This window comes from Streptococcus sp. 4886, assembly GCF_013276485.1.
In the GTDB taxonomy this organism is placed as follows: Bacteria; Bacillota; Bacilli; order Lactobacillales; family Streptococcaceae; genus Streptococcus.
The window spans coordinates 1-167,791 of record NZ_VMLD01000008.1 but is presented as its reverse complement, the minus strand read 5'-3'; the positions used below and the strand labels follow the sequence as shown (position 1 = coordinate 167,791).

Here is a 167,791-nt window from a genome sequence, read left to right as displayed (position 1 = left end):
CGATTCCGGTCCTCGGCATAATATGGAGCACCCTTAGCTCAACTGGATAGAGTACCTGACTACGAATCAGGCGGTTAGAGGTTCGACTCCTCTAGGGTGCATTTTTCTTTTTAACTCGGGAAGTAGCTCAGCTTGGTAGAGTACTTGGTTTGGGACCAAGGTGTCGCAGGTTCGAATCCTGTCTTCCCGATACATGGCGGTGTAGCTCAGCTGGCTAGAGCGTCCGGTTCATACCCGGGAGGTCGGGGGTTCGATCCCCTTCGCCGCTATAATGATCTTGTCGGACCTTTAGCTCAGCTGGTTAGAGCTCTCGGCTCATAACCGAGTGGTCGTAGGTTCAAGTCCTACAAGGTCCATTTGAATATTGGAGGATTACCCAAGTCCGGCTGAAGGGAACGGTCTTGAAAACCGTCAGGCGTGTAAAAGCGTGCGTGGGTTCGAATCCCACATCCTCCTTTTTATTAACGCGGGATGGAGCAGCTCGGTAGCTCGTCGGGCTCATAACCCGAAGGTCGTAGGTTCAAATCCTGCTCCCGCAATAAGGCTCGGTAGCTCAGTTGGTAGAGCAATGGATTGAAGCTCCATGTGTCGGCGGTTCGATTCCGTCTCGCGCCATTTTTACTTATAGTATGTATGCGGGTGTAGTTTAGTGGTAAAACTACAGCCTTCCAAGCTGTTGTCGCGAGTTCGATTCTCGTCACCCGCTTTGAACTTTGTTCAAATTACCAAGTTTTTTAACTTGGGCGCGTAGCTCAGGTGGTTAGAGCGCACGCCTGATAAGCGTGAGGTCGGTGGTTCGAGTCCACTCGTGCCCATTAATTGGAGAATTACTCAAGAGGCTGAAGAGGACGGTTTGCTAAATCGTTAGGTCGGGTAACTGGCGCAAGGGTTCGAATCCCTTATTCTCCGTTTTAATGAGAGTTTGTAACTCTCTTTTTTACTTTTAGAGACAATAAAACTTCAGATCTGTAAAACTTAATTGAATTACTAATCTGAAGTTATTTTTATATCGTTTATATTATAATTGTGTTATTTTACTTCCAACTATTGAGAGAAATTTCTCCGCTATTGAGCCAGATTTTTTTTCCGTTATCACATTGAACTAAAAGTTTACCACTTTCAGAGATGTCTTTAGCAAGTCCCTTGTAGTCTTTTTGATCTAGTGTGAAAGTAACTTCTTTTCCTAGAACGAATGACTGTTTTTTATATAGGTATAATAACTCCTCTGCTGGTGTTTCGAAGAAAGCACGCCAGATTTCTATGATCAATTCATTCCTTGTTATAGGAGCTGTAGTTTTAAATAAGCTAGTAGCTTTTTCTTTTAATTCCTGAGGGAAGTCTTTAATAGTGAAATTGATACCTACTCCAATAATGATATCTGTGACTAGGCTTGTTTCTACAGACGTTATTGCCTCAGTAAGGATTCCTCCAATTTTATGATTTTTGAGGTAGATATCATTGACCCATTTTATGTCGACATCTATTAAAGTTAGGTTCTTAATGGCTTTGTAGATAGCTCCTGCTACAAGTAGTGTGTAGGATGGTAATTTGTCGTAGGGGAGATTTGGTTTAAGATGTAGTGTCATATAAATGCCACCTTGAGGAGAGTAGAAGGAACGTTGAAAACGGCCTCGGCCTGCTGTTTGATAGGAAGCTAGATAGAGGGTATTTGCTTCATGGCCTAAATCAATTGCTTCTTTTGCATCTAGTTGTGTTGATTTTGTTTCGGGTTTAAAGCTGACTTTAATTGGAAGATTTTCTTCTAGAATCTCTGGAAGAATAAGGTCACCATTCATCAGTTGATATCCTTTGTTTTTGATACTATCAATTTCAATGCCTTCTTGTTCTAGCCGCTTGATGGCTTTCCAAATTGATGTTCGACTGAGGGATAGTTCTTCTGCGATTTTTTCTCCGCTGATATAATCGGTTTCTTTAGTTAGAATTTGGTAGACGGCTTGGTAGGATTTCATAGTGTTTCCTTTCTCACTAGTTGGTATTGAGAGTATTCTTTTCTTGTATGACTTGGAGTCTGATTAAAGTATTGTTTATAAGCTTTCGAAAAATGGAGTGGATCTGAAAAACCTACCGAGTATGCAATTACCTTGATGGATTCTTGGGTATTTTCGAGAAGTTGTTTAGCTCGGTGCATTCGAACGTAGAGTAGGTATTCTTTGGGGGATAAGGTGTTAAATTCTTTGAATACGCTTGATAAGTAACTTCTGTGAACGGATAGTTCTTTTGCTAAATCTTGAATTGTAAGTGATTGAGGATAGTGGCTATCAATTAATCGTTTGCATTCAAGATAGAGTTGGTAGGTTGATGAAATATTCTTTTTTTTCTGATTGGGAGCAATAGTTCCCAGATGAAACATCAGTTCATGGAGTTGTCCCATGATATGGAGTTGAGCTAATTCATTGGATTTTGTAATCTGAGCGAAGCGGACAATGTCTGAGATGAGTTTTGCAGTAGTCTGGGTATGACAAGTTTCAGATTGGATGAGATAGGATTGGTCAGAAATTTGAGAAAGAGCAAAATAGTCAGGAGCTTTTCCTCCAGTGATTCCTAACCAGTAGTAGGCCCAAGGATTTTCACTATCAGCTTGATAAAAGGTTAGTTCATCTGGTTTTAATAGAAAGAAATCTCCTTCTTTTAAATCAACAATTTTACCCTTGTAATGGAATGTTCCTTGTCCTTTACTAATGTAATGTAGAACGTATGTATCACGAATGGCTGGACCAAAAGAGTAATTAGGTGTGCATTCCTCATATCCATAAAAGCTTAGGGAAAGGTCGATTGTTCCAGTCTGGTATTCTGAAAAAACTAGCATGTGCCACCTCCTACCTAACATTTTACCATATTCTTGAGACATTTTTCTATTTTGGAAAGCGATTTCAGATGATAAAATAGAATCAATAAAGTGATGAGGTGAAGTAAATGGGAGTTAGGATAGAGAATAATCTATTTTATGTTGAGAGTAAAAATCTAAGTTTGATTATTGAAAATCGTGATGGGTACTTACTATTGAAACATTTAGGAAAGACTATTAAGAACTATAAAGGTTCCAATAGTGTTTATGAACGAGACCATGCCTTTTCAGGAAATCCAACGACTACTAATCGAACCTTTAGTTTAGATACTCATAGACAGATTTTTGGACAACATGGCTTAGGAGATTTTAGGAAACCAACTATACAGATTCAGCATAGTGTAACTGAAGTAACAGACTTTCGATTTGTAGAAGCAAAGATTTTAAAAGGTCAGAATGGTCCAAAGAGCTTACCTTCTCCACATAGCATGGACGATACAGAGACTCTTGTCTTAATGTTAGAGGATTCTAAGGCTCAACTGAGTCTGACTTTGTATTATACAGCTTTTGAAAATGATGCAACAATTGCTAGCTACAGTAAATTAGAGAATAATAGTAACCAGGAAGTTGTCATTCATAAAGATTTTTCTTTTATGGCTGATTTTCCTGCTGCAGCTTACGAAATCGTAACTCTTCAGGGAGCTTATGCTCGTGAAAAGACTGTCAGACGTCAACAGGTAGAACAAGGAATCTTTTCGATTAGTTCGAACCGTGGAGCTTCTGGGCATGCTCAAACACCAGCTCTTTTCTTATGTGATCAAGGAGTTACAGAGGATGCAGGGAATGTGTTTGCTATTCAACTAATGTATAGTGGAAACTTTAAAGCTTTTGTTCAAAAGAATCAATTGAATGAAGTTCGGCTGGCTATTGGGATTAATCCGGAAAACTTTTCTTGGAAGTTAGACCCTGAGGAATACTTTGAAACACCGGTAGCTTTAATGACCTATTCAGATAAGGGATTAACTGGTATTAGTCATGAAAGTCAGAATTTTGTACTGAAGCATATTATGCCAAGTAAATTTTCTAAAAAAGAACGCCCAATTCTAATCAATAACTGGGAAGCTACTTACTTTGACTTTCAGAGAGAAAAACTGTTAGAGTTAGCAGATGAAGCTAAGAAAGTTGGCATTGAACTTTTTGTATTAGATGATGGTTGGTTTGGTAATCGCTTTGATGATAATCGGGCTTTAGGTGATTGGGTTGTTAATGAGGAAAAACTGGGTGGAAGCCTAGAAAGTCTGATTTCAGCTATCCATGAAAGAGGTTTGCAGTTTGGGCTTTGGTTAGAACCTGAAATGATTTCTGTAGATAGCGATTTGTATCGTAAACATCCTGACTGGGCTATTCAGGTTCCAGGATATGACCATACCTATTCTCGAAATCAATTAGTACTTAATCTTGCCAATCCTCAGGTAGTAGAATACTTGAAAAATGTCTTAGATCAACTCCTATCTTATCATGAGATTGATTACATTAAATGGGATATGAATCGTAATATTACTAACCTAGGAAATGGCTTTACTTATCTAGAAACACAGATGCAATCTCATCAGTACATGTTGGGGCTTTACGAACTCGTTTCTTATCTGACAGAAAAGCACAGCCATATTCTCTTTGAGTCCTGCTCTGGTGGTGGTGGACGAAATGATCTTGGTATGATGCGCTATTTCCCACAAGTCTGGGCTAGTGATAATACTGATGCCATTGCACGTTTACCAATTCAATACGGTTCATCCTATCTCTATCCAACCATTTCTATGGGGGCTCATGTTTCAGCAGTACCGAATCATCAGATGGGACGAACGACACCATTAGAAACACGTGGTCATGTAGCAATGATGGGAAATCTGGGATATGAGCTTGATTTGACAAGTTTATCAGATGAAGAGAAAGCTGAGATTGCTAATCAGGTGAACTTGTATAAAGAATTACGACCAGTAGTTCAGTTAGGACAACAGTATAGGTTAATTAATCCCGAGTCTGCATCCAATGAAGCAGCTGTACAATTTAATTACAAAAATCAAACGATTGTAACCTACGTTCGCGTTTTGTCAGTTGTAGAGGCCATGGAAACAACTTTAAAATTAAAAGATTTGGATGAAGAGGGACTGTATGAATTACAGGAAAATGGAGTAGTTTACTCAGGTGCAGAACTCATGTATGCGGGCTTAACTGTTATCTTATCCCAGGGAGATTTTTTGAGTAAACAGTATATTTTCAGAAGACTATAATAAAAGTGTATAAATTTATAAAGGAGGCTTTCCAATGAAATGGTATAAGAAAATCGGACTTCTTGCAATTACAGGTTTAGCTTTGTTTGGGCTCGGCGCTTGCTCCAACTATGGTAAATCTGCGGATGGCACAGTGACCATCGAGTATTTCAACCAGAAAAAAGAAATGACCAAAACCTTGGAAGAAATCGCTCGTGATTTTGAGAAGGAAAACCCTAAGATCAAGGTCAAAGTCGTCAATGTACCAAATGCTGGTGAAGTATTGAAGACACGTGTTCTCGCAGGAGATGTGCCTGATGTGGTCAATATTTACCCACAGTCCATCGAACTGCAAGAATGGGCAAAAGCAGGTGTCTTTGAAGATTTGAGCAACAAAGACTACCTGAAACGCGTGAAAAATGGCTACGCTGAAAAATATGCTGTAAACGAAAAAGTTTACAACGTTCCTTTTACAGCTAATGCTTATGGAATTTACTACAACAAAGATAAATTCGAAGAGCTGGGCTTGAAGGTTCCTGAAACCTGGGATGAATTTGAACAGTTAGTCAAAGACATCGTTACTAAAGGACAAACACCATTTGGAATTGCAGGTGCAGATGCTTGGACACTCAATGGTTACAATCAATTAGCCTTTGCGACAGCCACAGGTGGAGGAAAAGAAGCCAATCAATACCTTCGTTATTCTCAACCAAATGCCATTAAATTGTCGGATTCGATTATGAAAGATGACATCAAGGTCATGGACATCCTTCGCATCAATGGCTCTAAGCAAAAGAACTGGGAAGGTGCTGGCTATACCGATGTTATCGGAGCCTTCGCACGTGGGGATGTCCTCATGACACCAAATGGGTCTTGGGCGATCACAGCGATTAATGAACAAAAACCGAACTTTAAGATTGGGACCTTCATGATTCCAGGAAAAGAAAAAGGACAAAGCTTAACCGTTGGTGCGGGAGACTTGGCATGGTCTATCTCAGCCACCACCAAACATCCAAAAGAAGCCAATGCCTTTGTGGAATATATGACCCGTCCAGAAGTCATGCAAAAATACTACGATGTGGACGGATCTCCAACAGCGATTGAAGGGGTCAAACAAGCAGGAGAAGATTCACCGCTTGCTGGTATGACCGAATATGCCTTTACGGATCGTCACTTGGTCTGGTTGCAACAATACTGGACCAGTGAATCAGACTTCCATACCTTGACTATGAACTATGTCTTGACCGGTGATAAACAAGGCATGGTCAATGATTTGAATGCCTTCTTTAACCCGATGAAAGCGGATGTGGATTAGGAGTAGAGACTATGAAAAAAGTATTACAAAAATATTGGGCATGGGCTTTTGTGGTCATCCCTCTCTTGTTACAAGCAATTTTCTTCTATGTGCCGATGTTTCAAGGAGCCTTTTACAGTTTTACCAACTGGACAGGATTGACTTATAACTACAAATTTGTCGGCTTAAACAACTTTAAGCTCCTCTTCATGGATCCAAAATTCATGAATGCGATTGGCTTTACCGCAATCATTACGATTGCCATGGTGGTTGGTGAGATTGCACTCGGGATCTTCATTGCGCGTGTCTTGAACTCTAAAATTAAAGGCCAAACCTTCTTCCGTGCTTGGTTCTTCTTCCCAGCTGTTTTGTCTGGTTTGACAGTGGCTTTGATCTTCAAGCAAGTCTTCAACTATGGTCTTCCAGCGATTGGGCATGCCCTTCATATTGAATTTCTCCAAACCAGTCTTTTAGGGACTAAGTGGGGAGCGATCTTTGCGGCTGTCTTTGTCCTTCTTTGGCAAGGGGTGGCTATGCCCATCATCATCTTTCTAGCTGGTTTGCAATCTATTCCAACTGAGATTACAGAGGCAGCAAGGATTGATGGCGCGACTAGCAAGCAAGTTTTCTGGAACATTGAATTGCCTTACTTGCTACCAAGTGTCTCTATGGTCTTTATCCTATCCCTAAAAGGTGGGCTGACTGCTTTTGACCAAGTCTTTGCCATGACCGGTGGTGGTCCAAACAATGCCACAACCTCACTTGGGCTTTTGGTTTATAACTATGCCTTTAAAAACAACCAATTCGGTTATGCCAATGCCATTGCCGTAATCTTGTTCTTCTTAATTGTAGTGATTTCGATCATCCAATTGAGAGTATCTAAGAAATTTGAAATTTAAGAGGAGAAGCATGATGAAACAAGATGAAAGAAAAGACCTGATTGGCAAATACATTCTATTGATTCTAGGATCGGTTCTGATTTTAGTGCCGCTCCTTGCTACCCTCTTTAGTTCCTTCAAACCCACTAAGGATATTGTAGATAATTTCTTTGGCTTTCCAACCAACTTCACATGGGACAACTTTAGCCGTCTCTTAGCTGATGGGATCGGAGGCTATTATTGGAACTCTGTCGTCATCACTGTCTTGTCTTTACTTGCAGTAATGATCTTTATTCCTATGGCAGCCTACTCCATCGCTCGCAATATGAGTAAAAGAAAAGCCTTTACCATCATGTATACCCTCTTAATCCTCGGAATCTTCGTACCTTTCCAAGTCATCATGATTCCGATTACGGTTATGATGAGTAAACTCGGTTTGGCTAATACCTTTGGTTTGATCTTGCTCTACTTGACCTATGCGATTCCACAGACCCTCTTTCTCTATGTTGGCTATATCAAAATCTCGATCCCAGAAAGTCTGGATGAAGCAGCAGAGATCGATGGGGCTAATAAATTTACAACCTATTTCCGCATCATCTTCCCAATGATGAAACCGATGCATGCGACAACCATGATCATCAATGCCCTTTGGTTCTGGAATGACTTCATGTTGCCACTCCTTGTCTTGAACCGGGATTCCAAAATGTGGACTCTGCCTTTGTTCCAATACAACTACGCAGGCCAATATTTCAACGACTACGGACCAAGCTTTGCCTCATACGTTGTCGGCATTATCAGTATCACCATTGTCTATCTCTTCTTCCAACGCCATATCATCGCAGGAATGAGCAACGGAGCAGTGAAGTAAGAAGAACTCATGGAATCTATAGTCTCTGACACAGAGGAAGGGTTCAGCTTGTTGATAATTCTATGTAGAAGACAAGAAAGTAGTACTTAGTTTATCACAGTCTATATTAGTACGAGTTTGATGATAAATAGAGATTTAAAATGAATTTGATTTACGAAGCCAAGTCAATGAGACTTGGCTTCAATTAGAAAAAGGAGAGTAATGATGCCAATTCAGAATAAAACCATGTTGATTACCTATTCAGATAGTTTGGGAAATAATCTTAAAGACTTATATGAGAATTTGGAAGAGCATTTTGGTGATGCTATTGGGGGAGTTCACCTTCTACCATTTTTCCCATCAACAGGTGATCGTGGATTTGCGCCAGTTGACTATGACGAAGTGGATTCAGCTTTTGGTGATTGGGAGGATGTTAAGCGTTTAGGTGAGAAATATTATCTTATGTTTGACTTTATGATTAATCATATTTCTCGTCAATCCAAGTATTATAAGGATTATCAAGAAAAACATGAAGCAAGTGAATTTAAAGATCTCTTTCTAAACTGGGATAAGTTTTGGCCGGAAAATCGTCCGACACAGTCTGATGTAGATTTAATTTACAAGCGTAAGGATCGTGCACCAAAGCAAGAGATCGTTTTCGCAGATGGTTCAGTAGAACATTTGTGGAATACCTTTGGTGAGGAGCAGATTGATCTTGATGTGACCAAAGAAGTAACGATGGAATTTATCCGTAAGACCATTCAGCACTTGGCAAGTAATGGCTGTGATTTGATTCGTCTAGATGCCTTTGCTTATGCAGTGAAGAAATTGGATACTAATGATTTCTTTGTGGAACCAGATATTTGGGATTTATTGGACAAAGTTCGAGACATCGCTGCTGAGTATGGGACAGAGCTCTTACCTGAGATTCATGAACATTATTCGATTCAGTTTAAAATAGCGGATCACGATTACTATGTTTATGATTTTGCTCTTCCAATGGTAACCCTTTATACTCTTTACAGTTCCAGAACAGAGCGTTTGGCTAAGTGGTTAAAGATGAGCCCGATGAAGCAATTTACGACGCTAGATACCCATGATGGGATTGGAGTAGTAGATGTCAAGGATATCCTGACCGATGAGGAGATTGACTATGCTTCAAATGAACTCTATAAGGTTGGAGCCAATGTCAAACGTAAGTACTCTAGTGCCGAGTATAACAACTTAGATATCTACCAAATCAATTCAACCTACTATTCAGCGCTTGGAGATGATGATGTCAAGTATTTTCTCGCTCGTCTAATTCAAGCTTTTGCCCCAGGTATTCCTCAGGTTTACTATGTGGGTCTATTAGCAGGCAAGAATGACTTGAAATTATTAGAAGAAACTAAAGAAGGTCGAAATATTAATCGTCATTACTATAGCAACGAGGAAATAGCAAAAGAAGTGCAACGACCTGTTGTGAAGGCCCTTCTCAATCTATTTTCTTTCCGTAACCGTTCAGAAGCCTTTGATCTAGAAGGGACTACTGAGATAGAGACACCAACAGCTCACAGCATTGTAATCAAACGTCAAAATAAAGATAAGTCCGTAACAGCAGTAGTAGAAATTGATTTGCAAAATCAGACTTATCGGGTAATTGAGAATGGAGTTGAAGTATCATTTTGAAGCCTTGATATGGTGGATAAAATAGGGTTTTTATTTTGGAAAACGTTTCCTTTGTTTTCAAATTGCTAAAAAAGTGGTACAATATAGGATAGCTTACTATTATCTGAATCAGCTGATTTGGAGAGAAAGGATTCATTTTGAAATCAATAGGCTTTATTGAAAAGCTGAAGGGGTTGTCTAGTAAAGAGCTGATTTTATTGGGAATTATCCTAAGTATCTTTTTACCCTTTTATCTTTTTGTAGTTGTATTCTGTTTATATATTATCAGTTTGATTTTTACAGGAGACATGAAAAGTATTCTTCAGAAAATGGGGGAGCATCCGATGCTGCTTCTTTTTCTTGGCTATAGTACTGTAATATCCATTTTTGCACAAAATTGGATGGGAGTTGTAGCTTCAGTAGGAATTTTTCTATTTACTATTTTCTTTTTGCACTATCAGTCGATTTTATCACATAAATTCTTTCGATTGATTTTGCAGTTCGTCTTGTTTGGTAGCGTCTTGTCAGCTGTTTTTGCGAGTTTAGAGCATTTCCAAATTGTGAGGAAATTCAACTATGCTTTTCTTTCACCAAATATGCAGGTATGGCATCAGAATCGTGCAGAAGTAACCTTCTTTAATCCTAATTATTATGGAATTATTTGTTGTTTCTGTATCATGATTGCCTTCTATCTGTTTACAACGACCAAGTTGAATTGGTTGAAAGTATTCTGTGTGTTTGCAGGCTTTGTGAATCTCTTTGGATTGAACTTTACTCAAAATCGAACTGCCTTTCCTGCTATTATCGCTGGAGCAATTATTTATCTCTTTACGACCATTAAAAACTGGAAGGCCTTTTGGCTTAGTATTGGGGTCTTTGCGATTGGCTTGAGCTTCCTCTTTTCTAGTGATTTGGGAGTTCGAATGGGTACTTTAGACTCTTCTATGGAAGAACGCATTTCTATCTGGGATGCTGGGATGGCCTTGTTTAAGCAAAATCCTTTTTGGGGTGAAGGACCATTGACCTATATGCACTCTTATCCTCGGATACATGCTCCTTATCATGAACATGCCCACAGTCTTTATATTGATACGATTCTGAGTTACGGAATTGTGGGGACCATTTTATTAGTTTTGTCTTCTGTTGCTCCTGTTCGCTTGATGATGGATATGAGTCAGGAGTCGGGGAAACGTCCGATTATCGGTCTTTATCTATCTTTCCTTACAGTGGTTGCTGTACACGGAATCTTTGACTTGGCCCTCTTCTGGATTCAGTCAGGTTTCATTTTCTTGTTAGTTATGTGCAGTATTCCATTGGAGCATCGAACTTTGGTATCGGACATGACGGATTAAGTTTTATAAGATTGAAATCTTCTACCTTTGGTGGGAGATTTTTTATATACACTGGGCATGTCGTGTATCTGAGGTGTAAGTCCTCTGTAGGGATCCACTACCGGTGAATACAATAGCTCTCCCCAAGCCTGACTATCGTGAGGTAGTGGATTAAAATGGTCTGGGGATAGATCGTTTTAAGTCTGACGCAGGAAATAAGAATTGTCAGAGGAAGGGATAGCGAAATCGTGGCACTACGAACAGGAACGTGATAGAAAGGCGTATATAGTGGATAAGGTAGCGAGAAATTTTAAAGTATAAAAGATAGTCTTAATCTATATGTGTAAATCACGAAAGTAATTAAATTTGGAATAAGGTTGGTGTGAAAAAGATATAGTAAACGGAATCTTGAATACTAGAATGATACTTCTACAATATTGTTATAATTTAATTTGAATTCCAAAATCACATTGTTCAGTCTGTATTTCATTTTACTATAGGTCTTCCTAAGCTCCAAAGTTTCTGCGTCAAATTTCCTATTTTAGCTGTAGCCTTTGATACTTCGAACGATAATTTGAATCATATATTCAGAAAAAATGAAAAATTTGTGTTAATAAGCCTAAATATTCTGAAAATTTGTTTGATTTTTAATGGATAATGTGATATAATGGTTGTCAATCTATAATTCACATAAACAGAGGAGTAGAAAATGAAAAAAAATCGTGTATTTGCTACAGCAGGTCTTGTTTTATTAGCAGCAGGTGTACTTGCAGCATGCAGTTCTTCAAAATCATCTGATTCATCAGCCCCTAAAGCTTATGGCTATGTTTATACAGCAGACCCAGAAACCTTGGACTACCTGATTTCAAGTAAAAATAGTACAACAGTAGTGACTTCAAATGGGATTGATGGTTTATTCACTAACGATAATTACGGTAATCTTGCTCCTGCAGTTGCAGAGGATTGGGAAGTCTCTAAGGATGGTTTGACCTACACTTATAAGATTCGTAAAGGGGTTAAATGGTTTACCTCTGATGGAGAAGAATATGCAGAGGTGACGGCTAAAGATTTCGTGAACGGTTTAAAACACGCAGCAGATAAAAAATCAGAAGCTATGTATTTAGCTGAAAATTCGGTTAAAGGCTTGGCAGATTATCTATCAGGAACTTCAACAGATTTTTCAACAGTTGGTGTCAAGGCGGTTGATGATTATACGTTACAATACACTTTGAACCAGCCTGAACCGTTCTGGAACTCTAAGTTGACCTATTCTATTTTCTGGCCTCTGCCTATTCTATTTTCTGGCCTCTGAATGAAGAATTCGAAACATCAAAAGGAAGCGATTTTGCTAAACCAACAGATCCGACATCCTTGCTTTATAATGGTCCATTCTTGTTGAAAGGGTTGACTGCAAAATCTTCTGTAGAGTTTGTAAAAAATGAGCAATATTGGGATAAAGAAAATGTCCACCTAGATACTATCAATCTAGCTTACTATGATGGATCAGATCAGGAGTCGCTAGAGCGTAACTTCACTAGTGGAGCTTATAGTTATGCCCGTCTTTTCCCTACCAGCTCCAACTATTCTAAGGTTGCAGAAGAATACAAGGACAATATCTATTACACACAACCAGGCTCTGGGATTGCTGGTCTGGGTGTGAATGTTGATCGCCAAAGTTACAACTATACTTCTAAAACTACCGATTCAGAGAAAGCAGCTACTAAGAAGGCATTGCTTAACAAAGATTTCCGTCAAGCCTTGAATTTTGCTCTTGATCGCTCAGCTTACTCAGCTCAAATCAATGGTAAAGATGGAGCAGCTTTAGCAGTTCGTAATCTATTTGTAAAACCAGACTTTGTTTCAGTTGGTGAGAAGACCTTTGGTGATTTAGTCGCTGCTCAACTTCCTGCTTATGGAGATGAGTGGAAAGGTGTGAATTTAGCTGATGGGCAGGATGGTTTATTCAATGCTGACAAGGCCAAGGCAGAGTTTGCGAAAGCTAAGAAAGCTTTAGAAGCAGATGGCGTTCAGTTTCCTATTCATCTGGATGTTCCAGTAGACCAAGCATCAAAAGGCTACATCGCCCGTATTCAGTCCTTTAAACAATCTGTAGAAACAGTTCTTGGTGTTGAAAATGTCGTTGTCGATATTCAACAAATGACAAGTGATGAATTCCTTAATATTACTTACTATGCTGCCAATGCTTCATCTGAGGATTGGGATGTATCGGGAGGAGTTACATGGGGACCAGACTATCAAGACCCATCTACTTACTTGGATATTTTAAAAACAACTAGCAGTGAAACTACAAAAACATATTTAGGATTTGATAATCCAAATAGCCCTTCAGTAGTTCAAGTTGGTTTGAAAGAATACGATAAATTGGTTGATGAAGCTGCCAAAGAGACAAGCGACTTGAATGTCCGTTATGAAAAATATGCAGCGGCTCAAGCATGGTTGACTGATAGTTCTCTCTTTATTCCTGCTATGGCTTCTTCTGGTGCAGCACCGGTGCTTTCACGAGTTGTTCCATTTACTGGAGCTTCTGCGCAAACAGGCTCTAAGGGGTCAGATGTTTACTTCAAATATTTGAAATTGCAAGATAAAGCGGTGACTAAGAAAGAGTATGAAAAAGCTCGTGAAAAATGGTTGAAAGAAAAAGCTGAATCAAATGAGAAAGCTCAAAAAGAATTGGCAAGTCATGTGAAGTAAATAATTTCTAATAGAACTTTCTCTCCATGAGGAGAAGGTTCTTTTGGGATTTTTAAAGGAAATAATATGAAAAAATATATTTTTATGCGTGTTTTGCGGTCATTGGTTTCGATTTTCTTAGTAACGACTTTGACCTACACGATTATCTATACCTTGGTTCCTCGAAAATTGATTTTCAAGCAGGATCCTAACTATAATAAAATTGCGACAACGGCTGATAAACGTGATAACTATGAAAATACTGTGTTTGAGCGTATGGGCTACATTGAGTATTACGATACTAAAGAGTTGCAAGAAAAGGCAAGTAGCATGGATTCTTCTGTAACAGTAGAAGCAAATGCGACCAATAAAGCTATTTATGAAAAGTACATCAATCAATTAGGTCATGGTTGGACTTTGGGAGAATTTACTGAAAGTGGTCAATTCTATGCTACTCGTGAAATTCCAATTTTTGAACGTGTTTTTCACTTCTATGCTAACTTGATTGACATTGACCATACAAATAAAATCCAAGACCCTGAAAATCCAGACTTGAAACGCTACCTTCGTTTTGAAAATGATCCAGCTATCGGATGGTCATTGGTCGGTTCAGGAACTAAACATAAATATCTCTTGTACTTCAACAGTCAGTTCCCATTTGTGCATCAAAACTTTGTGAATATCAATTTAGGTGACTCTTATCCAACCTATGCTAATACACCAGTTCTTCAGGTTATTACTCAAGGTCAAGGACAGACCAAAACTGCTCAAGTTCAGTTCCCAACAGGTAAGAAAACGTCTTCTGTAAATATTTACTCAAGAACCTACAAGTCACCTAGTCAGGCTGACTCTCGTGAAGTAGCTAGCTATGGGAAAGATGATCCTTATACAGCGACTGAAAGTAATTACCAATATCCATCTATGATTGTCAGCTCTGCTATTGCTGGTTTGATTGGTTTGGTGATTTCTTATGCGATTGCCGTGCCACTTGGTTCAGCCATGGCTCGTTTCAAGAACACTTGGATCGATAGCTTCTCAACAGGGGCTTTGACCTTCTTGATGGCACTTCCAACAATTGCCCTTGTTTATATTGTTCGATTGATTGGTTCCTCAATTGGTTTACCAGATTCATTCCCTATCTTGGGAGCTGGAGATTGGCGTTCTTACGTTTTACCGGCAGTAATCCTTGGTTTGTTGGGTGCTCCTGGTACAGCCATTTGGATTCGTCGTTACATGATTGACTTGCAATCTCAAGACTTTGTTCGTTTTGCTCGTGCAAAAGGTTTGTCTGAAAAAGAAATTTCAAACAAACACATCTTTAAAAATGCCATGGTTCCGCTGGTTTCAGGAATTCCTGGTGCCGTTATTGGGGTTATCGGTGGTGCAACCCTTACTGAAACAGTCTTTGCCTTCCCAGGTATGGGTAAAATGTTGATTGACTCTGTAAAAGCATCTAATAACTCTATGGTCGTTGGTCTTGTCTTCATCTTTACATGTATTTCTATCTTCTCACTTCTTTTGGGAGATATTTGGATGACGATTATTGACCCACGTATTAAATTGACTGAGAAAGGAGGCAAATAATGTCTACAATCGATAAAGAAAAATTTCAGTTTGTAAAACGTGACGATTTTGCCTCTGAAACTATTGATGCGCCAGCATATTCTTACTGGAAATCAGTGTTTAGACAATTTATGAAGAAAAAATCAACTGTAGTCATGTTGGGAATCTTGGTAGCCATTATTTTGATGAGTTTCATCTACCCAATGTTTTCTAAGTTTGATTTCAATGATGTCAGCAAGGTAAACGACTTTAGTGCTCGCTATATCAAGCCAAATGCTGAGCATTGGTTCGGTACAGACAGTAACGGTAAATCACTCTTTGACGGTGTCTGGTTCGGAGCTCGTAACTCTATCCTCATTTCTGTGATTGCGACAGTGATTAACTTGGTTATCGGTGTCTTTGTCGGTGGTATTTGGGGAATTTCAAAATCAGTTGACCGTGTCATGATGGAAGTTTATAACGTCATCTCAAACATCCCATCTCTTTTGATTGTTATTGTCTTGACTTACTCAATCGGAGCTGGATTCTGGAATCTGATTTTTGCTATGAGTGTGACGACATGGATTGGGATTGCCTTCATGATTCGTGTGCAAATTTTGCGCTATCGTGACTTGGAATACAACTTGGCTTCACGTACTTTGGGAACACCAACCTTGAAGATTGTTGCCAAAAACATTATGCCACAATTGGTATCTGTTATTGTGACAACCATGACTCAAATGCTTCCAAGCTTTATCTCATACGAAGCCTTCTTGTCATTCTTCGGTCTTGGATTACCAATTACAGTGCCAAGTTTGGGTCGTTTGATTTCGGATTATTCACAAAACGTAACAACTAATGCTTACTTGTTCTGGATTCCATTGACAACTCTTGTCTTGGTATCCTTGTCCCTTTTCGTAGTTGGTCAAAACTTAGCGGATGCTAGTGATCCACGTACACATAGATAGGAGTAGAAATGACAAAAGAAAAAAATGTAATTTTGACTGCTCGCGATATTGTCGTGGAATTTGACGTTCGTGACAAAGTATTGACAGCCATTCGCGGCGTTTCTCTTGAACTAGTTGAAGGAGAAGTATTAGCCTTGGTAGGTGAGTCAGGATCAGGTAAATCTGTTTTGACAAAGACTTTCACAGGTATGCTCGAAGAAAATGGTCGCATTGCCCAAGGGAGTATTGACTACCGTGGTCAGGATTTGACAGATCTATCTTCTCATAAAGATTGGGAACAAATTCGTGGGGCTAAGATTGCGACTATCTTCCAGGATCCAATGACTAGTTTGGACCCAATTAAAACAATTGGTAGTCAGATTACAGAAGTTATTGTAAAACACCAAGGAAAAACAGCTAAGGAAGCAAAAGAATTGGCCATTGACTACATGAATAAGGTTGGGATTCCAGATGCAGATAGACGTTTTGATGAATACCCATTCCAATATTCTGGAGGAATGCGTCAACGTATCGTAATTGCTATTGCCCTTGCCTGCCGACCTGATGTTTTGATCTGTGATGAGCCGACAACAGCCTTGGATGTGACCATTCAAGCACAGATTATTGATTTGCTCAAATCTTTACAAAACGAGTACCATTTCACAACAATCTTTATCACTCACGACCTTGGTGTGGTAGCAAGTATTGCGGATAAGGTAGCGGTTATGTATGCAGGAGAAATTGTTGAGTATGGAACTGTTGAGGAAGTCTTCTATGACCCTCGCCATCCATATACATGGAGTCTCTTGTCTAGCTTGCCTCAGCTTGCTGATGATAAAGGGGATCTTTACTCAATTCCAGGAACACCTCCGTCACTTTATACTGACCTGAAAGGGGATGCCTTTGCCTTGCGTTCAGACTATGCAATGCAGATTGACTTCGAACAAAAAGCTCCTCAATTCTCAGTATCAGAGACACATTGGGCTAAAACTTGGCTTCTTCATGAGGATGCTCCAAAAGTAGAAAAACCAGCTGTGATTGCAAATCTCCACGATAAAATCCGTGAAAAAATGGGATTTGCCCATCTGGCAGACTAGGAGGAAGGAAATGTCTGAAAAATTAGTAGAAATCAAAGATTTAGAAATTTCCTTCGGTGAAGGAAGTAAGAAGTTTGTCGCGGTTAAAAATGCTAACTTCTTTATCAACAAGGGAGAAACGTTCTCGCTTGTTGGTGAGTCAGGTAGTGGGAAAACAACTATTGGTCGTGCGATAATCGGTCTCAATGATACAAGTAATGGTGATATTATTTTTGAGGGTCAAAAGATTAATGGTAAGAAATCGCGTGAACAAGCTGCGGAATTGATTCGTCGTATCCAGATGATTTTCCAAGACCCTGCAGCAAGTTTGAATGAACGTGCGACTGTTGATTATATTATTTCTGAAGGTCTTTACAATCATCATCTGTTTAAGGATGAAGAAGAACGTAAAGAGAAAGTTAAAAATATTATCCGTGAAGTGGGGCTTCTTGCTGAGCATTTGACTCGTTACCCGCATGAATTCTCAGGCGGTCAACGTCAACGTATCGGTATTGCCCGTGCCTTGGTCATGCAACCAGATTTTGTTATTGCGGATGAGCCAATTTCAGCCTTGGACGTTTCTGTACGTGCCCAAGTCTTGAACCTGCTCAAAAAATTCCAAAAAGAACTCGGTTTGACTTATCTCTTCATCGCCCATGATTTGTCGGTCGTTCGCTTTATTTCAGATCGTATCGCAGTTATTTATAAGGGTGTTATTGTAGAGGTTGCAGAAACAGAAGAATTGTTTAACAATCCAATTCACCCATATACTCAAGCCTTGCTTTCAGCGGTACCAATTCCAGATCCAATCTTGGAACGTAAGAAGGTCTTGAAGGTTTACGACCCAAGTCAACACGACTATGAGACTGACAAACCTTCTATGGTTGAAATCCGTCCAGGTCATTATGTTTGGGCGAACCAAGCCGAATTGGCACGTTATCAACAAGGATTAAACTAATAATGGTTTTATAATTTCCATGTCAACTTTTATGGAAATTATAAACCTTTTTTTGTTGGACTGATTTGAAAAAACTTTGAAAGCGGCTTGAAAGAATTTTCGAAAAATTTTAAAAAATTCTGAAATATTCTTGACAGGTGATGAAAAAGGTGGTAAGATAGGAAACATCAAAAAAGAAAGCAGAAAAAGAAATGAATAAAAGACAAGCTGTAACAATGAATCAAAACTTTTACTTTAGCTACTTTAGATAGTGTTTGTAGACATGTCACCATGGATGCAAACAGTTCAAGCAATTTGTTTGTATCTATGTGGCTAAGATTTTTGATTGTGGTCCATATAGATGAATATCTAAATGGACTAGCAAAGTTATAACTTGTTAGATTTTTTCAAGCATCCGTTTAGGTATTATCTAGGCGGTTTTTTGTTTTATACTCTTCGAAAATCAAATTCAAACCACGTCAACGTCGCCTTGCCGTACTCAAGTACAGCCTGCGGCTAGTTTCCTAGTTTGCTCTTTGATTTTCATTGAGTATTATCTTTTCTGAGAAGGAGTTTCATTATGAAAGTTGTTCGAAAATTGCTAGCACCCCTCTTGGTAGTGGGGATCCTCTTAACCTCTCTGATCAGTTTGCATCAGTTGAAGGCAGATAAGAAAAAAGATGTATTTCGTATCGGTATTTCACAATTTATTACCCACCAGTCTCTAGACGCTACTAGAGAAGGTTTTGTGGATGAGCTGGGCAAGCAAGGTTATATTGAAGGGAAAAATATCGAGATTGATTTGCAAAATGCACAGGGAGAACAAAGAAATCTAAAAACGATTTCCCAGCAACTAGCAGAATCTAGTGATGTCGTTCTAGCTATCGCAACGCCTTCTGCTCAGAGCTTGGCTAATACAACACAAACGACACCGGTTATCTTTTCAGCGGTAACAGATCCTGTCAGTGCCAAGTTGGTTGAGTCAAGAGAACATCCTGGGGGCAATGTAACTGGGACAAGCGATCAGTCATCAGATGCCATTTCAACCCAAATCAATTTGATAAAGAAAGTGTTGCCAAAAGCTAAAACAATTGGAATTCTTTATACTCAGAGCGAGCCAAATTCGGTTGTCCAAAAGGATGAAGCTAAGCGCCTTCTGGAAGAAAAAGGCTTTAGCGTTGTTGAAAAAACAATCTTGGACAGTAACAACGTCAAGGCTGCTGCAGAAAGCTTGATGGCAGAGGTGGATATGGTTTTTGTCCCAACGGATAATACCATTTCGTCAACCATGGAAACAGTTAAGCAGGTTTCTATTAAACACAAGGTTCCAGTATTTGGTGGTTCAACAGAAATGATTGCGGTTGGTGGCTTGTATAACTACGGAACCAATTATGAAGAATTGGGACGTCAGACAGCAAGAATGCTGGTTCGTGTCTTAAAAGGTGAGAAGCCAGAAAATATAGCAGTTGAGTTGCCTGAAAAGCTGGAATTGCATACCAACCAAGAAATGGCAGATGCACTAGGAATTGATATTAGTAAGTTAGAAAGCAAGGAATAGGGAGGTTTAAGATGAGTTTTGTATTATCTAGTTTATCAGAAGGTTTGTTGTGGTCGATTATGGCCATTGGGGTTTACTTGACTTTTCGTATTTTGGATATTGCGGATATGACTGCTGAAGGAGCCTTTCCTCTGGGTGCAGCTGTTGTTGTATCGCAGATACAGGCAGGGACAAATCCTTGGATTGCGACTTTACTTGCTTTGTTTGCAGGTATGGTAGCAGGTCTAGTATCAGGAATGCTCCATACCAAGATGAAAATTCCAGCTCTCTTGACAGGGATTGTGACCTTGACAGGGCTTTATTCCATCAATATTAAAATCATGGGAAGTGTGCCCAATCTTTCCTTGGGAGATTCTTCAACTGTCTTTAAACAATTGGCGAGCTTAGGGCTGACAACTGAAGAAGCTGTTTTCTCATTCAGTTTGGCCTGTCTCTTACTTGTTTGTTTGGTCTTGACTCTTTTGATGAAAACAGAGATTGGCTTGGTTTTGCGTTCGACTGGTGACAATATCCCGATGAGTGAGGCAAATGGGGTCAATGTAGACACCATGAAGATTGTTGGTTACATGATTTCAAACGGCTTGATTGCCCTATGTGGTTCCTTGTTTGCCCAAAATGATGGATTTTCAGATGTGACTTCTGGGACAGGAACCATTGTTGTTGGTTTGAGTGCAGTCATTATTGCGGAAGTCTTGATTCACGACTTGACCATTGGAGGTCGCTTGTTATCCATCGGAATCGGTGCTATTGTTTACCGTTTGATTATTTTAAATATCTATGAAATTCCAAATCTAGATCAAAACCTGGTTCGTCTCTTTAATGCAATCTTGCTCGCTTTAGTTTTATTTGCACCAGAATTGCAAAAGAGATTAAAGATTCGTGGTCTGAAATTGAGAAATGAATAGGAGGAGAAAGTTATGGCAAGTTTGTTAACACTTGAAAATATTCACAAAACATTTGAAGCAGGGACGGTCAATGAGAACCATGTCCTCAAAGGATTAGATTTAGAGGTTGAAGAGGGAGATTTTATCTCTGTGATTGGTGGAAATGGAGCAGGTAAATCCACTTTGATGAATATCTTGGCAGGCAATCTATCGGTGGACGAAGGGGACCTTTTATTGGCAGGTAAATCCATTAAAAATCTGAGTGTAAGAAAGAGAGCCAAGGATATTGCCCGTGTTTTTCAAGACCCTAAGATGGGGACAGCTTCTCGTTTGACGATTGAGGAAAATATGGCTATTGCCTTGAGACGCGGGCAGAAGAGAGGGCTTGGTTGGGGCGTGAAGGAGAAGGATAGAATCCAGTTCCAAGAGGCCTTGAAGGAGTTGAATATTGGTCTTGAAAACCGCTTGAAAGTGGATACTCAATATCTCTCAGGAGGACAAAGACAGGCCTTGACTCTAGTCATGGCAGCTCTAGTGAAACCTAAACTCTTGCTTTTGGATGAACATACTGCGGCACTTGACCCGAAAACGAGTCAAATGGTGATGGATTTGACACAAAAAATTGTGGAACATCATCAGTTGACGACTTTGATGATTACCCACGATATGAACCATGCGATTGAGTACGGAAATCGTCTCATTATGCTCTATCAAGGCAAGATAGTGGTGGATGTAAAAGGAGAAGAGAAAAAGCATCTGACAGTTGAAGACCTCATGCATCTCTTCCAGAAAAATAGTGGCCAAAGTTTGGTCAGTGATGAATTGGTTTTGGGATAAAGAAAAAGGCTGAGATCTAGTGTCTCAGTCTTTTATTTCTTGCGTTTTGCAAAATCTCTTCAAACCGTGTCAGCTCTATCTGCAACCTCAAAACAGTGTTTTGAGCAGCCTGTGGCTAGCTTCCTAGTTTGCTCTTTGATTTTCATTGAGTATAAACTCAGTAAGGAACCCTCTTTCGCAGAAAAGCAGGGTTCTTTTTGCCGTCTATTCCCTCCCTGAAAGCGTAAAACAAACTAGTCAGGGTGGCTAGTTTGTGGTATAATGAAAGAGACTCAAAAAGAAACAGGAGAAATATAATGGATTTACTATTAGCAATTGTATTGATTGTGCTAGCTTTTCTAGGAGGAGCTCTTGGAGGAATGTACTTGGTTCGTAAGCAAATTGAAAAAGAATTCGCTGACAACCCACGTTTGAATGCTGAAGCAGTTCGTACTCTTTTGAGTGCAAATGGTCAAAAACCAAGCGAAGCCAAGGTGCAACAAGTTTACCACCAAATCATTCGCCAACAAAAAGCAGCCCTTGCCAACAATAAAAAGAAAAAATAAATAAGGAAAAGTCTGGGATGAAAGTTCCAGACTTCTCACTATGTTGGTTATGTTTAGGGATGAGACTTTTTCCTTGCATTCTATTGATATTTGATTATGATTAAGAGAGATAGTTATTGATTAGACTGTCATTCAGTTCATAAGGATAAATAATCATAATGAACTATCAATCAGAAAAAAGACTAGAAAGAAGACTGTATGGATAATCGACCAATTGGTTTTTTGGATTCGGGTGTCGGGGGCTTGACCGTTGTGCGCGAGCTCATGCGCCAGCTTCCCCATGAAGAAATCGTCTATATTGGAGATTCGGCACGGGCGCCCTATGGTCCCCGTCCTGCTGAGCAAATTCGTGAATATACTTGGCAGTTGGTCAACTTTCTTTTGACCAAGGATGTCAAGATGATTGTCATTGCTTGTAACACTGCGACTGCGGTCGTCTGGGAAGAAATCAAGGCTCAACTAGATATTCCTGTCTTGGGTGTGATTTTGCCAGGAGCTTCAGCAGCCATCAAGTCCAGCCAAGGTGGGAAAATCGGAGTGATTGGAACACCCATGACGGTCCAATCTGACATTTATCGCCAGAAAATCCATGATCTGGATCCGGACTTACAGGTGGAGAGCTTGGCCTGTCCCAAGTTTGCTCCCTTGGTGGAGTCTGGTGCCCTGTCAACCAGTGTCACCAAGAAAGTGGTCTATGAAACCCTGCGTCCCTTGGTTGGCAAGGTGGATAGCCTGATTTTGGGTTGTACCCATTATCCACTGCTCAGACCTATTATTCAAAATGTCATGGGGCCCAAGGTTCAGCTCATCGATAGTGGGGCAGAGTGTGTACGGGACATCTCAGTCCTACTCAATTATTTTGAAATCAATCGTGGTCGTGATGCCGGATCACTCCATCACCGTTTTTACACAACAGCTAGCAGCCAAAGTTTTGCACAAATTGGTGAAGAATGGCTGGAAAAAGAGATTCATGTGGAGCATGTAGAATTATGACAAATAAAATTTATGAATATAAGGATGAACAGGACTGGTATGTCGGGTCCTATGGTATTTTTGGTGGCGTCCGGACGTTGACGGATGATGACTTGGATTTTCCTCTATTGGAGTTTGCCCAAAGATTTCGAGATGAGGATCGAGGTTTTCCTGTTTCTGTTACTGTTTTACGCTATGGTTCTCTCTACCGTTTATTGTCTTTTGTGGTAGATATCCTCAACCAAGAAATGGGACGAAATGTGGAAGTCATCCAACGTCAGGGGGCTTTTCTCTTAGTTGAAAATGGGCAACTCCTGCATGTAGAATTGCCTAAAGAAGGTGTTGATGTAGAAGCTTTCTTTGAGACAAACAAGGTCAGAGAAACCTTATTGATTGCGACTCGAAACGAGGGCAAGACCAAGGAATTCCGAGCTATCTTTGACAAGCTAGGCTACGATGTGGAAAATCTTAATGACTATCCTGACTTACCTGAAGTAGCTGAAACAGGCATGACCTTTGAAGAAAATGCCCGTCTCAAGGCAGAAACTATTTCTCAATTAACGGGCAAGATGGTTTTGGCAGATGACTCAGGTCTCAAAGTCGATGTCCTTGGTGGCTTGCCAGGTGTCTGGTCAGCTCGTTTCGCAGGAGTGGGAGCTACTGACCGTGAAAACAATGCCAAACTCTTGCACGAATTGGCCATGGTCTTTGAACTCAAGGACCGCTCGGCTCAATTCCATACAACCCTAGTCGTAGCCAGTCCAAACAAGGAAAGTTTGGTTGTTGAAGCAGACTGGCCTGGCTACATTAACTTTGAACCTAAGGGTGAAAATGGCTTCGGCTATGATCCTCTCTTCCTTGTAGGAGAGACAGGCAAGTCATCAGCTGAATTAACCCTCGAAGAAAAAAATAGTCAATCTCACCGTGCCTTAGCCGTTAAGAAACTTTTGGAGGTATTTCCATCATGGCAAAGCAAACCATCATTGTAATGAGCGATTCTCATGGCGATAGCTTGATTGTGGAAGAAATCCGTGATCGCTATGTGGGCAAAGTCGATGCCGTTTTTCATAATGGCGATTCTGAACTGCGTCCTGATTCTCCACTTTGGGAGGGCATCCGTGTTGTTAAAGGGAACATGGACTTCTACGCCGGCTACCCAGAACGTTTGGTGACTGAGCTTGGTTCGATCAAGATTATCCAAACCCATGGTCACTTGTTTGACATCAATTTCAACTTTCAAAAGCTGGACTACTGGGCTCAGGAAGAAGAGGCCGATATCTGCCTTTATGGTCACTTGCATGTGCCAAGCGCTTGGATGGAAGGCAAGACCCTCTTTCTAAATCCAGGTTCCATCAGTCAACCACGTGGGACCATCAGAGAATGTCTTTATGCTCGTGTGGAGATTGATGATAGTTATTTCAAAGTGGACTTTTTGACACGAGACCATGAGGTGTATCCGGGCTTGTCCAAGGAGTTTAGCCGATGATTGCCAAGGAGTTTGAGACTTTCTTGTTGGGGCAGGAGGAAACTTTTTTAACTCCTGCTGAAAATCTAGCTGTGTTGATTGATACTCACAATGCAGATCACGCGACACTCTTGCTCAGTCAGATGACCTATACCCGTGTTCCTGTTGTGACAGATGAAAAACAGTTTGTTGGGACGATTGGGCTCAGAGATATTATGGCTTATCAGATGGAGCATGACTTGAGTCAAGAAATCATGGCAGATACGGATATTGTTCATATGACTAAAACGGACGTAGCGGTTGTTTCGCCTGATTTTACCATTACGGAGGTCTTGCACAAGCTGGTAGATGAGTCCTTCTTGCCGGTTGTGGACGCAGAAGGTATTTTCCAAGGGATTATTACGCGCAAGTCTATCCTCAAGGCAGTCAATGCTCTCTTGCATGACTTTAGTAAGGAATACGAGATTCGATGCAAATGAGAGATAGGATTTCAGCCTTTTTAGAGGAAAAGCAGGGCTTGTCTGCCAATTCCAAGCAGTCCTATAAGTATGATTTGGAGCAATTTTTAGACATTGTGGGTGAGCGGATTTCGGAGACCAGTCTCAAGATTTACCAAGTCCAGCTAGCCAGTCTGAAAATCAGCGCCCAGAAGCGGAAAATTTCGGCTTGTAATCAATTTCTCTACTTTCTCTATCAAAAAGGAGAAGTGGATAGCTTTTACCGCTTAGAATTAGCTAAACAAGCTGAAAAGAAGACCGCAAAGCCAGAACTGTTAGACCTAGACTCTTTTTGGCAAGAAAGCGACTATCCAGAGGGTCGCTTGCTAGCACTCTTAATCCTAGAAATGGGACTCTTGCCGAGTGAGATTTTAGCTCTAAAGGTTGCGGATATCAATCTGGATTTTCAGGTGTTGCGAATCCAGAAGGCTTCCCAACAGAGGATTGTCACCATTCCCACGACCTTGCTTTCAGAGCTAGAACCCTTGATGGGCCAGACCTATCTGTTTGAAAGGGGAGGGAAAGCCTATTCTCGTCAGTGGGCCTTTCGTCAGTTAGAAGCTTTTGTCAAGGAGAGAGGTTTTCCAGCCTTATCAGCCCAAGCCTTGCGAGAACAGTTTATTCTAAGACAAATAGAAAACAAGGTCGATTTGTACGAAATTGCAAAAAAATTAGGATTAAAAACAGTCCTGACCTTAGAAAAATATAGATAATGGATATTAAATTAAAAGATTTTGAAGGGCCCCTGGACTTGCTTTTGCACCTGGTTTCTAAGTACCAGATGGATATCTACGATGTGCCCATCACGGAAGTCATCGAGCAGTATCTAGCCTATGTCTCAACCCTGCAGGCCATGCGTCTGGAAGTGACGGGCGAGTACATGGTCATGGCCAGTCAGCTCATGTTGATCAAGAGCCGCAAGCTTCTTCCAAAGGTAGCGGAAGTGACAGATTTGGAGGATGACCTGGAGCAGGATCTTCTCTCTCAAATCGAAGAATACCGTAAGTTTAAGCTCTTGGGTGAGCACTTGGAAGCCAAGCACCAAGAACGGGCCCAGTACTATTCCAAAGCGCCGACAGAGTTGATTTACGAAGATGCGGAGCTTGTGCATGACAAGACGACCATTGACCTCTTTTTGGCTTTTTCAAATATCCTAGCCAAGAAAAAAGAGGAGTTTGCACAGAATCACACGACTATCTTGCGGGATGAGTATAAGATTGAGGACATGATGGTTATCGTGAAAGAGTCCTTGACTGGACGAGATCAATTGCGCTTGCAGGATTTGTTTAAGGAAGCCCAGAATGTCCAAGAGGTTATTACCCTCTTTTTGGCAACCCTAGAGTTAATCAAAACCCAGGAGCTGATCCTTGTGCAAGAGGAAAGTTTTGGAGATATTTATCTCATGGAAAAGAAGGAAGAAAGTCAAGTGGTCCAAAACTAGACTTGATAGAGAGGAAAGATGAGTACTTTAGCAAAAATAGAAGCGCTCTTGTTTGTAGCGGGTGAAGATGGGATTAGAGTCCGCCAGTTAGCTGAACTCCTCTCTCTGCCACCGACAGGCATCCAACAGAGTTTAGAAAAATTAGTCCAGAAGTATGAAAAGGACCCAGATTCCAGTTTGGCTCTGATTGAGACAGGGGGCGCTTATAGATTGGTGACCAAGCCTCAATTTGCAGCGGTTTTGAAGGAATACTCTAAGGCACCTATCAACCAGAGTTTATCTCGAGCTGCCCTTGAGACCTTGTCCATCATTGCCTACAAGCAACCCATCACACGGATAGAGATTGATGCCATCCGTGGGGTCAACTCGAGTGGGGCCTTGGCAAAGTTGCAGGCCTTTGACTTGATACGAGAAGACGGGAAAAAAGAAGTGTTGGGTCGCCCCAACCTCTATGTGACTACAGATTATTTCCTAGATTACATGGGGATAAATCATTTAGAAGAATTACCAGTGATTGATGAGCTTGAGATTCAAGCCCAAGAAAGCCAATTATTTGGTGAAAGGATAGAAGAAGATGAGAATCAATAAGTATATTGCCCACGCAGGTGTGGCCAGTAGGAGAAAAGCAGAAGAGCTGATCAAGCAAGGCTTGGTGACGGTTAACGGCCAGGTGGTACGTGAACTAGCAACGACCATCAAGTCAGGCGACAAGGTCGAAGTTGAAGGCCAGCCTATCTACAACGAAGAAAAGGTCTATTATCTGCTTAACAAACCACGCGGTGTCATTTCCAGTGTGACAGATGACAAGGGTCGCAAGACGGTTGTCGACCTCTTGCCCAACGTGAAAGAGCGCATCTATCCTGTAGGTCGTTTGGACTGGGATACATCAGGTGTCTTGATTTTGACCAATGATGGGGATTTTACGGATGAGATGATTCACCCTCGTAATGAGATTGACAAGGTTTATGTCGCGCGTGTTAAAGGTGTGGCCAATAAGGATAATCTCCGCCCCTTGACCCGTGGACTGGAGATTGATGGCAAGAAAACCAAGCCAGCTGTTTATGAAATTCTCAAAGTGGACCCAGTTAAAAATCGCTCTGTGGTACAGTTGACCATTCATGAAGGACGTAACCATCAGGTTAAAAAGATGTTTGAAGCTGTTGGTCTTCAAGTGGACAAGTTGTCACGGACTCGTTTTGGACACCTAGACTTGACAGGACTCCGTCCAGGAGAATCTCGTCGTCTTAATAAAAAAGAAATCAGCCAACTACACACCATGGCTGTAACCAAGAAATAATGAAACGAATCTTAATAGCGCCTGTGCGCTTTTACCAACGGTTTATCTCACCAGCCTTTCCACCCTCTTGTCGCTTTGAGCCGACTTGTTCCAACTACATGATTCAGGCTATTGAAAAACATGGCTTCAAGGGTGTTTTGATGGGTTTGGCTCGAATTTTACGTTGCCATCCATGGTCGAAAACAGGTAAGGACCCCGTCCCAGACCATTTTTCCCTTAAACGGAATCAAGAAGGGGAATGAGGTTGGGCAAAAGGTTTTAATAAAATGATAAAAACGCATCCTATCAGGTTTGAGTGAGCTTGATAGGATGCGTTTTATCATGTAAAGATGTGATTGAGTTTAAAGCAGCTTATTTCAAGGCTTTTTGTGCATCTTCAATCATGAGTTTTGTTGATTCAAGTCCGCCTCCGCTTAGATACCAGAGATCTGGTGTTAGTTGGATGATCTTTCCATTTTTAGCGGCAGGTGTTTCAGCGATGAGGGCATTTTCTAGGACGCCATCGTTGCTTGAGTTGTCACCACCGATGGCAAGGGTACGGTTGATGACAAAGAGGATGTCAGGGTTGATTTCTTTGACACTTTCAAAGCTGACTTCTTGTCCGTGGCGTGAGTCTTCGAATTTAGTGTCAGTTGGCTTGAATTTCAAGGTTTGATACAAGAAAGAGAAACGAGATTGGGCACCAAAGGCAGCCATTTTTCCTTCATTGAGGAGGATAGCAAGGGCTTTTTTGTCAGAACTTTCGTTTTTAGTTGCGACTTCTTGGATGCTCTTGTCTAGCTTGTCCAATTCTTCCTTGGCTTTCTGTGTACCAGTTTCACCAAAGGCGCTTGCTAGGGATTCGATATTAGTCTTGGTAGAAGTCCAGTAGTCATCTTTGCCTGCTTGGAAGAGAACAGTCGGAGCGATTTCGTTGAACTTATCTACGAATTTTTGGGTACGTGGTGAAGCGATAATTAGGTCTGGTTCAAGAGCAGCAAGGGCTTCTAGGTCTGGCTCAACCATAGAACCAACATTTTTAACTTTTCCAGCTAGGTCTTTTAGATAAGTCGGAACAGTTTTTGTAGGCATTCCGACGATATTCTTTTCAAAACCTAAAGCGCGAATAGTATCCGCAGCACCGAGGTCAAAGGTCACAATCTTTTCAGGGACTTTTGAAAGTGTGACTATACCTAGTGAACTTTTAATGGTTACCTCTGTTGGAGCAGAGCTACTTGACTCCGTCTTACTAGTGCTTGAGTTTGTACTACATGCACCAAGTAGGAGCAAGAAGCTGGCCGCTAGGGCAGTGAGATAAAGTTTAAGGGATGTTTTCATAATTTCTCCTTTTTAAAATGTGATAACGATTTAGGGAGTCTCTAGGTTTTATTGACTAAGAGACTGAAAGTTCTCTAACTTGAGCTTCTATGTTACTAGCTATAGATACAAATCTTTTTGCCATTGATATCAGCTAGCGTGATAGGAATTTCATATAGTTGACTGAGCAGATCAGCTTGCATGATTTGATCTGTTGTTCCCTTGCGAAAGACTCGGCCGTCCTTGAAGGCGACAATTTCATCCGCATACTGGCTGGCCATGTTAATATCGTGGAGGACGATGATAATGGTCTTTCCGAGTTCTTCCACCAGTCTCCGAAGAATCTGCATCATGCTAACGCTTTGTTTGATGTCGAGATTGTTGAGTGGTTCATCCAGCAAGATAAAGTCTGTATCCTGGGCCAGTACCATAGCGATAAAGACTCGCTGGAGTTGTCCCCCAGACAGGCTGTCGATGTAGCGGTCTTTTAAGTTGGTTAGTTCCAGATAGTCCAGAGTTTCTCGGATTTTTTCCCAATCTTCTGGTCTCAGTCGACCTCGGCTGTAGGGAAAACGTCCAAAACTGACCAGTTCTTCCACCGTCAATTTGGCTTGGTAATTGATTTTCTGCTTTAGGATGGTTAGTTCTTGAGCCAGTTCTTGCGAATTCCAACTCTCGATTTCACGGCCTTTGATACTGAGAATTCCCTGATCTTTCTTGGTCAGTCTGCTCATGATGGAGAGGAGAGTCGATTTTCCAGCACCATTTGGACCAATGAAGGCTGTCAGTTTCTGAGGACTGACTTCAAGCGAAATGCCTTGCAAAATATCCTGTTTTTGAATGGATTTGTCAATGTTTTTCAGTTTCACCGACGCGCCCTCCTATAAAGTAAGATAAAGAATAAGAAGCCACCCACACTCTCGATGATCATACTGATGCGAATTTCCAGAGCAAATACTCGTTCAATCAGGGCCTGCCCCAAGGTCAAACTGATAAATCCGACCAGAATAGCCACGATAAAGAGCAACTTGTGTCGATAGTCTTTGACGATTAGGTAGGTGAGATTGGCTAGCATAAAGCCGAAGAAGGCCATAGGACCTACCAAGGCAGTGGCCGTTGAGGTCAAAAGTACGATGCCCCAGAGGAGTTCTTTCTGTTCTTTTTCAACATCGAGTCCCAATATCTGAGCCGTTTCTCTTTGTAGGTGCAAGACATCCAGAATGACTGCTTTCCGAAAGAAAAAGATTGTCAAAGCAAGGATAATCAGAGAGCCGATGGCTAGGATGGAAGTGTTGAGATGTTGAAAGGAGGCAAAGAGACTGTTTTGCAGTTTATCGTATTCGTTTGGATCCATCAGGACCTGAAGGAAGGTACTGATATTTCGAAAGAGACTTCCGAGGGCTAGACAGATTAGCAGGATGAAGACCAGGTCTTGTTTCATCAGTGTCTTTAAGTAGCCTTGTAAGGCAAGAAAGAAGAGGGATTGAAGTAGAAGCAAAACTAGGAATTCTAAGATAGGAGACTTGCCAAGTTGAAGAAACTTACTTTCAAAAACCAGTAGTAGGGTTTGTAGTAGGACGTAGAAGGATTCGATTCCCAAAATACTTGGCGTCAGGAAGCGATTTTCCGTTAGGGTTTGAAAACTAATGGTCGAAACCCCTGTCGCGATAGCTACCAAGAGATAAACGATGATTTTTTGGGAACGTAGCTTCCAAGCAAAGGCTGACAAGTGAGTGATGGGCCAAAAGTAGAGAAGACAAGCTCCGACGGCAAGAATAATGAGAAGCCAGAAGAGCTTGGTATGTTTGCTTTTAGACTGCATCTTGTCGTCCCCCTCTCCAGAGAAGTAGGATAAAGACGAGGCTACCAATGATTCCTAGTAGAAGACTGACAGACAGCTCATAGGGCCGAATTAGAACTCGGGATAGGATATCGCAGGCCAGAACTAGATTAGCACCGACCAGAGCGACGATGAGTTTGGTCTGGCTTAGATTATCTCCATAGCGCTTGCGAACAAGATTTGGAACAATAACTCCGAGAAATGGTAAGCCCCCCACGGTAATCATGGTGACACTAGTCGTTAATGCCACCAGAAAGAGGGCCAGTTTTTCAAGTAGGGAGTAGGAAATCCCCAAACTTTCGCTAGTTTCTTTTCCTAGATTCATGATGGTGAAGGTTTGGGATAATTTCCAAACGGCTATCAGGATGATGAGGCCTAAGAAGAGCCACTCATACTGATGGGTCTGAATCATAGAGAAGGAGCCCTGGGTCCAGGCAGTCATACTCTGAACTAGATTGAAACGATAGGCGATAACTTCTGTCACAGAACCGATAATCCCACTATAGATGATCCCAATCAGAGGCAACATCCACCTTTCCTTTACGGTGAAAATAGTCATAAAGGCTAGGAAGAAGAGGGTGAATACGATGGATGAAACAAAAGCAAAGAGCATCTTTTGGGTCAGACTAGCCGACGGAAAGACAAAGAGGCTCAATACCATTCCCAGTTTGGCGGCTTCAGTGGTTCCAACTGTACTCGGAGCAGCAAACTGATTTTGAGTGATAGTCTGCATGAGGAGCCCTGCCATACTCATACTAGAGGCAGTCAGGAGAATGCTAATGGTTCTTGGAAGACGGGACTCTTGAAAGAGAAGCCAAGTTTCATGATCCAGTGCAAAGAGTTTTCCCCATGAAAAATCACTGGTCCCAATGCTAATAGAGAGAAAGACTAGGAGTAGAAGTAAGCCAATTAAATAATGAGAAAGTTTCATACCCCGTCCTTTCATGTAGATTTGGTATCGAAAGATACCTGCGGATATAAATGTAACATTATTTTTCTAATCTGTCAATAAAATTTCTGACAATTTAATGTAAAAAGAAAGAAAAATTCCTGAAAGAACATCTGTCTCTCTTTTTTATAGGAAAACTGAGTAAAAAACTATCAACCTTCCTGCTATCCTTCTCCTATAAAAAGTGGTAAAATGGATGAAAGAAAGAAGGAACTGAAATGACAACATTATTTTCAAAAATCAAAGAAGTAACAGAACTTGCTGCGATCTCAGGTCATGAAGCGCCTGTCCGTGCTTATCTTCGTGAAAAGTTGACACCGCACGTGGATGAAGTGGTGACAGATGGCTTGGGTGGTATTTTCGGGATTAAACATTCAGAAGCTGCAGATGCACCGCGCGTCTTGGTCGCTTCTCACATGGATGAAGTTGGTTTTATGGTCAGCGAGATTAAGCCAGATGGTACCTTCCGTGTTGTAGAAATCGGCGGTTGGAATCCTATGGTGGTCAGCAGCCAACGTTTCAAACTTCTGACTCGTGACGGTCGTGAAATTCCTGTGATTTCGGGTTCTGTCCCTCCACATTTGACTCGTGGTAAGGGCGGTCCAACTATGCCAGCTATCGCATATATCGTCTTTGATGGTGGTTTTGCAGACAAGGCTGAGGCAGAAAGCTTTGGCATCCGTCCTGGCGACACCGTCGTACCAGATAGTTCTGCAATCTTGACAGCCAATGAAAAAAATATCATCTCAAAAGCTTGGGACAATCGCTATGGAGTGCTTATGGTTAGTGAGTTGGCAGAAGCTCTTTCAGGTCAAAAACTCGGAAATGAACTCTATCTGGGTTCTAACGTCCAAGAAGAAGTTGGTCTTCGTGGTGCCCATACTTCCACAACCAAGTTTGACCCAGAAGTTTTCCTAGCAGTTGATTGCTCACCAGCAGGTGATGTTTATGGCGGTCAAGGCAAGATTGGAGATGGAACCTTGATTCGTTTCTACGATCCAGGTCACTTGCTTCTCCCAGGTATGAAGGATTTCCTTTTGACAACTGCTGAAGAAGCTGGTATCAAGTACCAATACTACTGTGGTAAAGGCGGAACAGACGCTGGCGCAGCCCATCTGAAAAATGGTGGGGTCCCATCTACAACAATCGGTGTTTGCGCTCGTTATATCCATTCTCACCAAACCCTCTACGCTATGGATGACTTCTTAGAAGCTCAAGCTTTCTTGCAAGCCTTGGTGAAGAAATTGGATCGTTCAACGGTTGATTTGATTAAAAATTATTAAACTTAAGGAGGTGGTAGGGATGGTAGAACCAAACCTAGAAAGCCTTGTAACAGATCTTTACAATCATGCTCGACATGATTTGAGTGAAGATTTAGTTGCTGCTCTCCTAGAGACTGCTAAAAAACTGCCTACTACAAATGAGCAATTGCTGGCAGTTCGTCTCTCAGGACTGGTCAATCGTGAATTGCTCAAGAATCCCAAATATCCGGCACCTGAGTTGCTCAATTTGGCTCGTTTTATCAAGAGAGAAGAAGCCAAGTACAGAGGAACCGCAGCTTCTGCGCTTATGTATGGGGAGATTTTTAAAATGCTTTGATTCCATTGTGGATCAAAGTATTTTTTTGTAAGACCTATCTCGTGAGCGTTCAAATAGTAGTAACAAGGAATCATGAGAAGTTAGCCGAGACCATAGTAGTGAAGAAACTTCTGTAATGGAAGTGGAGAGAAGTGAGGAATCGTCAAACGGTAGGGGATAGGCTGTTTGAAGGGTGCTATGAGAAAGATAGGGTAAGGTAAAATTAAATACGAACAAATTGATTGGGAAATTCAAATCGCTTTCTATCAATGTTTTAGAAGATACAGTGCCCTAGTCCAACTTCAATATACTATAAAAGAACAGATGGAAGCAATTAAGATTGACTTCTATCTTTAAAATAAATGGTCTGATAGGAAAAACGTATCCCCTAATAAAATATAGGACAGTACGGATGGAAGACTTTTGTAGACTGGAGGACGAAGGAGTTTAGAAACTCTCGTTAAAAGTTAGTTGAACTGGAGTATGGTGATGTAAATTATTATCAAAAATTATTTCTAAATCGAAATAGTTGACAGTTGGAAGGACAAGTGTTACAATTATTTTATTCGTTTCGATATCGAAATAAATTGGAGGTGTTATGAAAAATAGTCATTTGCTAGCCCATCATATTCGTTTGTTGAATGGACGGATTTTTCAGAAGTTACTGAGTCAAGATCCTGAGGCTCTTTATAGGGGTGAACAGGGCAAGATTTTAGCGGTTTTATGGAATAGTGAAACTGGCTGCGCAACTGCGACAGATATCGCGCTTGCGACTGGGCTTGCGAATAATACGCTGACGACTATGATAAAAAAGCTAGAGGAACAAAAGCTTGTAATTGTTAGTCCGTGTGGAAAAGACAAGCGTAAGAAGTATTTAGTTTTAACGGAGTTAGGCAAGTCCCAGAAAGAAGTGGGACATCGTGTCAGTCAGAAATTGGATACGATTTTTTACAAAGGATTTTCAGAGGAAGAAATTCGGCAATTTGAAGCCTTTCAAGAAAGAATTTTGGCAAATCTGAAAGTGAAGGCAAAAGAGGATTAAAATATGTCACAACAAGTGAAAAATGCTCACAACCTATACATCCATGCCATTCAAGACGGACGAGTTGCTGAGGCTCAAGCCCAGTCTGTAGGGGATACCTATATCCAACATTCGACAGGTGTTCCTGACGGGAAAGAAGGATTTGCAGCCTTCTTTGCAGATTTCTTTGAGCGTCATCCAGAGCGTCAGATTAAGATTGTCCGCACCATTGAGGATGGCAATCTGGTCTTTGTTCATGTTCATCAATATCTGAATGGTGGAGAAGCTCAATGGGTGACGACGGATACTTTCCGTGCGGATGAGAATGGTCGTATTGTTGAGCATTGGGATGTCATTGACTACTATCGAACACCTGAAAATGACCAACTAGATCAAATTTTTGGAGATTTTGAAATCAAGGATTTGGATAAGAAAGCAGAAAATAAAAAGCTGGTTCGCCGTTTCTTGACAGAAATTTTCCAAAATGGGGAGCTAGAGCAGTGGAGTGATTATGTGGCAGACGATTTGATTCAGCATAATCATGAAATTGGACAAGGAAGTGCTGCGTATAAAAACTATGTGGCTGAACATGGTGTCACTTTCGACTTTGTTTTCCAACTCTTAGGATAAGGAAACTATGTGGCTAGCTATGGTCAGACTCAGATTGATGGCCTTGCTTATGCCCAGTACGATATCTTCCGTTTAGAGAACGGGAAAATTGTGGAGCATTGGGACAATAAGGAAGTCATGCCTAAGGTAGAAGACTTGACCAATCGAGGGAAGTTTTAAATGAGGATACAGAATGATTGAATACAAAAATGTAGCTTTACGTTACACAGAAAAAGATGTCTTGAGAGATGTTAATTTACGGATTGAGAATGGGGAATTTATGGTTTTAGTAGGGCCATCTGGCTCAGGTAAGACGACCATGATTAAGATGATTAACCGTCTCTTGGAACCAACTGATGGAAATATTTACATGGATGGCAAGCGCATCAAAGATTATGATGAGCGTGAACTTCGTCTGTCTACTGGTTATGTTTTACAGGCCATTGCTCTCTTTCCCAATCTAACGGTTGCAGAAAATATTGCCCTGATTCCTGAAATGAAGGGCTGGACTAAGGAAGAAATTGCTCAGAAAACTGAAGAGCTTTTGGCTAAGGTTGGTTTACCAGTAGCCGAGTATGGGCATCGTTTACCTAGTGAATTATCTGGTGGAGAACAGCAACGGGTCGGTATTGTCCGAGCTATGATTGGTCAGCCTAAGATTCTCCTCATGGATGAGCCTTTTTCAGCCTTGGATGCTATTTCGAGAAAACAGTTGCAGGTTCTGACTAAAGAATTGCATAAAGAGTTTGGGATGACAACGATTTTTGTAACCCATGATACGGATGAAGCCTTGAAATTGGCGGACCGTATTGCTGTCTTGCAGGATGGAGAGATTCGTCAGGTGGCGAATCCCGAGACAATTTTAAAAGCGCCTGCAACAGACTTTGTAGCAGACTTGTTTGGAGGTAGTGTTCATGACTAATTTAATTACAACTTTTCAGGATCGTTTTAGTGATTGGTTGACAGCTCTATCTCAACATTTGCAGTTGTCACTTTTGACCCTGTTACTAGCTATTTTTATCGCGATTCCCTTGGCTGTTTCTCTTCGCTATCATGAGAAGTTGGCCGACTGGGTCTTGCAGATTGCAGGGATTTTCCAGACCATCCCGTCTCTGGCCTTGCTGGGGCTCTTTATCCCCTTGATGGGAATTGGAACCTTGCCGGCTTTGACAGCTCTAGTGATTTATGCGATCTTTCCGATTTTGCAAAATACTATCACTGGACTCAAGGGAATTGATCCAAGTCTACAAGAGGCTGGGATTGCCTTTGGGATGACCAGGTGGGAGCGTCTCAAGAAGTTTGAAATTCCACTTGCTATGCCGGTTATCATGTCTGGGATTCGGACGGCAGCTGTTTTGATTATCGGTACGGCAACCTTGGCGGCCTTGATTGGTGCAGGGGGACTGGGTTCCTTTATCCTTTTGGGAATTGACCGTAATAATGCCAGTCTAATTTTGATTGGGGCACTTTCTTCTGCAGTGCTTGCCATTGCCTTTAACTTCCTACTAAAAGTGATGGAAAAAGCAAAATTGCGGACGATTTTTTCTGGTTTTGCCTTGGTGACCTTATTGCTAGGTCTGTCTTATAGTCCAGCTCTTTTGGCTCAAAAAGAGAAAGAAAACTTGGTCATTGCTGGGAAATTGGGTCCAGAACCAGAAATTTTGGCCAATATGTATAAACTCCTCATTGAAGAAAATACCAGCATGACTGCGACTGTTAAACCGAATTTTGGGAAAACAAGTTTCCTCTATGAAGCTTTGAAAAAAGGTGATATTGACATCTATCCTGAATTTACCGGTACGGTGACTGAAAGTTTACTTCAGCCATCACCTAAAGTGAGTCATGAGCCAGAGCAGGTTTATAATGTGGCGCGTGATGGTATTGCCAAACAGGATCATCTAGCCTATCTCAAACCCATGTCTTATCAAAATACCTATGCTGTAGCTGTTCCAAAAAAGATTGCTCAAGAATATGGCTTGAAGACCATTTCGGACTTGAAAAAAGTGGAAGGGCAGTTGAAGGCTGGATTTACCCTTGAGTTTAATGACCGTGAAGATGGAAATAAGGGCTTGCAGTCAATGTATGGTCTCAATCTCAATGTAGCGACCATGGAGCCAGCTCTTCGCTATCAGGCAATTCAGTCAGGCGATATTCAAATTACGGATGCCTATTCGACTGATGCGGAATTGGCGCGTTATGATTTACAGGTCTTGGAAGATGACAAGCAACTCTTCCCACCTTATCAAGGGGCTCCACTCATGAAAGAAGCTCTTCTCAAGAAACATCCTGAGTTGGAAAGAGTTCTCAATAAATTGGCTGGTAAAATTACAGAAAACCAGATGAGCCAGCTCAACTACCAAGTCGGTGTTGAAGGCAAGTCAGCAGAACAAGTAGCCAAGGAATTTCTACAAGAACAAGGTTTGTTGAAGAAATGATGGGGCAGAGACTTTAAACATACTGAACTCAACTTCCTTAAACGACTAGATAAAAGAATGCTCAGACAATTTCGTCTGGGCTTTTTGATTATTGAAAAGATAAGAAACTCAGTAGCCTAGAAATAAGGCAACCGAGCTTTAATCTGTATTCAATTTTTAGGAATGAGAAGGTCTAGATAAAATTGGACAACTTCCTGTTCTGTGAAATCTTGCCCTTTTTTGAGCCACCAGGTCAATGTCTCGATAAAGTTGGATACGATTAAGTGTTGGAGGTAAGAAGTAGGCAGACTCGGGTGAGATTCTTTTAAATCATCAGCCATCACGGAATAGACATGGTGTTCTAGCTCTTTATGGAGTTGACGGAGGAAGTAGTCATTTTTGGAAAATAGCAGACTGGTGATATGGTCTTGGTTTTTCTGAAAATGCAGAAAGAGGTGGGCGAGATAGTCCACGGTAGAAACGGATTGCTTTCTTTCAAAGAGGTGATGGAAGAGGTGGCGGCAAAGCTCGTCCAGAAGTAGTTCCTTACTCTCATAGTGACAGTAAAAGGTGGAACGTCCTACATCTGCGAGATCAATGATATCCTGAACTGTAGTGGCTTCGTACCCCTTATCGTTCAAAAGTTGTAGAAAAGCTTGATAGATGGCTTTTTTGGTTTTGCTGATACGGCGGTCAATGTTAGTCATATGGACACTTGAGGCAAATTGTTCAGAACTGAATAAAGCTGACGTTTTGCTTCTATCCTTTCTTTGAATTTTAGTGGATAATGATAATGAACAAGGTGTTCATAAATTTATTATAACAAAGGAATGAGAAAGATGAAGGCAAAATATACTGTTTGGGTAGCTTTTTTCTTAAATTTAAGCTATGCCATTGTTGAGTTTATCGCAGGAGGAATCTTTGGTTCGAGTGCTGTTCTTGCTGATTCTGTCCATGACTTGGGAGATGCTATAGCCATTGGCATATCGGCCTTTTTAGAAACAATCTCTAATCGTGAAGAAGACAGCCACTATACCTTGGGCTACAAGCGTTTTAGCCTTTTAGGGGCCATGGTAACGGCTGTGATTCTTATGACAGGGTCCGTTTTGGTCATTTTGGAAAATATAGCGAAAATCTTTCATCCACAACCGGTCAATGATGAGGGGATTCTCTGGTTAGGAATTATTGCGATTACTATCAATGTGCTAGCGAGTCTCGTCATTCGCAAAGGACAAACCAAGAACGAATCCATTCTCAGCCTGCACTTTCTGGAAGATACCTTGGGTTGGGTGACTGTCATCCTGATGGGCATTGTTCTTCGATTTACCGATTGGTATATCTTGGATCCGCTCTTGTCTCTTGTTATTTCCTTCTTTATTCTGTCAAAAGCCCTTCCACGTTTTTGGAGAACGCTCAAGATATTCCTCGATGCAGTGCCAGAAGGAGTAGATATCCAGAAGATCAAGACGGATTTAGCAGAATTGGACCATGTCGCTAGTATCAATCAGCTTAATCTCTGGACTATGGATGGTTTGGAAAAAAATGCCATTGTCCATGTTTGTTTAAAAGAGATGGAGCATATGGAAACTTGTAAAGAATCTATTCGAATTTTCCTCAAAGATTGTGGCTTTCAAAATATTACCATTGAAGTTGATGCAGACCTAGAAAGTCACCAAGCACATAAGCGAAAGGTGTGAGTTGGAGCGGAATCATAGAGATTATTAGAGAAACAGCCTTGCTAAAGGTCGTTTTGTAATTCTAATCATTTTTTGTACTCTCTCTTAAAGTCAGTCTGGTTCCCAACATGGTCAGGCTAGGTATTTTGCGACCGTGGAGTACTTCCTTGTTAAGAATATCCATACCTGCTCGGCCCATTTCTTCAGTATAAACCGTGATGCTAGAAAGGGGAGGATAGACCTGCTTGGTTAGACTAGTGTCGTTAAAGGAAATGAGGCTGACGCGGTCTGGCAGGCTGATTCCAGCTTCTTGGAGGGCACGGAGGGCACCGATAGCTAAACTATCGCTAGCTGCAAAAAATGCTGGTGGGAGTTGGTCTCCCAAGTTTTGAATGGCCTCTTTCATTAAGTCATAGCCAGACTGGGCAGTAAAGCTTCCTTGAAAGACCAGTTCATCATGATAGATTCCTTTTGTTTGACTGTAGTTCTTAAAGTTTTCCAGACGCTTGTCCTGAATGATTTCTTCTTGGTCTGTTGTTTCTTCAAGACCTGTTAGAATCCCAATGCGATTCAACCCTTGGCTGAGAAAATAATCGACAACCTGTTTCATGGCAGTGTAAAAATCCGTGATAATACAGGTATGCCCCAAGGAAAGTGTATCACTGTCTAAAAATACAAGAGTTTTTTGGTATTCTTCAAAGGCAGAAATCTGAGCTCGGCTAAATTTTCCGATGCAAAGAATCCCAATCACTTCTTCGCTCAGGGTAAAAGGATGGTCATTAAAATAGCGTAAGATATCATAGTCCAACTCTTGGGCTCTTTTTTCAATACCCAGGCGAATCTGGTAGTAGTAGAGGTCGTCCAGTTCCCCTTGTTCGCTGACCCATTGGATAATGGCAATCTTTTGCTTGGGCTTGTGGGACTCGCCTGTCTTGAGGTGCTTGGTGTAGCCCAACTCTTCAGCAACAGTTAAAATACGGTGTCTGGTTTCTTCTGTAACAGATAGGCTCTGGTCGCGGTTTAGGACACGGGATACGGTCGCGATAGAGACAGAAGCTAGTTGTGCAATATCTTTTAAGGTAGCCATAAATCCTCCTTGATTAGATTAGTATATCATATTTTTCTGTATTTTACTGATAGTTTAGTAAAAGTTTAGTAAAAAGGATTGACCTTGGGAAATCCCTTGGATACAATAGAAGAAAACGATTACACGTTAAGGTAACTTAACGGACAGTAAAAGGAGAAATCATATGACACAAGATCTTACTGCAGAAGCACTTCGTAAAGATTTTCTTGCTGTTTTTGGTCAAGAAGCAGACCAAACATTCTTTTCACCAGGCCGTATCAATTTGATTGGTGAGCACACAGACTACAACGGTGGGCACGTTTTTCCTGCTGCCATTTCCTTAGGAACTTATGGGGCTGCTCGCAAACGTGATGACCAAGTCTTGCGTTTCTACTCAGCTAACTTTGAGGACAAGGGCATTATCGAAGTGCCTCTCGCTGACCTCAAGTTTGAAAAAGAGCATAATTGGACCAATTATCCAAAAGGAGTTCTTCATTTCTTGCAAGAAGCTGGGCACGTGATTGACAAAGGTTTTGATTTTTATGTTTATGGGAATATCCCAAATGGTGCTAGTTTGTCTTCTTCAGCATCCTTGGAACTTTTGACAGGGGTAGTGGCAGAGCATCTCTTTGATTTAAAATTAGAGCGTCTCGATTTGGTTAAAATCGGAAAACAAACAGAAAACAACTTTATCGGAGTCAACTCTGGCATTATGGACCAATTTGCTATCGGTATGGGGGCTGATCAACGTGCTATTTACTTAGATACTAACACTTTAGAGTATGACTTGGTGCCACTTGATTTGAAGGACAATGTTGTTGTTATTATGAACACCAATAAACGCCGTGAATTGGCGGACTCTAAATACAATGAACGTCGTGCTGAGTGTGAAAAAGCAGTGGAAGAATTGCAAGTTGCCTTAGATATTCAGACCTTGGGTGAATTGGACGAGTGGGCCTTTGACCAGTATAGCTATCTGATTAAAGATGAAAATCGTTTGAAACGTGCTCGTCATGCTGTGCTTGAAAACCAACGTACTCTTAAAGCTCAATCAGCCCTTCAAGCAGGTGATTTGGAAAGATTTGGTCGCTTGATGAATGCGTCACACGTTTCCCTAGAGCATGACTATGAAGTAACTGGTTTGGAATTGGATACTCTTGTTCACACAGCTTGGACACAAGAAGGTGTTCTCGGTGCTCGTATGACAGGAGCAGGTTTTGGCGGATGTGCCATTGCCTTGGTGCAAAAAGATGCTGTTGAGGCCTTTAAGGAAACTGTAGGCAAACACTACGAGGAAGTAGTTGGCTACGCTCCAAGCTTCTATATCGCTGAAGTTGCAGGTGGCACTCGCGTCCTTGACTAGTCAAAAGGAGGCTCTATAGTGACCTTAGTAGATAAATTTGTAACACATGTCATTTCTGAAAGTTCATTTGAGGAAATGGATCGAATCTACCTGACCAATCGTGTCTTGGCACGAGTGGGAGACGGTGTTTTGGAAGTTGAGACCAATCTGGATAAATTGATTGACCTCAAGGACCAGCTGGTTGAGGAAGCCGTTCGATTAGAGACGATTGAAGATAGTCAGACTGCGCGTGAAATCCTTGGTGCTGAACTGATGGATTTGGTGACCCCTTGTCCAAGTCAGGTCAATAGTGACTTCTGGGAAACCTATGCCCACTCTCCTGAGCAAGCGATAGAGGATTTTTACCAACTTAGCCAGAAAAATGACTACATCAAACTCAAGGCCATTGCTAAAAATATTGCTTATCGTGTTCCATCTGATTACGGTGAACTTGAAATTACCATCAACCTCTCTAAGCCTGAAAAGGATCCGAAAGAGATTGCGGCAGCCAAGTTGGTGCGAGCTAGTAATTATCCTCAGTGTCAGCTTTGTCTAGAGAATGAGGGATACCATGGTCGGGTCAACCACCCAGCCCGTAGCAACCACCGTATTATCCGCTTTGAAATTGCGGATCAGGAGTGGGGTTTCCAGTATTCGCCCTATGCTTATTTTAATGAGCACTGTATCTTTTTAGATAGCCAGCATCGTCCCATGGTCATTAGTCGTCAGAGTTTTGAGCGTTTGTTGGCTATCGTAGAGCAGTTTCCAGGATATTTTGCTGGCTCTAATGCCGACCTGCCGATTGTGGGTGGCTCTATTCTGACTCATGACCACTATCAGGGGGGGAGACATGTTTTTCCTATGGAATTGGCTCCCTTGCACAAGACTTTCTCTTTTACTGGTTTTGAACAGGTCAAGGCTGGGATTGTCAAGTGGCCCATGTCAGTGTTGCGTTTGACTTCGGCTTCCAAAGAGGAATTGATCAACTTGGCTGATAAGATTTTGCGAGAATGGCGTCAGTATTCAGATTCTGCAGTGCAGATTTTGGCAGAGACAGACGGGATACCGCATCATACCATTACACCCATTGCCCGCAAACGCGATGGACAGTTTGAGTTGGACTTGGTCTTGCGGGACAATCAGACTTCTGCAGAACATCCTGATGGTATTTATCATCCCCACAAGGATGTCCAACATATCAAGAAGGAAAATATCGGCTTGATTGAGGTCATGGGCTTGGCAATCTTGCCACCACGTCTGAAAGAAGAAGTGGAGCAAGTCGCTAGCTATCTTGTAGGAGAAGCTGTTACAGTTGCTGATTATCATCAGGAATGGGCAGACCAACTTAGAGCTCAATATCCAGACCTAACAGATAAAGAAAAAACCCTTAAAATCGTCAAGGACTCTGTTGGTGCTATCTTTGCGCGTGTTCTGGAGGACGCTGGAGTTTACAAGCAGACGGAGCAGGGACAGGCAGCCTTTATGTGCTTTGTAGAACAGGTCGGAATTTTGCCAGACTAGGAGTTTTCTCCTTGCACAGTCCTATAAAAAGTAGTATCATAGTGTCGTTTGAAATATCAGGAGGAAACGATGAAAGATTTTCATTTTGACGCTATATCTGCCTTTGAAAATTACGAAATTGAACAAATGAGAGATGGTCACGTTGTGGTGACGACCAAAGTAGTGGACTCGTCGCTCAACTACTATGGCAATGCCCATGGTGGCTATCTCTTTACCCTTTGTGACCAGATCAGCGGTTTGGTGGTCATATCTCTGGGGATTGATGGGGTGACACTCCAATCCTCTATCAACTACCTTAAGGCAGGAAAACTTGACGATGTATTGACCATTAAAGGAGAATGTGTCCATCAAGGTCGCACAACCTGTGTCGTGGATGTCGATATCACCAATCAAGAGGGCAGAAATGTCTGCAAAGCAACCTTTACCATGTTTGTCACAGGCCAGCGGTCAGAAGACAGACAGGTACGAATATAGATAACTAAAAAAGAGGCTCGCACCTCTTTTTCTTATTTCTTTTTATGATTTAATACGGCATTGAGGACAATGGCGAGTAGGCTAGCTACGACGATTCCGTTTGAGAAGAACATTTGGAAGGCTGTCGGCATGCTGACAAAGAGATTACTATTGTTGAGTCCGACACCTGCAGCGATGGAGACTGCTGCGATAAGGAAGTTGTGTTCATTGTTAGCAAAGTCAACACGGGCGAGGATTTGCATCCCTTGAATCGATACAAAACCAAACATCACCAGCATGGCACCACCAAGGACAGGGCTTGGAATTATTTGGGCAAGGGCACCAAACTTAGGAAGGAGTCCAAGGAGAACCAGGAAACCAGCTGCGTAGTAGATTGGCAGGCGAGTCTTAATGCCTGATAATTTTACCAAACCAACGTTTTGTGAAAATCCTGTGTAAGGGAAGGTGTTAAAGATTCCTCCGAGAAGTACGGCCAAACCTTCTGCGCGGTAACCGTTGCGAAGGCGGGTGCTGTCGATTGGGTCTTTCGTGATATCAGACAAGGCTAGGTAAACACCAGTCGATTCAACCATAGACACCGTTGCGATGATACACATCATGACAATCGATGAGATTTCAAAGGTTGGCATCCCAAAGTAGAGTGGAGTTGGGACATGGACAAGTGGTGCTGCCGCAACAGGAGAGAAGTCAACCAAGCCCATGGTAGCAGCAATGGCAGTTCCAACAACCAGACCAATCAAAATAGAGATAGACTTGATAAATCCTTTGGTAAAGATGTTAATCAAGAGGATAATCAAAACAGTAATAGCTGCAAGCAAGAGACTTTGACCAGTTGGCTCTGGAACGTTATTTCCCATATTTCCAATAGCGACAGGAATCAAGGTTAAACCAATCGTAGTAATAACAGATCCTGTTACGATAGATGGGAAGAGATTGGCCACTTTTGAGAAGATGCCTGAAACAAGAACAACGTAAATCCCTGATGCGATAAGGGCACCAAACATAGCGCCACTACCATGGCTTTGTCCAATCATAATCAAGGGAGCGACTGATTGGAAGGCAACTCCGAGAACGACTGGGAGTCCAATACCAAAGTATTTGTTGAGTTGGAGTTGGAGGAAAGTTGCCACCCCACACATGAAGATATCTGTAGAAATCAGGTAGGTCAATTGCTCAGTTGAATAGCCAAGGGCTGTCGCAATCATGATGGGAACCAGGATAGATCCTGAGTACATGGCTAGTAAGTGCTGCAAGCCAAGAACGGCTGCTTGTGAATGTTTTTCTTGAGTTTGCATTAGAGATCTGCCTCCTTAAATACGACTTGACCATTTTCAAAACGATCCAAACGAGCGAGTGATAGAACAGGGTAGCCTGCTTTTTCAAGCAAATCACGGCCATCTTGGAAGGATTTTTCAATCACAATACCGATAGCTTCGACTGTGGCACCAGCTTGTTCGATGATTTGAATCAAGCCTTTGGCAGCTTGGCCATTAGCAAGGAAATCGTCGATAATCAAGACCTTGTCCTCTGGTGAGAGGAATTTTCCAGCGATAGAAACGGTGCTGGTTACCTGCTTGGTAAAGGAGTAAACTTCGGCAGTTAAGATTCCTTCGTTCATAGTGATGTTTTTAGCTTTTTTAGCGAAAATCATGGGAACGTTTAAGGCTTCAGCTGTAAAAATGGCTGGGGCAATACCCGACGCTTCAATGGTCACGACTTTGGTAATACCAGCAGAAGCAAATTTTTCCGCAAAAACCTTACCAATCTCTCGCATCAAGCTAAAGTCAACTTGGTGGGTTAAAAAGGAATCCACCTTGAGGATGTTATCACCCAAGATATGCCCATCCTTGAGGATGCGCTCTTCTAATAATTTCATAAGACCTCCTAAAGTCTAAAAGACAATTTACTTGTTGTTTAAATGTTTCTATAGTGATCCCTTTTGCTAGTACTATATATTTGATAAAACTATTACGAGCGAAGCGAGTCTTATCAAATATTTCCCGTTGTAGTGGTATCATAGACAATAATCTTGTTATTGTCTATGACGGGATTTTTGAGACTTTTGGCTCAAAAATTAGGGATGAAATTCCGAAGGAAGTTGCTCCCGTCCGCACTAATTAAGGGAAATATTAAAAATATTCAAAAAAGACCTACTTAATCTCTAAGCAAATCCCCAAAATAGGCATGGCAAAAACGCCATACCTCACTCTGACTTACTTATTGTTAGGTGTTCCGGCACCTTGTAGAAACGTCGTGCCAATTCACGACATAAACAAGTAAAATGATATTTAATTTAAAATAGGCTTGTGCCAATGTTTTTATTTTACACTAAATAACTTTAGAAATCAACTGTTTTGTTAGTGTTTTGGTTTAAAAAGCGAACGAATATAATAAAAATGGGCAAAAGTTAACTTATTAGCTAACCTTTAGAAGGTTTTTCCATCATAAAAGGCATATTATCAAGATTTTTCAAGATCTGCCAATATGCCTTTTTCTAACTTTAAAGACGTTTTCCCAATCTTTATTATTCTACTCGCTAAATCTTAAAAAATAGCCATCTGGATCCAAAATCGCAAATTCATGGGGATATATAAAGCTATCTCCTACTCGAAATTCTCTTTTTGTCAGGGGACGATGGATAGGATAGTCAGCTTCCAGCAGTTTTTGGTGGAGCTGAGGAACATCTGCAATGCCAAAGGAAATATTGACACCGCGCCCGAAAGGATAGGTCAGCTGAGCTAATTCTTCTGCGCTGCCTTCTTCTAGCATAAGTTGGCAGTCTTCAAGCGAGAGGAAGAGAAATTTCTCCTCTGGACGATCGTATTCGACAGAGAATCCTAGCAGGTCGCAGTAGAAGTGGCGTGATTTTTCGATGTCAGATACTACAAATTCAGGAATGACAGCTTGATAGTCCATTCGTTTTCTCCTTAGAGTTCAATCTCCAAGACAATGGGTGTATGGTCTTGACGAGCTCCTGAGTCAATCATGTCAGACTTTGTCACCTTGTCAGAGATGCGGTTACTTGTCAGCCAGTAGTCGATTCTCCAGCCTGTATTGTTGATTTTAGAAGTCTTGCTGCGTTGTGCCCACCAAGTGTAGCGTTCTGGAACATCGCCGTGAACATGACGGAAAGTATCGGTAAATCCTGTTGCCAAAAGGTTGGTAAATCCAGCACGTTCCTCGTCGGTAAATCCTGGTGAACGGCGGTTGCTGGCAGGATTTGCAAGGTCGATTTCATTGTGGGCTACGTTGTAGTCACCGGTCGCAAGGACTGGTTTTTCTTTGTCTAGTTCAGCCAAGTATTCCGCATATTTGACATCCCAGACTTGACGTTCTTCCAAGCGTTTGAGGCCATCGCCAGCATTTGGTGTGTAAACTTGGGTTACGAAAAATTCATCAAATTCTAGAGTGATGATACGGCCTTCCAAGTCCATGGTAGACGGAGCACCGATTTCTGGGAAGCTGATAGTAGGCGTAAGTTCTTTCTTATAAAGGAACATGGTTCCAGCATAGCCTTTACGGGCAGGTTCTTGGGAAGAGCGCCACGTGTTTTCGTAGCCTGGGAAGAGTTCTTCTAAAATTTCTAGGTGTTTCTTTGTAGGGCCCTTGGCAGAAAGCTTGGTTTCTTGGATAGCGATAATATCAGCATTTTCAGCGACCAAGGTTTGTAGGACTTCTTGGGACAATTTGGCACGAGCTGAGTCACTCGTTAGGGCAGCATTGAGGGAATCAATATTCCATGAGATAAGTTTCATAAAGTTACCTTTTTCATTCAGATTATAGATTTTATTATACCAGAAAAAGGTCTATTTCCCCAACGTATGGTTTGAAAAATCACCCTCTTTCGTTTATAATAAAGAATGATTTTATGAAAGGGAGTGAAAATAAATGAAATTTTACTCATATGACTATGTGCTTAGCCAAATCAGTCAGCAAAATGGCATCATGATTGGCTTTGGGATTGTTCTCCTAGCTATCACAGGATTTTTTGCTTTTAAGGCCTATCGTGATAAAAAGGGGACTAAGTTTCGGGAATTGGTCATGATTTTAGCCCTGACTTTAGTGGCCATGCTTTTGGTGACAATTTCAAAATACCAGACCAATCAAGCCTCTAACAATCAATTTCAAACCTCCCTTCATTTCATAGAGGTTGTTTCCAAAGACTTGGGAGTGGATAAATCAGAAGTTTACGTCAATACTTCAGCTGCCACTGATGGAGCGCTTGTCAAGGTAGGTCCAAATTTCTACCGCGCTATGAACGGGAGCCAACCAGACAAGTATCTTTTAGAGAAATTAGAATTGCATCAAATAGATGCTATTGAATTGGTGGAGGTAAACAAATGACACTCAATTATATGGAAATTTTAATCAAACTGGCCTTGGGTCTTTTCTCGCTGGTTTTCGTGATCAATGTGACAGGAAAGGGGAACCTAGCACCTAACTCTGCGACAGACCAAATTCAGAACTATGTTCTTGGTGGTATCATCGGTGGGGTGATTTACAATAGTTCAATTAGTATTCTGCAGTACGCAGTGATTTTGATGATGTGGACGATTTTGGTCTTGACCCTCAAGTGGCTCAATAACAATGTTCGTTTTGTCAAACGCTTGATTGATGGGAAACCGACTCTCCTCATCAAAAATGGGAAGATTGACCCAGAAGCCTGTCGTTCAGTTGGCTTGTCTGCAGCGGATGTAGCCCTCAAACTTCGTAGCCAAGGAATTTTCCAAATGAAGCAGGTTAAACGAGCTGTGCAGGAGCAAAATGGTCAACTCATCGTGGTCCAAATGGGAGATGAAAATCCTAAGTATCCAGTTGTGACTGACGGTGTGATTCAAGTTGATGTTTTGGAATCGATTGGCCGTAGCGAAGAGTGGCTGCTTGATAACCTCAGCAAGCAAGGGCATGGCAATGTAGCCAACATCTTTATCGCTGAGTATGACAAGGGTGCTGTTACAGTCGTAACCTATGAATAAGAAAAACCTGGGGTTTTGGCCTCAGGTTTCCATTTGCAATCAGAAAGGGATTTTATGTCCATTATTCAAAAACTTTGGTGGTTTTTCAAGTTAGAAAAACGCCGTTATTTAGTCGGGATTGTGGCCCTGGTCTTGGTTTCCGTCCTCAATCTCATTCCCCCCATGGTTATGGGGCGGGTCATTGATGCCATCACTTCGGGGCAATTAAGCCAGCAGGACTTGCTTTTGAACCTCCTTTATCTGCTTCTTGCAGCTTTGGGTATGTACTATCTACGCTATGTTTGGCGCATGTATATCCTTGGGACTTCCTACCGTTTGGGACAGATTATGCGCTCTCGCTTATTTGAGCATTTCACAAAAATGTCTCCAGCCTTTTATCAAACCTATAGGACGGGGGACCTGATGGCACACGCAACCAACGATATCAATGCCTTGACTCGTCTGGCAGGAGGCGGTGTTATGTCTGCTGTTGATGCTTCTATCACGGCCTTGGTGACCTTGTTGACCATGCTCTTTAGCATTTCATGGCAGATGACCTTGGTTGCCATTCTGCCCCTGCCTTTCATGGCTTATGCGACCAGTCGTTTAGGGAGAAAGACCCACAAGGCCTTTGGCGAATCGCAAGCTGCTTTCTCTGAACTCAATAACAAGGTGCAGGAGTCCGTATCAGGTATTAAAGTGACCAAGTCTTTCGGTTACCAGGCGGACGAGTTGAAGTCCTTTCAGGCAGTCAATGAATTGACCTTCCAAAAGAACCTGCAAACCATGAAATACGATAGTCTCTTTGACCCTATGGTTCTCTTATTTGTTGGTTCATCCTATGTCTTAACGCTTTTGGTCGGCTCCTTGATGGTTCAGAAAGGGCAAATCACGGTTGGGAATCTAGTTACCTTTATCAGCTACTTGGATATGCTAGTTTGGCCTCTTATGGCCATCGGCTTCCTCTTTAATATTACTCAGCGAGGGAAGGTTTCTTACCAGCGGATTGAAAATCTTTTGTCTCAGGAATCACCTGTACAAGACCCTGAGTTTCCTCTAGACAGTATTGAAAATGGGCGTTTGGAGTACTCTATTGACAGCTTTGCCTTTGAAAATGAGGAAACACTAACGGATATTCACTTTAGTTTGGAAAAAGGGCAAACTCTGGGCTTGGTTGGTCAGACAGGTTCTGGAAAAACGTCTCTAATCAAACTGCTCTTGCGTGAATACGATGTGGATAAGGGAGCCATTTATCTAAACGGTCACGATATTCGTGACTATCGTCTGACAGACCTTCGCAGTCTCATGGGCTATGTCCCTCAGGACCAGTTCCTCTTTGCGACTTCGATCTTAGACAATATCCGTTTTGGTAATCCTAATTTGTCGCTTGCAGCAGTCGAGGAAGCCACTAAACTAGCCCAAGTCTACCAAGACATTGTAGCCATGCCTCAGGGATTTGATACGTTGATTGGTGAAAAGGGAGTCAGTCTTTCTGGAGGTCAAAAGCAGCGTCTGGCTATGAGTCGGGCTATGATTTTAGACCCTGATATCTTGATTTTGGATGATTCTTTGTCAGCCGTGGATGCCAAGACAGAATATGCCATTATCGACAATCTTAAGGAAACGCGTCAGGACAAAACAACCATTATCACTGCCCATCGCCTCAGTGCGGTTGTCCATGCAGATTTGATTTTAGTCCTGCAAAATGGTCAAATTATCGAACGAGGCACGCACGAAGACTTGCTAGCTTTGGATGGCTGGTATGCCCAAACCTACCAGTCTCAGCAGTTGGAAATGAAGGGAGAAGAAGATGCAGAATAAGAAAGAACAATGGACTGTATTGAAGCGCTTGATGTCCTATCTCAAGCCTTATGGACTCCTGACCTTTTTGGCACTCGGTTTTCTCCTAGCGACGACGGTCATTAAAAGTGTCATTCCCCTTGTGGCTTCCCACTTTATCGACCAGTATCTCAGCAATCTCAACCAACTCGCTGTGACCGTTTTGCTGGCCTACTATGGCCTTTATATCCTACAAACTGTGGTCCAGTATGTCGGCAATCTTCTCTTTGCGCGCGTGTCTTACAGTATTGTTAGAGATATTCGTCGCGATGCCTTTGCCAATATGGAGAAGCTGGGCATGTCTTATTTTGACAAGACGCCAGCAGGCTCTATCGTCTCTCGTTTGACAAATGACACCGAGACTATCAGTGATATGTTTTCGGGGATTTTATCTAGCTTTATCTCAGCAGTTTTCATCTTTCTGACAACTCTTTATACCATGTTGGTTCTGGATTTTCGTTTGACAGCATTAGTCTTGCTCTTTCTCCCCTTGATTTTCCTTTTGGTCAATCTCTATCGGAAAAAATCAGTGAAAATCATTGAGAAAACCAGAAGTCTCTTGTCAGATATCAATAGTAAGCTGGCAGAAAATATCGAAGGAATCAGGATTATCCAGGACTTTAATCAAGAGAAGCGTCTGCAGGTGGAATTTGATGAAATCAACCAAGAACACTTGGTCTATGCCAACCGTTCTGTAGCCTTGGATGCCCTCTTTTTGCGTCCTGCCATGAGTTTGCTGAAACTTCTAGGCTATGCAGTTCTAATGGCCTATTTTGGCTATCGTGGACTTTATCTGGGAATAACTGCCGGGACTATGTATGCCTTTATCCAGTACATCAACCGCCTTTTTGACCCCTTGATTGAAGTAACGCAAAACTTTTCAACTCTACAAACGTCCATGGTTTCTGCAGGTCGTGTCTTTGCCCTGATAGACGAGAGGACCTATGAGCCCCTTCAAGAAGATGGGCAGACTAAAGTCAAAGAAGGCAATATCCGTTTTGAACATGCATGTTTCTCTTATGATGGCAAACATCCGATTCTGGATGATATTTCCTTCTCTGTTAACAAGGGTGAGACCATTGCTTTTGTGGGTCACACAGGTTCTGGGAAATCGTCTATTATCAATGTTCTCATGCGCTTTTATGAATTCCAGTCAGGGCGAGTTCTCTTGGATGATGTGGATATCAGGCATTACAGTCAGGAAGAGTTGAGAAAAAACATCGGTCTGGTCTTGCAGGATCCCTTCCTCTATCATGGGACCATTAAGTCCAATATCGCTATGTACCAAGAAATCAGTGATGAGCAGATCCAGGCTGCGGCAGCCTTCGTGGATGCAGATTCCTTTATTCAAGAACTTCCTCAGGGATATGATTCCCCTGTTTCCGAGCGTGGTTCGAGTTTTTCAACTGGACAGCGCCAGCTTCTTGCCTTTGCTAGAACAGTCGCCAGTCAGCCTAAAATCTTGATTTTGGATGAAGCGACAGCCAATATTGACTCTGAAACAGAAAGTTTGGTTCAAGCTTCTCTGGCTAAGATGAGACAGGGACGAACAACCATTGCCATCGCTCACCGCCTTTCGACCATACAAGATGCCAACTGTATCTATGTTTTGGACAAGGGGCGCATTATCGAGAGTGGCACTCATGAGGAACTCTTGGCTCTGGGAGGAACCTATCACAAGATGTATAGTTTGCAAGCGGGAGCCATGTCCTAATAATCTTTGATTTTCATTGAATATAAGAAGGAAATTCTTCAAATTACAGATTTCTTTCACCGCCTTTTCCATTTTGTGGTATAATGAAAAATGTTGACAAATAGTATAATAAAAACAAAGGAGAAACAGCATGCTGAAATGGGAAGACTTGCCCGTGGAAATGAAATCAAGCGAGGTTGAGTCTTACTACCAGCTTGTCTCTAAAAGGAAGGGTTCGCTGATTTTCAAGCGTTGTTTGGACTGGGTTTTGGCCTTGGTCTTGCTGGTTCTGACCTCTCCCATCTTTCTCATCTTGAGCATTTGGATCAAATTGGATAGCAAGGGGCCAGTGATTTACAAGCAAGAGCGCGTGACCCAGTATAACCGTCGGTTCAAGATTTGGAAGTTCCGTACCATGGTAACGGATGCAGACAAAAAAGGAAGTCTGGTGACTTCTGCTAACGATAGCCGCATTACCAAAGTGGGAAATTTCATCCGCCGTGTCCGTTTGGACGAACTACCTCAGTTGGTAAATGTCCTTAAAGGTGAGATGTCCTTTGTCGGTACACGACCTGAAGTTCCGCGCTATACAGAGCAGTATAGCCCTGAAATGATGGCGACCTTGCTTTTGCCAGCAGGAATTACCTCTCCAGCCAGCATCAACTACAAGGATGAGGATACTATCATCAGTCAAATGACGGAGAAAGGCCTGTCAGTTGACCAAGCCTATGTGGAGCATGTCCTCCCTGAAAAGATGCGTTATAATCTCGCCTATCTCCGAGAGTTTAGTTTTCTTGGAGACATCAAAATCATGTTTCAAACCGTGTTTGAAGTGCTAAAATAAAGTAGTCATGAGAAAATGAGTACAGATAAAAGGAGCAAATCAATGCCAAATTACAATATTCCATTTTCACCACCCGATATTACGGAAGCAGAAATTGCTGAAGTAGCGGATACCCTGCGTTCTGGTTGGATCACAACAGGTCCTAAGACAAAAGAACTGGAGCGTCGCTTGTCCCAATACACACAGACGCCTAAGACCGTCTGCCTCAACTCTGCGACTGCCGCGCTTGAGTTGATTTTGCGCGTCTTGGAAGTTGGACCTGGTGATGAAGTTGTCGTTCCAGCCATGACCTATACAGCTTCATGTAGTGTCATTACTCACGTAGGAGCGACCCCTGTCATGGTGGATATCCAAGCAGATACGTTTGAGATGGACTATGACTTGCTTGAGCAAGCCATTACTGAAAAGACTAAGGTGATCATTCCGGTTGAGCTTGCGGGGATTGTTTGCGACTATGACCGTTTGTTCCAAGTCGTGGAGAAAAAACGTGACCTCTTTACCGCTTCAAGCAAGTGGCAAAAGGCCTTTAACCGTATCGTGATTGTTTCTGATAGTGCCCATGCTTTGGGATCAACTTATAAAGGGCAACCGGCTGGTTCTATCGCTGACTTTACATCCTTCTCATTCCATGCCGTTAAGAATTTTACAACTGCTGAGGGAGGAAGTGCAACTTGGAAAGCCAATCCAGCGATTGACGACGAAGAGATGTACAAGGAATTCCAAATCCTTTCCCTTCACGGGCAAACTAAGGATGCTCTTGCCAAGATGCAACTGGGCTCATGGGAATATGATATCGTCACACCAGCCTACAAGTGCAATATGACTGATATCATGGCGTCACTTGGTTTGGTACAATTGGATCGTTACCCTGGTTTACTAGAACGTCGTAAGGAGATAGTGGACCGCTATGATCGTGGTTTTTCAGGTTCTCGTATCCATCCATTGGCACATAAGACTGATACTGTCGAATCTTCACGCCACCTCTACATCACCCATGTAGAAGGAGCGAGCTTAGAAGAACGCAACCTCATCATCCAAGAATTGGCCAAAGCAGGAATTGCAAGTAATGTACACTACAAACCGCTTCCGCTCTTGACAGCCTATAAGAATCTTGGCTTTGATATGGCGAATTATCCTAAGGCCTATGCCTTCTTTGAAAATGAAATTACGCTTCCGCTTCACACTAAATTAAGCGATGAAGAAGTGGACTATATCATTGAGACTTTCAAAACAGTTTCTGAAAAAGTACTAGCTTCATCAAAAAAATGACAAACTACAGTCAAGTAATAGTGATTCTGTTTCTAAAAAGTCTAATTGAGTGTAAAACTGTTGTTTTCAATTGAAAGTCCTATAGTAAAATGAAATAAAAACAGGACAAATCAATCAGGATAGTCAAATTAATTTCTAGCAATATTTTAGAAGCAAAGGTGTACTCTTATAGTTTCAATATACTGTATGGTTTGAAATGAGATGTGAGCAATTTGGTGTAGCATTTAGAATTTTTATTAGGCATCATTTAGAAAATGTAGTGTCTTGTTCTAGTTTTCAATTCACCCTATTTTTTGAAAGACGCGAGTTTCCACGATGAGGTTGTGGAAACTCGCGTCTTTCTTTTTTGTTTTCAGAATATTGTTCAAAGTTTTGAGACTATTTTTCATGTTCTAGTCATTCTTTTGAAATAATCTATAAAACACGTGTCTACAATGATTTATATGTCCTATTCCAGTATTTTAGAAGAACTGCGTCTATTTTTATAGAGCTTGAATCTAGCTTTTATAGAAAATCTATTTAAGAAATATATTGTATTGTTTTGATTTCAATCCGCTATATGAACGATATTCATGTAAATATACCTGGCGAATGCTTGCATGACAAGATATTTGTTCTTGTATTTATAAATTAGTATTTTACGAGATGTCAACATGCTTTAAATACAGTGAATAGGATATTTTTATGTTCAAGCTAAGAAAGATAGTAATCACTTTTGAATGGAAGGTTAAAGAATTATTAGAAGTATGGTTAGATATATAAATGGTCACGCTTTCACAATTTTGATATTTTATTGTGTTATTCCTTGACAATTTTGATTTAAAAATATATTATAAAGAAAATGACAGCGGTGTCATTTTCTGGTATGGAATTTATATGAATATTAAATTAGGACATAATATTTTTAATTGGAGGCTAATATGAAATCTTTTCAACAAAATGAGGTTTTCTCTATTCGTAAGTCTAAGGTGGGAGTTTGCTCAGTTCTCTTAGCGGTTTTATTTATTGGAACACAAAGTGTTTTAGCTAATGAAGTAGTTGGTGAAACTTCTTCGTCTAAAGATAATATGCAATTGAACTCTTTGTTGAGTAGCACATCTACATCATTATCTGCGGAACCCCATCCTGATACTCTCAGTCTTGATAACAATTCAAGTTTAAGTACTGATAATAATGGAGGAGTGAGTATTAATCAAAATAAACCTGATATAACAAATGATACTATGATGGGTAACATCTCTGGGATGGAAGTGAATACTATTTTAAGTACTAATCTGAAGGAACACGTAGCTTTGAATGTTAAAGATTATGGAGCAATAGGTGACGGGGTTAATGATGATCGTCAAGCAATTCAAGATGCAATAGATGCTGCAGCTCAAGGGCTAGGTGGAGGAAATGTATATTTTCCGGAAGGAACTTATTTAGTAAAAGAAATTGTTTTTTTAAAAAGTCATACACACTTAGAATTGAATGAGAAAGCTACCATTCTAAATGGTATAAATATTAAGAATCACCCTTCTATTGTTTTTATGACAGGTTTATTTACGGATGATGGTGCGCAAGTAGAATGGGACCCAACAGAAGATATTAGTTATTCTGGTGGTACTATTGATATGAACGGTGCTTTGAATGAAGAAGGAACTAAAGCAAAAAATCTACCACTTATAAATTCTTCAGGTGCATTTGCTATTGGGAATTCAAATAACGTAACTATAAAAAATGTAACATTCAAGGATAGTTATCAAGGGCATGCTATTCAAATTGCAGGTTCGAAAAATGTATTAGTTGATAATTCTCGTTTTCTTGGGCAAACCTTACCCAAAACGATGAAGGATGGGCAAATCATAAGTAAGGAGAGCATTCAGATTGAACCATTAACTAGAAAAGGTTTTCCTTATGCCTTGAATGATGATGGGAAAAAATCTGAAAATGTGACTATTCAAAATTCCTATTTTGGCAAAAGTGATAAATCTGGGGAATTAGTAACAGCAATTGGCACACACTATCAAACATTGTCGACACAGAACCCCTCTAATATTAAAATTTTAAATAATCATTTTGATAACATGATGTATGCAGGTGTACGTTTTACAGGATTCACTGATGTATTAATCAAAGGAAATCGCTTTGATAAGAAAGTTAAAGGAGAGAGTGTACATTATCGAGAAAGCGGAGCAGCTTTAGTAAATGCTTATAGCTATAAAAACACTAAAGACCTATTAGATTTAAATAAACAGGTGGTTATCGCCGAAAATATATTTAATATTGCCGATCCTAAAACAAAAGCGATACGAGTTGCAAAAGATAGTGCAGAATATTTAGGAAAAGTATCAGATATTACTGTAACAAAAAATGTAATTAATAATAATTCTAAGGAAACAGAACAACCAAATATTGAATTATTACGAGTTAGTGATAATTTAGTAGTGTCAGAGAATAGTATATTCGGTGGTAAAGAAGGAATTGTTATTGAGGATTCAAAGGGTAAAATAACCGTTTTAAATAACCAATTTTATAATTTATCCGGTAAGTATATATCATTCATCAAATCTAATGCAAATGGGAAAGAACCTGTTATACGTGATAGCGATGGTAATTTCAATATTGTAACGGAGAATGGGCTTTACAAAATTGTAACAAATAATTTAAGTGATAAAAACGAAAAAGAAAAAAACAAAGAGGAAAAACAATCTAATTCAAACAATCTAATTCAAATAATGTAATTGATAGTAACCAGAAGAACGGAGAGTTTAACTCAAGTAAAGATAATAGACAAATGAATGACAAGAGCGACAATAAACAAGATAATAAGACAGAAGAAGTAAACTATAAAATAGTTGGAGATGGCAGAGAAACTGAAAATCATATTAATAAATCTAAAGAAATAGTAGATGTAAAACAAAAATTACCAAAGACTGGTTCGAACAAGATTATGGAACTATTCTTAACAGTGACAGGAATTGGTTTACTTTTGACACTAAAAGGGTTGAAGTATTATGGTAAAGATAAATAAAATTTGTTCGATACAAGGAAGTTCTGTAGAAAATGAGGATACTGTAGGTTCACAAAATCAGTATTTTTGGATTATCGATGGAGCTACAGATTTATATAATTCTAAAGAGGAGATAGGTTATTCAGTCTCAGAAGTTGTACATATTTTATCAGAAAGTTTGTCGGTTAATTGTAAAGAATCAAAAACTCTTAAACAAATATTTGAAACTGCTTTACTCGAGGTTAAAGATGAAATCGGTTTAAACTCATATGAATTAACAGAGTATTATCGCTTACCAACATTTGCTTTTATATTTGCTAAACTTTCAGAAAAAAAGTTGGAGTATATGATGCTAGGTGACTGCGTCATGTTAGTAAACGAAATGGAAATAACTGATCATAGAGTAGATAACTTATTTGAAAAAGGAAAAAATGAGATAAAAGATTCAATTGGTACAAATAGTGCTTTAAATAAAAAAATTATTTTACAAAAAATCAGAAAATTATCTAATCAACCGAGTGGGTACTGGATAGGTTCGTTGGATGAGAGATTTTTAGACCATGCTATTATTAATCAAATAGATGTTACTAGTAAACAAATTGTTTTAATGAGCGATGGCTTTTATGAATTCTATCAAAATAATCAAAATAAGACTTTTGAAGAGTTAATTAAGATGAGATTTAATTCTTCTGCTATTGATCCAATCTATGGAAAGAAGGATGATGCAAGTATTCTAGTTATTGATGTTTGATATATTGTTTAAAATATTAATTGTTACTATTGAACTTTGTTAAGAAGAGGTACCTAAATGTTAAGGTTATATTTAGAAAATGAAATTATAGAATTATCAAATAATTTAGAGACCATTTGGGTATCTGTGCTTGATAAATATGAGAAGTTATTTGAATATTTATCAAATGAAGAACGAATAGAATTGATTAAAGAAGATTTAATCATAAATGAGTCAGTTCTAAATGTTGATAAAAAAGGATATGAGTTAATTTGTTTACAACATCCCGTTTCATATGACTTAAGAAGAATTATTAGTGTAATAAAAATATCAACTGACATTGAACGTATTGGGGATAGAATTGTTGAAATTTTAAAAAATCTACAGATTATTCAAAATAATGAAATTTTGAAGAAAATTATTTCAGAAATAAAAATACTTCATGAAGTTATCGGACTGCATATGAATAGGGCTATATCTTGTTATAGAGAGGAACAATCTGGATGTTTAGATATGGTTGTTATACAAAAACAGAATGAGATAGAAGAGCTTAGTATAAATATTGAAAAGAAAATAATGAATTATATATTTGAAGATGATGGGAATGTTTCTGAAGTAATTGGTACTTTGGATATTATTCATCACCTTGATAAAATTGCTCATACTACGCAAGCAATTTATAAATGGATAATGTATAGAAAATATGGGAACATAAATTAGAAAGAAAAATATATGAAAACAATTATTGATAATTTTGTTGATAGAGTAATTGAATACGGAATGTATAATGAAATTGACAAAATATATGTGAAAAATAGAGTACTAGCGTTAATAGGTGAGGAGGGGACTGATCGCATTTCCGATGAAAATGACCTGAAACAAATAAAAGATTACTTAGTGGAAATCGCCTTAAAAAACGGTAAAATTAAAGATTTAATCGAGGAAAAGGAATGTTTAGGAGCAGAGTTAATGAATTTCATAGTTCCTTTACCTAGTCGATTAAATGATATTTTTTGGAGTTCATATGATATATCACCTCAAGAAGCAGTTGAAGAGTTTTATAAGTTAAGTAAAGATAGTGATTATATTAAAACTTCTGCTATTGCTAAGAATATTGAGTTTCGAGCATCAACTAAATACGGAGAGCTAGAGATTACGATAAATTTGTCAAAACCCGAAAAAGATCCAAAAACAATTGCTGCTGAAAAATTAGTAAAAGCCACTAATTATCCCAAATGTTTACTATGTATGGAAAATGAAGGATATCAGGGGCGAATAAATTATCCAGCACGTTCGAATCATAGAATTATTCGATTGAAACTTGGTGACGAAGTATGGGGATTCCAGTATTCTCCCTACTTATACTTTAATGAGCATGCGATATTTTTAAATAGTCAACATGTACCAATGGCTATTACCTCTAAAACATTTGAACAATTATTGGAGATTGTTGATATTTTGCCAGGATATTTTGCTGGTTCAAATTCTGATCTTCCTATCTCAGGAGGCTCCATTCTTAGTCATAACCACTACCAGGGAGGGAAACATATTTTCCCAATGGAAAAAGCAAAATTTGAGAGTGAATTTCGTTTTAAAGACTTTGAGGATGTTAATGCTGGTATTGTAAAATGGCCAATGTCAGTAATTAGGTTACAAAGTGAAAATAAAAATCGCTTGTTAGATTTAGCTACTAAAATTCTAAACAAGTGGAGAGAATATTCAGATTTAGAAGTAGACATCATTGCAATGACTGCAGATGTCCCACACCATACGGTGACTCCTATTGCTCGTAAAGTGGACGGAAGATATGAATTAGATATTGTTCTAAGAGATAATCATACTACTGAACAATACCCAGATGGTGTTTTCCATCCCCATCAAGATGTACAACATATTAAAAAGGAAAATATTGGGTTAATCGAAGTGATGGGACTTGCGATTTTACCACCTCGTTTGAAAACAGAGTTAGAAGAAGTTGAGAAATATCTTTTAGGAAAAGATAACGCAATTGCGGATTATCATTTAGAATGGGCCGACCAATTGAAAGAAAAATATCCTCGCATTAATAAAGAAGAGGTTAATAGCGTAGTTCAACACGAAGTAGGACAAGTGTTTGCGAGAGTTCTGGAAGATGCAGGAGTTTATAAGAATACACCGTCTGGGCATGAAGCGTTTATGAGATTTGTTAAGTCGGTTGGAATTAATTAGGAGGAAACCCAAATGGCAATATTGGTAACAGGCGGAGCTGGTTATATTGGTAGCCATACCGTAGTAGAATTACTAAATTTAGGAAAGGAAGTTATCATTGTCGACAACCTTTCGAACTCTAGCATCTTGGTGCTAGACCGTATTGAAGCAATTACAGGAATACGTCCCGTGTTTTACGAATTAGATGTTTGTGATAAACAAGCATTGAGAAAGGTATTTGAACAAGAATCGATTGATGCTGCAATTCATTTTGCAGGTTATAAAGCTGTCGGAGAATCCGTGCAAAAGCCTGTGATGTACTACAAAAATAATATTATGAGTACATTGGCACTTGTTGAAGTGATGTCAGAATTTAATGTTAAAAAGATTGTCTTTTCTTCAAGTGCGACTGTATATGGAATTAACAATCAGTCACCTCTAATTGAGACAATGCAAACAAGTGCTACAAATCCTTATGGGTATACGAAAGTAATGCTTGAGCAAATTTTAAAAGATGTTCATGTGGCAGATTCAGAATGGAGTATTGCGTTGCTTCGTTATTTCAATCCAATTGGTGCTCATGAGTCTGGTTTGATTGGGGAAGATCCCTCAGGAATTCCTAACAACTTGATGCCTTATATTGCACAAGTAGCGGTAGGTAAGTTGTCAGAGCTAAGTGTGTTCGGAAATGATTATGATACGCTTGATGGTACTGGTGTGCGTGATTATATCCATGTAGTAGATTTAGCAATAGGACATATAAAAGCTTTAGAAAAAGTATCTGAAAAAACAGATGTTTATATCTATAACCTAGGCTCGGGAGAAGGCACTAGTGTATTACAGCTTGTAAATACATTTGAAAGTGTTAATAAGATCCCTATTCCTTATAAAATAGTTCCAAGACGTTCAGGAGACGTTGCAACTTGTTATGCAAATGCAGACAAAGCATATAAGGAATTAAATTGGAGGACAACAAAATCGATTGAAGACATGTGTAGAGATACATGGAATTGGCAATCAAAAAATCCCAATGGCTATAATTGATGATACTGTCTATATGAGTGCTGTATTTTGGAAAAATTACTTAAACTTTTAATGAAATGCATATTTAATGAAAGATAAATTTTTTTAAAAAATGTTTGAAAGCGCTTGACAAAGTAAACGGTTTCGTTATATAATATAAGCATAGATGACACCGGTGTCAAATATAAAAAAGAGGGTCTTTATATGAAAAACCTAACAAAAATTAAGTTCAAAGAAAATGGAGAATTTAATCATTTTCCAGGAAATACTGTTGTAGCAAATCTTTATACTAAACAAGATTTGATGGAAGTTGTTGATATTATTCAATCACGTTATAGAGAATTACCATTTATCGATAAGTTTACTTTAACTCCAAGGAATTCTATTCACATGACTGTAATTGAATTGTTGTGCCATGAAAATCGTGAAACGGAGTTTTGGAGCAGTAATCTTCCTCTTGATACACCTTTACAGGAAATACATGATTACTTTGCTAAACAACTTGAAATTTTTCCATTGTTGGATGAAGAAATTCATATGCGTGTGACTGAAATGGGAAAACAAAACATACTAGTTGAACCTGCAGATGAAGCTTCTGCAAAGAGATTAGAAGAAATTCGTACTTATGTTTCAGAAAAAGCAGGTGTTCGTTTCCCTAATCATGATAGATATCAATTCCATATTTCAATTGGATATCTTCGGATTCCTCTAACCGAAGAGGAGGAAGAAGAGTTTACTAAAGTCAGAGCAGAATTAACTGAAATCTTATTAGAGAAGATTCCAACTATTACTGTAAACCGTATTGACTATACTGTATTTGAAGATATGAGACAATTTGTTCCATATCACGAAAAATTTAAATAAAATAATAAAAAAGGAGAACTTATCATGAAAAAAATGAAAGTTTGGTCTACTGTACTTGCAACGGGAGTTGCTCTTACTACACTTGCTGCTTGCTCTGGAGGTTCAAATTCTACGACTGCTTCTTCATCTGAAGAAAAAGCTGATAAAAGTCAAGAATTAGTAATCTATTCGAACTCAGTTTCAAATGGTCGTGGTGATTGGTTAACTGCTAAAGCAAAAGAAGCTGGTTTTAATATAAAAATGGTTGATATTCCTGGCGCTCAATTAGCAGACCGTGTTATTGCCGAGAAGAATAATGCAGTTGCAGATATGGTATTTGGAATTGGTGCTGTTGATTCAAATAAAATTAGAGATCAAAAATTACTAGTCCAGTACAAGCCTAAATGGTTAGATAAAATTGATCAATCTTTATCAGATAAAGATAATTATTATAATCCTGTGATTGTTCAACCATTAGTTTTAATTGGGGCGCCTGATGTAAAAGAAATGCCTAAAGATTGGACTGAATTAGGTAGTAAGTATAAAGGTAAATATTCAATTTCTGGTCTTCAAGGTGGTACAGGACGGGCAATTCTAGCAAGTATCTTAGTTCGATACCTTGATGATAAAGGTGAATTAGGTGTTTCCGAAAAAGGTTGGGAAGCAGCAAAAGAATATTTGAAAAATGCATACACTCTTCAAAAGGGAGAAAGTTCAATTGTTAAGATGTTAGACAAAGAAGATCCAATACAATATGGAATGATGTGGGGTTCTGGTGCATTAGTTGGACAAAAAGAACAAAATGTTGTTTTCAAAGTTATGACTCCTGAGATTGGTGTACCATTTGTAACTGAACAAACTATGGTTTTAAGCACTAGTAAAAAACAAGCGTTAGCTAAAGAATTTATTGATTGGTTTGGTCAATCAGAAATTCAAGTAGAATATAGTAAGAACTTTGGATCTATTCCTGCAAATAAAGATGCCCTAACAGAGTTACCTGAAGATACGAAAAAATTTGTTGATCAAGTGAAACCACAAAATATTGACTGGGAAGCTGTTGGAAAGCATTTGGATGAATGGGTAGAAAAAGCTGAATTAGAATACGTACAATAAGAAATAAGAGTTAATTTTTATGTCCAAGTCTCTCTATTATTTCTAAATTTAAGGAAGAAATAAAGAGAGGCTTTTGGTTTAGTAATAGAGGGAGTTAGTGAGATGATTAAATTTGATAATATTCAAATTAAATATGGTGATTTTGTTGCAATTGATAATCTAAATTTAGATATACATGAAGGGGAATTTTTTACATTTCTTGGACCTTCAGGATGTGGTAAATCAACTACTTTGAGAGCATTGGTAGGTTTTCTAGATCCATCATCAGGAAGTATTGAAGTTAATGGAACAGATGTCACTCATTTGGAACCTGAAAAGCGTGGAATTGGTATTGTATTTCAATCTTATGCGCTATTTCCAACTATGACTGTTTTTGATAATATTGCATTTGGTTTAAAAGTTAAGAAGGTAGCTCCAGATGTTATTAAAGCAAAAGTATCAGCAGTAGCAGCAAAAATTAAGATCTCTGATCAACAGTTACAGCGTAATGTATCAGAATTATCTGGGGGTCAACAACAAAGGGTAGCATTGGCTCGTGCTCTGGTTCTTGAACCTAAAATTCTTTGTCTAGATGAACCATTGTCAAACCTTGACGCAAAATTACGTGTAGATTTGAGAAAAGAGTTGAAAAGACTTCAAAAAGAGTTAGGTATTACTACTTTATATGTTACTCATGATCAAGAGGAAGCCTTGACTTTATCTGATAGAATTGCAGTCTTTAACAATGGATACATCGAACAGGTCGGTACACCAGTAGAAATTTATCATAATTCTCAAACTGAATTTGTATGTGATTTTATTGGAGATATTAATGTTTTGACCGATGAAACAGTCCACGAAGTATTACTGAAAAATGCAAGCGTTTTCTTAGAAGATAAAAAAGGATACATTCGATTAGAGAAAGTTCGATTCAATCGTGAAACTGAACAAGATTTCATTCTAAAAGGGACAATTATTGATGTTGAGTTTTCTGGAGTTACAATTCACTATACAATAAAAGTTTCTGAAAGTCAGATTCTTAATGTAACAAGTATTGATAGTCAGGCTGCTATTAGATCTGTCGGAGAAAGTGTGGAATTATTTATCACACCATCAGACGTTCTGCAATTTTAAGGAGGTGCAGTATGCGTCATAAATTAAATTTAAAAGATTGGCTTATTCGTTTAGGGTTAATCTGGTTCTTAGTAACATTTATTATTTATCCAAACTTTGATCTAGTAGTGAATGTATTTGTAAAAGGAGGAGAATTTTCCCTTGATGCTGTACATCGTGTTCTAAAATCTCAAAGGGCACTTCAGAGTATTATGAACAGTTTTAAGTTGGCATTTTCACTCATTATTACAGTTAATATCGTAGGTATTCTTTGTGTTCTATTTACAGAATACTTTGATATTAAAGGTGCTAAAATTTTAAAATTAGGTTATATGACCTCTTTAATTTATGGAGGAGTGGTTTTAGCGACTGGATATAAATTTGTCTATGGTCCTTATGGATTGATTACAAAATTTTTACAAAATATTATCCCTTCTTTAGACCCTAACTGGTTTATTGGGTATGGTGCAGTCTTATTCATTATGACATTTTCAGGAACTGCTAATCATACATTGTTTTTAACAAATACAATTCGAAGCGTTGACTATCACACTATTGAGGCTGCTCGAAATATGGGAGCAAAACCATTTACTGTTTTCCGAAAAGTAGTGTTACCAACCTTAATTCCAACTCTATTTGCACTTACTATCATGGTTTTTCTTAGTGGTTTATCTGCAGTAGCAGCACCCATGATTGTTGGTGGTAAAGAATTTCAAACTATAAATCCAATGATTATTACATTTGCAGGGATGGGGAATTCTCGTGATTTAGCTGCTCTACTTGCAATTATTTTAGGTATTGCAACTACAATTTTGCTTACTATCATGAACAAGATAGAAAAAGGTGGAAATTATATTTCTATCTCTAAGACTAAAGCGCCTCTTAAAAAACAAAAAATTGCGTCTAAGCCTTGGAATATCATTGCTCACATTGTAGCATATGGATTGTTCACAGTTTTCATGCTTCCACTAATTTTTATAGTATTATACTCATTTACAGATCCAGTTGCAATTCAAACAGGTAACTTAACATTATCAAACTTTACTTTAGAAAATTATCGCTTATTCTTTAGTAATAGTGCGGCATTCTCTCCATTCTTGGTCAGCTTTATTTATTCTATTATTGCTGCGACAACAGCAACAATTCTCGCAGTTGTATTTGCTCGTGTTGTCAGAAAACATAAATCTCGTTTTGATTTCTTATTTGAATATGGTGCTCTACTTCCTTGGTTACTACCAAGTACACTTTTAGCAGTAAGTTTATTATTTACTTTTAATCAGCCACAATTTCTTGTCTTGAATCAGATTTTGGTAGGTAGTTTGGTAATTCTACTTATTGCATATATAGTTGTAAAAATCCCATTTTCTTATAGAATGGTACGTGCTATTTTATTTAGTGTTGATGATGAGATGGAAGATGCAGCAAGAAGTATGGGTGCTTCACCTTTTTATACTATGATGAAGGTTATCATTCCATTTATTTTACCGGTTGTTCTCTCTGTTATTGCTTTAAACTTTAACTCTTTATTAACTGACTTCGACTTATCTGTATTTCTTTACCATCCATTAGCTCAACCACTGGGTATAACTATTCGTTCAGCAGGTGATGAAACAGCAACTTCAAATGCTCAAGCACTTGTATTCGTTTATACTATTGTATTAATGATAATTTCTGGTTCTGTTTTATACTTTACTCAGAGACCAGTTAGTAGAAAAAGGAAATAATAATGCAAGCAACAAGCTTAGGACTATCATATATCGAAATTGTATTAAGAATTGTACTTTCATTAGTTATTGGTGGTGTAATTGGTTTAGAGAGAGGAAGTAAATCTCAACCAGCAGGTATTCGTACACATAGTATTGTTTGTCTGGCTGCATGTTTAATTATGATGACTAATGAGTATGTATCTTATAAATTTGGTACAGGAGATCCTACACGCTTAGGTGCGCAGGTTATATCAGGTGTTGGTTTTCTTGGGGCTGGAACAATACTTATTACAGATAAAAAGAAAATAACTGGTTTAACAACTGCAGCCGGAATATGGGCTTCAGCTGGAATCGGTCTAGCTATTGGTGTTGGTTTTTATGAAGGAGCCATACTAGGAGCAATGTCTGTTTGGAGTGTTATAACTATGTTCCAACCTTTAAAAAAATATCTTCAAAGTCGTTCAAAGATAATCGAATTGTATATCGTTGTTAGATCTACAGAGGCATATAATCGGGTACTAGTATACTGTGCTGAGAATGGCATTAGAATGACTGATTCTAGAACTGCATTTGGAGATGTTAATTCAGAAAGAATTGAATATTTTGATGTTCCAGACAAAAAAATCGCGTCATTTATTACTCTGGAATTATCAGGTAGATTTGAGCACCTTAAACTAATGGAAGAAATTGCTAATATTGTTGGTGTGATTTATGTTGAGGAAATCAGCTAATCTAGGGATAAACAAAGGGACGGATTATTCTAGTCCTTTTGTTTTCTTTAAATAATAAGAAATATAAGGGCACATCTAAAAACTCAATTTCAATACTTTTAAACATTGATGTATCAACGTTTTCTGAGCAATAAAAATAGAAAATCGGTAGTTTTTAGAGGTGTCCATAATAATTTTTGAAGAAAAGGATTTAACTAATTTGAGAGTATATAAAGTGGATTTTGATGCAGGAAAAATAACTTATTTTGATGACTATAATCTCATACAGGTATACCACTTCCATTCATTTTATGATGTTTGTGAGATGGTGTTCGCTTGTCATTTACCATTTGAAGAAATGCTTAGAAATGTTATTGTTAAGGAGAAAGCTGTTCCCATATTAGAGTGTTATATTGAACAGATAATGAATACATTTCTAAATACAGAAGGATTTACTGAAAATGATTCCTTGGAATTTTCAGGTAGTGTATTTTCTTATACGGTGATTTGTAATGCAGTTTACAAAATAGTACAAAACAGTGAATTGAATTGTAAAATTTATGTTACTAGTACTGAAAGTTAATGTAGATTTAGTGAAGTATTTCCTCCAGATGTAAACTAGATTAAAAGATTAGAATGTAATTTTCTTGTTAAAATAATTTAAATATTGTATAGTTATAGTGAAGGTTTATGACAGGAGTATTTTAATGGAAAAAGGGAAAAAGGTAACGATATATGATATTGCACGTTTGTCTGGTTTTTCTCCAAAGACAGTTTCACGTGTAATAAATGGAGGGAATAGAGTAAAACCTGAGACTTATAATGCCATAAAAAAAGTCATCGATGAGTTATCCTATATTCCAAATGCCTATGCTCAGAATTTAACGAAGAAAGAAACCACGAATATTTTAATATCTGTGAAGAAGATTGATTCTTTTCCTTTAATCTGGTTTCAAACACTTTTAGATAAAGTTTTACAAACTTGTAGACAATTTGGAGTAAATGCTATTGTTGAATATTTTGGAGAGGAAGATTCGATTAGTAATTCAATTATTTCAAGTATTGGTAGCCTTGTAGATGGAGTGATTGTCTTTTATGAGGGGGAGAATGATATTCGAATCCAATATTTAAAGAAAAATAATATGCCTTTCATTGTCTTTGGAGAGTCTCAAACACCTGGAGTAGTTTACGTATCTAACAATAACTTTCAAGCTACTTATGATATGATGAAAGTAGTTTTGGAAAAGAATTTTAAAGATATGTGGTTACTTATGGGAGGTGAGTCTTATGTAAATAAGGATCGAGAGAGAGGAGTGAGAACTTTTTTAAAGGATAATAATTATTCTATGGATTTGAAGGTAGTTTATGGTTTAACTACAATAGAGTCAGTTTATTCCTTTGCTGTGAATGATTTGTCTTTTGGAAATTATCCAGATATTATATTTGTTTCAGGCGATGAAAAAGTTCAGGGACTAATTCGTGCGTGTTACGAAAAAGGAATAGCGATTCCGGATAATATATCCGTTGTTGGATTTGATAATATTCCAATTTCACAGTATTACACTCCTGCTTTATCTACAATTTCTCCTAATTATGTTAAATTAGCTCAAGAAATGATTGAAGGGGTATTAGCAATTATAAAGGGGGAAAGTGTCACATCTGTTGAAGTTTCTACTAAACTTGTTAGGAGACAGAGTTTCTAGTATTGTTTAATTCTTGAAAATCCTAATGGAAAAGATGGAGTGTTCTAAAGTAAGTTCTGTTTAGCATCTATTCAGTTTCTATTGAGTTGGATCCAATTTCTAACAAGTGGGACATTTTCACGTTCGATTTACTAAAGACATTATCACATTCGAATCACACATCTTTCAAAAAAATTGTAAAAAAGTCTTGACAAAGAAAAAACAAAGTATTAAAATAAGTTCAACAAATCAGAAAAGTAACTATTTTTGATCTTCAGGGAGCCTGTGGTGATTGTGAACAGGTGGTTGAAAGTAGTGAAAGTGGGCTGATTTTAAAAATGAATTTGAAACAATGAAAATTCGGTGCGCACACCTTACAGTGCAACTTGTTGTTAGACAAGGCAGAGATGTAAAGGGGAATAGTCCCTTTACAATTGAGGTGGCACCGCGTTACCAACGCCCTCACACAGATTGTTTTCTGTGTGTGGGCTTTTTCATATCTTGAAATCAATACAGAAAGAGGAAAATTTTATGACAACTAAAGGTTATTTTGGACAATTTGGTGGTAGTTTTGTACCGGCGCCGATTCAGGCTTTGTTGGATGAGTTGGAAGTGACATTTGAAAAGTACAAGGATGATCCAGAGTTTTTGGCAGAATTTCGTCATTACTTGAAGGACTATTCAGGTCGCGAAACACCGCTCTATTTTGCGGAAAGTTTGACAGATCACTTAGGTGGCGCTAAGATTTATCTCAAGCGTGAAGACCTTAACCACCTTGGTTCTCACAAGCTCAACAATGTTTTAGGACAAATTCTTCTTGCTAAACGCATGGGCAAAAAACGAGTGATTGCGGAAACAGGAGCTGGTCAGCACGGTGTTGCGACAGCAGCGGCTGCAGCCAAGTTTGGTATGGCCTGTGATGTCTACATGGGGGCAGAGGATGTGGAGCGTCAACGTCTCAATGTTTTCCGTATGGAGATGATGGGAGCAACTGTTCATGCAGTTGAAACAGGGACACGAACTCTTAAGGATGCGGTTGATGCAGCCTTTGGAGCATGGATGAATGACCTTGAAGCCTTTTATGTTCTGGGATCTGCTGTGGGACCTCACCCATATCCAACCATTGTTCATGAGTTCCAAAAGGTCATCAGTGAAGAATCTCGCCGTCAAATCTTAGAAAAAGAAGGTCGTTTACCAGACTACGTTATTGCCTGTGTAGGTGGTGGCTCTAATGCCATCGGTGCTTTTTCTCAGTATGTGGCTGATGAAGAAGTCAAATTGGTTGGGGTTGAAGCTGCTGGTCACGGACTTGACACAGACAAGCACGCAGCTACTATGACAAAAGGTAGTATCGGAATTGTTGATGGTATGAAGACTTATGCAGTCTTTAAGGAAGATGGAGAGCTAGCTCCAGTTTACTCTATCTCAGCTGGATTGGACTATCCAGGGGTTGGCCCAGAACACGCCTACTTCAAAGATTCAGGTCGCGTGGAATATGTGGCTGCGACAGACGAAGAAGCTGTTCAGGCTCTCCTCCTTCTCAGCAAGACTGAAGGAATTATCCCAGCGATTGAAAGTTCGCATGCTATCGCAGAAGCAGTTAAACGTGCACCGAAACTAAGTAAAGACGACATTATCCTCATCAATGTCTCTGGTCGTGGAGACAAGGACGTAGCTGCGATTGCAGACTACCTAGAAGCTAAAAAATAATAGATGGAAAAATTACAGTTATTTCTTTCCCAGAGAGCTTGTGGTTGCTGGAAACAAGCAGAGAAAGCTGTAAGGTTGGGTCCATCTGAAACGAGAGAAGAAAACATAATTCTCAAGGGAGTGCCCTTTATCGCACAGCCTGTTACAGGAGGTTTCTGAGACAGGCATGAGAGATAGGAGAAATCCTATAATTGAGGTGGCACCGCGAATTTCGTCCTCACGCAAGTTATTTTGCGTGGGGATTTTTCATACAGTCGCCACGGACTAGAAGTAGAACTGAAAGGGAAATTACAATGGAACGAATCATTCATGGAGATGTCTTATCACCAATCTTGGCTTATATGCGTCTAAAGGGGCAACACAAGGTTATTTTAGAAAGTATTCCGAGAGACAAGGAAACAGCTCGTTTTTCTATCTTAGCTTATAATCCAGTTTTTGAGATTAAGTTTGAAAATGGAGTTCTCTATCAAAATGGTCAAGTGATTGATCGGGATCCCTTGGATTTCCTTTATGAAGTGACTCATAAGAGCCAGCACCATTCAGACCTACCTTTTGGTGGTGGGGCAATTGGCTTTGTGGGTTACGATATGATTTCGCTTTATGAAGAAATTGGTCAAATTCCTGAAGATACAATTGGAACGCCAGACATGCATTTCTTCGTCTATGAGAGTTACATGGTCTTTGACCACAAGAAGGAAAAAATCCATGTCATCGAGGATGCTCTTTATAGCAAGCGCAGTCAAGAAAACTTGGAAAAAGCCTTGAACCAAGTGCTTGAGGAATTACGCATTCCTGCTCCAAATGAATTTGAAGACTTGGATCTATCTCCGCTGGACTTCAAACCGCATATCGCTCCTCAGAAGTTTGAGGAAATGGTGGAAACGGCTCGTGACTTGATTCGTAACGGGGATATGTTCCAATGTGTACTTAGTCAACGCTTCTCAGCAGAAGTGACTGGAAATCCATTTGACTTCTATAGAAATCTCCGCGTGACTAATCCTTCTAATTACCTTTATTTCTATGATTTTGGGGATTATCAAATCATCGGAGCTAGTCCAGAAAGTTTGGTTTCTGTCAAAAATGGCATCGTGACAACCAATCCGATTGCAGGGACACGACCAAGAGGCGCTACGGATGAAGAAGACAAGGCTTTGGCGACAGACCTGCTTTCGGATGAGAAGGAAACAGCAGAGCATCGAATGTTGGTAGACTTGGGGCGTAATGATATCGGCCGAATCGCTGAAACGGCCAGTGTCCAAGTCACTAAGTATATGGAAGTGGAGCTCTTCCGTTATGTTATGCATTTGACCAGTGTGGTCAAGGGGCGTTTGCTTCCAGAACTCACTGCCATGGATGCCTTGAAAGCAACACTTCCTGCTGGAACAGTTTCTGGAGCACCAAAGATTCGGGCGATGAGACGCATCTATGAACTGGAAACGGAAAAACGGGGCGTATACGCAGGAGCAATCGGCTACTTGTCTGCGACAGGTGATATGGATTTTGCCATTGCCATCCGAACCATGATTCTCAAAAATCAAATAGCCTATGTTCAGGCTGGGGCAGGGATTGTCTACGACTCCATCGCCCAAAACGAATACCAAGAAACCATTAACAAAGCAAAATCTATGACTAGAATTGGAGAACTAAGACCATGATTTTATTGATTGACAACTATGATTCTTTTACCTATAACTTGGCCCAATACATTGGGAATTTTGCAGAAGTTCAGGTCTTGAGAAATGATGATCCCAAGCTGTATGAAGAAGCTGAAAAAGCAGATGGACTGGTCTTTTCTCCTGGTCCTGGTTGGCCAGTTGATGCTGGAAAGATGGAAGACATGATTCGTGATTTTGCTGGCAAGAAGCCGATTCTTGGGATTTGTTTGGGCCACCAAGCCATTGCAGAAGTCTTTGGTGGTAAGTTAGGTTTGGCTCCAAAAGTCATGCATGGGAAACAGAGCAATATCAGCTTTGAAGCGCCATCTGTTTTGTATCAAGGTATCGAGGATGGCCGTGCGGTCATGCGTTACCACAGTATTTTAATTGAAGAAATGCCAGAAAACTTTGAAGTGACAGCTCGTTCGACTGATGACCAAGCCATCATGGGAATTCAACACAAAACACTTCCAATTTATGGCTTCCAGTACCATCCAGAAAGTATCGGAACGCCAGATGGCTTGTCTTCTATTCGGAATTTTATCGAGAAGGTTGTAAAGTGAGGAAACTAGGATGAAAGAGATTATTGAAAAACTAGCAAAATTTGAAAATTTATCAGGTGTGGAAATGACGGATGTCATCGAGCGTATCGTAACTGGGCGTGTAACGGAGGCGCAGATTGCTTCTCTCCTTTTGGCTCTTAAGATGAAGGGGGAAACACCTGAAGAACGCACAGCCATTGCCCAAGTCATGAGAGGGCATGCCCAACATATTCCAACTGAGATTCATGATGCCATGGACAACTGTGGTACAGGTGGGGACAAGTCTTTCAGTTTTAATATTTCCACAACTGCAGCCTTTGTCTTGGCTGGTGGTGGTGTTCACATGGCAAAACACGGTAACCGCTCGATTTCTTCTAAATCTGGTTCTGCAGATGTCCTCGAAGCCTTGGGGATCAACTTAGACCTCAAACCAGCTGAACTAGGTAAGGTTTTTGATAAAACTGGCATCGTCTTTCTCTTTGCTAAAAATATGCACCCAGCTATGAAATACATCATGCCAGCCCGTTTGGAATTGGGAATTCCAACGATCATGAACTTGACTGGTCCCCTGATTCACCCAATGGCCTTGGAAACGCAGCTTCTTGGAATTAGTCGTCCAGAACTGCTAGAAAGTACAGCTCAGGTATTGAAAAATATGGGTCGCAAACGTGCCATCGTGGTTGCTGGACCAGAAGGTTTGGATGAAGCCGGCTTGAACGGAACAACCAAGATTGCTCTTCTGGAAAATGGCGAAATCACCTTGTCAAGCTTTACTCCAGAGGATTTTGGGATGGAGCGCTACGCTATCGAAGATATTCGTGGAGGCAATGCTCAGGAAAATGCAGAAATTTTGCTCAGCGTTCTTAAAAACGAACCAAGTCCATTCTTGGAAACTACAGTTTTAAATGCTGGTCTTGGTTTCTATGCTAATGGTAAGGTAGATAATATCAAGGATGGAGTTGCCTTGGCCCGCCAAGTGATTGCTAGTGGCAAGGCCCTTGAAAAACTCAGACTGTTACAGGAGTACCAAAAATGAGTCAGGAATTTTTAGCACGAATTTTGGAGCAGAAGGCGCGTGAGGTAGAGCAGATGGAGCTGGAGGAAATCCAGCCCCTGCGCCAGACATATCGCTTGGCAGAATTTTTGAAGAATCATCAGGACCGCTTGCAGGTAATCGCTGAGGTCAAGAAGGCTAGCCCTAGTTTGGGAGATATCAATCTCGATGTGGATATTGTGCAACAGGCCCAGACTTATGAAGAAAACGGAGCAGTGATGATTTCTGTTTTGACAGATGAAGTTTTCTTTAAAGGACATTTGGATTATCTACGGGAGATTTCCAGTCAGGTAAACATTCCGACGCTTAACAAGGACTTTATCATCGATGAAAAGCAAATCATTCGAGCTCGCAATGCAGGTGCGACAGTCATCCTGCTCATTGTGGCTGCCTTGTCAGAAGAACGCCTCAAGGAACTGTATGACTACGCGACAGAGCTTGGTCTGGAAGTTTTAGTGGAGACTCATAATCTAGCTGAACTAGAAGTGGCTCACAGACTTGGTGCCCAGATTATCGGGGTCAATAACCGCAACTTGATCACCTTTGAAGTTGACTTGCAGACCAGTGTGGACTTGGCTAAACATTTCAAAGATGATTGCTTGTACATTTCTGAATCTGCTATTTTTACAGGGCAGGATGCGGAACGAGTAGCGCCATACTTTAACGGAATTTTGGTAGGGACAGCTCTCATGCAGGCGGAAGATGTGGCCCAGAGAATCAAGGAGTTGCAGATTGACAAAGGTTAAAATTTGCGGACTATCGACCAAAGAAGCGGTGGAGACAGCCGTGTCAGCAGGAGCCGACTATATCGGTTTTGTCTTCGCACCTAGTAAAAGACAGGTGACCTTGGATCAGGCTGCTGAGCTGGCAAAGCATATTCCTGCGGATGTCAAAAAGGTTGGTGTATTTGTTTTACCAAGTCGGGCTCAACTGCTAGAAGTCATTGACAAAGTTGGCTTGGACTTGGTTCAAGTTCACGGTCAGGTGGCAGATGATTTGTTTGAGAATTTGCCTTGTGCCAGTATTCAGGCTGTGCAGGTGGATGGAGAGGGGCATGTACCCAATTCTCAGGCAGACTATCTACTCTTTGATGCCCCTGTGGCTGGGAGTGGCCAGACCTTTGACTGGGCTCAACTGGATACGATTGGACTAACTCAGCCTTTCTTTATCGCAGGTGGGCTTAATGAAGGCAATGTAGTAAAAGCAATTCAACACTTTACTCCCTATGCAGTAGATGTATCAAGCGGAGTGGAGACAGATGGACAAAAAGATTATGAAAAGATTAGAAGATTTATAGAGAGGGTAAAGAATGGCATATCAAGAACCAAATAAAGATGGATTTTACGGAAAATTCGGCGGACGTTTTGTCCCAGAAACATTGATGACAGCAGTTTTGGAATTGGAGAAGGCCTACCGTGAAAGTCAGGCAGACCCAAGTTTCCAAGAGGAATTAAACCAACTTTTGCGTCAGTATGTGGGACGTGAAACTCCCCTTTACTACGCAAAAAACTTGACCCAGCATATCGGCGGAGCCAAGATTTATCTTAAACGTGAAGACCTTAACCATACAGGGGCCCACAAGATTAACAATGCCTTGGGACAAGTTCTTCTGGCTAAACGCATGGGCAAAAAGAAAATTATCGCTGAAACAGGTGCTGGTCAGCACGGTGTGGCAACTGCAACTGCTGCAGCCCTCTTTAACATGGAATGTACTATCTACATGGGTGAGGAAGATGTCAAACGCCAAGCCCTCAATGTCTTCCGTATGGAGCTTTTGGGAGCCAAGGTTGAGGCAGTGACAGATGGTTCGCGCGTGCTCAAGGATGCGGTCAATGCAGCCCTTCGTTCATGGGTGGCTAATATCGATGATACCCACTATATCCTTGGTTCTGCCTTGGGACCTCATCCATTCCCAGAAATCGTTCGTGACTTCCAAAGTGTCATTGGTCGAGAAGCTAAACAACAGTATCGCGATATGACAGGTCAAGATCTGCCAGATGCCCTAGTAGCCTGTGTTGGTGGTGGTTCTAATGCTATCGGGCTCTTCCATCCCTTTGTAGAAGATGAGTCTGTAGCTATGTATGGGGCTGAAGCAGCAGGACTTGGTGTGGATACAGAGCACCACGCAGCTACCTTGACCAAGGGTCGTCCGGGTGTCCTTCACGGTTCTCTCATGGATGTGCTCCAAGATGCCCATGGTCAAATTCTTGAAGCCTTCTCTATCTCAGCAGGTTTGGACTATCCTGGTATCGGTCCAGAACATTCTCACTACCACGATATTAAACGTGCCAGCTATGTCCCTGTGACAGACGAAGAAGCCTTGGAAGGATTCCAACTCTTGTCTCGTGTGGAAGGGATTATCCCAGCCTTGGAATCAAGCCATGCGATCGCTTTTGCGGTGAAGTTGGCCAAAGAACTTGGACCGGATAAGTCTATGATTGTCTGTCTATCAGGTCGTGGGGATAAGGATGTGGTTCAAGTCAAAGACCGCTTGGAAGCAGATGCAGCAAAGAAGGGAGAAGCTCATGCCTAAGACACTAACAGAAAAATTAAACGCTATAAAAGCAACTGGAAAAGGAATTTTCGTTCCTTATATCATGGCTGGGGACCACGAAAAAGGTTTGGATGGACTAGGAGAAACAATACACTTTTTAGAAGATTTGGGTGTTTCGGCTATTGAAGTGGGTATTCCCTTTTCAGACCCTGTTGCAGATGGACCTGTTATCGAAGAAGCTGGCTTGCGCAGTTTAGCCCACGGGACCTCTACCCAGGCTTTGGTTGAAACCTTGAAAACCATTCAAACAGAGGTGCCACTTGTCATCATGACCTACTTCAACCCCCTCTTTCAGTACGGTGTGGAGAACTTTGTCAAAGATTTGGAAGATACAGCGGTTAAGGGCTTGATTATTCCAGACCTGCCTCATGAGCATGCCAACTTTGTAGAACCATTTTTGGCAGATACAGACATGGCCTTGATTCCCCTAGTTAGTTTGACGACAGGAATTGAGCGCCAGAAAGAGTTGATTGAAGGGGCAGAAGGATTTGTCTATGCCGTTGCCATCAATGGGGTGACAGGGAAATCTGGCAATTACCGTGCAGACTTGGACAAGCACTTGACTCAACTGCATCAAGTAGCTGATATCCCAGTATTGACAGGTTTTGGCGTATCTAGTCAAGCCGATGTAGAACGCTTCAATGCGGTGTCAGATGGCGTTATCGTCGGTTCAAAAATCGTAAAAGCTCTCCATGAAGGAGAGCCAATTGAGGACTTTATCAAACAAGCAGTAGCTTACCAAAAATAATTACACAAGCAGCGAACAAGAGGAAAGGCACGAAAGGAAGTCTTTCCTTTTTCTTTTGTAGGAGAAAGGCTAGTTTTATAATGAATTGAATCTGGAATAGTACATTATGATTCCTAAAATATTTTAAGAAAGTGATTTGAATTTCCCAATAAATTTGTTCAGTTTTTAATTGATTTTACTATAGAAGATATAATTTTCTAAATTACTCTGATATGCAACTTTAAGAAAAAGCTAATTATTGTAGTAATTTCTTTAAGAAAATGATATAATTCATTAAAAAGAATTTGAAGGAGGAAGAATTATGTTGAATCAGGATCTCTTTGATTCGCTTGAGGCACAAAAAATTGTAGATACTTTGATGAAAGGGCAAAAAGATTATGTAGATGAACGTATAGAAAAAAGAGAGACCATGATAGTGTCGAATGGTTATGCATGGACGCGACCTAATCATATTGATACTGCATTTGCATCAGCAGATTTGTTTGAGTATAAATTAAAATTAGCAGGACAGACTTGGGGATATTTAGAATTTGAAACAAATACAGAAAAATATGGGAAAGTATTGTTAATTATAAAGGGTAAGAAGCGACTTACGAACCAATTTCCTTTGGTACAAAAAAATAAGAGTGGCTACTTATTTGAATATGCTCAGATGAATACACTTTATCTTAATCAACATTCTTCCTATAAAAATGATGAAGATAGTCATTCTTTTCCAATTCAGATGGAGTTAGTTTCTGATGAAATGATTCAAGAAATTGAACAAGCTACTAAAAATTCGAATATCGAAAAATTTATGATTTTAACTTATGAGGCGGACTTAGAAAACAATATTATATCTGTAGATGTTGTTATGCCTGATGCACGAACTGGTCAGTTACACTTGATTCAAGATTTGTCTGAGTATATTCAATCAAGTTCGTACCATTTCGAAGAAGCTAAATATCAAAATATTCCTAATTTTTCAGAATTATCGGAAACAGAAGATTTTGAAATTATTCCAAGAATAGAAAAACAAGAAGGTCAAAAGTAGTAAGGAGTATGTAAATGTTTAATGGTCGGGTATTGAAAGAATTACGGCTGTTAAATGGTTTAAGTAGAGCAGAATTAGCTCAGAGAATTGATTTAACGGAACAAGCCATTTGGCAGTTTGAGTCCAACGAAACGAAACCTAAATTATCAACCAAAATGCATTTGGCCAACCAATTTCATGTTGATTTAACTTATTTTGAACAAGAAGAAGAAAGTATTCGATTTGATTCTTCTGTAATTGCCTTTAGAAATGCAGACCTAGCAACACGGAAAACAATAGATATTCAAACTATGTATTTACATAAGGTAGATAGTTTGATTGATTATTTTGAAAGTTTTGTAATTATACCTAATATTACAATTCATGACCTAAGTAATGTAGTGAGTGAATCTTATCATAAGGGAGAATCCATTGAGGAATTGGCTCTTTATGCCAGGGAAAAATTAGGTATTTCAAAAGATAATCATGATTTGCTTTATAAATTAGAACGTTCAGGCATCTATATCGTGGAACGATTAATTAATGGCCAAGCTGATGCTTATAGCGCATGGTCAAAATTGGGAAGACCTTATATTGTGTTGGGAACGAATAAATCATCTGTACGTCGAAATTTTGACTTAGCTCATGAGCTAGGACATATTCTTTTACACAAATATAAAGATATGAATGAAGATGGCGATCGTTTGGAGCAAGAAGCAAATTATTTTGCATCATGTTTTTTATTGCCAAAAGAAGAGTTTTTAGTCAAATTTGAAGAGAGGGTTGGCAAGCGTGTCAGCAATCCTGATAGTTATATTTTATTGAAGTCGGATTTGAATGTTTCGATACAGGCTTTAGAGTATCGAGCTTTTAAGTTAGGATTATTGACTCCAAAGCAACATTCTTACTTTTATCGTCAAATTGCGCAAAAAGGTTACAAAATGATAGAACCTCTGGATGATCAAATTTTTGTTAAAAAACCAAGCAAAGTAAAGAGTATTCTGGACGTCGTTTTGAGTAATCATCTAGTCAGTCTAGCGACTATAATGTCTAAACAAAGTATTCGTTTACAGTTTATAAGCGAAATATTTTCAGTCGAAATGAAATTTTTTGATCAGTATCAAGAAGATAAAAGAACGGATCGATTTGATAACATCATTCCTTTGTATAAAAGAAATAATTTATAATTTAACTGTGAAATAATTTCATGAAGGACATATGGCAGAAATTGGACTTTATCAAACAAGCAGTAGCTTACCAAAAATAATCACACAAGTAGCGAGTAAGAGGAAAGGCACAAAAGGAAGTCTTTCCTTTTTCTTTTGCAGGAGAAAGGCTAGGATGCCCGTCGCCGAAGCAAACTGAATCAAGATCAGTAATTCTGTTGCGCTAAAGACGATAGCACAAGAAGCTAAAAAGAGAAAATCCCCTGCGCCCATGCGGATATCGATAAAATGAGCCACAATTCCAAGTACAAGGAAGAAGACCATGACTAGATTCCAGCCAGAGCAGGCCATTAGGATTATATGAAAAGTCATCCAGACCAGTAAGGGATATTCCTGATGGCGAAAGTCGTAGATGCCCAAGGTCAAACCAGCAGTGATTAGGATGACTTGACCCAAGGAAAGAAAGCTCCAAGACCAGGACAGAAATAGGAGCCCTAAGCCTAGTTCAAAAAGGGCATACCAGACAGGATAAGTAGCCTTGCAGTAGCGACAGCGAAAGCGATTAAAAACCTGCGAGAGAATCGGAATCAAATCTAAGGGCCGCAAGCGAGTCTGACAGGAATCACAATGACTAGCTGGAAAGATAATAGATTGCTCTGGAAAGCGGTCAATGACCAAACCAAGAAAGGAAGCGAGAATGCTCCCAACAAGAAAAAAATAAAAATCAATCATACTTATCTATTCGTAAAAAATGGGAGAAGTAGTATAATGGAGAAACATAGATAAGATGGTGAGGCAAAGATGATAATTCGTTTTGAAGAAAAGGTGAGTACAGAAAACGCTCAGCTCGTATGCAAATGGTCCAACTCTCTTGGCAAATCCTTTCAAGAACAATGGATGGGAACAATGATTCCTTTTCCCTTGACAATTCAAGTTTTGCAAGAGTTGGAAGGAATCTTTTCAATCTTTGATGGACAAGAGTTTGTGGGACTTATCCAGAAAATCAGGCTAGAAGGCAGGAATCTTCATATTGGAAGATTTTTTATCAATCCCGAGAAACAGGGGCAGGGCTTAGGTAGCCAGGTTTTCAGGAAATTTGTTAGTTTGGCCTTTGAAAATGGAGACATAGACAGTATTTCTCTAAATGTCTTCGAAGCAAATCAAGCAGCCCAGCACCTTTATCAAAAAGAAGGATTTGAAATCGTTCAAATGGTTGAAACACCTGTACGAAAATACATCATGAAAAAGAGGAGATAGAAAGCAAAAAAAGTCTTTTCCTGTTTTATGTAGATGTTTACATATGAAAATTGAAGTATTTTCAAAAGCTAATTGGAGTGATTTTATTCATGATGGGAAAAAGGGTCTGGACAAAAATGATTGAGAAATAGTTGCTAAAAAAGCGTTTGCATGATACTATATATTGAAAGGAGGTGATAAGATGGTAGAACAAAGAAAATCAATTACCATGAAAGATGTTGCTTTAGAAGCAGGAGTTAGTGTTGGAACAGTTTCACGTGTGATTAATAAAGAAAAAGGCATTAAAGAAGTAACCTTAAGGAAAGTTCAAAGGGCTATAAAAACATTGGACTATATCCCTGATAATTATGCTCGAGGTATGAAAAAGAATAGAACAGAAACTATCGCTTTGATTATTCCGAGCATATGGCATCCGTTTTTCTCGGAGTTTGCCTATCATGTTGAGAAAGAGTTATTAAAATATAATTATAAATTATTTATTTGTAACGCTGATAGCGATTCACAAAATGAAATCGAATATATCGAAATGTTGAAACAAAATAAAGTGGATGGAATTATTGGTATTACATATTCTGATATTGACAAATATATTTTATCTGATTTACCGTTTGTAAGTATAGATAGACATTTTTCGGAAAATGTATGCTATGTTACTTCAGCAAATTACAAAGGAGGACAAACTGCAGCAGAGGAACTGGTTAGAAGGGATAATAAGCACCTTGCTTTTATTGGTTCAATTAATATGTATGAGAATGAGACTATACTCAGAAGTAAAGGATTCAGAGAAAAAGCTAAGGAATTAGGAGTAGATGTCTATAATTTTGAAATGAAAGAACCTTTAATAAATCCTGAAGATCAGATAAGAGTTTTTTTGCAATCTCATAAAGAAATTGATGGTATATTTACAATAAATGATATGATGGCTCTGAGAGTTATTAGTGTTATGAAAGAACTGGGGAAAATAGCACCTGATGATTACCAGATAATTGGGTTTGATGGTTTAAAAACTTCTGTCGATCAATCTTATCTAGTGTCTACAATAGTTCAAGATATTGGTATGATGGCAAAAGAATCTGTTGCAATGATACTGAAAATGATTAAGCGGGAAGAGATTCTAGAAAAACGAATCGTAATTCCCACATATTTTTGGGGAGATAAAACAACAAAAAAAATTTAAAAAGCGCTTGACAATTAATGAAAGCGCTGTTATAATATAATCATCAAATGAAACGTTTCAAAAACAGGCTAGAAGCTTGTTTAAAAAATAAATAAAAAATGAAACGTTTCAAAAAGGAGGAAAATAATGCGTAAAGGTACAATGTTATCTGTTGTTGCGGGGCTATCGTTAGCTATACTTGCAGGTTGTAGTGGAGGAACTAACTCAAAACAAGCTAGTTCTTCAAATGATATTAAAGTCTGGGTACAATTCTCTGACGAAACCAATGAAGGAAAAGCTTGGCAAAAAGTTGTTGACAACTTTAATCAATCAGGAAAAAGTAAGTACAAAGTTGTAACTGAGTATATTCCTCGTAGTGGTAGTGGTGGAGGATATGAAGACAAGGTTAATGCTGCTATCACGACTAATAGTCTTCCAGATGTTATTACCCTTGATGGACCAAATACGGCAGCTTATGCAAAATCTAAAGTGATTACTCCGCTAGATGATTATCTAAAAGATAATAATATGGATGATGTTTTGGACAGTATTAAACAACAAGGAACTTATGATGGCAAATTCTATGCATTTGGATTTTCTGAATCGAATGTTGGTGTTTATTACAACAAAAAAATGTTCAAAGAGGCCGGAATTGCGGAATCAGAGCTTCCAACGCTAGAAAAGCCATGGACATGGGACGAATTTAATACGATTGCTAAAAAATTGAAAGATCATTATAACAAACCGGCAATTGATTTTCGTATTAATTCAAACGATGAAATGTTGCCATATGCTTATATGCCGTTGATTTGGTCAAATAATGGTTCTGTCGTAAACGAAGATGGAACAAAGGCAGAAGGATACTTCAACTCCAAAGAGAGTGTAGAAGCAGTTCAATTCATTCAAAATCTTGTAAAAGAAGGTTATACAACTGTTAGTCCAGTCGAAAAAGGTTTTGAAACAGGAGAGTATCCAATGCTTTTGAGTGGTTCTTGGACGATTGCTGACATGAATACAAACTACAAAGATATTGATTTTGGTATCCTTCCTTACCCAGTATCTAGTAAGACGAAAAAATTAGTATCCCCTTCAGGTAGTTGGCAATTAGCTGTTACGACAAAATCTGATAAAAAAGAAGCAGCATCTGAATTTGTTAAATTTGCTACAAATACAGAATCAAGTGAAATTATTAGCTTGGGGAATTCGGTCCTTCCAATTCGTAAATCTACAATTGAAAATATCAAAGATAAAGTATCCGAACCAATGCGTTTCTTGATGGAACAAAATTCAAAAACAGCTCATGCTCGCCCAGTTGTCGTAGCATATCCTCAGGTTTCTCGAGCTTTTCAACAAGCAATGCAAGATATTAGCTATTATGAAGAAAATCCAAATGTGCAAAAAGTCTTGGATACTCGTACAAAAGAAATGCAAACTGCTATTGATCAGTCACTCAAATAATCTGTAAAAAGGAAGGAGGAAGGAAAACGTTTGGAACTACCTTCCCCTTTCTTGTTAGTAGATTAGTTTGATATATATATGACTAAAGGAGATGAATATGAGTAAAGAAACTATTGTGGATACAAAAAGACGTGAAAAAATAAAAGATAACATACTAGGTTATAGTTTTTTAGCTCCAGCTTTAATTTTATTAGGTATCTTTTTGGTAATTCCAGTTGGAATGGTCATTTATTACGCTTTTACAGATTATTATTTGTTGACACCAGATGAAAGAAAATTTGTTGGATTTGAGAATTTTATTCGATTAATAAAGGATCCGATTTTCTTAAAGAGCTTCTTGAATACTTTGAAATTTGTGGTTTGGATTATTCCAGTTCAATTGGGAGCAGCCTTAGGAATGGCTTTGATTGTTAATAAAAAGCGCAAAGGGTGAATATGTTTTTTAAAGTGGCTTTTTTTGCTCCAGTTGTCATGTCCTTGGTAGTTATTTCTATTCTTTGGCTTTATCTTTTAAATCCAAATAGTGGCTTATTAAATGCTATTTTAAATAAGGTAGGTATTGCTTCTCAACCTTTCTTGACTAGTCCTAAACAAGCTATGTATGCAATTGTTTTTGTTTCTGCTTGGCAGGGTGCAGGTTATCAGATGCTTTTATTTTTAGGAGGAATGCAGAATATTCCACAAGATGTCTATGAAGCTGCTGAATTAGATGGATTCTCAAAATGGGCTCAGTTTCGTTATATCACGATGCCCCTACTAAAACCAACAGCCCTGTTTGTATTGTTAACAACTTTAATTTCTGCTTTTAAGCTAATTGTACAACCAATGGTTATGACGCAAGGTGGGCCATTAAACTCAACAATTACTATGGTGTACTATATTTATCAACAAGGTTTTACTGATCGTCTTGTAGGATATTCTAGCTCAATCGCTTTAGTATTTACAACGTTAATTGGTATGATTAGCTTAGTGCAACGTCGCGTTCTGAAGGAGGATGACTAAGATGAAACGATTTAAACCAACAACAATCTTAGAATATATTCTGTTAACGCTATTGGCAGGACTCTTCCTTTTTCCTATGGTTTGGATGGTAGTTTCAGCCATGAAGCCAGAAGCGGATGTTTATAAAAATTTGACTAGTTGGCAAGCCTTCTTACCAAGTTTAAATCCCGCTGATTGGTTTAAACCTTATCAGGAAGTATTTGAGCGCTTTAGTATTTTTACATATCTAGGGAACAGCATTTTTTATGCTGGAACGTTTGCTATTGGTTCTATTATTGTCAATGCACTGGCCGGTTTCGCTTTTGCAAAAGTCAATTTTTCAGGTAAGAAAATTTTATTTGGTTTCTTACTTGCTTTACTTATTATTCCAGTAGAAACTGTGTTAATTCCACAATTTACCATTATCAATTCCTTAGGTTTGGTCAATAATCGTCTTGCAGTTATTATTCCAGGATTGGCGAGTGTATTTAATATTTACTTATTTAGGAATTTCTTTATTGCAATTCCAGAAGAGATTCTTGAGTCTGCAAAGATGGACGGAGCAAGTATCGTTAGAATTTTCTTTAGAATTATGCTTCCAATGTCTAAACCTGCAGTTGCTACAGTTGGCGTTTTATCATTTATTTCAAGCTGGAATGATTATATTTGGCCATTGATGGTTTTGACAGATTCTTCTAAATTTTCAATGCAGGTTGCAATTACAACTATTAATACAACTCAACCAGTTTATATCAATCAGGTAATGGCTGTATTAACTATTTCAACGATTCCGTTGATTTTGGTCTATGTAGTCGCTCAGAAATATATTGTTCAAGGTCTGGGTGGTTCCGGAACTGGAATAAAATAGGATGTACTTATGATAAATAAAACATTTACAGTAGAAAAAGCCAATCGTTTTATAGCAGAAAATAAACGTCTCGTAAATACTCAATATAAGCCTGAAGAACATTTTTCAGCTGAGATTGGTTGGATCAATGATCCAAATGGATTTGTCTATTTTCGTGGAGAATACCATCTCTTTTATCAATTCTATCCTTATGATAGTGTTTGGGGACCTATGCACTGGGGTCATGCTAAAAGTAAGGACTTGGTGACTTGGGAGCACTTGCCAGTGGCACTTGCTCCTGACCAAGATTATGACCGCAATGGATGTTTCTCAGGTTCTGCCATTGTCAAGGATGATCGCCTCTGGCTCATGTACACTGGACATATCGAAGAAGAAACAGGTGTTCGTCAAGTGCAAAATATGGCATTTTCAGACGATGGGATTCACTTTGAAAAGATTGAACAAAATCCAGTTGCAACTGGAGCAGACTTGCCAGATGAGTTGATTGCTGCTGATTTCCGTGATCCAAAACTCTTTGAAAAAGATGGACGCTATTACTCCGTAGTAGCTGCCAAACACAAGGATAATGTGGGCTGTATCGTTCTACTAGGATCCGATAACCTAGTAGAATGGCGGTTCGAATCCATCTTTTTAAAAGGGGTAGAACACCAAGGCTTTATGTGGGAATGCCCAGATTACTTTGAGTTAGATGGGAAGGATTGCCTTATTATGTCACCCATGCGTTATCAGCGTGAGGGAGACTCATATCATAACATCAACTCATCGGTTTTGTTTACGGGTAAGGTAGATTGGGGAGAAAAACGTTTTATCCCAGAATCAGTTCAAGAAATTGATCATGGGCAAGACTTCTATGCGCCTCAAACATTGTTGGACGATCAAAATCGTCGTATCCTGATTGCTTGGATGCAGACATGGGGGCGTACCCTTCCAACCCATGACCAAGAACACAAGTGGGCATGTGCCATGACTTTACCTAGAATTCTAAGGTTGGAAGATGGCAAACTAAGACAATTCCCTGTTAAAAAAGGCCAATATCAAATCCAAATAGATAAAGATTGTCATTACCACTTAGGAAATGATACAGATTATCTTGAATTTGGTTATGACAGTAATGCGCAGCAAGTTTACATTGATCGTAGCCATCTTGTTCAAAAAATTCTAGGTGAAGAAGAACAGGACACTAGTCGACGGTATGTAGATATTGAAGCTAAAGAATTGGATGTTATTTTAGATAAAAATTCCATCGAGATTTTTGTCAATCAAGGCGAAGCAAGCTTGACTGCAACTTATTACTTAACAGTGCCAGCTAAGCTATCACGAATCGATTAAAAATTAAGTTATTTCTCCTAAAGAAAAAGTTCTCTTTCTAGCAAAATGGAAAGAGAACTTTTTGTGTTTTGGGTATATAAGCTTAGTTTATAGTATTTGTAAAATTGGTGTTGGATTATGATTTAAGCTAGTTTTCTAAAGAATTTGAAAAAAATTTTATTTAAGCAAAAAAACCTTGGTTCCAAGGCTTTTCCTGTTGTATTTAGATGCCCCCTACAGGGATCGAACCTGTGACCCACGGATTAAGAGTCCGCTGCTCTGCCAGCTGAGCTAAGGAGGCAAATAAAAAAGCTGTATTGGTGCCGAAACTTCACGGTTTGTATTGAACCCGCGCAATTAAGCAGGTGGGCAACTCGCTCTAACTGAAGCTGTTTCCGTGTGAGACGGCCTACATGCTGTTAGAAGACTTTTGTTTCCCTAATAATACAAAAAATAGTCGGTCAACACTTAAGTGTGAAGTCGTACACCACAGCGTTTCTATGTTTATATGATACCACTTTTTCAAAAAAAATCAAGAGGAAAGTGCAATTTTTTGAAAAGGATTTCAGATTTTTCGCAAATGGTCGATAGCTTCCTTTCTTTGAGCCAAAGCCCGTTCATATTTACCAGTATCTTCTGCTTGGAAATAGTGATGATTACGAATTTTTTCTGGCAGATAGTCTTGCTTGACCCAATTTCCAGGATAGTTGTGTGGATAGAGATAGTCTTGGGCATTCCCCAGTTCCTTGCTTCCACTGTAGTGCCCATCACGCAGGTGTCGTGGAATGGGCAAATGACCTGATGTTTTGAGGTCAGCAAGTGCCTTATCCATAGCTACATAGGCTGAGTTGGATTTTGGAGAAAGTGACAAATCAATGACGACATTGGCAATGAGAATGCGGGCTTCTGGGAAACCAATCTTTTGAGCGGCATCCAGAGCAGTCACGGTGTGAATCTGGGCTTCAGGATTGGCTAAGCCGATATCTTCATAGGCGATAACAGTCAAGCGACGAGCGAGACTGGGCAAATCACCAGCCTCAATCAAGCGGGCAGCATAGTGGAGACTGGCATCCACATCTGAGCCACGGATAGACTTTTGCAGGGCTGAGAGAACATCATAGTGACCATCTCCATCCTTATCCATAGTGATGTAGCTCCGCTGCAGGCTATTTTCCATGATGTCTAGGGTGATATGGCGAATGCCCTTGTCATTTTCAGGGGTAGAGAGAACTGCCAAATCTAGTGAGTTAAAGGCAGAGCGCAGGTCTCCGTTTGTAGAGGTTGCGATGAAATCCAGCGCATCCTCATCTAGTTCTACTGGAAAATCAAAACCACGCTCAGGGTTACTTAGAGCTATCTGAAGAGCCTCTTTGACGTCTTGGTTAGACAGAGGTTCCAACTCAAAAATTTGAACACGGCTACGAATGGCTGGAGTGACAGAAAAGAAAGGATTTTCAGTCGTAGCCCCAATCATGATGACCAGTCCACTTTCCAAGAGAGGCAAGAGGAAGTCTTGCTTGGTTTTATCTAGTCTATGAATCTCGTCTAGTAATAGGACGAGACCACCAGAGAATTTCGCCTCTTCCGCAATTTCTTGCAGTCGCTTTTTACTATCAACTGTCGCATTGAAAGTTCGAAAGGCATACTTGGTCGTTCCAGCGATGGCAGAGGCAATACTGGTTTTGCCGATTCCCGGAGGGCCATATAGAATCATGGAGGACAGGCGGTTGGCTTCCACCATGCGGCGGATGATTTTTCCAGGTCCGACCAGATGCTCCTGACCGATTACCTGGTCGATGGTTTTAGGGCGCATGCGAAGCGCGAGATTGTCTGGCATAGCAGTCCTTTCTAACGTGGATTTTCTGATGTATATGTGGTAAGATGGTAGTATCTATTTTAGCATATTTCCGAGCAATCGGGGCGATTTAAGAGTCGCATAGATAGAAAGAGGACAAAATGGCAACATATGGATTTTTAGATGTTTTAGAGGAAGAGTTGGAGAAGAACTTTCCCTTTGACTTTGAGATTAGTTGGGACAAACGCAACCACGCAGTTGAAGTGAGTTTTCTATTGGAAGCGCAAAATGCTGCAGGTGTGGAGATGGTAGATGAAGACGGAGAGGTTTCGTCAGATGACATTCTCTTTGAAGAAGCAGTTCTTTTCTACAATCCTGCCAAATCAACCGTCAATGAGGAAGACTATTTGACGGTCATCCCTTACTTGCCTAAAAAAGGCTTTTCTCGCGAATTTCTAGCTTATTTTGCTCTATTCCTCAAAGACACTGCAGAGGTTGGACTAGATGCCCTTATGGACTTTTTGGAAGACCCAGAGGCAGAAGAATTTGTCATGGAATGGAACCAAGAAGTCTTTGAAGAAGGAAAAGTCGGCTTGGAAGAGGGAGAGTTTTATCCTTATCCGAGATACTAGGAGTTGGATGGAGATTTTATGAAGAAAATTGGGATTTATTTGGTTTATGTGCTAGCTATTGTCTGTATTATGCTGGCTTTTGCTTGTGGAACAATCGCATTTGCAGAGTTGGGGTATTCCGCAGTTTTAGTCTTTACTTTTGGTTATGCCTTCGCTCTTCTAAGTATATATTTAATCTTTATTCTTCATGAGCTGGGACATGCTTTTTGTGGTTACTTGACAGGCTATCGGCTGGTGGCTTTTGGATTAGGACATTTTATTTTGACCAAAAAGTCAGGCAGGTTTCATCTTAGTAGAACAGCCATTCTGAAAAATGTTGGTGCTCAATACATTGGTTTAAAAGAGGATGAAAGCGATCAAAGAATCATCTTGATGCTTTCAGGAGGCTTGATGGTTCATCTCAGCTTGATATTATTGGCGATATTGTTTGTATTTTTGACAAGAAGCTGGTATTTTGCAGGGACTTGGATTTTTCTTAATTTGTCTTTCTTCCTAAATAACATTTTGCCAGTCGGCATCACCGATGGCGCAAAAATTTGGGAATTGCTACAACACCCTGAAAATACGAAATATGCCTACCTGATGTTGAGGCATTCTGCCCAGACCTTGCTAGCTCCTCAAGAATATGATTTAAAAGACTTTGTCATGTCTGTTGATGAGGAGGTGAGAGGGAGTTTTGCAGAAAGTGTTCAGACTCTTCAGGGGTTGGTATTCATATTGGATGATAATATAGAGCTTGCAAAGCAAGAGTTTCAGTCTGTGCTAGAGAAAACAGATAATCCAATGTCTAAAACTATTTCTCAATTATACCTTCTTCAAATTGTTCTGATAGAAGGAGATAATAAGAAAGCGGAAGAATATGCAAGTATTCGAGGGGTTAAATCCTTTTTATCTCTAAAAACAGCAGATATGCAGATCATTCAAGCTTGGTATCAATTTAAGGTAAGGAAAGATGTAGTTCAAACTCACAAGGCTATGAAGATTGCTAGACAGAAAATGAATAGCAGCCGGATGTTACGGGATGAGAAAAGCTATTATCAAAATTGGTTAGCCGAGCTGGAAAAGGAATTAACCGAAGGAGTCTAATATGGAAATAGAGATTTTTGATTTCACAGGCTGTAAGATTGCTTTGTTTTGTGGGGATAGGCTCTTGACTATCTTACGCGATGATAAGGCAAGCATTCCCTGGCCCAATATGTGGGAACTTCCAGGCGGTGGACGCGAAGGTGATGAAAGTCCTTTTGAGTGCGTGGCGCGTGAAGTTTATGAAGAACTTGGTGTTTATCTGACTGAGGATTGTCTGCTTTGGAGCAAGGTTTACCCAAGTATGCTCTATGATGGTCGGCACTCTGTCTTTATGGTTGGTCAGCTAAGTCAAGAACAGTTTGACAATATCACCTTTGGAGATGAAGGACAAGCCTATAAACTGATGAACATTGAGGAATTTTTGACATCCAGTCAAGTTGTCCCTCAGTTGCAGGAGAGATTGAGGGATTATTTGGAGGAAGAGTATGATTAGACTTGAACGAGCAGGGGCAGAGGATTTAGAAACCGTAATTGCAATTCAAAGAGCTAGTTTTAAGGCTGTTTATGATAAATACCAAGATGAATACGATCCTTATCTGGAGGACAGTGAACGAATTAAGTGGAAACTAGTCGAGCGTCCCAATAGCTATTACTACTTTGTGAAAGAAAAGGACGAAAAAATCGGATTTTTACGAGTTCAGACCAATGAAGAGTTGACGGAGGCTTGGTTGGGAACGGCAGCGATTTTGCCCCAGTATCAAGGAAAAGGTTATGGCTCTGAGGGATTGCGCTTGCTAGGAGAGGAATTTCCAACCGTTAGACAGTGGAATTTGTGTACGGTATTACAGGATGAAGGTATGGTTGCTTTCTATGAGAAGAACGGCTACCATCAAACTCATATCGAGCCTGAAAAAGAAGGTATGGATATGGTTTACATGAAAAAATTGATTGACAAATAGAAAGGATGGTTCGGTTACATTTCTAAACTGAACCCGCCCTAAACACTGTGCCAAAAAGATAAACTTCTCTTAGACACAAGCGTCTTCAGAGAATTTCCTATTTTGGATTTGTGTTTTACGGGCTTGGTATCTTAATGATGGAAACATGGCAAGAGTTAAAAGTTACAGTGAAGCGTGAGGGAGAGGAGTTGGTTTCCAATCTCTTGATCGAGCTGGGAGCGCAAGGCGTTGCGATTGAAGACAGTATGGATTATGTGGGAAATGTGGATCGCTTCGGTGAAATTTTCCCAGAGGTCGAACAACAAGAAGAAATCGTAGTGACAGCCTACTACCCTGATACGGTTGATATAGCAACGGTTGAGGCAAATTTGCAGGCTCGCTTAGCAGAATTGACAGATTTTATGGATTTGGGAGAGGTCAAAATGGGGACGACTGCCTTGGCTGAGGAAGACTGGGCAGACAACTGGAAGAAATACTATGAGCCAGCTCGTATTACACATGACTTGACCATCGTGCCGTCTTGGACAGACTATGAGGCGACTGCGGGAGAAAAAATTATCAAGCTAGACCCTGGTATGGCCTTTGGAACGGGAACCCATCCAACCACTAAGATGAGCCTCTTTGCCTTGGAGCAGGTCCTTCGTGGTGGCGAAACGGTGCTGGATGTGGGTACTGGATCAGGCGTCCTCTCCATTGCTAGCTCGCTACTTGGAGCTAAGGAAATTTTCGCCTATGACCTAGATGATGTGGCGGTTCGTGTTGCTCAGGAAAATATTGAGCTCAACCCTGGTATGGAAAATATCCATGTTGCTGCTGGAGACTTGCTTAAGGGAGTTGAGATTGAGGCAGATGTGATTGTGGCTAATATCTTGGCGGATATTCTCATTCATCTGACGGATGATGCTTATCGCTTGGTCAAGGATGAAGGCTACCTCATCATGAGTGGCATTATCAAGGACAAGTGGGATATGGTGCGCGAGTCGGCTGAGTCAGCTGGATTTTTCCTCGAAACTCACATGGTTCAAGGGGAATGGAATGCCTGTGTCTTTAAGAAAACCAAGGATATTTCCGGTGTGATTGGAGGCTAGCATGCAACAGTATTTTGTCAAAGGCAGTGCTATCTCTCCTGTCACCATCGAGGACAAGGAAACCAGCAAGCATATGTTTCAGGTTATGCGCTTGAAAGAAGATGATGAGGTGACCTTGGTCTTTGATGATGGAATTAAGCGCTTGGCGCGTGTGCTGGATGTGGAAGCCCGTCAGTTTGAGTTGGTTCAAGAATTAACTGACAATGTGGAATTACCAATCCAAGTGACCATCGCATCCGGCTTTCCCAAAGGGGACAAGCTGGAGTTTATTACTCAAAAAGTAACCGAGCTCGGAGCCAGCCAAATCTGGGCCTTTCCTGCTGATTGGTCGGTCGCCAAATGGGATGGCAAGAAATTGGGTAAAAAGGTTGAAAAACTAGAAAAAATCGCCCTTGGAGCAGCAGAGCAAAGCAAGCGTAATATGGTTCCAAGTATCAAGCTTTTCGAGAAAAAATCAGACTTTCTAGCCCAACTTGACCAATTTGACCGCGTCGTAGTGGCTTATGAAGAGTCGGCCAAAGAAGGAGAAAGCGCTGCGCTTTTACAAGCAGTCACTGGACTCGAGAAGGGAGCCAAATTGCTCTTTATATTTGGTCCAGAAGGTGGTCTTTCACCTGCAGAAATCGAAAGTTTTGAAGCTAAGGGAGCAGTCTTGGCAGGTCTTGGTCCTCGTATTTTGCGAGCAGAAACAGCACCACTTTACGCTTTAACAGCCCTTAGTGTTTTATTAGAATTAGAGAAATAAGAGGAAGAAAATGGAACAAAAACACCGTTCAGAATTTCCAGAGAAGGAACTTTGGGATTTAACAGCCCTATACCAAGACCGTGAGGATTTCTTGCGTGCAATCGAAAAGGCTCGCGAAGACATCAACCAATTTAGCCGTGATTACAAGAGTAATCTGCATACTTTTGAGGATTTTGAGAAGGCTTTTGCGGAATTGGAGCAAATCTACATTCAGATGAGCCATATTGGAAACTATGGATTTATGCCTCAGACGACAGACTATAGCAATGACGAATTTGCCAATATTGCCCAAGCTGGGATGGAATTTGAAACAGATGCCAGCGTAGCCTTGACCTTCTTTGACGATGCTCTGGTGGCAGCAGACGAGGAAGTTTTGGATCGTTTGGGAGAGTTGCCACATTTAACAGCAGCCATTCGTCAGGCCAAAATCAAAAAAGCCCACTATCTAGGGGCTGATGTGGAGAAGGCCTTGACCAATCTGGGCGAAGTTTTCTACAGTCCACAGGACATTTACACTAAGATGCGAGCTGGGGATTTTGAAATGGCTGACTTTGAAGCCCATGGCAAAACCTACAAAAACAGCTTTGTGACCTATGAGAATTTCTACCAAAACCACGAGGACGCTGAGGTTCGTGAGAAATCTTTCCGTTCCTTCTCAGAAGGACTTCGTAAGCACCAAAATACAGCTGCGGCAGCCTATTTAGCCCAAGTCAAGTCTGAAAAACTCTTGGCAGATATGAAGGGTTACGACTCAGTCTTTGATTATCTTCTAGCTGAGCAGGAAGTGGATCGTGCCATGTTTGACCGCCAGATTGACCTCATTATGCAGGACTTTGCGCCAGTTGCTCAGAGATACCTCAAGCATGTTGCCAAGGTTAATGGTCTTGAAAAGATGACTTTTGCAGACTGGAAATTGGACTTGGACAGCGCCCTGAATCCTCAAGTGACCATTGACGATGCCTATGATTTGGTCATGAAGTCGGTAGAACCTTTGGGGCAAGAATATTGTCAGGAAGTTGCTCGCTATCAAGAAGAGCGCTGGGTGGACTTCGCTGCCAATAGTGGCAAGGATTCTGGCGGATATGCGGCGGACCCATATCGCGTGCACCCTTATGTCCTCATGAGCTGGACAGGTCGTTTGAGCGATGTCTATACTTTGATTCATGAAATCGGGCATTCTGGTCAATTCATCTTTTCAGATAATCACCAGAGCTACTTCAACGCCCACATGTCGACCTACTATGTTGAAGCACCGTCAACTTTCAATGAATTGCTTTTCAGTGATTACTTGGAGCACCAGTCTGACGACCCTCGTCAAAAACGTTTCGCCCTTGCTCACCGTTTGACAGACACCTACTTCCATAATTTCATTACTCACCTTTTGGAAGCAGCCTTCCAGCGCAAGGTTTATACACTGATTGAAGAAGGGGAGACCTTCGGAGCAAGCAAACTCAACAGCATTATGAAGGAAGTCTTGACTGAGTTCTGGGGGGATGCCATTGAGATTGATGATGATGCAGCTCTGACTTGGATGCGCCAAGCTCATTATTACATGGGCTTGTATAGTTACACTTACTCAGCTGGACTTGTGATTTCGACTGCAGGTTACCTCCATCTTAAAAACTCAGAAACTGGAGCTGAAGATTGGCTCAATCTTCTCAAATCAGGTGGTAGCAAGACACCACTTGAGTCAGCTATGATTATCGGTGCTGATATTTCAACAGATAAACCACTCCGTGATACCATCCAATTCTTGTCTGACACAGTTGATCAGATCATCGCCTACAGTGCCCAGTTGGGAGAGTAAATTAAAAGAGTCTGGGACAAAAGTCTAACCTTAAATAAAAAAAGCGAACAAAACGAGTTATCTGATACTCAGAATTCTGTCTTATTCGCTTTTTTCTAATCTATCGATTTTAAAAATTTATAATAAAGAATTCCTAAAATCAAAGTTTTTTGTCCTAGCCTCTTAAATTATCCCCAAAAGCTATCTTCTTCAGCTTGATCTGAAGAGAAGAGCCAAACTTCTTTGATTTTTCCGTCTTCAATGCGGAAGAGGTCAATTCCGTTCATATTGAGTTCAGTACCATCAGCCCGTGTTCCAAGAAAAGTAACATTGGCTGCGATTAAATCCTTATTGTCAGAAACCCAATTTGTTACCACCTTAAAGGTTCCATTAGTTTTCTCAGCAAATGTAGCCAGGTGAGTTCCTAGCTTGTCCTTACCAACAACTGTACCAGATATACTATGAGTACCAGGTTGATGCCAGATAATATCGTCTGCCATCGTTTCAAAGACACCAGGAAAGTCACCAGCAATTAAAGCTTGGTTATAAGCGTTGAAAATTTCTAAGTTTGTTGACATATCTATTCTCCATTTCTTTTTTATGATATAATTGTAACAGTTACAAACAAAAAACAAGTAGACACTTTTTCGATAGCTGGTATCAAAAATAGTACTATTATTGATACTAAAAGATAAATTTTTTTAAAAAAATAGAAAGAAGATATTTTATGACAAATAAAGTGAGTGAGTATGGTATTTGTCCATTTGCGACAACGCAGAGGGTTTTAACGGGGAAATGGGCACTGGTAATCATTTATCAGTTGAGTACGGGTACCAAACGATTTAAAGAATTACAGAGATTGTTGCCTGGGATTACTCAAACTATTTTGACCCGTCATCTCCGTCAATTAGAAAAGGATAAGATTGTTCAACGAAAGGTCTATGCCGAAGTTCCCCCACGAGTTGAGTACAGCTTAACTGAAATGGGGCAGGAATTCAGAGTTGTTTTAGATGCTGTCGAGAAATGGGGTCTGGATTATATCAAGTTGCTAAAAATGTAGAGGTATTGACCATGTATCAAGAGTTACTTAGGAAAATAACAGAAGAAAAACCAAGTTATGACCAGGAAGAAATCCAATGGTTGCTTGATCATTTGGGAGATCCTTCTCCAGAAATTCGCGATGACCTTGTTTTTACAAGCTTTGCTAGGGGGATTCAGGAAGAGCTATTTACACAGGAACAATTTCATTTCATTGCTGAAGGGATTTCATCTGATGGAGGGTTAGATAAAGATATTGATAAGGTAGGCCTGTCAACACTTGAACGTTCTTTTAGGGCGCTTATTTATGCAAATCTCTTGTCTGCAGATGCCAACCAGCTATCGATTTTTTATCAGGAATTAAATGCAGGAATTCGTAATGTCCTTTTAAATCAAGGTTTGTATTATCTTTCAAAAGAAAAGGATACAAGGGGTTTTTCAAGTCAGTATGGTTGGGTTCACACTTTTGCACATGGAGCCGATTTACTGACAGAGGTGGTTTGTCATCCAGACTTTCCTAAAAACAGAGTTCATGAAGTATTTGACATACTTGGTCCATTATTTAAAAGAATTCCCATTAGTTTTACAGATGATGAAGATTGGCGTTTAGCAAGAGTGATCTATGAACCTATTTTACAAGGGAAGTTGGAGCAAGAGCAAGTAGCTTCTTGGATAAAAGCTGTTGACTTTCCTATAGAAGAAAGGGAAGATTTTTATAAATTTTCCAACTTCAGATCCTGTCTGTTGGAAGTCTATGTCCAACTTGACCAGAGAAATAGTTTACAAGATGACTTGAAAGAAGCCATCCAGTCTTTTCAATACTAGGGATAAGCTAATATTATTTATTGAAAGAGTTTCTATTGTATCCTCCTAACTAATAATGAAAACTAATAAAAGAGGTTGAATCATTTTCCAACCTCTTTTTGTGTATCTTAATGGAATTGCATACCACCATCAACGATAATGGTTTGTCCTGTAATGTAGTTTGAATCTGGTCCTGCAAGGAAGCTGACAGCAGCAGCCACATCTTCTGGTTCAGATAGACGTTTTAGGGTAATATCTTTTGCAAATGTCTGCATACCCCACTCGTCATCTTTTCCTGCATTTTTACCAACTTCATGAGCGATGTCGTACATCATTGGTGTTTTCACAATACCTGGTGCGTAGGCGTTAACAGTGATTCCTGAGTCTGCTAGATCACGTGCTAATGTTTGCGTAATTCCACGAACAGCAAATTTGGTTCCACCATAAACGGTTAGATTTGGGTTACCGACTACACCTGCTTGAGAGGTTGCGTTGATAATTTTACCTCCGTGGCCAAGTGCTTTAAATTGCGCTTGTGCAGCTTGTGAACCCCAAATGACACCACCAACGTTGATACCGAAAGTGCGTGTAAATTGTTCCTCAGTAATTGTATCAAGAGGAGTAGTTGGAGCAACACCAGCGTTATTTACGACAACATTCAAATCACCAAAATGGTCAACAACCTTTTGAAATGCTTGTGCAACTTCGGCCTGTTTCGAAACATCGGCCACGACAGCAAAGGCATTTTCAGCTGATAATTCGGCAACAGCTTTTTCAGCTGTTTCGGGATTGTAGTCTAAGACTCCTACCTTAAAGCCATCTTGAACCAATCGTTTTGCGATTGCAAAACCGATTCCTTGACCTGCACCTGTGACAATAGCAACTTTAGACATATGCTTCCTCCTTGGTATCCACGATACCATTCAAACGTTCATAAAAGAACAGCAAAGTTGTAAAAATTAGTTCAAATTAGGGAATGAATAACTAATTAGAACTATATTGACATTATATAACTTTGGAAAAAATGTTTCAAATAAATGCTACCGTTTTTATAGAATTCTATCCTGAAAATTTCCAATCAATTTTCTTGAAACCCTTTCTTTCTTTTGATAGACTAATATCTAGTTTTTGAAAAAAGGAGAAAGAAAATGAAAAAAATTGTTGCTGAGTTAATCGGTACGTTCATGCTTGTGTTCGTTGGGACGGGAGCTGTTGTTTTTGGAAATGGTCTTGATGGCCTTGGTCACCTAGGGATTGCCTTTGCCTTTGGTCTGGCAATCGTAGTTGCAGCCTACTCAATCGGAACTGTTTCAGGTGCCCACTTGAACCCAGCTGTTTCGATTGCTATGTTTGTCAATAAACGTTTGTCATCTTCGGAGCTTGTCAACTACATCTTTGGACAAGTAGTTGGAGCTTTCCTTGCGTCAGCTGCGGTCTTCTTCCTCTTGGCTAACTCAGGGATGTCAACTGCAAGTCTTGGTGAAAATGCCTTGGCAAACGGTGTTACTGTCTTTGGTGGTTTCTTGTTTGAAGTTATCGCAACTTTCTTGTTTGTCTTGGTTATCATGACTGTGACTTCAGAAAGCAAGGGAAATGGCGCGATTGCTGGTTTGGTAATCGGTTTGTCCTTGATGGCGATGATTCTTGTGGGATTGAACATTACTGGGCTTTCAGTAAACCCAGCTCGTAGCTTGGCACCAGCTGTCTTGGTAGGTGGCGCAGCCCTTCAACAAGTATGGATTTTCATCCTTGCACCAATTGTTGGTGGAGTTCTTGCAGCCCTTGTTGCTAAAAACTTCCTTGGAACAGAAGAATAATTGAAACTCAAAAAGCCTTGCTCCTCATCTTGAGGAACAGGGCTTTTTCGTATGATACTCTTCGAAAATCTCTTCAAACCACGTCAGCTTCTATCTGCAACCTCAAAGCTGTGCTTTGAGCAGCCTGTGGCTAGCTTCCTAGTTTGCTTTTTGATTTTCATTGAGTATGAGTTTAACGGTTGTCAATTTTCTCTGGATAAAGGTCGTGTTGGAAGAGGCGTTGTTCTGCCAAGCCTTCATACTTAGTTCCTGGCTTACCGTAGTTGTAGTAGGGGTCGATTGAGATACCACCGCGCGGAGTGAATTTTCCCCAAACCTCCAAATAGCGAGGGTCTAGCAAGTTGACCAAGTCCTTCCCGATGGTGTTGATACAGTTTTCGTGGAAATCTCCGTGATTTCGGTAACTAAAGAGGTAGAGTTTTAGGGATTTTGACTCGACACAGAGCTTGTCAGGAATGTAGGAAATATAAATCGTCGCAAAGTCTGGCTGAGCAGTGATTGGGCAAAGTGAGGTAAATTCAGGACAGTTAAATTTGATGAAATAGTCATTTTCCACATGACGATTGTCAAAGGATTCGAGGACTTCTGGTTGGTACTCGAAAATGTAGTTGGTTTCTTTGTTGCCTAGTAGGCTGAGGTTTTTCATTTCTTCTTGTTGTGACATGATTTTTTCTTTCTAATCTTAAACACCACGTTGGTTATCGTAGAGGAGGGTATGGAGTTGAGGAAGGACGCGGACATTGCCCCAGCTATCATCAGCGGCGATGAGTTCCCAAAGTTCTTTGAGGCGGTCCAGTTGGTCTTGGACAATATTGCCTGTAGCTTTGGGCTCAGGATTTCCAGCTGATAAGAAAAGGACATCTGGTTGATAGCGCTCTTGAATCCCTTTGGCAAAGGCTAAATCGGCATCATCAAAGACAGGGATTTTAAAGGTGACCTTATCTGGATCGAGTTGGGAAACGATAAAGTCCAAGGTCTCAAAGTTGACTTCCATCTTGGATGAAGGAGGTTTGGGACTCAGGGTGACTTGGTCGATGTCTTTTAACCAATTTTGCCAGCGAGAGCCCTGGGTTTCAACAGCCAGAGTGACACCGCGTTCCTTGAGTTTGGTGACCAGCTCGGCCATGTTGGCTGCTAGGATAGCAGGATTTCCCCCAGATAGGGTTACATAGTCGTAGCTTCCTAGTTTATCTAAGGCAGCAATGACCTCATCAGCTGTCATGCGAGTTGGTTTTTCAGAGCCGTCCCAAGTGAAGGCAGAGTCGCACCAGTCGCAATGATAGTCGCAACCTGCAGTGCGAACAAACATGGTTTTCTGCCCAATAGCACGGCCTTCTCCTTGAAAAGTTGGGCCGAAAATTTCCAGAACTGGTAGTTTGAGGACACATTCCCTAGTCATCTAACCACTCCCGTCTAAACTCTGCAAAGGCAGTCGGAGTTTCATAGAGGCGAACATATTCCAAACGGAGACCGCGCTCATCTGGCAACTCTTGGTTCATGGTTTGGAAAATCCAGTAAACCATATTTTCAGCAGTTGTGTTCATATAGGGAAGAGTTTCATTGAGATAGCGATGATCCAAGTGGGGCTCTAAGTAGTTCTTGTAGATGGCTTTGATGTCTCCAAAATCGTAGGTCATGCCACGTTCATCTAAAAATCCACTGACAGCAATCTGCAGATGATAGGTGTGGCCATGCAGGGATTTGCATTTTCCCTCATAGTGAAAGAGGTGGTGAGCAGCATCAAAGGTAAATTCTTTGGAGACTAGAGTCCGATAAGGATTGTAGACAAGAGACTCTCCGGTTTCCTGTTTGATTTCTTTGGGTGCAAAAAACATTAGGCTTCTCCTTTCTGTGAGAGATAAACATCTAACCCATGTTGACGTAGATGGCAGGCTGGGCAATCTCCACAGCCACTTCCGATAATCCCGTTGTAGCAGGTTAAGGTCTTTTCACGAACATAGTCAAAGGCACCGAGTTGGTCAGCTAACTCCCAAGTTTCAGCCTTGTCCAGCCACATGAGAGGTGTTTGGATAACGAAGTCGTAATCCATGGCAAGGTTGAGGGTAACATTAAGGGATTTGACAAAGACATCCCGACAATCAGGGTAGCCTGAAAAATCTGTCTCGCAGACACCTGTCACGATGTCTTTAATGCCACATTGCTTAGCAAGAACAGCCGCAAAGGATAGAAAGAGGTGGTTGCGACCATCAACGAAGGTATTGGGAACCTCTCCCTCTTTTTGCTCAATTTCCAGATCAGAGGTCAAGGCATTTTCAGTGATTTGTCCCAGCAGAGACATATCTAGGATGTGATGACGAATGCCTTGTTCCTTGGCGATTTCTTGGGCAACTTGAATTTCAAGATGATGGCGTTGGCCGTAGGCAAAGGTAACGGCTTCAACAGTTTCATAGTGTTCTTTAGCCCAAAAGAGGCAGGTTGTAGAATCTTGACCGCTACTAAAGACGACCAAGGCTGATTGACGTTTCATAGTACTCCTTCCAAAATGGGAAATGTTCAGAGCACGCAAAAAGCTCCCATGAGGGAGCTAAAAAATACCAAGTCAAGGTTTTTTTTAGCGATGGCGTGTCCCAAACATCGTAATATTCTACATACAGTCTAGCATATTTTTTGAAAAATGGCAAAGGGCAAGAAAAAAGAGACCAAAGCAAGTACTTGGTCTCTAATGTGATTAGCTCAATTCAGCAACGATGGCCTTGATTTGTTCTGCTGTGTGAACACCAGCAACTTGTTTGACAACTTGGCCGTCTTTTTTGAAGAGAAGAGTTGGGATAGACATGATTCCAAAAGCACGAGCTGTGTTTGGATTTTCATCCACGTCCATTTTAACGATTTTCAAGACATCTTCTGAAAGTTCTTCAGACAATTTATCCAAGATTGGACCTTGCATACGACATGGACCACACCAAGTTGCCCAGAAGTCTACCAAGACCAAACCGTCTTTTGTTTCTTGTTCGAATGTTGTATCTGTAATTGCTTTTGCCATTGTATTTCTCCTTTTTTTAGTTATATTGGCTTAAATCTTGTTTCTTGAGATAGAAGAAGATATCTCCATAAGTTCCATGGTAGTCCAAATCATGACCGTTATAGGTTAATTTTTGGACAGGGTAGTAGTCTGCGACGCCGATAAGGCAAGCTTGTTGCGAACGATCAAAGTCTTCATAAGAATCGAAGGTTACAGTTCTTTCATTCTTGCTGGCATCTAAATAGGTGATTTCAATCATGTTTAAAACTCCTTTGTTTGATGATGACTTTATTTTACTCCTTGTAGAAGAGAATGTCAATAAAAATGATTGCGCACGCAACTTTTTTCTAAAATCATCTCAAATCAAGAAATCCAAACCAGTTTCCAAGCTTGCTTCGACAGCCTTTTGTAGAGAGGCCAGTGTTTTTTGCCCATCACTTGTCAGGCAGATAAAACTAGAGCGTCTATCTTGATGGCAACACATGCGACTGAGTAGACCGCAATTTTTAGCTTCCAAGCGAGCCACCATCCGAGAAACTGCGCTCGGGCTCAGATGAAGCTTATCTGGCAGGTCAATCTGGCGTAGAGATTTTTCTTCAGCCAAGTCCAGATAGTAGAGCAGGTAAAACTCTTTCAAGGTCAGACTTTGCTCGCTCTTCTGGGCAATGGTCTCTTCCAAGAGACTTTCAATTTCTTTCTGACGCCGATTGAAGTCAAACCATTTTTCCAAATAGGTCATAGTATCTCCTTTCTTTTTAGAGTTGTAAATAGAAGAAAGTCCATTTACGGACAGTCTCTGCATCACAAGATGATTGCGCATGCAATGATTATACTACTTTTCAAGAATGCTGGCAAGCTCTGTTTTTTAGTGGTTTTCTTTTTTACTGTCCATATTTTTGGTAAAAATCAACTTTTACTTGGATGAAAGTTTTGGCTTCGCGTAGAAGCTGAAGAAGGGTGGCGCGGGTTTCAAATTCGTCTCTTGTTTTGGGCAGACTGCGGTTGCGAAAGACTTCTAGATAGCGTTCAATTTCATCTAGTAAATCAGAAGCAGGATTGGTCTGACTCAGTTGACCGGCAATTTTTGAAAAGAGTTGGGCCAAAATCAGGCTCTCACTGGCAGCTAGGTGGCAGGTGTTGATTTGTTGGGCCATATTTCGCAGGATACGACTTTGTCGCTGTCTCATCTCAAAGTAGTGGATATGGTAGTCGGTTTGGTGAAAGAGGTGGTCAGAGTGATCCAAATAGACCAGTCTGAGGGCTTCTTCCAAAAGGGTGTCTAATTCTGCTACCAGCTGTGCTCGGTTGCGTCCGTCCCCTCTGGATAAATAGTATTTGAAGCGCTGGAGGATATCTTTTAACTTTTCTTCTACCAATGTGTGGTAGTGCTGGATTTCCTCTTCTCGTGAAGGCATGTAGAGATTAACAAGTAAGGCAAATCCTGTACCGATAGCAAAGAGAAGGAGTTCATTGACTAGAAGGTCTGGAGAGGTTGACTCTTGTACCAAGAGATGGCTAACCAAAACAGTGCTTGGTGTGATGCCAATTTCCCAGCCCATCTTGTAGGCTAGAGGCACATAGAAGGCAAGATAGAGGCCAAGGCTCCAGATATGAAATCCGCTCAAGTGAAAAGCTAGAACACCGATAGCCAGAGCCAGAAGCATGGAAAAGAGTCGATTGCGAGCCAGTTTTAAAGTAGTTCTACGCGTATCAGATAGGCTCAAGAGGGCGATAATTCCAGCCGAAACTGCTGAGGAAAGATTGAGAAAATAAGCAAGAAGGCAGGCAAGGCAGGTAGCTAAGATGAGCTTGGTCGTACGTTGGCTAATAGACATAAGAATTTCCTAATAAGTTAGCATAAAAGCGTAAAAGACAAGACCTGAGCAGGCTTGTCTTTATGAGTTATTTTTTACGGGCTGCTGCGTATTCGGCAACGGCAGTAAAGAGGACATCTGTAGAAGAGTTAAGGGCTGTTTCACATGAGTCTTGGATGACACCAATCACAAATCCAACCCCAACAACTTGCATGGCAATATCGTTAGAAATACCGAAAAGGCTACAAGCAACTGGGATAAGAAGGAGGGAACCTCCGGCAATACCTGAAGCACCGCAGGCTGAGATAGCTGCTACCACACTGAGGACAAAGGCTGTAGCAAAGTCAACAGGAATTCCAAGAGTGTTAACTGCAGCAAGGGTCAAAACGTTAATGGTAATCGCTGCTCCAGCCATATTGATAGTAGAACCAAGTGGGATAGAAACAGAATAGGTATCTGGGTTTAGCCCAAGGTCATGGCAGAGTTTCATGTTGACAGGAATGTTAGCCGCAGAACTACGAGTGAAGAAGGCTGTCACACCGCTGACACGGAGGCAGTTCCAAACTAGAGGGTAAGGATTGCGTCTCATAAAGAAGAAGGCAATCAAGGGGTTGACCACAAGGGCAACAAAAAGCATAGTCGTTACTAATAGAACCAATAAAATACCGTAGTTGGCAAGGCTTCCGATTCCCTTGTCAGAGATGGTTTTGAAGACAAGACCAAGGATACCAAATGGGGCTAGGTTAATGATCCATTCGACAATTTTAGAAGTCACGTCAGCGATAGTTTTTAGTAATTCTTTACTATTTTTGCTGGCTTCTCTCATGGCAATCCCGAAAACAACTGCCCAAGATAGGATACCGATGTAGTTGGCAGTAATGAGGGCATTGACGGGGTTGTCAACCAGTTTGAGCAAGAGGTTGCTGAGGACCTGCCCAATCCCATCTGGTGGTGCAATTTCAGTATTGGCACTATTTAGGGTAATTTCAATAGGGACGATGAAACTAGCTAGTACAGCTACAAGAGCAGCAGCAAAAGTCCCTAGGATATACAAGAAAATAACAGTTTTCATATTGCTATCTTGCCCCTTTTGATGTTGGGAAAGGGCATTGGCAACGAGGGCAAAGACTAGGATAGGAGCAATAGCTTTTAGACCTCCGACGAATAAATCCCCGAGTAGCCCAATTCCTGAGAGATTAGGAAGGGTCAGTCCTAGGATTCCCCCACAAAGCATACCAATCAAGATACGCTTGACAAGGCTTGCCTTATTCCAAGCATGAATGATTCTTTTCATAATAATCTCCTTTTTGTGTAGTGATTATGATTATAGTATAAATGATAGACAAAATCAAGAATTTTCTGTCTATTTTTTGAATATTTATGGAGAATGAGACTGATGAAAATATGGTATAATGAAATGAAGGAGTTTTATATGCAAAAATTTATTCAAGCTTATATTGAAAAGCTAGATGTGACAACCATTATCGAGAATATTCTAACCAAGATCATTTCTCTTTTACTGCTTTTGATTGTATTTTATATTGCTAAAAAAATGCTTCATACCATGGTGCAGAGAATTGTTAAACCTTCTCTAAAAATGTCTCATCATGATGTCGGACGCCAAAAGACTATTGCGCGTTTACTAGAAAATGTGTTTAATTATACGCTATATTTCTTTTTACTCTACTGTATTTTATCGATTTTAGGTTTGCCAGTTTCTAGTTTGCTGGCAGGTGCTGGTATCGCTGGGGTGGCCATTGGGATGGGAGCCCAAGGCTTTCTATCTGATGTCATCAATGGCTTTTTCATCCTCTTTGAACGTCAACTGGATGTGGGAGATGAGGTTGTTCTGACAAATGGTCCTATTACTGTATCGGGCAAGGTTGTCAGTGTGGGAATTCGTACGACCCAGCTTCGTAGCGAGGAGCAAGCCCTTCACTTTGTCCCTAACCGAAATATCACGGTTGTTAGCAATTTCTCACGCACAGACTAGACCTGTTATTTTAAGTAATTTGTGGTACAATAGAAAGAGTTTAATAAAGGAGAAAAAAAGATGGTTTTAGAAAAGCAGTTGGGCAATGGTTGTACCTGGATAGACCTTGATGTGGATAAGATTAAAAATATGGAAGATCTTTCTGACATCTATGGATTGGACAAGGAAACCATTGAGTATGCTCTGGATAGAAATGAACGAGCTCATATGGATTATAACCGTGAAACGGAGACGGTAACCTTTATTTATAATGTTCTTGATTTAGAAAAAGACAAAGAATATTATGAAGCGATTCCGATGACCTTTATCGTTGAAAAACAACGAATGATTACCATCAGCAACCATAAGAATGCTTATGTCATTGATCAGATGTCAGCTTATCTGGATAGCCATGAGTCGCTTTCTATTTACAAGTTTCTCTTTTCTGGTTTAGAGATTATCAGTAACGCTTATTATCCTGTCATTGAAGAGATGGATAAAAGTAAGGACGAAATTAGTGCCTTGCTACGTCAAACTACAACAAAGAAAAATCTCTTCGCCCTCTCTGACTTGGAGACTGGTATGGTTTACTTGACAGCAGCAGCAAAACAAAATCGACTCCTCTTGGAACATATCCAGGGCCATGCTCTTTATCGGAGATTTAATGATGTCGAACGAGAGCAGTTTGATGATGCCATGATTGAAGCCCATCAGTTGGTGTCTATGACAGACTTGATTTCTCAAGTCTTGCAACAACTCTCAGCTTCTTACAACAACATCCTAAACAATAACTTGAATGATAGTTTGTCAATTTTGACTATTATCTCCGTCTTACTAGCAGTACTTGCGGTTATTACAGGTTTCTTCGGAATGAATGTTCCTCTACCATTTACAGAAGAGCCAAATGCTTGGATTTATATCTTAATGACTAGCTTGATTTTATGGGTGGCCTTATCTCAATGGCTGAAGAAAATTACTAGAAAATAAAAGAAAAGGAGCCAAAATGGTGATTGAAAACTACATGCCAGACTTTGCTGTGGAAGCAGTCTATGATCTGACAGTCCCAAGCCTGCAGGCGCAGGGAATCAAGGCTGTTTTGGTCGATTTGGACAATACCCTCATTGCTTGGAATAATCCTGACGGGACGCCAGAGATGAAGCAATGGCTACATGATCTTCGGGACGCGGGCATTCGCATTATCGTGGTCTCAAATAATACCAAAAAACGAGTTCAACGCGCAGTTGAGAAATTTGGGATTGATTACGTTTATTGGGCTCTGAAGCCCTTCACATTTGGAATTGACCGTGCCATGAAGGAATTCCACTATGAGAAAAGTGAAGTGGTCATGGTTGGCGACCAGCTCATGACAGATATTCGAGCAGCCCACCGTGCAGGTATTCGCTCAATCTTGGTCAAGCCCCTGGTTCAACACGACTCTATCAAGACGCAGATTAACCGAGCTCGTGAGCGCCGTGTGATGCGAAAAATCACTGAAAAGTACGGACCGATTACATATAAAAAAGGAATTTAACTATGGAAGAAATTCTCTGTATTGGTTGTGGAGCAACCATTCAGACGACAGACAAGGCTGGTCTTGGCTTTACCCCCCAGTCGGCACTTGAAAAAGGTTTGGAAACTGGCGAAGTCTATTGCCAACGCTGTTTCCGTCTCCGCCACTACAATGAAATCACGGATGTCCAGTTGACGGACGATGATTTCCTCAAGCTCTTGCACGAGGTGGGAGACAGTGATGCTTTAGTGGTCAATGTCATTGATATCTTTGATTTTAATGGCTCTGTTATCCCAGGCTTGCCACGTTTTGTCTCGGGTAATGATGTCCTCTTGGTGGGAAATAAAAAAGATATCTTGCCCAAGTCTGTTAAACCAGGCAAGATTAGCCAGTGGCTCATGGAGCGTGCCCACGAAGAAGGCCTTCGTCCAGTCGATGTTGTCCTAACTTCAGCACAAAACAAACATGCCATTAAGGAAGTCATTGACAAGATTGAACACTACCGTAAGGGCCGTGATGTCTATGTGGTCGGTGTGACCAACGTTGGAAAATCAACCCTTATCAATGCTATTATCCAAGAAATCACGGGTGACCAAAATGTCATTACGACTTCGCGCTTCCCAGGGACAACCTTGGACAAGATTGAGATTCCGCTTGACGACGGATCTTATATTTATGATACGCCGGGAATCATTCGCCGTCACCAGATGGCCCACTACTTGACGGCCAAAAACCTCAAGTATGTCAGCCCTAAAAAGGAAATCAAGCCTAAGACCTATCAGCTCAATCCTGAACAAACCCTGTTTCTAGGCGGTCTAGGACGCTTTGACTTCATTGCGGGTGAAAAGCAAGGTTTCACAGCCTTCTTTGACAATGAACTCAAATTGCATCGTACCAAGCTAGAAGGAGCTAGTGCTTTCTACGATAAGCATCTCGGAACACTTTTGACACCACCAAATAGCAAGGAAAAAGAAGATTTCCCAAGGCTAGTCCAGCATGTATTTAACATTAAGGAAAAGACAGATTTAGTCATCTCTGGACTCGGCTGGATCCGCGTAACAGGTACAGCCAAAGTCGCCGTCTGGGCACCAGAAGGCGTCGCCGTCGTCACACGAAAAGCAATTATTTAAAATAAAATCACTGAGCGAACAAAGTGAGCTCATACAAAGATAGTTATTGCTGTGGTGTCTTGCCAATCGATAGATTGGCAAGGGGCGCAATTGAGACCAAGGCTCAATTGTGAGGTCAGGAAATCCATTTTTCAAAGATGAGATCTTTGGAAAATTAGTTCCGACCGTCCCTCACCACCTAAAATAACTATCAAAAAACAAGGAAGAAAATTATGTCATTAACATCAAAACAACGTGCCTTCCTCAACAGTCAGGCACACACCCTCAAACCCATCATCCAAATCGGGAAAAATGGACTGAACGACCAAATCAAAACCAGCGTCCGTCAAGCTCTTGATGCCCGCGAATTGATTAAAGTAACGCTCTTGCAAAATACAGATGAAAATATCCACGAAGTAGCTGAAATTTTGGAAGAAGAAATCGGTGTGGATACTGTCCAAAAAATCGGACGCATCTTGATTTTGTTTAAACAATCCAGCAAGAAAGAGAATCGCAAGATTTCTAAAAAAGTCAAAGAAATTTGACCCCCATACTCCAAACAACTGTTTTTACAGAGAAATAAAGGAGACTAGCCTATGGCAATCGAATTATTGACTCCCTTTACCAAGGTAGAGTTGGAGCCAGAAATCAAGGAGAAAAAACGCAAACAAGTCGGGATTTTAGGTGGGAATTTTAACCCTGTTCACAATGCCCATCTGATTGTTGCTGACCAAGTACGCCAGCAGTTAGGACTGGATCAAGTCTTGCTCATGCCTGAATACCAACCCCCTCACGTAGATAAAAAAGAAACCATCCCTGAGCACCATCGTCTCAAGATGCTTGAATTGGCGATTGAGGGGATTGAAGGCCTAGCCATTGAAACCATCGAGTTGGAGCGTAAGGGTATTTCCTACACCTACGACACCATGAAAATCTTGACAGAGCAACATCCTGACACGGATTACTACTTCATTATCGGGGCAGATATGGTGGACTATCTGCCTAAGTGGTACCGAATTGATGAACTGGTAGATATGGTTCAGTTTGTGGGAGTTCAGCGCCCACGCTACAAGGCAGGGACTTCCTATCCAGTTATCTGGGTGGATGTGCCTCTCATGGATATCTCGTCCAGCATGGTGCGTGACTTCCTTGCCCAAGGTCGGAAACCCAACTTTCTCCTGCCTCAGCCTGTACTAGACTACATCGAGAAGGAGGGGCTTTACTGATGGCCTATCAAGACTATATCAACTGCTCTCGTGAGGTTTTGTTGGAAAAAATGGCAGAGCTTCTACCCGAAAAACGCTTAACCCATTGCTTGGGTGTGGAGCGTGCAGCCATAGAACTGGCTCAGCGATTTGGAGTCGATACTGAGAAAGCAGGACTAGCAGGCCTTCTTCATGACTATGCTAAAAAGTTGTTAGATCAGGAATTTCTGAATTTGATTGACCGTTATCAGCTGGATCTTGACCTCAAAAACTGGGGCAATAATGTCTGGCATGGCATGGTTGGAATTTACAAGATTCAGGAAGATTTGGATTTGCATGATTCAGAAATCCTGCGAGCCATTGAAATCCATACAGTCGGTGCTGGTCAGATGACAGACCTAGATAAAGTCATCTACGTCGCAGACTACATAGAGCACAATCGTGCCTTTCCAGGTGTGGATGTGGCGCGTGAAATTGCTGAGCTATCGCTCAATAAGGCGGTAGCCTACGAAACAGCTCGTACCGTGGAGCATCTAGCTCATCAGGGATTCCCCATCTATCCCCAAACCCTTGAAACCTATAACGCCTTTGTGCACTATTTGAAAGAGGACTAAATGAACGAAAAAGAATTACTAGAACTAGTCGTGAAAGCGGCTGATGAGAAACGTGCGGAGGATATCCTCGCACTTGATGTACAAGATTTGACCAGTGTGACAGACTATTTTGTTATTATTAGCTCGATGAATAGCCGTCAGTTGGACGCTATCGCTGACAATATCCGTGAAAAAGTAGCTGATGCAGGCTTTAAAGGTAGCCATATCGAAGGTGATGCAGCTGGAGGCTGGGTCCTACTAGACCTCGGCACTGTCGTTGTGCATGTCTTTTCAGAAGAAATGCGTGCCCACTATAACCTAGAAAAATTATGGCATGAGTCGGATTCAGTAGATATTTCAGAAGCTCTTGCCTAGAAGATGAACTCAGTTGTAGTCAACTGGGTTTCTTTGCTTATTTTAGAAGGAAATTGATAGAAAGGTGAGGGCTAGTGGTGTTTGCCATGGAGGCTCTGAGTATCATGATTATGGCAACTTATGAAACTTTTGCGGCGGTCTATGATGCAGTCATGGATGACAGTTTATATGACAAATGGACTGATTTTTCGCTGCGTCATTTGCCAAAAACTAAGGAGAGAAAGAAACTCTTGGAATTGGCTTGTGGGACGGGAATTCAATCAGTGCGCTTCTCTCAGGCTGGTTTTGATGTGACTGGACTTGATTTGAGCGCGGATATGCTGGGGATTGCGGAGAAGAGAGCTTCTTCAGCCAAACAAAAGATTGATTTTATGGAAGGCAATATGCTGGATTTGTCTAAGGCAGGTCAATACGACTTTGTCACTTGTTATTCGGACTCTATCTGCTATATGCAGGATGAGGTGGAAGTAGGGGACGTCTTTAAGGAAGTGTACAATGCGCTTAATGAAGACGGAGTTTTCATCTTTGATGTGCACTCGACCTACCAGACAGATGAAGTATTCCCTGCCTATTCCTATCATGAAAATGCGGAAGATTTCGCCATGCTCTGGGATACCTACGAGGATGCAGCACCTCACTCCATCGTCCATGAGCTGACTTTCTTTATCAAGGAGGCAGACGGTTCCTTTAGTCGCCACGATGAAGTGCATGAGGAGCGTACATACGAAGTCTTGACCTATGATATCTTGCTGGAGCAGGCTGGGTTTAAGTCTTTCAAACTCTATGCAGACTTTGAGGACAAGGAGCCAACAGAAACCAGTACCCGTTGGTTTTTTGTGGCGCAGAAGTAGGAGATTAGCATGATAAAAGGACTAGTTTGGCTGTTAGTATTTATATTAATTTATTTTGCTGCTTATTGTATAAAATTTAGAGATAGTATTAGATTTAAATCAATTGCTGTTAGTAAAGCTGAGTTTCAGAGTGATATTGATTTCTTTCGTGAACATATATCTTTTAAAAGTTGGGAAAAAGGAATAAAATCGATTTTCTGGATTTTAATAGCAAGTGTTATTGTTGTATTTGTATTGACGTTACATCTGTTACTATTAGTTTTAAAAATACCATTATTATTTTTGAAGAAGATTGTAATTTATGAAACTGATAATAAGTTTGAATTTTTTAAATATGTCATACTTCCTATGAGTTTGGCGTATTTATTTATAGGGTATTCCAAAACTGTGAATATAAGTGATACATCTGTAAATATGATAATTTGTTTTGGAGATAAAATTATAAAATTGATCAGTGAATATTCAATTATTCCAAACGCTTTGTTTTCCATTTTAGTTGTATGTTATGTGATCAAATTGTCATTAAAAAACGATACAGATTTTATTAAAGAATTGTTTGAGTATTTTTTGATCTGGATTAAAATTATTATAGTTGCATTACTATTTATTTTAATCGGTGGATCTTATGTTCTCCTTTTAGACGAAATAAAAAATTCTAGTTCTAATTTAGATCCATATACGATTATACCGATATTTATTGCTAGTTGTATTGTCACATCCAAGATAATTGTTAGATTAATAGTTGTTAAAAGTAATAATGTGTCAATGAAGGCTAAACGATACCCCTATAGAACAAAAAGGAAATATAGACGTAGGAGATTAGCATGACCATCACAGGTATTATCGCGGAGTTCAATCCTTTTCATAATGGGCATAAATACCTGCTGGATCAGGCTGAGGGGCTGAAAATTGTTGCCATGTCTGGGAATTTCATGCAGAGAGGCGAGCCTGCTATTGTGGATAAGTGGACAAGGGCCCAGATGGCACTGGAAAATGGAGCGGATCTGGTAGTAGAATTGCCCTTTTTAGTCAGTGTTCAGGCGGCGGATTTCTTTGGCCAAGGAGCTGTGGATATCTTGGCTCGTTTGGGGATTGATATTCTAGCTTTCGGGACAGAGGAAGTTCTGGATTATCAAAAAATATCTGACTTATACACAGAGCAAGCTACTGAGATGGAGAAATTTGTGGAAAATCTGCCTGATTCCCTTTCCTATCCCCAGAAAACCCAAGCCATGTGGAAAGAATTTGCAGATCTTGATTTTTCAGGCAATACACCCAATCATGTCCTTGCTCTTGCTTATGCCAAGGCGGTTGCTGGACGAAACATCAAGCTCCATCCGATTCAGCGTCAGGGAGCGGGTTATCATTCTGTGGATAAGGATGTAGACTACGCCTCGGCGACAGCTCTGCGTCAGCATCAGTCAGACCAAGATTTCTTAGAACGCTTTATGCCTTCTGTTGCCCTATTTGAGCAGGCCAGTAAGGTGAGCTGGGAAGACTATTTTCCCTTGCTCCGCTATCAAATCTTGTCCAATCCAGACCTAACCACTATCTATCAGGTCAATCAGGAAATGGCAGTGCGCATCAAGGATGCCATCAAGACAGCCCAGTCTGTGGAAGACTTGGTTGAGGCGGTTGCGACCAAACGTTACACCAAGGCGCGTGTCAGACGCCTTTTGACTTATATTTTGGTGCAAGCTAGAGAAAGTGACTTACCAGAAGCTATTCATGTTCTTGGCTTTACTGAAAAAGGCAGACAACACCTCAAATCTCTGAAAGAGCAGGTCTCTCTAGTCAGCCGAATTGGCAAAGAACCTTGGGATGCCATGACCCAAAAGGCGGATCAGATTTACCAACTGAGACAGACAAGTATAGCAGAGCAGAATTTTGGAAGAGTGCCGATTAGAATAGAAAAGAACTAGAATATGGATAGGATAAAAAGAACCTACTAAAAGTTGGGAAATGGCTTTCAGTTGGTTCTTTTCTTGTTCTCTGTTATAAAGTATTGAATACCTTATAAATTTGTTCTATTAGAAGCCTTGTTTATTCGTTGAAAGCTTCCTTACCATCTATATTTATTTTATGTTTTTTACAATTTCATTAAAGGAGGATATAATTTTTCCTTGTTTCTCTTTGGGTAACTTTGTTAGGTTGTCGAAAAGTATTTCTAGGGAGTCTTCACTTTCTGAGTCATATGCTTGTAGCTTAAGGAAGTCTTTTCTTTCTCTATCGTATGCTTGTAGGTTAAAGAATTCTTCTACGGTAATACCTAATGCTTTGATTACCGATTCAAGAGTTTTTATCTTAAAATCATATTTCATATTTTCCATGTTTTGAATTGCCTTGATACCCAAGCCAGCTAATTCTGATAATTTCTCTTGACTTAATCTCTGTTCTTTTCGACATTCACGGATTCGAAAAGCTATATGTTTTTGTAATCTATCATGTTTCATGCTATATATCATTTTACTATGTATTTTCTTTAAAAATAAGTACAGCAAACTATACAAAATAAGAAAAGTATGGTAAAGTAGTATAAAAATAATGAATAGATTGAAAACCATACAATCGGAATTTAGATAGGATTGATTCTAGGTTAAAAGGTAGAGTAGTCATAGTCGTAATTGATTCAGCTATAAGTAAGGGATTTGTTAGTCTGATTGACACTCGCAAATAGCATTTTGAACTATTTGCGTCTAGTTTTCTATATAAAAGTAAAAAAGAAAGCTTTGCGCCTTCTTAAAAAATTATGGGAAATCTAATGATTGCAAATGATAAAGAAGCAAATCAGAACATCTGTTATTTGACTTCTTTGAGAATGAGTATCAAGGCATCTAAGACTCGGGAACGTTGTTCTGTTGGAAGAGTTTTTAATTCATCAACAAGTAGAGAAATTTTGGGGTCTTCTTCTTTTAACTGTATGTCAAAGAATGTATCTAAATCTACTTCTAATGCTTCCATTACTTTCTCTAGCGTTTGAATTTTTAAGTTAGTTGAAAGATTTTCTAATTTGTAGATATAATTAGTACCCAAATCAGCCATCTCTTCTAGTTGTTCTTGAGTATATCCTCTTTCTAAACGTAATAGACGGATTCTTTTAGAGATGTAATCTTGAAGATTGCTTTTGTTATTTGTCATGTAGTACCTCGCTACTTACATGATACAGTCAAAATGGTACAAATTTTAGACTTTTTAAAGTTATTTTACACATAAACAACCTTTAAAAGTTATTTTGTGATATAATAAGTTTATAAAGAAAAAAGAGGAAACAATATGAAAAAATCAACAATCGCAATGACAGCAGTCGCAGCTGCTACAGTTTCTCTATTTAACACAGTAGGCGCAGAAGAAGTCGCTCCAAAACCAGTGAATGTGGAAGCGCCAAAGGCGGAGGTTGTGGAAACAACTGCTCCTGCGGTGGCAACAAAAGAAGAGGTTGCTACAAAAGAAGCAGAAGCTAAGAAAGCGGATCAAGAAGTAGTAGAAGCAAAACAGGCGGTAAAAGATGCCAAGCGTGCTACAAATGAAGCAGATTCTCTTGTCAATGAGAAAACAGAAGCTGTAAAAAAAGCAGAGGATTTTGCGAAAAAGGCAAGCCCAGCAGTTATTGCAGAAGCAGAAAACGAAGTTGTTAAGGCTGAGTCTGCTGTTCCTGCAAAAGCAGAAGCTCTTAGAAATGCAGAAGCAAATGCTGAGAAAGCAAGCCAAGCGGTATCTGTACAAGAAGCAGTTGTAGCAGAAAAAGAAGCTACTCAAGCTACAAAAGAAAAAGCACTTACAAGTGCCACAGAAGCGGTTCAAATCGCCACAGACGCGGTTAATGGCAAAGGCTTGGAAAATGCCAAGGAAGCACAAAAAGAAGCGACAGAAGCCGAAAAAACAAGCAAACAAGCGCAAACAGATGCAGAAACTGCCTTAAAAAATGCAGAGACAGCAAATCAAGCTACTCAAGCGCAAATTGAAGGTGCAAAAGCAGATATTGCTACAAAAACTCAAGCGGTATCGGATGCTAAGGCACGTAAAGAACAAGCAGAACAAGCTCTTAAAGCGGTCACTGCTGAAGTTAACGCTCTTATCGAGTCATCAAAACCACTTGCAAAAGGGTCTATCCAATTCAAAGAAGCCTTTGTTTCTAAAATCAAAGAAAAAATCCAGTTGAATAAGGATTATTGGGCAATTCCAGATAATAAACTTACTCAAGCGGATATTGATAAATTTGAAGCTCGTAATAAAGAGTTGAAAAAAGAGATCACTGACATGGTTGGAGATAGCATCCAATCTAAAAACCTTGTCTTGAGCGAAGCGGATAAGGCAGATAAGACACAGTATGATATCAATAATCTTCCAAAAGAAGTCCGTGATGATTTGACACTATTCGCTGCCGACTTGATTTCAAACTTGCGTGAGCAGTTGGGTCTTACAGACGTTGTTGTAGCAAAAGACTCCTTTGAGTTCGCAGAAAAAGTCGCAAAAGAGTACATCAAAGGTGGTTGGTCTATCGCACGTCGCGAAGAGTTCATTGCGCGTGGTGGTTTCGGTCACTATGCTAAGGGTATCCATGCGGTTGCAGATGCTTATGGTTTGAACGGTTTCCATCCTACTGAAGCTGAAATGAATAAAGGTATTCAAGGCTATGAAAATTCAGAATCTCATACTGTATCAGGTTCTGTTAAATTGACTAAAACTGAGATGCGTAAGGAATTATTTACCTCTTTATCTGATTTAGTAAGTAATGAGCAAGATTATGCACATCTAGTCGGTATTTTGAAGTTTGATAATCCTACAGAAATCTCATATTTTGGTGGTTTTGCACAAAGTGTTACTAATGATCTTTACAATAATCATTTTATCACAGGTATCACAGGAAGCCGAGCAAAAGGGTCTAAGTTCAACACAACAGAAATCACAAATCCTTACACAGTAGCTCGCAAAGATAGCTCAGCTACTGCTAAACTAGAAGCTAAAAAAGCAGAAAAAGCACAAGCAGAAGAAACTCTTAAAACTGCTAACCAAACTGTAGCTGAAGCAGAAACTGCATTGCAAACTGCAAACTCAAACTTGAAATCTCAAGAAGCTCAACTTAAAGATACAGTAGCCTTGAAAGAAACTCTTCAATCTGTTACAACAACTCATAATCAAGCTGTTGTTGCCTTGTCAAATGCCAATGCCTTGGTTGCTACCTTGTCTGCTACAAAGGCAGATAAAGAAGCGAAATTGGCAGAGTTGAAGGAAACTGCTAAACAAGCAGAGAAAGAGTTTAACCAAGCGAAAGCAGAAACAAAAGCAGAAAAAGAAACTCTTTCTTCTCTTAAAGAGAAAGCAGAAGAAGCTACCCAAGCGGTATCAGTTGCCAAAGAAGCACTTAACCAAGCCAAAGCACAAGTTGTTTCTTCAAAAGAGTTGGTTCAAGATTTGAAAGTTGCTGTAAAAGAGCTTGAAACTCGCAAGGCAGAGTTGAAAGAAGCAAAAGCAAACCAAGCAACTGCGCAAGAAGCACTTGAAGCAAAAGAAAAAGTAGCCAAAGAAGCGAATAAGGCTTATGCGACAGCAAAAGCAAGTTATGAAGCAGAAGAACTGAAGAAATATCCTGTAACAGAAAAGGGTATCCCTGAAGTTCGTCCAGCTCTTCCAGAGTTTGTACTTCCAACAACTCCATCTGCTCCTAGCGTTCCTAGCACACCTGTAGTTCCTGTAGCTCCTGTTGTTCCAACAACTCCACGTGTTGAAGTTCCTGTTGTGAATAACAATGGTGGGGTTTCTGGCCAAGATAAAGTCAAAGTAGATGTAGTTGCCAAACAAAAAACGGAAACTAAGAATACAAAAGATTCTCAAGCTGGTAACTGGATTGAGTCATCTGGTCGCTGGTGGTATCAGCATGAAGATGGTTCATACACTACTAACGGTTGGGAACAAATCGAGGGTACATGGTATTACTTTGACAATACAGGCTGGATGCAAACTGGCTGGGTCAAAGACAATGGCACATGGTACTATCTTAAAGAAAATGGTAAAATGGCTACTGGTTGGGTAAAAGATAATGATACATGGTATTATCTTGATAGCGCTGGAGCTATGAAAACAGGCTGGTTTACAGTTTCTGGTAAATGGTACTATGCCTATACTCAGGAGCTTTAGCAGTGAATACTACTACACCAGATGGCTATACGGTCAATGCCAATGGTGAGTGGGTATAAAGGAATATATGAAGAAGGTAAATGATGAATTTGATCCTTTGACGGTGGTCAATAAAAATCCAGACGAGGACATTGTAGTCCTTTCAAAGAGCGAGTGGAATAGTATTCAAGAAACTCTGAGAATCGCCCAAAATAAGGAGTTATCTGACAAGGTTTTGCGAGGAATGGATAAAATTCGCGCAGGACACTAGTCTAATTTACAGAGAATACTGAGTGAAATCTTGCTGTTGTTAGAAACAAATTTCTTGCATTCTAACGATTATTAGGAAGTCTACTGAAAAGTAGGCTTTTTCTCAAGTCTCTACTAAACTACTATTTCTAAATAACAAGTTTATTTTAGCAAATGTGTTCCAATTTCCCCAAAACATATTCTATTTTAGGTTTGTGAAAATCACTTTTTTATGGTAGAATGTAAAAGAATGTATGTCATTCAGAATAACAATAAAATGAGGTAAAAACATGGAAATCATGTCGCTTGCGATTGCTGTTTTTGCCGTCATCATTGGTTTAGTCATTGGATATGTCAGCATCTCAGCTAAGATGAAATCATCTCAGGAAGCTGCGGAGTTGATGCTTTTAAATGCTGAACAAGAAGCAACTAATTTACGTGGACAAGCTGAGCGTGAAGCGGATTTACTTGTTAATGAAGCCAAGCGTGAAAGCAAGTCTCTTAAAAAAGAAGCACTATTGGAGGCCAAAGAAGAAGCCAGAAAATACCGTGAAGAAGTGGACGCTGAATTCAAATCAGAACGTCAAGAACTCAAACAAATCGAAAGTCGTTTGACAGAGAGAGCTGCTAGCCTTGACCGTAAGGACGACAATTTGACGAGTAAAGAACAAACACTTGAACAAAAAGAACAAAGTATTTCTGATAGAGCGAAAAACCTTGATGCGCGTGAAGAGCAATTAGAGGAAGTCGAAAGACAAAAAGAAGCAGAACTAGAGCGTATTGGTGCCCTGTCTCAGGCAGAAGCACGAGATATTATCTTGGCTCAGACAGAGGAAAACTTGACCAAGGAGATTGCCAGCCGTATTCGCGAAGCTGAGCAAGAGGTCAAGGAACGTTCTGACAAAATGGCCAAGGATATCTTGGTTCAAGCTATGCAACGTATCGCTGGTGAATATGTAGCGGAGTCAACAAACTCAACAGTTCATCTTACAGACGATACTATGAAGGGACGCATTATTGGTCGTGAAGGTCGTAACATTCGCACCTTTGAAAGTTTGACAGGGGTTGATGTGATTATCGATGATACACCAGAAGTGGTGACCTTGTCAGGTTTTGATCCGATTCGTCGCGAGATTGCCCGTATGACTATGGAAATGTTGCTCAAAGATGGTCGTATTCATCCAGCTCGCATCGAAGAGTTGGTTGAGAAAAACCGTCAAGAGATTGACAATAAGATCCGTGAATACGGTGAGGCTGCTGCCTATGAGATTGGTGCGCCGAACCTTCATCCAGACTTGATGAAGATTATGGGACGTTTGCAGTTCCGTACTTCTTATGGACAAAATGTCTTGCGCCATTCGATTGAAGTTGCTAAGTTGGCTGGTATCATGGCGAGCGAACTTGGTGAAAATGCGGCTCTTGCCCGTCGTGCTGGTTTTCTTCACGATATTGGGAAAGCTATTGACCGCGAGGTTGAAGGTAGCCACGTTGAAATTGGGATGGAATTGGCTCGTAAGTACAAGGAACACCCAGTTGTTGTCAATACGATTGCTAGTCACCACGGCGATGTAGAAGCTGAAAGCGTGATTGCAGTGATCGTCGCTGCGGCAGATGCCTTGAGCGCAGCCCGTCCAGGTGCTCGTAGTGAGTCTCTTGAAAGCTACATCAAGCGTCTTCATGATTTGGAAGAAATTGCTAACGGCTTTGAAGGGGTACAAAATAGCTTTGCCCTTCAAGCAGGACGTGAAATCCGTATCATGGTCAATCCAGGACAAATCAAGGACGACAAAGTCACAATCTTGGCTCACAAAGTTCGTGAGAAAATTGAAAACAATCTCGATTACCCAGGAAATATCAAGGTAACCGTGATTCGCGAGCTTCGTGCAGTAGATTATGCCAAATAAATAAGAAAGAGCAGTTGAAAAATTACTGCTTTTTTGTTACACTAGATAGAAAGACTGTAAAGGATAATCTGGCTTTTTGCCATTATTCTAGAGAAATGTTATTTCACAGACTGACTAAAAGGAGACACAATGGCAGACCGAGGCTTACTAATCGTTTTTTCTGGTCCTTCAGGGGTTGGAAAAGGAACGGTTAGAAGAGAGATTTTTGAGAGTTCTGAAAACCAATTTCAATACTCTGTATCGATGACGACACGCGCACAACGTCCTGGAGAAGTGGACGGTGTTGATTATTTCTTCCGTACTCGGGAAGAGTTTGAAGAGCTGATTCGTCAAGGACAGATGTTGGAATACGCAGAATATGTCGGCAACTACTATGGAACTCCTCTAACCTATGTCAATGAAACCTTGGACAAGGGAATTGATGTCTTCCTTGAAATTGAAGTTCAAGGTGCTCTTCAGGTCAAGAAAAAGGTTCCAGATGCTGTCTTTATCTTCCTGACACCACCAGATTTGGATGAATTACAAGATCGTTTGGTAGGTCGTGGAACAGATAGTGCGGAAGTGATTGCCCAACGAATCGAAAAAGCCAAGGAAGAAATTGCCCTCATGCGTGAGTATGATTATGCGATTGTCAACGATCAGGTGCCCCTAGCTGCTGAACGTGTCAAACGTGTGATCGAAGCAGAGCATTTCCGTGTGGATCGTGTCATTGGTCACTATCAGGAGATGTTACCGAAATCTCCAACTACCCGATAAAATTTAGAAAATAGGTACAAGCAAATGATGTTAAAACCCTCTATTGATACCTTGCTCGACAAGGTTCCTTCAAAATATTCACTCGTAATCTTGGAAGCAAAACGTGCCCACGAATTGGAAGCAGGTGCGCCAGCTACTCAAGGTTTCAAATCTGAAAAATCAACTCTTCGCGCTTTAGAAGAAATCGAATCAGGAAACGTTACAATTCACCCAGATCCAGAAGGAAAACGTGAAGCGGTGCGTCGCCGTATCGAAGAAGAAAAACGCCGCAAAGAAGAAGAAGAGAAGAAAATCAAAGAGCAAATTGCTAAAGAAAAAGAAGATGGTGAAAAAATTTAAGGTTGGGGGGACTCAATCTTATTTTTTCTATTGCAAGAATGTACTGACAAGGAGGAGGTGAGAAGATGGCTATAGCCAAGATTATTGTAGATGTGCCCTTGATGCAGACGGACCAGCCCTATAGTTATAGGATTCCTGAGGAATTTGAGGGAATGCTAGAAGTTGGGATGCGGGTTCATGTGCCTTTTGGTAAGGGCAATCGCCTGATTCAAGGGATTGTGCTTGGTTTGGAGTCCCAACCAGATGAAGAAGAGGTTAATCAAGATTTAAAAGATATTGCGGAGGTTCTGGATTTTTCTCCTGTTCTCACGCAAGAACAACTCTGGCTGGCTGAGGAGTTACGCAAATCTGTCTTCTCCTACAAAATCTCTATCCTAAAGGCTATGTTACCAGGATTTCTGAACTCCAGCTATGACAAGATTCTCTATCCTCTGGCAGGCCTAAGTCAGGAAGACCGAGAGCGCTTGTTTGGTTCAGAAGATTCGCTAGCCTTTTCTTCTCTAGATTTAGCTAAGCAAGCTGAAATGATGCGTTTGACTAGAAAAGGCTTGCTTGGTCTAGAATATCAGGCGATTGATCAAAAGAAGGTCAAGACCCAGTCTTGGTATGAGGTAAATCTTGCTCAATTAGAAGATGTAGAGATTTCTACACGTGCTAAGAAAAAGTTGGAATTGAGATATTACTTGCTGTCTCATCCTGAGAGTGCTTCCTTGGCTAGTTTGTTAGAGTCCTACTCGCGAGAGCAAGTCAACTTCTTTGTGGAACAAGGTGCTGTGACCATAGTCCAAAAAGAAGTGCAACGCTCAGCTGCTTATTTTGAAGGCATTGAGACAAGTCGACCTTTGGAGTTGAATCCAGAGCAAAGACAGGCGCGTGATGCGGTTGTGAGTGCGATTGGCAGTCATAGGCCTCCCTTCCTCCTTCAAGGGATTACGGGAAGTGGGAAGACGGAGGTTTACTTGCAGATTATCCAAGGGGCCTTGGACAAGGGTAAGACAGCTATTTTGCTAGTGCCTGAGATTTCCTTGACTCCACAAATGACGGAGCGTTTTATTGCTCGATTTGGTGAGAAAGTGGCCATTCTTCACTCAGGCTTGTCTAATGGTGAAAAGTATGATGAATGGCGCAAGGTGGAACGCGGCGATGCCCAAGTTGTGGTTGGTGCTAGATCTGCCATCTTTGCTCCGCTGAAAAATCTAGGTGTTATGATTATCGATGAGGAGCATGAAGCGACTTATAAGCAGGACAGCAATCCCCGTTACCATGCCAGAGAGGTAGCTATTTTACGGGCTCAGTATAATCAAGCAGCCCTGGTACTTGGTTCAGCAACTCCTAGTCTGGAAAGCCGGGCGCGTGCTGGCAAAGGCGTCTATCAACACTTACGTCTAACCCAGCGTGCCAATCCTTTGGCAACGATTCCTGAGGTTCAAATGATTGACTTTCGGGACTATATCGGACAAAACGAGACGTCAAACTTTACGCCTCCTTTGCTAGAAGCCATTCAAGACCGTCTGGCTAAAAAAGAGCAGGTGGTTCTCATGCTCAATCGCCGTGGTTATTCTAGCTTTGTCATGTGTCGGGAGTGTGGGACGGTGGATACTTGTCCTAACTGTGACATTTCCCTGACCTTGCACATGGATACCAAGACCATGAACTGCCATTATTGTGGTTTCTCGAAAGACATTCCTCAGGACTGCCCTAACTGTAAGAGTCGCAGTATTCGTTACTATGGGACAGGGACTCAGAAGGCTTTTGACGAGCTGGCAGAACTCTTCCCCCAGGCCCGTATTCTGCGGATGGATGTGGATACGACTCGTAAGAAAGGTAGTCACCAAGCCCTGCTTGACCAGTTTGGACGAGGTGAAGCGGACATATTGCTTGGTACACAGATGATTGCCAAGGGATTGGATTTTCCCAATGTGACCCTAGTCGGAGTGCTCAATGCGGATACGGCCTTGAATCTACCAGATTTCCGTTCTTCTGAGAGAACCTTCCAGCTCTTGACTCAGGTGGCAGGTCGAGCAGGTCGGGCTGAAAAAGCAGGTCAGGTCTTGATACAGTCCTACAATCCGCAGCACTATGCTATTCGATTTGCCAAGGATCAGGACTACGAAGGCTTTTATGCCTATGAAATGGGCATTAGACGACAACTAGGTTATCCGCCTTACTATTTCACCATTGGCATTACCCTTTCTCACAAGAAAGAAGAAGAGGTAGTCAAACGTGCCTATGAAGTCATGAACATTTTGCGGTCAGGTTTGTCTGAAACTAGTCACATTCTTGGTCCAACGCCCAAACCCATTGCTCGTACCCACAACCTTTATCATTACCAGATTTTAATTAAATACCGTTTAGAAGATGAGATGGGGCCGACCCTCAACCAGGTCTTGGCTCTGACTCAAGAACGGGAAAATAGTGAGCTCCGTCTCAGCATTGACCATGAGCCACAGCAATTTTTATAAGAAGGAGAAGATATGACAAAACTAATCTTTATGGGGACACCCGACTTTTCAGCAACAGTCTTAAAAGGACTTTTGACAGATGACCGTTACGAAATTCTAGCCGTTGTGACCCAGCCAGACCGTGCTGTTGGTCGTAAAAAAGTGATCCAAGAAACCCCAGTCAAGCAGGCTGCCAAGGAAGCGGGCCTTCCAATCTACCAACCTGAAAAATTATCTGGAAGTCCAGAGATGGAAGATCTTATGAAGCTAGGAGCGGATGGAATTGTGACTGCTGCTTTTGGGCAGTTTCTCCCAAGTAGACTCCTTGATAGCATGAATTTTGCGGTCAATGTTCACGCTTCCCTCCTTCCAAAACACCGTGGTGGAGCGCCTATCCATTATGCCTTGATTCAAGGGGATGAGGAAGCTGGTGTGACCATTATGGAAATGGTTAAGGAAATGGATGCAGGAGATATGATTTCTCGTCGCAGTATTCCTATCACTGATGAGGACAATGTTGGTACCTTGTTTGAAAAATTGGCGCTAGTTGGTCGTGATTTGCTTTTGGACACTTTACCTGCCTATATTGCTGGTGACATCAAACCTGAACCGCAGGATCCAAGTCAGGTCACTTTCTCGCCAAATATCAAGCCAGAGGAAGAAAAACTAGATTGGACTAAGACCAATCGTCAACTTTTCAACCAGATCCGTGGCATGAACCCGTGGCCTGTTGCCCATACTTTCCTTAAGGGCGACCGCTTTAAGATTTATGAAGCTCTAGCTGTAGAAGGTCAGGGAAATCCAGGTGAAATTCTCTCTATGGGCAAGAAAGAATTGATTGTCGCAACGGCAGAAGGGGCTCTATCCCTCAAACAAGTGCAGCCAGCTGGTAAACCTAAGATGGATATTGCTTCCTTCCTCAACGGTGTTGGACGTACATTGACTGTAGGAGAACGATTTGGTGACTAAAGTAGAAACGGCTAGAAGTTTAGCCCTAGCAGTATTAGAAGATGTCTTTATCAATCAAGCATACTCAAATATTGCCTTAAATAAGCATCTCAAGGGAAGTCAACTTTTGGCAGCAGACAAGGGCTTGGTGACCGAGCTGGTCTATGGAACGGTAGCCCGTAAACTGACTCTAGAATGGTACCTATCCCACTTTATCGAAGACAGAGACCGGTTAGACAGTTGGCTTTATGTCCTTCTTCTCATGAGTGCCTACCAGCTCCGCTATTTGAACAAGATTCCAGACCATGCTGTGGTTAATGAAGCGGTGGAATTAGCCAAAGTCCGTAAAAAGGGCAGTGAAAAATTGGTCAACGCCGTCCTTCGTCGTATTCTACGTGAAGGCTGGCCAGATATTGCCAGCATCAAGCGAAAAAACAAGCGTGATTCCATTGCCTATTCTCTTCCAGTTTGGTTGGTTTCCAAGCTCAAAGAAGAATACGGCGAAGAGCGAGCGCAGGCTATTTTTGAAAGTCTCTTGGTGCGTAACAAGGCCAGCATTCGTGTAACAGATCTAAGACGAAAAGAGGAAATCCAAGCTTTGTTGGAGGCTAATGCTTCACCTTTGTCCGTTTCTGGTCTGGTTAAGGAGCAGGGGCATTTTGCAGGCCATGATTTGTTTGCAGATGGAGCGATTACCATCCAAGACGAGTCCAGTCAGCTTGTTGCTCCGACGCTTGATTTACAAGGTGATGAGCAGGTTCTTGATGCCTGTGCGGCTCCAGGTGGGAAAACAGCCCATATAGCCTCTTATCTTACGACAGGTCAGGTTACGGCTCTGGATTTGTATGACCACAAGTTGGAATTGATTCAAGAAAATGCTCAACGTCTGGGAGTTGCAGATCGGGTTCAAATGCAAAAATTAGATTCCAGAAAGGTGCATGAGTTTTTTGGGCAGGATTCATTTGATAAGATTTTGGTGGATGCTCCCTGTTCAGGAATCGGTCTTTTGCGCCGAAAACCAGACATCAAATACAATAAAGAAACGGCAGATTTCGCGTCCTTACAGGAAATTCAGCTAGAAATATTAGGTAGTGTTTGTCAAACACTAGGCAAAGGTGGTATAATAACTTATAGTACCTGTACCATTGTTTCGGAGGAGAATTTTCAAGTCGTTGAGGCGTTTTTAGAAAGTCATCCTGAGTTCGAGCAGGTAAAACTAGAACATGAATGTAAGGATATCATGAAAGACGGCTGTATCCTCATTACACCTGAATTGTATGGAAGTGATGGATTCTTCATCAGTCAATTTCGCAAGATATCGGATTAGGAAGGAACTGACACATGGAAATTTCATTATTAACAGATGTTGGTCAGAAACGAACAAATAACCAAGACTATGTCAACCACTATGTCAATAGAGCTGGACGTACTATGATTATTTTAGCTGATGGGATGGGAGGTCATCGCGCAGGGAATATCGCTAGTGAAATGGCGGTAACAGACCTAGGTATAGCTTGGGTTGATACCCAAATCGATACAGTCAATGAAGTGCGTGAATGGTTCGCCAATTACCTAGAAATTGAAAATCAAAAGATTCATCAACTTGGACAAGATGATGCCTATAAAGGAATGGGAACAACTCTAGAAGCTGTTGCTATTATTGGCAATCAGGCTATCTATGCTCATATTGGAGATTCTCGTATCGGTTTGATTCGTGGAGAAGAATACCACCAGTTAACGAGCGATCATTCCTTGGTCAATGAATTGCTCAAGGCAGGTCAATTGACACCAGAAGAGGCAGAAGCTCATCCGCAAAAAAATATTATCACCCAGTCTATTGGTCAAAAAGATGAAATTCAGCCTGATTTTGGGACAGTTATCCTTGAGTCAGGCGACTATCTCTTGCTCAATAGTGACGGCTTGACTAACATGATTTCAGGCAGTGAGATTCGTGATATTGTAACCAGCGATATTCCTTTAGCAGATAAGACGGAGACACTTGTTCGTTTTGCTAACAATGCAGGAGGTTTAGATAACATTACGGTTGCCCTTGTTTCTATGAACGAGGAGGATGCAGAATGATCCAAATCGGCAAGATTTTTGCCGGACGCTATCGGATTGTCAAACAGATTGGTCGAGGAGGCATGGCGGATGTCTACCTAGCCAAAGACTTAATCTTAGATGGGGAAGAAGTGGCAGTGAAGGTTCTGAGAACCAACTACCAGACAGACCCGATAGCTGTAGCTCGTTTTCAGCGTGAAGCGAGAGCTATGGCAGATTTAGACCATCCTCATATCGTTCGGATAACAGATATTGGCGAGGAAGACGGTCAACAGTACCTAGCTATGGAGTATGTGGCTGGGCTTGACCTCAAACGCTATATCAAGGAACACTATCCTCTCTCTAATGAAGAAGCCGTCCGTATCATGGGACAAATCCTATTGGCTATGCGTTTGGCCCATACCAGAGGAATTGTCCATAGGGACTTGAAACCTCAAAATATCCTCTTGACACCAGATGGGACTGTCAAGGTTACAGACTTTGGGATTGCCGTAGCCTTTGCTGAGACGAGTCTGACTCAGACTAACTCGATGCTGGGTTCAGTTCATTACTTGTCACCAGAGCAGGCGCGTGGTTCGAAGGCGACTGTACAAAGTGATATCTATGCCATGGGGATTATTTTCTATGAGATGCTGACAGGTCATATCCCTTATGATGGGGATAGTGCAGTGACCATCGCCCTCCAGCATTTCCAAAAGCCCCTGCCGTCCGTTATTGCTGAGAATCCATCTGTGCCCCAGGCTTTGGAGAATGTTGTTATCAAGGCAACTGCTAAGAAATTGACAGATCGCTATAAATCAGTTGCTGAAATGTATGTGGATTTGTCTAGTAGTTTGTCTTATAATCGTCGTAATGAACCAAAGCTGGTCTTTGACGATGCGACTAAGGCGGACACCAAGACTCTACCAAAAGTATCCCAGAGCACCTTGACTTCGATTCCTAAGGTTCAAGCGCAGACAGAACACAAACCAATCAAAAAACCAAGCCAGGCTGTGACAGAGGAAACTTACCACCCACAGGCACCGAAAAAACGTAGATTTAAGATGCGTTACCTGATTTTTTTGGCCAGCATTGTATTGGTGGCAGCTTCTCTTATTTGGATACTATCCAGAACTCCTGCAACCATTGCCATTCCAAATGTGGCAGGTCAGACAGTGGCGGAAGCCAAGGAAACCCTCAAAAAAGCCAATTTTGAGATTGGCGAGGAGAAGTCAGAGGCTAGTGAAAAGGTGGAAGAAGGGCGGATTATCCGTACAGATCCTGGCGCTGGAACTGGTCGAAAAGAAGGAACGAAAATCAATTTGGTTGTCTCATCAGGCAAACAATCCTTCCAAATTAGTAATTATGTCGGTCGGAAATCCTCTGATGTCATTGCGGAATTAAAAGAGAAAAAAGTTCCAGATAATTTGATTAAAATTGAGGAAGAAGAGTCGAATGAGAGTGAGGCTGGAACGGTCATGAAGCAAAGTCTACCAGAAGGTACGACCTATGACTTAAGCAAGGCAACTCAAATTGTCTTGACAGTAGCTAAAAAAGCTACGAAGATTCAATTAGGGAACTATATTGGACGGAAATCCTCTGATGTCATTGCGGAATTAAAAGAGAAAAAAGTTCCAGATAATTTGATTAAGATAGAGGAAGAAGAGTCCAGCGAAAGCGAACCAGGAACGATTATGAAACAAAGTCCAGGTGCCGGAACGACTTATGATGTGAATAAACCTACCCAAATCGTCTTGACAGTAGCTAAAAAAGTTACAAGTGTTGCCATGCCGAGCTACATTGGTTCCAGCTTGGAGTTTACTAAGAATAATTTGATTCAAATTGTTGGGATTAAGGAAGCCAATATTGAAGTTGTAGAAGTGTCGACAGCTCCCGCTGGAACTGCTGAAGGTACAGTCGTTGAACAGAGTCCTAGAGCAGGTGAAAAGGTAGACCTCAATAAGACTAGAGTCAAGATTTCAATCTACAAACCTAAAACAAGTTCAGCTACTCCTTAAAATCAGATGGATAATCAAAATGAGTAATCAATCTTTGTCATGTTTTCATGGCAAAGATTTTTTTTGAGTCCGGATTTGTGATAGAATAGAAGGAGTTGATAAAAGGAGGAACGCATGGAAGAATCAAGAGAATTAAATGCCGTCATCGATGTGATTATGTTAGCTGGAACCATTCTTCTCAAAAGTGGCTCAGAGATTCATCGTGTAGAAGATACCATGATTCGGATCGCGCATTCGCAGGGGATTGTGGATTGCAATGTTCTTGCCATGCCTGCTGCTATCTTTTTCTCCATTGAAAACACCAATATTTCGCGTATGAAGCGCGTGACCTCCTCTTCTTATAACATCGAAAAAGTCTGCGATGTCAACCAGATTTCTCGTCAACTGGTTGGGGGGCAAATTGATTTAGAGACAGCCTTCAAGCAATTGACGGCTTTGCAAGCCCAGCCCCTTCCTTATACTAAGTTGCAGGTAACTTTGGCTGCGACCTTTAGTGCTCCTTTCTTTTCAATTATGTTTAGTGGAAATATCTACGACGCACTTGGGGCAGGAGTGGCTACCTTATTTGGTTTTGCCTTTTCCCTCTATGTGGAGAAGTTTATCCGAATTCCTTTTGTAACAGCCTTTGCTGGGGCCTTTGTCTTTGGGATGATAGCCCAGTTTTGGGCTCGCTACACAGGTTTTCCTTCAACAGCAGATTTGATTATAGCTGGTGCAGTCATGCCTTTTGTACCAGGTATTGCCTTGACCAATGCGGTCCGTGATATTATGACCAACCACATAAACTCTGGTATGAGCAAGATGTTTGAATCCCTGCTCATTACCCTTGCTTTAGGGGCAGGAACTTCTGTCGCCTTGGTATTGATGAACTAATATGACACTAACAACCTTTTTATTACAAGCAGTAGCAAGTCTTCTTGCCATTATCACTTTTTTAATCGTACTCAATGTGCAACGCTCTATGCTCTTACCTGGAGGGATTTTGGGCATGGCTGTCTGGCTAATTTATCTCTTGCTCAAGGAACCGACCAATGTCATTGTAGCCACCTTCATTGCGGCCATTATCGGTTCATGTGTCAGCCAGATTTTAAGTATTCTTTATAAGACTCCTGCTGTGGTCTTTATCTTGGCCATCTTGGCACCACTGGTTCCGGGATACCTTTCTTATCGGACAACTGCCTTTTTTGTGACAGGGGACTATAATAAAGCGCTGGCAAGTGCGACCTTGGTTGTCATGCTGGCTTTGGTCATTTCCATTGGAATGGCTAGCGGAACAGTGATTCTCAGACTGTATCATTATATAAAAACACATCGAGTATCGTAGACTTTACAACTTTGCAGAAATAAAAGAATTTTCTGAAAAATGAGATAAATATAGTGACAAGGCTTTCTATGTATGCTATTCTATATATAGAAAGGAGGAAAAATCATGAAAAAATCACTATTTTCCTTATTGTCTGTAAGTCTACTGACCTTGTTGGTTATCCCAGTCATGGTGTCTAGTTCAGGCTCAGAATTTCAAAGTGGATGGCAAGAGCATCAGTTGATTGCCGAAAAGGTTAGTAAAACACTTGACAAGACATTTGATAAGGATGTCAGAGAAATTCCGACCAGTCAGTTTTATCAAGAATTTGTAGATGAGATGGGAAGGACTTACTCAGGAGATTTAATCCTCCAGGAGCTGATAACTGAGAATGGGGCTTATAAAGCTACTTATGTTGGTGAACTCTATAGCAACTAATCATTCTTTAAAATTATGACCAATAAGCGGCTTGATTTGGTGAATCAAGTCTTTTTTCTCTCTTTTACTGCCATTTGTGATAAAATAGTACTGAACGATTTTTTACATGAATGATAAAACAGAGGTAAATATGACAATCGGTATTGATAAGATTGGTTTTGCGACCAGTCAATATGTCTTGAAGTTACAAGACTTAGCAGAAGCGAGGGGAATTGACCCTGAAAAATTAAGCAAAGGACTCTTACTCGAGGAATTGAGTATTGCGCCCCTAACTGAGGACATTGTGACCTTGGCGGCCAGTGCTAGTGACTCTATTTTAACTGAGCAAGAAAGACAAGAAATTGATATGGTCATTGTGGCTACCGAGTCAGGAATTGACCAGAGTAAGGCTGCGGCCGTCTTTGTACATGGCTTGCTGGGCATTCAGCCCTTTGCTCGTAGTTTCGAGATTAAAGAAGCCTGCTATGGAGCGACAGCTGCCCTTCATTATGCCAAATTGCATGTGGAAAATTCTCCACAGTCCAAGGTCTTGGTCATTGCCAGTGATATTGCCAAGTATGGTATTGAAACTCCAGGAGAACCCACTCAGGGTGCTGGCAGTGTGGCCATGTTGATTACACAAAATCCACGCATGATGGCCTTTAATAATGACAATGTAGCTCAAACCCGTGACATCATGGATTTTTGGCGTCCAAATTACTCGACAACTCCTTATGTAAATGGTGTTTATTCTACCCAACAATATTTGGATAGTTTGAAAACGACTTGGCTTGAATACCAAAAACGCTACCAGCTTACTTTGGATGATTTTGCGGCGGTTTGCTTCCACTTGCCTTATCCTAAATTAGCGCTAAAAGGCTTGAAAAAAATCATGGATAAGAGCCTGCCTCAAGAGAAAAAAGACCTCTTGCAAAAGCATTTTGACCAGTCTATTCTCTACAGTCAAAAGGTGGGGAATATCTATACAGGTTCCCTCTTCCTCGGACTCTTGTCTCTCTTGGAAAATACAGATAGCTTGAAGGCTGGGGATAAAATTGCCCTTTATAGTTACGGAAGTGGGGCTGTAGCTGAGTTCTTTAGTGGTGAATTGGTTGAAGGATATGAAGCTTATTTGGATAAAGACCGCTTGAACAAACTCAACCAACGCACTGCCTTATCTGTTGCAGACTACGAAAAGGTCTTCTTTGAGGAAGTAGAGTTAGATGAAAAAAATTCTGCCCAGTTTGCTGGCTATGAAAATCAAGATTTTGCCTTGGTTGAAATTATCGACCACCAACGCCGTTATAGCAAGGTTGAAAAATAATGAAGATAAGTTGGAATGGATTTTCTAAAAAATCATACCAAGAGCGCCTCGAGCTGTTAAAAGCTCAGGCGCTCCTTAGTCCTGAGAGACAAGCGAGTCTGGAGCAGGATGAACAGATGAGTGTGACTGTGGCAGACCAGCTGAGTGAGAATGTAGTGGGAACTTTTTCTTTGCCTTATTCGCTGGTCCCAGAGGTTCTCGTTAACGGTCAGGAATACACAGTTCCTTATGTGACAGAAGAGCCCTCTGTGGTTGCTGCGGCCAGCTACGCCAGTAAAATCATCAAGCGAGCAGGTGGCTTTACTGCACAAGTCCATGAGCGCCAGATGATTGGGCAGGTAGCCCTTTATCAAGTTGCTAATCCTGAACAAGCCCAAGAGAAGATTGCCAGCAAGAAAGCGGAGCTCTTGGAGCTTGCCAATCAAGCCTATCCTTCCATTGTTAAACGTGGGGGCGGGGCGCGTGATTTGCATGTAGAGCAGATCAAAGGCGAAACAGACTTTCTCGTTGTTTATCTCCATGTCGATACCCAGGAAGCCATGGGTGCCAATATGCTCAACACCATGCTGGAAGCCTTGAAACCAGTCTTAAAAGAACTCAGCCAGGGACAGAGTCTTATGGGAATCCTGTCCAACTACGCGACCGATTCTCTGGTGACTGCAAGTTGTCGTATCGCCTTTCGCTACTTGAGCAGTCAAAAGGATCAAGGACGAGAAATTGCGGAGAAGATAGCCATGGCTAGTCAGTTTGCGCAGGCTGATCCTTATCGAGCCGCTACTCACAATAAAGGGATTTTTAATGGTATTGATGCCATTTTGATTGCCACTGGTAATGACTGGCGTGCCATTGAGGCGGGAGCTCATGCTTTTGCCAGTCGAAATGGACATTACCAAGGTCTTAGTCAATGGACGCTGGATCTTGAAAGAGAAGAATTGGTTGGTGAGATGACCCTGCCCATGCCTGTGGCGACCAAGGGTGGCTCTATCGGCCTTAACCCTCGTGTAGCCCTCAGTCATGAGCTACTGGGAAATCCTTCTGCCAAGGAATTAGCACAGCTTATCGTGTCTATCGGTCTTGCACAAAATTTTGCAGCCCTGAAAGCTTTAGTCAGCACAGGAATTCAGCAAGGCCACATGAAATTGCAGGCCAAATCCTTAGCTCTCCTAGCAGGTGCCAGTGAATCCGAGGTAGCTCCCCTAGTCGAGCGCCTCATCGTAGATAAAACCTTTAACCTAGAGACAGCCCAGCGTTATTTAGAAAACTTAAGATCATAAAAAACTCAGACAGATCGGTCTGAGTTTTCTTGTGATTAAATACTTTTTCCAGGTAATAGAGTAACTGGTAAAAAGTATCCTGTTGTGGCGACTTCCTTGCCTTCAATCTTTTGCAAGAGAAGATCAACAGTGAGGCAGGCAATTTCTTCCAGAGGTTGCTTGATAGTAGCCAATTGAGGATAGTAATTCTCGATAAAGTAAGTCCCATCATAGCCAATGACCTTGAGCGCTTCAGGGACAGAAATGCCCAGTTCTTGAGCAATTTTAATGACCAGAATAGCTGTCAAATCATCTGAAGCAAAGATGGCATCTGGCTTTTGTCGAGTCAAGATATTCTTGATTTCCATTTCTTTTCTGACAGGCGAAAAGTCACTGGAAACATTGATAATAGGTGCTTTCGGGAGTACAGAAGCAAAACCAGCGTGGCGTAGCCCAGTTGGCGAATTGGAATTGTCATTCCCTGTAATCATGATGATAGATTGGGCGCCTGTCTTAACCAAAGTCTGGGCAGCAAGAACCCCACCAGCATAGTTGTCAGAGGAGACGACAGGGATGTCTGGCGATAGGTTTCGGTCGAAGGAAATAATCGGCGCGGTCACACGATTGTAGTCTTCGATTCCCAAGTTGTGACTACCCGAAATGATGCCGTCCACCTGATTGGCTTCCAACATTTCGATGTATTCACGTTCCTTCTCAGAGTCATGCTCACTGTTGCAGATGATGGTCTTGTAACCATTTTTGAAGAGTTGGTGCTCCAGCTTATCAATCAATTCTGCGTAAAAAACGTTGGAAATATTGGGGAAAATCAAGCCGATTAACTTAGCTGATTTTCCTTGCAGGCTACGAGCTAGGTTGTTGGGTTTATAGCCCAATTCCCGCATGGCTTCATTAACCTTTTGAATGGTTTTTTCAGAGAGATAACCTTTTTTATTGATAACCCGAGAAACGGTAGTAGGGCTGACGCCTGCAAGTTTGGCGACATCAGTTAGTTTTGCGACCATAATCTAATTCATAGTAAGTTCCAGTTGGGTTTCCAGATTTGATCAGGATACCATTTTGGTCCGCATGTGGGAAGACACGACCAGAAAATACTTTTTCTCCTTTATTGATGAAAATTTCAAAGACAGAGTTATCGATGAAGATTGTAGCAGTAGTAGCCTGATTCTCGATAGGGCAAGAACGTGTAGTTCCAAATTCTTGGGCATACTGTTCTCCAGCCTGGCTACGATCCACTGTTACTTGACCATTTACAAGGTCAAAGTTGATGGAAAGTCCCTTGCCTTCTTGATCAGCAAGTAAGACAATCTCGCTCTGGCTATTAGTTTCCAAGTTGAGTTCAAGTTCGTAAGTGTTCTTAGTTTGGGCACGGTTTGAGAAGGCTTCTTCAGAAGCACGAAGGTCCTTGATAGCTGCGACTGGGTATTGGTAGAGTTTGCCGTCTTTGATAGTGAGTTCCTTGACCAAAGAGAAGGTTCCTTGGTGGTCAAAACGGTCAGATGGATATGAAACATCAGGCAAGCCAAGCCAGCTAACAGCTAGAGCACGTCCATCAGGAGCGTTGAAGGTTTGAGTTGCATAGGCTTCGAAACCATAGTCCATGTTTTGAAGTTGAGATACATCTACCATTTTAGCATTTTCAGGGTCAAAGGAAGCCCCGATCTTATACATATTTGGAAAGATATTATCGTAGTCTAGAACTTTCTTATCCAATCCTTGTGGGCAGTAGAGAAGGACAGGTTGTTCCCCTACAAAGACCAGATTTGGACATTCCATCATGTAGGCAGTACGGTCGTTAGCAAAGTCAAGGTTGCCAACAACTTGCCAGTTTGTGTAGTCGTTGTCCACAGCCTTGTAGAGACGGACGAAGCCTTTTTTCTCCAAGTCCTGTCCTCCGACGATAGCATAATATTGACCTTTAAAGTTAAAAATTTGCGGATCGCGGAAGTGGTCAGTAGAGTCTGCTGGCTGGTCAATCAAGATCTTGTCAATCTTCGTAATCTTGCCATCCTTATCCATCAAAGCACCGATCTGGTAAGGGTGACGGATCCAGTTTTCATCACGGACATTTCCTGTATAGAATAGGAATAAGTTATCGCCAAACTGCATGGCAGAACCAGAGTAGGCACCGTGGCTATCTAATGGAGTATCAGGCAAAACTTTGACTCCAGTTTCTGTGAAATGAACCAAGTTCTCACTTTCCAATTGAACCCAAGATTTCAAACCGTGGGCTGCACCAAAAGGAAAGTTCTGATAAAAAACAATCCACTTTCCATCAAAGTAAGAAAAGCCATTTGGGTCGTTAAGAAGTCCTGTTTTTGGCTCAACATGATAATGAGTATGCCATGGAGATTGTGCCATATTTTCTTTAATATTCTTAATTTCTTCTTGCGTCCAATCTTGATAAAGTCTGTAACGACGCTCAGTTGTCCATTCCATTCTTCTATTCCTCCAAAAATCTTATCACTTTTAATAGTAACCGTTTTCGGAAAAAAAAGCAAGACTTTTATGTTAAAAAAGAGAAAAAACTGTCAAACGTTTATCATAAAATAAATGCAGGAAATCAATCAAATTTTCACAAAAATATGAAAGAGAATGAAATAAAACCCTTTTAACCAAGATTTTAAACTTATTTTTTTAAGGAACACCTGATAAAACAGTCAAAATCAATCAATCTAAAGCGAGCAAACTAAGTGGATAGAATATTTTTTCTGCAAAACGCTTGACATATTTCTAAAACATGATAAAATAATAGTCGTAGGGCGAATAAAATCGCTTTCAAACAAGAACAAAATTTTATATAAGGAGATTTTTGCAAATGAACAATCAGGAAATTGCAAAAAAAGTCATCGATGCCTTGGGTGGACGTGAAAATGTCAACAGTGTAGCTCACTGTGCGACTCGTCTTCGTGTCATGGTCAAAGATGAAGGAAAAATCAATAAAGAAGTGATTGAGAACTTGGAAAAAGTTCAAGGTGCTTTCTTTAACTCAGGTCAATACCAAATCATCTTTGGTACTGGTACAGTAAACAAAATGTACGATGAAGTTGTTGCACTTGGTTTACCAACATCATCTAAAGATGACATGAAAGCAGAAGCTGCTAAACAAGGGAACTGGTTCCAACGTGCTATCCGTACTTTCGGTGACGTTTTCGTTCCAATCATCCCAGTTATCGTAGCGACAGGTCTCTTCATGGGTGTGCGTGGTCTTTTCATTGCTCTTGAAATGCCACTTCCAGGAGACTTTGCAACTTACACACAAATCTTGACAGATACAGCCTTCATCATCTTGCCAGGTTTGGTTGTTTGGTCAACCTTCCGTGTATTCGGTGGTAACCCTGCCGTTGGTATCGTTCTTGGTATGATGCTTGTTTCTGGCTCACTTCCAAACGCTTGGGCAGTTGCTCAAGGTGGTGAAGTAACAGCTATGAACTTCTTTGGTTTCATCCCTGTTGTTGGTTTGCAAGGTTCCGTTCTTCCAGCCTTCATCATCGGGGTTGTCGGAGCTAAATTTGAAAAAGCTGTCCGCAAGGTCGTTCCAGATGTCATTGACCTTTTGGTAACACCATTCGTGACACTTTTGGTTATGTCTATCCTTGGACTATTTGTCATCGGACCAGTCTTTCACGTTGTTGAAAACTACATCCTTATCGCGACAAAAGCGATCCTTAGTATGCCATTTGGTCTTGGTGGTTTCTTGATTGGTGGGGTTCACCAATTGATCGTCGTGTCAGGTGTGCACCATATCTTCAACTTGCTTGAAGTTCAATTGCTTGCTGCTGACCATGCTAACCCATTCAACGCTATCATCACTGCTGCTATGACAGCTCAAGGTGCTGCAACTGTTGCGGTTGGTGTTAAAACTAAAAATCCAAAACTAAAAACACTTGCTTTCCCAGCTGCTCTTTCTGCCTTCCTCGGTATTACAGAGCCTGCTATCTTCGGGGTGAACTTGCGCTTCCGTAAACCATTCTTCCTCTCATTGATTGCTGGTGCAATCGGTGGTGGATTGGCTTCTATCCTTGGACTTGCTGGTAATGGTAGTGGTATCACCATCATCCCTGGTACAATGCTTTATGTTGGTAACGGACAACTTGCCCAATACCTTCTTATGGTAGCTGTATCATTTGCACTTGGTTTTGCTCTTACTTACATGTTTGGTTATGAGGATGAAAAAGAAGTTGCTACTGAAGCGGCGACAGAACGTTTGGTCCAAGAAGAAACAACTGGCAACATTCCAGCAGCCCTTCAAAATGAAACACTTGTAACTCCTATCGTCGGTGATGTTGTCGCTCTTGCTGATGTTAATGACCCTGTTTTCTCAAGCGGAGCTATGGGACAAGGTATCGCTGTGAAACCAAGTCAAGGTGTGGTATATGCACCAGCTGATGCTGAAGTTTCAATTGCCTTTCCAACAGGACACGCTTTTGGTTTGAAAACAACTGATGGTGCTGAAGTTTTGATTCACGTTGGTATTGACACTGTATCTATGAACGGTGAAGGTTTTGAAGCAAAAGTTGCTCAAGGTGATAAGGTTAAAGCAGGCGATGTTCTTGGAACATTTGACTCAAACAAAATCGCTGCAGCTGGACTTGATGATACAACAATGGTTATCGTTACAAATACAGCTGACTATGCTTCAGTAGCTCCAGTCGCAACAGGTTCAGTTGCTAAGGGGGATGCTGTGATCGAAGTGAAAATCTAATACTCTTCGAAAATCAAATTCAAACCATGTCAGCTTCGCCTTGCCGTACTCAAGTACAGCCTTCGGCTAGCTTCCTAGTTTGCTCTTTGATTTTCATTGAGTACAATATTCCCTCTCACAATGAAAACGAACAAATGACATGTTTGTTCGTTTTTGCTTGAATGGTAAGATTTACAGAGGAAAATCTAAAAAATAGAGACATTTAGACTTTCGAAATATGCTATAATAAAGAAAATAAAAACAAGAGGTTTATCATGACAAAATTATATGGAAGCTTGGAAGCGGGCGGTACAAAGTTTGTCTGTGCTGTCGGTGATGAAAACTTTAACGTTGTAGAAAAAACACAATTTCCAACAACAACACCAATCGAAACAATCGATAAAACCATCGAGTTCTTCTCAAAATTCGATAACCTTGCTGGTCTTGCAGTTGGTTCATTTGGTCCGATTGATATTGATAAAAACTCAAAAACTTATGGCTTTATCACAACGACTCCAAAACCAAACTGGGCAAATGTGGACTTGCTTGGTGCCCTTCGTCGCGCCCTCAACGTGCCAATGTACTTCACTACAGACGTAAACAGCTCTGCTTATGGTGAAGTGGTTGCCCGTAACAATGCTGGTGGCCGTATCGAAAACTTGGTTTACTACACAATCGGTACAGGTATCGGTGCAGGTGTTATCCAACGTGGAGAGTTTATCGGTGGTGTGGGTCACCCTGAAATGGGGCACTACTATGTGGCTAGACACCCAATGGATATTGAAAAAGAGTTTAAGGGTGTTTGTCCTTTCCATAAGGGATGTCTGGAAGGCTATGCAGCTGGTCCAAGTTTGGAAGCTCGTACAGGTGTTCGTGGGGAAAACATTGAACTCAACAACCCTGTTTGGGATGTCCAAGCCTACTATATCGCTCAAGCTGCGGTCAATGCGACAGTGACTTTCCGCCCAGACGTGATTGTCTTTGGTGGAGGGGTCATGGCTCAACAACACATGCTGGACCGTGTCCGTGAGAAATTTACATCTCTTCTCAATGGCTACCTACCAGTACCAGATGTGCGTGATTACATCGTGACGCCAGCAGTCGCAGGAAATGGTTCTGCTACACTTGGGAATTTTGTTCTTGCAAAAGAAGTTTCGAAATAAAGCACAAAATCCGCTTGGGAAACCAAACGGATTTTGTGGTTGCAAATAATATTTTTGAGCCTTTCCTTAAGTGATTACGGACGGTAGCGACTTTCTTCGAAATTCCATACCTAAACTTTGAGCCTAATGTCTCAAAGTTTCCGAATACCTGAAACCATTAGATTTCAGGTGTTTCTATCACGGCGGAAAGGCTAGGTAAGTCCTCGCCTTACTATCGAAAAATATGCATGATTTCCATACCAAAGTATATTTAGTATTAAGCTATAGTTAATCTACGCTTTAAAAATCCGCTTGGGAAACCAAACGGATTTTTTACGTGTCAAAGCATTTGCCAGAAAAAGTCAATAATATAGGTCAGACCGTAGGTATAAACCACGAGGGTAAAGGGCTTGGTCAGAATGATGATGATCATATAGCGCTTGAAACTCATCTTGGTCAAGGCAGCCAGCATACAGAGAAAGTCAGCTGGACTAATGGGCCAAATCATCATAAAGATAAAGAAACGGTCAAAACGATTGCCCTTGTCCAACCAGCCGATATACTTGTCATAGGTGCGCTTGCTGACGACAGACTGGACAAAGGCAGCCCCATAGAGGCGCACCAGATAAAAGATAATGGCACAGCCAATCACGATGCCGATATAGTTGTAGATAGTCCCGATGATGTGGCCGTAGATAAAGACCCCAGCCACCGAGGTCAAGGCCCCTGGAATGATAGGGACGACAGTCTGTAAAATCTGTAAAAAGATAAAGAAAGGTGGACCCCAGATGCCTGCCTGCTGGATAAAGGCAGAGAGGGTTTCCTTGGATTGTAAAATCCCAGCCTGATAAGCCCAAATACAGAAAATCAAACTCCCAACACCACCGACAATCGATGAGATGTTGATAACTTGCTGTAAAAGGGGAGAAACAGCTTTCATTTGTTTATCCTGTGACATGTAAACTCCTCATAGATAGTATAACTCTACTATACCATATTTTGGAGGAGAAAGGGGGAATGAGTCTTTTTGATGAGGAATAGAAAGTAAATAGGTATACTTCCTAAAGTTTACATGTATTCTAAGTTTAGAATAATCGTAATTCCATAAATTTACAAGTATTCTACGTTTCGAATAGCTTATCTGAGATAATTTTGATGCATTCGAGCTTTCGAATAGTCATCTTCTCTAAAGTTTAGATGTATTCTGAAGCTAGAAAAGCTAAAATCTAAAAATAATAAGAGTCTCTATCTGATGGATATAATTTATGTTTAGTATGAATCCTTTGAATCGTTAGTTAATTTTAATATTAATCAGTTCTGAAATAATTACTAAATATAGTTAGATGGTGAATGAATTATTGCTAAATTTCAAGTTCAAGTTAGCCATTCAGAAGTCTTCTCTGGGGGACTTGTAGTTCAAGCATTTTTTAGGATAGTTGTTCATCCACTTTTCGATGAAGGCGACTTCTTTGGGAGTCGTTTTTTAGTTCCCTTAGGTAACCATCTACGAATGAGCCTGCTATGATTCTCATTAGTTCCCCTTTTCCAAGAGGCATAGGGATGTGCATAGTAGATATGTTCCTTAGAAAACACATTAGACAAGCGATTGAATTCCGCTCCGTCCATTAGTGGATAAAGGATTACTCCTTCTTGAAATGACAGATGAACTTGTTTCTTATAAAAAATGTTGTCAAGAAATTATCCGTTTTTTTCCAGAAGTTTTAGAGGAAGAAAATTTTATGAGGAAAAAGGAGCTACTCAAATAACAATTCAGGATCAAAAATAGACAGTTGAGGAGCAGAGTGGATAAATTAAGTTTACTACTGTATAATGGATTTATCACTAAAAACGCTCCATGCCATATTTTACATAGCATTAGTCTTCTAAAAATGGACAGAAATCATTGTAAAGGCTATCAAAAAAGAGTATAATGAGTGAAAGAAATTTCGGAGGTTAAAGATGCTAGAAGTAAGAAGTCTAGAGAAAAGTTTTGGATCCAAGCAAGTTTTGTTTGGTATTGACTTTCAAGCGCGACCAGGTCGTATTTTGGGATTAGTCGGGAAAAACGGTGCTGGGAAGACAACAATTTTCCACAGTATTTTGAAGTTTTTAGAATATCAAGGAGAAATCAGTCTGGATGGTCAGGATATTCGTCAGGAAACCTACGCTCGGATTGGCTATCTGCCTGAAGAACGCAGTCTCATGCCTAAATTGACAGTCCTTGAACAAGTTCGCTACTTGGCGACTCTAAAAGGCATGGATGCCAAGGAGGTCAAGGAAAAACTCCCTCAATGGATGAAGAGGTTGGAAGTGAAAGGGAAGCTGACTGATAAAATTAAGAGTCTGTCAAAAGGAAATCAACAGAAGATTCAGCTCATCATTACTCTGATTCATGAACCAGACTTGATTATCTTGGATGAGCCTTTCAGTGGATTAGACCCGGTCAATACAGAATTACTCAAGCAAGTCATTTTTCAGGAAAAAGAGCGCGGAGCAACCATTATCTTTTCTGACCATGTCATGACCAACGTCGAGGAGCTTTGTGATGATATTCTGATGATTAGAGATGGCCGTGTGGTCTTGCATGGACCAGTCCAGGATGTTCGCAATCAATACGGGAAAACGCGTCTCTTTGTTTCAAGTGAACGAAGCAAGGAAGAATTGGAAAATCTTCCTCATGTCAAACAGGTGAGTTTGACCAAACAAGGCAGTTGGAAATTGATCTTGGAGGATGAGAGCGCTGGAAGGGAACTCTTCCCAATCTTGACTCAGGGGCAATATATCGCAACCTTTGACCAGCAAGCGCCAACAATCGATGAAATCTTTAAACTAGAATCAGGGGTGGAAGTATGAGAAATATGTGGGTTGTAATCAAGGAAACCTATCTTCGACATGTCAAATCGTGGAGTTTCTTCTTTATGGTGATTTCGCCGTTCTTGTTTATCGGTCTCTCTGGAGGAATTGGCTATCTCCAAGGCTCTTCAATGGCTAAAAATGATAAAGTGGCAGTAGTGACAACAGTGCCGTCTGTAGCAGAAGGACTGAAGAATGTAAATGGTGTTAACTTTGACTATAAAGACGAAGCAAGTGCCAAAGAAGCGATTAAAGATGAAAAATTAAAAGGCTATCTGACTATTGATCAAGAAGATAGTGTTCTAAAGGCAGTTTATCATGGCGAAACATCGCTTGAAAATGGAATTAAATTTGAGGTTACAGGTACACTCAATGAACTACAAAATCAGCTTAATCGTTCAACGGCCTCCTTGTCTCAAGAGCAGGAAAAACGCTTAGCGCAGACAGTTCAATTCACAGAAAAGATTGATGAAGCCAAGGAAAATAAAAAAATGATTCAAACCTTTGCGGCCGCAGGGCTTGGTCTCATCCTTTATATGATTTTGATTACCTATGCTAGTGTCACTGCTCAGGAAGTGGCTAGCGAGAAAGGAACCAAAATTATGGAGGTGGTCTTCTCTAGTATCCGAGCTAGTCATTATTTCTACGCTCGCATGCTGGCTCTGCTTCTTGTGATTTTGACCCATATTGGCATTTACGTCGTGGGTGGACTTGCTGCCATTCTTCTCTTTAAAGACCTACCAATCTTGGCACAATCTGGTATTTTAAACCATATAGGAGAGGCTTTCTCGCTCAACACCTTATTGTTTGTCTTGGTTAGCCTCTTTATGTACGTTGTTTTAGCAGCCTTCCTAGGTTCTATGGTTTCTCGTCCTGAGGACGCAGGGAAAGCCCTGTCGCCTTTGATGATTTTGATTATGGGTGGTTTTTTTGGAGTGACAGCTCTAGGTGCAGCTGGTGACAATCTCATTTTGAAGATTGGTTCTTATATTCCCTTTATTTCGACCTTCTTTATGCCATTTAGAACCATTAATGGCTATGCAGGGGGAGTAGAAGCATGGATTTCACTTGCTATTACAGTGATTTTTGCGGTGCTAGCAACCGGATTTATCGGACGCATGTATGCTAGTCTAGTCCTTCAAACAGATGATTTAGGGATATGGAAAACCTTTAAACGTGCCTTAGCTTATAAATAGAAGAGCCTCGCGAAAGCGAGGTTTTTTAGAGATAAAAAGAGTGGAATCACGAACCTAATTATGCACACATTATGTAAACAGGTTGCTTGAAAACTCAATTGTATAGTGAACTGAATCTGGACTAGGATAATATTGCTTCTAAAACATTCTTATGAATTGATTTGAATTCCAAAATCTCATCGTTCCGTTCTTATTTCATTTTGCGATATAGTGAAAGGAAATAAGTCAGCTCATAAAAAACGCATACTACCAGGATTTTTTAAGACCTGATAGTATGCATTTTTTGATTGTGAAGACTTTTCATCCAGCCTCTTTATGTGATAAAGTATCGTTAATAGTCAATGAAAATCAGACTGGGAAGTTAGCGGAAGGCTCCTCGAAACATAGTTTTGAGGTTGAGGAACTGACCAAGTCAGTAACATATACACACTAAGGACAAGCTGATGTGGTTTGAAGAGTATAAAAATCTGTTTCGTAAGCATCCAATAATAGGGTGTTTTGATAGTGTCATCATTTGGATAAGCATTATAGTATAGTGATATGAAATCAACTAAAATAAATAAGAAATATAGATTATCAAAACTTTTTGAAAAGATTGCATTAAATCTAAATAACATAGACGTCTTCAGCGTGTGCTGTCTCATCTTATGCGAAAATCTTATAAGGAGAGTATAGAAAATCTCGATTGTAATCAACTAACTGATTGGAGAAACGTATAAATATGAGAAGTTAGACCCCCATGTCACTACCATAATGAGATTGCTCGAATTCCTTGCTTTTTAACTCAATATCAAACTGGCTACGATAGGGCTGACAAAGACATAGAGAATACCGGTGACACCGATAGCCAAACCACCCATGGCTCCTGCTACAGAGCCGTATCGGAAGGCTGTTCCTGTTCCAACTGCATGGCCTGTTCCTCCAAGGGAAAGACCAACAGCTACTGGGTCGTCAATTTTCAACCACTTCAAAAGGGTTGGGCCGACGACACTGGTTAAAATCCCAGTTGCCACTACTACCACCAAGGTCACAGTGGTCAGACCTTGCAATTTTTCTGTGATTCCCACTGCCATGGCGGTTGTCACTGACTTGGGAAAGAGAGAAATAGCTAGGAAAAAGTCCATGCCAAATATTTTCGCTACAAGAGCTGTGAAAGAGGTATTGACAACTACCGCTAGCAGACTACCAAAGAGAATACTCCGAGCGTGGTGCTTCATCAAGTGAAAACTCCTGTAAAGCGGAATCCCTAGAGCAACAGTCGATGGGACAATCAAGTTGTTCAAATAAACCCCACCTTGGTAGTAATCTTGGTAAGAAATACCTGTCACCTTTAGAAAGATGATAATGAAAACAGCTGACAAAAGCAAGGGCGTTGTCAAAGGATGGGGAAAACGTCTGTAAATCAACATTCCCACTAGATAAGCTAGGATAGATAGGGCAAGCCCAAATAGGGGATTGGAAACAAATTCACTCATTTGGCATCTCCTTTCTCATAATCTCCCTCAAATCGTCTCTTGATAAACTGAACGACCAAGGCAATAAGGATAATATTGATAACAGCTGCAAAAAAGACAATCAAAACAATGGGCAAAAGATAGGGAGCAATCACATCAAACTTTTCCATGATTCCCACTGCTGGTGGCAAAAAGAGAATGGTCATATTGGCCAGCAAGAAATTCCCCACCATGTTGACATGCCTGGTTCTCAGCCACTTGAATTGTAGGGCTAGAAAGAGAATAATCAAACCGATAATACTGCCTGGGATAGGCAAATGAAAGAAACTGGAAATCCCCTCTCCGATTAGAGAAATCACAAAGAGAATCATTAATTGAACATATAATTTCATCCTAAACTCCACGAAATAGATTTCTGCATACCAGTTTACTCTTTTTTCAGAAAATTTCAAGCAAATGCATAAGGGATAATGAAAATTAAAGAACAAACTAGGAAGTCAGCTGCATGTTGCTCAAAACAAAGTATTGGGGTTGTAGGTCAAACTGACATAGTTTGAAGCGATTTTCGAAGAATATTACTTTTCTTTGCTTAAGTGAATGACTTGGTCGTAGTGTTTTAAGTCTTCTTCCGTGTAGTGGTGAATGACTTCAATGACTGTTTGAGGTAGGGAGAAGAGCAAGTCGCTAATTTTTCTGCTATTTTCCGAGTCAAGATTGGCCTTAATCTCATCTGCTAAGATGAGTTGGCTATCATGGTAGAGGGCGCGAGCGATTTCTAGGCGTTGTTTCTCGCCACCAGATAGACTATCATTGCTGAGGGGTCGATTTTTCAAATGTTCTAATCCTGTTTTTTTGAGGATATGATTTAAAGTCTCTGGATTTTTATCCAGTCCTAGAAGGATATTGTCTTCCAGAGATAGCGTGTCAAAGCAATGGCTATCTTGGAGAATATAGGAACTAATACTTGTGATTTCTTGACGTGACAGGTTCTGACCAGCAAAGCTAATCTGTCCACTTGTCGGTGTCTCTTCTCCATGAATGATATTGAGCAGGGTCGTTTTACCAGAGCCACTTTCCCCGATAATGGCGATTTTTTCTCCTTGCTTGATGTGTATGGAAATCGGAGATAAGAGGACATTCCCATCTTTTTCTAGGGAGATGCTGTTAAGCTGAATAGGGAAAATATTTTCTATACTTCTAAGCGAGATGGAGTCAGACTGCCCCAAAAGTTTTTGGTATTTGTTGAGAAGAGTTCGATTCGCTTTTCGGGTGTTGGTAAAGTAAGCCAACTCTTGGAATTGATAGCCGATATTATGGGAAACCAGATAGATGGCCACAAAACTAGCCGCATCTAAATAATTATAGTAGGTCATAAAGCCACCGATGACAATAGGTGTGACGGAGCAAAAGGCATCGATGCTATTGATCAAGAGACTGTTTAAAGTTCGTTGCTTTTCATAGTTGATTTCGACATCCAGACTGGTTTGTAATTGCTTTTGATAGTGAGCAAAAAAGTAGTCTTGCCCCTGATAATGGCGAATTTGTTGGCTACCACCAATAAAATTTGTCAAGCTTGCTAAGTAGCTCTGGTTAACAGTGGACCGCTTTTCAGAAAGTGAATCCAAACGCTTGGATCCGATAGCACTGCAGAGTACAGGAAAGGAGTAGAAGAGGATGAAAATCAAGCCCAGGTGAAAATTGGTCCACAGGGCATAGAGAATGGACACAGTTGTGAAGCCAAGAGAAGAAATGATGATGACCGTTGGCTCAATATAGCTTTCTTCTAGTTGCTTGACGTCGTTTTCTAGGTCAGACAAAATATCCTTTTCATCAATCTCATAACTATTTAAAAATCGCTTGAAAATAGCACTCTTGATTCCATATTTGAAGTCAGTAATCAAACGAGCGTAGTAATAGCGTTTCCCAGCCAAGCCTAGTAAGAGGATGAGGTTTCCAAGGATTCCTAGAATCAATACTTTCCAAAGAAGGCCTAGTTCTTGATTGGTAAAACTGGCAACAATATTCTGAACAAGGGCTGGCGTGATAATTGCTTCCAGCCAAGTAATGGCAATAGAAAAGAAGTAAAGTACGAGGTGTTTCTTAGTAACAAATCTTCTCAGCATAAAGAGTTGCCCTCCTTATCGATATACATGTAATCAGTTTTAAAGTTATTATACTCCTTTATCTCAAATACTTCATATAAAAATGTAATTTTTGGGGATATACAATTAAATGAAAATATCGTACTGACACAGATTAAAACAAAAAGCGAACAAAACAAAATTCGTTGTTTCGATTCGCTTTTTGTATTATTATCTAGATTTTTTTGTAGCTCTGATAACAATTAGTCTGAGCATGTACACTAATAGCTGATGGAATAAAATGTGTACTTTAGATTATTTCCAAGCGCCACTGGCATCTACATAGTAACCATCTGGTGTGTAGGTATTGTGAAGCATCTTACCTGATGAAGCAAGGTAGTACCAAGATCCGCTATCTTTTACCCAGCCTGTTGCCATAGAACCTGAGTTGTTTAGATAATACCAAGATCCACTATCTTTGATCCAACCTGTCGCCATAGAACCTGAGTCTTTTAGGTAATACCAAGAGTGATTATCATATAGCCAGTCACTAGCAATCATGGCTCCTGATGATTTAAAGGCATACCAGTTGCCACCCTGATAGAGCCAAGTTTGATTGAACATGACTCCGTTATCATTCATAAAGTACCAAGTTCCCTTGTCCTTAACCCAATCGTTCTGCACTAGTTGACCTTGTTTTTGATAGTACCAGCTTTCACTGTAATTCTTTTTTAGCCAGCTTTCTGCTTTTACAATCGGATAAAGTATTTTGAAGGCTCCTCCCCCTCTGTAGGAATGACTGATAACTCCTGGTTTTTGAAGTTTCAATTCTACATAGTCGTCTGCCCAAGCAAATACTTTTTGACCATTGACAGTCTCTGGTAAGGTAGCAGTGTAGGTCTTAGTTTGATAGTCCCATTTTGCATCAAGGTAGGTGTGTTGATCATTTGATTCGTCAATACGGAAGTAACCACTCTTTCCGCCATCATGATACACATCATCTACTACTTTAGTGGACCAGGTCTTTACTTCGTTTCCGCTCTTGGCTTCTACCTTGATATCTCCTCTATAGCCATAAGGTACATAGAAATTCAGGTAACGCCCCTCTACCCCCATCATAGACTTGTCCTTTTCTTGACCTAGGAAATTGACAGTTTGATCTTGACCATTGAGACTGACCGTCCACTCGATTTTCTCGGTTTTTGGCAAATTCAAGACTTTGATATCTACTTCATGTCCATTGTCAAATCGAAGAATTTTGCCATCTTGATACTTAATCCCACCCTTGATAACCCATTCTTCTTCCAACTCGAAGGCCTTTCCTGAATGAGGGAAAGCCAGTAAGGCTAGACCAGCTAAAGACAAACCAAATAATGTGATTTTTTTTGATACTTTCATTTTCTTAACTCCTTATTTTTGAAATAAAACAAATTGACTGTTTTCTGGATAAATTGATACATGTTGCTCCTTGTTACTGCTGGATGCAGCTTCAAGGACTAGAGGATAAGAGTATTGATACAGTTCCTCTAAAGTGATTTTTCCGTTAGTATTGGTGTTTGCCATAGACGAAATAATTCCATTTTGAAGTGAATCCCAGCCTGTAAATACCGTTTTATAGCTACTAATAGATATCGTACAGTTTTTTTCTCCATGACAAGTAAAGGTGGTTCACATCGTTTTCGATAGAAGATTTAAATAGTTCTTGCATATTTGCAATAATCTCAGCTTTTGTTTTATCTGGGAAACGAACAACTTTACTAAAGTTTTGATTACTAAAAACCTTTTCCATAGCATTAACATCTTCGATAGGTACTGCTCTCGTTGATGTTTCACCTGTTTTAGTGTAAGAACCGTCAGAGTGTTTATACCACCAACGGCTATTCGATTGAATCCAACTGCCATTGGAGTGGCTATAATCCTAGGGAGAGATAGATTCTTGAGCAGAAACTGGATTATTTACTGGTAATGTTGCCACTAGGCTCAGTAAAGCAACTGATGACAATAAAATTTTTTTCATAATCATATTGTCCTTTCTGTTTTATTTTTGTATAATCATAATCATATCACAAATAAAAAAACAGGTTTTATTTTTTGCAGAAATGGAAGAGGAATAGTATGGAAAATTTTGGAGCAGTTTTAAAGGATATTCGTATTTCAAAAAATTTTCGTCTTAAAGATTTGGCTTGTGATAAGATTAGTGAGTCAACTATTTCTCGTTTCGAAAATGGGATTACAAAATTATCTATTGATCATTTTTACATGTTGTTAAATCGCCTGGGGATATCATTTTCGGAATTTGAAGAATTAGTTCATTGCTATTATTCCAAAAAAGAATGCTTTTTTGAAGAATTAGAGCATGCTGTAAACTCTTCAGATATCATTTTGTTACAAGAACTAATAAATAAAATAGAACTAAAACAAAAGCAGGAAAAAAGTTTATGCAATTGTCACATAAAGTTGATTGCTGAACAACAGATCAACCGGCTTGCAAACCTTCCTTACAATGCCTCTAAATGTAATGAGCTAATCAAGTATTTGCTTTCTGTAGATAATTGGATGGAGTATGAACTTAAAATTTTCTATAATTCGGTGTTTTTTATGAATACTAGGATCATAAGTTTACTATATAGAGTGGTAATCAAGAAAACACGACATTTTTTAAAAACAGATATGGGAACACATAGAGTAATTCCTTTATATTTATTTAATTTAGAATTACTATTAAAAAATAATTTGTTAGATAGCGCTCAATTTTTTATAGATGATTTAGAAAATTTACTGACCAGACAAGGATATTATTTTGAAAAGAATTATTTGCTTTTTTTAAAAGGTATTTATCTCATAAAAACGAATCAAGTAGAGTTAGGTAAAAAAGAATGTTCCAAAGCTATGAGAATATGTAAGGAATATAATGATAGTGTCACAATAGAGAAATTAAACAAGACCTTTAAATCAGATTTAAAAGGATTTGTTTTTAAATAAAGTTAGACAGAAAATGAAATAAAAGAAAAAGGATAGCCTCTCTGCGATGAGATGTTATCCTTTTTGATTTTAAAATTATTGCAAATTAACCTTGTTTCTCAAGATGTAGTAGGTTCCGAGGTAAAAGATAGCTATGAAAATGAGTTCTTCAACAATACTTATACTTGCTCCCATATAGAAATGGTCATTAAGTCCTACAAGTGAATTGACATAGAAATTAGAACTAAGATTGAAGAAAAGTTCAATAAATCCAATGACGATTTGGATCCCAATGTAGGCTGCAACAGCGAGTGCTGTACGGTATTCATTGAAAAGCTGTCCAATGGAAATAGCCAAGTAGATGCAGAGGATACTGGAAATGGTATTTAGTAGGAAGGATATACCTGTAAGAAGGATCTGAGGGAGATGTGTTTCTACAAATGTAATCACATAAGAAAGAGGGATCCATTCTGGAACCGTTATGGTCACAATAATAACAGCACTTAGAGCTAGGATAGCAGTGCTAATCATCGACCAGATAAAGGCACCGACTAGTTTGGCTGTGATGATATGGTGTTCAGATACTGGAAGGGTCAAAGTCAGATAGCCTTGTCGGTCATAGACACTGCCTTTAAAGCGTTTAATGATTAAGAAAAGAGTTGAAATTCCAAGTGTAATCATCAAGCCACCAAAGACGAGGGCTAGAAAAGTAAGTAAAACAGGTTGGCTTTCTTTGACAGGCAGATTGTTATAGGTCTGTGCTTGTATCCCGATAAGGGCAGAAAGGACTAGCACAGCAGCGTAGAGGGCTAAATACCACTTGTTAACATTTTTAAATTCGTAGCGAATTAAATTCCAAAACATAAATAATCTCCTTTGCTTAGGCCTTAAATTCCTGACGGAAGAGTTGGTCAATGGATTCACCTGACTCATAGCGAATATCATCTACATTGCCTTGACGGACGACTTTTCCATCTTTGAGGAAGACAATTTCATCCAAGATTGGCTCGATATCTGAAATCAAGTGGGTTGAAATCAAAACGGTAGAAGTCGGTGAGTAGTTGTTGATAATGGTATTGAGGATATAATCACGGGCTGCTGGGTCCACCCCACCAATGGGTTCGTCCAAAACGTAGAGACGAGCATCACGGCTCATAACCAAAATTAGTTGGACCTTTTCCTTGTTCCCTTTTGATAATTTCTTGAGACGACTATTTTCATCAATGCCTAGGTCTGCAAGCAGATGATGGGCGCGTTCAAGATTGAAATCTTTATAGAAGGTCTTGAAGTAGGTTAGGGCTTCTTTGACCTTCATTTGCTCATTGAGATAGGTCGTATCTGGCAAATAAGCTACGATGGCCTTGGTTGCTGGGCTTGGGTCCATGTCGTTGATAAGGACGCGTCCTTGGTCTGGTTGTAAGAGGCCATTGATTAGTTTAATCAATGTTGTTTTCCCTGAGCCGTTTGGCCCAAGGAGACCAACAATTTTTCCAGCTGGGATGTCAAGGGAAACATTTTCAAGGGCTGGTGTTGATCCATAAGATTTGGATACATTTTCAAATGCTAGTAATGACATAGGCTTAAACTCCTTTAATATAATCGCCGACTACGCCTGGTAGTTCTTCTTTTTCATAGCCAAAATGGGTCATGGAGGAAACGAAGTGTTCCAATTCTTCTTCCGATAATTGTTTGCGTGATTGGGCGATTAGCTCCTTATCCTCAGTCACAAATCGTCCAGTTGTTCGCTTACTGTAGACAAATCCTTCTCGTTCGAGATCTGACAAGGCTCTTTGGATGGTGTTGGGATTGACACCAGCCTCGCTAGCTAGCTCTCGCACGGTTGGAAGTTGTTGATTGGGTTCCAGTGTATGGGAAACAATCTGAAGCTTGATTTTCTCCATAATCTGTAAATAGATGGGTTTTTTGTTGTCAAATGTCCAGGACATCTTGGTCTCCTTTCTTTTTATCTATTTGTCTTAATTAAATAATACAACAAAACAAAAAACTTGTCAAGCAAAAAGAAGAATTGTTTTGGGAATCGTTTAAAAAATGGTATAATGAAAAGAAAACGATAAGGAGGGAAAGGATGCGTTGTCCAAAATGTGGGGCTACCAAGTCAAGTGTTATCGATAGTCGCCAAGCAGAAGAAGGGAACACTATTCGTAGAAGACGTGAGTGCGATGAATGCCAGCACCGTTTTACAACCTACGAACGAGTAGAAGAAAGAACCTTAGTGGTTGTTAAAAAAGATGGCACACGGGAACAATTCTCCAGAGATAAAATCTTTAATGGGATTATCCGCTCAGCCCAGAAACGTCCTGTGTCAAGTGATGAAATCAACATGGTAGTCAATCGTATCGAACAGAAACTCCGTGGTCGAAATGAAAACGAAATTCAAAGTGAGGACATTGGTTCACTCGTCATGGAGGAGTTGGCTGAATTGGATGAGATTACCTATGTACGTTTTGCCAGTGTCTATCGTAGTTTTAAGGATGTCAGTGAGTTAGAGAGCTTACTCCAACAAATCACCCAGTCCTCTAAAAAGAAAAAGGAAAGATAAATGAAGCCAATTGACCGTTTTTCTTATCTAAAGAATAATCGGGTGTCGCAAGATACCTCATCTCTGGTACAGTGCTACCTCCCGATTATCGGTCAGGAGGCACTGAGCCTTTATCTTTATACAATCAGTTTTTGGGATAATGGCAGAAAGGAATACCTCTTTTCAAGTATTCTCAACCATCTCAATTTTGGAATGGATAGATTGATAAAAGCCCTGAAAATCCTATCTGCTTTCAATCTCTTGACCCTCTATCAAAAGGGGGAAGTTTATCAGCTAGCCCTCCATGCTCCTCTTTCGAGTCAGGATTTTTTGGAACACCCTGTTTATCGTAGACTCTTGGAAAAAAAGATTGGCGATGCAGCTGTGGAGGATTTGAAAGTTGAGAGTGCTGAGGGAGAAGAAATACCTATCTCGCTCAATCAAGTCTTTCCAGATTTGGAAGAACTGGGAAGTCAAGAAGACCTTAGTCTCAAGAAGAAAGTGGCCAACGATTTTGACTTGGACCATTTTCGTCAGCTTATGGCTAGAGATGGCCTTCGCTTTGCGGATGAGCAGTCCGATGTCTTAAACCTCTTTGCCATTGCCGAGGAGAAGAAATGGACTTGGTTTGAGACCTATCAATTGGCTAAGTCAACAGCTGTTTCCCAGGTCATTTCAACCAAACGCATGCGGGAAAAAATCGCTCAAAAACCGATTTCTTCTGATTTTAGTCCTAAGGAAGCAACCATTATCAAGGAAGCAAAAAGTAAAACTGCCCTGCAGTTCTTGGCAGAAATCAAGCAAACACGTAAGGGAACCATTACCCAAACAGAAAGAGAACTCTTGCAACAGATGGCTGGCTTGGGCTTGCTGGACGAAGTCATCAATATCATTCTCTTATTGACCTTTAATAAGGTGGATTCAGCAAACATCAATGAGAAATATGCCATGAAAGTGGCCAATGACTATGCCTATCAAAAGATACATTCGGCAGAAGAGGCAGTCTTGCGCATCCGTGAGAGAGGGCAGAAGAATCAGGCTCAAAAGGCTAGTAAACCGAGTCCTACCAAGTCCAATGTACCCAAGTGGAGCAATCCAGATTATAAGAATGAAACCAGCGAGGAAACTCGTCTGGAACTAGAACGTAAGAAACAAGAACTATTAGCTCGATTAGAAAAAGGAGGAGATTAGATGGAAAGTGTCGGAGACGTACTCAAACGTCAACCTAGCCGTTTTCATTATCAAGATTTGGTTCAGAAAATCATGAAGGACCCTGATGTTGCGGCCTTTATCCAGCAAGAATCCTTGACTCCAGAGGAATTGAAACGCAGTATCTCCAAGTTTAATCAGTACATCACCGAGCGTGATAAGTTTCTTCGTGGTGATACGGATTATATTGCCAAAGGCTACAAGCCTATACTAGTCATGAATCATGGCTATGCGGACGTTTCTTATGAAGAAACTCCTGAACTAATTGCGGCGGAAAAAGAAGCGGCTATTAAGAACCGTCTCAAGTTAATCAATCTGCCAGCCAGTCTCAGGAAAGCTAGTTTGGCTCAAGTAGACTTGGATGATTTGGGGCGCTTACCAGTTTTTGAAAAGTTATTAGCATTCGTGGAGCAATATCCAGCTATTCGAAAAGGTCTTTACCTATATGGAGACTTTGGTGTGGGTAAAAGTTTCATGGTGGCTGCCTTAGCCCATGATTTATCAGAAAAACGTGGTGTTTCATCCACTCTTCTCCACTATCCTAGCTTTGTCATCGATGTCAAAAATGCTATCGGTGATGGTAATGTCAAGACCTTGGTGGATGAGCTTAAGCTTTCTGAAGTCCTGATTTTAGATGACATTGGTGCCGAACAATCAACAGCTTGGGTGCGTGACGAAATCCTGCAGGTCATTCTCCAATATCGGATGCAGGAAAATTTACCGACTTTTTTCACCTCCAACTTCAACTTTGAAGAATTGGAGCAGCATTTCGCTAAAGGGAAGCATGGAAATGACGAAACCTGGGAAGCCAGACGCGTCATGGAACGCATCCGTTATTTGGCTGAGGAGACTCGTTTAGAAGGAGTGAACCGTCGATGACAGAAACGATTAAACTGATGAAAGCTCATACTTCAGTGCGTAGATTTAAGGAGCAAGCCCTTCCTCAGGAAGACTTGACTGAAATCCTGACTGCAGCCCAGATGGCCTCGTCTTGGAAGAATTTTCAATCCTACTCTGTTGTTGTGGTACGAAGTCAGGAAAAGAAAGATGCCTTGTATGAATTGGTACCTCAAGAAGCCATTCGCCAGTCAGCTGTTTTTCTTCTTTTTGTCGGAGATTTGAACCGAGCAGAAAAGGGAGCACGACTTCATACCGACATCTTCCAACCTCAAGGTGTAGAAGGTCTTTTGATTAGTTCGGTCGATGCGGCCCTTGCTGGTCAAAATGCCCTGCTGGCAGCTGAAAGTTTGGGCTATGGAGGTGTCATCATTGGTTTGGTACGGTACAAGTCAGAAGAAGTGGCAGAGCTCTTTAACCTGCCTGACTACACCTATCCTGTCTTTGGGATGGCACTGGGTCTTCCAAATGAAGAACATGAAGTCAAACCTCGCTTGCCATTGAATCAAGTGGTGTTTGAGGAAGAATACCGAGAACAGTCAACTGATGCAATCGAAGCTTATGACCATGTACAGGCGGACTATGCTGGAGCACGTGCGACCACAAGCTGGAGTCAGCGCCTAGCAGAACAGTTTGGTCAAGCAGAACCAAACTCAACTAGAAAAAATCTTGAACAGAAGAAGTTATTGTAGAAAGTGAGAAATTATGGCCCTACCAACTATTGCCATTGTAGGACGTCCCAATGTTGGGAAATCAACCCTATTTAATCGGATCGCTGGTGAGCGAATCTCCATTGTAGAAGATGTCGAAGGAGTGACACGTGACCGTATCTATGCAACGGGTGAGTGGCTCAATCGTTCCTTTAGCATGATTGATACAGGAGGAATCGATGATGTCGATGCTCCTTTCATGGAACAAATCAAGCATCAGGCAGAAATTGCCATGGAAGAAGCAGATGTTATCGTCTTTGTCGTGTCTGGTAAGGAAGGAATTACTGATGCAGACGAATACGTAGCTCGTAAGCTTTATAAGACCCACAAACCAGTTATCCTCGCAGTTAACAAGGTGGACAACCCTGAGATGCGAAATGATATCTATGATTTCTATGCTCTTGGTTTGGGGGAACCACTGCCAATCTCATCTGTCCATGGTATCGGTACAGGGGATGTGCTAGACGCGATCGTAGAAAATCTTCCAAATGAATATGAAGAAGAAAATCCAGATGTGATTAAGTTTAGCTTGATTGGTCGTCCCAACGTTGGAAAATCAAGCTTGATTAACGCTATTTTGGGCGAAGACCGTGTCATTGCTAGTCCTGTTGCTGGAACAACGCGTGACGCTATTGATACCCACTTTACAGATACAGATGGTCAAGAGTTTACCATGATTGATACGGCTGGTATGCGTAAATCTGGTAAGGTTTATGAAAATACCGAGAAATACTCTGTCATGCGTGCCATGCGTGCTATTGACCGTTCAGATGTGGTCTTAATGGTCATCAATGCGGAAGAAGGAATCCGTGAATACGACAAGCGTATCGCAGGATTTGCCCATGAAGCTGGTAAAGGGATGATTATCGTGGTCAACAAGTGGGATACTCTTGAAAAAGACAACCATACTATGAAAAACTGGGAAGAAGATATTCGTGAGCAGTTCCAATACCTGCCTTACGCACCGATTATCTTTGTATCAGCCTTGACAAAGCAACGTCTCCACAAACTTCCTGAGATGATCAAGCAAATCAGCGAAAGTCAAAATACACGTATTCCATCAGCTGTCTTGAATGATGTGATTATGGATGCTATTGCCATTAACCCAACACCGACAGACAAAGGAAAACGTCTCAAAATCTTCTATGCGACCCAAGTGGCAACTAAACCACCAACCTTTGTCATCTTTGTCAACGAAGAAGAACTTATGCACTTTTCTTACCTGCGTTTCTTGGAAAATCAAATCCGCAAGGCCTTTGTCTTTGAGGGGACTCCAATCCATCTCATCGCAAGAAAACGCAAATAAAAAAGTAGAATCTGGAATGACATTTCCAGATTTTTTTGATATAATAAAATAATAGAAAACGCTATCAAAAAGGAGGTGTCGATGAAACATTTGTTTAAATTTATAATCTTATTTCCCTGGTTTTACTTTTTCAGCTGGATTGAAAAGGATAATAGAGAAAGTAAATTTTTCCCAATTTTTTACTATTTTTACTGGTTTTACATTCCCCTCTATGCTCTTTTTAGCCTTGCTTGGGCAGTTGTTTCAGTTCTGTTTTTCAATATCGTCTTGAGAAATTTGACAGATATCAAGTTATGGGGCATTTGGTTTCTTTTTATTCTGCTAGCTATTGGTCTGAATTGGTTAACTTATTCCTGTTTCAAAAAAATGCTTCGCTTGAGACGAGAACTAGGGAAGTCTAAAGGCGGAAGGCATTGATTTATACTCTTCGAAAATCTCTTCAAACCACGTCAACGTCGCCTTGCCGTAGGTATGGTTACTGACTTCGTCAGTCTTATCTACAACCTCAAAGCAGTGCTTTGAGCAACCTGCGGCTAGTTTCCTAGTTTGCTATTTGATTTTCATTGAGTATTATATTACTTTCTATTTGTAGGAGGTGGCTTATGAAGATTCCTCTCTTAACTTTGGCAAGGCATAAATTTGTTTATGTCTTGCTTACTTTGCTTTTTCTTGCTTTGGTTTATCGTGATGTTTTGATGACTTATTTCTTTTTTGATATTCATGCGCCCGATCTAGCTAAATTCGATGGACAAGCAATTAAAAATGACTTATTAAAATCAGCATTAGATTTTCGTATTCTCCAGTTCAATCTAGGTTTTTATCAATCATTTATTATTCCAATCATCATTGTTTTGCTAGGTTTTCAATATATTGAGCTGAAAAATAAAGTTTTACGATTGAGTATTGGAAGAGAAGTGAGTTATCAAGGGTTAAAAAGAAAGTTGACTTTTCAACTTGCAAGTATCCCTTGTGTGATATATTTAGTGACTGTGCTGATAATTGCAATTTTAACTTATTTCTTTGGGACTTTTTCTCCTCTTGAATGGAATTCTCTATTTTCTGATGGGAGTAGTTTACAAAGGCTCCTAGATGGAGAGATAACAAGCTATTTGTTCTTTACTTGTGTCCTACTAATCGGTATTTTCATCAATGCAGTCTATTTTTTTAAAATAGTTGATTATTTAGGGAATGTGACTCGTTCGGCAATTGCCTATTTGATGTTTCTTTGGCTTGGTTCTATGATGCTCTATAGTATCTTGCCATACTATATGGTTCCTATGACGAGTTTGATGCAAGCTAGCTATGGGGATGTAAGTTTGATGAGACTCTTTACTCCTTATATCCTTTATATTGTCCCCTATATGGTACTTAAAAAATATGAAGATAATGTTTAAGAACTTTAACAATATTTGGCTAAAGAGAAAGATCGTTTTACTACTTCGTATAGTTCTGATGATGATTTTGATTAACTATCTATTGTCAATAGCGGTTCAAAAGCAGGATGTTTTTCTCTTTTTCAAGAGGGAATTGATTTCAATCTTTTCCTATAATGACTATTCTGAAGCGAATTTAGAAATCCCCAAACTCTTGTTAAATCTTTCGCTTTTCATGGTAGGATGGCTCTCTGTCATTTTACTTGAAACTGATTTGGCAGACCATTACCATCACTTGATCCGCTATCAATCAACCTCCTTTTTCGATTATACAAGGAAACGATTGGTTGTCATCTCTAAATTTTTTATTCAAGATTTATTTGTCTGGTTCCTTGGTTTACTTCCTCTAGGAATTCATTTCAAAACAGTCGCACTTTTCTTTTTACTTGCTCAGTTAATGATCTTGTACTTACTACTGTCTTATCTGATAGCACTTATTAGTGCGGGCGCTGGTTTTTCCTTTTTTCTCTATTTTTTAGCATTTGTGGGACAAGAATGGATGATGGATCATATTGTAACAGTGTATTTAGTACTCTTAAGTTTATTAGTTATGTTGATTGTTAGTCGCTTGGAAGAGAAATTTAAGAAAGGATAAACGATGAGACTTGAAATTATAAATGGACAGAAAATTTATGGGAAAAGACCTATTTTAAATGAGTTGAATCTGGTCTTTCAATCAGGAAATATTTATGGTCTTAAAGGTGATAATGGATCTGGTAAGACAGTTCTTTTAAAGATACTTGCTGGTTATATTAAGCTTGATAAAGGAAAAGTTCTTCAAGATGGGGAAGTCTACGGGATAAAAAATCATTATATTCAGGATGCAGGGGTTTTAATTGAAAAAGTCGAGTTTTTATCTCATTTATCCCTTAGAGAAAATTTGGAATTGTTAAGGTGTTTTTCATCTAAAGTTACGGAAAAAAGAATTGCCGATTGGATCCAATATTATGATTTACAGGAATTTGAAGACGTTGAGTACCGTCATTTATCCTTAGGAACGAAACAAAAAATGGCCTTGATTCAAGCCTTTATTGCCGAACCATCTATACTCTTTCTCGATGAACCTATGAATGCTTTAGATGAGAAGAGTGTGAGGTTAACCAAACAGGTCATTTTATCTTACCTGAAAAAAGAAAATAGTCTGGTTATCCTGACGTCACACATATCGGAAGATATTTCAGATCTTTGTACAGATGTATTAGTTGTCGAAAACGGACATATACAATATATAAAGGATATACAATCCTAGGAGGTAGCTTATGGCACATCTAAAATCATTTATTACACAATATTCTAAATTCTATATTGGTTTAGTTCTGCTGATCTGGCTGGCTTTCTTCTTTGTTCCTTGGGATAAACCAGTTCTGGGAATATCTATCAATCTCTTAATCATGCAGAAAGTTTTACTAGTTTTTGGAATTCTGTCGATTTTGATGGCCTTGCTGTCCAAGAAAGTCAGTCTCTTTGTTTTTGGATTGATCTGCTGTTTTTCTCTTTGGATAAATCTATTTATCCTATTTGCGATTTTGCCGATTTTTGTTGGCAATTAAATCATCATAAAAGTCAGAGAGGTTAGCTTGGAAACTAGCCTCTTTTTCCTTTTCAAAATGGGGATTCTTCCTTGAAAATAATCAGTAATTGTGCTAAAATTAAAAGAACATTCTAAAATATTCGGAATTTAAAGTAAGGAAAAACATGGCTAATATTTTAAAAACAATTATCGAAAATGATAAAGGAGAAATCCGTCGTCTGGAAAAGATGGCTGACAAGGTTTTCAAATACGAAGATCAAATGGCTGCTTTGACAGATGATCAACTAAAAGCAAAAACAGTTGAATTTAAAGAACGTTATCAAAATGGAGAATCACTGGATTCATTGCTTTATGAAGCATTTGCAGTTGTCCGTGAGGGTGCCAAACGTGTCCTAGGTCTCTTCCCATATAAGGTTCAGGTCATGGGGGGGATCGTTCTTCACCATGGTGACGTGCCAGAGATGCGTACAGGGGAAGGGAAAACCTTGACTGCGACCATGCCCGTATACCTCAATGCCCTTTCAGGCAAAGGGGTTCACGTAGTTACGGTAAATGAATATCTATCAGAACGTGACGCGACTGAGATGGGTGAATTGTACTCATGGCTTGGTTTGTCAGTAGGGATTAACTTGGCTGCCAAGTCTCCAATGGAGAAAAAAGAAGCCTATGAGTGTGATATTACTTACTCAACCAACTCAGAAATCGGATTTGACTACCTTCGTGATAACATGGTCGTTCGCGCTGAAAACATGGTACAACGCCCGCTCAACTATGCCTTGGTCGATGAGGTTGACTCTATCTTGATTGACGAGGCCCGTACACCTTTAATCGTATCAGGTGCTAACGCAGTTGAAACCAGTCAGCTCTACCACATGGCAGACCACTATGTAAAATCTTTGGACAAAGACGACTACATCATCGATGTGCAGTCTAAGACTATTGGTTTGTCTGATTCAGGGATTGACAAGGCTGAAAGCTACTTCAAGCTTGAAAACCTCTATGACATCGAAAATGTAGCTCTGACTCACTTTATCGATAACGCCCTTCGTGCCAACTATATCATGCTTCTCGATATTGACTATGTTGTGAGCGAAGAGCAAGAAATCTTGATTGTCGACCAATTTACAGGTCGTACCATGGAAGGTCGCCGTTATTCTGATGGCTTGCACCAAGCTATTGAAGCTAAAGAAGGTGTGCCAATTCAGGATGAAACCAAGACATCTGCCTCAATCACTTACCAAAACCTTTTCCGTATGTACAAGAAATTGTCTGGTATGACAGGTACAGGTAAGACTGAGGAAGAAGAATTCCGTGAAATCTACAACATTCGTGTTATTCCAATCCCAACAAACCGTCCTGTTCAACGTATTGACCATTCAGACCTTCTTTATTCAAGTATCGAGGCTAAGTTTAAAGCGGTTGTCGAAGACGTTAAGGCTCGTTACCAAAAAGGTCAGCCTGTCTTGGTTGGTACAGTAGCGGTTGAAACAAGTGACTACATTTCTAAGAAATTGGTCGCAGCTGGCGTTCCTCACGAAGTCTTGAATGCCAAAAACCACTATAGAGAAGCCCAAATTATCATGAATGCTGGGCAACGAGGTGCCGTTACCATCGCAACCAACATGGCCGGTCGTGGTACCGACATCAAGCTTGGTGAAGGGGTTCGTGAACTTGGAGGACTTTGTGTGATTGGTACAGAGCGCCATGAAAGCCGTCGTATCGATAACCAGCTTCGTGGACGTTCAGGTCGTCAAGGAGACCCAGGTGAGTCACAATTCTACCTCTCTCTTGAAGATGACTTGATGAAACGTTTTGGTTCTGAACGCTTGAAGGGAATATTTGAACGTCTCAACATGTCTGAAGAGGCCATTGAGTCTCGTATGTTGACGCGTCAGGTTGAAGCAGCTCAGAAACGTGTCGAAGGAAATAACTACGATACTCGTAAACAAGTCCTTCAATACGATGATGTCATGCGTGAACAACGTGAGATTATCTACGCTCAACGTTACGATGTCATCACTGCAGACCGTGACTTGGCACCTGAAATTCAGGCTATGATCAAACGCACGATTGAACGTGTCGTTGATGGTCATGCGCGTGCCAAACAAGATGAAAAACTAGAAGCGATTTTGAACTTTGCTAAGTACAACTTGCTTCCAGAAGATTCTATTACGATGGAAGACTTGTCAGGCTTGTCTGATAAGGCCATCAAGGAAGAGCTCTTCCAACGTGCCTTGCAGGTTTACGATAGTCAGGTTTCAAAACTACGCGATGAAGAAGCAGTTAAAGAATTCCAAAAAGTCTTGATTCTACGAGTGGTAGATAACAAGTGGACAGATCATATCGATGCCCTCGATCAATTGCGTAACGCGGTTGGACTTCGTGGCTATGCTCAGAACAACCCTGTTGTTGAGTATCAGGCAGAAGGTTTCCGTATGTTTAATGATATGATTGGTTCGATTGAGTTTGATGTGACACGCTTGATGATGAAAGCACAAATTCATGAACAAGAAAGACCACAGGCAGAACGCCATATCAGTACAACAGCGACTCGCAATATCGCTGCCCACCAAGCAAGTATGCCAGAAGATTTGGATTTGAGCCAGATTGGACGCAATGAACTTTGCCCATGTGGTTCTGGTAAGAAGTTTAAAAACTGTCACGGTAAAAGACAATAAAATGAGATAGTTTAGAGGCGGATACCTTGTGAAAAGTAAATTTTTACTTGGTATCCGTTTGCTTTATAAGGAGATGAGTTATGGTATTTACAGCAAAAAGTCCTAAAATAAATATTGAAGAAGTTCGTGCCTTATCAAAATTAGAAGGCCAAGCTTTGGAGAGAAAATCACAGCGCGATCAAGAGCTAGAAGCCATTATACGTGGAGAAGACCAGCGAATTCTCTTGGTAATCGGACCATGCTCATCTGACAATGAAGAAGCTGTCCTTGAATACGCTAAGCGTTTGGCAGCTTTGCAAGAAGAAGTGGCAGACCGTATCTTTATGGTTATGCGTGTTTATACAGCCAAACCCCGTACCAACGGAGATGGCTATAAGGGTTTGATTCACCAGCCTAACGCGACAGAAGCCCCTAGCCTCATCAACGGAATCAAAGCCGTGCGCCATCTTCACTATCGTGTCATCACAGAAACAGGGATGACAACTGCTGATGAAATGCTTTATCCTGAAAATCTTCCGCTAGTAGATGATTTGATTTCTTACATGGCAGTTGGTGCCCGTTCAGTTGAAGACCAGCAACACCGCTTTGTGGCCAGTGGGGCAGGATTTTCTACTGGTTTTAAAAATCCAACCTCTGGAAATCTCAATGTCATGTTTAATGGGATTTATGCTGCTCAAAACAAACAAAGTTTCCTTTTCCTAGGAAAAGAAGTGGAAACAACTGGGAACCCGCTTTCGCACGCCATTCTTCGTGGTGCTCTTAATGAGTATGGAAAAAATATTCCCAACTACTATTATGACAATTTAATTGACACCATTGCCCAGTATGAGAAAATGGGCTTGGAAAATCCCTTTATCATCATTGATACCAATCATGACAATTCTGGCAAGCAGTATATGGAACAGATCCGAATTGTCCGCCAGACCTTGATTAACCGTGCTTGGAATGAAAAAATCAAGCAGTTCGTTCGTGGTTTTATGATTGAGTCTTATCTGGAAGATGGTCGACAAAATGAGCCAGAAGTATTTGGCAAATCTATCACAGACCCTTGCCTGGGTTGGGATAACACAGAAGCTCTTGTCAGAGAAATTTACAAAACGTTAGGAGAATAAGATGGCATTTATTGAAAAAGGTCAAGAAATCGATATGGAAGTCATCAAGGCTGAAACCCAATTGTCTGCGGAAGCCTTGAGACTCAAGGAAAGCCGTGATAGAGAATTGGCAGACATTATTTCAGGAGAAGATGATCGTATCCTTTTGGTGATTGGTCCATGCTCTTCTGATAATGAAGAGGCTGTCTTGGAATATGCTCACCGTTTATCAGCCTTGCAAAAGAAGGTGGCGGACAAGATTTTCATGGTCATGCGTGTTTATACAGCTAAACCACGCACCAACGGAGACGGCTATAAAGGTTTGGTTCACCAGCCAGATACTTCTAAGGCTCCAAGCCTGATTAACGGTTTGCAGGCTGTGCGCCAGTTGCACTACCGCGTGATTACAGAGACTGGTTTGACGACGGCAGATGAGATGCTTTATCCGTCAAATTTGATCTTGGTGGATGACTTGGTCAGCTACCATGCCGTTGGAGCTCGTTCTGTGGAAGACCAAGAGCACCGCTTTGTGGCTTCTGGGATTGATGCACCAGTAGGGATGAAAAATCCAACCTCAGGAAATTTGGGTGTTATGTTTAACGCCATCTATGCTGCTCAAAACAAGCAAACCTTCCTTTATCATGGGCAGGAAGTTGAGACTTCAGGTAATCCTTTGTCCCATGTCATCCTCCGTGGAGCAGTTAACGAGTATGGCAATTATATGCCGAACTACTACTATGAAAACCTACTCCAAGCCATTGAACGCTATGAAACCATGGGACTTGAAAATCCTTTTATCCTCATTGATACCAACCATGATAACTCAGGCAAGCAGTATATGGAGCAGATTCGAATTGTTCGCCAGACCTTGCAAAATCGTGATTGGAATGAGAAAATCAAAAAGACGGTTCGAGGCTTTATGATTGAATCTTACCTAGCAGATGGTCGTCAAAACCAACCAGAGGTCTTTGGTTGCTCTATTACCGATCCTTGCTTGGGTTGGGAAAATACAGAGGCCTTGGTAGAAGAGATTTATGCTACCTTGACAAAATAAGTGAAAAGGATGGAGTTGGGGAATCTCAACTCCTTTTGATGAGAATGATAGTTGGACACGGAATTGACATCGAAGAATTGGCTTCGATAGAAAGAGCGGCTGCACGACATGAAGGCTTTGCTAAGCGCGTGCTGACCGCTCAGGAAATGGAGCGCTTCACCAGTCTTAAAGGGCGCAGACAGATTGAATATTTGGCTGGTCGTTGGTCGGCTAAGGAGGCCTTTTCCAAGGCTATGGGAACGGGTATTGGCAAGCTCGGTTTTCAGGATTTGGAAGTCTTGAACAATGAACGCGGGGCGCCTTATTTTAGTCAGGCACCATTTTCAGGAAAGATTTGGCTGTCTATCAGCCATACCGATCAGTTTGTGACAGCCAGTGTCATTTTGGAGGAAAATCATGAAAGCTAGTCCACATAGACCAACCAAGGCTCTGATTCATCTGGGAGCTATTCGACAAAATATTCAGCAAATGGGGGCTCATATCCCTGAGGGGACACTCAAGTGGGCAGTGGTCAAAGCCAATGCCTATGGGCATGGGGCTGTTGCCGTTGCCAATGCGATTCAAGATGATGTCGATGGCTTTTGCGTTTCCAATATTGATGAAGCCATTGAACTCAGACATGCTGGACTCAGGAAGAAAATCCTCATTTTAGGAGTTTCTGAAATCGAAGCTGTTGCTCTAGCTAAAGAATACGACATCACCTTGACAGCGGCTGGACTGGAGTGGATTCAAGCACTCTTAGATAGGGAAGCAGACCTATCAGGTTTGACAGTTCATCTCAAGATTGATTCAGGAATGGGACGGATTGGTTTTCGAGAGGCCGGTGAGGCTGAGCAGGCTCAAGTTTTGCTCCAACAACACGGTGCTTGTGTTGAAGGGATTTTTACCCACTTTGCTACTGCAGACGAAAAATCAGATGACTACTTTAATGTCCAGTTAGAGAGATTTAAAACTATTTTGGCCAGTATGAAAGGTCTTCCAGAGCTGGTTCATGCCAGTAATTCGGCAACGACTCTTTGGCACGCAGAGACTATTTTTAATGCGGTTCGTATGGGAGATGCCATGTATGGTCTTAATCCTAGCGGAGAGGTTTTGGACTTACCCTATGACTTGATTCCAGCCTTGACCTTGGAATCTGCCTTGGTTCACGTCAAGACAGTTCCAGCTGGAGCTTGCATGGGCTACGGAGCGACCTATCAGGCAGATAGCGAGCAGGTCATCGCGACCGTGCCAATCGGCTATGCGGATGGATGGACACGAGACATGCAGAATTTTTCTGTCTTGGTAGATGGCCAAGCTTGCCCAATCGTCGGCAGGGTTTCGATGGACCAAATCACCATTCGTCTGCCTAAGCTTTACCCACTCGGAACCAAGGTAACTTTGATTGGTTCTAACGGGGGCAAGGAAATCACAGCAACTCAGGTAGCGACCTACCGTGGCACTATTAACTATGAGGTGGTTTGTCTCCTCAGCGATCGCATTCCGAGAGAATATGATTAGAAAAGAAAGGAGTGGAGCATGAATCTACATCAACCCTTGCATGTCTTACCTGGTGTGGGATCAAAGTCAGCAGAAAAATACGCCAAACTAGGAATTAAAAATTTGCAAGACCTCTTGCTCTACTTTCCTTTCCGTTACGAAGATTTTAAGACCAAGCAGGTGCTAGATCTGGAAGACGGTGAAAAGGCAGTCCTATCTGGTCAAGTCGTGACTCCTGCCAGTATTCAGTATTATGGTTTCAAGCGCAATCGTCTGCGCTTTAGCCTCAAGCAGGGAGAAGTCGTTTTTGCGGTGAATTTCTTTAACCAGCCCTATCTGGCTGATAAAATAGAGTTGGGAGCAACTCTTGCTGTCTTTGGAAAATGGGACCGCGCCAAGGCTAGTCTGACTGGGATGAAGGTTCTGGCTCAGGTGGAAGATGACCTCCAACCTGTCTATCGCTTGGCTCAGGGAATCAGTCAGGCCAGTCTGGTCAAAGTTATCAAGACGGCCTTTGATCAAGGACTGGACCTCTTGATAGAGGAAAATCTTCCCCAGTCTTTGCTGGACAAATACAAACTCATGTCCCGTTGTCAGGCTGTCCGAGCTATGCATTTTCCAAAGGATCTGGCAGAATACAAGCAGGCCCTTCGCCGTATCAAGTTTGAAGAACTCTTTTATTTCCAAATGCAATTGCAGACGCTCAAGTCTGAAAACAGAGTTCAGGGAAGCGGTCTGGTTCTGGAGTGGTCTCAGGAAAAAGTGTCGGCTGTTAAAGAAAGTCTACCTTTTGCTCTGACCCAAGCTCAGGAAAAGAGTTTACAGGAAATTTTAACTGATATGAAGTCCGACCATCACATGAATCGTCTCTTGCAAGGAGATGTGGGAAGTGGAAAAACAGTCGTCGCTGGCTTGGCCATGTTTGCGGCGGTGACAGCTGGCTATCAAGCAGCCCTCATGGTGCCAACAGAAATCCTTGCAGAGCAACATTTTGAGAGTTTACAGAACCTTTTTCCAGACTTGAAACTGGCTCTCTTGACAGGTTCCTTGAAAGCTGCAGAAAAGAGAGAAGTCTCGGAGACTATTGCTAAGGGTGAGGCTGATTTGATTATCGGAACCCACGCTCTGATTCAGGATGGGGTGGAGTATGCTCGTCTTGGTTTGATTATCATCGATGAGCAGCACCGTTTTGGTGTGGGGCAAAGGCGTATTTTACGGGAAAAAGGGGATAATCCAGACGTACTCATGATGACGGCGACTCCCATTCCACGGACGCTGGCTATCACAGCCTTTGGTGATATGGATGTTTCCATTATCGACCAGATGCCTGCGGGTCGGAAGCCTATTGTGACGCGCTGGATCAAGCATGAGCAACTACCTCAGGTCTTGATTTGGTTAGAGGGGGAAATTCAAAAAGGTTCTCAAGCCTATGTCATCTCTCCCTTGATTGAAGAATCAGAAGCTCTGGATTTGAAAAATGCCATTGCCTTATCAGAGGAGTTGACGGCTCATTTTGCAGGCAAGGCAGAGGTGGCTCTTCTACATGGTAAGATGAAGAGTGACGAAAAAGACCAGATCATGCAGGAGTTCAAAGAGCGAAAAACGGATATTCTAGTTTCGACAACGGTTATCGAGGTTGGGGTCAATGTTCCCAATGCGACCGTCATGATTATCATGGATGCCGATCGTTTCGGTCTCAGCCAGCTTCACCAGCTTAGAGGTCGTGTCGGTCGGGGAGATAAGCAGTCCTATGCTGTTCTTGTTGCCAATCCCAAGACGGATTCTGGGAAAGACCGCATGCGCATCATGACAGAAACCACCAATGGTTTTGTCCTTGCGGAGGAAGATTTGAAAATGCGTGGTTCAGGTGAGATTTTTGGAACCAGACAGTCAGGACTCCCAGAGTTCCAAGTAGCTGATATTATCGAAGATTTTCCGATTTTAGAAGAAGCCAGAAAGGTTGCTAGCTACATTAGTTCTATTGAAGGCTGGCAAGAGGATCCAGAGTGGCGCATGATTGCCTTTCATCTGGAAAAGAAAGAACATCTGGATTAAGCTTTCTCTAAGGAAAACTTAAGCTAGCTTTCAGGTTTGGCCCTTATACTAGAGTCATCAAAAAGAAACGAGGACTCTCATATGACAGTAACGATTAAAGTAAATTACCCAACCGCTTTCCAAAAGAAAGAAGTAAAAAACTAGTATAAACAGAAGAGAGAGCGAAATGCTCTTTTTTCGTTTCTAAAACTACTTTCAGTCAATAGGCTTGAAGGAAGAAAAGCTAAATTCACTTTCTATTTACCCTTCTTTCTTGCATTGCTTCCCTAGATATGCTACAGTTGTGGTAGCGATTACAAAAAAAGGAGCATGCTATGAAAAATTTAGATTTGTTAGAAGAAATGAAGACCTATCTAGGAAGGGATGAGGTTCCAGAGGACTTTGATGCTTTCTGGGATGAGGAAGTGAAAAAAGTTTCAACTCTTCCAGTCTACCAGTTGGAGGAAAGAAATTTCCACATTCCTCAAGTTAAGTGCTATGAGTTAACGTTTGAAGGAAGCAAGGAAGGTAAGGTCTATGCACGCGTTGTTCTTCCAAAGAGTGAGGAGAAGGTTCCGCTAATCTTCCATTTCCATGGTTATATGGGACGTGGTTGGGACTGGGCCGACATGCTGGCCTTTACCGTGGCTGGTTACGGTGTTGTCTCCATGGATGTGCGGGGCCAGTCAGGTTACTCGCAAGACGGCTTGCGTTCTCCTCTTGGAAATACCGTTAAGGGACATATCATCCGTGGTGCTGTGGAGGGTCGGGAGCACCTCTTTTATAAGGATGTTTATCTGGACATTTACCAGTTGATCGAAATTGTTGCTAGTCTGCCTCAGGTAGATGAGAAGCGACTTTCTAGCTATGGTGCTTCTCAAGGTGGCGCTCTAGCCTTGGTTGCAGCAGCGCTCAATCCTCGAATTCAGAAAACAGTTGCCATCTATCCCTTCTTGTCAGACTTTAGACGAGTGCTTGAGATTGGGAATACCAGCGAGGCTTACGACGAACTGTTCCGTTATTTCAAGTTTCACGATCCTTTTCATGAAACAGAGGAGGAAATCATGGCGACCCTGGCCTATATCGATGTGAAAAATCTTGCCCATCGTATCAAGGGTGAGGTTAAGATGATTACGGGCTTGGATGACGATGTTTGCTATCCCATTACCCAGTTTGCGATTTATAATCGTCTGACCTGCGATAAGGCTTATCGCATCATGCCAGAGTATGCCCACGAAGCCATGAATGTATTTGTCAATGACCAAGTCTACAACTGGCTCTGTGGGAGTGAGATCCCTTTTAAATATCTAAAATAAGGAGTCGACTCTAGGCACAAAATCTTAAAAATCACAAACACGCATAGTATCAGGGGATTAAGAAACCTTGATACTATGCGTTTTATCATGGAAATATTTATAGAATTTTTTGTTGCTAGCTTTGTCAAATTGCTTAAAATAATTTTTTTCAGAAAGCAAAATCCGATACCTATCGAGTAGGGGAGTTCTTGCTATCGTCAGGCTTGTCTGTAGGTGTTAATACTTTCCAAAAATCTCTTCAAACCACGTCAGTTTCATCTACAACCTCAAAACAGTGTTTTGAGCAACCTGCGGCTAGCTTCCTAGCTTGGTCTTTGATTTTCATTGAGTATAAAAACAGATGAATCTCTGTTTTCTTTTTATGGACTATAAATGTTCAGCTGAAACTACTTTCAAGGAGATTATTATATAAAAGAGTTTCTTGAAACTAAAATCTATTATATCACACTGTATTGAAAGCGTTTTAAAAATGAGGTATAATAAATTTGCTAACACTTATAAAAAGTGATAGAATCTTATCTTTATGTATATTTAAAGATAGATTGCTGTAAAAATAGTAGTAGCTATGCGAAATGACAGATAGAGAGAAGGGATTGAAGCTTAGAAAAGGGGAATAATATGATATTTAAGGCATTCAAGACAAAAAAGCAGAGAAAAAGACAAGTTGAACTACTTTTGACAGTTTTTTTCGACAGTTTTCTGATTGATTTATTTCTTCACTTATTTGGGATTGTCCCCTTTAAGTTGGATAAGATTCTGATTGTAAGCTTGATTATATTTCCCATTATTTCTATAAGTATTTATGCCTACGAAAAGCTATTTGAAAAAGTGTTCGATAAGGATTGAGCAGAAAGTATGGTGTAAATAGCATAAGCCGATGTCCAATAATTTGCTTATAAAGAGATATTTTAGTTTAATTGCAGCGGTGTCCTGGTAGATAAACTAGATTGGTAGGAGTCTGATTGGAGAAAGGAGAGGGGAAAATTGACACCGATTTGAGATAGTTTGTTTAGTTCATTTTTGTCATTTAAATGAACTGTAGTAAAAGAAAGTTAAGAAAAGACAAACTAAGTGTATTTTCTGGAGTAAATATCTTATTTCAGAAATCGGGATATAGATATAGAGAGGATCAGTATGAATCGGAGTGTTCAAGAACGTAAGTGTCGTTATAGCATTAGGAAACTATCGGTAGGAGCGGTTTCTATGATTGTAGGAGCAGTGG

At 40.6% G+C, this 167,791-nt stretch carries 159 protein-coding genes, 11 tRNA genes, 9 pseudogenes, 1 riboswitch and 1 other annotated feature; of the genes and pseudogenes, 138 read left to right on the top strand and 41 right to left on the bottom strand.

What is annotated here, in order from left to right; translation table 11 throughout:
- Positions 1–27: 27 nt before the first annotated feature.
- The 10 genes from HT679_RS04330 (at position 28) to HT679_RS04285 (ending at position 909) form a co-directional block, all read left to right on the top strand.
- Positions 28–101, top strand: a tRNA-Arg gene (locus tag HT679_RS04330).
- 15 nt (positions 102–116) lie between these two features.
- Positions 117–190: transfer RNA gene (locus HT679_RS04325), tRNA-Pro, on the top strand.
- A 5-nt stretch (positions 191–195) separates the two neighbouring features.
- Positions 196–269: transfer RNA gene (locus HT679_RS04320), tRNA-Met, on the top strand.
- Positions 270–282: 13 nt separating this feature from the next.
- Positions 283–356: transfer RNA gene (locus HT679_RS04315), tRNA-Ile, on the top strand.
- A gap of 10 nt (positions 357–366) precedes the next feature.
- A tRNA-Ser gene (locus HT679_RS04310) sits at positions 367–456 on the top strand.
- A 9-nt stretch (positions 457–465) separates the two neighbouring features.
- A tRNA-Met gene (locus HT679_RS04305) sits at positions 466–539 on the top strand.
- Between the two features lie 3 nt (positions 540–542).
- Positions 543–615, top strand: a tRNA-Phe gene (locus tag HT679_RS04300).
- 20 nt (positions 616–635) lie between these two features.
- Positions 636–706: transfer RNA gene (locus HT679_RS04295), tRNA-Gly, on the top strand.
- A 35-nt stretch (positions 707–741) separates the two neighbouring features.
- Positions 742–815, top strand: a tRNA-Ile gene (locus HT679_RS04290).
- A 6-nt stretch (positions 816–821) separates the two neighbouring features.
- Positions 822–909 (top strand) — tRNA-Ser (locus tag HT679_RS04285).
- 125 nt (positions 910–1,034) lie between these two features.
- On the opposite strand, the gene birA is transcribed toward HT679_RS04285, so the two are convergent.
- Together birA and HT679_RS04275 are read right to left on the bottom strand one after the other, a co-directional pair.
- A complete protein-coding gene (gene birA, locus HT679_RS04280) occupies positions 1,035–1,970 on the bottom strand; it encodes a bifunctional biotin--[acetyl-CoA-carboxylase] ligase/biotin operon repressor BirA (RefSeq protein ID WP_173213174.1) in 936 nt (311 codons plus the stop codon).
- A complete protein-coding gene (locus HT679_RS04275; RefSeq protein ID WP_173213172.1) occupies positions 1,967–2,827 on the bottom strand; it encodes an AraC family ligand binding domain-containing protein in 861 nt (286 codons plus the stop codon). The genes birA and HT679_RS04275 overlap by 4 nt, the downstream gene beginning before the upstream one ends.
- A gap of 107 nt (positions 2,828–2,934) precedes the next feature.
- Here HT679_RS04275 and HT679_RS04270 point away from each other — a divergent pair, with 107 nt between their 5' ends.
- The 24 genes and pseudogenes from HT679_RS04270 (at position 2,935) to yidD (ending at position 28,004) form a co-directional block, all read left to right on the top strand.
- Positions 2,935–5,097, top strand: a complete 2,163-nt coding sequence (locus tag HT679_RS04270; protein WP_173213170.1) for an alpha-galactosidase — start codon at positions 2,935–2,937, stop codon at positions 5,095–5,097.
- A 34-nt stretch (positions 5,098–5,131) separates the two neighbouring features.
- A complete protein-coding gene (locus HT679_RS04265; RefSeq protein ID WP_173213169.1) occupies positions 5,132–6,391 on the top strand; it encodes an extracellular solute-binding protein in 1,260 nt (419 codons plus the stop codon).
- A gap of 11 nt (positions 6,392–6,402) precedes the next feature.
- Positions 6,403–7,269 carry a sugar ABC transporter permease gene (locus tag HT679_RS04260; protein WP_162498863.1) on the top strand — a complete coding sequence of 289 codons (867 nt, stop codon included), beginning with the start codon at positions 6,403–6,405 and terminating at the stop codon, positions 7,267–7,269.
- A 13-nt stretch (positions 7,270–7,282) separates the two neighbouring features.
- Complete coding sequence (locus HT679_RS04255; RefSeq protein WP_075213618.1) at positions 7,283–8,116, top strand: carbohydrate ABC transporter permease; 834 nt, start codon at positions 7,283–7,285, stop codon at positions 8,114–8,116.
- Between the two features lie 204 nt (positions 8,117–8,320).
- Complete coding sequence (gene gtfA, locus HT679_RS04250) at positions 8,321–9,763, top strand: sucrose phosphorylase (RefSeq protein WP_173213168.1); 1,443 nt, start codon at positions 8,321–8,323, stop codon at positions 9,761–9,763.
- Between the two features lie 137 nt (positions 9,764–9,900).
- Entirely contained in the window at positions 9,901–11,094 is a 1,194-nt protein-coding gene (locus HT679_RS04245) for an O-antigen ligase (protein ID WP_173213167.1), read from the top strand.
- Positions 11,095–11,782: 688 nt separating this feature from the next.
- Positions 11,783–13,785: pseudogene (locus HT679_RS04240) on the top strand (peptide ABC transporter substrate-binding protein).
- 66 nt (positions 13,786–13,851) lie between these two features.
- Complete coding sequence (locus HT679_RS04235) at positions 13,852–15,348, top strand: ABC transporter permease (protein WP_000759899.1); 1,497 nt, start codon at positions 13,852–13,854, stop codon at positions 15,346–15,348.
- The gene (oppC, locus tag HT679_RS04230) at positions 15,348–16,274 is read left to right on the top strand and encodes an oligopeptide ABC transporter permease OppC (RefSeq protein WP_000103703.1); all 927 of its coding nucleotides are present in this window, start codon (positions 15,348–15,350) and stop codon (positions 16,272–16,274) included. Before HT679_RS04235 ends, oppC begins: the two co-directional genes overlap by 1 nt.
- Positions 16,275–16,282: 8 nt before the next feature.
- Positions 16,283–17,350: an ABC transporter ATP-binding protein gene (locus HT679_RS04225; RefSeq protein WP_173213166.1), complete on the top strand. Its 1,068-nt coding sequence runs from the start codon at positions 16,283–16,285 to the stop codon at positions 17,348–17,350.
- A gap of 10 nt (positions 17,351–17,360) precedes the next feature.
- On the top strand, positions 17,361–18,287 hold the full coding sequence (locus HT679_RS04220) for an ATP-binding cassette domain-containing protein (protein WP_042900321.1): 927 nt from the start codon (positions 17,361–17,363) through the stop codon (positions 18,285–18,287).
- Between the two features lie 559 nt (positions 18,288–18,846).
- Positions 18,847–19,824, top strand: a complete 978-nt coding sequence (locus HT679_RS04215) for an ABC transporter substrate-binding protein (RefSeq protein WP_173213165.1) — start codon at positions 18,847–18,849, stop codon at positions 19,822–19,824.
- 11 nt (positions 19,825–19,835) lie between these two features.
- On the top strand, positions 19,836–20,729 hold the full coding sequence (locus HT679_RS04210) for an ABC transporter permease (RefSeq protein ID WP_173213164.1): 894 nt from the start codon (positions 19,836–19,838) through the stop codon (positions 20,727–20,729).
- A 12-nt stretch (positions 20,730–20,741) separates the two neighbouring features.
- On the top strand, positions 20,742–21,545 hold the full coding sequence (locus tag HT679_RS04205; RefSeq protein ID WP_000157661.1) for an ATP-binding cassette domain-containing protein: 804 nt from the start codon (positions 20,742–20,744) through the stop codon (positions 21,543–21,545).
- Between the two features lie 296 nt (positions 21,546–21,841).
- The gene (locus HT679_RS04200) at positions 21,842–22,090 is read left to right on the top strand and encodes a YneF family protein (RefSeq protein ID WP_000364990.1); all 249 of its coding nucleotides are present in this window, start codon (positions 21,842–21,844) and stop codon (positions 22,088–22,090) included.
- Between the two features lie 198 nt (positions 22,091–22,288).
- Positions 22,289–23,083 (top strand): glutamate racemase, encoded by a 795-nt coding sequence (gene racE, locus HT679_RS04195; protein ID WP_173213163.1) that lies wholly within the window; start codon positions 22,289–22,291, stop codon positions 23,081–23,083.
- The gene (locus HT679_RS04190) at positions 23,080–24,051 is read left to right on the top strand and encodes a nucleoside-triphosphate diphosphatase (RefSeq protein WP_050972308.1); all 972 of its coding nucleotides are present in this window, start codon (positions 23,080–23,082) and stop codon (positions 24,049–24,051) included. The genes racE and HT679_RS04190 overlap by 4 nt, the downstream gene beginning before the upstream one ends.
- Positions 24,027–24,548: a metallophosphoesterase gene (locus tag HT679_RS04185; RefSeq protein WP_173213161.1), complete on the top strand. Its 522-nt coding sequence runs from the start codon at positions 24,027–24,029 to the stop codon at positions 24,546–24,548. Before HT679_RS04190 ends, HT679_RS04185 begins: the two co-directional genes overlap by 25 nt.
- Positions 24,545–25,006 carry a cyclic-di-AMP-binding protein CbpB gene (gene cbpB / locus HT679_RS04180; protein ID WP_125451503.1) on the top strand — a complete coding sequence of 154 codons (462 nt, stop codon included), beginning with the start codon at positions 24,545–24,547 and terminating at the stop codon, positions 25,004–25,006. The genes HT679_RS04185 and cbpB overlap by 4 nt, the downstream gene beginning before the upstream one ends.
- Positions 25,003–25,737, top strand: a complete 735-nt coding sequence (gene xerD / locus HT679_RS04175; RefSeq protein WP_318968716.1) for a site-specific tyrosine recombinase XerD — start codon at positions 25,003–25,005, stop codon at positions 25,735–25,737. Before cbpB ends, xerD begins: the two co-directional genes overlap by 4 nt.
- Positions 25,737–26,465, top strand: a complete 729-nt coding sequence (locus HT679_RS04170) for a segregation/condensation protein A (RefSeq protein ID WP_164226035.1) — start codon at positions 25,737–25,739, stop codon at positions 26,463–26,465. Before xerD ends, HT679_RS04170 begins: the two co-directional genes overlap by 1 nt.
- 18 nt (positions 26,466–26,483) lie before the next feature.
- A complete protein-coding gene (gene scpB, locus HT679_RS04165; protein WP_164226036.1) occupies positions 26,484–27,053 on the top strand; it encodes an SMC-Scp complex subunit ScpB in 570 nt (189 codons plus the stop codon).
- Positions 27,040–27,762: a pseudouridine synthase gene (locus HT679_RS04160; RefSeq protein WP_001222228.1), complete on the top strand. Its 723-nt coding sequence runs from the start codon at positions 27,040–27,042 to the stop codon at positions 27,760–27,762. Before scpB ends, HT679_RS04160 begins: the two co-directional genes overlap by 14 nt.
- Positions 27,762–28,004 (top strand): membrane protein insertion efficiency factor YidD, encoded by a 243-nt coding sequence (yidD, locus tag HT679_RS04155; protein ID WP_050230852.1) that lies wholly within the window; start codon positions 27,762–27,764, stop codon positions 28,002–28,004. Before HT679_RS04160 ends, yidD begins: the two co-directional genes overlap by 1 nt.
- A gap of 109 nt (positions 28,005–28,113) precedes the next feature.
- Here yidD and HT679_RS04150 read toward each other — a convergent pair whose 3' ends face one another.
- The 4 genes from HT679_RS04150 to HT679_RS04135 all read right to left on the bottom strand — a co-directional run bounded on the left by HT679_RS04150 (position 28,114) and on the right by HT679_RS04135 (position 31,829).
- Positions 28,114–29,079, bottom strand: coding sequence for a siderophore ABC transporter substrate-binding protein (locus HT679_RS04150; protein ID WP_112443799.1), 966 nt, complete (start codon positions 29,077–29,079; stop codon positions 28,114–28,116).
- Positions 29,080–29,174: 95 nt separating this feature from the next.
- Positions 29,175–29,927: an ATP-binding cassette domain-containing protein gene (locus HT679_RS04145; RefSeq protein WP_173213159.1), complete on the bottom strand. Its 753-nt coding sequence runs from the start codon at positions 29,925–29,927 to the stop codon at positions 29,175–29,177.
- On the bottom strand, positions 29,924–30,880 hold the full coding sequence (locus HT679_RS04140) for an iron chelate uptake ABC transporter family permease subunit (RefSeq protein ID WP_173213157.1): 957 nt from the start codon (positions 30,878–30,880) through the stop codon (positions 29,924–29,926). The genes HT679_RS04145 and HT679_RS04140 overlap by 4 nt, the downstream gene beginning before the upstream one ends.
- Positions 30,870–31,829, bottom strand: coding sequence for an ABC transporter permease (locus HT679_RS04135; RefSeq protein ID WP_173213155.1), 960 nt, complete (start codon positions 31,827–31,829; stop codon positions 30,870–30,872). Before HT679_RS04135 ends, HT679_RS04140 begins: the two co-directional genes overlap by 11 nt.
- A 236-nt stretch (positions 31,830–32,065) precedes the next feature.
- Between HT679_RS04135 and pepA the strand changes: the two genes are divergently transcribed.
- The 6 genes and pseudogenes from pepA to HT679_RS04105 all read left to right on the top strand — a co-directional run bounded on the left by pepA (position 32,066) and on the right by HT679_RS04105 (position 37,490).
- Positions 32,066–33,130, top strand: a complete 1,065-nt coding sequence (gene pepA / locus HT679_RS04130; RefSeq protein ID WP_173213153.1) for a glutamyl aminopeptidase — start codon at positions 32,066–32,068, stop codon at positions 33,128–33,130.
- Positions 33,131–33,149: 19 nt separating this feature from the next.
- The gene (locus HT679_RS04125) at positions 33,150–33,446 is read left to right on the top strand and encodes a hypothetical protein (RefSeq protein ID WP_000230160.1); all 297 of its coding nucleotides are present in this window, start codon (positions 33,150–33,152) and stop codon (positions 33,444–33,446) included.
- 577 nt (positions 33,447–34,023) lie between these two features.
- On the top strand, positions 34,024–34,467 hold the full coding sequence (locus HT679_RS04120) for a MarR family transcriptional regulator (protein ID WP_173213151.1): 444 nt from the start codon (positions 34,024–34,026) through the stop codon (positions 34,465–34,467).
- A 3-nt stretch (positions 34,468–34,470) separates the two neighbouring features.
- Positions 34,471–35,235: pseudogene (locus tag HT679_RS04115) on the top strand (nuclear transport factor 2 family protein).
- Between the two features lie 13 nt (positions 35,236–35,248).
- Entirely contained in the window at positions 35,249–35,977 is a 729-nt protein-coding gene (locus HT679_RS04110) for an ABC transporter ATP-binding protein (RefSeq protein WP_049484633.1), read from the top strand.
- Positions 35,970–37,490 carry an ABC transporter permease/substrate-binding protein gene (locus tag HT679_RS04105; protein WP_173213149.1) on the top strand — a complete coding sequence of 507 codons (1,521 nt, stop codon included), beginning with the start codon at positions 35,970–35,972 and terminating at the stop codon, positions 37,488–37,490. The genes HT679_RS04110 and HT679_RS04105 overlap by 8 nt, the downstream gene beginning before the upstream one ends.
- Positions 37,491–37,639: 149 nt before the next feature.
- Here HT679_RS04105 and HT679_RS04100 read toward each other — a convergent pair whose 3' ends face one another.
- Positions 37,640–38,176, bottom strand: a complete 537-nt coding sequence (locus HT679_RS04100; RefSeq protein WP_173213147.1) for a TetR/AcrR family transcriptional regulator — start codon at positions 38,174–38,176, stop codon at positions 37,640–37,642.
- A 132-nt stretch (positions 38,177–38,308) separates the two neighbouring features.
- Here HT679_RS04100 and HT679_RS04095 point away from each other — a divergent pair, with 132 nt between their 5' ends.
- Positions 38,309–39,166, top strand: coding sequence for a cation diffusion facilitator family transporter (locus HT679_RS04095; protein ID WP_173213145.1), 858 nt, complete (start codon positions 38,309–38,311; stop codon positions 39,164–39,166).
- 61 nt (positions 39,167–39,227) lie between these two features.
- Here the strand turns inward: HT679_RS04095 and galR are convergent, their stop codons facing one another.
- Entirely contained in the window at positions 39,228–40,232 is a 1,005-nt protein-coding gene (gene galR / locus HT679_RS04090; protein ID WP_173213143.1) for a DNA-binding transcriptional regulator GalR, read from the bottom strand.
- 163 nt (positions 40,233–40,395) lie between these two features.
- Between galR and HT679_RS04085 the strand changes: the two genes are divergently transcribed.
- From HT679_RS04085 to HT679_RS04075, 3 genes are all read left to right on the top strand, one after another.
- The gene (locus HT679_RS04085) at positions 40,396–41,574 is read left to right on the top strand and encodes a galactokinase (RefSeq protein ID WP_173213141.1); all 1,179 of its coding nucleotides are present in this window, start codon (positions 40,396–40,398) and stop codon (positions 41,572–41,574) included.
- Positions 41,575–41,592: 18 nt separating this feature from the next.
- Entirely contained in the window at positions 41,593–43,074 is a 1,482-nt protein-coding gene (locus HT679_RS04080) for a UDP-glucose--hexose-1-phosphate uridylyltransferase (RefSeq protein ID WP_173213139.1), read from the top strand.
- Positions 43,075–43,143: 69 nt separating this feature from the next.
- Positions 43,144–43,548 carry a PaaI family thioesterase gene (locus HT679_RS04075; RefSeq protein WP_173213137.1) on the top strand — a complete coding sequence of 135 codons (405 nt, stop codon included), beginning with the start codon at positions 43,144–43,146 and terminating at the stop codon, positions 43,546–43,548.
- A 32-nt stretch (positions 43,549–43,580) separates the two neighbouring features.
- Here HT679_RS04075 and HT679_RS04070 read toward each other — a convergent pair whose 3' ends face one another.
- The 4 genes from HT679_RS04070 to HT679_RS04055 form a co-directional block, all read right to left on the bottom strand.
- Positions 43,581–44,843, bottom strand: coding sequence for a nucleobase:cation symporter-2 family protein (locus HT679_RS04070; RefSeq protein ID WP_173213135.1), 1,263 nt, complete (start codon positions 44,841–44,843; stop codon positions 43,581–43,583).
- Positions 44,843–45,424 (bottom strand): xanthine phosphoribosyltransferase, encoded by a 582-nt coding sequence (locus HT679_RS04065; RefSeq protein WP_000770411.1) that lies wholly within the window; start codon positions 45,422–45,424, stop codon positions 44,843–44,845. Before HT679_RS04065 ends, HT679_RS04070 begins: the two co-directional genes overlap by 1 nt.
- Before the next feature lie 324 nt (positions 45,425–45,748).
- Positions 45,749–45,844: riboswitch (purine riboswitch) on the bottom strand.
- 233 nt (positions 45,845–46,077) lie between these two features.
- Positions 46,078–46,464: a VOC family protein gene (locus HT679_RS04060; protein WP_173213133.1), complete on the bottom strand. Its 387-nt coding sequence runs from the start codon at positions 46,462–46,464 to the stop codon at positions 46,078–46,080.
- Positions 46,465–46,475: 11 nt separating this feature from the next.
- Complete coding sequence (locus HT679_RS04055) at positions 46,476–47,303, bottom strand: exodeoxyribonuclease III (RefSeq protein ID WP_173213131.1); 828 nt, start codon at positions 47,301–47,303, stop codon at positions 46,476–46,478.
- Between the two features lie 133 nt (positions 47,304–47,436).
- Here HT679_RS04055 and HT679_RS04050 point away from each other — a divergent pair, with 133 nt between their 5' ends.
- From HT679_RS04050 to trpA, 25 genes and pseudogenes are all read left to right on the top strand, one after another.
- Entirely contained in the window at positions 47,437–47,892 is a 456-nt protein-coding gene (locus HT679_RS04050; RefSeq protein WP_173213129.1) for a DUF3290 family protein, read from the top strand.
- Positions 47,889–48,524: a DUF421 domain-containing protein gene (locus HT679_RS04045; protein ID WP_173213127.1), complete on the top strand. Its 636-nt coding sequence runs from the start codon at positions 47,889–47,891 to the stop codon at positions 48,522–48,524. The genes HT679_RS04050 and HT679_RS04045 overlap by 4 nt, the downstream gene beginning before the upstream one ends.
- A gap of 54 nt (positions 48,525–48,578) precedes the next feature.
- On the top strand, positions 48,579–50,324 hold the full coding sequence (locus HT679_RS04040) for an ABC transporter transmembrane domain-containing protein (protein ID WP_173213125.1): 1,746 nt from the start codon (positions 48,579–48,581) through the stop codon (positions 50,322–50,324).
- Positions 50,314–52,056 carry an ABC transporter ATP-binding protein gene (locus HT679_RS04035; RefSeq protein ID WP_173213123.1) on the top strand — a complete coding sequence of 581 codons (1,743 nt, stop codon included), beginning with the start codon at positions 50,314–50,316 and terminating at the stop codon, positions 52,054–52,056. The genes HT679_RS04040 and HT679_RS04035 overlap by 11 nt, the downstream gene beginning before the upstream one ends.
- A 130-nt stretch (positions 52,057–52,186) precedes the next feature.
- Positions 52,187–52,879 carry a sugar transferase gene (locus HT679_RS04030; RefSeq protein ID WP_061087659.1) on the top strand — a complete coding sequence of 231 codons (693 nt, stop codon included), beginning with the start codon at positions 52,187–52,189 and terminating at the stop codon, positions 52,877–52,879.
- A gap of 42 nt (positions 52,880–52,921) precedes the next feature.
- The gene (locus HT679_RS04025) at positions 52,922–54,148 is read left to right on the top strand and encodes a DegT/DnrJ/EryC1/StrS aminotransferase family protein (protein ID WP_173213121.1); all 1,227 of its coding nucleotides are present in this window, start codon (positions 52,922–52,924) and stop codon (positions 54,146–54,148) included.
- 920 nt (positions 54,149–55,068) lie between these two features.
- A pseudogene (locus HT679_RS04020) lies at positions 55,069–57,161 on the top strand (glycosyl hydrolase family 28-related protein).
- Entirely contained in the window at positions 57,145–57,891 is a 747-nt protein-coding gene (locus tag HT679_RS04015) for a protein phosphatase 2C domain-containing protein (RefSeq protein ID WP_173213119.1), read from the top strand. The pseudogene HT679_RS04020 and the gene HT679_RS04015 overlap by 17 nt, the downstream one beginning before the upstream one ends.
- A gap of 57 nt (positions 57,892–57,948) precedes the next feature.
- Complete coding sequence (locus HT679_RS04010) at positions 57,949–58,590, top strand: phosphate uptake regulator PhoU (RefSeq protein ID WP_173213117.1); 642 nt, start codon at positions 57,949–57,951, stop codon at positions 58,588–58,590.
- A gap of 12 nt (positions 58,591–58,602) precedes the next feature.
- Positions 58,603–60,078, top strand: coding sequence for a UDP-glucose--hexose-1-phosphate uridylyltransferase (gene galT / locus HT679_RS04005; protein ID WP_173213115.1), 1,476 nt, complete (start codon positions 58,603–58,605; stop codon positions 60,076–60,078).
- Between the two features lie 12 nt (positions 60,079–60,090).
- On the top strand, positions 60,091–61,101 hold the full coding sequence (gene galE / locus HT679_RS04000; protein WP_000996560.1) for a UDP-glucose 4-epimerase GalE: 1,011 nt from the start codon (positions 60,091–60,093) through the stop codon (positions 61,099–61,101).
- 183 nt (positions 61,102–61,284) lie between these two features.
- Positions 61,285–61,944: a DUF1868 domain-containing protein gene (locus tag HT679_RS03995; protein ID WP_000793811.1), complete on the top strand. Its 660-nt coding sequence runs from the start codon at positions 61,285–61,287 to the stop codon at positions 61,942–61,944.
- Positions 61,945–61,968: 24 nt separating this feature from the next.
- Entirely contained in the window at positions 61,969–63,036 is a 1,068-nt protein-coding gene (locus tag HT679_RS03990; protein ID WP_000738376.1) for an extracellular solute-binding protein, read from the top strand.
- Between the two features lie 102 nt (positions 63,037–63,138).
- On the top strand, positions 63,139–64,149 hold the full coding sequence (locus HT679_RS03985; RefSeq protein ID WP_033679773.1) for an ABC transporter ATP-binding protein: 1,011 nt from the start codon (positions 63,139–63,141) through the stop codon (positions 64,147–64,149).
- An 11-nt stretch (positions 64,150–64,160) separates the two neighbouring features.
- A complete protein-coding gene (locus tag HT679_RS03980; RefSeq protein ID WP_138707339.1) occupies positions 64,161–65,852 on the top strand; it encodes an iron ABC transporter permease in 1,692 nt (563 codons plus the stop codon).
- A 2-nt stretch (positions 65,853–65,854) separates the two neighbouring features.
- Positions 65,855–66,565: an MgtC/SapB family protein gene (locus HT679_RS03975; protein ID WP_001149044.1), complete on the top strand. Its 711-nt coding sequence runs from the start codon at positions 65,855–65,857 to the stop codon at positions 66,563–66,565.
- A 686-nt stretch (positions 66,566–67,251) separates the two neighbouring features.
- Positions 67,252–68,247 carry a LacI family DNA-binding transcriptional regulator gene (locus HT679_RS03970; protein WP_000410752.1) on the top strand — a complete coding sequence of 332 codons (996 nt, stop codon included), beginning with the start codon at positions 67,252–67,254 and terminating at the stop codon, positions 68,245–68,247.
- A 214-nt stretch (positions 68,248–68,461) separates the two neighbouring features.
- Positions 68,462–68,693 (top strand) — a binding site (T-box leader).
- Between the two features lie 64 nt (positions 68,694–68,757).
- A complete protein-coding gene (gene trpB, locus HT679_RS03965; RefSeq protein WP_173213112.1) occupies positions 68,758–69,936 on the top strand; it encodes a tryptophan synthase subunit beta in 1,179 nt (392 codons plus the stop codon).
- A gap of 293 nt (positions 69,937–70,229) precedes the next feature.
- Positions 70,230–71,591, top strand: coding sequence for an anthranilate synthase component I (gene trpE / locus HT679_RS03960; protein WP_173213111.1), 1,362 nt, complete (start codon positions 70,230–70,232; stop codon positions 71,589–71,591).
- On the top strand, positions 71,588–72,154 hold the full coding sequence (locus HT679_RS03955) for an aminodeoxychorismate/anthranilate synthase component II (RefSeq protein ID WP_125386827.1): 567 nt from the start codon (positions 71,588–71,590) through the stop codon (positions 72,152–72,154). The genes trpE and HT679_RS03955 overlap by 4 nt, the downstream gene beginning before the upstream one ends.
- 10 nt (positions 72,155–72,164) lie before the next feature.
- Positions 72,165–73,169 (top strand): anthranilate phosphoribosyltransferase, encoded by a 1,005-nt coding sequence (gene trpD / locus HT679_RS03950; RefSeq protein WP_173213109.1) that lies wholly within the window; start codon positions 72,165–72,167, stop codon positions 73,167–73,169.
- On the top strand, positions 73,166–73,933 hold the full coding sequence (trpC, locus tag HT679_RS03945; protein ID WP_173213106.1) for an indole-3-glycerol phosphate synthase TrpC: 768 nt from the start codon (positions 73,166–73,168) through the stop codon (positions 73,931–73,933). The genes trpD and trpC overlap by 4 nt, the downstream gene beginning before the upstream one ends.
- A complete protein-coding gene (locus tag HT679_RS03940; protein WP_173213104.1) occupies positions 73,920–74,519 on the top strand; it encodes a phosphoribosylanthranilate isomerase in 600 nt (199 codons plus the stop codon). The genes trpC and HT679_RS03940 overlap by 14 nt, the downstream gene beginning before the upstream one ends.
- Positions 74,497–75,720: a tryptophan synthase subunit beta gene (trpB, locus tag HT679_RS03935; RefSeq protein ID WP_049491302.1), complete on the top strand. Its 1,224-nt coding sequence runs from the start codon at positions 74,497–74,499 to the stop codon at positions 75,718–75,720. The genes HT679_RS03940 and trpB (HT679_RS03935) overlap by 23 nt, the downstream gene beginning before the upstream one ends.
- Positions 75,713–76,489, top strand: a complete 777-nt coding sequence (gene trpA, locus HT679_RS03930) for a tryptophan synthase subunit alpha (protein WP_112443832.1) — start codon at positions 75,713–75,715, stop codon at positions 76,487–76,489. The genes trpB (HT679_RS03935) and trpA overlap by 8 nt, the downstream gene beginning before the upstream one ends.
- On the opposite strand, the pseudogene HT679_RS03925 reads toward trpA, so the two are convergent.
- Positions 76,461–76,562: pseudogene (locus HT679_RS03925) on the bottom strand (prepilin peptidase); the annotation flags it as partial. The gene trpA and the pseudogene HT679_RS03925 sit on opposite strands and share 29 nt — an antisense overlap.
- 228 nt (positions 76,563–76,790) lie before the next feature.
- Here HT679_RS03925 and HT679_RS03920 point away from each other — a divergent pair.
- Positions 76,791–77,522 (top strand): hypothetical protein, encoded by a 732-nt coding sequence (locus HT679_RS03920; RefSeq protein WP_173213102.1) that lies wholly within the window; start codon positions 76,791–76,793, stop codon positions 77,520–77,522.
- A gap of 14 nt (positions 77,523–77,536) precedes the next feature.
- Positions 77,537–78,688, top strand: a complete 1,152-nt coding sequence (locus HT679_RS03915; protein ID WP_130886591.1) for an XRE family transcriptional regulator — start codon at positions 77,537–77,539, stop codon at positions 78,686–78,688.
- Between the two features lie 51 nt (positions 78,689–78,739).
- Here HT679_RS03915 and HT679_RS03910 read toward each other — a convergent pair whose 3' ends face one another.
- Entirely contained in the window at positions 78,740–79,399 is a 660-nt protein-coding gene (locus HT679_RS03910; RefSeq protein ID WP_173213100.1) for an A24 family peptidase, read from the bottom strand.
- 69 nt (positions 79,400–79,468) lie between these two features.
- Between HT679_RS03910 and HT679_RS03905 the strand changes: the two genes are divergently transcribed.
- The 6 genes and pseudogenes from HT679_RS03905 to HT679_RS03880 all read left to right on the top strand — a co-directional run bounded on the left by HT679_RS03905 (position 79,469) and on the right by HT679_RS03880 (position 85,716).
- Positions 79,469–79,924, top strand: a complete 456-nt coding sequence (locus HT679_RS03905; RefSeq protein ID WP_173213098.1) for a GNAT family N-acetyltransferase — start codon at positions 79,469–79,471, stop codon at positions 79,922–79,924.
- Between the two features lie 181 nt (positions 79,925–80,105).
- Positions 80,106–81,101, top strand: coding sequence for a LacI family DNA-binding transcriptional regulator (locus HT679_RS03900; RefSeq protein ID WP_173213096.1), 996 nt, complete (start codon positions 80,106–80,108; stop codon positions 81,099–81,101).
- Between the two features lie 126 nt (positions 81,102–81,227).
- Positions 81,228–82,538, top strand: a complete 1,311-nt coding sequence (locus tag HT679_RS03895) for a sugar ABC transporter substrate-binding protein (protein ID WP_060628702.1) — start codon at positions 81,228–81,230, stop codon at positions 82,536–82,538.
- A 97-nt stretch (positions 82,539–82,635) separates the two neighbouring features.
- Positions 82,636–83,540, top strand: a pseudogene (locus HT679_RS03890) (sugar ABC transporter permease).
- 1 nt (position 83,541) lies between these two features.
- Positions 83,542–84,387 (top strand): carbohydrate ABC transporter permease, encoded by an 846-nt coding sequence (locus HT679_RS03885; RefSeq protein WP_000819520.1) that lies wholly within the window; start codon positions 83,542–83,544, stop codon positions 84,385–84,387.
- Between the two features lie 9 nt (positions 84,388–84,396).
- Positions 84,397–85,716, top strand: a complete 1,320-nt coding sequence (locus HT679_RS03880) for a glycoside hydrolase family 32 protein (RefSeq protein WP_173213093.1) — start codon at positions 84,397–84,399, stop codon at positions 85,714–85,716.
- 207 nt (positions 85,717–85,923) lie between these two features.
- On the opposite strand, the gene HT679_RS03875 is transcribed toward HT679_RS03880, so the two are convergent.
- Together HT679_RS03875 and HT679_RS03870 are read right to left on the bottom strand one after the other, a co-directional pair.
- A tRNA-Lys gene (locus HT679_RS03875) sits at positions 85,924–85,996 on the bottom strand.
- Positions 85,997–86,260: 264 nt separating this feature from the next.
- Positions 86,261–87,532, bottom strand: coding sequence for a replication-associated recombination protein A (locus tag HT679_RS03870; RefSeq protein ID WP_173213092.1), 1,272 nt, complete (start codon positions 87,530–87,532; stop codon positions 86,261–86,263).
- Between the two features lie 119 nt (positions 87,533–87,651).
- On the opposite strand from HT679_RS03870, the gene HT679_RS03865 reads away from it, so the two are divergent.
- The 7 genes from HT679_RS03865 (at position 87,652) to pepF (ending at position 93,747) form a co-directional block, all read left to right on the top strand.
- Positions 87,652–88,122 (top strand): DUF3013 family protein, encoded by a 471-nt coding sequence (locus tag HT679_RS03865; RefSeq protein ID WP_000257122.1) that lies wholly within the window; start codon positions 87,652–87,654, stop codon positions 88,120–88,122.
- 18 nt (positions 88,123–88,140) lie between these two features.
- On the top strand, positions 88,141–89,208 hold the full coding sequence (locus HT679_RS03860) for a M50 family metallopeptidase (RefSeq protein ID WP_173213091.1): 1,068 nt from the start codon (positions 88,141–88,143) through the stop codon (positions 89,206–89,208).
- 1 nt (position 89,209) lies between these two features.
- Positions 89,210–89,641: an NUDIX hydrolase gene (locus HT679_RS03855; RefSeq protein WP_173213090.1), complete on the top strand. Its 432-nt coding sequence runs from the start codon at positions 89,210–89,212 to the stop codon at positions 89,639–89,641.
- Positions 89,634–90,107, top strand: a complete 474-nt coding sequence (locus tag HT679_RS03850) for a GNAT family N-acetyltransferase (RefSeq protein WP_173213089.1) — start codon at positions 89,634–89,636, stop codon at positions 90,105–90,107. Before HT679_RS03855 ends, HT679_RS03850 begins: the two co-directional genes overlap by 8 nt.
- A gap of 137 nt (positions 90,108–90,244) precedes the next feature.
- Entirely contained in the window at positions 90,245–91,195 is a 951-nt protein-coding gene (gene prmA / locus HT679_RS03845; protein WP_173213187.1) for a 50S ribosomal protein L11 methyltransferase, read from the top strand.
- Position 91,196: 1 nt separating this feature from the next.
- Positions 91,197–91,940 (top strand): 16S rRNA (uracil(1498)-N(3))-methyltransferase, encoded by a 744-nt coding sequence (locus tag HT679_RS03840; RefSeq protein ID WP_173213088.1) that lies wholly within the window; start codon positions 91,197–91,199, stop codon positions 91,938–91,940.
- Positions 91,941–91,950: 10 nt separating this feature from the next.
- On the top strand, positions 91,951–93,747 hold the full coding sequence (gene pepF, locus HT679_RS03835; protein WP_173213086.1) for an oligoendopeptidase F: 1,797 nt from the start codon (positions 91,951–91,953) through the stop codon (positions 93,745–93,747).
- Positions 93,748–93,914: 167 nt separating this feature from the next.
- Here the strand turns inward: pepF and HT679_RS03830 are convergent, their stop codons facing one another.
- Positions 93,915–94,304: a nuclear transport factor 2 family protein gene (locus tag HT679_RS03830; RefSeq protein ID WP_005591134.1), complete on the bottom strand. Its 390-nt coding sequence runs from the start codon at positions 94,302–94,304 to the stop codon at positions 93,915–93,917.
- Between the two features lie 149 nt (positions 94,305–94,453).
- Between HT679_RS03830 and HT679_RS03825 the strand changes: the two genes are divergently transcribed.
- Together HT679_RS03825 and HT679_RS03820 are read left to right on the top strand one after the other, a co-directional pair.
- Positions 94,454–94,786, top strand: a complete 333-nt coding sequence (locus tag HT679_RS03825; RefSeq protein WP_173213084.1) for a helix-turn-helix domain-containing protein — start codon at positions 94,454–94,456, stop codon at positions 94,784–94,786.
- An 11-nt stretch (positions 94,787–94,797) separates the two neighbouring features.
- Positions 94,798–95,589, top strand: a complete 792-nt coding sequence (locus tag HT679_RS03820) for a DUF2785 domain-containing protein (protein WP_173213185.1) — start codon at positions 94,798–94,800, stop codon at positions 95,587–95,589.
- A gap of 107 nt (positions 95,590–95,696) precedes the next feature.
- Here the strand turns inward: HT679_RS03820 and HT679_RS03815 are convergent, their stop codons facing one another.
- A complete protein-coding gene (locus HT679_RS03815; RefSeq protein ID WP_000048147.1) occupies positions 95,697–96,461 on the bottom strand; it encodes a (S)-acetoin forming diacetyl reductase in 765 nt (254 codons plus the stop codon).
- A gap of 255 nt (positions 96,462–96,716) precedes the next feature.
- On the opposite strand from HT679_RS03815, the gene HT679_RS03810 reads away from it, so the two are divergent.
- Entirely contained in the window at positions 96,717–97,385 is a 669-nt protein-coding gene (locus HT679_RS03810) for an aquaporin (protein WP_173213082.1), read from the top strand.
- Between the two features lie 172 nt (positions 97,386–97,557).
- Here HT679_RS03810 and queF read toward each other — a convergent pair whose 3' ends face one another.
- The 9 genes from queF to sstT form a co-directional block, all read right to left on the bottom strand.
- Positions 97,558–98,049 (bottom strand): preQ(1) synthase, encoded by a 492-nt coding sequence (queF, locus tag HT679_RS03805; RefSeq protein WP_000082587.1) that lies wholly within the window; start codon positions 98,047–98,049, stop codon positions 97,558–97,560.
- A gap of 18 nt (positions 98,050–98,067) precedes the next feature.
- A complete protein-coding gene (gene queE / locus HT679_RS03800) occupies positions 98,068–98,784 on the bottom strand; it encodes a 7-carboxy-7-deazaguanine synthase QueE (protein ID WP_173213080.1) in 717 nt (238 codons plus the stop codon).
- Positions 98,777–99,220 (bottom strand): 6-carboxytetrahydropterin synthase QueD, encoded by a 444-nt coding sequence (gene queD, locus HT679_RS03795; protein WP_033681471.1) that lies wholly within the window; start codon positions 99,218–99,220, stop codon positions 98,777–98,779. Before queD ends, queE begins: the two co-directional genes overlap by 8 nt.
- Entirely contained in the window at positions 99,220–99,873 is a 654-nt protein-coding gene (gene queC, locus HT679_RS03790; RefSeq protein ID WP_173213078.1) for a 7-cyano-7-deazaguanine synthase QueC, read from the bottom strand. The genes queD and queC overlap by 1 nt, the downstream gene beginning before the upstream one ends.
- Before the next feature lie 201 nt (positions 99,874–100,074).
- Positions 100,075–100,389, bottom strand: coding sequence for a thioredoxin (gene trxA, locus HT679_RS03785; protein WP_173213076.1), 315 nt, complete (start codon positions 100,387–100,389; stop codon positions 100,075–100,077).
- Positions 100,390–100,405: 16 nt separating this feature from the next.
- Positions 100,406–100,627: a DUF4649 family protein gene (locus HT679_RS03780; protein WP_000570249.1), complete on the bottom strand. Its 222-nt coding sequence runs from the start codon at positions 100,625–100,627 to the stop codon at positions 100,406–100,408.
- Between the two features lie 99 nt (positions 100,628–100,726).
- Positions 100,727–101,107, bottom strand: coding sequence for a MarR family transcriptional regulator (locus HT679_RS03775; protein ID WP_173213074.1), 381 nt, complete (start codon positions 101,105–101,107; stop codon positions 100,727–100,729).
- Between the two features lie 142 nt (positions 101,108–101,249).
- Positions 101,250–102,203 (bottom strand): aromatic acid exporter family protein, encoded by a 954-nt coding sequence (locus HT679_RS03770; protein ID WP_173213072.1) that lies wholly within the window; start codon positions 102,201–102,203, stop codon positions 101,250–101,252.
- A gap of 67 nt (positions 102,204–102,270) precedes the next feature.
- Positions 102,271–103,476: a serine/threonine transporter SstT gene (gene sstT, locus HT679_RS03765; RefSeq protein ID WP_173213070.1), complete on the bottom strand. Its 1,206-nt coding sequence runs from the start codon at positions 103,474–103,476 to the stop codon at positions 102,271–102,273.
- 138 nt (positions 103,477–103,614) lie between these two features.
- Between sstT and HT679_RS03760 the strand changes: the two genes are divergently transcribed.
- The 11 genes from HT679_RS03760 to HT679_RS03710 all read left to right on the top strand — a co-directional run bounded on the left by HT679_RS03760 (position 103,615) and on the right by HT679_RS03710 (position 111,719).
- Positions 103,615–104,175: a mechanosensitive ion channel domain-containing protein gene (locus tag HT679_RS03760; protein ID WP_001168881.1), complete on the top strand. Its 561-nt coding sequence runs from the start codon at positions 103,615–103,617 to the stop codon at positions 104,173–104,175.
- A 60-nt stretch (positions 104,176–104,235) separates the two neighbouring features.
- Positions 104,236–105,141, top strand: coding sequence for a magnesium transporter CorA family protein (locus HT679_RS03755; protein WP_000242264.1), 906 nt, complete (start codon positions 104,236–104,238; stop codon positions 105,139–105,141).
- 16 nt (positions 105,142–105,157) lie between these two features.
- The gene (locus HT679_RS03750) at positions 105,158–105,685 is read left to right on the top strand and encodes a YqeG family HAD IIIA-type phosphatase (RefSeq protein ID WP_000234220.1); all 528 of its coding nucleotides are present in this window, start codon (positions 105,158–105,160) and stop codon (positions 105,683–105,685) included.
- Positions 105,686–105,687: 2 nt separating this feature from the next.
- The gene (gene yqeH, locus HT679_RS03745; RefSeq protein ID WP_173213068.1) at positions 105,688–106,794 is read left to right on the top strand and encodes a ribosome biogenesis GTPase YqeH; all 1,107 of its coding nucleotides are present in this window, start codon (positions 105,688–105,690) and stop codon (positions 106,792–106,794) included.
- A gap of 212 nt (positions 106,795–107,006) precedes the next feature.
- Positions 107,007–107,318, top strand: coding sequence for a ribosome assembly RNA-binding protein YhbY (gene yhbY / locus HT679_RS03740; RefSeq protein ID WP_000060169.1), 312 nt, complete (start codon positions 107,007–107,009; stop codon positions 107,316–107,318).
- 51 nt (positions 107,319–107,369) lie between these two features.
- On the top strand, positions 107,370–107,999 hold the full coding sequence (locus HT679_RS03735) for a nicotinate-nucleotide adenylyltransferase (RefSeq protein ID WP_007517837.1): 630 nt from the start codon (positions 107,370–107,372) through the stop codon (positions 107,997–107,999).
- Positions 107,999–108,592, top strand: coding sequence for a bis(5'-nucleosyl)-tetraphosphatase (symmetrical) YqeK (yqeK, locus tag HT679_RS03730; protein ID WP_173213066.1), 594 nt, complete (start codon positions 107,999–108,001; stop codon positions 108,590–108,592). Before HT679_RS03735 ends, yqeK begins: the two co-directional genes overlap by 1 nt.
- On the top strand, positions 108,593–108,946 hold the full coding sequence (gene rsfS / locus HT679_RS03725; protein WP_173213063.1) for a ribosome silencing factor: 354 nt from the start codon (positions 108,593–108,595) through the stop codon (positions 108,944–108,946).
- A gap of 110 nt (positions 108,947–109,056) precedes the next feature.
- On the top strand, positions 109,057–109,797 hold the full coding sequence (locus HT679_RS03720; RefSeq protein ID WP_345890090.1) for a class I SAM-dependent methyltransferase: 741 nt from the start codon (positions 109,057–109,059) through the stop codon (positions 109,795–109,797).
- 9 nt (positions 109,798–109,806) lie between these two features.
- Positions 109,807–110,625 (top strand): hypothetical protein, encoded by an 819-nt coding sequence (locus HT679_RS03715; protein ID WP_117306509.1) that lies wholly within the window; start codon positions 109,807–109,809, stop codon positions 110,623–110,625.
- Entirely contained in the window at positions 110,622–111,719 is a 1,098-nt protein-coding gene (locus HT679_RS03710; RefSeq protein WP_173213062.1) for a nucleotidyltransferase, read from the top strand. Before HT679_RS03715 ends, HT679_RS03710 begins: the two co-directional genes overlap by 4 nt.
- 153 nt (positions 111,720–111,872) lie before the next feature.
- On the opposite strand, the gene HT679_RS03705 is transcribed toward HT679_RS03710, so the two are convergent.
- Positions 111,873–112,250 (bottom strand): helix-turn-helix transcriptional regulator, encoded by a 378-nt coding sequence (locus HT679_RS03705; RefSeq protein ID WP_173213059.1) that lies wholly within the window; start codon positions 112,248–112,250, stop codon positions 111,873–111,875.
- A gap of 346 nt (positions 112,251–112,596) precedes the next feature.
- Positions 112,597–112,935: a helix-turn-helix transcriptional regulator gene (locus HT679_RS03700; protein WP_173213057.1), complete on the bottom strand. Its 339-nt coding sequence runs from the start codon at positions 112,933–112,935 to the stop codon at positions 112,597–112,599.
- Positions 112,936–113,070: 135 nt separating this feature from the next.
- Here HT679_RS03700 and HT679_RS11265 point away from each other — a divergent pair.
- The 16 genes and pseudogenes from HT679_RS11265 to HT679_RS03620 form a co-directional block, all read left to right on the top strand.
- Positions 113,071–115,017: pseudogene (locus tag HT679_RS11265) on the top strand (SEC10/PgrA surface exclusion domain-containing protein); the annotation flags it as partial.
- A gap of 621 nt (positions 115,018–115,638) precedes the next feature.
- A pseudogene (locus tag HT679_RS11260) lies at positions 115,639–115,991 on the top strand (N-acetylmuramoyl-L-alanine amidase family protein); the annotation flags it as partial.
- 8 nt (positions 115,992–115,999) lie between these two features.
- Entirely contained in the window at positions 116,000–116,182 is a 183-nt protein-coding gene (locus HT679_RS03685; protein WP_173213055.1) for a type II toxin-antitoxin system Phd/YefM family antitoxin, read from the top strand.
- A 268-nt stretch (positions 116,183–116,450) separates the two neighbouring features.
- Positions 116,451–118,064 carry a ribonuclease Y gene (locus tag HT679_RS03680; RefSeq protein ID WP_173213053.1) on the top strand — a complete coding sequence of 538 codons (1,614 nt, stop codon included), beginning with the start codon at positions 116,451–116,453 and terminating at the stop codon, positions 118,062–118,064.
- Positions 118,065–118,193: 129 nt separating this feature from the next.
- Positions 118,194–118,820, top strand: coding sequence for a guanylate kinase (gmk, locus tag HT679_RS03675; protein WP_000775041.1), 627 nt, complete (start codon positions 118,194–118,196; stop codon positions 118,818–118,820).
- Positions 118,821–118,844: 24 nt separating this feature from the next.
- A complete protein-coding gene (gene rpoZ / locus HT679_RS03670; RefSeq protein WP_000979235.1) occupies positions 118,845–119,159 on the top strand; it encodes a DNA-directed RNA polymerase subunit omega in 315 nt (104 codons plus the stop codon).
- 65 nt (positions 119,160–119,224) lie between these two features.
- Positions 119,225–121,621 carry a primosomal protein N' gene (locus HT679_RS03665; RefSeq protein WP_173213051.1) on the top strand — a complete coding sequence of 799 codons (2,397 nt, stop codon included), beginning with the start codon at positions 119,225–119,227 and terminating at the stop codon, positions 121,619–121,621.
- 12 nt (positions 121,622–121,633) lie between these two features.
- A complete protein-coding gene (gene fmt, locus HT679_RS03660) occupies positions 121,634–122,569 on the top strand; it encodes a methionyl-tRNA formyltransferase (protein ID WP_173213049.1) in 936 nt (311 codons plus the stop codon).
- Positions 122,562–123,875 (top strand): 16S rRNA (cytosine(967)-C(5))-methyltransferase RsmB, encoded by a 1,314-nt coding sequence (rsmB, locus tag HT679_RS03655; RefSeq protein WP_173213047.1) that lies wholly within the window; start codon positions 122,562–122,564, stop codon positions 123,873–123,875. The genes fmt and rsmB overlap by 8 nt, the downstream gene beginning before the upstream one ends.
- Positions 123,876–123,889: 14 nt before the next feature.
- Positions 123,890–124,630, top strand: a complete 741-nt coding sequence (locus tag HT679_RS03650) for a Stp1/IreP family PP2C-type Ser/Thr phosphatase (protein WP_173213045.1) — start codon at positions 123,890–123,892, stop codon at positions 124,628–124,630.
- Positions 124,627–126,606 (top strand): serine/threonine-protein kinase StkP, encoded by a 1,980-nt coding sequence (stkP, locus tag HT679_RS03645; protein ID WP_172931829.1) that lies wholly within the window; start codon positions 124,627–124,629, stop codon positions 126,604–126,606. Before HT679_RS03650 ends, stkP begins: the two co-directional genes overlap by 4 nt.
- 114 nt (positions 126,607–126,720) lie before the next feature.
- On the top strand, positions 126,721–127,479 hold the full coding sequence (locus HT679_RS03640) for a threonine/serine exporter family protein (RefSeq protein WP_023946522.1): 759 nt from the start codon (positions 126,721–126,723) through the stop codon (positions 127,477–127,479).
- Between the two features lies 1 nt (position 127,480).
- Positions 127,481–127,930, top strand: a complete 450-nt coding sequence (locus HT679_RS03635; RefSeq protein WP_057487161.1) for a threonine/serine exporter family protein — start codon at positions 127,481–127,483, stop codon at positions 127,928–127,930.
- 168 nt (positions 127,931–128,098) lie between these two features.
- Positions 128,099–128,347: a hypothetical protein gene (locus HT679_RS03630; protein WP_173213181.1), complete on the top strand. Its 249-nt coding sequence runs from the start codon at positions 128,099–128,101 to the stop codon at positions 128,345–128,347.
- Between the two features lie 130 nt (positions 128,348–128,477).
- On the top strand, positions 128,478–129,650 hold the full coding sequence (locus tag HT679_RS03625; protein ID WP_173213043.1) for a hydroxymethylglutaryl-CoA synthase: 1,173 nt from the start codon (positions 128,478–128,480) through the stop codon (positions 129,648–129,650).
- On the top strand, positions 129,650–130,924 hold the full coding sequence (locus tag HT679_RS03620; protein WP_173213041.1) for a hydroxymethylglutaryl-CoA reductase, degradative: 1,275 nt from the start codon (positions 129,650–129,652) through the stop codon (positions 130,922–130,924). The genes HT679_RS03625 and HT679_RS03620 overlap by 1 nt, the downstream gene beginning before the upstream one ends.
- Positions 130,925–130,959: 35 nt before the next feature.
- Here HT679_RS03620 and HT679_RS03615 read toward each other — a convergent pair whose 3' ends face one another.
- Together HT679_RS03615 and HT679_RS03610 are read right to left on the bottom strand one after the other, a co-directional pair.
- The gene (locus HT679_RS03615) at positions 130,960–131,925 is read right to left on the bottom strand and encodes a LacI family DNA-binding transcriptional regulator (protein ID WP_173213039.1); all 966 of its coding nucleotides are present in this window, start codon (positions 131,923–131,925) and stop codon (positions 130,960–130,962) included.
- A complete protein-coding gene (locus tag HT679_RS03610) occupies positions 131,906–133,360 on the bottom strand; it encodes a glycoside hydrolase family 32 protein (RefSeq protein ID WP_173213037.1) in 1,455 nt (484 codons plus the stop codon). The genes HT679_RS03615 and HT679_RS03610 overlap by 20 nt, the downstream gene beginning before the upstream one ends.
- A 379-nt stretch (positions 133,361–133,739) precedes the next feature.
- On the opposite strand from HT679_RS03610, the gene HT679_RS03605 reads away from it, so the two are divergent.
- Both HT679_RS03605 and scrK read left to right on the top strand, forming a co-directional pair.
- Positions 133,740–135,626: a sucrose-specific PTS transporter subunit IIBC gene (locus HT679_RS03605; RefSeq protein ID WP_188108528.1), complete on the top strand. Its 1,887-nt coding sequence runs from the start codon at positions 133,740–133,742 to the stop codon at positions 135,624–135,626.
- A gap of 254 nt (positions 135,627–135,880) precedes the next feature.
- Positions 135,881–136,768 (top strand): fructokinase ScrK, encoded by an 888-nt coding sequence (scrK, locus tag HT679_RS03600; protein WP_000164310.1) that lies wholly within the window; start codon positions 135,881–135,883, stop codon positions 136,766–136,768.
- Positions 136,769–137,087: 319 nt separating this feature from the next.
- On the opposite strand, the gene HT679_RS03595 is transcribed toward scrK, so the two are convergent.
- Both HT679_RS03595 and HT679_RS03590 read right to left on the bottom strand, forming a co-directional pair.
- The gene (locus HT679_RS03595; protein WP_164226650.1) at positions 137,088–137,705 is read right to left on the bottom strand and encodes a TVP38/TMEM64 family protein; all 618 of its coding nucleotides are present in this window, start codon (positions 137,703–137,705) and stop codon (positions 137,088–137,090) included.
- Positions 137,706–138,134: 429 nt separating this feature from the next.
- Positions 138,135–138,367 (bottom strand): annotated as a pseudogene (locus tag HT679_RS03590) (IS30 family transposase); the annotation flags it as partial.
- Positions 138,368–138,706: 339 nt separating this feature from the next.
- Between HT679_RS03590 and HT679_RS03585 the strand changes: the two are divergent.
- The 3 genes and pseudogenes from HT679_RS03585 to HT679_RS11645 form a co-directional block, all read left to right on the top strand.
- On the top strand, positions 138,707–139,600 hold the full coding sequence (locus tag HT679_RS03585) for an ABC transporter ATP-binding protein (RefSeq protein ID WP_000895303.1): 894 nt from the start codon (positions 138,707–138,709) through the stop codon (positions 139,598–139,600).
- Positions 139,597–140,796 carry an ABC transporter permease gene (locus HT679_RS03580; RefSeq protein ID WP_173213035.1) on the top strand — a complete coding sequence of 400 codons (1,200 nt, stop codon included), beginning with the start codon at positions 139,597–139,599 and terminating at the stop codon, positions 140,794–140,796. Before HT679_RS03585 ends, HT679_RS03580 begins: the two co-directional genes overlap by 4 nt.
- A gap of 566 nt (positions 140,797–141,362) precedes the next feature.
- Positions 141,363–141,512: pseudogene (locus HT679_RS11645) on the top strand (IS630 family transposase); the annotation flags it as partial.
- Between the two features lie 63 nt (positions 141,513–141,575).
- Here HT679_RS11645 and HT679_RS03575 read toward each other — a convergent pair.
- The 5 genes from HT679_RS03575 to HT679_RS11255 all read right to left on the bottom strand — a co-directional run bounded on the left by HT679_RS03575 (position 141,576) and on the right by HT679_RS11255 (position 146,120).
- Positions 141,576–142,271 carry an LrgB family protein gene (locus tag HT679_RS03575; RefSeq protein WP_173213033.1) on the bottom strand — a complete coding sequence of 232 codons (696 nt, stop codon included), beginning with the start codon at positions 142,269–142,271 and terminating at the stop codon, positions 141,576–141,578.
- The gene (locus HT679_RS03570; protein ID WP_000781325.1) at positions 142,268–142,642 is read right to left on the bottom strand and encodes a CidA/LrgA family protein; all 375 of its coding nucleotides are present in this window, start codon (positions 142,640–142,642) and stop codon (positions 142,268–142,270) included. Before HT679_RS03570 ends, HT679_RS03575 begins: the two co-directional genes overlap by 4 nt.
- Positions 142,643–142,825: 183 nt before the next feature.
- Positions 142,826–144,373, bottom strand: a complete 1,548-nt coding sequence (locus tag HT679_RS03565) for an ABC transporter ATP-binding protein (protein WP_173213031.1) — start codon at positions 144,371–144,373, stop codon at positions 142,826–142,828.
- 273 nt (positions 144,374–144,646) lie between these two features.
- Positions 144,647–145,729 (bottom strand): N-acetylmuramoyl-L-alanine amidase family protein, encoded by a 1,083-nt coding sequence (locus HT679_RS03560; protein WP_173213029.1) that lies wholly within the window; start codon positions 145,727–145,729, stop codon positions 144,647–144,649.
- A 223-nt stretch (positions 145,730–145,952) separates the two neighbouring features.
- Positions 145,953–146,120 carry a hypothetical protein gene (locus HT679_RS11255; protein WP_240149573.1) on the bottom strand — a complete coding sequence of 56 codons (168 nt, stop codon included), beginning with the start codon at positions 146,118–146,120 and terminating at the stop codon, positions 145,953–145,955.
- 326 nt (positions 146,121–146,446) lie between these two features.
- Between HT679_RS11255 and HT679_RS03550 the strand changes: the two genes are divergently transcribed.
- On the top strand, positions 146,447–147,313 hold the full coding sequence (locus HT679_RS03550; protein WP_173213027.1) for an Rgg/GadR/MutR family transcriptional regulator: 867 nt from the start codon (positions 146,447–146,449) through the stop codon (positions 147,311–147,313).
- Positions 147,314–147,388: 75 nt separating this feature from the next.
- Here the strand turns inward: HT679_RS03550 and HT679_RS03545 are convergent, their stop codons facing one another.
- Genes HT679_RS03545 through HT679_RS03535 form a run of 3 tightly spaced genes read right to left on the bottom strand, consistent with a single transcriptional unit; the run spans position 147,389 to position 149,238 of the window.
- Entirely contained in the window at positions 147,389–148,156 is a 768-nt protein-coding gene (locus HT679_RS03545; RefSeq protein WP_173213025.1) for a hypothetical protein, read from the bottom strand.
- Positions 148,157–148,172: 16 nt separating this feature from the next.
- Positions 148,173–148,868, bottom strand: coding sequence for an ABC transporter ATP-binding protein (locus HT679_RS03540; protein ID WP_173213023.1), 696 nt, complete (start codon positions 148,866–148,868; stop codon positions 148,173–148,175).
- Between the two features lie 4 nt (positions 148,869–148,872).
- Positions 148,873–149,238 carry a GntR family transcriptional regulator gene (locus HT679_RS03535; RefSeq protein WP_000119149.1) on the bottom strand — a complete coding sequence of 122 codons (366 nt, stop codon included), beginning with the start codon at positions 149,236–149,238 and terminating at the stop codon, positions 148,873–148,875.
- A 140-nt stretch (positions 149,239–149,378) separates the two neighbouring features.
- Here HT679_RS03535 and nrdR point away from each other — a divergent pair, with 140 nt between their 5' ends.
- The 18 genes from nrdR to HT679_RS03445 all read left to right on the top strand — a co-directional run bounded on the left by nrdR (position 149,379) and on the right by HT679_RS03445 (position 167,415).
- Positions 149,379–149,852 (top strand): transcriptional regulator NrdR, encoded by a 474-nt coding sequence (gene nrdR, locus HT679_RS03530; protein WP_001203672.1) that lies wholly within the window; start codon positions 149,379–149,381, stop codon positions 149,850–149,852.
- Entirely contained in the window at positions 149,853–151,022 is a 1,170-nt protein-coding gene (locus HT679_RS03525; protein WP_112443881.1) for a replication initiation and membrane attachment family protein, read from the top strand.
- A complete protein-coding gene (dnaI, locus tag HT679_RS03520; RefSeq protein WP_173213021.1) occupies positions 151,023–151,919 on the top strand; it encodes a primosomal protein DnaI in 897 nt (298 codons plus the stop codon). It abuts the gene before it with no gap.
- Positions 151,916–152,629: an NADPH-dependent oxidoreductase gene (locus HT679_RS03515; RefSeq protein WP_173213019.1), complete on the top strand. Its 714-nt coding sequence runs from the start codon at positions 151,916–151,918 to the stop codon at positions 152,627–152,629. The genes dnaI and HT679_RS03515 overlap by 4 nt, the downstream gene beginning before the upstream one ends.
- Before the next feature lie 13 nt (positions 152,630–152,642).
- Positions 152,643–153,953, top strand: a complete 1,311-nt coding sequence (gene der, locus HT679_RS03510; protein ID WP_001207696.1) for a ribosome biogenesis GTPase Der — start codon at positions 152,643–152,645, stop codon at positions 153,951–153,953.
- Positions 153,954–154,034: 81 nt separating this feature from the next.
- Complete coding sequence (locus HT679_RS03505) at positions 154,035–154,370, top strand: hypothetical protein (RefSeq protein WP_173213017.1); 336 nt, start codon at positions 154,035–154,037, stop codon at positions 154,368–154,370.
- Between the two features lie 185 nt (positions 154,371–154,555).
- A complete protein-coding gene (locus tag HT679_RS03500; protein WP_000701267.1) occupies positions 154,556–155,347 on the top strand; it encodes a hypothetical protein in 792 nt (263 codons plus the stop codon).
- Complete coding sequence (locus HT679_RS03495; protein ID WP_000475785.1) at positions 155,340–155,981, top strand: hypothetical protein; 642 nt, start codon at positions 155,340–155,342, stop codon at positions 155,979–155,981. Before HT679_RS03500 ends, HT679_RS03495 begins: the two co-directional genes overlap by 8 nt.
- A gap of 3 nt (positions 155,982–155,984) precedes the next feature.
- The gene (locus tag HT679_RS03490) at positions 155,985–156,635 is read left to right on the top strand and encodes an ABC transporter ATP-binding protein (protein WP_001235271.1); all 651 of its coding nucleotides are present in this window, start codon (positions 155,985–155,987) and stop codon (positions 156,633–156,635) included.
- Between the two features lie 10 nt (positions 156,636–156,645).
- Positions 156,646–156,936: a hypothetical protein gene (locus HT679_RS03485; protein ID WP_173213015.1), complete on the top strand. Its 291-nt coding sequence runs from the start codon at positions 156,646–156,648 to the stop codon at positions 156,934–156,936.
- Positions 156,937–157,081: 145 nt separating this feature from the next.
- On the top strand, positions 157,082–159,595 hold the full coding sequence (gene secA / locus HT679_RS03480; protein ID WP_173213013.1) for a preprotein translocase subunit SecA: 2,514 nt from the start codon (positions 157,082–157,084) through the stop codon (positions 159,593–159,595).
- 80 nt (positions 159,596–159,675) lie between these two features.
- Positions 159,676–160,707: a 3-deoxy-7-phosphoheptulonate synthase gene (locus HT679_RS03475; protein WP_050267559.1), complete on the top strand. Its 1,032-nt coding sequence runs from the start codon at positions 159,676–159,678 to the stop codon at positions 160,705–160,707.
- Position 160,708: 1 nt separating this feature from the next.
- Positions 160,709–161,740, top strand: coding sequence for a 3-deoxy-7-phosphoheptulonate synthase (locus HT679_RS03470; protein WP_173213011.1), 1,032 nt, complete (start codon positions 160,709–160,711; stop codon positions 161,738–161,740).
- A 44-nt stretch (positions 161,741–161,784) separates the two neighbouring features.
- On the top strand, positions 161,785–162,147 hold the full coding sequence (gene acpS, locus HT679_RS03465; RefSeq protein ID WP_173213179.1) for a holo-ACP synthase: 363 nt from the start codon (positions 161,785–161,787) through the stop codon (positions 162,145–162,147).
- Positions 162,137–163,240, top strand: a complete 1,104-nt coding sequence (alr, locus tag HT679_RS03460; RefSeq protein ID WP_173213009.1) for an alanine racemase — start codon at positions 162,137–162,139, stop codon at positions 163,238–163,240. Before acpS ends, alr begins: the two co-directional genes overlap by 11 nt.
- Before the next feature lie 18 nt (positions 163,241–163,258).
- Positions 163,259–165,274 carry an ATP-dependent DNA helicase RecG gene (gene recG / locus HT679_RS03455; RefSeq protein WP_173213006.1) on the top strand — a complete coding sequence of 672 codons (2,016 nt, stop codon included), beginning with the start codon at positions 163,259–163,261 and terminating at the stop codon, positions 165,272–165,274.
- A gap of 314 nt (positions 165,275–165,588) precedes the next feature.
- Positions 165,589–166,569, top strand: a complete 981-nt coding sequence (locus HT679_RS03450) for an acetylxylan esterase (RefSeq protein ID WP_173213004.1) — start codon at positions 165,589–165,591, stop codon at positions 166,567–166,569.
- 618 nt (positions 166,570–167,187) lie between these two features.
- Complete coding sequence (locus HT679_RS03445; protein WP_050234264.1) at positions 167,188–167,415, top strand: hypothetical protein; 228 nt, start codon at positions 167,188–167,190, stop codon at positions 167,413–167,415.
- Positions 167,416–167,791 lie beyond the last annotated feature (376 nt).

Bases quoted from the DNA above. Each gene is read 5' to 3' on its own strand.
- HT679_RS04015 (WP_173213119.1), top strand. From the start codon at position 57,145: ATGGTAAAGATAAATAAAATTTGTTCGATACAAGGAAGTTCTGTAGAA.
- HT679_RS04220 (WP_042900321.1), top strand. From the start codon at position 17,361: ATGTCTGAAAAATTAGTAGAAATCAAAGATTTAGAAATTTCCTTCGGT.
- HT679_RS03815 (WP_000048147.1), bottom strand. From the start codon at position 96,461: ATGTCTAAAGTTGCTATTGTCACAGGTGCAGGTCAAGGAATCGGTTTT.
- HT679_RS03450 (WP_173213004.1), top strand. From the start codon at position 165,589: ATGAAAAATTTAGATTTGTTAGAAGAAATGAAGACCTATCTAGGAAGG.
- HT679_RS03735 (WP_007517837.1), top strand. From the start codon at position 107,370: ATGGCAATCGAATTATTGACTCCCTTTACCAAGGTAGAGTTGGAGCCA.
- trpA (WP_112443832.1), top strand. From the start codon at position 75,713: ATGCCTAAGACACTAACAGAAAAATTAAACGCTATAAAAGCAACTGGA.
- HT679_RS03850 (WP_173213089.1), top strand. From the start codon at position 89,634: ATGATTAGACTTGAACGAGCAGGGGCAGAGGATTTAGAAACCGTAATT.
- HT679_RS03985 (WP_033679773.1), top strand. From the start codon at position 63,139: ATGATTAAATTTGATAATATTCAAATTAAATATGGTGATTTTGTTGCA.
- HT679_RS04185 (WP_173213161.1), top strand. From the start codon at position 24,027: ATGGCAAAGCAAACCATCATTGTAATGAGCGATTCTCATGGCGATAGC.
- der (WP_001207696.1), top strand. From the start codon at position 152,643: ATGGCCCTACCAACTATTGCCATTGTAGGACGTCCCAATGTTGGGAAA.
- dnaI (WP_173213021.1), top strand. From the start codon at position 151,023: ATGGAAAGTGTCGGAGACGTACTCAAACGTCAACCTAGCCGTTTTCAT.
- fmt (WP_173213049.1), top strand. From the start codon at position 121,634: ATGACAAAACTAATCTTTATGGGGACACCCGACTTTTCAGCAACAGTC.
- rsfS (WP_173213063.1), top strand. From the start codon at position 108,593: ATGAACGAAAAAGAATTACTAGAACTAGTCGTGAAAGCGGCTGATGAG.
- HT679_RS03810 (WP_173213082.1), top strand. From the start codon at position 96,717: ATGAAAAAAATTGTTGCTGAGTTAATCGGTACGTTCATGCTTGTGTTC.
- HT679_RS03640 (WP_023946522.1), top strand. From the start codon at position 126,721: ATGGAAGAATCAAGAGAATTAAATGCCGTCATCGATGTGATTATGTTA.
- HT679_RS03980 (WP_138707339.1), top strand. From the start codon at position 64,161: ATGCGTCATAAATTAAATTTAAAAGATTGGCTTATTCGTTTAGGGTTA.
- acpS (WP_173213179.1), top strand. From the start codon at position 161,785: ATGATAGTTGGACACGGAATTGACATCGAAGAATTGGCTTCGATAGAA.
- yhbY (WP_000060169.1), top strand. From the start codon at position 107,007: ATGTCATTAACATCAAAACAACGTGCCTTCCTCAACAGTCAGGCACAC.
- HT679_RS04055 (WP_173213131.1), bottom strand. From the start codon at position 47,303: ATGAAACTTATCTCATGGAATATTGATTCCCTCAATGCTGCCCTAACG.
- HT679_RS03990 (WP_000738376.1), top strand. From the start codon at position 61,969: ATGAAAAAAATGAAAGTTTGGTCTACTGTACTTGCAACGGGAGTTGCT.
- HT679_RS03490 (WP_001235271.1), top strand. From the start codon at position 155,985: ATGAGACTTGAAATTATAAATGGACAGAAAATTTATGGGAAAAGACCT.
- pepF (WP_173213086.1), top strand. From the start codon at position 91,951: ATGGAACAAAAACACCGTTCAGAATTTCCAGAGAAGGAACTTTGGGAT.
- HT679_RS03900 (WP_173213096.1), top strand. From the start codon at position 80,106: ATGGTAGAACAAAGAAAATCAATTACCATGAAAGATGTTGCTTTAGAA.
- HT679_RS04215 (WP_173213165.1), top strand. From the start codon at position 18,847: ATGAAAGTTGTTCGAAAATTGCTAGCACCCCTCTTGGTAGTGGGGATC.
- HT679_RS04270 (WP_173213170.1), top strand. From the start codon at position 2,935: ATGGGAGTTAGGATAGAGAATAATCTATTTTATGTTGAGAGTAAAAAT.
- queC (WP_173213078.1), bottom strand. From the start codon at position 99,873: ATGAAACGTCAATCAGCCTTGGTCGTCTTTAGTAGCGGTCAAGATTCT.
- stkP (WP_172931829.1), top strand. From the start codon at position 124,627: ATGATCCAAATCGGCAAGATTTTTGCCGGACGCTATCGGATTGTCAAA.
- trpB (WP_049491302.1), top strand. From the start codon at position 74,497: ATGGCATATCAAGAACCAAATAAAGATGGATTTTACGGAAAATTCGGC.
- HT679_RS03540 (WP_173213023.1), bottom strand. From the start codon at position 148,868: ATGTCATTACTAGCATTTGAAAATGTATCCAAATCTTATGGATCAACA.
- HT679_RS03705 (WP_173213059.1), bottom strand. From the start codon at position 112,250: ATGAAACATGATAGATTACAAAAACATATAGCTTTTCGAATCCGTGAA.
- HT679_RS03970 (WP_000410752.1), top strand. From the start codon at position 67,252: ATGGAAAAAGGGAAAAAGGTAACGATATATGATATTGCACGTTTGTCT.
- HT679_RS03825 (WP_173213084.1), top strand. From the start codon at position 94,454: ATGACAAATAAAGTGAGTGAGTATGGTATTTGTCCATTTGCGACAACG.
- queD (WP_033681471.1), bottom strand. From the start codon at position 99,220: ATGTTTTTTGCACCCAAAGAAATCAAACAGGAAACCGGAGAGTCTCTT.
- galT (WP_173213115.1), top strand. From the start codon at position 58,603: ATGAAAACAATTATTGATAATTTTGTTGATAGAGTAATTGAATACGGA.
- HT679_RS04110 (WP_049484633.1), top strand. From the start codon at position 35,249: ATGATTGAATACAAAAATGTAGCTTTACGTTACACAGAAAAAGATGTC.
- rpoZ (WP_000979235.1), top strand. From the start codon at position 118,845: ATGATGTTAAAACCCTCTATTGATACCTTGCTCGACAAGGTTCCTTCA.
- nrdR (WP_001203672.1), top strand. From the start codon at position 149,379: ATGCGTTGTCCAAAATGTGGGGCTACCAAGTCAAGTGTTATCGATAGT.
- HT679_RS03635 (WP_057487161.1), top strand. From the start codon at position 127,481: ATGACACTAACAACCTTTTTATTACAAGCAGTAGCAAGTCTTCTTGCC.
- HT679_RS03610 (WP_173213037.1), bottom strand. From the start codon at position 133,360: ATGGAATGGACAACTGAGCGTCGTTACAGACTTTATCAAGATTGGACG.
- HT679_RS03760 (WP_001168881.1), top strand. From the start codon at position 103,615: ATGCAAAAATTTATTCAAGCTTATATTGAAAAGCTAGATGTGACAACC.
- HT679_RS03780 (WP_000570249.1), bottom strand. From the start codon at position 100,627: ATGATTGAAATCACCTATTTAGATGCCAGCAAGAATGAAAGAACTGTA.
- HT679_RS03560 (WP_173213029.1), bottom strand. From the start codon at position 145,729: ATGAAAGTATCAAAAAAAATCACATTATTTGGTTTGTCTTTAGCTGGT.
- secA (WP_173213013.1), top strand. From the start codon at position 157,082: ATGGCTAATATTTTAAAAACAATTATCGAAAATGATAAAGGAGAAATC.
- HT679_RS03680 (WP_173213053.1), top strand. From the start codon at position 116,451: ATGGAAATCATGTCGCTTGCGATTGCTGTTTTTGCCGTCATCATTGGT.
- HT679_RS03860 (WP_173213091.1), top strand. From the start codon at position 88,141: ATGAAGAAAATTGGGATTTATTTGGTTTATGTGCTAGCTATTGTCTGT.
- yqeH (WP_173213068.1), top strand. From the start codon at position 105,688: ATGGAAGAAATTCTCTGTATTGGTTGTGGAGCAACCATTCAGACGACA.
- galE (WP_000996560.1), top strand. From the start codon at position 60,091: ATGGCAATATTGGTAACAGGCGGAGCTGGTTATATTGGTAGCCATACC.
- yidD (WP_050230852.1), top strand. From the start codon at position 27,762: ATGAAACGAATCTTAATAGCGCCTGTGCGCTTTTACCAACGGTTTATC.
- xerD (WP_318968716.1), top strand. From the start codon at position 25,003: ATGAGAGATAGGATTTCAGCCTTTTTAGAGGAAAAGCAGGGCTTGTCT.
- HT679_RS03880 (WP_173213093.1), top strand. From the start codon at position 84,397: ATGATAAATAAAACATTTACAGTAGAAAAAGCCAATCGTTTTATAGCA.
- HT679_RS03830 (WP_005591134.1), bottom strand. From the start codon at position 94,304: ATGTCAACAAACTTAGAAATTTTCAACGCTTATAACCAAGCTTTAATT.
- HT679_RS03630 (WP_173213181.1), top strand. From the start codon at position 128,099: ATGGTGTCTAGTTCAGGCTCAGAATTTCAAAGTGGATGGCAAGAGCAT.
- HT679_RS04050 (WP_173213129.1), top strand. From the start codon at position 47,437: ATGAAATTTTACTCATATGACTATGTGCTTAGCCAAATCAGTCAGCAA.
- HT679_RS04260 (WP_162498863.1), top strand. From the start codon at position 6,403: ATGAAAAAAGTATTACAAAAATATTGGGCATGGGCTTTTGTGGTCATC.
- trpB (WP_173213112.1), top strand. From the start codon at position 68,758: ATGACAACTAAAGGTTATTTTGGACAATTTGGTGGTAGTTTTGTACCG.
- HT679_RS03525 (WP_112443881.1), top strand. From the start codon at position 149,853: ATGAAGCCAATTGACCGTTTTTCTTATCTAAAGAATAATCGGGTGTCG.
- racE (WP_173213163.1), top strand. From the start codon at position 22,289: ATGGATAATCGACCAATTGGTTTTTTGGATTCGGGTGTCGGGGGCTTG.
- HT679_RS03720 (WP_345890090.1), top strand. From the start codon at position 109,057: ATGGCAACTTATGAAACTTTTGCGGCGGTCTATGATGCAGTCATGGAT.
- trpE (WP_173213111.1), top strand. From the start codon at position 70,230: ATGGAACGAATCATTCATGGAGATGTCTTATCACCAATCTTGGCTTAT.
- HT679_RS03855 (WP_173213090.1), top strand. From the start codon at position 89,210: ATGGAAATAGAGATTTTTGATTTCACAGGCTGTAAGATTGCTTTGTTT.
- HT679_RS03620 (WP_173213041.1), top strand. From the start codon at position 129,650: ATGAAGATAAGTTGGAATGGATTTTCTAAAAAATCATACCAAGAGCGC.
- HT679_RS03885 (WP_000819520.1), top strand. From the start codon at position 83,542: ATGAAACGATTTAAACCAACAACAATCTTAGAATATATTCTGTTAACG.
- cbpB (WP_125451503.1), top strand. From the start codon at position 24,545: ATGATTGCCAAGGAGTTTGAGACTTTCTTGTTGGGGCAGGAGGAAACT.
- HT679_RS04210 (WP_173213164.1), top strand. From the start codon at position 19,836: ATGAGTTTTGTATTATCTAGTTTATCAGAAGGTTTGTTGTGGTCGATT.
- HT679_RS04235 (WP_000759899.1), top strand. From the start codon at position 13,852: ATGAAAAAATATATTTTTATGCGTGTTTTGCGGTCATTGGTTTCGATT.
- HT679_RS03485 (WP_173213015.1), top strand. From the start codon at position 156,646: ATGGCACATCTAAAATCATTTATTACACAATATTCTAAATTCTATATT.
- oppC (WP_000103703.1), top strand. From the start codon at position 15,348: ATGTCTACAATCGATAAAGAAAAATTTCAGTTTGTAAAACGTGACGAT.
- HT679_RS03475 (WP_050267559.1), top strand. From the start codon at position 159,676: ATGGTATTTACAGCAAAAAGTCCTAAAATAAATATTGAAGAAGTTCGT.
- HT679_RS04100 (WP_173213147.1), bottom strand. From the start codon at position 38,176: ATGACTAACATTGACCGCCGTATCAGCAAAACCAAAAAAGCCATCTAT.
- HT679_RS03565 (WP_173213031.1), bottom strand. From the start codon at position 144,373: ATGCTGAGAAGATTTGTTACTAAGAAACACCTCGTACTTTACTTCTTT.
- HT679_RS03870 (WP_173213092.1), bottom strand. From the start codon at position 87,532: ATGCCAGACAATCTCGCGCTTCGCATGCGCCCTAAAACCATCGACCAG.
- HT679_RS04150 (WP_112443799.1), bottom strand. From the start codon at position 29,079: ATGAAAACATCCCTTAAACTTTATCTCACTGCCCTAGCGGCCAGCTTC.
- HT679_RS03910 (WP_173213100.1), bottom strand. From the start codon at position 79,399: ATGATTGATTTTTATTTTTTTCTTGTTGGGAGCATTCTCGCTTCCTTT.
- HT679_RS03550 (WP_173213027.1), top strand. From the start codon at position 146,447: ATGGAAAATTTTGGAGCAGTTTTAAAGGATATTCGTATTTCAAAAAAT.
- galR (WP_173213143.1), bottom strand. From the start codon at position 40,232: ATGGCTACCTTAAAAGATATTGCACAACTAGCTTCTGTCTCTATCGCG.
- HT679_RS04105 (WP_173213149.1), top strand. From the start codon at position 35,970: ATGACTAATTTAATTACAACTTTTCAGGATCGTTTTAGTGATTGGTTG.
- HT679_RS03545 (WP_173213025.1), bottom strand. From the start codon at position 148,156: ATGTTTTGGAATTTAATTCGCTACGAATTTAAAAATGTTAACAAGTGG.
- HT679_RS04035 (WP_173213123.1), top strand. From the start codon at position 50,314: ATGCAGAATAAGAAAGAACAATGGACTGTATTGAAGCGCTTGATGTCC.
- HT679_RS03570 (WP_000781325.1), bottom strand. From the start codon at position 142,642: ATGAAATTATATGTTCAATTAATGATTCTCTTTGTGATTTCTCTAATC.
- HT679_RS03920 (WP_173213102.1), top strand. From the start codon at position 76,791: ATGTTGAATCAGGATCTCTTTGATTCGCTTGAGGCACAAAAAATTGTA.
- HT679_RS03755 (WP_000242264.1), top strand. From the start codon at position 104,236: ATGGTTTTAGAAAAGCAGTTGGGCAATGGTTGTACCTGGATAGACCTT.
- HT679_RS04275 (WP_173213172.1), bottom strand. From the start codon at position 2,827: ATGCTAGTTTTTTCAGAATACCAGACTGGAACAATCGACCTTTCCCTA.
- HT679_RS03580 (WP_173213035.1), top strand. From the start codon at position 139,597: ATGAGAAATATGTGGGTTGTAATCAAGGAAACCTATCTTCGACATGTC.
- HT679_RS03700 (WP_173213057.1), bottom strand. From the start codon at position 112,935: ATGACAAATAACAAAAGCAATCTTCAAGATTACATCTCTAAAAGAATC.
- prmA (WP_173213187.1), top strand. From the start codon at position 90,245: ATGGAAACATGGCAAGAGTTAAAAGTTACAGTGAAGCGTGAGGGAGAG.
- HT679_RS03495 (WP_000475785.1), top strand. From the start codon at position 155,340: ATGTTTAAGAACTTTAACAATATTTGGCTAAAGAGAAAGATCGTTTTA.
- gmk (WP_000775041.1), top strand. From the start codon at position 118,194: ATGGCAGACCGAGGCTTACTAATCGTTTTTTCTGGTCCTTCAGGGGTT.
- trxA (WP_173213076.1), bottom strand. From the start codon at position 100,389: ATGGCAAAAGCAATTACAGATACAACATTCGAACAAGAAACAAAAGAC.
- pepA (WP_173213153.1), top strand. From the start codon at position 32,066: ATGACAACATTATTTTCAAAAATCAAAGAAGTAACAGAACTTGCTGCG.
- HT679_RS03575 (WP_173213033.1), bottom strand. From the start codon at position 142,271: ATGAGTGAATTTGTTTCCAATCCCCTATTTGGGCTTGCCCTATCTATC.
- HT679_RS04120 (WP_173213151.1), top strand. From the start codon at position 34,024: ATGAAAAATAGTCATTTGCTAGCCCATCATATTCGTTTGTTGAATGGA.
- HT679_RS04205 (WP_000157661.1), top strand. From the start codon at position 20,742: ATGGCAAGTTTGTTAACACTTGAAAATATTCACAAAACATTTGAAGCA.
- HT679_RS04030 (WP_061087659.1), top strand. From the start codon at position 52,187: ATGCTGAAATGGGAAGACTTGCCCGTGGAAATGAAATCAAGCGAGGTT.
- queE (WP_173213080.1), bottom strand. From the start codon at position 98,784: ATGACTAGGGAATGTGTCCTCAAACTACCAGTTCTGGAAATTTTCGGC.
- HT679_RS04040 (WP_173213125.1), top strand. From the start codon at position 48,579: ATGTCCATTATTCAAAAACTTTGGTGGTTTTTCAAGTTAGAAAAACGC.
- scrK (WP_000164310.1), top strand. From the start codon at position 135,881: ATGACAAAATTATATGGAAGCTTGGAAGCGGGCGGTACAAAGTTTGTC.
- HT679_RS11255 (WP_240149573.1), bottom strand. From the start codon at position 146,120: ATGGAAAAGGTTTTTAGTAATCAAAACTTTAGTAAAGTTGTTCGTTTC.
- HT679_RS03770 (WP_173213072.1), bottom strand. From the start codon at position 102,203: ATGTCTATTAGCCAACGTACGACCAAGCTCATCTTAGCTACCTGCCTT.
- HT679_RS04025 (WP_173213121.1), top strand. From the start codon at position 52,922: ATGCCAAATTACAATATTCCATTTTCACCACCCGATATTACGGAAGCA.
- alr (WP_173213009.1), top strand. From the start codon at position 162,137: ATGAAAGCTAGTCCACATAGACCAACCAAGGCTCTGATTCATCTGGGA.
- HT679_RS03625 (WP_173213043.1), top strand. From the start codon at position 128,478: ATGACAATCGGTATTGATAAGATTGGTTTTGCGACCAGTCAATATGTC.
- HT679_RS03865 (WP_000257122.1), top strand. From the start codon at position 87,652: ATGGCAACATATGGATTTTTAGATGTTTTAGAGGAAGAGTTGGAGAAG.
- HT679_RS03895 (WP_060628702.1), top strand. From the start codon at position 81,228: ATGCGTAAAGGTACAATGTTATCTGTTGTTGCGGGGCTATCGTTAGCT.
- HT679_RS03975 (WP_001149044.1), top strand. From the start codon at position 65,855: ATGCAAGCAACAAGCTTAGGACTATCATATATCGAAATTGTATTAAGA.
- HT679_RS04065 (WP_000770411.1), bottom strand. From the start codon at position 45,424: ATGAAATTATTAGAAGAGCGCATCCTCAAGGATGGGCATATCTTGGGT.
- HT679_RS04140 (WP_173213157.1), bottom strand. From the start codon at position 30,880: ATGCAGTCTAAAAGCAAACATACCAAGCTCTTCTGGCTTCTCATTATT.
- HT679_RS04265 (WP_173213169.1), top strand. From the start codon at position 5,132: ATGAAATGGTATAAGAAAATCGGACTTCTTGCAATTACAGGTTTAGCT.
- HT679_RS03445 (WP_050234264.1), top strand. From the start codon at position 167,188: ATGATATTTAAGGCATTCAAGACAAAAAAGCAGAGAAAAAGACAAGTT.
- scpB (WP_164226036.1), top strand. From the start codon at position 26,484: ATGAGTACTTTAGCAAAAATAGAAGCGCTCTTGTTTGTAGCGGGTGAA.
- HT679_RS03585 (WP_000895303.1), top strand. From the start codon at position 138,707: ATGCTAGAAGTAAGAAGTCTAGAGAAAAGTTTTGGATCCAAGCAAGTT.
- HT679_RS04200 (WP_000364990.1), top strand. From the start codon at position 21,842: ATGGATTTACTATTAGCAATTGTATTGATTGTGCTAGCTTTTCTAGGA.
- HT679_RS03665 (WP_173213051.1), top strand. From the start codon at position 119,225: ATGGCTATAGCCAAGATTATTGTAGATGTGCCCTTGATGCAGACGGAC.
- birA (WP_173213174.1), bottom strand. From the start codon at position 1,970: ATGAAATCCTACCAAGCCGTCTACCAAATTCTAACTAAAGAAACCGAT.
- trpC (WP_173213106.1), top strand. From the start codon at position 73,166: ATGAGTCAGGAATTTTTAGCACGAATTTTGGAGCAGAAGGCGCGTGAG.
- HT679_RS04160 (WP_001222228.1), top strand. From the start codon at position 27,040: ATGAGAATCAATAAGTATATTGCCCACGCAGGTGTGGCCAGTAGGAGA.
- HT679_RS04135 (WP_173213155.1), bottom strand. From the start codon at position 31,829: ATGAAACTTTCTCATTATTTAATTGGCTTACTTCTACTCCTAGTCTTT.
- HT679_RS03905 (WP_173213098.1), top strand. From the start codon at position 79,469: ATGATAATTCGTTTTGAAGAAAAGGTGAGTACAGAAAACGCTCAGCTC.
- HT679_RS03715 (WP_117306509.1), top strand. From the start codon at position 109,807: ATGATAAAAGGACTAGTTTGGCTGTTAGTATTTATATTAATTTATTTT.
- HT679_RS03750 (WP_000234220.1), top strand. From the start codon at position 105,158: ATGGTGATTGAAAACTACATGCCAGACTTTGCTGTGGAAGCAGTCTAT.
- HT679_RS03595 (WP_164226650.1), bottom strand. From the start codon at position 137,705: ATGTCACAGGATAAACAAATGAAAGCTGTTTCTCCCCTTTTACAGCAA.
- HT679_RS03710 (WP_173213062.1), top strand. From the start codon at position 110,622: ATGACCATCACAGGTATTATCGCGGAGTTCAATCCTTTTCATAATGGG.
- HT679_RS04170 (WP_164226035.1), top strand. From the start codon at position 25,737: ATGGATATTAAATTAAAAGATTTTGAAGGGCCCCTGGACTTGCTTTTG.
- HT679_RS04085 (WP_173213141.1), top strand. From the start codon at position 40,396: ATGACACAAGATCTTACTGCAGAAGCACTTCGTAAAGATTTTCTTGCT.
- recG (WP_173213006.1), top strand. From the start codon at position 163,259: ATGAATCTACATCAACCCTTGCATGTCTTACCTGGTGTGGGATCAAAG.
- HT679_RS04045 (WP_173213127.1), top strand. From the start codon at position 47,889: ATGACACTCAATTATATGGAAATTTTAATCAAACTGGCCTTGGGTCTT.
- HT679_RS04010 (WP_173213117.1), top strand. From the start codon at position 57,949: ATGTTAAGGTTATATTTAGAAAATGAAATTATAGAATTATCAAATAAT.
- HT679_RS03685 (WP_173213055.1), top strand. From the start codon at position 116,000: ATGAAGAAGGTAAATGATGAATTTGATCCTTTGACGGTGGTCAATAAA.
- HT679_RS03915 (WP_130886591.1), top strand. From the start codon at position 77,537: ATGTTTAATGGTCGGGTATTGAAAGAATTACGGCTGTTAAATGGTTTA.
- HT679_RS04095 (WP_173213145.1), top strand. From the start codon at position 38,309: ATGAAGGCAAAATATACTGTTTGGGTAGCTTTTTTCTTAAATTTAAGC.
- HT679_RS03470 (WP_173213011.1), top strand. From the start codon at position 160,709: ATGGCATTTATTGAAAAAGGTCAAGAAATCGATATGGAAGTCATCAAG.
- HT679_RS04255 (WP_075213618.1), top strand. From the start codon at position 7,283: ATGAAACAAGATGAAAGAAAAGACCTGATTGGCAAATACATTCTATTG.
- trpD (WP_173213109.1), top strand. From the start codon at position 72,165: ATGAAAGAGATTATTGAAAAACTAGCAAAATTTGAAAATTTATCAGGT.
- queF (WP_000082587.1), bottom strand. From the start codon at position 98,049: ATGTCACAACAAGAAGAAATGAAAAACCTCAGCCTACTAGGCAACAAA.
- HT679_RS03995 (WP_000793811.1), top strand. From the start codon at position 61,285: ATGAAAAACCTAACAAAAATTAAGTTCAAAGAAAATGGAGAATTTAAT.
- HT679_RS03535 (WP_000119149.1), bottom strand. From the start codon at position 149,238: ATGTCCTGGACATTTGACAACAAAAAACCCATCTATTTACAGATTATG.
- HT679_RS04070 (WP_173213135.1), bottom strand. From the start codon at position 44,843: ATGCAAACTCAAGAAAAACATTCACAAGCAGCCGTTCTTGGCTTGCAG.
- HT679_RS03840 (WP_173213088.1), top strand. From the start codon at position 91,197: ATGCAACAGTATTTTGTCAAAGGCAGTGCTATCTCTCCTGTCACCATC.
- HT679_RS04075 (WP_173213137.1), top strand. From the start codon at position 43,144: ATGAAAGATTTTCATTTTGACGCTATATCTGCCTTTGAAAATTACGAA.
- HT679_RS04190 (WP_050972308.1), top strand. From the start codon at position 23,080: ATGACAAATAAAATTTATGAATATAAGGATGAACAGGACTGGTATGTC.
- HT679_RS04225 (WP_173213166.1), top strand. From the start codon at position 16,283: ATGACAAAAGAAAAAAATGTAATTTTGACTGCTCGCGATATTGTCGTG.
- HT679_RS03615 (WP_173213039.1), bottom strand. From the start codon at position 131,925: ATGGTCGCAAAACTAACTGATGTCGCCAAACTTGCAGGCGTCAGCCCT.
- HT679_RS03820 (WP_173213185.1), top strand. From the start codon at position 94,798: ATGTATCAAGAGTTACTTAGGAAAATAACAGAAGAAAAACCAAGTTAT.
- HT679_RS04125 (WP_000230160.1), top strand. From the start codon at position 33,150: ATGGTAGAACCAAACCTAGAAAGCCTTGTAACAGATCTTTACAATCAT.
- yqeK (WP_173213066.1), top strand. From the start codon at position 107,999: ATGGCCTATCAAGACTATATCAACTGCTCTCGTGAGGTTTTGTTGGAA.
- HT679_RS03605 (WP_188108528.1), top strand. From the start codon at position 133,740: ATGAACAATCAGGAAATTGCAAAAAAAGTCATCGATGCCTTGGGTGGA.
- HT679_RS03515 (WP_173213019.1), top strand. From the start codon at position 151,916: ATGACAGAAACGATTAAACTGATGAAAGCTCATACTTCAGTGCGTAGA.
- sstT (WP_173213070.1), bottom strand. From the start codon at position 103,476: ATGAAAAGAATCATTCATGCTTGGAATAAGGCAAGCCTTGTCAAGCGT.
- HT679_RS03955 (WP_125386827.1), top strand. From the start codon at position 71,588: ATGATTTTATTGATTGACAACTATGATTCTTTTACCTATAACTTGGCC.
- HT679_RS03650 (WP_173213045.1), top strand. From the start codon at position 123,890: ATGGAAATTTCATTATTAACAGATGTTGGTCAGAAACGAACAAATAAC.
- HT679_RS04060 (WP_173213133.1), bottom strand. From the start codon at position 46,464: ATGGACTATCAAGCTGTCATTCCTGAATTTGTAGTATCTGACATCGAA.
- HT679_RS03500 (WP_000701267.1), top strand. From the start codon at position 154,556: ATGAAGATTCCTCTCTTAACTTTGGCAAGGCATAAATTTGTTTATGTC.
- gtfA (WP_173213168.1), top strand. From the start codon at position 8,321: ATGCCAATTCAGAATAAAACCATGTTGATTACCTATTCAGATAGTTTG.
- HT679_RS03505 (WP_173213017.1), top strand. From the start codon at position 154,035: ATGAAACATTTGTTTAAATTTATAATCTTATTTCCCTGGTTTTACTTT.
- HT679_RS03775 (WP_173213074.1), bottom strand. From the start codon at position 101,107: ATGACCTATTTGGAAAAATGGTTTGACTTCAATCGGCGTCAGAAAGAA.